Source organism: Streptomyces gottesmaniae (assembly GCF_031845845.1).
Taxonomy (GTDB): Bacteria; Actinomycetota; Actinomycetes; order Streptomycetales; family Streptomycetaceae; genus Streptomyces; species Streptomyces akebiae.
Genome location: NZ_JAVRFJ010000005.1, coordinates 1 through 230,184, shown reverse-complemented (window position 1 = coordinate 230,184; position 230,184 = coordinate 1). Strand labels below are relative to the sequence as shown.

At 71.6% G+C, this 230,184-nt stretch carries 203 protein-coding genes and 1 tRNA gene (1 of these 204 only partly in view); 112 read left to right on the top strand and 92 right to left on the bottom strand.

What is annotated here, in order from left to right:
* Positions 1-144 carry the 5' portion of an ABC transporter permease gene (locus tag RM704_RS08470; RefSeq protein ID WP_033531558.1) on the bottom strand. Its footprint begins 915 nt before the window's first position, so only the first 144 of its 1,059 coding nucleotides appear in the window; its start codon is at positions 142-144; its stop codon lies beyond the left edge, outside the window.
* A gap of 196 nt (positions 145-340) precedes the next feature.
* On the opposite strand from RM704_RS08470, the gene RM704_RS08465 reads away from it, so the two are divergent.
* Together RM704_RS08465 and RM704_RS08460 are read left to right on the top strand one after the other, a co-directional pair.
* Positions 341-3,961, top strand: coding sequence for a DNA polymerase III subunit alpha (locus tag RM704_RS08465; RefSeq protein WP_033531730.1), 3,621 nt, complete (start codon positions 341-343; stop codon positions 3,959-3,961).
* Positions 3,958-4,926: a DNA polymerase Y family protein gene (locus tag RM704_RS08460; RefSeq protein ID WP_033531559.1), complete on the top strand. Its 969-nt coding sequence runs from the start codon at positions 3,958-3,960 to the stop codon at positions 4,924-4,926. Before RM704_RS08465 ends, RM704_RS08460 begins: the two co-directional genes overlap by 4 nt.
* A 17-nt stretch (positions 4,927-4,943) precedes the next feature.
* On the opposite strand, the gene RM704_RS08455 is transcribed toward RM704_RS08460, so the two are convergent.
* On the bottom strand, positions 4,944-5,318 hold the full coding sequence (locus RM704_RS08455) for a cupin domain-containing protein (protein ID WP_033531560.1): 375 nt from the start codon (positions 5,316-5,318) through the stop codon (positions 4,944-4,946).
* A 125-nt stretch (positions 5,319-5,443) separates the two neighbouring features.
* Here RM704_RS08455 and RM704_RS08450 point away from each other — a divergent pair, with 125 nt between their 5' ends.
* On the top strand, positions 5,444-5,890 hold the full coding sequence (locus tag RM704_RS08450; RefSeq protein WP_033531561.1) for a MarR family winged helix-turn-helix transcriptional regulator: 447 nt from the start codon (positions 5,444-5,446) through the stop codon (positions 5,888-5,890).
* Positions 5,891-6,063: 173 nt separating this feature from the next.
* Positions 6,064-6,933, top strand: coding sequence for an esterase/lipase family protein (locus RM704_RS08445; protein WP_033531562.1), 870 nt, complete (start codon positions 6,064-6,066; stop codon positions 6,931-6,933).
* A gap of 64 nt (positions 6,934-6,997) precedes the next feature.
* Here the strand turns inward: RM704_RS08445 and RM704_RS08440 are convergent, their stop codons facing one another.
* Entirely contained in the window at positions 6,998-8,137 is a 1,140-nt protein-coding gene (locus RM704_RS08440; RefSeq protein WP_033531563.1) for a lytic polysaccharide monooxygenase, read from the bottom strand.
* 279 nt (positions 8,138-8,416) lie between these two features.
* Between RM704_RS08440 and RM704_RS08435 the strand changes: the two genes are divergently transcribed.
* Positions 8,417-9,184 (top strand): dienelactone hydrolase family protein, encoded by a 768-nt coding sequence (locus RM704_RS08435; protein WP_033531564.1) that lies wholly within the window; start codon positions 8,417-8,419, stop codon positions 9,182-9,184.
* A gap of 131 nt (positions 9,185-9,315) precedes the next feature.
* On the opposite strand, the gene RM704_RS08430 is transcribed toward RM704_RS08435, so the two are convergent.
* A complete protein-coding gene (locus RM704_RS08430; RefSeq protein WP_086785113.1) occupies positions 9,316-9,450 on the bottom strand; it encodes a hypothetical protein in 135 nt (44 codons plus the stop codon).
* 137 nt (positions 9,451-9,587) lie between these two features.
* Between RM704_RS08430 and RM704_RS08425 the strand changes: the two genes are divergently transcribed.
* Positions 9,588-10,247 (top strand): class I SAM-dependent methyltransferase, encoded by a 660-nt coding sequence (locus tag RM704_RS08425; RefSeq protein ID WP_033531565.1) that lies wholly within the window; start codon positions 9,588-9,590, stop codon positions 10,245-10,247.
* 73 nt (positions 10,248-10,320) lie between these two features.
* Here the strand turns inward: RM704_RS08425 and RM704_RS08420 are convergent, their stop codons facing one another.
* Together RM704_RS08420 and RM704_RS08415 are read right to left on the bottom strand one after the other, a co-directional pair.
* Positions 10,321-10,833, bottom strand: coding sequence for a ribonuclease FAU-1 family protein (locus RM704_RS08420; protein WP_052146477.1), 513 nt, complete (start codon positions 10,831-10,833; stop codon positions 10,321-10,323).
* Positions 10,814-11,743, bottom strand: coding sequence for a GNAT family N-acetyltransferase (locus RM704_RS08415; RefSeq protein ID WP_033531566.1), 930 nt, complete (start codon positions 11,741-11,743; stop codon positions 10,814-10,816). The genes RM704_RS08420 and RM704_RS08415 overlap by 20 nt, the downstream gene beginning before the upstream one ends.
* 71 nt (positions 11,744-11,814) lie before the next feature.
* Here RM704_RS08415 and RM704_RS08410 point away from each other — a divergent pair, with 71 nt between their 5' ends.
* Positions 11,815-12,183 (top strand): GntR family transcriptional regulator, encoded by a 369-nt coding sequence (locus RM704_RS08410; protein WP_033531567.1) that lies wholly within the window; start codon positions 11,815-11,817, stop codon positions 12,181-12,183.
* Positions 12,184-12,212: 29 nt separating this feature from the next.
* Here RM704_RS08410 and RM704_RS08405 read toward each other — a convergent pair whose 3' ends face one another.
* Together RM704_RS08405 and RM704_RS08400 are read right to left on the bottom strand one after the other, a co-directional pair.
* The gene (locus RM704_RS08405; RefSeq protein WP_033531568.1) at positions 12,213-12,989 is read right to left on the bottom strand and encodes a DUF72 domain-containing protein; all 777 of its coding nucleotides are present in this window, start codon (positions 12,987-12,989) and stop codon (positions 12,213-12,215) included.
* Between the two features lie 30 nt (positions 12,990-13,019).
* On the bottom strand, positions 13,020-14,114 hold the full coding sequence (locus RM704_RS08400; protein WP_033531732.1) for a DUF5925 domain-containing protein: 1,095 nt from the start codon (positions 14,112-14,114) through the stop codon (positions 13,020-13,022).
* A gap of 146 nt (positions 14,115-14,260) precedes the next feature.
* On the opposite strand from RM704_RS08400, the gene RM704_RS08395 reads away from it, so the two are divergent.
* Positions 14,261-15,676: a GH39 family glycosyl hydrolase gene (locus RM704_RS08395; protein WP_033531733.1), complete on the top strand. Its 1,416-nt coding sequence runs from the start codon at positions 14,261-14,263 to the stop codon at positions 15,674-15,676.
* 3 nt (positions 15,677-15,679) lie between these two features.
* On the opposite strand, the gene RM704_RS08390 is transcribed toward RM704_RS08395, so the two are convergent.
* The 7 genes from RM704_RS08390 to RM704_RS08360 all read right to left on the bottom strand — a co-directional run bounded on the left by RM704_RS08390 (position 15,680) and on the right by RM704_RS08360 (position 25,467).
* A complete protein-coding gene (locus tag RM704_RS08390) occupies positions 15,680-19,552 on the bottom strand; it encodes a lipopolysaccharide biosynthesis protein (RefSeq protein WP_033531569.1) in 3,873 nt (1,290 codons plus the stop codon).
* The gene (locus RM704_RS08385; RefSeq protein WP_192829833.1) at positions 19,545-20,369 is read right to left on the bottom strand and encodes a polysaccharide deacetylase family protein; all 825 of its coding nucleotides are present in this window, start codon (positions 20,367-20,369) and stop codon (positions 19,545-19,547) included. Before RM704_RS08385 ends, RM704_RS08390 begins: the two co-directional genes overlap by 8 nt.
* Positions 20,366-21,388 carry a glycosyltransferase family 2 protein gene (locus RM704_RS08380; protein WP_033531571.1) on the bottom strand — a complete coding sequence of 341 codons (1,023 nt, stop codon included), beginning with the start codon at positions 21,386-21,388 and terminating at the stop codon, positions 20,366-20,368. The genes RM704_RS08385 and RM704_RS08380 overlap by 4 nt, the downstream gene beginning before the upstream one ends.
* Positions 21,385-22,188 carry a glycosyltransferase family 2 protein gene (locus RM704_RS08375; protein WP_033531572.1) on the bottom strand — a complete coding sequence of 268 codons (804 nt, stop codon included), beginning with the start codon at positions 22,186-22,188 and terminating at the stop codon, positions 21,385-21,387. The genes RM704_RS08380 and RM704_RS08375 overlap by 4 nt, the downstream gene beginning before the upstream one ends.
* A gap of 352 nt (positions 22,189-22,540) precedes the next feature.
* Positions 22,541-23,662, bottom strand: coding sequence for a GNAT family N-acetyltransferase (locus tag RM704_RS08370; RefSeq protein ID WP_033531573.1), 1,122 nt, complete (start codon positions 23,660-23,662; stop codon positions 22,541-22,543).
* 3 nt (positions 23,663-23,665) lie between these two features.
* Positions 23,666-24,028, bottom strand: coding sequence for a hypothetical protein (locus RM704_RS08365; RefSeq protein ID WP_311590381.1), 363 nt, complete (start codon positions 24,026-24,028; stop codon positions 23,666-23,668).
* Between the two features lie 233 nt (positions 24,029-24,261).
* Positions 24,262-25,467: a S8 family peptidase gene (locus RM704_RS08360; RefSeq protein WP_033531574.1), complete on the bottom strand. Its 1,206-nt coding sequence runs from the start codon at positions 25,465-25,467 to the stop codon at positions 24,262-24,264.
* Between the two features lie 314 nt (positions 25,468-25,781).
* Between RM704_RS08360 and RM704_RS08355 the strand changes: the two genes are divergently transcribed.
* Positions 25,782-26,588 (top strand): SGNH/GDSL hydrolase family protein, encoded by an 807-nt coding sequence (locus tag RM704_RS08355; RefSeq protein ID WP_033531575.1) that lies wholly within the window; start codon positions 25,782-25,784, stop codon positions 26,586-26,588.
* 78 nt (positions 26,589-26,666) lie between these two features.
* Here RM704_RS08355 and RM704_RS08350 read toward each other — a convergent pair whose 3' ends face one another.
* The 4 genes from RM704_RS08350 to RM704_RS08335 all read right to left on the bottom strand — a co-directional run bounded on the left by RM704_RS08350 (position 26,667) and on the right by RM704_RS08335 (position 34,354).
* The gene (locus RM704_RS08350) at positions 26,667-28,430 is read right to left on the bottom strand and encodes a serine/threonine-protein kinase (RefSeq protein WP_033531576.1); all 1,764 of its coding nucleotides are present in this window, start codon (positions 28,428-28,430) and stop codon (positions 26,667-26,669) included.
* A gap of 72 nt (positions 28,431-28,502) precedes the next feature.
* A complete protein-coding gene (locus RM704_RS08345; protein WP_033531577.1) occupies positions 28,503-30,239 on the bottom strand; it encodes a HoxN/HupN/NixA family nickel/cobalt transporter in 1,737 nt (578 codons plus the stop codon).
* Positions 30,236-32,692, bottom strand: coding sequence for a tetratricopeptide repeat protein (locus tag RM704_RS45525; protein WP_438828904.1), 2,457 nt, complete (start codon positions 32,690-32,692; stop codon positions 30,236-30,238). The genes RM704_RS08345 and RM704_RS45525 overlap by 4 nt, the downstream gene beginning before the upstream one ends.
* A gap of 138 nt (positions 32,693-32,830) precedes the next feature.
* Positions 32,831-34,354, bottom strand: a complete 1,524-nt coding sequence (locus tag RM704_RS08335) for a DUF4331 domain-containing protein (protein WP_033531578.1) — start codon at positions 34,352-34,354, stop codon at positions 32,831-32,833.
* A gap of 233 nt (positions 34,355-34,587) precedes the next feature.
* On the opposite strand from RM704_RS08335, the gene RM704_RS08330 reads away from it, so the two are divergent.
* The 3 genes from RM704_RS08330 to RM704_RS08320 all read left to right on the top strand — a co-directional run bounded on the left by RM704_RS08330 (position 34,588) and on the right by RM704_RS08320 (position 36,359).
* Positions 34,588-35,130 carry a sigma-70 family RNA polymerase sigma factor gene (locus RM704_RS08330; protein WP_033531579.1) on the top strand — a complete coding sequence of 181 codons (543 nt, stop codon included), beginning with the start codon at positions 34,588-34,590 and terminating at the stop codon, positions 35,128-35,130.
* A 34-nt stretch (positions 35,131-35,164) separates the two neighbouring features.
* Positions 35,165-35,977 carry an anti-sigma factor gene (locus RM704_RS08325; protein WP_033531580.1) on the top strand — a complete coding sequence of 271 codons (813 nt, stop codon included), beginning with the start codon at positions 35,165-35,167 and terminating at the stop codon, positions 35,975-35,977.
* A gap of 115 nt (positions 35,978-36,092) precedes the next feature.
* The gene (locus tag RM704_RS08320; protein ID WP_033531581.1) at positions 36,093-36,359 is read left to right on the top strand and encodes a hypothetical protein; all 267 of its coding nucleotides are present in this window, start codon (positions 36,093-36,095) and stop codon (positions 36,357-36,359) included.
* 48 nt (positions 36,360-36,407) lie between these two features.
* Here the strand turns inward: RM704_RS08320 and RM704_RS08315 are convergent, their stop codons facing one another.
* From RM704_RS08315 to RM704_RS08305, 3 genes are all read right to left on the bottom strand, one after another.
* Positions 36,408-37,631 (bottom strand): CaiB/BaiF CoA transferase family protein, encoded by a 1,224-nt coding sequence (locus RM704_RS08315; RefSeq protein WP_052146478.1) that lies wholly within the window; start codon positions 37,629-37,631, stop codon positions 36,408-36,410.
* A 135-nt stretch (positions 37,632-37,766) separates the two neighbouring features.
* Complete coding sequence (locus RM704_RS08310; protein WP_033531583.1) at positions 37,767-38,549, bottom strand: ABC transporter permease; 783 nt, start codon at positions 38,547-38,549, stop codon at positions 37,767-37,769.
* Complete coding sequence (locus tag RM704_RS08305; protein ID WP_033531584.1) at positions 38,546-39,514, bottom strand: daunorubicin resistance protein DrrA family ABC transporter ATP-binding protein; 969 nt, start codon at positions 39,512-39,514, stop codon at positions 38,546-38,548. Before RM704_RS08305 ends, RM704_RS08310 begins: the two co-directional genes overlap by 4 nt.
* Positions 39,515-39,577: 63 nt before the next feature.
* On the opposite strand from RM704_RS08305, the gene RM704_RS08300 reads away from it, so the two are divergent.
* Positions 39,578-40,285: a TetR/AcrR family transcriptional regulator gene (locus tag RM704_RS08300; RefSeq protein WP_033531585.1), complete on the top strand. Its 708-nt coding sequence runs from the start codon at positions 39,578-39,580 to the stop codon at positions 40,283-40,285.
* Positions 40,286-40,289: 4 nt separating this feature from the next.
* On the opposite strand, the gene RM704_RS08295 is transcribed toward RM704_RS08300, so the two are convergent.
* From RM704_RS08295 to hmgA, 3 genes are read right to left on the bottom strand one after another with little or no spacing between them, the layout of a single operon-like run.
* Positions 40,290-41,483, bottom strand: coding sequence for a type ISP restriction/modification enzyme (locus tag RM704_RS08295; RefSeq protein ID WP_033531586.1), 1,194 nt, complete (start codon positions 41,481-41,483; stop codon positions 40,290-40,292).
* 12 nt (positions 41,484-41,495) lie between these two features.
* Positions 41,496-42,245, bottom strand: a complete 750-nt coding sequence (locus RM704_RS08290; protein ID WP_033531587.1) for a GntR family transcriptional regulator — start codon at positions 42,243-42,245, stop codon at positions 41,496-41,498.
* 28 nt (positions 42,246-42,273) lie between these two features.
* The gene (hmgA, locus tag RM704_RS08285; protein WP_033531588.1) at positions 42,274-43,599 is read right to left on the bottom strand and encodes a homogentisate 1,2-dioxygenase; all 1,326 of its coding nucleotides are present in this window, start codon (positions 43,597-43,599) and stop codon (positions 42,274-42,276) included.
* A 316-nt stretch (positions 43,600-43,915) separates the two neighbouring features.
* Here hmgA and RM704_RS08280 point away from each other — a divergent pair, with 316 nt between their 5' ends.
* From RM704_RS08280 to RM704_RS08235, 10 genes are all read left to right on the top strand, one after another.
* A complete protein-coding gene (locus RM704_RS08280; RefSeq protein WP_033531589.1) occupies positions 43,916-44,533 on the top strand; it encodes a TetR/AcrR family transcriptional regulator in 618 nt (205 codons plus the stop codon).
* 243 nt (positions 44,534-44,776) lie between these two features.
* Entirely contained in the window at positions 44,777-47,032 is a 2,256-nt protein-coding gene (locus tag RM704_RS08275; RefSeq protein WP_033531590.1) for a molybdopterin oxidoreductase family protein, read from the top strand.
* Positions 47,033-47,153: 121 nt separating this feature from the next.
* Positions 47,154-48,620 carry a CitMHS family transporter gene (locus RM704_RS08270; RefSeq protein WP_033531591.1) on the top strand — a complete coding sequence of 489 codons (1,467 nt, stop codon included), beginning with the start codon at positions 47,154-47,156 and terminating at the stop codon, positions 48,618-48,620.
* A 78-nt stretch (positions 48,621-48,698) separates the two neighbouring features.
* The gene (locus RM704_RS08265; RefSeq protein WP_033531592.1) at positions 48,699-50,003 is read left to right on the top strand and encodes an MFS transporter; all 1,305 of its coding nucleotides are present in this window, start codon (positions 48,699-48,701) and stop codon (positions 50,001-50,003) included.
* A gap of 100 nt (positions 50,004-50,103) precedes the next feature.
* Positions 50,104-50,730, top strand: coding sequence for a hypothetical protein (locus tag RM704_RS08260; RefSeq protein WP_033531593.1), 627 nt, complete (start codon positions 50,104-50,106; stop codon positions 50,728-50,730).
* 58 nt (positions 50,731-50,788) lie between these two features.
* Positions 50,789-51,652 (top strand): class F sortase, encoded by an 864-nt coding sequence (locus RM704_RS08255; RefSeq protein WP_033531594.1) that lies wholly within the window; start codon positions 50,789-50,791, stop codon positions 51,650-51,652.
* A 179-nt stretch (positions 51,653-51,831) separates the two neighbouring features.
* Positions 51,832-52,320, top strand: coding sequence for a DUF3574 domain-containing protein (locus tag RM704_RS08250; protein WP_033531595.1), 489 nt, complete (start codon positions 51,832-51,834; stop codon positions 52,318-52,320).
* A 152-nt stretch (positions 52,321-52,472) separates the two neighbouring features.
* A complete protein-coding gene (locus RM704_RS08245; protein ID WP_033531596.1) occupies positions 52,473-53,861 on the top strand; it encodes an aldehyde dehydrogenase family protein in 1,389 nt (462 codons plus the stop codon).
* A 23-nt stretch (positions 53,862-53,884) separates the two neighbouring features.
* Positions 53,885-54,970, top strand: coding sequence for a Zn-dependent alcohol dehydrogenase (locus RM704_RS08240; RefSeq protein WP_033531597.1), 1,086 nt, complete (start codon positions 53,885-53,887; stop codon positions 54,968-54,970).
* A gap of 231 nt (positions 54,971-55,201) precedes the next feature.
* Positions 55,202-56,527, top strand: a complete 1,326-nt coding sequence (locus RM704_RS08235; RefSeq protein WP_033531598.1) for an MFS transporter — start codon at positions 55,202-55,204, stop codon at positions 56,525-56,527.
* A 190-nt stretch (positions 56,528-56,717) separates the two neighbouring features.
* Here the strand turns inward: RM704_RS08235 and RM704_RS08230 are convergent, their stop codons facing one another.
* Complete coding sequence (locus RM704_RS08230) at positions 56,718-57,356, bottom strand: TetR/AcrR family transcriptional regulator (RefSeq protein WP_033531599.1); 639 nt, start codon at positions 57,354-57,356, stop codon at positions 56,718-56,720.
* Between the two features lie 73 nt (positions 57,357-57,429).
* Between RM704_RS08230 and RM704_RS08225 the strand changes: the two genes are divergently transcribed.
* The 5 genes from RM704_RS08225 to RM704_RS08205 all read left to right on the top strand — a co-directional run bounded on the left by RM704_RS08225 (position 57,430) and on the right by RM704_RS08205 (position 61,350).
* A complete protein-coding gene (locus RM704_RS08225) occupies positions 57,430-58,581 on the top strand; it encodes an acyl-CoA dehydrogenase family protein (protein ID WP_033531600.1) in 1,152 nt (383 codons plus the stop codon).
* A 110-nt stretch (positions 58,582-58,691) separates the two neighbouring features.
* Positions 58,692-58,979, top strand: a complete 288-nt coding sequence (locus RM704_RS08220; RefSeq protein ID WP_033531601.1) for a YiaA/YiaB family inner membrane protein — start codon at positions 58,692-58,694, stop codon at positions 58,977-58,979.
* A 124-nt stretch (positions 58,980-59,103) separates the two neighbouring features.
* On the top strand, positions 59,104-59,730 hold the full coding sequence (locus RM704_RS08215) for a TetR/AcrR family transcriptional regulator (protein WP_033531602.1): 627 nt from the start codon (positions 59,104-59,106) through the stop codon (positions 59,728-59,730).
* Between the two features lie 205 nt (positions 59,731-59,935).
* Positions 59,936-60,640 carry an endo-1,4-beta-xylanase XynA gene (gene xynA / locus RM704_RS08210; protein WP_033531603.1) on the top strand — a complete coding sequence of 235 codons (705 nt, stop codon included), beginning with the start codon at positions 59,936-59,938 and terminating at the stop codon, positions 60,638-60,640.
* On the top strand, positions 60,637-61,350 hold the full coding sequence (locus RM704_RS08205; RefSeq protein WP_033531604.1) for a polysaccharide deacetylase family protein: 714 nt from the start codon (positions 60,637-60,639) through the stop codon (positions 61,348-61,350). Before xynA ends, RM704_RS08205 begins: the two co-directional genes overlap by 4 nt.
* 47 nt (positions 61,351-61,397) lie before the next feature.
* Here RM704_RS08205 and RM704_RS08200 read toward each other — a convergent pair whose 3' ends face one another.
* A complete protein-coding gene (locus RM704_RS08200) occupies positions 61,398-61,859 on the bottom strand; it encodes a MaoC family dehydratase (protein WP_033531605.1) in 462 nt (153 codons plus the stop codon).
* A gap of 106 nt (positions 61,860-61,965) precedes the next feature.
* On the opposite strand from RM704_RS08200, the gene soxR reads away from it, so the two are divergent.
* On the top strand, positions 61,966-62,451 hold the full coding sequence (gene soxR / locus RM704_RS08195; RefSeq protein WP_033531606.1) for a redox-sensitive transcriptional activator SoxR: 486 nt from the start codon (positions 61,966-61,968) through the stop codon (positions 62,449-62,451).
* A 127-nt stretch (positions 62,452-62,578) separates the two neighbouring features.
* Here the strand turns inward: soxR and RM704_RS08190 are convergent, their stop codons facing one another.
* Positions 62,579-63,655, bottom strand: a complete 1,077-nt coding sequence (locus RM704_RS08190) for an RNA ligase (ATP) (RefSeq protein WP_033531607.1) — start codon at positions 63,653-63,655, stop codon at positions 62,579-62,581.
* A 233-nt stretch (positions 63,656-63,888) separates the two neighbouring features.
* Between RM704_RS08190 and RM704_RS08185 the strand changes: the two genes are divergently transcribed.
* Complete coding sequence (locus RM704_RS08185; RefSeq protein WP_033531608.1) at positions 63,889-64,410, top strand: hypothetical protein; 522 nt, start codon at positions 63,889-63,891, stop codon at positions 64,408-64,410.
* A gap of 73 nt (positions 64,411-64,483) precedes the next feature.
* Here the strand turns inward: RM704_RS08185 and RM704_RS08180 are convergent, their stop codons facing one another.
* The gene (locus tag RM704_RS08180) at positions 64,484-65,086 is read right to left on the bottom strand and encodes a hypothetical protein (RefSeq protein WP_033531609.1); all 603 of its coding nucleotides are present in this window, start codon (positions 65,084-65,086) and stop codon (positions 64,484-64,486) included.
* 369 nt (positions 65,087-65,455) lie between these two features.
* On the opposite strand from RM704_RS08180, the gene RM704_RS08175 reads away from it, so the two are divergent.
* Complete coding sequence (locus RM704_RS08175; protein ID WP_078937451.1) at positions 65,456-68,269, top strand: penicillin acylase family protein; 2,814 nt, start codon at positions 65,456-65,458, stop codon at positions 68,267-68,269.
* Between the two features lie 53 nt (positions 68,270-68,322).
* On the opposite strand, the gene RM704_RS08170 is transcribed toward RM704_RS08175, so the two are convergent.
* Together RM704_RS08170 and RM704_RS08165 are read right to left on the bottom strand one after the other, a co-directional pair.
* Positions 68,323-69,642 (bottom strand): serine/threonine protein kinase, encoded by a 1,320-nt coding sequence (locus tag RM704_RS08170; RefSeq protein WP_033531610.1) that lies wholly within the window; start codon positions 69,640-69,642, stop codon positions 68,323-68,325.
* A 101-nt stretch (positions 69,643-69,743) separates the two neighbouring features.
* Positions 69,744-70,994 carry an exo-beta-N-acetylmuramidase NamZ family protein gene (locus RM704_RS08165; RefSeq protein WP_033531611.1) on the bottom strand — a complete coding sequence of 417 codons (1,251 nt, stop codon included), beginning with the start codon at positions 70,992-70,994 and terminating at the stop codon, positions 69,744-69,746.
* Between the two features lie 278 nt (positions 70,995-71,272).
* On the opposite strand from RM704_RS08165, the gene RM704_RS08160 reads away from it, so the two are divergent.
* Positions 71,273-72,034, top strand: a complete 762-nt coding sequence (locus tag RM704_RS08160) for an SDR family oxidoreductase (protein WP_033531612.1) — start codon at positions 71,273-71,275, stop codon at positions 72,032-72,034.
* Between the two features lie 139 nt (positions 72,035-72,173).
* A complete protein-coding gene (locus RM704_RS08155) occupies positions 72,174-72,767 on the top strand; it encodes a TetR/AcrR family transcriptional regulator (RefSeq protein ID WP_033531613.1) in 594 nt (197 codons plus the stop codon).
* A gap of 82 nt (positions 72,768-72,849) precedes the next feature.
* On the opposite strand, the gene RM704_RS08150 is transcribed toward RM704_RS08155, so the two are convergent.
* From RM704_RS08150 to RM704_RS08115, 8 genes are all read right to left on the bottom strand, one after another.
* Positions 72,850-74,064 (bottom strand): acyl-CoA dehydrogenase family protein, encoded by a 1,215-nt coding sequence (locus tag RM704_RS08150; protein WP_033531614.1) that lies wholly within the window; start codon positions 74,062-74,064, stop codon positions 72,850-72,852.
* A gap of 4 nt (positions 74,065-74,068) precedes the next feature.
* Positions 74,069-75,124: a phosphotransferase family protein gene (locus RM704_RS08145; RefSeq protein WP_033531615.1), complete on the bottom strand. Its 1,056-nt coding sequence runs from the start codon at positions 75,122-75,124 to the stop codon at positions 74,069-74,071.
* 250 nt (positions 75,125-75,374) lie between these two features.
* Complete coding sequence (locus RM704_RS08140; RefSeq protein WP_033531737.1) at positions 75,375-76,286, bottom strand: MBL fold metallo-hydrolase; 912 nt, start codon at positions 76,284-76,286, stop codon at positions 75,375-75,377.
* Between the two features lie 99 nt (positions 76,287-76,385).
* A complete protein-coding gene (locus tag RM704_RS08135) occupies positions 76,386-76,682 on the bottom strand; it encodes a hypothetical protein (RefSeq protein ID WP_033531616.1) in 297 nt (98 codons plus the stop codon).
* A 102-nt stretch (positions 76,683-76,784) separates the two neighbouring features.
* The gene (locus RM704_RS08130; RefSeq protein WP_033531617.1) at positions 76,785-77,117 is read right to left on the bottom strand and encodes a DUF202 domain-containing protein; all 333 of its coding nucleotides are present in this window, start codon (positions 77,115-77,117) and stop codon (positions 76,785-76,787) included.
* Positions 77,114-77,506: a YidH family protein gene (locus RM704_RS08125; protein WP_033531618.1), complete on the bottom strand. Its 393-nt coding sequence runs from the start codon at positions 77,504-77,506 to the stop codon at positions 77,114-77,116. Before RM704_RS08125 ends, RM704_RS08130 begins: the two co-directional genes overlap by 4 nt.
* A 10-nt stretch (positions 77,507-77,516) precedes the next feature.
* Entirely contained in the window at positions 77,517-78,050 is a 534-nt protein-coding gene (locus RM704_RS08120; protein WP_033531619.1) for an NUDIX hydrolase, read from the bottom strand.
* 193 nt (positions 78,051-78,243) lie between these two features.
* On the bottom strand, positions 78,244-79,140 hold the full coding sequence (locus tag RM704_RS08115) for a DMT family transporter (RefSeq protein ID WP_033531620.1): 897 nt from the start codon (positions 79,138-79,140) through the stop codon (positions 78,244-78,246).
* A 304-nt stretch (positions 79,141-79,444) separates the two neighbouring features.
* On the opposite strand from RM704_RS08115, the gene RM704_RS08110 reads away from it, so the two are divergent.
* From RM704_RS08110 to RM704_RS08100, 3 genes are all read left to right on the top strand, one after another.
* Positions 79,445-81,100 carry an FAD-binding dehydrogenase gene (locus tag RM704_RS08110; protein WP_033531621.1) on the top strand — a complete coding sequence of 552 codons (1,656 nt, stop codon included), beginning with the start codon at positions 79,445-79,447 and terminating at the stop codon, positions 81,098-81,100.
* A 120-nt stretch (positions 81,101-81,220) separates the two neighbouring features.
* Positions 81,221-81,994 carry a molybdopterin-dependent oxidoreductase gene (locus tag RM704_RS08105; RefSeq protein ID WP_033531622.1) on the top strand — a complete coding sequence of 258 codons (774 nt, stop codon included), beginning with the start codon at positions 81,221-81,223 and terminating at the stop codon, positions 81,992-81,994.
* The gene (locus RM704_RS08100; protein WP_033531623.1) at positions 81,978-82,601 is read left to right on the top strand and encodes a cytochrome b/b6 domain-containing protein; all 624 of its coding nucleotides are present in this window, start codon (positions 81,978-81,980) and stop codon (positions 82,599-82,601) included. The genes RM704_RS08105 and RM704_RS08100 overlap by 17 nt, the downstream gene beginning before the upstream one ends.
* Before the next feature lie 138 nt (positions 82,602-82,739).
* Here the strand turns inward: RM704_RS08100 and RM704_RS08095 are convergent, their stop codons facing one another.
* Together RM704_RS08095 and RM704_RS08090 are read right to left on the bottom strand one after the other, a co-directional pair.
* Positions 82,740-84,137: a GntP family permease gene (locus RM704_RS08095; RefSeq protein WP_033531624.1), complete on the bottom strand. Its 1,398-nt coding sequence runs from the start codon at positions 84,135-84,137 to the stop codon at positions 82,740-82,742.
* 72 nt (positions 84,138-84,209) lie between these two features.
* Positions 84,210-84,728, bottom strand: a complete 519-nt coding sequence (locus RM704_RS08090) for a gluconokinase (RefSeq protein ID WP_033531625.1) — start codon at positions 84,726-84,728, stop codon at positions 84,210-84,212.
* Positions 84,729-84,871: 143 nt separating this feature from the next.
* On the opposite strand from RM704_RS08090, the gene RM704_RS08085 reads away from it, so the two are divergent.
* Positions 84,872-85,573: a FadR/GntR family transcriptional regulator gene (locus tag RM704_RS08085; RefSeq protein ID WP_033531626.1), complete on the top strand. Its 702-nt coding sequence runs from the start codon at positions 84,872-84,874 to the stop codon at positions 85,571-85,573.
* A 28-nt stretch (positions 85,574-85,601) separates the two neighbouring features.
* Here RM704_RS08085 and RM704_RS08080 read toward each other — a convergent pair whose 3' ends face one another.
* The 5 genes from RM704_RS08080 to RM704_RS08060 form a co-directional block, all read right to left on the bottom strand.
* On the bottom strand, positions 85,602-86,129 hold the full coding sequence (locus RM704_RS08080) for a hypothetical protein (RefSeq protein ID WP_033531627.1): 528 nt from the start codon (positions 86,127-86,129) through the stop codon (positions 85,602-85,604).
* Positions 86,126-86,572 (bottom strand): YchJ family protein, encoded by a 447-nt coding sequence (locus RM704_RS08075; protein ID WP_078937453.1) that lies wholly within the window; start codon positions 86,570-86,572, stop codon positions 86,126-86,128. Before RM704_RS08075 ends, RM704_RS08080 begins: the two co-directional genes overlap by 4 nt.
* A 10-nt stretch (positions 86,573-86,582) precedes the next feature.
* Complete coding sequence (locus tag RM704_RS08070) at positions 86,583-87,965, bottom strand: M1 family metallopeptidase (protein ID WP_078937454.1); 1,383 nt, start codon at positions 87,963-87,965, stop codon at positions 86,583-86,585.
* Between the two features lie 77 nt (positions 87,966-88,042).
* A complete protein-coding gene (locus RM704_RS08065) occupies positions 88,043-91,918 on the bottom strand; it encodes a Pls/PosA family non-ribosomal peptide synthetase (RefSeq protein WP_033531630.1) in 3,876 nt (1,291 codons plus the stop codon).
* A gap of 281 nt (positions 91,919-92,199) precedes the next feature.
* Positions 92,200-92,284: transfer RNA gene (locus RM704_RS08060), tRNA-Leu, on the bottom strand.
* Between the two features lie 199 nt (positions 92,285-92,483).
* On the opposite strand from RM704_RS08060, the gene RM704_RS08055 reads away from it, so the two are divergent.
* The 3 genes from RM704_RS08055 to RM704_RS08045 all read left to right on the top strand — a co-directional run bounded on the left by RM704_RS08055 (position 92,484) and on the right by RM704_RS08045 (position 95,278).
* A complete protein-coding gene (locus tag RM704_RS08055; RefSeq protein WP_033531631.1) occupies positions 92,484-93,809 on the top strand; it encodes a M20/M25/M40 family metallo-hydrolase in 1,326 nt (441 codons plus the stop codon).
* Positions 93,810-93,942: 133 nt separating this feature from the next.
* Positions 93,943-94,176 (top strand): chaplin ChpH, encoded by a 234-nt coding sequence (gene chpH, locus RM704_RS08050; protein WP_033531632.1) that lies wholly within the window; start codon positions 93,943-93,945, stop codon positions 94,174-94,176.
* A 133-nt stretch (positions 94,177-94,309) separates the two neighbouring features.
* Positions 94,310-95,278 carry a chaplin gene (locus tag RM704_RS08045; protein WP_033531633.1) on the top strand — a complete coding sequence of 323 codons (969 nt, stop codon included), beginning with the start codon at positions 94,310-94,312 and terminating at the stop codon, positions 95,276-95,278.
* A 70-nt stretch (positions 95,279-95,348) separates the two neighbouring features.
* Here the strand turns inward: RM704_RS08045 and RM704_RS08040 are convergent, their stop codons facing one another.
* Entirely contained in the window at positions 95,349-95,537 is a 189-nt protein-coding gene (locus RM704_RS08040) for a DUF5703 family protein (RefSeq protein ID WP_005485166.1), read from the bottom strand.
* Between the two features lie 48 nt (positions 95,538-95,585).
* Between RM704_RS08040 and RM704_RS08035 the strand changes: the two genes are divergently transcribed.
* Positions 95,586-96,275 carry a hypothetical protein gene (locus RM704_RS08035; protein ID WP_033531634.1) on the top strand — a complete coding sequence of 230 codons (690 nt, stop codon included), beginning with the start codon at positions 95,586-95,588 and terminating at the stop codon, positions 96,273-96,275.
* 166 nt (positions 96,276-96,441) lie between these two features.
* On the opposite strand, the gene RM704_RS08030 is transcribed toward RM704_RS08035, so the two are convergent.
* Positions 96,442-98,775 (bottom strand): helix-hairpin-helix domain-containing protein, encoded by a 2,334-nt coding sequence (locus tag RM704_RS08030; RefSeq protein WP_033531635.1) that lies wholly within the window; start codon positions 98,773-98,775, stop codon positions 96,442-96,444.
* Complete coding sequence (locus RM704_RS08025; protein WP_033531738.1) at positions 98,772-99,755, bottom strand: aldo/keto reductase; 984 nt, start codon at positions 99,753-99,755, stop codon at positions 98,772-98,774. Before RM704_RS08025 ends, RM704_RS08030 begins: the two co-directional genes overlap by 4 nt.
* A 151-nt stretch (positions 99,756-99,906) precedes the next feature.
* Between RM704_RS08025 and RM704_RS08020 the strand changes: the two genes are divergently transcribed.
* The gene (locus RM704_RS08020) at positions 99,907-100,962 is read left to right on the top strand and encodes an LLM class F420-dependent oxidoreductase (RefSeq protein WP_033531636.1); all 1,056 of its coding nucleotides are present in this window, start codon (positions 99,907-99,909) and stop codon (positions 100,960-100,962) included.
* A 300-nt stretch (positions 100,963-101,262) separates the two neighbouring features.
* On the top strand, positions 101,263-102,051 hold the full coding sequence (locus RM704_RS08015) for a hypothetical protein (protein WP_033531637.1): 789 nt from the start codon (positions 101,263-101,265) through the stop codon (positions 102,049-102,051).
* Between the two features lie 105 nt (positions 102,052-102,156).
* Here the strand turns inward: RM704_RS08015 and corA are convergent, their stop codons facing one another.
* Positions 102,157-103,152, bottom strand: a complete 996-nt coding sequence (corA, locus tag RM704_RS08010) for a magnesium/cobalt transporter CorA (RefSeq protein WP_033531638.1) — start codon at positions 103,150-103,152, stop codon at positions 102,157-102,159.
* A gap of 73 nt (positions 103,153-103,225) precedes the next feature.
* On the opposite strand from corA, the gene RM704_RS08005 reads away from it, so the two are divergent.
* From RM704_RS08005 to RM704_RS07985, 5 genes are all read left to right on the top strand, one after another.
* Complete coding sequence (locus tag RM704_RS08005; RefSeq protein WP_033531639.1) at positions 103,226-103,912, top strand: histidine phosphatase family protein; 687 nt, start codon at positions 103,226-103,228, stop codon at positions 103,910-103,912.
* Between the two features lie 96 nt (positions 103,913-104,008).
* Positions 104,009-104,599 carry a DUF3090 domain-containing protein gene (locus RM704_RS08000; protein WP_033531640.1) on the top strand — a complete coding sequence of 197 codons (591 nt, stop codon included), beginning with the start codon at positions 104,009-104,011 and terminating at the stop codon, positions 104,597-104,599.
* Positions 104,563-105,420, top strand: coding sequence for an SCO1664 family protein (locus RM704_RS07995; RefSeq protein WP_078937455.1), 858 nt, complete (start codon positions 104,563-104,565; stop codon positions 105,418-105,420). Before RM704_RS08000 ends, RM704_RS07995 begins: the two co-directional genes overlap by 37 nt.
* A gap of 191 nt (positions 105,421-105,611) precedes the next feature.
* A complete protein-coding gene (mshC, locus tag RM704_RS07990; protein WP_033531641.1) occupies positions 105,612-106,841 on the top strand; it encodes a cysteine--1-D-myo-inosityl 2-amino-2-deoxy-alpha-D-glucopyranoside ligase in 1,230 nt (409 codons plus the stop codon).
* A gap of 383 nt (positions 106,842-107,224) precedes the next feature.
* Entirely contained in the window at positions 107,225-108,238 is a 1,014-nt protein-coding gene (locus tag RM704_RS07985) for an SMP-30/gluconolactonase/LRE family protein (protein ID WP_033531642.1), read from the top strand.
* A gap of 149 nt (positions 108,239-108,387) precedes the next feature.
* Here RM704_RS07985 and RM704_RS07980 read toward each other — a convergent pair whose 3' ends face one another.
* From RM704_RS07980 to RM704_RS07950, 7 genes are all read right to left on the bottom strand, one after another.
* The gene (locus RM704_RS07980; protein WP_033531643.1) at positions 108,388-109,410 is read right to left on the bottom strand and encodes a PAC2 family protein; all 1,023 of its coding nucleotides are present in this window, start codon (positions 109,408-109,410) and stop codon (positions 108,388-108,390) included.
* 158 nt (positions 109,411-109,568) lie between these two features.
* A complete protein-coding gene (locus RM704_RS07975) occupies positions 109,569-110,240 on the bottom strand; it encodes a FadR/GntR family transcriptional regulator (protein ID WP_033531644.1) in 672 nt (223 codons plus the stop codon).
* Between the two features lie 133 nt (positions 110,241-110,373).
* Positions 110,374-111,702, bottom strand: coding sequence for an amidohydrolase (locus tag RM704_RS07970; RefSeq protein WP_033531645.1), 1,329 nt, complete (start codon positions 111,700-111,702; stop codon positions 110,374-110,376).
* Positions 111,703-112,063: 361 nt separating this feature from the next.
* Entirely contained in the window at positions 112,064-113,680 is a 1,617-nt protein-coding gene (locus RM704_RS07965; protein ID WP_033531646.1) for a glycerol-3-phosphate dehydrogenase/oxidase, read from the bottom strand.
* A gap of 56 nt (positions 113,681-113,736) precedes the next feature.
* Entirely contained in the window at positions 113,737-115,275 is a 1,539-nt protein-coding gene (glpK, locus tag RM704_RS07960) for a glycerol kinase GlpK (protein WP_033531647.1), read from the bottom strand.
* A 100-nt stretch (positions 115,276-115,375) separates the two neighbouring features.
* Positions 115,376-116,173, bottom strand: a complete 798-nt coding sequence (locus RM704_RS07955) for an MIP/aquaporin family protein (RefSeq protein ID WP_033531648.1) — start codon at positions 116,171-116,173, stop codon at positions 115,376-115,378.
* A 312-nt stretch (positions 116,174-116,485) separates the two neighbouring features.
* Positions 116,486-117,250, bottom strand: a complete 765-nt coding sequence (locus RM704_RS07950) for an IclR family transcriptional regulator (RefSeq protein WP_033531649.1) — start codon at positions 117,248-117,250, stop codon at positions 116,486-116,488.
* Between the two features lie 394 nt (positions 117,251-117,644).
* Between RM704_RS07950 and metH the strand changes: the two genes are divergently transcribed.
* The 4 genes from metH (at position 117,645) to RM704_RS07930 (ending at position 125,690) form a co-directional block, all read left to right on the top strand.
* Entirely contained in the window at positions 117,645-121,172 is a 3,528-nt protein-coding gene (metH, locus tag RM704_RS07945; RefSeq protein WP_033531650.1) for a methionine synthase, read from the top strand.
* A gap of 128 nt (positions 121,173-121,300) precedes the next feature.
* Entirely contained in the window at positions 121,301-122,005 is a 705-nt protein-coding gene (locus RM704_RS07940; RefSeq protein ID WP_033531651.1) for an HAD family hydrolase, read from the top strand.
* A 405-nt stretch (positions 122,006-122,410) separates the two neighbouring features.
* Positions 122,411-124,015 (top strand): ABC transporter substrate-binding protein, encoded by a 1,605-nt coding sequence (locus tag RM704_RS07935; protein WP_033531652.1) that lies wholly within the window; start codon positions 122,411-122,413, stop codon positions 124,013-124,015.
* A gap of 91 nt (positions 124,016-124,106) precedes the next feature.
* Positions 124,107-125,690 (top strand): ABC transporter substrate-binding protein, encoded by a 1,584-nt coding sequence (locus RM704_RS07930; protein WP_033531653.1) that lies wholly within the window; start codon positions 124,107-124,109, stop codon positions 125,688-125,690.
* 111 nt (positions 125,691-125,801) lie between these two features.
* Here RM704_RS07930 and RM704_RS07925 read toward each other — a convergent pair whose 3' ends face one another.
* Together RM704_RS07925 and RM704_RS07920 are read right to left on the bottom strand one after the other, a co-directional pair.
* Positions 125,802-126,473 carry a response regulator gene (locus tag RM704_RS07925; RefSeq protein ID WP_033531654.1) on the bottom strand — a complete coding sequence of 224 codons (672 nt, stop codon included), beginning with the start codon at positions 126,471-126,473 and terminating at the stop codon, positions 125,802-125,804.
* Between the two features lie 15 nt (positions 126,474-126,488).
* Positions 126,489-127,412 carry a RecB family exonuclease gene (locus RM704_RS07920; RefSeq protein ID WP_033531655.1) on the bottom strand — a complete coding sequence of 308 codons (924 nt, stop codon included), beginning with the start codon at positions 127,410-127,412 and terminating at the stop codon, positions 126,489-126,491.
* A 219-nt stretch (positions 127,413-127,631) separates the two neighbouring features.
* Here RM704_RS07920 and RM704_RS07915 point away from each other — a divergent pair, with 219 nt between their 5' ends.
* From RM704_RS07915 to RM704_RS07905, 3 genes are all read left to right on the top strand, one after another.
* Entirely contained in the window at positions 127,632-129,254 is a 1,623-nt protein-coding gene (locus RM704_RS07915) for a site-2 protease family protein (protein WP_033531656.1), read from the top strand.
* A gap of 80 nt (positions 129,255-129,334) precedes the next feature.
* Positions 129,335-130,237 carry a tRNA (adenine-N1)-methyltransferase gene (locus tag RM704_RS07910; protein WP_033531657.1) on the top strand — a complete coding sequence of 301 codons (903 nt, stop codon included), beginning with the start codon at positions 129,335-129,337 and terminating at the stop codon, positions 130,235-130,237.
* A 193-nt stretch (positions 130,238-130,430) separates the two neighbouring features.
* On the top strand, positions 130,431-131,006 hold the full coding sequence (locus RM704_RS07905) for a hypothetical protein (RefSeq protein ID WP_033531658.1): 576 nt from the start codon (positions 130,431-130,433) through the stop codon (positions 131,004-131,006).
* A gap of 91 nt (positions 131,007-131,097) precedes the next feature.
* Here the strand turns inward: RM704_RS07905 and RM704_RS07900 are convergent, their stop codons facing one another.
* On the bottom strand, positions 131,098-131,403 hold the full coding sequence (locus tag RM704_RS07900; protein ID WP_033531659.1) for a ferredoxin: 306 nt from the start codon (positions 131,401-131,403) through the stop codon (positions 131,098-131,100).
* A 269-nt stretch (positions 131,404-131,672) separates the two neighbouring features.
* On the opposite strand from RM704_RS07900, the gene arc reads away from it, so the two are divergent.
* From arc to prcA, 6 genes are all read left to right on the top strand, one after another.
* The gene (arc, locus tag RM704_RS07895) at positions 131,673-133,439 is read left to right on the top strand and encodes a proteasome ATPase (protein WP_033531660.1); all 1,767 of its coding nucleotides are present in this window, start codon (positions 131,673-131,675) and stop codon (positions 133,437-133,439) included.
* 234 nt (positions 133,440-133,673) lie between these two features.
* Positions 133,674-135,185: a depupylase/deamidase Dop gene (dop, locus tag RM704_RS07890; RefSeq protein WP_369015702.1), complete on the top strand. Its 1,512-nt coding sequence runs from the start codon at positions 133,674-133,676 to the stop codon at positions 135,183-135,185.
* Positions 135,186-135,374: 189 nt separating this feature from the next.
* Entirely contained in the window at positions 135,375-135,590 is a 216-nt protein-coding gene (locus RM704_RS07885; protein ID WP_005485230.1) for a ubiquitin-like protein Pup, read from the top strand.
* Positions 135,591-135,631: 41 nt separating this feature from the next.
* A complete protein-coding gene (locus RM704_RS07880; RefSeq protein ID WP_033531662.1) occupies positions 135,632-136,225 on the top strand; it encodes an endonuclease VII domain-containing protein in 594 nt (197 codons plus the stop codon).
* Positions 136,177-137,022 (top strand): proteasome subunit beta, encoded by an 846-nt coding sequence (gene prcB / locus RM704_RS07875; RefSeq protein WP_033531663.1) that lies wholly within the window; start codon positions 136,177-136,179, stop codon positions 137,020-137,022. Before RM704_RS07880 ends, prcB begins: the two co-directional genes overlap by 49 nt.
* A 67-nt stretch (positions 137,023-137,089) precedes the next feature.
* A complete protein-coding gene (gene prcA, locus RM704_RS07870) occupies positions 137,090-137,836 on the top strand; it encodes a proteasome subunit alpha (RefSeq protein WP_033531664.1) in 747 nt (248 codons plus the stop codon).
* A 119-nt stretch (positions 137,837-137,955) separates the two neighbouring features.
* Here the strand turns inward: prcA and RM704_RS07865 are convergent, their stop codons facing one another.
* Positions 137,956-138,978: a LacI family DNA-binding transcriptional regulator gene (locus tag RM704_RS07865; RefSeq protein ID WP_033531665.1), complete on the bottom strand. Its 1,023-nt coding sequence runs from the start codon at positions 138,976-138,978 to the stop codon at positions 137,956-137,958.
* A 107-nt stretch (positions 138,979-139,085) separates the two neighbouring features.
* Between RM704_RS07865 and RM704_RS07860 the strand changes: the two genes are divergently transcribed.
* From RM704_RS07860 to RM704_RS07810, 11 genes are all read left to right on the top strand, one after another.
* Positions 139,086-140,345: an MFS transporter gene (locus RM704_RS07860; protein ID WP_033531666.1), complete on the top strand. Its 1,260-nt coding sequence runs from the start codon at positions 139,086-139,088 to the stop codon at positions 140,343-140,345.
* 9 nt (positions 140,346-140,354) lie between these two features.
* Positions 140,355-141,716 carry a Pup--protein ligase gene (pafA, locus tag RM704_RS07855; RefSeq protein ID WP_033531667.1) on the top strand — a complete coding sequence of 454 codons (1,362 nt, stop codon included), beginning with the start codon at positions 140,355-140,357 and terminating at the stop codon, positions 141,714-141,716.
* 131 nt (positions 141,717-141,847) lie between these two features.
* Positions 141,848-142,840, top strand: a complete 993-nt coding sequence (locus RM704_RS07850) for an FKBP-type peptidyl-prolyl cis-trans isomerase (protein WP_033531668.1) — start codon at positions 141,848-141,850, stop codon at positions 142,838-142,840.
* Between the two features lie 61 nt (positions 142,841-142,901).
* Positions 142,902-143,273, top strand: a complete 372-nt coding sequence (locus RM704_RS07845; RefSeq protein ID WP_033531669.1) for an FKBP-type peptidyl-prolyl cis-trans isomerase — start codon at positions 142,902-142,904, stop codon at positions 143,271-143,273.
* Positions 143,274-143,423: 150 nt separating this feature from the next.
* Positions 143,424-144,401: a helix-turn-helix transcriptional regulator gene (locus tag RM704_RS07840; RefSeq protein WP_033531670.1), complete on the top strand. Its 978-nt coding sequence runs from the start codon at positions 143,424-143,426 to the stop codon at positions 144,399-144,401.
* Positions 144,402-144,416: 15 nt separating this feature from the next.
* Positions 144,417-145,418, top strand: coding sequence for a helix-turn-helix transcriptional regulator (locus RM704_RS07835; protein ID WP_107072433.1), 1,002 nt, complete (start codon positions 144,417-144,419; stop codon positions 145,416-145,418).
* Positions 145,419-145,594: 176 nt separating this feature from the next.
* Entirely contained in the window at positions 145,595-145,855 is a 261-nt protein-coding gene (locus tag RM704_RS07830) for a hypothetical protein (RefSeq protein ID WP_033531740.1), read from the top strand.
* 22 nt (positions 145,856-145,877) lie between these two features.
* Positions 145,878-146,072, top strand: coding sequence for a hypothetical protein (locus RM704_RS07825; RefSeq protein WP_033531672.1), 195 nt, complete (start codon positions 145,878-145,880; stop codon positions 146,070-146,072).
* Between the two features lie 258 nt (positions 146,073-146,330).
* Positions 146,331-146,618, top strand: coding sequence for a Sec-independent protein translocase subunit TatA (gene tatA, locus RM704_RS07820; protein ID WP_033531673.1), 288 nt, complete (start codon positions 146,331-146,333; stop codon positions 146,616-146,618).
* A 50-nt stretch (positions 146,619-146,668) separates the two neighbouring features.
* Positions 146,669-147,619 carry a twin-arginine translocase subunit TatC gene (gene tatC / locus RM704_RS07815; protein ID WP_033531674.1) on the top strand — a complete coding sequence of 317 codons (951 nt, stop codon included), beginning with the start codon at positions 146,669-146,671 and terminating at the stop codon, positions 147,617-147,619.
* A gap of 76 nt (positions 147,620-147,695) precedes the next feature.
* A complete protein-coding gene (locus RM704_RS07810) occupies positions 147,696-150,545 on the top strand; it encodes a DEAD/DEAH box helicase (protein ID WP_033531675.1) in 2,850 nt (949 codons plus the stop codon).
* A 238-nt stretch (positions 150,546-150,783) separates the two neighbouring features.
* On the opposite strand, the gene atzF is transcribed toward RM704_RS07810, so the two are convergent.
* From atzF to RM704_RS07790, 4 genes are all read right to left on the bottom strand, one after another.
* Complete coding sequence (gene atzF / locus RM704_RS07805) at positions 150,784-152,448, bottom strand: allophanate hydrolase (RefSeq protein ID WP_033531676.1); 1,665 nt, start codon at positions 152,446-152,448, stop codon at positions 150,784-150,786.
* A 74-nt stretch (positions 152,449-152,522) separates the two neighbouring features.
* On the bottom strand, positions 152,523-156,050 hold the full coding sequence (locus RM704_RS07800; protein WP_033531677.1) for a 5-oxoprolinase/urea amidolyase family protein: 3,528 nt from the start codon (positions 156,048-156,050) through the stop codon (positions 152,523-152,525).
* On the bottom strand, positions 156,047-156,652 hold the full coding sequence (locus RM704_RS07795; RefSeq protein ID WP_033531678.1) for an urea amidolyase associated protein UAAP2: 606 nt from the start codon (positions 156,650-156,652) through the stop codon (positions 156,047-156,049). The genes RM704_RS07800 and RM704_RS07795 overlap by 4 nt, the downstream gene beginning before the upstream one ends.
* Positions 156,649-157,473 carry an urea amidolyase associated protein UAAP1 gene (locus RM704_RS07790; RefSeq protein WP_033531679.1) on the bottom strand — a complete coding sequence of 275 codons (825 nt, stop codon included), beginning with the start codon at positions 157,471-157,473 and terminating at the stop codon, positions 156,649-156,651. The genes RM704_RS07795 and RM704_RS07790 overlap by 4 nt, the downstream gene beginning before the upstream one ends.
* 190 nt (positions 157,474-157,663) lie before the next feature.
* Here RM704_RS07790 and RM704_RS07785 point away from each other — a divergent pair, with 190 nt between their 5' ends.
* The 6 genes from RM704_RS07785 to RM704_RS07760 all read left to right on the top strand — a co-directional run bounded on the left by RM704_RS07785 (position 157,664) and on the right by RM704_RS07760 (position 163,379).
* Positions 157,664-158,299, top strand: coding sequence for a TetR/AcrR family transcriptional regulator (locus RM704_RS07785; protein WP_033531680.1), 636 nt, complete (start codon positions 157,664-157,666; stop codon positions 158,297-158,299).
* A 387-nt stretch (positions 158,300-158,686) separates the two neighbouring features.
* Positions 158,687-160,324: a sensor histidine kinase gene (locus tag RM704_RS07780; RefSeq protein WP_033531681.1), complete on the top strand. Its 1,638-nt coding sequence runs from the start codon at positions 158,687-158,689 to the stop codon at positions 160,322-160,324.
* A complete protein-coding gene (locus RM704_RS07775) occupies positions 160,321-160,728 on the top strand; it encodes a roadblock/LC7 domain-containing protein (protein WP_033531682.1) in 408 nt (135 codons plus the stop codon). The genes RM704_RS07780 and RM704_RS07775 overlap by 4 nt, the downstream gene beginning before the upstream one ends.
* Positions 160,725-161,174 (top strand): DUF742 domain-containing protein, encoded by a 450-nt coding sequence (locus RM704_RS07770; protein ID WP_033531683.1) that lies wholly within the window; start codon positions 160,725-160,727, stop codon positions 161,172-161,174. Before RM704_RS07775 ends, RM704_RS07770 begins: the two co-directional genes overlap by 4 nt.
* Entirely contained in the window at positions 161,155-161,793 is a 639-nt protein-coding gene (locus tag RM704_RS07765; RefSeq protein ID WP_033531684.1) for a GTP-binding protein, read from the top strand. The genes RM704_RS07770 and RM704_RS07765 overlap by 20 nt, the downstream gene beginning before the upstream one ends.
* Positions 161,794-161,915: 122 nt before the next feature.
* Positions 161,916-163,379 carry a cytochrome P450 gene (locus tag RM704_RS07760; protein ID WP_192829834.1) on the top strand — a complete coding sequence of 488 codons (1,464 nt, stop codon included), beginning with the start codon at positions 161,916-161,918 and terminating at the stop codon, positions 163,377-163,379.
* 8 nt (positions 163,380-163,387) lie between these two features.
* On the opposite strand, the gene RM704_RS07755 is transcribed toward RM704_RS07760, so the two are convergent.
* The 3 genes from RM704_RS07755 to RM704_RS07745 all read right to left on the bottom strand — a co-directional run bounded on the left by RM704_RS07755 (position 163,388) and on the right by RM704_RS07745 (position 167,641).
* Entirely contained in the window at positions 163,388-164,353 is a 966-nt protein-coding gene (locus RM704_RS07755) for an RluA family pseudouridine synthase (protein WP_052146479.1), read from the bottom strand.
* 81 nt (positions 164,354-164,434) lie between these two features.
* Complete coding sequence (locus RM704_RS07750; protein WP_033531686.1) at positions 164,435-165,451, bottom strand: terpene synthase family protein; 1,017 nt, start codon at positions 165,449-165,451, stop codon at positions 164,435-164,437.
* 672 nt (positions 165,452-166,123) lie between these two features.
* Positions 166,124-167,641: an amino acid permease gene (locus RM704_RS07745; RefSeq protein WP_033531687.1), complete on the bottom strand. Its 1,518-nt coding sequence runs from the start codon at positions 167,639-167,641 to the stop codon at positions 166,124-166,126.
* A 312-nt stretch (positions 167,642-167,953) separates the two neighbouring features.
* Between RM704_RS07745 and RM704_RS07740 the strand changes: the two genes are divergently transcribed.
* Positions 167,954-168,778, top strand: coding sequence for an N-formylglutamate amidohydrolase (locus RM704_RS07740; protein ID WP_033531688.1), 825 nt, complete (start codon positions 167,954-167,956; stop codon positions 168,776-168,778).
* Here the strand turns inward: RM704_RS07740 and RM704_RS07735 are convergent.
* The 4 genes from RM704_RS07735 to RM704_RS07720 form a co-directional block, all read right to left on the bottom strand.
* Complete coding sequence (locus RM704_RS07735) at positions 168,765-170,453, bottom strand: serine hydrolase (protein WP_078937458.1); 1,689 nt, start codon at positions 170,451-170,453, stop codon at positions 168,765-168,767. The genes RM704_RS07740 and RM704_RS07735 overlap by 14 nt on opposite strands.
* Positions 170,454-170,513: 60 nt before the next feature.
* Positions 170,514-171,359, bottom strand: a complete 846-nt coding sequence (locus tag RM704_RS07730; protein ID WP_033531689.1) for a siderophore-interacting protein — start codon at positions 171,357-171,359, stop codon at positions 170,514-170,516.
* Between the two features lie 174 nt (positions 171,360-171,533).
* Positions 171,534-172,463, bottom strand: a complete 930-nt coding sequence (locus tag RM704_RS07725) for a 5'-3' exonuclease (protein ID WP_311590418.1) — start codon at positions 172,461-172,463, stop codon at positions 171,534-171,536.
* A 285-nt stretch (positions 172,464-172,748) separates the two neighbouring features.
* Positions 172,749-172,898 carry a hypothetical protein gene (locus RM704_RS07720; protein ID WP_157856806.1) on the bottom strand — a complete coding sequence of 50 codons (150 nt, stop codon included), beginning with the start codon at positions 172,896-172,898 and terminating at the stop codon, positions 172,749-172,751.
* Between the two features lie 563 nt (positions 172,899-173,461).
* Between RM704_RS07720 and RM704_RS07715 the strand changes: the two genes are divergently transcribed.
* Both RM704_RS07715 and RM704_RS07710 read left to right on the top strand, forming a co-directional pair.
* Positions 173,462-174,043 carry a helix-turn-helix domain-containing protein gene (locus RM704_RS07715; protein WP_033531692.1) on the top strand — a complete coding sequence of 194 codons (582 nt, stop codon included), beginning with the start codon at positions 173,462-173,464 and terminating at the stop codon, positions 174,041-174,043.
* 4 nt (positions 174,044-174,047) lie between these two features.
* Complete coding sequence (locus RM704_RS07710) at positions 174,048-174,806, top strand: helical backbone metal receptor (protein ID WP_033531693.1); 759 nt, start codon at positions 174,048-174,050, stop codon at positions 174,804-174,806.
* Here RM704_RS07710 and RM704_RS07705 read toward each other — a convergent pair.
* Positions 174,733-175,917 (bottom strand): TDT family transporter, encoded by a 1,185-nt coding sequence (locus tag RM704_RS07705; protein ID WP_311590305.1) that lies wholly within the window; start codon positions 175,915-175,917, stop codon positions 174,733-174,735. The genes RM704_RS07710 and RM704_RS07705 overlap by 74 nt on opposite strands.
* 70 nt (positions 175,918-175,987) lie before the next feature.
* Here RM704_RS07705 and RM704_RS07700 point away from each other — a divergent pair, with 70 nt between their 5' ends.
* Complete coding sequence (locus RM704_RS07700) at positions 175,988-176,917, top strand: LysR family transcriptional regulator (RefSeq protein WP_033531695.1); 930 nt, start codon at positions 175,988-175,990, stop codon at positions 176,915-176,917.
* Positions 176,918-177,056: 139 nt separating this feature from the next.
* On the opposite strand, the gene RM704_RS07695 is transcribed toward RM704_RS07700, so the two are convergent.
* The 3 genes from RM704_RS07695 to RM704_RS07685 all read right to left on the bottom strand — a co-directional run bounded on the left by RM704_RS07695 (position 177,057) and on the right by RM704_RS07685 (position 180,195).
* Positions 177,057-177,740: a gamma-glutamyl-gamma-aminobutyrate hydrolase family protein gene (locus RM704_RS07695; protein WP_033531696.1), complete on the bottom strand. Its 684-nt coding sequence runs from the start codon at positions 177,738-177,740 to the stop codon at positions 177,057-177,059.
* 109 nt (positions 177,741-177,849) lie between these two features.
* Positions 177,850-179,289 carry an ethanolamine permease gene (gene eat, locus RM704_RS07690; RefSeq protein WP_033531697.1) on the bottom strand — a complete coding sequence of 480 codons (1,440 nt, stop codon included), beginning with the start codon at positions 179,287-179,289 and terminating at the stop codon, positions 177,850-177,852.
* A 159-nt stretch (positions 179,290-179,448) separates the two neighbouring features.
* On the bottom strand, positions 179,449-180,195 hold the full coding sequence (locus RM704_RS07685; RefSeq protein ID WP_033531698.1) for a FadR/GntR family transcriptional regulator: 747 nt from the start codon (positions 180,193-180,195) through the stop codon (positions 179,449-179,451).
* Between the two features lie 105 nt (positions 180,196-180,300).
* On the opposite strand from RM704_RS07685, the gene RM704_RS07680 reads away from it, so the two are divergent.
* The 4 genes from RM704_RS07680 to RM704_RS07665 are packed head-to-tail and all read left to right on the top strand — an operon-like array spanning position 180,301 to position 184,810.
* The gene (locus tag RM704_RS07680) at positions 180,301-181,659 is read left to right on the top strand and encodes a glutamine synthetase family protein (RefSeq protein WP_033531699.1); all 1,359 of its coding nucleotides are present in this window, start codon (positions 180,301-180,303) and stop codon (positions 181,657-181,659) included.
* An 8-nt stretch (positions 181,660-181,667) separates the two neighbouring features.
* The gene (locus RM704_RS07675; RefSeq protein WP_033531700.1) at positions 181,668-183,041 is read left to right on the top strand and encodes an aldehyde dehydrogenase family protein; all 1,374 of its coding nucleotides are present in this window, start codon (positions 181,668-181,670) and stop codon (positions 183,039-183,041) included.
* Complete coding sequence (locus RM704_RS07670) at positions 183,038-183,829, top strand: 3-oxoacyl-ACP reductase (protein ID WP_033531701.1); 792 nt, start codon at positions 183,038-183,040, stop codon at positions 183,827-183,829. Before RM704_RS07675 ends, RM704_RS07670 begins: the two co-directional genes overlap by 4 nt.
* Before the next feature lie 57 nt (positions 183,830-183,886).
* Positions 183,887-184,810 (top strand): DUF2510 domain-containing protein, encoded by a 924-nt coding sequence (locus tag RM704_RS07665; RefSeq protein WP_033531702.1) that lies wholly within the window; start codon positions 183,887-183,889, stop codon positions 184,808-184,810.
* Between the two features lie 52 nt (positions 184,811-184,862).
* Here the strand turns inward: RM704_RS07665 and RM704_RS07660 are convergent, their stop codons facing one another.
* Together RM704_RS07660 and RM704_RS07655 are read right to left on the bottom strand one after the other, a co-directional pair.
* Complete coding sequence (locus RM704_RS07660; RefSeq protein WP_033531703.1) at positions 184,863-186,065, bottom strand: amino acid deaminase/aldolase; 1,203 nt, start codon at positions 186,063-186,065, stop codon at positions 184,863-184,865.
* 636 nt (positions 186,066-186,701) lie between these two features.
* Entirely contained in the window at positions 186,702-186,830 is a 129-nt protein-coding gene (locus RM704_RS07655) for a hypothetical protein (protein WP_311590300.1), read from the bottom strand.
* A 136-nt stretch (positions 186,831-186,966) separates the two neighbouring features.
* On the opposite strand from RM704_RS07655, the gene RM704_RS07650 reads away from it, so the two are divergent.
* Entirely contained in the window at positions 186,967-188,775 is a 1,809-nt protein-coding gene (locus RM704_RS07650; RefSeq protein WP_311590298.1) for a hypothetical protein, read from the top strand.
* Complete coding sequence (mycP, locus tag RM704_RS07645) at positions 188,772-190,127, top strand: type VII secretion-associated serine protease mycosin (protein ID WP_311590296.1); 1,356 nt, start codon at positions 188,772-188,774, stop codon at positions 190,125-190,127. The genes RM704_RS07650 and mycP overlap by 4 nt, the downstream gene beginning before the upstream one ends.
* A 10-nt stretch (positions 190,128-190,137) precedes the next feature.
* On the opposite strand, the gene RM704_RS07640 is transcribed toward mycP, so the two are convergent.
* Positions 190,138-191,139 carry a serine hydrolase gene (locus RM704_RS07640; protein ID WP_033531704.1) on the bottom strand — a complete coding sequence of 334 codons (1,002 nt, stop codon included), beginning with the start codon at positions 191,137-191,139 and terminating at the stop codon, positions 190,138-190,140.
* A gap of 149 nt (positions 191,140-191,288) precedes the next feature.
* Here RM704_RS07640 and RM704_RS07635 point away from each other — a divergent pair, with 149 nt between their 5' ends.
* Complete coding sequence (locus RM704_RS07635; protein ID WP_033531705.1) at positions 191,289-192,098, top strand: SseB family protein; 810 nt, start codon at positions 191,289-191,291, stop codon at positions 192,096-192,098.
* On the opposite strand, the gene RM704_RS07630 is transcribed toward RM704_RS07635, so the two are convergent.
* On the bottom strand, positions 192,089-192,445 hold the full coding sequence (locus RM704_RS07630) for a DUF1844 domain-containing protein (protein WP_033531706.1): 357 nt from the start codon (positions 192,443-192,445) through the stop codon (positions 192,089-192,091). The genes RM704_RS07635 and RM704_RS07630 overlap by 10 nt on opposite strands.
* Before the next feature lie 372 nt (positions 192,446-192,817).
* Here RM704_RS07630 and infC point away from each other — a divergent pair, with 372 nt between their 5' ends.
* The 10 genes from infC to RM704_RS07580 all read left to right on the top strand — a co-directional run bounded on the left by infC (position 192,818) and on the right by RM704_RS07580 (position 203,894).
* Positions 192,818-193,495, top strand: coding sequence for a translation initiation factor IF-3 (infC, locus tag RM704_RS07625; RefSeq protein WP_033531707.1), 678 nt, complete (start codon positions 192,818-192,820; stop codon positions 193,493-193,495).
* Positions 193,496-193,626: 131 nt separating this feature from the next.
* The gene (gene rpmI, locus RM704_RS07620) at positions 193,627-193,821 is read left to right on the top strand and encodes a 50S ribosomal protein L35 (protein WP_003977225.1); all 195 of its coding nucleotides are present in this window, start codon (positions 193,627-193,629) and stop codon (positions 193,819-193,821) included.
* Positions 193,822-193,934: 113 nt separating this feature from the next.
* Positions 193,935-194,318: a 50S ribosomal protein L20 gene (gene rplT, locus RM704_RS07615; protein WP_033531708.1), complete on the top strand. Its 384-nt coding sequence runs from the start codon at positions 193,935-193,937 to the stop codon at positions 194,316-194,318.
* Positions 194,319-194,640: 322 nt separating this feature from the next.
* On the top strand, positions 194,641-195,483 hold the full coding sequence (locus tag RM704_RS07610; RefSeq protein ID WP_033531709.1) for a TrmH family RNA methyltransferase: 843 nt from the start codon (positions 194,641-194,643) through the stop codon (positions 195,481-195,483).
* Positions 195,484-195,536: 53 nt separating this feature from the next.
* Positions 195,537-196,673 carry a sensor histidine kinase gene (locus tag RM704_RS07605; protein ID WP_033531710.1) on the top strand — a complete coding sequence of 379 codons (1,137 nt, stop codon included), beginning with the start codon at positions 195,537-195,539 and terminating at the stop codon, positions 196,671-196,673.
* A gap of 136 nt (positions 196,674-196,809) precedes the next feature.
* Positions 196,810-197,931 carry a phenylalanine--tRNA ligase subunit alpha gene (pheS, locus tag RM704_RS07600; RefSeq protein ID WP_033531711.1) on the top strand — a complete coding sequence of 374 codons (1,122 nt, stop codon included), beginning with the start codon at positions 196,810-196,812 and terminating at the stop codon, positions 197,929-197,931.
* On the top strand, positions 197,931-200,450 hold the full coding sequence (pheT, locus tag RM704_RS07595; RefSeq protein ID WP_033531712.1) for a phenylalanine--tRNA ligase subunit beta: 2,520 nt from the start codon (positions 197,931-197,933) through the stop codon (positions 200,448-200,450). The genes pheS and pheT overlap by 1 nt, the downstream gene beginning before the upstream one ends.
* Before the next feature lie 325 nt (positions 200,451-200,775).
* On the top strand, positions 200,776-201,699 hold the full coding sequence (locus RM704_RS07590; RefSeq protein ID WP_033531745.1) for a PP2C family protein-serine/threonine phosphatase: 924 nt from the start codon (positions 200,776-200,778) through the stop codon (positions 201,697-201,699).
* A 210-nt stretch (positions 201,700-201,909) separates the two neighbouring features.
* Positions 201,910-203,250: an NsdA family TPR-like regulatory protein gene (locus tag RM704_RS07585; RefSeq protein ID WP_033531713.1), complete on the top strand. Its 1,341-nt coding sequence runs from the start codon at positions 201,910-201,912 to the stop codon at positions 203,248-203,250.
* Positions 203,251-203,348: 98 nt separating this feature from the next.
* A complete protein-coding gene (locus RM704_RS07580; protein WP_033531714.1) occupies positions 203,349-203,894 on the top strand; it encodes an NUDIX domain-containing protein in 546 nt (181 codons plus the stop codon).
* Positions 203,895-203,921: 27 nt separating this feature from the next.
* Here RM704_RS07580 and RM704_RS07575 read toward each other — a convergent pair whose 3' ends face one another.
* Together RM704_RS07575 and RM704_RS07570 are read right to left on the bottom strand one after the other, a co-directional pair.
* Entirely contained in the window at positions 203,922-204,179 is a 258-nt protein-coding gene (locus RM704_RS07575; protein WP_046916210.1) for a hypothetical protein, read from the bottom strand.
* Positions 204,180-204,385: 206 nt separating this feature from the next.
* Positions 204,386-205,261 carry a 3-hydroxybutyryl-CoA dehydrogenase gene (locus RM704_RS07570; RefSeq protein ID WP_078937462.1) on the bottom strand — a complete coding sequence of 292 codons (876 nt, stop codon included), beginning with the start codon at positions 205,259-205,261 and terminating at the stop codon, positions 204,386-204,388.
* A gap of 177 nt (positions 205,262-205,438) precedes the next feature.
* On the opposite strand from RM704_RS07570, the gene RM704_RS07565 reads away from it, so the two are divergent.
* Positions 205,439-206,713: a glycoside hydrolase family 10-like protein gene (locus tag RM704_RS07565; protein WP_311590278.1), complete on the top strand. Its 1,275-nt coding sequence runs from the start codon at positions 205,439-205,441 to the stop codon at positions 206,711-206,713.
* A 39-nt stretch (positions 206,714-206,752) separates the two neighbouring features.
* On the opposite strand, the gene RM704_RS07560 is transcribed toward RM704_RS07565, so the two are convergent.
* Together RM704_RS07560 and RM704_RS07555 are read right to left on the bottom strand one after the other, a co-directional pair.
* Positions 206,753-206,947, bottom strand: coding sequence for a DUF1918 domain-containing protein (locus RM704_RS07560; RefSeq protein ID WP_033531718.1), 195 nt, complete (start codon positions 206,945-206,947; stop codon positions 206,753-206,755).
* Between the two features lie 47 nt (positions 206,948-206,994).
* Positions 206,995-208,068 carry a DMT family transporter gene (locus RM704_RS07555; RefSeq protein ID WP_052146480.1) on the bottom strand — a complete coding sequence of 358 codons (1,074 nt, stop codon included), beginning with the start codon at positions 208,066-208,068 and terminating at the stop codon, positions 206,995-206,997.
* Here RM704_RS07555 and RM704_RS07550 point away from each other — a divergent pair.
* From RM704_RS07550 to RM704_RS07540, 3 genes are all read left to right on the top strand, one after another.
* A complete protein-coding gene (locus RM704_RS07550; protein WP_033531719.1) occupies positions 208,067-209,533 on the top strand; it encodes an aminotransferase-like domain-containing protein in 1,467 nt (488 codons plus the stop codon). The two genes, RM704_RS07555 and RM704_RS07550, sit on opposite strands and share 2 nt — an antisense overlap.
* Positions 209,530-209,973 (top strand): GNAT family N-acetyltransferase, encoded by a 444-nt coding sequence (locus RM704_RS07545; protein WP_033531720.1) that lies wholly within the window; start codon positions 209,530-209,532, stop codon positions 209,971-209,973. The genes RM704_RS07550 and RM704_RS07545 overlap by 4 nt, the downstream gene beginning before the upstream one ends.
* A gap of 130 nt (positions 209,974-210,103) precedes the next feature.
* A complete protein-coding gene (locus RM704_RS07540) occupies positions 210,104-210,679 on the top strand; it encodes a histidine phosphatase family protein (RefSeq protein WP_033531721.1) in 576 nt (191 codons plus the stop codon).
* On the opposite strand, the gene RM704_RS07535 is transcribed toward RM704_RS07540, so the two are convergent.
* The gene (locus RM704_RS07535; protein WP_052146481.1) at positions 210,624-211,139 is read right to left on the bottom strand and encodes a DUF6314 family protein; all 516 of its coding nucleotides are present in this window, start codon (positions 211,137-211,139) and stop codon (positions 210,624-210,626) included. The two genes, RM704_RS07540 and RM704_RS07535, sit on opposite strands and share 56 nt — an antisense overlap.
* Before the next feature lie 187 nt (positions 211,140-211,326).
* Between RM704_RS07535 and RM704_RS07530 the strand changes: the two genes are divergently transcribed.
* The gene (locus tag RM704_RS07530) at positions 211,327-213,810 is read left to right on the top strand and encodes an alpha-L-arabinofuranosidase family protein (RefSeq protein WP_033531722.1); all 2,484 of its coding nucleotides are present in this window, start codon (positions 211,327-211,329) and stop codon (positions 213,808-213,810) included.
* 102 nt (positions 213,811-213,912) lie between these two features.
* Here the strand turns inward: RM704_RS07530 and RM704_RS07525 are convergent, their stop codons facing one another.
* Complete coding sequence (locus RM704_RS07525; RefSeq protein WP_033531723.1) at positions 213,913-214,686, bottom strand: LysR substrate-binding domain-containing protein; 774 nt, start codon at positions 214,684-214,686, stop codon at positions 213,913-213,915.
* A 95-nt stretch (positions 214,687-214,781) separates the two neighbouring features.
* On the opposite strand from RM704_RS07525, the gene RM704_RS07520 reads away from it, so the two are divergent.
* Positions 214,782-215,183, top strand: a complete 402-nt coding sequence (locus RM704_RS07520; RefSeq protein ID WP_033531724.1) for a DUF5997 family protein — start codon at positions 214,782-214,784, stop codon at positions 215,181-215,183.
* A 187-nt stretch (positions 215,184-215,370) separates the two neighbouring features.
* Positions 215,371-217,077, top strand: coding sequence for a hypothetical protein (locus RM704_RS07515; protein ID WP_311590272.1), 1,707 nt, complete (start codon positions 215,371-215,373; stop codon positions 217,075-217,077).
* 54 nt (positions 217,078-217,131) lie between these two features.
* Here the strand turns inward: RM704_RS07515 and RM704_RS07510 are convergent, their stop codons facing one another.
* Positions 217,132-217,872, bottom strand: coding sequence for a VOC family protein (locus RM704_RS07510; RefSeq protein WP_033532337.1), 741 nt, complete (start codon positions 217,870-217,872; stop codon positions 217,132-217,134).
* Positions 217,873-217,981: 109 nt separating this feature from the next.
* On the opposite strand from RM704_RS07510, the gene argC reads away from it, so the two are divergent.
* The 5 genes from argC to RM704_RS07485 are packed head-to-tail and all read left to right on the top strand — an operon-like array spanning position 217,982 to position 222,854.
* On the top strand, positions 217,982-219,010 hold the full coding sequence (argC, locus tag RM704_RS07505; protein ID WP_033532336.1) for an N-acetyl-gamma-glutamyl-phosphate reductase: 1,029 nt from the start codon (positions 217,982-217,984) through the stop codon (positions 219,008-219,010).
* Positions 219,007-220,185, top strand: coding sequence for a bifunctional glutamate N-acetyltransferase/amino-acid acetyltransferase ArgJ (gene argJ / locus RM704_RS07500; protein WP_033532335.1), 1,179 nt, complete (start codon positions 219,007-219,009; stop codon positions 220,183-220,185). Before argC ends, argJ begins: the two co-directional genes overlap by 4 nt.
* Positions 220,182-221,096 carry an acetylglutamate kinase gene (argB, locus tag RM704_RS07495; protein ID WP_033532334.1) on the top strand — a complete coding sequence of 305 codons (915 nt, stop codon included), beginning with the start codon at positions 220,182-220,184 and terminating at the stop codon, positions 221,094-221,096. The genes argJ and argB overlap by 4 nt, the downstream gene beginning before the upstream one ends.
* The gene (locus RM704_RS07490; protein WP_033532333.1) at positions 221,093-222,310 is read left to right on the top strand and encodes an acetylornithine transaminase; all 1,218 of its coding nucleotides are present in this window, start codon (positions 221,093-221,095) and stop codon (positions 222,308-222,310) included. The genes argB and RM704_RS07490 overlap by 4 nt, the downstream gene beginning before the upstream one ends.
* A gap of 7 nt (positions 222,311-222,317) precedes the next feature.
* Complete coding sequence (locus RM704_RS07485; RefSeq protein ID WP_033532332.1) at positions 222,318-222,854, top strand: arginine repressor; 537 nt, start codon at positions 222,318-222,320, stop codon at positions 222,852-222,854.
* Between the two features lie 313 nt (positions 222,855-223,167).
* Here the strand turns inward: RM704_RS07485 and RM704_RS07480 are convergent, their stop codons facing one another.
* From RM704_RS07480 to RM704_RS07460, 5 genes are all read right to left on the bottom strand, one after another.
* A complete protein-coding gene (locus RM704_RS07480) occupies positions 223,168-223,962 on the bottom strand; it encodes an FAD:protein FMN transferase (RefSeq protein ID WP_078937552.1) in 795 nt (264 codons plus the stop codon).
* A 4-nt stretch (positions 223,963-223,966) separates the two neighbouring features.
* Positions 223,967-225,061 carry an FMN-binding protein gene (locus RM704_RS07475; RefSeq protein WP_033532331.1) on the bottom strand — a complete coding sequence of 365 codons (1,095 nt, stop codon included), beginning with the start codon at positions 225,059-225,061 and terminating at the stop codon, positions 223,967-223,969.
* Positions 225,062-225,215: 154 nt separating this feature from the next.
* Positions 225,216-226,553, bottom strand: a complete 1,338-nt coding sequence (locus RM704_RS07470) for a ferredoxin reductase family protein (protein ID WP_052146580.1) — start codon at positions 226,551-226,553, stop codon at positions 225,216-225,218.
* 168 nt (positions 226,554-226,721) lie between these two features.
* Complete coding sequence (locus RM704_RS07465; protein WP_033532329.1) at positions 226,722-227,309, bottom strand: pyridoxamine 5'-phosphate oxidase family protein; 588 nt, start codon at positions 227,307-227,309, stop codon at positions 226,722-226,724.
* A 302-nt stretch (positions 227,310-227,611) separates the two neighbouring features.
* Entirely contained in the window at positions 227,612-228,439 is an 828-nt protein-coding gene (locus RM704_RS07460; RefSeq protein ID WP_311590266.1) for a hypothetical protein, read from the bottom strand.
* Positions 228,440-228,642: 203 nt separating this feature from the next.
* On the opposite strand from RM704_RS07460, the gene argH reads away from it, so the two are divergent.
* Complete coding sequence (argH, locus tag RM704_RS07455) at positions 228,643-230,073, top strand: argininosuccinate lyase (RefSeq protein ID WP_033532640.1); 1,431 nt, start codon at positions 228,643-228,645, stop codon at positions 230,071-230,073.
* Positions 230,074-230,184: the final 111 nt, after the last annotated feature.

The following is a 230,184-nucleotide window of genomic DNA, read 5'->3' as shown; positions in this document are numbered from 1 at the left end:
GTGGTGCAGCGCCCCCACGTACGAGGCGATGAAGAGCAGCTGCAGGGCGAGCACACCGACGACGAGCAGGGTGGCCCGTGGGGTGACTCCGTCCTTGAGCTCCTCGAGGAAGGGCCTGGGGGCGGGCCCGGCCGTCTGTGTCATGTCCCCACGGTCGGAGGCGGGCGGCGTTTGCGCAGGTGGGACGGGGCCGAATGGTTGTCGTACAGAAGTTCGAAAAGTGGTCTATGGTGGAGACGAGGAGGCTGGGAACTGATGTTCGAGCCGAGTGCCTGATCGAGCTGATCGAGTGGCCGATCGAGTGACTGAGCGACTGGTGGATCGAGTGCGGGAGGTGCGGGTGCCGGGGTTCACGCATCTGCACACCGTCTCCGGGTTCTCCTTGCGGTACGGGGCCTCGCACCCGGAGCGGCTGGCCGAGCGCGCCTCCGAGCGGGGCATGGACGCCCTCGCGCTCACCGACCGGGACACCCTCGCGGGCGCTGTCCGGTTCGCCAAGGCGTGTGCCGGGGCCGGGGTCCGCCCGCTGTTCGGGGTGGAGCTGGCGGTGGGGGCGCCCGAGCCTTCCGTGCGGCAGGCGCGGCGGCGCGCTCCCGTGCGCGGGGGCGCCTTCCTCGACGAGTCGACCCCTCGGGTGACGTTCCTCGCCCGGGAGGGCGCCAAGGGCTGGGCCGAGCTGTGCAGAATCGTTTCGGCGGCGCATGCGGGCGGCGGCCCGGACAGGAGCAGGAGCGACGTTCCGCCGCTGCTGCCCTGGTCGGAGTGTGCCGCCGAGGGGTTGACCGTGCTCCTCGGCCCCGCCTCCGACGTCGGGCGCGCACTGGCCGCCGGGCGCCCCGACCGGGCCGCGAAGCTGCTGCTGCCCTGGCGGGAGAGGTACGGCGACGCCCTGCGCCTCGAAGCGATGTGGCACGGCCGCGAGGGCACCGGCCCCGGTTCGCTGCGGCTGGCCGCCCGGACCGTCGGCTTCGCCGCCGAGCAGCGGATACGGCCCGTGCTCAGCAACGCCGTCCGGTACGCCGACCCCGGCATGGGCCCGGTCGCCGACGTCCTGGACGCGGCCCGGCGGCTCGTCCCCGTCGACCCCCGGGGCGAGCTGGACTCCGGGGAGGCCTGGCTCAAGGGCCCGGACGCCATGCTGGGCGTCGCCGAGCGGGTCGTCGAGGCCGCCGGGTACCGCCGTGACACCGCCCACCGGCTGCTGGAGCAGAACCGGGCCACGGCCGCCGAGTGCCTGGTCGACCCGGAGGACGACCTCGGCCTCGGCGCCGTCCACTTCCCCGAGCCGCGTCTCGTCGGCGCGGACCGCCGCACCGCCCAGCGGGTGCTGGCCTCGCGGGCGGCGGCCGGGATGATGCGGCACGGCTACGGCACCCGGCGCGCGTACTGGGAGCGGATGCACCGGGAACTGGACGTCATCGCCCACCACGGCTTCGCCTCCTACTTCCTGACGGTCGCTCAGGTCGTCGACGACGTACGGAAGATGGGGATCCGGGTCGCCGCGCGCGGCTCCGGCGCCGGCTCCTTGGTGAACCACCTCCTGGACATCGCGCACGCCGACCCCGTCGAACACGGTCTGCTGATGGAGCGGTTCCTGTCCAAACGGCGGGTCGCGCTGCCCGACATCGACATCGACGTGGAGTCCGCGCGGCGGCTGGAGGTCTACCGCGCGATCATCGACCGCTTCGGCACCGAGCGGGTCGCGACCGTCGCGATGCCCGAGACGTACCGCGTCCGCCACGCCGTCCGGGACGTGGGCGCGGCCCTCTCCCTGGACCCCGCCGACATCGACCGGATCGCCAAGTCCTTCCCGCACATCAGGGCGCGGGACGCGCGGGCGGCACTCGAAGAGCTGCCCGAGCTGCGGCAGTTGGCGGGGGAGCAGGAGAGGTACGGCCGGCTGTGGGAGCTGGTCGAGGCGCTGGACGCCCTGCCGCGCGGGGTCGCCATGCACCCGTGCGGGGTGCTCCTCTCCGACGCGTCCCTGCTGAGTCGTACGCCGGTGATGCCGACCAGCGGCGAGGGGCTTCCCATGTCCCAGTTCGACAAGGACGACGTCGAGGACCTCGGGTTGCTCAAGCTCGATGTGCTGGGGGTGCGGATGCAGTCGGCGATGGCGCACGCGGTGGCGGAGGTGGCGCGGGCGACGGGGGAGCGGGTCGACCTGGACGCGCTCGACTTCGAGCGGGGCGAGGGCGATCCGGCGACGTACGAACTCATCCGCTCCACCGAGACGCTGGGCTGCTTCCAGATCGAGTCGCCGGGGCAGCGGGACCTGGTGGGGCGGCTCCAGCCGGCCACCTTCCACGACCTCGTGGTGGACATCTCCCTGTTCCGTCCCGGTCCGGTCGCCGCCGACATGGTGCGGCCGTTCATCGCGGCCCGGCATGGGCGGGCGCCGGTGCGTTACCCGCACGAGGATCTGGCGGAGCCGCTGCGGGAGACGTACGGCGTGGTCGTCTTCCACGAGCAGATCATCGACATCGTGCACCGTATGACCGGCTGCGGCCGGGACGAGGCCGACCGGGTGCGGCGCGGGCTGTCCGACCCCGAGTCGCAGGGGCGGATCCGGGTCTGGTTCGCGCAGCACGCGGCGGCGAAGGGGTACGACGCCGAGACGGTCGCGCGGACCTGGGAGATCGTCGAGGCCTTCGGGTCGTACGGCTTCTGCAAGGCGCACGCGGTGGCCTTCGCGGTGCCGACGTACCAGTCGGCGTGGCTGAAGACGCATCATCCGGCGGCCTTCTACGCCGGGCTGCTCACGCACGATCCCGGGATGTACCCGAAGCGCCTGCTGCTGGCGGACGCGCGGCGGCGCGGGGTGCCGATCCTGCCGGTGGACGTGAACCGGTCCGCGGTCGCTCACCGTATCGAACTGGTGTCTGAATCAAAGGGGTCGGGGAAGACAGAGGAGGCGAGGGAGGCAAGGGGGTCGGGAGGGTCGGGCGAGGAGAAGGTGTGGGGGATCCGGCTCGCGCTCTCCGATGTGCACGGCATCAGCGAGGCCGAGGCGGCGCGGATCGCGGACGGGCAGCCGTACGCCTCGCTGCTGGACTTCTGGGAGCGGGCGCGGCCGAGCAGGCCGCTTGCCCAAAGGCTCGCCCAGGTGGGCGCGTTGGACGCGTTCGGCGCCAACCGGCGTGATCTGCAACTGCACTTGACCGAACTGCACCGAGCGGGCCGGGGCGCGGGCGGAGGTCAACTCCCCTTGGCCGGCGGGCGACGGACCGCCTCGGCGGGTCTGCCGGACCTGTCCTCCGCCGAGCGGCTCAGCGCCGAACTGGGCGTGCTGTCGATGGACGTCTCGCGCAATCTGATGGACGACCACCAGGCGTTCCTCGACGAGCTGGGCGTGGTGTCGGCACGGCGGCTGCGCGAGGCGCGGCACGGCGAGACGGTGCTGGTCGCGGGGGCCAAGGCGGCCACCCAGACCCCGCCGATCCGCTCCGGCAAGCGGGTCGTCTTCACCACCCTCGACGACGGCACCGGCCTGGTCGACCTCGCCTTCTTCGACGACTCCCACGACACCTGCGCCCACACCGTCTTCCACTCCTGGCTGCTGCTGGTGCGCGGAGTCGTGCAGCGGCGTGGGCCGCGCAGTCTCAGCGTGGTGGGCTCCGCCGCCTGGAACCTCGCCGAACTGGTGGAGCTGCGGCGCGAGGGCGGCCTCGACGCGGTGGCACCGCGGCTGGCGGAGCCGGTGGACACCGGGAACACCGGGAACACCGGGGGCGAGCCGGACGGCGGCCGCGGCGAAGGCGAACGCGATGGCGACGGTGCCGGCGACCGCGCGACCGGGGACGGCGAGGGGCGACGCGGCGACACCGGGCGGCGGATCCGGATGCCCACCGGATACGAGATGCATCCATGGGCCGATCTGCGGCCCGCGGGCGAAGAGCCCTCACAAGGTCCTGCTCGGATACGGAAGTTGTGGCACCAGAGCCCAGGGAGTGCGGGATGACCATCCTCTGTGTACGTTTCCAGCTGCCGTCGGGGTACGAGGCCGCTCTGCCCGGTCTCCTCGGCCTGGTCGAGGACTTCACCCCGGTCGTGGAGGCGCTGCCCCCGGATGGCGCGCTGGCCGATCTGCGCGGCGCCGAACGGTACTTCGGCCGGGACGCCGAGGAGCTGGCCCGACTGATCCGGGTCCGCGCCCTCGCGCTGTACGGCGTCGACTGCCTGATCGGCGCCGGGCCCGGACCGCTGACGGCGCGGCTGGCGCTGGGGGCGGCGGCGCCCGGGTCGCCGTGCGCGGTGCCCGAGGACCTCGTCGTGGACTTCCTCGCCGAACTGCCCGTCGGCGCGCTGCCCGGCGTCGGCACCGCGACCGCCCGCACCCTGCGCGAGTACGGCCTCGAAACCCTCGGCGGGGTGGCCTGCGCGCCCCTGTCCACGCTGCAGCGTCTGGTCGGCGCGCGAACCGGCCGTGACCTGCACGAGAAGGCCAACGGCGTCGACCGGGGACGCGTCGTGCCGAACGCCGTCGCCCGCTCGCTGGCCACCGAACAGCCCTTCCCGTACGACGAGTTGCACCCGGACCGGCACCGCCGAGCCCTGCTCGCCGGCACCGAGGAACTGGGCTCCCGGCTGCGCGCCCTGGAGAAGGTCTGCCGCACCCTGACCCTCACCGTCCGCTACGCCGACCGCTCTTCGACGACCCGCACCCGCACGCTCGCGGAGCCGACCGCCCACTCCCCGGCGCTGACCGCGACCGCCTACGCCCTGTACGCCGCCCTCGGCCTCCAGCGCGCCCGCGTCCGCGCGATCGCCCTGCGCGCCGAGGGCCTCACCCCCGCCGACCAGGCCTCGCACCAGCTCGCCTTCGACCCCGTCGACGAGAAGCTCCGCCGCATCGAGGAGGTCGCCGACCGGGCCCGTGCCAAGTTCGGCCCGCACGCGGTGATCCCGGGGACACTGGCCGCCTGACACCCCCGGGCGGGCGGTCAGTTGGCCCACGGCGGCACGATCCGGGTGCCGTCGGCCAGCTCCGCCTCCAGGCCGAGGGAGGTGGTGACCCAGGTGACGGTGGTCTCCGTCGTCGGGTTCTCGACGGCGAGAGTCGCGCCCGCGTTGATGATCAGCGTGTCACCCGCGGCGACGCGCTCGGTGCGACCGTCCAGCGTGACCAGCAACTCGCCGCTGAGCAGATGCAGGATCTCCTCCTTGGTGACGGTGTGCGCGGGCGCCTTGGTCCCCGGCGGGATCTCGCCCCGCCAGGCGGCCAGTTCCTTGCTGCCGGTGCGCGGAGTGGCGTACGAGACGAAGCGGGCGCCGTGGATCTCGTGGACGACGGCTTCGGCAGGGCGGACGACAGGCATGGGTGCCTCCTGAGGCGTTCTGAGGTCGGGAGTTGCGGAGTTCCGGCAGGGATGGTCAAGCAGCTTGACCATCTGTATATGGTCAAGCTGCTTGACCAATTCGTCAAGGGTGTTTCAATGCAGTCGTGCAGAACTCCGAAGCTCTGGCCCTGACCGCCGTCCTGCTCGCCGCCGCCGGTGACCTGGCGCGTCGCATCGACGAGGGTGTCGCCGCCCGTGGCTTCGAGGCGCGGCCCTCGTACGGCTTCGCGTTCACCCGGCTCGCCCCGGACGGTGCGACGGCCACCGACCTCGCCGTCCATCTCGGGGTGACCAAGCAGGCCGCCAGTCAGCTCGTCGACGAACTCGTGCGCAAGGGGTACGTCGAGCGGCGGCCGCATCCCGGTGACGCCCGTGCTCGCCTGGTGGTCCTGACCGAGCGGGGGTGGGCCTGCACCCGGGCGGCGGAGGAGGCGGCCGCCGAGGTCGTCGCGGGGTGGGTCGAGTCGCTCGGCGGGGAGAGCGAAATGCGGGTGTTGCGTGATCAGTTGGCGCGTATCGCCCCCTACGGGCCCATCAGGCCCGCCTGGTGACGGTTCGACGTCACGTGTCAGTGGCCCCGGTCATCACTTGAAGTTTTTACTGACGCGTAACTTCCCACTTTTTCTACTCGCCCGTAACTTGGCGAACAAGAACAGCATCCTCGTGATCCGGATCACAGGGCGAACGTCGTCGCACGTCCCTTGAGCCGCAAGGAGATCACCCGATGCTGCCCTGGAAGCGCCTGATCAGACCGTTGGCCGCCCTGTGCCTGGCCGCCGCGGCGACCCTCGTGCCCGTCACCGCCGCGGAGGCCGCCGACTCGGCGGCCGCGCCCGGTCGTGGCTGGAACGACTACTCCTGCACACCCTCCAGCGCCCACCCCCGCCCCGTCGTCCTCGTCCACGGGACGTTCGCGAACTCCGTCGACAACTGGCTGGGCCTCGCGCCGTATCTCGTGAACCGCGGCTACTGCGTCTACTCCCTCGACTACGGCCAGCTCCCCGGCGTCGCGTTCTTCAACGGACTGGGCCCCATCGAGAAGTCGGCGGAGCAGCTCGACGCCTTCGTCGACCGGGTGCTCGCCGCGACCGGCGCCGACGAGGTCGACCTCGTCGGCCACTCGCAGGGCGGCATGATGCCCCGCTACTACCTCAAGTTCCTCGGCGGAGCCGCCGAGGTGAACGCGCTCGTCGGTATCGCGCCCTCCAACCACGGCACCACCCTGAACGGCCTCACCCAGCTCCTCGACCACTTCCCCGGCGCCGGTGACCTCCTCTCCGGCGCCACCCCGGCCCTCGCCGACCAGGTGGTCGGATCCCCCTTCCTGGCCAAGCTCAACGCGGGCGGCGACACCGTCCCCGGCGTGACCTACACGGTCCTCGCCACCCGGTACGACGAGGTGGTCACGCCCTACCGGTCCCAGTTCCTCGACGGGCCGAACGTACGCAACATCGTCATCCAGGACCTCTGCGCGCTCGACCTCTCCGAGCACGCGGCGATCGGGCTCCTCGACCGGATCGCGTTCCACGAGGTCGTCAACGCCCTGGACCCGGCCCACGCCACCCCGACGACCTGCCTCTCGGTCGTCGGCTGACACGTGCCGGTACGTTCCGCCGGGGCCTGTCCGGCCTGAGCCGCCCGACAGGCCCCGGAAGTCGTCAGCGGCCGTGCCGGCCACCGGTCGTCGCGCGGCGGCGGGCCGCGGCGAAGAGGAGGGAGGAACCGAGCGCCAGGACGGCCGCGCCGCCGAGGGCCAGATACGGGGTCATGCCGTCGCCACCGGTGTCGGCGAGTCCGTCCTTGCCGCCGGCGGGCTCCGCGAGGCCGCCGGAACCGGTCCCCTCCGCCGACTCGTCGCTCGTCGTCGACCTCGCGGTCGGCGACGCGCCGTCGGAGGCGGCCTCCACGGCCCCCCGGACCGACGTCTGCCCCGACGTCCGACCCGTCACCTTCGCCGATGGCGTCGGCGTCGGGTCCGTCGTCGTGCTCGCGTCGTCGTCGCCGTGGCCGCCGTGGCCGCCGTGCTCGACGGTCGACTCGTCCGCGCCCTCCTCGATCTGCTCCTCGGAGGGCGCGGACGCGCCGTCCCCGCCGGCACCGCTGCCACCGAACGAGACGTCCGAGCAGGAGTAGAACGCCTCCGGACTGTCCGAGCGCTGCCAGACCGCGTACAGCAGATGCCTGCCGGAGCGCTGCGGGAGGGTGCCGGAGAACCTGTAGAAGCCGCCGGACGCGGCCGGGTCGGTGGCCGTCGCCACCGGGTTCGCCAGGTCGAGGTCGTCCCAGGCGAGGGGGCGGGACGGGTCGTGGCCGCTCTTGGTGACGTACACCTGGAACGTCCCCCTGTGCGGGGCCGTCACCCGGTACGCGAAGGTGTACGACCCGGCGCGCACGCTCGTCGCCGGCCAGTCGGCGCGGGCCAGGTCGAGGCCCTGGAACGTCTCGTCGCCCGCGCCGCACAACTCGCCGTCCGGGATCAGCTCCCGGTGGCGGCCGGCCGCGTCGCCGATCCGTACGCCGTTCCAGTCGTAGAGCGCCTGGGTGCCGCCGGCCGCGACCGCCGCCCGGCAGGCCGCCGACCTCGGGTTCTCGGGGCCCTCCGCGTAGCACTGCGCCACCCGGCTCACCGGGTCGCCCAGCGAACCGTGCGCCACGGCCGGCCCGGCGGCCGACACGGTCAGGGCGAGCGGGGCGACACCGATCGCCCCCAGCGCACCGACCGCACTCATCGCACTGACGACACGCGCGGTGGCGGACGCGGTGGCGGACGCGGTGGTCCTGCGGCGGGCAGCGGGCATGACGGGGCACTCCTCGCAACGGTCCTGGACGGCTTCCGGGTGGATTCCGGATGCCGGGGGCGATCAGCAAGCTAGCCCCGAGGAACGGCGAAATCGCCTGCTGGGGGTGGGTGCGGAGGATTCTTATGGTGGCGTTAAGGACGGGCTAACCGAGGGCTCAGGAAAGGCTGTTGGGAAGCCTGTCGGGAAGCGTGCCGGAAGATCCGGTTCTTACCTCGGTGCGTGACACTGGGCCCGTTCTTGTCCGTCGTAGAGAGTCTTGGAGAAGGGAACCCGCGCATGAGCGCCGTACGCGGAACATCTGTGGACATCGCCACCGAGGACGGCACCGTCGACGCCTACTTCGTCCACCCCGACGACGACGCCGCGCATCCGGCGGTCCTGTTCTACATGGACGCGTTCGGGCTGCGGCCGCATCTGAGGGCGATGGCCGACCGGCTGGCCGGTGCCGGGTACGCGGTCCTCGTGCCCAACGTCTTCCACCGGTCGGGGCGGACCCCGGTGTTCGACCTGCCCGAGTTCATCGATCCGGCCGCGCGCCCGGAGATATGGGACCAGATCCTGCCGGTCATGCTGGCGCTGACGCCGGACCTCGCGCTACGCGACGCGGCGGCGTATCTGGGATGGCTCGCCGACGATCCGCGGGCCGCCGAGGGGCCCGTCGGGATCACCGGGTACTGCATGGGCGCCCGGCTGGCCCTGCACACCGCCGGTGCCTTTCCCGACCGGGTCGCCGCCGCGGCCGGCTTCCACGGGGGCCGCCTGGCGACCGACGACCCGGACAGCCCGCACCTGGCGGTGGCCCGGATCACCGGCGAGGTCTACCTGGGTCATGCCGACGAGGACCCGTCCCTCCCCCCGGAGCAGATCGACCTGCTGAACAAGACGCTCACCGAGGCCGGGGTCCGCCACCGCACCGAGGTCTACACGGGCGCCTCGCACGGCTACACCCAGGCCGACACCGCCGCGTACGACGCCGAGGCGACGGAACGCCACTGGACGGCCCTGCTGGACCTGCTGGACCGCACCCTGCGCTCAGGGGCCTGACCGGCCCCGTCGACGCCGACGGGGCCGTCCGCCCCGGCGCCCCTCGTCGGGGCGTCGGGGCGGGTCGCTGGAGTGGGTGGAGTCGGTGGACGCGCGTACGTGCGTACGGCTCGCGGCGGGAGCGCGAGGGCTCAGCCGTCCGGCCACCAGGTGCGCGCGATGTCCTTTCGCACTTCCCGGCGCTCGACGGGGCGTTCGTCGGCCTCGTCCCGCACCCGGCGGGACGAGGACTTCCTCAGGGGCTTCTGCACGGTCGTACGGCGCATGGCTGCCTCCTTGCGTCCACCGGGTTCCGCGTTTTCACGGAGGTAGACCTTTTCCGGGAGCGTTACTCATCGTTCGTGCTCTGTCAGTGGCGGCTGTCACCATCTGGACTGTCAGTGGCAGGTGTCACTCTGGCGGCATGACCAACATCGACGACGGCGAAACCTCCCCAGCCCTGCGAACACCGGGGAACCCGGCGGCAGATGACCCCTCGGGAGCGCTCGACTGGGACGCGCGAGCCCCCGCTTTCGACGACGAACCCGATCACGGCCTGCGGGAACCCGTCGTCCGGGAGGCCTGGGCGGCCCGGCTGCGGGACTGGCTGCCCGGGCGCCCCTCGGACGTGCTCGACCTCGGCTGCGGCACCGGCAGCCTGTCACTCCTCGCGACCGAACAGGGGCACCGGGTGACCGGAGTGGACTCCTCCCCGGCCATGGTCGCCCTGGCCCGTGCCAAGCTCGCCGGGCGCCCGGCCGTGTTCCTCGTCGGCGACGCGGCGGCGCCGCCCGTGGGGGAGGAGCGGTTCGACGTGATCCTCGTCCGCCATGTGCTGTGGACCCTGCCGGACCCGGGCCGTGTGCTGCGCCGCTGGTGCGGACTGCTGCGGCCCGGAGGCCGACTCGTGCTGGTCGAGGGGGTGTGGGGCACGGTCAGCCCGGTCGGCATACCCGCCGAGCGGCTGTACGGGATGCTCGCGCCCCTCGTGTCCCACGCGGAGCTGGTGCGGCTGGCGGACGACCCGCTGCTGTGGGGGAGGGAGGTCGAGGACGAGCGGTACGCGCTGGTGGCTCACCTCTGACCGCCCGCGGCGTCATCGGCCACGACGGCCCACGCACCGGTGCCGGCCACGACGGCCCACGCACCGGTGCCGGCTACGACAGCAGGGACTCCAGCCCGCCCTCGGTGGTGGCGAGCGCCTCCAGTGCGTCGAGGGCGGCGACGGCGGCCGCCGCGGCCTCCGGGTCGCTGCGCGCGAGCCCGCTCTCCTCGAACTCGTCCTCGTCCAGCCGCAGTACGGTCCCCCCGTCCCCGGACCGCCACAGGTCCAGGTCCAGGTCCTCGACGACGACCTCCCCACCGGAGACCGTGGCGGGCCTGGTGATGTCGCAGTACCAGCCCTTCAGCCCGCCCCGGGCATCCCGGACCTCCTTCACCGCGTACCACCGGTCGCGCCAGTAGTACTCGGTGAACACGTCACCGGGCTCGAAGCGTACGAAGCCGAAGTCCCGTACACCCTCGCTCGCCCAGTCGGCGCGCACCACGATCCGGGTGCCGTCGTCGCTCACCAGCCGCGCGGGGTAACGGATCTTCGTGCGTCCCGCCTTGAGCAGGACGACGTCCACCTCGTCCCCCTCCACGCCGGGATCAGCCGATTTCACGGACATACCGCACCTCCGTCGCACACACCTCGTACCCGAACCACTTGTTGACCGCGAGCATGGGGCCGTTGCCGGCGTCGTTGCCCGTGAACGCCTCCGCGTAGCCGGCGGCGCGGGCCCGGTGCAGGGAGTCGTTCTTGGCGAGCTTGGCGAGACCACGGCCGCGGAAGGCACGGGCGGTGCCCGTCATCGCGGTGAAATAGCGGTCCCGGCCGTCCGTGCGGACCGCGGTGAAGGCGGCCGGTGTGCCGTCCACGACGACCACCGTGCTCAGGGCGCGGTCCAGCAGAGGGTGGCGGTAGATCTCCTCGACCCAGTGCTCGTAGTCGTCCAACTCGGCCTCCACATCGCCCGGTTCGTCCGCCGTGGTCTCCGCGTCCAGGTCGAACAGGGGACGCGGGTCGTCGGCGAAGTCGGCGGCCGTACGCAGCTCCACGTCCTCGGGCGGGGAGTGCGACGGGGGGAGGGAGCCGTGGGCCAGGTCCAGGCGGAGGAAGTGCGCGGAGCGGCTCGGTGTGTAGCCGCGGCGCTCGGCGAACCCGCGGTTCTCCGGGGTGTCCAGCACCCAGGACAGCAGCCGCCGCGCGCCCACCGCCGCCAGCCGCTCCTCGGCGGTGCGCGCCAGCAGGGCACCCGCGCCCCGGCGCAGGTGCGCCGGGTGGACGTACACGTTGATGTCGCCCTGGCCCGGTACGGGGCTGTCGTGGGCGATGGACAGCTGTGCGGTGCCGATCACCTCGCCGTCCGCCTCGGCGACCAAGTGCTGGTGGTGGGCCTCGGGAGGCGCGAGCGTCGCGTCGTGGAGCAGGGACTCGGCGGTGCCGACCAGGAAGGGCAGGGCGCGCCGTCGTACGTCGGCGAAGGCCTCGGCGTCCGCCGGGTCGGCGGCGCGGAGGTCGCGCACGATCAATGTCATGTGTCCGCACGCTACGTGGGCGGCGCCGGGAGTCGCCTCCGATTTTCCGGCCGGTGCGGGACAATCGCCGCGTGACCTTGAACATTCGCATCGTGGAAGGGGGCGCACCCTATGAGCAGGTGCGCGCCCAGATCTCGGAACAGGCCCGCTCCGGCGCGCTGCCCGTGGGCTACCGGCTGCCGACCGTACGGGGGCTGGCCGAGCAGCTCGGGCTCGCGGCCAACACCGTCGCCAAGGCGTACCGGGCGCTGGAGACCGACGGGGTGATCGAGACGCGCGGGCGCAACGGGACGTTCGTGGCCGCCGCCGGGTCGGCCGCGGAGCGCGAGGCGGCGGTCGCCGCGGGGGCGTACGCGGAGAGGGCGCGCCGCCTCGGGCTGGGCGAGGCGGAGGCGTTGGCGGTGGCCCGGGACGCCCTGCGGGCCGCGTACGCGGAGTAGCACCCCGGGGCCGGGCCCGCGCCGGTGGCTCAGGTCCGCGCAGGCCGTCGCGGTTTCGGTGTGCGGGTCGGCCGCAGGCCCGCGCTCCGTGCCGCGTGCGCGAACGTCGTCGCGTCCCTCACCGCCGCCGCGTGGGGGTCGTTGTTGAAGTAGACGTAGGCGTCGGCGGTGGCGGGCCAGGTGTCGGCGACGCGGTGGGCCCACGTCGTCAGGGCTTGGCGGCCGTAGTGGGGCCAGGGGCGGGCCCGGCCCTGGTGCAGGCGGAGGTAGCACCAGTCGGTGGTGCGCCACAGGGGAGTGGCCGGGCGGGAACGGCTGTCGGCCCAGCACAGGGCCGCGCCGCGGGACTCCAGGACCTCGCGGACCTCGGGGGTCCACCACGAGTCGTGGCGGGGCTCGACCGCGATCCGGGTGCCGGAGGGGAAGCAGCCCAGGCAGGTGTCCAGCAGATCGGCGTCGGCCCTCAGCGTCGGGGGGAGCTGCAGCAGGACCGGGCCCAGACGGTCGCCCAACCCCTGCGCGTGGCTCATCAGGCGGTGCACCGGCTCCTCCGGGTCCCGCAGGCGCTTGATGTGGGTCAGGTACCGGCTCGCCTTCACCGCGACGACGAAGTCCGCCGGCACCCGGTCCCGCCACGCCTCGAAGTTCTCCCGCGTGGGCAGCCGGTAGAACGCGTTGTTCAGCTCGACCGTCGCGAAGTGCTCCGCGTACTCCTCCAGCCACAACCGGGTGGGGCAGCGCTCCGGGTAGAGGGCGCCCCGCCAGTCCTTGTACTGCCACCCCGACGTGCCGACGAACACGGTCATACATCCATGAAAACACCGAAGCGGGATCGCCTACAGGTACAGCCCCGCGTCCGCCCCGCCCCGCGGCTCCGGCACCGAGGTCGGTGACGTGCCGCGACGCAGCGCGTACAGCTCGGCCAGGGTCGCGCCCTCGCGGCCGACACCCTCGTCCGTGCCGAGCCAGCCCACCGCCTCCGCGCGGGTCAGCGCGCCCACCTCGATCCGCGCCAGACAGCGGCCGGGCCGGACCACGGCCGGGTGGAGGCGCTCCAGGTCCTCGTTGGTGGTGACGCCCACCAGGACGTTGCGGCCCTGACCGAGCAGGCCGTCCGTCAGGTTCAGCAGCCGGGAGAGCGCCTGGCCCGCCGTGTGCTTGGCCTCGCCCCGGATCAGCTCGTCGCAGTCCTCCAGCAGGAGCAGCCGCCAGCGGCCCTTGCCCGCCGCGTCCTCCTCGCCGATCGCGATGTCCATCAGATAGCCGACGTCGGAGAAGAGCCGCTCGGGGTCCAGGACGCAGTCGACCTGGCACCAGTCCCGCCAGGAACGCGCCAGCGTGCGCAGCGCGGAGGTCTTGCCGGTGCCGGGCGGGCCGTGCAGCAGCAGAAGACGGCCCGCGATGTCCTCCGGGGTCGTCTTCATCAGGCGGTCCATCGCGTCCGCCACCGGGGCCGTGTAGTTCGGCCGTACCTCCTCCCACGTGCCCGCCGAGATCTGCCGGGTCGTGCGGTGCGGGCCCCGGCGCGGCGAGACGTACCAGAAGCCCATCGTCACGTTCTCCGGCTGCGGCTCGGGTTCGTCGGCCGCGCCGTCGGTGGCCTGGCCGAGCACCTTCTCCGCCAGCTCGGCGGTGGTCGCGGTGACCGTGACGTCGGCGCCGCGGTTCCAGCGGGAGATCAGCACCGTCCAGCCGTCGCCCTCGGCGAGGGTCGCGCTGCGGTCGTCGTCCCGCGCGGCGCGCAGCACCCGGGCGCCCGGGGGCAACAGGGTGGCCCCGGACCGTACCCGGTCGATGTTCGCCGCGTGCGCGTACGGCTGCTCGCCCGTCGCGAAACGGCCGAGGAACAGCGCGTCGACGACGTCGGACGGGGAGTCGCTGTCGTCGACGTTGAGCCGGATCGGCAGTGCGTCGTGTGGGTTGGCAGACATGTCGCCATGATCCGTCACCGAGGGCTCCCCGTGCATCGGTTTTCCGTGGCGCGCCGGTGGTGTCCGTCCGTGAGCCGCCCGATTGCCCAGGAGTTCACCGGCGGAAGCTCCCCCGGCGCGGGTCCGCGCGGTTACTGTTGCCCATGATGGGACGTCATGGGTGGTATGCGGGGGACCGGCGGTGGCGGCTCACCGCGCTCGTCGGCGTGGGGGTGGCCGTGCTGGCCCTCGTCGTGACGCTGCTGCACACCCTCCCCGGGGACGGCAGCACCGCCGGCACCACGCCCGACGGCGACAAGGTGCACGGCACGCCCGCGACCCCGCCGGGGGACCTCGGACCCCGTGTGGGCTGGGGTTTCACCCACACCCAGTTCAGCGCGGACGAAGGCAGCGGGACGGCTGTCGAGCGCGTCGAGGAGCGGCTCGGTGAGCAGCCCCTGCCGCAGATCCAGCACATCATGGGCTGGGGCGCGGACAACCCCGAACCCGTCGAGGGGCGTTACGACTTCGAGGAGATGGACCGGCGCATCGACTTCGTCCGCGCCACCGGCGGCACCCCCGTCGTCACCCTGTGCTGCGCGCCCGACTGGATGAAGGGCGGAAGGTCCGGCGCCGACAGGACGGACTGGAGCCAGGCCGCGCTGGAGACCGCGCCCGAGCCCGAGCACTTCGCGGACTACGCCGCCCTCGCCGCCACCGTCGCCAAGCGCTACCCGGACGTACGGCACTTCATCGTGTGGAACGAGTTCAAGGGCTTCTGGAACGACGCGGAGGCCCGCTGGGACTACGAGGGATACACCGAGCTGTACAACCTCGTGCACAAGGCCCTGAAGCAGGTCGACGAGGACATCATGGTCGGCGGGCCCTATCTCGTCATGGACAGCCTCGATCCGCGGCAGGAGCAGAACGCGTCGACGTCGCTGAAGGGGCCGTGGGGCGCCCTGGACCAGCGGGTCCTCGACGCCTTCGACTACTGGAACGAGAACAAGGTCGGCGCGGACTTCGTGGTGGTGGACGGCTCCAGTTACACCAGGGACGACGAGCTGGTCCCCGACGAGTTCGCCGCGACCGACAAGTTCACGGCCGTGAGCCGGTGGGTGAGGGAGCGGTCCGGCGATCTGCCGCTGTGGTGGGCCGAGTACTACGTCGAGCCCGCCGACGGAGACGACAACCGGCACGGCTGGTCCGAGAACCGCCGGGTCGCCGTGCATGCCTCCGGGCTGATGGCGATGGCCAAGGGCGGTGCCACCTCGGGGTTCTACTGGAATCCGGAGGAGAGGACCGGGGAGTGCCCGGGGTGCCTGTGGACTCCGACCGACAAGAGCGACGGGGGCGAGGAGCTGCCCATGTACGGGTTGCTGTCCCGGTTCGGCGAGGAGTTCCCGCCGGGCACCCGGTACGAGACGGTGTCCGTCGCCGCCGATGACAAGCCCAACGTCCGCGTGCTCGCCGACGACGAGGCGGTGCTCGTCGTCAACACCCTCGACCGGAAGATCGGCGCGGACATCGACGGTCAGAAGTTCGACATGGCCGCCTACGAGGTGAAGTGGCTGAAGAGGTGAGCCTCACGACGCGCCCATGGTCAGGAAGCGCTGCACCAGTGATGCCAGCAGGAGCGCCAGCAGGGGCAGGCTGAACCAGAAGCTGCTCTGGAGCCACCGGAGTTGGCGGACACCGGGACGGACCGCCACGCGGACCATCTCGCGGACGCCCAGCAGCACGATCAGGGCGATCGCGGCCAGGCCGCCCACCACCGACCACGGGGTCCAGGTGACCTGGGGACCGATCGGGCCGGGATCGGGGTCCGGGGCCTTTCCGGGCTGGTCGCGCAGGGCGAAGATCGTGGCGTCCGGGTGGGAGAAGACCTGCTCGATGTCGGCGCGCCTGTCGAGGCTCTGGATGAGCCGGGAATCCCAGTTCCCGGAGTAACCGGCGTCCATCTGCAGGTTGGTGACCTGGCTGCGGTTGACGATCAGGAAGGAGTTGGCTCCCGCGTCCTTCAGCGCCTTGGCCACACCGGACACCAGGACCGGGTCGATCGGCGCGAGCGTCGGCACGTACTCGACCTTCTCCATGTCCCGGGCCCCCCACGGCATCGCGGGCGTGACGTTGTTCACCGGGTCGTCGCTGAGCCAGAGCAGCCGTACCGTCGGGTCGTCGTGGGCGTAGACGTACTCCATGGCGGCGACCTCGCCCGGGCGGACGCGCTCGAAGGGCTCGTTGCCCCAGCGGGCGACCAGGAAGCCGCCGATGAGGACGAGACCGGCCATGAGGGCGGCCAGCGGGGCGAGGCTCACCCGGTCCTTGTCGCGTTCCTCGGCGGTGACGCCGGTGCGCGGGAAGAGGGCGAGAGCCGCCAGCAGCGCGGCGCCCGGCAGCGCGAACATGAAGACCCGCAGGGCCATCTCACCGCCGTAGGACTGCATCCCGAAGCCCAGGAACGGCACGAACGTCAGGACGAGCAGGGAGCGTTCGCGGTACCTGTTCCCGCGGCGGCGCCAGAAGCCGTAGCAGGCGAGGAGCATGACCGAGCCGGCGAGCGCCACGCGCGCGTACAGCACGAGCTTGTGGGTCGAACTGCCCTCGCCGATGCGGCCGGAGACCGAGGACGTGACGTTCCCGCCCACACCGCCGACCCCGCCGAAGAGTTCGTCGAAGTGCCCCGACCAGTACGGCTCGGCGAGGAAGCCCACCCAGACGGCGACCAGCACGGCGAACAGGATGGGCAGACCGCGCAGTTCGCAGCGGCCGATCAGGACGAGGGCCGCGAGGACGCCCAGCATCACGAACGGGGTGAGCTGGTGGGCCGGGACCGTCGCCGCGTACAGCGCGATCAGGACCGCCAGGAGCACCGCGCGCTGCCGGCGGTCCGTCGGCTCCACCTCCGCCTCGCCGGGGCGCACCGTGCCCCACAGCATGTGCGGGGCACGGAACCAGACCAGGAGGATCGCGACGAAGACCAGGTAGAGGAGGTAGGTGAAGCCCTGCGGGGAGAAGTAGTCCTGGCCCACCCAGCCGCTCAGGACGAAGATCCAGACACCCGTCCACCGGGCGCGCCAGCTCGCCCGCATATGGCGGGCGAGGAGGAACATCGGGGCCAGGTACAGGAGTTGGATGGCCGTCGGCCACCAGCGGATGATCTCGGTGAAGTCGGTGACCCCGCAGGCCCGCGCGACGAACGCCGCCGCCGCGAAGAACCCCGGCCAGCTCCACCGGGCGTCCAGGTCGGGTACGGCCGAGCCGGTGCGGTCGATGTAGTCGATGAAGCCCAGGTGCTGCCAGGCGGTGGCGAACCGGGGTTCGGTCTCGATCACGGCCGGCAGCGCGTGCAGGGAGAAGACGGTGGCCAGGAGGGTGATCAGCAGCAGACCGCGGTGCTCCCGGGCCGGCCACAGCAGCGCGGCGAACACGACGGCCAGCAGGCCCGCCCCGATCAGCGTCGGCGTGGGCAGCACGGAGATCAGGCCGAGGCCGCCCATGCGGTCCAGGTCGGAGTCGTCCAGCGCCAGCGCGGGCACCCAGTAGAGCAGCAGCGCGCAGAGCAGCACGAAGCCGAGGACCAGCCCGGTGATCGTGGGGTGCGGGCGTTCGCGCAGGGGCACCCGAGGCGCGTCCTGGGCGGACGGCGCCTCCTCGGCCGGGGGTTTCACCGGCTCACGTACGGGCCTCTCCAGCTTCCCGGCCTCTCCTGCCGAGGCCGCTTCCCCCACGGCCTCTTCGAACGGGGCGTCCACCTCCGGGACCCGCGCGGGGCCCGGGGAGGACTCCGAACCCGGCTCACGGTCCTCCACCGGCAGGCCCGGCGTGGACGGAGGCCTCAGCGGACGGGTCGGCCGGTCCTGGGCCCAGGCCGGCCGGTGGTCCCCCCGGGGCACCGCGGTTCCGGTGGGCGGGGTGCCGGGGCCGGGCCGTACGTCCGGGCGGCGCTCCAGATGGTCGAAGTCGACATGGATGCCGAGGGCGAGGGTGTCGGAGTCCAGGCGCCCGGACCAGGCGCCGCCCTGCCTCTTCGCGGCCGAGGCCACCCGGCCCAGGTCGGCGAGATCGCCGTCGGGTGCCGCGTCCGCCGGTACCTCCGCGGGCCCGGCGCCGCGCAGGATCCGGTACAGCCGTGGCGCGGCGATCAGCACGATCACCGCCAGGCTGGAGATCTCGGCGACGCCGGCGCCGGTCAGCCCCATCCGCGGCAGCAGGACCAGGGTCAGGCCGAGGACCAGGGCGCACAGCAGGCCCTGCAGCCAGGCGAGTCCGGCGGTGCGGCTCTGGGCGCGCAGCACCGCGAAGTACGTCTCCATGACTACCCGCAGGACCGCGCCGACCGCGAACCAGCGCAGCAGCGGGGTCGCCGCGTCCGCGTAGCCCTGCCCGAAGACGGCCAGGATCCAGGGCGCCCCGAAGAACAGCACCGCGCACACCGGCAGCATGATCCGGGCCATCCGCCTCAGCGCGGCCCGGGTGTTGGCGGCCAGGCGTGCCGGGTCGTGGGCGCCCTCGACGGTCAGTGAGGCGCCCATGTTGATGGCGAGCAGATTGACCGTGCCGCCGATGGTGGTGGTGATGTAGAAGTACGCGTTGTCGGCGGAGCCGACCTGGGCGGCGACGATCACCGGGACCAGATAGACCACCGCGAGCGAGAAGAGGGAGCCCGTGTAGTCACCGGCCAGGAAGCGGCCGATCTCCCGCAGCGACGGCGGGTGCGTGTGGCCCTCGGTGGCCCGCACATGCCGCGGGATCAGCCGCCGGAACACCAGCCAGCCCAGCGGCAGCACCGACATCGCGATCGCCGCGACCCAGGAGACGAAGACGCCCATGGTCGGGACGGCGGCGGCGAACACCACGAGGAGCACCAGCTTCACCGCCGAGAACACGGTGTTGCCGACCGGCACCCACACCGCGCTGCGCAGCCCGGTGAGCACCCCGTCCTGGAGCGTCAGCGTCGACCAGGCGACCACCGCGAGCACGAAGAACACGGCGTAGAGCGGATCGTGCAGAAAGCTGTACGACGAACCCCACAGACCCAGCGTCAGCAGGAACACGCCCGCCGCCAGCGCCACGATCACCGCACTGCCCGCGTACGTGCGGAAGATCAGCCGTCCGGTGCCCGGCCCCGCGACCGGGATGAACCGGGCCAGGGCACCGGTCAGCGTCAGCGCGGTGAGCCCGGCGAGGAGCTTCATCGCGGCGATCGCGGCGGAGCCCTGACCGACCGAGGCCTCGGTGTAGTAGCGGGCGGCGGCCAGCCAGAAGCCGAGGCCGAGCACGGCCGAGATGCCGGTGTTCAGCATCAGGGCGTAGGCGTTGCGGAACAGCTGGTCGCCCCCCGCCCCCTTGCGCAGCCCGGGCAGGCGCAGCCCGCGGCCGGCCCCGGGACCGGGCTCGGCCGCCTCGGTCGTGGTGTTCTCGGCCTCGTGAGCCGTGGTGGTCGTCGTGTCAGACACGGGAACGGATGGCCTTCCGGACCTGTCGTGCTCTTCGGACCATGGCGTACCCCTTGGTGAGGGCACGGTCCCGGGCGAAGTCGCGGGCGAGCGCGCGGCCTTCGACGAGTCGCTCGAACTCCGCGATGCCCGTGGAGTGCCGCACGGTGACCCGCCGCAACGCGTACGGCCCCTGCGCGCGCCGGGCCAGCGCGTTGCCGACCGCGAGCGACTGGGCGAACCCTGTCTCCCGCACCGCGACGCGCACCCGGCGGCTGGAGTAGCCGTACGGGTAGGCGAACGAGACGGGCCGGGTGCCCAGTTCGTCGGCGACGATCTGGCGGCAGCGCCGCAGCTCGAACCGGAGCCGGTCGTCGTCCAGCATGTCGAGCTGCGGGTGGGTGTGGCTGTGCCCGCCGATCTCCACGCCGTTGTCGGCGAGCTCGCGGACCTGGTCCCAGCCGAGCATGGTGTCGAGGGCCCCGCCGTTGTCGTGGGGGCCCTCGATCCAGCCCGTGGTGACGAACAGCGAGGCCGCGAAGCCGTGCTTGGCGAGGACGGGCAGGGCATGCCGGTGCACGCCCGCGTAGCCGTCGTCGAAGGTGATCAGCACGGGCCGGGCGGGGAGCGGACGGCCGAGCCGCCAACCCGCCGCCAGGGCCGCGGTGTCCACCGGGGTGAGGCCCAGGTCGTCGATGAGCGCCATCTGTGCCGCGAAGGCCTCCGGCGTCACCGACAGGTCCCTGGTGGCGTCGTTCGGCGCGGCGGACACCGCGTGGTACATCAGGATCGGCACGGCCGCTGTCGCGGCCCTCGCCGTCCCCGTCGTCTCCGTCATGACGAGTCCCCCTCGCCCCCCTTGCCGACCGGGCCGCCCGGAATCCCGCCGACCGAGAACGTGACCTCGCCCCTGCGGGCCCGGACGCTCCCGACAACGTACCCTCCGGCCGCCGCCGCCACCCCCACGGCGATCGCGCCCGCACGTCCCGCGCCCCCCGTGCGGCCGAGCAGTGCGTCCCGCAGCCCGCGCGCCACCCCGGCGGGCAGCACCCGGGTGGTGTACCGGCGCTCCGACTCCAGCCCCTTGCCCGCGCCCACGCTCCGCGCCACCAGCGCCTTCGACAGGCCTTCGGCGTAGGTGCGCGCCCGGAAGTACCCGAACCGTTCCCGCGCGTCGGGCACCCGGTGGTGGATCACCGCCCGGTCGTCGAGCAGCAGCACCGCCTCCGGCCGGGCCCGGGAGAGCCGGATGCACAGCTCCGTCTCCTCGCAGCCCAGCGGGCGCTTGTCCCCGTCACGGCCGATACCGGTGGCGAAGCCCCCGGCCGCGTCGAAGGCGCTGCGGCGGAACGAGGCGTTGCCGCCGAGGACGTTGCGGACCTCGGCGACACCACCGGGCAGCCCCTTGTAGGCGCAGCCCACCACCCAGTCGAACTCCTCGGGGAACCAGGCCGGGCGGCGGCCGGACGCCCACACGGGCACCGTACGGCCGCCGACGGCCATGACCCGGGGGTCGGCGTACCCCTCGACGAAGTAGCGCAGCCAGTCGCGCTCGGCGACGGCGTCGTCGTCGAGGAAGGCGATGATCTCCCCGTACGACGCGGCGATGCCCGTGTTGCGGCCCGCGGACAGCCCGCGGGGGCCCGCGTTGGCCAGCACCCGGACCTCGCCGCTCTCCTGATGCTCTTTGTACTCCCTGGTGAGACGCTCGAGGAGGGCCGGGTTGTGGTCCACCACCAGGAGCGTCTCCAGGGCCGGCCGGGACTGGGCGCGCACCGAGGAGACCGCCGCGAGGATGTCCTCCCAGCGGTCCTCGGTGTACACGCAGATCACGACCGAGACGGTCGGCTCGTTCAAGACGACTCTCCCCGCCCGGCGGTGAGCGTCGTCGCGTGCGAACGGCGGCGCAGGGCACGCCGGTTGGAGCGCTCCTTCAGGATCACCTTCAGCACCCGCAGTCCGTCGCGCACGGCCCGCAGATTGCTCGCGCCGTGGATGCGCAGGTACTCGTGGCTGGGGATCTCCTGCACCTTCAGGCCCGCCTTGACGACCCGGATGTTCATCAGGGTCTCCACCTCGAAACCGGTGCAGTCGAGGTCGATCTCGTCGAGGCAGTGCCGCCAGAACGCGTTGTAGCCGTAGCACAGGTCGGTGTAGCGGGCGCCGAACTTGCGGTTCACGGTGGTGCACAGCGCCCAGTTGCCGAGCTTGCGGATCAGGGTCATGTCGTCGGTGCCGCCGCCGTTGGCGAAGCGGGAGCCCTTGGCGAAGTCGGCGCCCGAGACGAGGGCGGAGACGTACGAGACGATCTCGTGGCCGTCGGCCGAGCCGTCCGCGTCGACCATCACGATGATGTCGCCGGTGCACGCCTCGAAGCCGGTGATCAGGGCGTCCCCCTTGCCCTTGCCCTGCTGCGGCACGACCTTGACGTCCGGCCACAGTTCCCGGGCCACCGCGACGGTGTCGTCGGTGGAGTTGCCGTCGACCAGGACCACCTCGTGGATCCAGCCCGGCAGCGTCTTGAACACGTACGGAAGGTTCTCCGCCTCGTTCATGGCGGGGATCACCACACTCACCGGCGGCGCGATGGCCAGGTGGTCGGAGATCGGCCGGTACGTGACCGGTTCGGGTATCGCCGGGCGCAGAACTGAGCTCATGAGTCTGGTCCCTCTCGTCCGGTGAACCACCCGCCCCTGGGTGGTTCGGAATGTTGTCCGGTTCGAAAGGGGGGTTCTCACTTACGGCATGGCGAAGTCGATCTCCGTGCATGCCGGGTGAGCTGGCAAAGCCGGCCGACTGTCGCGACTCGGCAGTCGGTCGCGCGGCACGACTCGGTAAACGGTGCGGTCACCGAGCACGGCACCCCCCTACCGCGCCCCGCGCCGGGACCGCCGCGCTCCTTGAGCCCTCCCCTAGGAGCATGTACCGACGGACCGATGCGGGTTTATTTACAACGATGCAAGACGGTATTGATGATTGAGACCATATGGCAAGACCTCTTACGAGGTCTCACTTTTTTGTTGTTGTGTCCGTTACCTGACCTCCCGACCGGAATTTCCCCATCCGCTTCAGCAATTTATCGGCAGGTTCGAACAGTTCCGGCCGCGCCAGCACCGTGTTCCGCACAGCGCGGACCGGTGCCCGTCGTGCCCGGTGCCCGAGCGCCACCGGATGGCGCCGGGTGACCCACCCCTCCGACACGGAGATCTCCCGGGTCTTCAGGGAATCCTTGTACTGCTTCTGCCCCCGGCCCAGATCCAGGTAGGCGATGCCGTCGGCGGCGCCCTCCTCGGCCATGTGCAGATGCAGGAGCAGGCCTGGCGAGAACTTCGCGAACGCCGGGTCGTAAGCCGGGAACCAGCATGTCAGCACTCGCTCGGAGCGCAGTCCGAAATGAGCCGCGGCCGGCTTGCCGTCCGCGTACAGCACGGACAGCTGGCCGGCGAAGGAGTCGGTGCGGGTGTGGAAGAGCTGGTGCACGAGCCGGGTGATCCACGGGTGCGCGAAGCGGTCGCTGCGGCCCGTCCTGCGGTACTGCGCCGACTTCCAGGCCATCAGGGTGCGCAGGACCCCCGGGTCGCGCTCGTCGTGCACATAGCGCACCTCGCCCACCGCGCGGCCGAGCCTGCGCTCCTTGGCGAACGTCGAGCGGACGAACTTCGGCGAGCCGGCCCGCAGCCGGCCGAGATAGGCCTCGTAGCCCTGCTCCAGGTCCATGACCGGGGACGGGAACGTGCCCGTCACATGGGCCGCGAACGGCGTCTGGCCCTCCGCCAGATGGTCGAACTCCCACACCGCGAGCCCACAGGCCCGCAGCAGCTCCTCGGCGTCCCAGGTGAAGCCCGGCCGGTGGACCACGCCCTGGCAGTCGGAGAGGCCGAGACCGACGGCTCTGCCCACCCCGACGGTGGATCTCTGGTACGGGAAGAAGGCCGCCGGCTCACCGCCCTCCCGCACGACCGCGATCCGCACGCCGCGGCGGCAGCGGCCCACCGCGAGCGCGAACTCCGGGGACAGGAAGGGGTTCGCCAGCTCGGGAGCGCCGTGCAGATGGGCCTTCGACTGCAGAGCGGTCCAGGCCGCCCGGTCCGCGGCGGTCAGCTCGCCGGGGCGGTACACACTGATGTCCACGTCTCAGGTCCGTCTTCTCTCCGTACGGGCACCGAGGCGCCGTACCAGACTCGGCAGGATGACGAGCGAGCTGATCACGGTCACGGCCGTGATCCCACGGGTCACCGACCACGAGTGGGTGGCGATCATGCCCTGGGCGACGAGGAGGTTCACCGCGATCGCGCCCGCGAGGGACGTCACGACCCGGCCGAACGGCTCCAGTCCGCGCAGCACGGCCCCGATGGCGGCTCCTGGCGCGACGAGGAGGAAGAACAGGGTGAACGGGCCGCGCAGCACCGAGTCGGTGTCGGCGAACGCGAGCACCGCGCCGACCCCCGCCACGGCCGCGGCCACGCCCGCCAGCAGCGGTCCGCCGCTGCTTGACAACGATGGCTTGATACCCAAGGTCTGCATTGGCGACTTTGCCCCCTGAAGCGCCGGATGCCGGGCTTCAATGTCGCTCAGGCGGCGTGGGGGAGTCAATACGTCGAGACCCGCCACACCCGACCGTACGCCCGATCGTCATGCGTCGGCGAGGACATGCGCGGTCGCACACGAAGAATCCCCGGAGGCGACTCACGCCTCCGGGGAAACCTCTCTTCACGGTGGAGCGGTCGTCCTTACGGGACGATCTGCAGCAGGCGGTTCGGGGAACCGGTGCCGGGGCTGGTCACCTTGCCGGTGACGGCGCCGGCGGTCAGGGCCGAGGCGACCTGGGCCGGGGTGGCCGAGGTGTGGCCGGCCAGGTAGACGGCGGCCGCGCCCGCGACGTGCGGCGTGGCCATCGAGGTGCCGGAGATGGTGTTCGTGGCGGTGTCGCTGGTGTACCAGCCGGCCGTGATCGACGAACCCGGGGCGAAGATGTCCAGGACCGCGCCGAAGTTGGAGTAGCTCGCCCGGGCGTCCGTGTTGGTGGTGGCGCCGACCGTGATCGCCTCGGTGACGCGGGCCGGGGAGTACGAGGAGGCGTTGGCGCTGCTGTTGCCGGCCGCGACGGCGTAGGTCACACCGCTGGATATGGAGTTGCGGACGGCCGTGTCGATGGCGGTGGAGGCGCCGCCGCCGAGCGACATGTTGGCGACGGAGGGGCCGCTGTGGTTCGCGGTCACCCAGTCGATACCGGCCACGACACCGGCCGTGGTGCCCGAGCCGGCGTTGTTCAGCACACGCACGGCCACGATCTTCGCCTGCTTGGCGATGCCGTAGGTCGAGCCCGCGATGGTGGACGCGACGTGCGTGCCGTGGCCGTTGCCGTCCTGCGCCACGTTGTCGTTGGAGACGGCGTCGTAGCCGTTGACCGCCCGGCCGCCGAACTGGGCGTGCGAGATGCGGACACCGGTGTCGATGACGTACGCCGTCACACCGCTGCCCGCGCTGTCCGGGTAGGTGTACGTGCCGGAGAGCGGCAGTGACGCCTGGTCGGAGCGGTCCAGGCCCCACGGGGCGCTGGTCTGGGTGGCGTCCACCGTGAAGACCTGGTCCTGCTCGACGGAGGCGATCGCCGGGTCGGCGGCGAGTCTCTTCGCCTCGGTGGCGGAGAGTTCGGCCGAGTAGCCGTTGAGCGCGGACTTGAAGGTCCGCTTCACCGAGCCGCCGTACTCCTCGACCAGGTCCTTGCCGGCGCTCGACGCGGCCTTGAGGCCCGCGTTCTTCTTGAGCGTGACGATGTAGCTGCCCTTGACGGCGGTGGGGGAGTCCGCCGCGAGCACCCTGCCCTCGGCCGGGGCGGCCTGGGCGGGGAGCGCGGTCAGACCGCCGAGCAGGGCTGCGGTCGCCGCGGTGGTGATGGCGGCGACGCGGAAGTTCTTGCTACGCAGGTGTGCCATTACGAGGGTTTCCTCCTCATAGGCGACGCGCGCATGGGTGTGGCGCGCGTTCGTGGGGGGTGCGTGCGGGATCGCACTCACGGCCGGGAGCGTCGCGTTCCGCTCGCGGCTGTAAGCAGATTGGGTGCTCTACGGGGGTAGATCAAGAGACGTGAAGCGTTGTCATGTTTCTGTCACACAGCTGAAATCGAACAGGGGTGGAACACGGTGGGTGTGTTCGCTTGAGAGTGGGAAAGTATTGACATGAACACTTCCGATCAACACGCGTAGTTGCTACGACGGTTGAGGCAGAGATCCTGCTAAAGGGAGGTTCCATGAGACGTTCCCGACTTGCGGCATACATGACCTCACTCCTCCTCGCCGTCGGCGCAGGCCTCACCGGGGCGGCGACGGCGCAGGCGTCCCAACAGGCCGCCGCCACCGGCTATGTGGCGCTCGGCGACTCCTACTCGTCGGGTGTCGGCGCGGGGAGCTACCTCTCCTCCAGCGGCGACTGCAAGCGCAGCACGAAGGCCTACCCCTACCTCTGGGCGGCCGCCAACGCTCCCTCGACCTTCCACTTCACGGCCTGCTCGGGCGCCCGAACGGGTGATGTTCTGGCGAGTCAACTCGGGCCGCTCGGCGCGGGCACGGGGCTGGTCTCCGTCTCCGTCGGCGGCAACGACGCCGGCTTCGCCGACGTCATGACCACGTGCGTCCTGCAGTCCGACAGCGCCTGCGTCTCCCGCATCAACACGGCGAAGGCGTACGTCGACTCGACGCTCCCCGGCCAACTCGACAAGGTCTACTCGGCGATCAGCGCGAAGGCACCGGCCGCCCACGTGGTGGTGCTCGGCTACCCCCGCTTCTACCAGCTGGGCGGCACCTGCCCCGGCCTCTCCCAGGCCAAGCGGTCCGCCATCAACAACGCCGCCGACTACCTGAACACCGCGATCGCCAAACGCGCCGCCGACCACGGGTTCACCTTCGGCGACGTCCGCTCCGCGTTCACCGGACACGAACTGTGCTCGGGCAGCGCGTGGCTGCACAGCCTGAACCTGCTGAACATCGGCGAGTCGTACCACCCGAAGGCCGCGGGCCAGTCGGGCGGGTATCTGCCGGTGTTCAGGAGCGTGGCCTGAGGCCGGAAGCATGGCCTGAGGCCGGGAACGCGGCCTGAGGTCAGGAATGCGGCCTGAGGTCAGGAATGCGGCCTGAGGTCAAGAACGCGGCCTGACGGCCCCGTTCAGGGCTCCGGTGTCGGCATCGGCGTCGGCGTCGTAGTCGGCGCCGGAGCCGCTGTAACCGTCCGGGTTCTCCGAGTCGTCGGAGGGGGAGGTCCCGCCCGTGGTCGGGGCCTCCGACTCGCACGTCACCGAGAACGCGACCGTGTTGGACTCCGTCTTCACCGGGCCCCGGACCTCCACGCCGATCTCGTCCGCGTGACTGCTGTTCGTCGAGACGACGACCCGGTCCTGCTTGGTCTTCTCGCCGCCGGACGAGAACGACAGGGTCTTCCAGCCCTCGTCCTCGACCTCGCCGCTCCTCGCCACCCACCGGTAGTCGACGTCCACGGGGACGCTGCCCACGGTGAACGTCGCGGTGAAGGCGGGCGCCTCGGCGTCCTGAGGCGGACAGGAACCCGCGTAGTCGGTGTGCACGCCCTCGACGGTCACCTCGACCGTCTGAGCGGGCGGCTTGCTGGTCGGTGGCTCGTCGGGGGACTGCGAGGGGGAGTCGCCGTCGTCGGTCGTCGCGTCGCCCCCGCCGGGTTCCTCGCCCGCAGCGTCGTCGCCCGTCCGGTCGTCGGTGCCGCCCACCGTGCCCGCCCCGTTGGTCGGACTGCCGTCCTTCCCGCCGTCGTCCTGGTTGACCAGGGCGTACGTCAGGCCGGCGATGGCGAAGGCGATCGCCGCGATCCCCGCGACCAGGAAGACGAGGGCCCGGCGGTTGCGGTCAGGCCCGCGGCCCGGCGCCGGGGAAGGGTGGGGCGCCGCCGGGGTGGGGCGCTGCGGGGTCGGCGGCCCGAACTCGTTCGTGCCCGGCCCCGGTCCGGTCCGCGCGCCCGGACTCGGGAAGGCCGCCACCGTCGGGCTGTACGGGGCCGTGGCGACCGTGCCGGAGTGCGGGGCGACTCCCCCGGAGGGGGTGCCCCCGGCGCCGATGATCCGCAGATCCCGCTCGGCCTGCTCGGCGGAGATCCGTTCGGCCGGATCCTTGCGCAGCAGCCCCTCGATCACCGGGGCCAGCGGACCGGCCCGGTGCGGCGGCGGAAGCTCCTCGTCGACCACCGCGCGCAGGGTGCTCAGCGGAGTGTTCTGCCGGAACGGCGAGTTGCCCTCGACCGCCGCGTACAGCAGCACCCCGAGCGACCACAGGTCCGACTCGGGGCCGAACGCCCGGCCGAGCGCCCGCTCGGGGGCGAGGAACTCCGGGGAGCCGATGACCTCACCGGTCATGGTCAGCGCGGAACTGCCCTCGACCGTGGCGATGCCGAAGTCGGTGAGCACGACCCGGTTGTCGTTGGAGATGAGCACGTTGGCCGGTTTCACGTCCCGGTGCAGCACCCCGGCATCGTGCGCGGCGCGCAGCGCGGACAGCACCTCGGCACCGATGTGCGCGGCGCGCTGCGGAGGGAGGGGGCCCTCGCCGTCGAGGAGGTCGGCGAGCGACAGACCGCGCACCAGCTCCATCACGATCCACGGGCGGCCGTCCTCCATGGCCACGTCGTACACCGTGACGACATTGCGGTTGGCGACCCGGGCCGCCGCCCACGCCTCCCGCTCCAGACGGGCGTACATCCGCTCCACGTCGGAGACGGCGATACCGCCCGGCGCCCGCACCTCCTTGACGGCGACCTCGCGGTGCAGCACCTCGTCGCGGGCCCGCCACACGGTGCCCATGCCGCCCTCGCCCAGCGGGGTCAGCAGCCGGTAGCGGCCCGCGATCACCCGTTCACTGCCCGGTTCTTCGGACACGGCCATCCCCCGTCACTCGCATCCGCACGCGCATCGGCCCGGAATCTCCACTCCGTGCGATTTCTCCCCAAAAGTAGCTCAGCCCAGTGCGGATGTTGCCCCCCTGAACACCAGAACGGCCCCGAGCGCGACGACCAGCAGAGCCGACGCCAGCGGCACGGTCCTGCGCACCAGCGCGGCCGTCGGCCCGCCCAGCCGGCCTTCGCCCCGGTCCATCACCCGCGTCACCCAGCCGCCCGCCTTCACGACGGCGTACCCGGCCGCCGTCAGCGTGAGCGCCAGCCCGATGCCGTACGCCAGCACGAGCAGCAGGCCGAACCACGCCTTGCCCAGCGCCGCCGCGCCGACCAGGACGACCACGGCCGACGGGCTCGGCACCATGCCGCCCGCGAAGCCGAGCAGGATCGTGCCGCGCAGGGTGGGGGCGGTGGGGTGCGTGTGGGTGAAGCCGCCGTGGGTGTGCGTGACTCCGCCGCCGAAGAGGGAGCGCTTCTCTTGGGGGGTGTGGGAGTGGGCGTGGTGGTGAACGTCGGCGTGGTGGTGGTCGTGGTCTGGCTGGTGGTCGTCGGGCTCGTGGGTGTGGCCGTGGGTGTGCCCGTGGTCGTGGGGGGCGACCGACGTGGGGGTGTGCGTGTGGCTTTCGTTGTGCGCGTGGGTGTGTGAAGGAGCGGCCTGGGCGAGGACGAGTTCCCGGCTGGGCTCCGGCTTGTGGTCGTGCGAGTGGGGGTGTCCGTCGCCGTGGTCGTGCCCGTGCCCGTGCCCGCTCGTGTGGGTGAGCGCCAGTTTGCGGTTCAGCCACGCGCGGCGGGCGAGGGTGATGCCCGCTCCCATCACGAACAGGCCGCTCGCGATGCCGAGCCAGGTGATCACGGACGGGGCGGCGGCGGAACCGGCCAGGACGAGGAGGCCGAGGGCGACGACGCCCAGGGTGTGGGTGACCGTCACGGACGCGGCCATGGGCAGGACGTCACGCATCCGGGCCCGGTCGCGCGCGGCGGCCGTCGCGGCCATCAGGGTCTTGCCGTGGCCCGGACCGAGCGCGTGCATGGCGCCCAGGAACAGGGCGATACCGAAGGCCAGGGCGCCGAAGCCGAAGGTGAGGTCCTGGCTGGAGACCAGGTCGTCGAGGGCCCTGGTCCAGCGGTCCGCGCCGCGCGGCAGGATCGAGGCGCCGGGCGCGTCGTTCTCCCGCTCGGCCAGCGCCGGTCCGCCCGGCCGCACCTGGAGCGAAGCCGTCGCGGTGTCCTCCGGCGACTGCAACAACTCCTCGGGGTAACTGGTGAGTTGCTTCGACACCGACTCCTCGGGCACGTCCGACCCGGCCAGGGTCGTCCGGTCGCCCTGTGCGGTGACCTCACGCCAGCCGGGCCCGGAGTCCACGGCCGCGTGGAAACGTACGTCGGCGGCCCGGTCCGGCAGCGGGGCCGTCAACCGGCACTCCACCCGCAGAGTCTTCAGGCCCGCCTGGCCCGGCCGCTCCTCGGCCCGGCTCGACTTCAGCGCCACCTCGGCGGCACCCCCGTCGACGGTGACCTCACTGCCCTCGGCGGCCTTCTCGCACCGCTCCCGGGCCCAACTCTCCATGCCCTGCCGCTCGATCGCGGGCCCGGCCTGGGTCGCCGGGATCTCCGCGAGGTCCTCGACATGGAGGATCTTCAGCTGCCCGGGGGCGGCGACCAGACCGTCGTACCGGTTGACGGTGAAGTTTCCGAGGGGGTGGGCGCTCGCCGTACCGGTGGGTCCGGCGAGGACGAGCGTGCAGGCGGCCAGGAGGACCGCCGTGCCGGTGGCGAACACGCGCCGGGGAGGGGTCACTTGGTGGTCTCCAGAGCCTGCAGTGCCTTCAGGGTCTTTCGGGCCTCGGCCGCGCCGAGCGGCGAGAAACCGGCGTTGAGGTCGAGCGCCGCCTTCAGCGAGGCGCGGGCCTCCTTCTTGTCGCCGGCCGCGTACTCGACCATGCCCCGGTGGTACAGGAACGTCGCGTCCCGGTAGCCGGTGGCGGTGGCCCGGCGGGCGTACGGCAGGGCCTCCTCGTCGCGGCCGTTGACGTGCAGCGCCCAGGCGAGGGCGTCCGCCGTGTGCACCGTCTCCCGGCGCTTCCACTCGGCCTCGGCGGCCCGCAGTGCGGCCTTGGTGTCCCCGTGGTCGGCGGCGGCGAGAGCGGTGTCGAGGTCGGCGTTGACGCCGTTGGAGCGTGCGATGGCGGTGTAGGCGTCGACCAGCGCGTACTGGTCGCCCGCCTTGGTCCTGTCGCCCTCGGCCTCGTACAGCTCACCGAGGACGACGAGCGGCCCCGGCAGCGGATAGGAGGACACCACCTGCTCCAGGCCGCTGATCGCCTGGGCGCCGTCGCCGCTCGCGGCCTGGGCGCGGGCGCGGCCCTCCAGGGCGGGGAGATAGGTGTCGTCGGCGCCGAGGGCGCGGGCGTAGTGGTCGAGCGCGTTCTCGTAGTCGCCCTGCTTCCAGGCGAGTTGCCCGAGCTGGGTGGCCACGTAGGCGATGTCACCGCGCGTGGCCGCCGAGTCCAGGGCCCGTTCCAGGACGCGTCGGGCGGTCTTCACGTCGCCGCGCAGCTCGTACACATACGCGTACCGGGTGAAGACGGGGATGCCGGGGCGGCGGGTGTCGGCGAGGCGGACCGCCTTCAACGCGTCGTCGTAGCGGCCTAGTTCGACCAGGGAGTCGACGCGGCTGCACAACGCCCGTTCGCTGTACGGGTTCTCCTTCAGCGCCTGGTCGGCGTACCGCAGGGCGTCCTCGAACTCGTGGCGGGCGGCGGCGAGGGCGGCGAGGCCGGCGAGCGCCGGGTCGTTGTCCGGCCGCAGTTCCAGCGAGCGCTTCAGGGCCTTCTCGGCCTGTGGGTAGCGGGAGGGGTCGCCCTTGACCCGGGCCTGCTCGACGTAGGCGAGGCCGAGCGTGGACCAGGAGCCGAAGTCCTTGGGCTGCTCCTTGAGATGGGCCTGGAGCCGCTCGACTGCCGTGTCGAGGTCGCCGCCGACGAGCTGGGCCGCCGAGACACCCGGTGAGGAGGACATGGCCACCGTCCGGTCGTCGTCCCTGGCGCCCAGCGCGACCGCGAACCCGGTGAACGCGACGGCCAGCGCCGCCGCGCACGCGGTGAGCCGCGCCAGCCGCCGACGGGCCGACTCGGGCGAGGGCGTGCGGCGAGCCCCGTCGGTCGGCCCGCGCCCCAGTACCGGACCGGTCTCCGGCCCCACCGCACTCTTCGCCACGGCCCCGGCCACGACGATGCCGCCTCCGGGTCCGCCACCGGCCCCGGAACCGGACGCGGACCCGGTGTCGGTGTCGGTGTCGGTGTCCGACAGGGGTCCGGACTCGTCGTCGGACGCCGCTTCGGACACCGGGTTCGGCTCGGTGTCGGATGCGGCGCTGGGCTCGGTGTCGGAGCCGGGACTCGGTTCGGCGTCACGCGCGGATGCGGATGCGGATGCGGATGCGGCGTCGGACGGGGCGTCGAGCTCGGTTGTGGATGCGGCGCAGGACGTGGCGTCGGGCTCGGTCTCTGACGCGGCCTCGGCGTCGGATGCGGCGTCGGGCGAGGCCCCGGCGTCCGAAGCGGGGCCGGCCCCGGTGTCGGATGCGGCGTTGGCCTCGGTGTCGGGCACCGGGTTCGGTTCGGCGGCCGTCGCGGCTTCGGACACGGGGCTCGGCTTGGCGTCACGCGCGGATGCGGAGGCGGCGTCGGAAGGGGTGGGGAGCTCGGTGTCTGAAGCGGTCCCGGTGCCGGAGGCGGTGTCGAGCGCCGCCCCGGTGCCGGATGCGGCGTTGGCCTCGGTGTCGGGCACCGGGTTCGGTTCGGCGACCGTCGGGGCTTCGGACACGGGGCTCGGCTTGGCGGCACGCGCGGATGCGGATGTGGCCGCGGCGTCGGACGTGGCGTCGGGCTCGCTGTCGCGAGTGGTCTCGGCGGCGGGCTCGGCGCCTGACGCGGCTCCGGCGTCCGAAGCGGCGTCGGCCTCGGCGTCGGTCACCGGCCTCGGCCCGGCATCGAACCCGGACGTGGACTCGACGTCGGACGCGGCCCCGCCCTCCGACGCGGCCCCGCCCTCCGACGCGGCCCCAGCCTCGGGCGCAGCCCCAACGTCGCGCACCGACCCGCGGGCGCGCGCCGACCCGGTGGCGGACGCCGACCCAGCGTCGGGCGCCGACCCGGATTCGGCGAGGTCGCCCCGGTCGGGCTCGGGAGCACCCTCGTCGGGACGCTGACGTCCGTCCTGCGGCGCGCTCTCGTTCGTACGCGGGGACATGCCCTCTCCTCAACATCCTTGCCGAGTACGGTGATCGGGGTCGTGGGGCGCGGCCCGCGCCGTGGGGGATGGATACGAGCGGGCCGCGCCGGTCACGGCGGCCGGGCCCCATGGGGAAGGGCCCGGACGCGGGGCCGGCTAGTAGTACGCGCGGTCGTTCCGACGGCGCCACCACAGCAGGCCCGAGCCGATCAGCAGGACACCGGCCGCGCCGGCGCCGGCCGAGGCGGCGATCAGCGTGGTGTCGTCGGTGCCGCTCTCGACGCCGCCGCCCAGTGCGCTGCGGACGTTGTTCGTGGTGTTGCCCTTGACCGTCTTGCCCCGCGAACCGGCCGTCGGCAGACCGACGTACGGGAAGGACTTGCCGAACTTCTTGTCGTTCTTGTCGACCGCGTCACCCAGGTCGTTGGGCGCGTCGACCAGCTCGCCCTCGACGACCTGGAGCGCGATGTCGATCACGTCGTCGGTGAGCCGGCGCCCGTTCGGGAAGCCCTGGTTGTCACCGTCCAGCACACCCAGCCGCTTCGGCTTCGCGGTGGGCTCGATGGAGGTGTTGAGCCGCAGCTGCTCCGAAGGGGTCACGTGCGGCGGCTGGTTGAGGCCCTCGACGCCCTTGAGGAAGACGTCGACGAGGTCGTTGCGCGGCTCCTTGGGCGCCGGGATCTTGTAGATCGCCTCGATGAGCTTGGGCAGCTCGGGCTCGGTGACGTTCTTCAGGAACTGGGCGTCGTCCACCGGCGAGGACGCGTTGAACTTGTCCTTGTCCCCGATGGGGTTGACGACCTCGTTCACCAGCGGCATGCCGAGGCGCGACACCTGGTGGTACTGGCCGTCGGCGCCCTCGCGCTGCGTCGTCGACCAGATGCCGACGATGGGCTGGTCCTTGGACTGGACGAGCGCCTCGCTCGGGATCTGCAGCGCGATCGAGTTGACGTTGTAGCCCTTGAGCGTGTCCCGTCCGACCTCGGAGAGGTCACCGCCGTAGAGCAGGTCGAAGACGCGCAGGTCCAGGAAGAACGGGTCGTCGGCCTGACCGGCGTACGTGGTCACCCCGCTCGCCGTCTTGTACACGGCCTCGTCGCGCAGCTTCTTGAAGTCCGGCATCGACGCCTTGCCGACGTTCGACGGCGCCACCCACACGTCGTCCGCGAGCTTGGTCTTGGAGACCGCGCGGCGATCCTTCAGCTTGATGAGGTCGATGTCGTACGTCTGCGTGATGTTCAGGTCCGGGTCGTCGAGGCTCTCCACGACGCCCGTGTTGTACAGGAAGGTCTTGTCGTTCTTCGTCTTCGTCTTGAACGTGTACCGGAAGATGAGGTCTTCCTGGGCGTCGCCGTCCTGGTCGACGCGGATGTCGTACTCCGCGTCCTCGGAGAAGGTGAAGAAGTTCGGTCCGCCCGCCGGCTCCTCGAAGGGGATCCAGTTCGCGATCACCGTCGTCGTGTCCGGCTGGTCGGGGCTGACGAACGCGTACACGTCGGTGTTGTCGAACTGGGGCTCCCCCGAGATCAGCGGAGCCTCCCGGTGGCTGGAGGCGGAGGCCGCCCCCGGCTGCAACACGGTGACGCCGGCGGCCGCGAGTCCTCCGGCGGCCAGCGAAGCACAGATGAGGGACGCGATGCTCCGCCGTCCCGCGCCGCTCCTGGAAGTAGGTGTCGTCATGCCGTCCGTCCTCTGTCCCAACTTGCCTGACGAACGCCATTCGGAGCGGTCGGCAGGGTGGATTGGTCGAATCCCAAACGTTCTTACGGCGCGTTTGAAAGGTTGTTTCAGCGGAGAGCGGGATTTGTTGATCCGGATCTCTTCCGGATCCGTAACCCCATCCGGAGGTGGGTCGGTTGCGAATGCCTTACGCGCGGGGATGGCCGTGCTCGGCCGGAGGCGAGGGGGAGCGAGTGGAGGCGGACAGGCTTCTGGTCCGGGTGGCCGGAGGCGACCAACGGGCGTTCGAGGAGTTGTACGCCCTGGTGTCCGGCCCGGTCTTCGGGCTGGTGCGCCGTGTCGTACGGGACCCGGCGCAGTCGGAGGAGGTGGCCCAGGAGGTGCTGCTCGAACTGTGGCGCTCCGCAGGCCGGTTCGACCCGGAGCGGGGCAGCGCCCTGTCCTGGATACTCACCCTCGCGCACCGGCGCGCGGTGGACCGGGTGCGCAGCGCCCGCGCCGCCACCGAGCGCGAGCAGCGCGAGGGCCGACGCAACCACCACACCGCCTTCGACCAGGTCGCCGAGGAGGTCGAGGCCGGACTCGAACGCCAGTGGGTGCGCCACTGCCTGGAGAAGCTCACCACCCTCCAGCGCGAGTCCGTCACCCTCGCCTACTACGACGGCTACACCTACCGTGAGGTGGCCGAGCGGCTCTCACTGCCGCTCGGCACGGTCAAGACCCGTATGCGCGACGGACTCACACGGCTGCGCGAATGCCTGGGAGGAGTCGCATGAGCGCCCTGTACGGCCGGCCCGGGGGAGGTGCCGAGTGAGCCTCTTCCGCCGCGAGGACCTCCACTCGCTCGCCGCTCCCTACGCACTGGACGCCCTGGAGCCCGACGAGCGGCGCCGCTTCGAACAGCATCTGGCCCGCTGCGACCGCTGCCCGGCCGAGGTGCGCGTCCTGTCCGAGGACGCGGTCCGGCTCGCCTGGTCGACGGCCGTGCCGGCCCCGGCCGCGATGCGCGACCGGGTCTTCGCCGCCGTGCGCAACACCCCTCAGGAGAACCGGTCCTGGAGCGCCCAGCCGTCGCGGCCCCAGCATCTGCCGCGGCATGTGTGGGGCGCCGAGCCGCCGCCGAAGTCGCGCGCCCGTGCGCCCCGGTTGCGCTCCTTGCTCGTCCCGCTGGCCACCGTCACGGCCGCCGCCGCACTCGTGGTGGCCTCCCTCTTCGCCGTCCAGGCCGACCGCACCCGCGACGAGCTGGCCGCCGAGCGCGCACAGGCGAGTGAGATCGCCCACGTTCTCGCCGCGCCGGACGCCCGCGCGACCAGTGACCGGGACGCGGAGGGCCACAGAATCGGAGTGATCGCTTCCGCTGAGGAGCGGAGCGCGATCGTGACCCTCAGCGGATTCGAGGACCTGCCGAAGAACCAGGTGCACCAGCTCTGGCTCATGCGCCCCGACGTGCAACCACGCTCCCTGGGCCTCTTCGACGGCGACACGCCCTTGGTCACCAGCGGAATGAACACCGACGCGACGTCACTCGCCGTGACCGTCGAACCCGACGGTGGATCACCGCAGCCCACCAGCCAGCCAGTTGTCCAACTCGCCCTGGAATCGGTCGGATTCGGAGAGTAGTCAACAACGCTGTTACGGGGTAGGTGAATACCGGGACCGTGATTCCCGAGTGCTCCAACGGGGCGATATGGTTACGCTGCCCGGGCCGGGTGGACTCGTACGGGTGGGGAGTGACATGGAACAGATAACAGTGCGCAGGGCGCGAGTCCCTGCGATCACGTGCGGGAGCAGCGCGACCAGCTCGCGCCTCGACCGACATCTCTCGGTGCTGAGCGGCCCCGCCGTGCCACAGCGCGAGGCGGCCGAGGCGACCTCGCTGATGCGCGAGATAACGTCACGGTCCCCGCAGGAGCGCAGCAGCCGCAAGGACACGCGCGTCGGGCGGGTCTCGCTCTTCGCCCCCCTGAAGAGGCTGCGCCGCTCGCTGTTCGGCAGCCGCTAACACCACCGCACCACAGCACCAAGGGCTTTCCCCGCAGGAGGCCCGCGCTCAGGCCACCACGCCGTCCCGGCGCAACGCTGCGATCTCGTCGTCCGTCATCCCCGCGGCACGCAGCAGCGACCCGGTGTGCTCCCCGAGCGCGGGCACCGCACCCATCCGCGCCTCGTCCCCGCCCGGCAGCGTGATGGGCGGCAGCAGCGACCGTAGCGGCCCCACCGGTGACTCCACTTCCCGCCACCGGTCCCGGGCCGCCAACTGCGGATGCTCCGCCACCTCCGTCACATCCCGTAGCCGAGCACAGGCGATCCCCGCCGCCTCCAGTCGCGCCAGCGCCTCGTCGGTGTCCAGCAGCCCCAGCGCCTGCGCGACCAGCTCGTCCGTACGTTCCCGGCGCTCGACCCGGGCCGGATTCGTCGCGAAGGCCGGGTCGTCCGCCAACTTCGGCCGCCCCAGGACCTGTTCGGCGAGGCGCCGCCACTCCCGGTCGTTCTGCACCGACAGCAGCACCCGCCCGCCGTCCGCCGTCGGATAGGCGTCGTAGGGCGCGATCACCGCGTGCCCGAGTCCCGTGCGGGCCGGAGCGGTTCCGCCGTGCATGGCGTGGTGCAGCGGGTGTCCCATCCACTCGGCCAGCGCCTCCAGCATCGACACCTCCACCGGCCCGCCCCGTCCGGTCGTGCCCCGCCGGACGAGCGCCGCGAGCACCCCCGAGAACGCGTACATCCCGGCGGCGATGTCCGCCGCCGGGATGCCCGCCTTCACGGGCCGCTCCGGTGTCCCCGTCACCGACACCAGCCCGGCCTCGCACTGCACGAGCATGTCGTACGCCCGCTTGTCCGCGTACGGACCCGACGCCCCGTAGCCCGAGATGTCCACGGCGACCAGCCGGGGGTGCGCGGCGCACAGCGTGGCCGCGTCCAGGCCGAGCCGGGCCGCCGCGCCGTGCGCGAGGTTCTGCACGAACACGTCCGCGTCCGCCACCAGTCGGCGTACGACGGCCAGGCCGCGCGGGTCCTTCAGATCCAGCGCGAGGGACTCCTTGCCCCGGTTGCACCACACGAAGTGTGAGGCCAGGCCCCGGGCCGCCGTGTCGTAGCCGCGGGCGAAGTCGCCGCCGTCCACCCGCTCGACCTTGATCACCCGTGCCCCGAGGTCGGCGAGCTGCCGGGTGGCGAAGGGTGCCGCGACGGCCTGCTCGACGGCGACGACGGTGATGCCGTCGAGGGGCAGGGGGTCACCGGTGCGGGGGAGTGGACGCATGCCGTGGATCATGTCCCCGCCGGGGCGCGGTTGTCACCAGCAAGTGCCGCGTGTCACGCGCCCCGGGGCGGCGGCCCGGGGCGGCGGCCCGGGGCCGGCGGCCTCCGGGGCGGCGGCCTCCGGCCCGTCCCCCGAACGGGCCGGAGGTCACCTGGGGCCCGCCGCGTAGGTGCGGACCGCGAGCGGTACGAACACCGCGAGCAGGAGCGCGCACCAGAGCAGCGACCCGGCGACGGGGTGCGCCACCGGCCAGGCGGCACCCTCCGGGACGGCCGCGTTCCCGAAGAGGTCGCGCAGCGCCGTGGCGACCGCGCTGATCGGGTTCCACTCGGCGGCCGTGCGCAGCCAGCCCGGCAGACCCTCGGTCGGGATGTACGCGCTGGAGAGCAGCGGCAGCAGGAAGGTCGCACCGCCCAGTTGCCCGGACGCCTCCTCGTCGCGGGTGAGCAGACCCAGGAAGATGCCGATCCACACGCACGCGAACCGGAACAGCAGCAACAGCCCGAACGCGCCGGCCGCCGCGAGCGCGCCGCCCTCGATCCGCCAGCCCACCGCCAGCCCGACGAGCAGGAACAGCAGCGACCCCGCGACCGTGACCACCAGGTCCGCCAGTGCCTGGCCCAGGGGCACGGCGGCCCGGCTCATCGGCAGCGTCCGGAAGCGGTCCATCACGCCCCGGTGGGTGTCCTGGGCGGCCTGGAACATCCCGGTCATGATCCCGCCGGAGGCCGTCGCCACCAGCAGACCGGGCACCAGGAACCGCCGGTACTCCTCGCCCGGCACGGCGAGGGCGCTGCCGAAGACGTACCCGAAGAACAGCAGCATCGAGATGGGCATGATCTGGGTGAGGATCAGCAGCCCGGGATTGTTGCGGACCCGCCGCAGCTGCCGGCCCAGCATCGCCGTGCCGTCGTACGCCAACGCGCTCATGCCGCACGCTCCTCGAGGTCGTGGAGGTCCGCCGGGCCGCCCTCGGTGAGGCGGAGGAACACGTCGTCGAGGGTGGGCGGGCGCAGGCTCGCGTCGAGCAACGGCACACCCGCCGCGTCGAGTTCGCGCACCAGCCGGGGGAGTGTGAGCGTCGGGTCCAGCGCGATCACGCCGACGGCGTGCCGGTCGTCGTCGAACGTCGGTCGCCCGCCGGTGAGTCGGTCCAGCACGCCCGCCGCGGCGGTCATCGCGTCCGCGTGGGCCACGACGACCTCCGCGTACGAGCCGATGAGCGCCTTGAGCTGGGGCGGCGAACCGCTGTGCGCGATCCGGCCCCGGTCCATCAGCACGATCCGGTCGGCGAGTTGGTCGGCCTCCTCCAGGTACTGCGTGGTCAGCAGCACGGTGGTCCCCTCCGCCTTCAGGGCACGCACGGCCTCCCACGTCCGGTTCCGGCTGACCGGGTCGAGGCCGGTGGTGGGCTCGTCGAGGAAGAGCACCGCCGGGTGCCGGACGAGGCTGGCCGCGAGGTCGAGCCGGCGGCGCATACCGCCCGAGTAGGTGGAGGCCGGCCGGTCGGCGTCCTCGGTCAGACCGAAGCGGTCGAGGAGCTCGGCCGCGCGGGCCGCCGCGTCGCGGACCCGGTGCAGCCGGGCGAACAGCCGGAGGTTCTGCCGTCCGGTGAGGTCGCCGTCGACCGACGCGTACTGCCCGGTCACCCCGATCGCCCGCCGGACCGCGGCCGGCTCCCGCACGAGGTCGTGGCCCGCGATCCGCGCCGATCCCGCGTCCGGCCGCAGCAGCGTCGCCAGCAGCCGTACGGCCGTCGTCTTGCCCGCCCCGTTCGGGCCGAGCATCCCGACGACCGTGCCCTCCTCCACGGCCAGATCGAGGCCGCGCACGGCACGGACGTCACCGAAGCTCTTCTCCAGACCCTCACTAAGTACAGCGTACGTAGTAATCATGGGGCGACCATAGCGCATTACGTACGCTGTACGTAACTAGGATGGTGGCCGAGGTGATGATCGATGGCTGGCCGAGCGGCCCGACCCGAAGTGATCTGGGCGCGCCCCGAACGCACCGGCCGGGGGCCGAGACCAGCGTTCAGCCGCGCGGACATCGCGGCGGCGGCCGTACGGCTCGCCGACGCGGGCGGCCTGGACGCCGTGTCCATGCGGCATGTGGCCGCGGAGCTGGGCTGCGGCACGATGTCGCTCTACAACTACGTGCCGCGCAAGGAGGACCTGTACGAGCTGATGGTCGACGCGGTCGCCGGCGAGCACGAGCTGTGGGAGCCGGGCGGCGACTGGCGGGCCGATCTGCGGCGGGTCGCCCATCAGACGCGTGACCTGCTGCGTCGCCACCCCTGGATGCCCCGGCTGATGTCGCCGGTCTACGGCTTCAGCCCCCACGGGCTGCGGTATCTGGAGCACTGCATGACCTGCATGGACTCCCTCGACGCGCCGTACGGGACGAAGATGCAGCTCCTGGGGATGCTGAACGGGTGCGTGACGACCTACGTCGCGAACGAGCTGGCGACCGCCGAGCGGGTGCGGTCGCTGCCGTGGTCGGAGGAACGGGAGAACGAGGTCCGGATCGCGTACCTCGGGGAGCAGATCGCGAGCGGCGCGTACCCGCGGCTGGCGGCGGCGTTCATGGAGGACTCCGGGCCGATCGATCTGGAGGCCGCGTTCGAGTGGATGCTGGACCGGGTGCTGGAGTCGTTCGCGCCGTAGAGCCTCACAGCAGGGTGAACTGGCCCTCCGGGCCCTCCTCCCGGTGGTCCAGGACCGAGGCGGGCCGACGGGCGGAGTCCGGGACGGGGAGCACTCCCGCCCGGCGCAGGTCCGTCGTCGTGATCGGTTCCGGGACCGTCAACTCGTCCTGCGTCGGCCGCAGTTCGGTTAGCAGCGCCAGCACGGTGATCAGTTCGAGCAGCTCCGACGTCCAGGACTGGGGCCAGGTCGTCGGACGGATCGCCTCCAGGGTGCCCGGCTCCGCCGGTTCCGTTCTGCGGGTGAACCACTCCTCCAGCACGCGGACCCCGCCGACGTGGAAGTCCCAGGCCTCGGACGGGACGGGGGAGATGCGGCCCTCGTCGACGACGAGAGCCTCCTCGTCGCGGTCGTAGCGGAACTCGACGGGGCGGGAGGGGAGCGGGGCCCGCACGTAGGGGCGGCGGCCGCCGGGGAGCTTGGGACGATCGCCGTCGCGGCGCATGAGCCACAGGGCGCGGCGGCCCGGTTCGACGCCCCGCGACCAGACGTCGGGGTCGGCGGGCAGCGGCACCTCGACACGGCCGGGGCCGGGGCGCGCGGCGACCAGGATCCAGGCGAGGACGTCGACGGGGTCGACGGGGCCGCTGCCGAGACGCTCGCCGAGGTACTCCGCCAGGCCCGGTGCGAGGTTCGGTTCGACGGCCCCCGGGCGGCGGTACAGCGGGCGGACGCGGCCGACGCGCGGGCCGTGGAGCGGGGCGAGCGGGAGCACGGACGAGGCGAGGAGCGCAGGGCCGGAGGAATCCGGCGCGGCCGTCTGTTCGACCACGAACACCTGCCGCTCGTCCGCCACCCGCCACAGCTCGGGACGGGCGGAGTCGATGAGGCGGTGGTCGGGGATGAGCCACTGCTCGTCGAACGGGGCGGCCAGGACACGGACCGGCTCCGGGCAGGGACCCGTCTCCCGGGCCAGTCGGCCGGTACCGGTGGTCCGGCCCGGCAGCTGGGCCACCGCCGAGGTGAGCGTGCGGGAACGGGTGGGGGCGAACAGGGTCTCGCGGTCCGGGCCCTCGGCCTTCACCAGGGCGTCCCAGCGGGCTTTCAGGGACACGGCGTCGGGGGCCGCCGGCCACCCCCGGCCCAGGCGTGGCGGTGCGACGGACCACGGCATGAGGTCCGCGAGCGGGAGGGCGTCGTCGGGCGTCACGCTGGGCATCGTACGGCCTCGTCAGGGGGCGTCGAGGGTCACGGTGAACGAGAAGCGGTCGCCGCGGTAGTGGATGACCGCCACGTCGAGGACGCGGCCGGACTCGTCGTGGGTGACGCCTGTGTAGTGCAAAATCGGACTGAGCAAAGGCACCTGGAGGAGACGGGCGGTCTCCGGGTCGGCGATGCGGGCCTCGACCGTGTCGGTGATCCGCCCGATGGCCACGCCCACGACATCACGCAGGACCTTGGTCATCGGCCAGCGGAGCAGGTCGTCGCGGTCGATGCGCTCGGCCAGCTCGGGGCGGACGTAGTTGCGGGCGTGGTTGGTGGGTTCGCCCGTCCGCTCGTCGCCGCGCAGCCGGTGGTAGATGGCCACCTCGGTCAAGTCCGGGAAATACTCCGCGAGTTCACCCGACACAGGGGTGCTGCCCTGGTCCAGCAGCTCGGTCGTCATCCCCGACTGCTGGGCCACGATCGCGTCCACGGAGCCGAGCAGCCGGACCGGCGAGCCCCGCCGGGCACTCGGCTCGATGAACGTGCCGCGCCGCCGGTGCCGGCTGATCAGCCCCTCGCCCTCCAGCTCCTTCAGCGCCTGCCGCATGGTCAGCACGCTCACGCCGTAGTGCCCGGCCAGCTGTTCCTCGGTCGGCAGCCGCAGGGGCTCCTGCGGAGACCGGCCGAGTATGGAGGCGCGCAGGGACTGCGACACCTGGTACCAGAGCGGCAGTTTGCGGTTCAGGACGATCGAGTCCGGAGCGAATGAGGTCACAGCGGTATCCGTACCCGGCCCGGCGCGTTCAGTGCAACGGGCCGAAGTGACGCCGGAGCCCGGACCACACGTCGTCGTACGCCTGCTGCAGCTGCTCCGAGCGGGCCGCCTGCTCGGTCGTGAGGACGGGCCAGCGCGTCTCGAACATGAACGCGAGGCCGTCGTCCACCCGTTGCGGCCTCAGCTCCGCCGTGCTCGCCCGGTCGAAGGTCTCCCGGTCCGGACCGTGCGCCGACATCATGTTGTGCAGCGAACCGCCCCCGGGCACGAAACCCCCTTCTCCGGCCGTCTTCGCGTCGTACGCGCCCTCGATCAGGCCCATGTACTCGCTCATCACGTTCCGGTGGAAGTAGGGCGGCCGGAACGTGTCCTCGCCCACCAGCCAGCGCGGCGCGAACACCACGAAGTCCACCGCCGCGAGGCCCGGGGTGTCGCTCGGCGAGGTGAGCACCGTGAAGATCGACGGGTCCGGGTGGTCGTACGAGATCGTCCCGATGACGTTGAACCGGCGCAGGTCGTAGACGTACGGGGTGTGGTTGCCGTGCCAGGCGACCACGTCGAGCGGGGAGTGGTCGTAGGTGGCCGTCCAGAGGTTGCCGCAGAACTTGTTCACCACCTCCACCGGGCCCTCGACGTCCTCGTACGCGGCTACAGGCGCCCGGAAGTCGCGGGCGTTGGCGAGGCCGTTGGCGCCGATGGGGCCGAGGTCGGGGAGGCGGAAGGGGGCGCCGTAGTTCTCGCAGACGTAGCCGCGGGCCGTGTCGTCGAGGAGGTCGACGCGGAAGCGGACGCCCCGGGGGATGAGGGCGACCTCACCGGGCTCGGCGCGCAGCAGGCCGAACTCCGTGCGCAGCAGGAGGCCGCCCCGCTCCGGGACGATCAGGAGTTCGCCGTCCGCGTCGCCGAAGACCCGTTCCATGGCGGAATTGGCGTGATACAGGTGCACGGCCATGCCCGTGCGCCGCGCCGCGTCGCCGTTGCCGCCGAGGGTCCACAGGCCGCCGAGGAAGTCGGTGCCCGCCGGAGGCTCCGGCAGGGGGTTCCAGCGCAGGCGGTTGGGGTCGGGGACGGTCTCGGTGAAGGGGGCCGCGCGCAGCGCGCCGTTGTCCGTGCGCGTGAACGCGGGGTGCGCGGCCGACGGGCGGATCCGATAGAGCCAGGAGCGGCGGTTGTGCGACCTCGGTTCGGTGAACGCGGTGCCGCTGAGCTGCTCCGCGTACAGGCCGAGCGGAGCGCGCTGCGGGGAGTTGCGGCCGTGCGGCAGCGCGCCCGGGACCGCCTCCGAGGCGTGTTCGTTGCCGAAGCCGGAGAGGTAGTCCAGCCCCTCGGCCGTCTTCCTGGCGTCCCCGCTCATGCCCGCTCCCTCGCGATCCTGATTCCTGTGCTTCACCGTAGGATTCGGCCGGGTCGGGTGCAAGGGGACGACGCGGCGACGGACGCCGACGGACGACAACCGGACGTCGGCGGGGCGTCCGCAGATCGGGTGCATCGGGCGGACGGGGAGAACCGGACCGCGGGGGGATCCGTCCTGTCAGTGCGGTGCTCTAGTCTCCCGGCAGGCTGTGGGCGTGCGGATGTTCGGTGTCCGCACGTTCCAGCGCTGAGCGGGAGCGGCGGTACCGGCCGTACTGATATTCGGACAGTTCATCGGACCTCGGCGGAAAGGCATCATGAAGCCCGTGTCCCAGGCGACCTCCCTGCGCCGCGCCCCCGTGCAACGGCGCAGTGCCGAACGACTGACCAGGATCCTCGACGCCTGCGCCGACCTCCTCGACGAGGTCGGCTACGACGCGCTGAGCACCCGCGCCGTGGCGCTGCGCGCGGGTGTGCCCATCGGCTCCGTCTACCGCTTCTTCGGCAACAAGCGCGCGATGGCCGACGCGCTGGCCGAACGCAACCTGGACCGTTTCACCGACCGGGTCAGCCGCCGCCTCCACGCGAGGGGCCGCCGGGACTGGCGCACCGCGATGGACGCCGTCCTGGACGAGTACCTCGACATGAAACGCAACACCCCGGGCTTCGCCCTCATCGACTTCGGCAACCAGATCCCGGTCGGCGGCAGCCGCCAGGAACCCAATCACCGCGTCGCCGACCGCCTGTCCGACCTGCTCTCCGCGTTCATCGACCGCACCCCCGACGAGGACCTGCGCCGCACCTTCCTGATCGCCGTCGAGACCGCCGACACCCTGGTGCACCTGGCCTTCCGGGTCTCCCCGGAGGGCGACGAGCGGATCATCGCGGAGATGCGGGAGCTGCTGCGGGCCTATCTCGCGCGCGTACTGGACTGAGCCGGTGCGCCGGGCCCGGCGCACCGGCCGGGCCGCCGGGCGCCCGTCCGCGTGACCGGCCGCCTCCGTGAAGCCGTGACCCAGAGGTCCGGCGCAGCCCCGCTTCGCGGTTTCCCGACAAGACCACCCGCAGCCCCTCCCCGTGATGCATACCGGTCGGTATGCTCGGCCTCGGTGCCGCGCGCCCTGCGCGCGGCACCCGTCCGAGCGTCACCGTCGCCGCCGCCCCCTCCGGGAGGACCCGTGTCCACCACCACCGACTCCCGCACCGCCCTGCGCGTCTGCCCGCTCTGCGAGGCGACCTGCGGACTCACCCTCACCATCGAGGGGACCCGGGTCACCGGGGCTCGCGGTGACCGGGACGATGTGTTCAGCAAGGGATTCATCTGCCCCAAGGGCGCCTCGTTCGGGGCGGCCGACGGCGACCCCGACCGGCTGCGCACCCCGCTGGTCCGCAAGGACGGGGAACTGCGGGAGGCCACCTGGGCCGAGGCCTTCGACGCCGTCGCCGCCGGACTGCGACCGGTCGTCGAGGCACACGGTCCGAACGCCGTCGGCGTCGTCCTCGGCAACCCCAACGTCCACACCATGGCCGGTGCCCTCTATCCGCCCGTCCTGCTCGCCGGACTCGGCACCCGCAGCCTGTTCACCGCCTCCACCGTCGACCAGATGCCCAAGCACGTCTCCAGCGGACTGCTCTACGGCGACGCCCACGCCATCCCTGTCCCCGACCTGGACCGCACCGACCATCTGCTGCTCCTCGGTGCCAACCCCCTGGAGTCCAACGGCAGTCTGTGCACCGCCCCCGACTTCCCCGGCAAGCTCAAGGCCCTCAAGGCGCGCGGCGGCACCCTCACCGTCGTCGACCCCCGCCTGACCCGCACGGCCAAGCTCGCCGACCGGCACGTCGCCATCCGGCCGGGCACCGACGCGCTGCTGCTGGCGGCGATGGCCCAGGTGCTGTTCGAGGAGGCGCTCGTCGACCTCGGGGACCTCGCCCCGCATGTCCAGGGGGTGGACGAACTCGCCTCCGCCATGAGGGAGTTCACCCCCGAGGCCGTCGCCGGGGCCTGTGACGTCGACGCCGGGACCATCCGCGCGCTCGCCCGTGAACTGGCCGCCGCGCCCACCGCCGCCGTCTACGGCCGCATCGGCAGCTGCACCGTCCCGCACGGCACCCTCGCCAGCTGGCTGGTCGACGTCCTCAACATCCTCACCGGCAACCTCGACCGGCCCGGCGGCGCCCTGTTCCCGCACTCCGCGACGGACAAGACGCCCCGGCCCGCCGGACCCGGCCGGGGCTTCGCCCTCGGGCGCTGGCACAGCCGGGTCGGCGGCCACCCCGAGGCCAAGGGCGAACTGCCGCTGTCCGCGCTCGCCGAGGAGATCGACACCGCCACCCCCGAGGGCAGCCCGATCCGCGCCCTCGTCACCGTCGCCGCCAACCCCGTGCTCTCCGCCCCCGACGGCGACCGCCTCGACAAGGCCCTCGACTCGCTGGACTTCATGGTCAGCGTCGACCCCTACCTCGGCGAGACCGCACGCCACGCCGACGTGGTCCTGCCGCCGCCCCCGCCCTCGCAGGCCCCGCACTTCGACTTCGCGTTCAACGCCTTCGCCGTGCGCAACCAGGTCCGTTACAACCGCGCCGCCGTCCCCCTGGAGGACGGCCGCATGGCCGAGACGGAGATCCTCGCCCGTCTCACCCTCGCCGCCACCGGGATGCACGGCGCCGACCCCTCCGCCGTCGACGACCTCGTCATCGGCCAGACCCTGGGCAAGGCCGTGCGGGAGGCCCACTCACCCGTCCACGGCCGCGACCCGCGCGAACTGGCGGGCCTGCTCACCGGCGACACCGGCCCCGAGCGCCGGCTCGACATGATGCTGCGCCTCGGCCCCTACGGCGAGGGCTTCGGTGCCCACCCGGACGGACTGACGCTGGACAAGCTCCTCGCCCACCCGCACGGCATCGACCTCGGGCCGCTGAAGCCCCGGCTGCCGCAGCCGCTGAAGACGGTCAGCGGCAGGATCGAACTGCTGCCGCGGCCGATCGTCGACGATCTGCCGAGGCTTCGCACCGCCCTGCGCGAGCGCCCGGACGGCCTGGTCCTCATCGGCCGCCGCCATCTGCGGTCCAACAACAGCTGGTTGCACAACATCCCCGCCCTCACCGGCGGCACCAACCGCTGCACCCTGCACATCCACCCCGACGACGCCGACCGCCTCGGCCTCGCCGACGGCGACGCCGTACGGATCAAGGGCGCCGGGGGAGAGGTCACCGCTCCCGCCGAGGTCACCGACGTCGTACGACAGGGTGTCGTGAGCCTTCCGCACGGCTGGGGACACGACCGTCCGGGCACCCGCATGAGCCACGCGGCGGTCGACCCCGGGGTCAACGTCAACCAGCTCCTCGACGGCTCGCTGCTCGACCCGCTGTCGGGCAACGCGGTCCTCAACGGCATCCCCGTGGAACTGTCCCGAGCAGGCGCAACGCTGTGACCAGGAGTTCTGCGCTTATTGCTCGCATGTCAACGTCTTGTTAAGACTTGTCGGGCCGCCCTAACGTCGTCGCACCGCCGGTGCCCTGGTGGGAGTTCAAGGGCGAACGTTAGGTATCCACATGTTGACCATCCTCGGCTTCGCCATGATCGCGACCTTCCTGGTCCTGATCATGATGAAGAAGATGTCGCCGATCGCGGCACTCGTACTGATCCCCGCGCTCTTCTGCGTGTTCGTCGGAAAGGGAGCCCAACTCGGCGACTACGTCATCGAGGGGGTGGGCAATCTCGCGCCCACCGCCGCGATGCTGATGTTCGCCATCGTCTACTTCGGCCTCATGATCGACGTCGGCCTCTTCGACCCGATCGTCCGAGGCATCCTGAAGTTCTGCAAGGCCGACCCCCTGCGCATCGTCGTCGGCACGGCCCTGCTCGCCGCGATCGTCTCGCTGGACGGCGACGGCTCGACCACCTTCATGATCACCGTCTCGGCGATGTACCCGCTGTACAAGCGCCTGAAGATGAGCCTGGTCGTGATGACCGGTGTCGCCGCCACCGCCAACGGCGTGATGAACACGCTGCCCTGGGGCGGCCCGACCGCCCGCGCCGCCACCGCGCTCAAGCTCGACGCCGGCGACATCTTCGTCCCGATGATCCCGGCGCTCCTCGTCGGCCTGCTCTTCGTCTTCGTCCTCGCCTACTTCCTCGGTCTGCGCGAGCGCAAGCGCCTCGGTGTGCTGAGCCTCGACGAGGTGCTGGAGCAGGAGAAGATCGTCAAGGACGAGGAGAAGTCCGGCTCCGAGGAGACCGTGCTCGTCGGCGCGGGCGCCTCGTCGGCCGCCGGATCCGGTTCCGGTGACGACAAGGTCCGTACGACGAAGGCCACCGGCGCGGCGGGCTCCGGCACCGACGCCGGGTCCGAGGACGACGACGTCGACGACGTCCGCCTCCAGGGGCTGGACCCCAACCGCCCGACGCTGCGCCCCAAGCTGTACTGGTTCAACGCGCTGCTCACGGTGGCACTGCTGACCGCCATGATCATGGAGCTGCTGCCGATCCCGGTGCTGTTCATCCTCGGCGCCGCGCTCGCGCTGACGGTCAACTTCCCCCACATCCCCGACCAGAAGGACCGGCTCGCCGCCCACGCGGACAACGTCCTCAACGTCTCCGGCATGGTCTTCGCCGCCGCCGTCTTCACCGGCGTCCTCCAGGGCACCGGCATGGTCGACTCGATGGCCAAGTGGATCGTCGACGGCATCCCGGGCGGCATGGGACCGCACATGGCCCTGGTCACCGGCTTCCTGAGCCTGCCGCTCACCTACTTCATGTCCAACGACGGCTTCTACTTCGGCGTCCTCCCGGTCCTCGCCGAGGCCGGTGCCGCCCACGGGGTCTCGCCGCTGGAGATCGCCCGCGCCTCCCTCGTCGGTCAGCCGCTGCACATGTCCAGCCCGCTGGTCCCGGCCGTGTACGTGCTCGTGGGTATGGCCAAGGTCGAGTTCGGCGACCACACCAAGTTCGTGGTGAAGTGGGCGGCGGCGACCTCGCTGATCATCCTCGCCGCCGGCGTGCTGTTCGGCATCATCTGAACCATGGAACCCGACTCCCCGGCACCGGAGCGAAGTTCCCTCGAACCGGCGTGAACTTCCCCCAGGAGGAACCGCATCATGAGGCCCGGTAGGAACCGCGGCTGGCTGCTCCGCCTCGTCATCGCCTTCAGCTTCGCGCAGGGGGCGGTGTCGATGGCCCGGCCCGCCGTGTCCTACCGGGCCCTCGCGTTGGGCGCCGACGAACGGGCCGTCGGTGTGATCGCGGGGGTCTACGCCCTGCTCCCGCTGTTCGCCGCCGTCCCGCTCGGCCGCAGGACCGACCAGGGCCGGTGCGCGCCCCTGCTGCCGATCGGGGTCGTCCTCATATCCGGCGGCTGTGTGATGAGCGGTCTGGCCGACTCCCTGGTGGCGATGGCCGTCTGGAGCGGTGTGATGGGCCTCGGTCACCTCTCCTTCGTGATCGGTGCCCAGTCCCTGGTGGCCCGCCAGTCCGCGCCGCACGAACACGACCGCAACTTCGGCCACTTCACCATCGGCGCCTCCCTCGGCCAACTGGTCGGCCCGATCGCCGCGGGCGCCCTGATCGGCGGCCCGGACATGGCCCGGACGAGCGCCCTGGCGCTGGTGGTCGCGGGGGCCGGGGCGGCGGTCGCGGTCACCTCGCTGTGGCGGATAGAGCGCCCCGTCGACCCCGACTCCCGTACGGCGCGGGGCGAACGCGTGCCGGTGCACCGCATTCTGCGCACCCGTGGCGTGCCGGGGGGCATCTTCATCAGCCTCGCCGTGCTGTCGGCGACGGACATCCTCACCGCGTATCTGCCGGTGGTCGGTGAACACCGGGGCATCTCGCCGTCGGTCATCGGCCTCCTGCTGAGCCTGCGGGCGGCGGCGACCATCGCGTGCCGTCTGGTGATGACGCCCATGCTGCGGCTGCTCGGCCGGACCGCGCTGCTCACGGTCACCTGTGTGCTGGGGGCCCTGCTGTGCGCCGGGATCGCACTGCCGGTGCCGGTGTGGGCGCTGGCCCTGATCCTCGCCGCCCTCGGCTTCTGCCTCGGGGTGGGGCAGCCGCTGTCCATGACGACGGTGGTGCAGGCCGCGCCGGACGAGGCCCGGTCCACCGCCCTCGCGCTGCGACTGACGGGGAACCGGCTGGGACAGGCAGGGGCGCCGGCCGCCGCGGGTCTGATCGCCGGGGTCGCGGGCGTGGCCGCGCCGTTCGTGATGCTGGGCGCGCTGCTGCTGGTGTCGTCGGTCATCGCCCTGCGCTCGCCGGCGGAGCCGGGGCGGGGGAGCGGCACGCCGAAGGAGAAGAGGAACAGGCGGAGGGGGACGGCGAAGGGGGCGGCGAAGGGGACGGTGACGGGGGAGGGGAAGGGCTCCCGGCCCGGGGCTGCCCTGGGCCGTAAGGGGGATATCTGACGGGTCGTCGGGCGCGGCTCCTCCCGCGCCCGGTGGGATGTGACAGAGAGTCAGGCGAAAGAGCGATTTGTGTGAAAATCGTCTGACTCGGAGGTTCTGCATGTCCACCTCGTCCCGCCCGCGCCCCGCCGGAGTGCGCGCGAGTGCCGCCGCCGTCCTCGCGGCCCTCACCGTCACGGGAGCCAGCCTGATCACGGCACCGGCCGCCGTCGCCGCCCCGGGCGACCCCGACGTCGTGATCCACAAGGTGGGCTTCCCGTTCGACAACCAGCGCAACCAGCAGCTGGTCTGCGACTTCTACCTCTCCGCCTTCAACTTCCCCGCGGACCCCACGCCGACGCAGCGCATCAGCTGGACCATCGACCGCCAGCCGCCCGCACCGCGCACCGACCCCGTCGCCACCGGCGAGATCACCCTCGCGGCCGACGGCACCGGACACAGCACGCCCGTGGCGCCCGAGAACGCGGCGCGCCTGCCCAACGGCAACTACGTGCTGACCTGGAGGACCATCGGCGGGACGCTGGAGGAGGGGCGCAGGGAGATCACCGTCAACTGCCCGCTCAACGGCCTCGCCGGACCCGAGGGCGCGGTTCCGGCCGGTGGCGGCGGTCTCGCCCTCACCCAGAACTTCTCGCCGGTCGCCGGCGCGGCCACCGTGGGTCTCGCCGCGGTCGGCGGCGTGGCCTATCTGCGGCTGCGCCGTCGCCGCGCCGATGGCGCCGCGTAGACGCCGGCGCAGGCCCTGGCACCGGACGCGCGCCTACCGCCTGACGCGGACGGTCGTCATGGCCACCGCGCTGGTGGTGGGCGGCGTCCATCTGGCGGAGGGCGGGGAACGGACCGGGACCGCCGAGGCCGGTTCCGCCTGGGCCGACTCCGGGGCGCGCGGTGCGGGGGCACCACGCGCCCGGGCGTCCCTCTACTTCACGCCCCCGCCGCCCGAGGAGCCCGCACCCTCCCAGCCCCCGACCGCGACCGCCGAGCAACGGGCCGAGCGCACCGGACCGGCCGCGCCGACCGGGCCCGGGACCGCGGAGGACTCCCGGCCCTCGAACCGGTGGGCGACCCAGACGCCCGCCCGGCCGACGGCGCCCCCACCCTCCCAGCTCGTACGGCCCGCGCCGCCCACCCCCGGGCCGGCCGTGCCGCGGAAGCCCGCCCGCCCCCGTGCGCTGCCGCCCTCCCCGGCGAAGACCGTCACCATCCCCTACCTCGGCATCGAGGCGCCGGTGACCGGTCTCCGCCTCGACGACCGTCGACGGCTCCCCGCACCGCCGGACGACAAGCCGAAGCTGGTCGGCTGGTACACGGAGGGGCCCGCGCCCGGCGGACCCGGCACGGCGGTCGTCGTCGGTCACCGGGACACCCGGACCGGCCCCGCCGTCTTCGCCGCGCTGGACGTGATCAAGCCCGGCCGTCTGGTGGAGGTCCTGCGGGCGGACGGCCGCACCGCCGTCTACACCGTGGACGCCGTGAAGTCGTACGAGAAGGACCGCTTCCCCAGCAAGAAGGTGTACGGCCATCGCGGGCGCCCCGAACTGCGCCTGATCACCTGCGGTGGCACGTACGACCGGCGGAAGGGCTACGGGAGCAACGTCGTCGTCTTCGCCCACCTCACCGCCACCAGGGAGCCGGCGCGCCGGCCGTGAACGAGCGCGCGAGCCGTGCACCAGTGCGTAGCCGTGCATGGCGCGCGCACGCCGTGAACCGGCGCTCAGGGCGTGCGCCGACCGCCTCGGCGAGCCCCGGGGGCGTACGGACGCACACGGGAACCGACCCCGGCGCGGCCGACACAACCGGAAGCAGCGGTACCGCTAGAGGTGGACGCATGAACGTACACCCCGCCTCCCCCCGAGCCCGCCGTGTCACCCGCGCCCGGGTCGCCCTCGCCGCCACCGCCTGTCTGCTGGTGGTGGGCGCCCCGACCGCGTACGCCACCCTCGCCGAGGACGCCCCCACCGGCTCCGTGGTCGCCCCGGCGCGCGGGACGCCCTACATCGAGACGCGGCTCCTCTTCGGCACCGAACGGCCCGACGGCGGTCCGGCCGTCACCGACGAGCAGTTCATGACCTTCGTCGACCGCGAGGTCACCCCCGGGTTTCCGGACGGGCTGACCGTGCGGGAGGGGCGTGGGCAGTGGCGGGACGCGACCGGGACGATCGAGAAGGAGCGGTCGTACGAGCTGATCCTGCTGTATCCGGTGTCGTCGGCCACCGCTAGCGACCGGAGGATCGAGGAGATCCGCGGCGACTATCGCGCCGCGTTCGCGCAGGAGGCCGTGGCGCGGGTCGACGACAGGAAGCGGGTCGACTTCTGAGGCGCGGAGGCGCGGACGCATCCAGGCTCCCCGCCGCACGGCGCCGCCGCGCCGCCGACGAGTCCCGCCTCACTCCCCGAAGGCCTGGTGCCGGAAAACTATCAGGGCTAGTTTTTGGGGCGGACGACGACGCCCGCTCGGGAGGCAGCACGATGAAGGCACACGACGGCATGTACATCGGCGGTACCTGGCGCCCCGCCGCCGGGACCGACACGATCGAGGTCGTGAACCCGGCCGACGAGCAGGTGATCGGCCGCGTCCCGGCGGGGACCGCCGAGGACGTCGACGCCGCCGTGGGCGCCGCCCGCGCCGCGCTGCCCGGCTGGGCCGCGACTCCGCCCGCCGAGCGGGGAGCGATCATCGGGGCGCTGCGCGACGCGCTCGCCGCGCGCCGGGAGGAGATCGCCGAGACGGTCACGGCCGAGCTCGGCTCGCCGCTGCCGCTCTCCCAGAGGGTGCACGCGGACCTGCCGGTCACGGTCGCCGGCTCGTACGCCGAGCTGGCCGCCGAGCACGCCTTCGAGGAGAAGGTCGGCAACTCCACCGTGCACCACGAGCCCATCGGCGTCGTCGGCGCGATCACCCCCTGGAACTACCCGCTGCACCAGGTCGTCGCCAAGGTCGCCCCGGCCCTCGCCGCCGGCTGCACCGTGGTCCTGAAGCCCGCCGAGGACACCCCGCTGACCGCGCAGCTCTTCGCCGAGGCCGTCCACGAGGCGGGCGTACCCGCCGGAGTGTTCAACCTGGTCACCGGTCTGGGCCCGGTGGCCGGGCAGGCGCTCGCCGAGCACGACGGCGTCGACCTGGTCTCCTTCACCGGCTCCACGGCGGTGGGCCGACGCATCGCCGCGACCGCCGGGGCCGCCGTCAAGAAGGTGGCCCTGGAGCTCGGCGGCAAGTCCGCCAACGTGATCCTCCCGAGCGCCGACCTCGCCAAGGCGGTGAGCGTCGGCGTCGCCAACGTCATGTCCAACTCCGGTCAGACGTGCAGCGCCTGGACCCGGATGCTCGTCCACACCTCCCAGTACGACGAGGCCGTCGAGCTGGCCGCCCAGGCCGCCGCGAAGTACGGCGACCGCATCGGCCCGCTCGTCAACGCCAAGCAGCAGGCGCGGGTGCGGGGTTACATCGAGAAGGGTGTGGCCGAGGGCGCCCGCCTGATCGCGGGCGGCCCCGAATCCCCGCGCGAGCAGGGCTACTTCGTCAGCCCCACCGTCTTCGCCGACGTCACCCCCGAGATGACGATCGCCCAGGAGGAGATCTTCGGCCCGGTCCTGTCGATCCTGCGCTACGAGGACGAGGCCGACGCCCTGCGGATCGCCAACGGCACGGTGTACGGGCTGGCCGGCGCGGTCTGGGCCGGTGACGAGAGCGAGGCCGTGGCCTTCGCCCGCCGGATGGACACCGGTCAGGTCGACATCAACGGCGGTCGCTTCAACCCGCGCGCCCCGTTCGGGGGGTACAAGCAGTCGGGAGTGGGGCGCGAGTTGGGCGCGCACGGCCTGGCGGAGTACCTCCAGACCAAGTCCCTTCAGTTCTGACCGGTTCGAGGAGAGTCGTCGCCATGGCCGTTCGAGCCGCTGTACTGCCCGCCGTCGGTGCCCCGTTGGAGGTCACGGAGATCGAGCTGCCGGATCCCGGACCCGGCCAGGTCCGGGTGCGGCTCGCCGCCGCCGGTGTCTGCCACTCCGACCTGTCGCTGTCCGACGGCACCATGCGGGTGCCGGTGCCCGCCGTGCTCGGCCACGAGGGCGCCGGCACCGTCCTGGCGGTCGGTGACGGGGTCACCCACGTCTCGCCCGGTGACGGAGTCGTCCTCAACTGGGCGCCCGCCTGCGGGAACTGCCACGCCTGCTCGCTCGGCGAGGTCTGGCTATGCGCGAACGCGCTGCTCGGCTCCGGGAACGTGTACGCCCGGCGCGCCTCCGACGGCGCCGACCTCCACCCCGGCCTGAACGTGGCCGCCTTCGCGGAGGAGACGGTCGTGGCCGCCGGCTGTGTGCTCCCCGCGCCGGACGGGGTTCCGCTCACCGACGCGGCCCTGCTCGGCTGCGCCGTCCTCACCGGCTACGGCGCGGTCCACCACTCGGCGCGGGTCCGGGAGGGCGAGACCGTCGCCGTGTTCGGGGCGGGCGGTGTCGGGCTCGCCGCGCTCCAGGCCGCGCGGATCGCCGGCGCGTCCCGGATCGTCGCCGTGGACGTCTCCGCGGCGAAGGAGGAGCTGGCCCGTGCGGCGGGGGCCACGGAGTACGTGGTCGCCTCGGAGAACACCGCCCGCGAGATCCGCGCGCTCACCGGCAAGCAGGGCGTGGACGTCGCCGTGGAGTGCGTCGGCCGCGCGGTCACCATCCGGACGGCCTGGGAGTCGACCCGGCGCGGCGGCCGGACCACGGTCGTCGGCATCGGCGGCAAGGACCAGCAGGTCACCTTCAACGCGTTGGAGATCTTCCACTGGGGCCGCACCCTCTCCGGGTGCGTCTACGGCAACTCCGACCCGGCGCGCGACGTGCCGGTCCTCGCCGACCATGTGCGCGCCGGCCGCCTGGACCTGTCCGCCCTGGTGACCGACCGCATCTCCCTGGACGACATCCCGGTGGCCTTCGACAACATGCGCGCCGGCAAGGGCGGCAGGGCTCTGGTCACGTTCTGATCCACCCGCGGGCGAGCGGGGGCCGGACGCGCGCAGCTGGCGCGGGGAACGGCGCGCCCAGCCCCCACCCACCCGCGACCGAACGAACCCCCTCGCAACCGAACGAACCCTCCCTCGCGATCGAACGAACCACCCCTCACCCGAACCCGTCCGTGCACGACCGTTGACCTACATACCGTCCGGTCAGTACGTTCCCCGGCAACGTCCCCGCACCCATCGGAGTGTGCTCGCATGGACACCGCTCCCGTTTCCGTCCCCGTCACCACCTCCCGCCCCCAGAGCCACCGCAAGGTGGCCACCGCCGCGGCGCTCGCCTCGGCCGTGGAGTGGTACGACTACTTCGTCTTCGGCATAGCCGCCGCCCTCGTCCTGGGCGACCTCTACTTCCCGGCCGGCAGCTCCTCCGCCGGAGTCCTCGCCGCGTTCGCCACCTTCGCCGTCGGCTTCCTCGCCCGCCCCCTCGGCGGTGTCGTCGCCGGTCACCTCGGCGACAAACGGGGCCGCAAGCCGATGCTCGTCCTGGCGCTCACCCTGATGGGCGTCGCCACCACCGGCATCGGCCTCCTCCCCACGTACGAGACGATCGGGATCGCCGCTCCGGTCCTGCTCGTCCTCCTCCGGGTCGCCCAGGGGGTGGCCGTCGGCGCCCAGTGGGGCGGCGCGATGCTGCTGGCCACCGAGTACGCCCCCGAGGGCAAGCGCGGGGTGTACGGCAGCTTCGTCCAACTCGGCGTCCCCATCGGCGTGGTGAGCGCCAACACGATGTTCCTCGTCGTCGGCGCGGCCACCAGTGACACGGCCTTCGCCGCATGGGGCTGGCGGGTGCCCTTCCTGGTCGGCCTGTTCGTCCTCGGCCTCGCCTGGTACATCCACCGCCACGTCGAGGAGACCCCCGAATTCCGTGCGGCGGAGCGGGAGCTGGCGGAGAAGGAGAAGGGCGAGAAGAGTTCTCCGCTCAGGACGATCCTGCGCGGTCATCTCGGCACGGTCTTCCTGGCCGGCGGCTCCTTCGCCGTGAACACCGCGACGTTCTACATCCTCATCACCGGTGTCCTCGACTACACCACCCGCGAACTCGACATGAAACGCAGCGCCGTCCTCGCGGTGTCCCTGTGCGTCAGCCTCACCCAGCTGGTCCTGATCCCCGCCGCCGCGGCCCTCTCCGACCGCGTCGGCAGGATCCGGATCTACGCGTTCGGCGCGGCCGGCATCGCCCTGTGGGCCGTCCCGCTGTTCCTGCTCATCGACACCGGCTCCCTGCTGTGGCTCGCCGTCGGCACCTTCGTCGCCAGCTGCTTCCTCAGCATCATGTACGGGCCCCAGGCCGCCCTGTTCGCCGAGCTGTTCACCCCCGAGATGCGCTACACCGGCGCCTCCCTCGGCTACCAGATCGCGGCGGTGTTCGGCGGCGGCCTCGCCCCGTTCCTGATGGTCCTCCTGCTGGAGGCCACCGGCACGTCCATGGCGGTTTCGGCGTACATCATCGGGCTCTCGGTGATCGCCCTCGTCTCGATCAAGATCCTTGCGGGGAGGGCGAGTTCACGAGCGGAGGGTTAGGCACCTCAGGCTCCGGCTCAGGCTCCGGCTCCGCCCACGCGCCGACGGCCCGGTCCGCGGCCCCGGATTCCTCCGGGGCCGCGCGAACCGGGCCGTTCGCGGCTTGTCGGACGCGGTTCCGCGCGGCCCTCGTGCGGCGAGAGGGCGTGCCGGGCGTCGCGACGCCGCGGAGATCCATCAGAAACACCCCCTAGCGGGGCGCGACCCGCTCGTACTGCTGCTCCAGTCCGTCCAGCAGTGCCCGCAGCCCCACCTCGAACGCCCGCTCGTCGACCTTCTGCTGCTGCTCGGCCAGCAGGTGGGCCTGCCCGAGATGCGGGTAGTCGGTGGGGTCGTAGGCGCTCTCGTCGTCCACGAACCCACCGGCGAACGACCCGATCGCGGACCCCATGATGAAGTACCGCATCAGCGCCCCGATGGACGTGGCCTGGGCCGCCGGCCACCCCGCCTCGACCATCGCCCCGAACACGACGTCGGCGACCCGCAGTCCCGCCGGCCGCCGACCGGGTCCCCGCGCGAGGATCGGCACGATGTTGGGGTGGTCGCGCAGTGCGGCCCGGTACGAGACGGCCCAGTCGTGCAGCGCGGTCCGCCAGTCCCGCCCGTCCCGGAACATCGACAGGTCGACCTGCGCGCTCACCGAGTCGGCGACCGCCTCCAGGATCTGGTCCATGGTGCGGAAGTGGTTGTAGAGGGAAGGTCCGCTCACCCCGAGTTCGGCGGCGAGCCGTCGCGTGGAGACCGCCGCCAGCCCCTCCGCGTCCACCAGTGCCCGCGCCGTCTCCACGATGCGGTCGGTGCTCAACAGGGGCTTGCGCGGTCGGGCCATGGCGCACATAGTAGGGCTGAAGCCTAAAACTAGCAGTGGTAATTTAACGGGGAACGGACGAGAGGCGGGCTGCGTGAACCTGGAGCTCAGCGAGGAACAGACCGCCGCGCGCCGGCTCGCGAGGGACTTCGTGGAGCGCGAGATCGCGCCGCACGTCATCGCATGGGACCGCGCCGAGAGCGTCGACCGGGCGATCGTGAAGAAGCTCGGCGAGGTCGGCTTCCTGGGGCTCACCGTCGACGAGGAGTACGGCGGCTCCGGCGGCGACCATGTCACGTACTGCCTGGTCACCGAGGAGCTGGGCCGCGGCGACTCCTCCGTGCGCGGCATCGTCTCCGTCTCCCTCGGCCTGGTCGCGAAGACGATCGCGGCCTGGGGCGACGAGGAGCACAAGCGCCGCTGGCTGCCGGGGCTCACGGCGGGGGAGTACGTCGGCTGCTTCGGTCTCACCGAACCCGGCACCGGCTCCGACGCGGGCAACCTCGCCACCCGGGCCGTCCGCGACGGCGACGAGTACGTCATCAGTGGCACCAAGACCTTCATCACGAACGGCACCTGGGCCGACGTCGTCCTGCTCTTCGCCCGCTCCACCGACGCCCCCGGCCACAAGGGCGTCTCCGCCTTCCTCGTCCCCGCCGACGCCCCGGGCCTGACCCGGCGCACCATCCACGGCAAGCTCGGCCTGCGCGGCCAGGCCACCGCCGAACTGGTCCTGGAGGACGTCCGCGTCCCCGCCTCCGCCCTGCTCGGCCCCGAGGGCAAGGGCTTCACCGTCGCCATGTCCGCGCTCGCCAAGGGCCGGATGTCGGTCGCCGCCGGCTGCGTCGGCATCGCCCAGGCCGCGCTGGACGCGGCGGTCCGGTACGCGGGCGAGCGCGAGCAGTTCGGCAGGTCCATCGCCCACCATCAGCTCGTCCAGGAGCTCCTCAGCGACATCGCGGTGGACGTCGACGCGGCCCGACTGCTGACCTGGCGCGTCGCCGATCTCGTCGACCGGGGGCAGCCCTTCGCCACCGAGGCGAGCAAGGCCAAGCTGTTCGCCTCCGAGGCCGCCGTCCGCGCCGCCAACAACGCCCTCCAGGTCTTCGGCGGTTACGGCTACATCGACGAGTACCCGGCCGGAAAGCTCCTGCGTGACGCCCGGGTGATGACCCTCTACGAGGGCACCAGCCAGATACAGAAACTGCTCATCGGGCGGGCGCTGACGGGCGTTTCGGCCTTCTGAGCCCGGGGCCGCGCGCGAGTTCGAACCCGGTGCGGGCTGAGTATGCGAGGGCCGTCGGCTGAGTATCCCGACGGATGTGGTTCGGGCCACATCCGGCGGACCATGTCCCCATGAGTGAGACACCGGTCAAGCAGCAGAACACGGCGGCCTTCTACGGCCAGGCCGTCGCCTCCTTCGCCGTCGCCATGGCGGCCACCACCGTCGGCATCTACAACCTCGACGCCGACACCTGGGTCCGCGCCTTCCTGGCCATCGCGGTCCTCTACCTCGTGACCTCGTCCTTCACCCTGGCCAAGGTGATCCGCGACCGGCAGGAGGCCGGGCGGATCGTCAGCAGGGTCGACCAGGCCCGGCTGGAGAAGCTCCTCGCCGAGCACGACCCCTTCGAGAAGCTCTGAGGTCGGCGCGCGGCCCCGCGCACGACCCGGCTTCCGTACGGCACGGCCCTGAGCGGGGCTTCTAAGCGCCCGCTCACCTTCGGCGGTATGGTGGTGCCGAGCCATCGGAAGGGGCGAACGAGCGATGAGTACGGCGGAGGACACGGCGGGCGGCGAGCCGCAGCCGTGGGGCGAGGTCAACCCGGACGCGGCCCGGCGGCTGCTGGTGGCCGCCGTGGAGGCCTTCGCCGAGCGCGGCTACCACGCGACGACGACCCGGGACATCGCGGGGCGGGCGGGGATGAGTCCCGCCGCGCTGTACATCCACTACAAGACCAAGGAAGAACTGCTCCACCGGATCAGCCGCATCGGCCACGAGAAGGCCCTCGACGTACTGCGGACGGCGGCCCGGTCCGAGGGCGGCCCGGCCGACCGGCTCGCCGAGGCCGTGCGCTCCTTCGTCCGCTGGCACGCGGGGCAGCACACCGTCGCCCGTGTCGTGCAGTACGAACTCGACGCCCTCGGGCCCGAGGCCCGCGCCGAGATCGTCACCCTGCGCCGCGAGAACGACGCGGCCGTGCGCGGCATCATCGAGGACGGCGTCGCCTCGGGCGACTTCGACGTCCCCGACGTCCGCGGCACGACGGTCGCCATCCTCTCCCTCTGCATCGACGTGGCCCGCTGGTTCAACGTCAACGGCTCCCGCACTCCGGACGAGGTCGGCGCGCTGTACGCGGACCTCGTCCTGCGCATGGTGGGCGCGAAGAAGTGACCCTCGGCGATCGGGCCCGTCTTCGAAACATTCGAGGATCCGGGCCGGTCCGCTGATTCCTCCTCGGCGGGTCTTGGCGCATTGTCGCTGGTGCAGGAAGCGAATGTTTCGGGTTCGGTACCGAAGCATTGACAGTTGGCAGGGGCAGGCCAACACTCCCGGGGTGACAGGGCGAACCCCACGAGCCCGAGGAGGACGCGCGCGTATGAACGACGCACCCGCACCCACCCCCGCACCCACCCCGCCCCCCAGCCGCAGGCTCTTCATGAGCGGTGTCTGTGCGACCGCGATGGCCGCCGCGACCACGCTGGCCCTGCCCGGCACGGCCCGCGCGGACACGGTGGTCACCAGCAACCGGACCGGCACCGACAACGGCTTCTACTACTCGTTCTGGACCGACGCCCCGGGCACGGTCTCGATGACCCTGGCCGCCGGCGGCACCTACCGGACCTCCTGGAGGAACACCGGGAACTTCGTCGCCGGCAAGGGCTGGAGCAACGGCTCCCGCAGGACCGTGACCTATTCGGGCACGTTCAGTCCGTCCGGCAACGCCTATCTGACCCTCTACGGCTGGACGGCCAGTCCGCTCGTCGAGTACTACATCGTCGACAACTGGGGCACCTACCGGCCCACGGGCACGTACAAGGGCACGGTCACCAGCGACGGCGGTACGTACGACATCTACAGGACCACCCGGTACAACGCCCCCTCCGTCGAGGGCACCCGCACCTTCGACCAGTACTGGAGCGTGCGTCAGTCGAAGCGGACGGGCGGAAGCATCACCACCGGCAACCACTTCGACGCCTGGGCCCGCGCGGGGATGCCCCTCGGCAGCTTCCGGTACTACATGATCATGGCCACCGAGGGATACCAGAGCAGCGGCAGCTCCAGTATCACGGTGTCCCCGTGAACACCGGACCACGCCGCTCGTCGTTCCGCTCGGCCAGGCGGCTGGCCGTCCTCGCGACGGCCTTGGCGAGCGTCGTCCCCCTGACGTGCACCGCCGCCACCGCCGCCACGGCCGCCACGGAGCGGGCCGCCGCCTGCACCGGCTATGTCGGGCTCACGTTCGACGACGGTCCGTCCGGCAGTACGTCGGCCCTGCTGAACGCGCTCCGGCAGAACGGACTGCGGGCCACCATGTTCAACCAGGGGCAGCACGCCGCCGCCAACCCCGCCCTGGTCCGGGCGCAGGTCACCGCCGGGATGTGGGTGGCCAACCACAGCTACACCCACCCGCACCTCACTCAGTTGAGCCAGGCGCAGATCGACTCGGAGATCTCCCGCACCCAGCAGGCGGTCGCGGGCGCGGGCGGCGGCACTCCGAAGCTGTTCCGGCCGCCGTACGGCGAGACGAACGCGACGGTGAGATCGGTGGCGGCCAGGTACGGCCTGACCGAGATCCTCTGGAACGTCGACTCGCAGGACTGGAACGGCGCGAGTACCGACGCGATCGTGCAGGCCGCGGCCCGGCTCACGAACGGCCAGGTCATCCTGATGCACGACTGGTCCGCGAACGCGCGCGCGGCGCTGCCGCGCATCGCGCAGCAACTGGCCGGCCGCGGCCTGTGCGCGGGGATGATCTCGCCGCAGACCGGCCGCGCCGTGGCGCCAGGGTAGGGCTTCGCTCGTGGCGCGGCGGTCGCGAACGCCGCGCCACAGCGAGCTCAGAAGTAGTACCGGGACACCGACTCGGCCACGCACACCGGCTTCTCGCCGCCCTCGCGTTCCACGACGACCGCGGCCGTGACCTGGACGCCCCCGCCGACCTCCGTGACGTCCTGGAGGGTCGCGGTGGCGCGCAGCCGGGAACCGACCGGGACCGGCGCCGGGAAGCGGACCTTGTTGGTGCCGTAGTTCACGCCCATCCTGACGTTGTCGACCTTGAGGATCTGCGGAACGAGCAACGGCAGCAGGGACAGGGTCAGATAGCCGTGGGCGATGGTCGTCCCGAAGGGCCCGGCCGCCGCCTTCTCCGGGTCCACGTGGATCCACTGGTGGTCACCGGTGGCCTCGGCGAAGAGGTCGATCCGCTTCTGGTCGACCTCCAGCCAGTCGCTGTACCCCAGCGACTCACCCACCGCCGCCTTCAGCTCCTCGGCGGACGTGAAGATCCTCGGCTCTGCCATGTCTCGGCCTCCCTGATCCTGATGTCTAAGCGACTGCTTAGCATGGTCGGCCGTGCGACCCCTGTCAACGGACCGTGCCCCATCGGGTGTGGGTAGGCTCGGAGGGGTGCCCCAGATCCCTGAGAAGATCCACGAGTTGACCGTCGGCCAGCTGTCGGCCCGTAGCGGTGCCGCCGTCTCCGCGCTGCACTTCTACGAGTCCAAAGGGCTGATCAGCAGCCGCCGCACATCGGGAAACCAGCGCCGTTACAGCCGGGACGCCCTACGGCGGGTGGCCTTCGTCCGGGCCGCGCAGCGCGTCGGCATCCCGCTCGCCACGATCCGCGAGGCACTCGCCGAGCTGCCCGAGGAGCGGACGCCGACCCGTGAGGACTGGGCCCATCTCTCCGAGGCCTGGCGGTCCGAGCTGGACGAACGGATCAAGCAGCTGAACCGGCTGCGGGACCATCTCACCGACTGCATCGGCTGCGGCTGTCTGTCCATGGACACCTGTGTGCTCTCCAACCCCGACGACATCTTCGGCGAACGGCAGAGCGGCTCCCGCCTCCTGGTCGAGCGCCGCAGGCCCGAACAGCGGGAACCCGGGAGCTGACGCGGCAGCTCCCGGGCCCCGGACCCCACGAGTCCCCCGGAGATCCCGTGGGGGGCCTGTGCCACCCGGCCTCGGCCCGCATGTCGACCGGGTCCCCTCCGGGCCTGGTCTCACCCGTCCCCGGACTTCACTCGTACTCCGTGCCGCCCTTGCGGGTCAGATACGCCGGGCTGACCGCCTTGGCGACGGCCCGTCCGCCGGTCACCGGGCTGTACCGCTCGGTGGCCGGCCGGATCACGACGCCCTCGCGCAGGTGCAGTTCGCGCCCGGAGACCGTCTCCCGACCGCTCGCCACCTCCAGGACGCGGTCGATGTCGTACGGCCCCTCGTACAGCCGTGGTACCAGCGGCAGTTCACCGTCGAGCAGGTCGGACAGCTCCGCGGAGTCCAGCCAGCGGACCCGGCCGTCGATGTCCGCGCAGACGTCGAACACGGCGTACCCGAGGGTGTCGCGGCGGCCGTCCGCGCCGTACGTCAGGTCCTGCACCCCGGTGCCGTACACCTCGCCGAAGATCCCGACCCGGCGCGCGCCGAGCCGCTCGGCGAGCCGGGCGGCGACCTCGCCCACCCGGTGACCGCGGACGGCACGCCAGTACAGATTGCGCGGATCCTCCTTCAGGGCGAGGGACTTCGACCCGAAGCCCTTCGAGGAGACCTGGATCCGGCCGTCCTCGGCGGCGTACGTGACCAGGCAGGCCGTGCCGTGCAGCTTCTCCGTCAGGACGACCGGCTCGCCGGGCGTGAAGATGCCGGGGTGGCGCTGGATGTTCTCGATGTCGACCCAGGGCAGCAGATCCGGCGCCGACTCGACCTCCCCGCTCATCGTGGGCGGGATCGGCGGCACCCATTTGACGATGCCGAGCCGCTCCGCGAAGTCCGTGCCGTCGGTGACGGCGGCCGTGAGATCGACGTCCGAGAGGGCCCGTGGGCGGCAGACGATGCCCTGCGACAGCTCGCCCCGCAGCCGTACCGCCTTCACGCGGTCCGCGTTGCCGCCCGCCAGCCGTCCGGTGAGCCCCAACTCCTCGATCAGCGGCGCGGGGAGCACGGACTGCTCCGGGATGTACACGGCGGTGTCACCGGTGCGGTACGCGCCCTTCGCCACGACGGCGCGGTACAGGCCCACCTGGGCCAGTTCGAGCGCGTCGGCGTTCGGGTGTTCGTGGATCGTCAGCACTTCGGCGGTGACACGCAGCGTCGACATCGGCCTCTCCTCGGTCCGGGTCCCTCAGGGCTGTCTCATCGCCCCCAACTGTCCGGACGGGAAAGGGGTGGAGCGACCGGATTTCGGACTGGTAAGAGCGCTCGGACCCGGTGCTTTCCGGCCGCACGCCGCAACCGCTTTCACCGGAACCGTGTCATGGACACGGAGGGGGCGGCGTGACGCGTCCCCCGGAAGAGGGCACGGTAAAGACACGGCAAGGGCGAGGAGCGCCGATGAGCGTCGTCATCTGTTCCCTGAAGTGGGAGAAGGCCCACTCCGGGACGCAGCGGATCAGCTACGACTCGGACGGCTACCACCTGGTGCGCTTCCCGTACGAGGCGACCGAGGAGTCGTACGACCCCTGGAAGATGCACGACCCGGCCCACGGTGGTGGCACCCCCTCGAAGTTCCCCGACCCGCGCTCCGGACTGATCTGGCCGAGTCACGACGGCTGGGGCGTGCTGTCGGCCATGGTGTTCTGGGAGGCCGACGCCAGGACGCTGGAGTACCGCACCCGCTTCGTGCGCGATCCACTGAACCTGACGAAGAAGAAGTACGACTCCACGGGCACGACGGACAGCGTGAGCACCCGGGGAGGCCAGTACCGGACCTGCGTGTGGCAGATGTTCGTGCACAAGGGCATGCCGCTGGGCCTGAAGATATCCGCGCGGGGGGCGGGGGACGTCAAGCGGGCCACGGCGATCACCCTCGCCGAGTTCAAGCTCGCCATCCACACGGACGTCAAGAGACCGTAGTCGTCACGCCGTACCGGAGCGTCGTACACGCACATACACGGGGGTGCGGCATCCCCGGCGCACCCCCGCCGCGCTAGGCCGAGACCAGCAGCCGCCCGCGCCTGGACTCCGCCAGGGCCTCGGGCGTGAGCACCGGTCGGGGCACCACGATTCCGCACTCCGTGCAGACCGGGCCCGAGGACGGTTCATGGGCCAGGTCGTACATCCAGACGAGGCGCTCGCCCTCGCACACCGGGCAGGTCGAGCCCGGTTCGCGCTCCAGCGCGGCGATGAGCCGGCGCAGCACCTCCGCCAGGGGTTCCCGGGGGTGGACCTTCGGGTCGTCGCACCACGCGACGCCGAAACCGCCCCAGGTCAGCCGGTGCCAGTCGTCGACACTGCCCGGCCTGCGCAGACCGTCGTGCTTCTCCTTCTTGCGGCGCTGCGCGAACTGCACCTCGTAGTCGAGCCAGACGGAGCGGGCCTCCTCCAACTCGTCCAGTGCGGCCACGAGCCGCGCTGGATCGGGGTCGCGGTCCTCGGGACCGAACCCGGCCCGGGAGCACAAGTGGTCCCAGGTCGCCCGATGCCCGTAGGGGGCGAAACGCTCAAGGCACTTGCGCAGCGAATAACGCCGCAGCGCCAGGTCGCACCTCGGATCTCGCACCTGTCTTGCCAGACTCCGGAAACCGGCCATCGCCCTGCACCTCCGTCACACCTGCACCTGTACTTCGGTCACTTCGGCGTCGTCGTCGGGACGTCGCCGAATAGACGTATCGACACGCGATTCGGCTCCATCCGATTTCCGATGACCTCCATAAGTCGTCTGCTGAGCCGTTCACGGACCGTTCCTGCCTACGTCTGACTGCCTCTGACTTCTCGTTGCGCTTCTTCTTGCGCTTCTTGTTGTGCTTCCTCTTGGGCTTACGACTGCTTCTGAGTACCTGTTCACGCTGTGAGTCACCTGTCCGTCGACGGTGATCCGGAAAACGTGACGCATGTTCATCTTCAAAGTCGGGGATACCGGCGGTAACATCCGGCCCACCCCCCGTCAGGAGGAGCTGCCATGCCCTGGCGCACCCCGCGCACCTCACGCACCGCACCCGACGGACTGAGAACTCCCCACAGATTCCCGGAGTTCCTCAAGGCCGCCTCCATATGCGCACTCGTTGCCGGTCTTTTGTCGCCTCTTTCCCCGGCTTCCCCGGCGGCGGCCGCCGACACCGCCGCCGTTCAGGCGGCAGCCGTGACCGACCACTGCGGCGGACAGTGCTCCGACATCCTGCCGCCCGGTCAGAACGGCAACGCCACCCTCGCCCAGATCCTCCTCAACCAGGGGTTCGGCTCCATGCCGGAGAACGCGAGCAACCAGCTCGGCCCCTACAACAACCTGGCCACCGGCTACCCGGGCCTCACCAACTCCACGATCAACACCTTCTTCAACGACGCCTCCTTCGGCGTCGCCTCCGACCAGGTCGCCTCCACCCTGAAGCCGGCCGGCCGCACCGACGTCACGATCGTCCGCGACAAGAAGACCGGTGTGCCGCACATCACGGGCACCACCCGGTACGGCACCGAGTTCGGCGCGGGCTACGCCGCCGCACAGGACCGGCTGTGGCTGATGGACGTCTTCCGGCACGTCGGCCGCGGCAAGCTCACCCCGTTCGCCGGCGGCGCCGCCTCCAACCAGGGCCTGGAGCAGGAGTTCTGGCGCCACGCCCCCTACACCGAGGCCGACCTCCAGGCGCAGATCGACAAGGCGGTGGCCACCAACGGCGAGCGCGGGCAGCTGGCCCTCGCCGACGTCAACGCCTACGTCGCCGGCATCAACGCCTACATCGACGCCGCCGACAGCGGCCGTTACTTCCCCGGCGAGTACGTCCTGACCGGCCACAAGGACTCCGTCACCAACGCCGGCACCATCGAGAAGTTCAAGCCCACCGACCTGGTCGCCCTGGCCTCCGTCATCGGCGCCCTCTTCGGCTCCGGAGGCGGCGGCGAGGTCAACAACGCCCTCTCCCTGCTGGCCGCCCAGGAGAAGTACGGCGTCACCGAGGGCACCAAGGTCTGGGAGTCCTTCCGCGAGCGCAACGACCCCGAGGCCGCCCTCACCGTCCACGACGGCAGCTTCCCGTACGCCACCAAGCCCGCGAACCCGCAGGGCATGGCCCTCCCCGACGACGGCACGGTCACCGAGGAGCCCCTCGTGTACGACCGCGCCGGCAGCGCCGCCACCTCGGCCTCCAGGAACCTCTCCTCCCAGGCCACCGACAGCGCCCTCAGCTCGGCCCGGCGCGGCATGTCCAACGCCCTCGTCGTCAGCGGCGAGCACACCGCGAGCGGGCGTCCCGTCGCCGTCTTCGGCCCGCAGACCGGTTACTTCGCCCCGCAGTTGCTCATGCTCCAGGAGATCCAGGGCCCGGGCATCAGCGCCCGCGGCGCCTCCTTCGCCGGCCTGAGCATGTACGTCGAGCTGGGCCGCGGCCAGGACTACGCCTGGAGCGCCACCACCTCCGGCCAGGACATCATCGACGCGTACGCGGTCGAGCTGTGCCAGGACGACGTCCACTACCTCTACCACGGCACCTGCACCGCCATGGAGAAGGTCGAGCAGACCAACGCCTGGAAGCCCACCACCGCCGACTCCACCCCGGCGGGCTCGTACCGTATGCAGGTCTGGCGCACCAAGTACGGCCCCGTGACCCACCGCGCCACGGTCGACGGCAAGAAGGTCGCCTACACCACCCTGCGCTCCTCGTACCTGAACGAGGCAGAGTCGATCATCGGCTTCCAGATGCTGAACGACCCGGACTACGTCAAGGGCCCGGAGACCTTCCAGAAGGCCGTCCAGAACATCAACTACACCTTCAACTGGTTCTACGCCGACTCCACCCGCACCGCGTACTACAACAGCGGCGACAACCCGGTGCGCCCCGCGGACGTCGACCCCGAGTTCCCGGCCTGGGCCCGGTCCGCCTACGAGTGGCGCAACTGGAACCCGACCACCAACACCGCCGACTACACCCCGCCCGCCCAGCACCCCAACTCCATCGACCAGGACTACTACATCTCCTGGAACAACAAGCAGGCCGCCGACTACACCACCGCCCCCTGGGGCAACGGCTCCGTGCACCGCGGCAACCTCCTCGACGACCGGGTGAAACGCCTGGTCGCCGCGGGCGGCGTCACCCGGGCCTCGCTGACGAAGGCCATGGCCGAGGCGGGCCTCGCCGACCTGCGGGCCGAGGACGTCGTCCCCGACCTGCTGAAGGTCATCAACAGCGGTACCGTCACGGACTCCACGGCCGCCGCGGCGGTCACCAAGCTCCAGGCCTGGGTCACGTCCGGCTCGAAACGCACGGAGACCTCCGCCGGTTCGAAGACCTACGCCCACGCCGAGGCGATCCGCGTCCTGGACGCCTGGTGGCCCCTGCTGGTGAAGGCCGAGTTCGAACCCGGCCTCGGCACCGACCTGTACACCGCCATCACCGCGAACCTGCCCATCGACGAGTCCCCGTCCGCCGCGCACGGCCCGACCGGCTCCCACGCCGGCAGCTCCTTCCAGTACGGCTGGTGGAGCTACGTCGACAAGGACATCCGCTCGGTGCTGGGCGAGACGGTGCGGGGCCCGCTGGCGAACCGGTACTGCGGCGGCGGCAGTCTCAGCGCCTGCCGCACCATCCTGATCAACACCCTCAAGGAGGCGGCGGGCAAGACCGCCGCGCAGGTCTATCCCGGCGACGCGTACTGCTCGGCGGGCGACCAGTGGTGCGCCGACTCGATCATCCAGCAGCCCCTGGGCGGCATCAAGCACAACAAGATCAGCTGGCAGAACCGGCCGACCTACCAGCAGGTCGTGGAGTTCACCTCACATCGGTGAGCCCCGTCCTGCGCCGGTGAGCACCGGTGACGCGTGACGGCGGCGGGCCGGGATCAGGCGATACGGCCCGCCGCCAGGACCACCCGGGCCAGCTCACGGTGGCAGATGTCGCTGTGGGCGCCGGAGGGCGCGCCGCCGCGCCTCACCACGGCCGAGGCGTCGACGTTCACGCACCCCGCTGCCGGCAGCCGGGCCTTGAGGGCGTCGGCCAGCTCGAACGACCGCGTGCCCTCGACCGCCCGCACCCCGCCGTAGCCGAGGGCACCCCATTTCCCGCCCAGCAGGCTGTTCACGCTCAGGCCCAGCACCGTGCGCGCGTCGCCCGCCATCCGGGAGGCCAACGGGTAGATCGTGCCGAGCGCCGAGTCGTGCTTGGAGTGGCAGCACACCAACGGGCCGTCGATCCGCTTGTGCTGACCGTTCAGCACGCCGCTCGCCCGGGTGTCGTGCGGCAGCCGCGCCGCGAACGCGTAGTGGGAGAAGGCGGCCTGGAGGAGCGTCACCGACTTCACGCACCGCACACCTTCCGGCAGCCCGCGCAGCGCGAACGACACCAGACGGGCGCCGAAGCTGTGCCCGACGAGGTGCACCCGCACGTCCGGCGAGGTCCGCGCGAGTCGGCCGATCAGCCGCCCGAGCCCTCGCTCGCCGACCGTCCCCGCCCGGCGCTTCATCGCGAAGTAGGTGGCCTGACGCAGGAGTTCGTGGGCGCCGTCCCACGCCTGGGGCGGGGCGACGGCGGCCCCGGTGGCCACCCCCGAGGTCTCGATCTCCGCCAGCGCCGCCGCGAAGTCCGCGCACACCGCCGCCGCGTCCCCGCACAGCATCCCGGGCGTGCCCTCCGGCACCCCTTCGGCGACGGTGTCCGCCGTGAACGCGCCCTGCGGCCCCTGCGGATCCACCTCGACCAGCAACCGGACGAGCCCGGCGAACTCCTCCAACGAGGCGTCCTCGTCCGGCCGTCGCTCCAGCAGCCGGGCGATCTGCTCGACGACGGTGGCGCGCTCGGGAAAGACCTGCGACAGCGCGTGCCGGGTGTGCTTGTCGAGCGCGGGGCGGCCGGGCACGAGGGCCGACACCGGCCTGAAGTCCGGGATCGGCTCGTCCGAGAAGCGCATCGAGGGCCACAGCACGCCGACGTACCCCAGCCTCGCGTTCGGCGCGAGCCCCGGGAACGGCTCGAAGAAGCGGCTGTAGAGCCCGGTCGCGCCGGACCGGTCGCTGTTCCAGCCGTGCGCGAAGACGACCAGATCCGCCACCGCGCGCTTCTCCACCCCGTCGAGCAGCCGGTCCCGTTGACCGGTGTCCACGTCCCCGTCCGCGTCGAAGGTCAGTTCCCAGTAGGGAGTCACGCTCATTTCCGGATCCGCCATGACGAGCCCCCTTCGGCCCCGTTGGTGGTGCGCTAGGGCGCATGGTCCTGCCAACGGCGAAAGATGGCCATACGTCACGTACGGCCCGGATCTGTGGCGCTCTAGCGGTACAGCAGATACTCCTCGCGCACGGCGCGGAACGCGGCCAGTTCCTCCTGCCATCCGGCCACGACCTCGTCCGTGTCCGCCCCCGCGTCGATCATCGTCCGCACCCGCGCCGAACCCGTCAGTTTGTCGATCCAGTTGTCCGGGCGCCAGGCGAAGCCGCTCCACACCTGCCTGGCGGTCACGAGCAGGCCGATCCCGGTGCGCACGGGGTCGTACGCGGCCCGGTCGTGGACATGGATTTGCACACCCCCGACCGTCTTCCCCTGGAACTTGGAGAACGTCGGCGCGAAGTACGCCTCCCTGAAGTGCGCGCCGGGCAGGCCGAGTCCGTTCGCGGCGGCCGCCCACCGCCGGTCGATCCCCTCCGCGCCTAGCAGCTCGAAGGGCCGCGTGGTGCCCCGCCCCTCCGACAGGTTCGTCCCCTCGAAGAGACACGTCCCGGAGTAGACGAGCGCGGTGTCCGGCGTCGGCATGTTCGGGCTCGGCGGCACCCACGGCAGCCCGGAGGCGTCGAAGAACCGCGACCGCTTCCACCCCGACATCAGTACGGTCTCCAGCGGCACCGGCGCGGTGAGGAACTCCCCGTTGAACAGGCGCGCCAGCTCCGCCACCGTCATCCCGTGGGCCTGCGCGATGGGCCGGCGCCCGACGAACGTCGCGAACTCCTCGTGCAGCACGGGCCCTTGGGCGCTGCGCCCGGTCACCGGGTTCGGCCGGTCCAGCACGACGAAGCGCTTCCCGGCCAGCTGTGCCGCCTCCATGCAGTCGTACAGCGTCCAGATGTACGTGTAGAAGCGGGCGCCCACGTCCTGGATGTCGAAGACGACCGTGTCCACGCCGGAGGCGGTGAAGATGTCCGCGAGGGGGCGGCCGCTCTTCTGGTAGGTGTCGTGGACCGGCAGTCCCGTCGCCGGGTCGTCGTGACGGCCCTCGGAGCCGCCGGCCTGGGCGGTGCCGCGAAAGCCGTGCTCGGGCCCGAAGACGGCCCTGAGGTCCACGCGGTCGTCGGCGTGCATCACGTCGACGATGTGGCGGGCGTCGCGGGTGACGCCGGTCGGGTTGGTGACGATGCCGACCTTCTGGCCGCCGAGGAGTTTGTAGCCGTCCCGTACGAGTCGTTCGAATCCGGTGCGCAGCCCTTGGCGGGCCGTCGCGGCCGGGGGCGCGGTGGTGAGGCCCGCCGTGGAGGCGGTGGCGGTGGCTGCCGTGGAGGCGGCCAGGAAGGTGCGGCGGGAGAGGTGCATCGGGGTGACCTCCGGGTCGCGATCGCGGGAAGCGGCGTACAGGCAGGCTAAGCGCTGGGGCCGGTGGTTCGCCGGTCCGCGGGCGGCGGTGGCTGGTCGCGCCCGTGCGGCGGGGCCGCGCATACCACGCACGCCCTCACGCCCCGGCGCCCCAGGAGGGACTGGACGGCCACTCTTCCTCTGAACATACCGACCGGTTAGTCTGACCGTCGTGCAGGGCCGTTGTGCAGGCCGTTCTGTGAGCCGTTCTGGGTACGTCGCGTCGAAGGAGACCGAACGTGGAAGCCGTGCAGGGTGCGGGTGTGGTCGTCACGGGAGCCGGTGGTGGGATCGGGGCCGCGCTGGCGCGGCGGTTCGCGGCTGAGGGCGCGCGGGTCGTCGTGAACGACCTCGACGCCGACCGGGCCCGGGCCGTGGCCGACGAGGTCGGCGGGATCGCGGTGCCCGGGGACGCCTCGGCGATCGTTCCGGCGGCGCGTGACGCGCTCGGCGGGACCGTGGACGTGTACTGCGCGAACGCGGGACTCGCCTCCGGGGGGACGGAGGCGGCCGACGAGAAGGTGTGGGCGCTCGCCTGGGACGTCAACGTGATGGCGCACGTCCGGGCGGCCCACGAGCTGCTGCCGGCGTGGCTGGAGCGCGGCAGCGGACGTTTCGTGTCGACGGTCTCGGCGGCGGGACTGTTGACGATGATCGGCGCGGCGCCCTACAGCGTCACCAAGCACGGGGCGTACGCCTTCGCCGAATGGCTCTCCCTCACCTACCGCCACCGAGGCGTCAAGGTGCACGCGATCTGCCCGCAGGGCGTGCGCACCGACATGCTGACGGCCTCCGGCAGCGCGGGGGACCTGGTGCTCGCGCCGACCGCGATCGAGCCCGAGCACGTGGCCGACGCGCTCTTCGAGGGCATCGAGAAGGACCGCTTCCTGATCCTTCCCCACCCCGAGGTGGCCGGTTACTACCAGGCCAGGGCCGCCGATCCGGACCGCTGGCTGACGAACATGAACCACATCCAGCAGAAGTGGGAGACGACGGGCTGACCGCCCTGCCCGGCGGACGGGCGCCGGAGAGTGGGATGATCCTCCGGCGGGAGTGCCCGATTCCGCCCGATCGGGAACCGGTCGGGGCCGACGGGCGACCAGTAGGCGACAACAGAACCTCGGAAGGCAGGTGGCGGCAGTGCCCAGGACCACGGACGGAGACGGTACGCCCGTCCCGCAGCGGCTGCTGGCCGCCGCCACCCGGCTCTTCGCCGAGCGGGGCTACGACCGCACCTCCGTGCAGGAGATCGTCGAGGCGGCCGGCGTCACCAAGGGCGCGCTCTACCACTACTTCGGCTCCAAGGACGACCTGCTGCACGAGGTGTACGCGCGCGTGCTGCGTATCCAGCAGGAGCGGCTGGACGCCTTCGCGGGCGCCGACGCGCCGGTGCAGGAGCGGCTGCGGGGGGCCGCGGCGGATGTCGTCGTCACCACCATCGACAACCTCGACGACGCGATGATCTTCTTCCGCTCCATGCACCACCTGAGCCCCGAGAAGAACAAGCAGGTCCGCGCGGAGCGCCGCCGCTACCACGAGCGCTTCCGCGCGCTCGTGGAAGAGGGCCAGAAGGCCGGGGTCTTCTCCACGGCGACCCCGGCGGACCTGGTGGTCGACTACCACTTCGGCTCGGTCCACCACCTGTCGACCTGGTACAGCCCCGACGGCCCGATGAGCCCCCAGGAGGTCGCGGACCACTTGGCGGACCTGCTGCTCCGCGCGCTGCGGCCGTAGGGCTCAGCCGAACGGGGTGCGTCGTCGGGTGCGGGCCCGCCGACGAAACCCGCACCCCCCGAGCAACTGGGCCCGCCCGACCTCACACGTACCGCTTCAGCTCCCGCCGGGCCAGCGACCGCTGGTGCACCTCGTCGGGCCCGTCCGCGATCATCAGCGTCCGCGCCCCGGCGTACAGCTCGGCCAGCGGGAAGTCCTGGCTGACACCTCCCGCGCCGTGCAGCTGGATCGCCCGGTCGATGATGTCCACGACCGTCCGGGGCGTGGCGATCTTGATCGCCTGGATCTCCGTGTGGGCGCCCCGGTTGCCGACCGTGTCCATCATCCAGGCCGTCTTCAGCACCAGCAGCCGCAGCTGCTCCACGGCGACCCGCGCGTCGGCGATCCAGTTGTGCACGACACCCTGTTGCGCCAGAGCCTTGCCGAAGGCCTCCCGCGCCACCGCCCGTCGGCACATCAGCTCGATCGCCCGCTCGGCCATCCCGATGAGCCGCATGCAGTGATGGATACGCCCGGGACCGAGCCGCGCCTGCGCGATGGCGAACCCGCCGCCCTCCTCGCCGATCAGGTTCGACGCCGGCACCCGCGCACCCTCGAAGACCACCTCGGCGTGACCGCCGTGGTAGTGGTCCTCGTACCCGAAGACCCGCATCGCCCGGTTCACCGTGACCCCGGGGGTGTCACGCGGGACCAGGATCATCGACTGCTGACGGCGGATGTCGGCCCCGTTCGGGTCCGTCTTGCCCATCACGATGAAGATCTGGCAGTCGGGGTTCATGGCCCCGGAGATGTACCACTTGCGCCCGGTGACGACGTAGTCGTCACCGTCGCGCTCGATCAGCGTGGTGATGTTGGTGGCGTCCGACGACGCCACCTCGGGCTCGGTCATCGCGAACGCCGACCGGATCTCACCGGCGAGCAGCGGCTCCAGCCACTGCTTCTTCTGGGCCTCGTCGCCGAACTGGCTCAGGACCTCCATGTTGCCCGTGTCGGGCGCGGCGCAGTTCAACGCGGTCGGCGCCAGCTGCGGGGACCGGCCGGTGATCTCGGCGAGCGGCGCGTACTGGAGGTTGGTGAGCCCCGCGCCGTACTCGGAGTCGGGCAGGAAGAGATTCCACAGGCCCTGCCTGCGGGCCTCGGCCTTCAGCTCCTCCACCACGGCCGGCGTGTCCCACGGCGAGTCCAGCTCGGCCCGCTGCTCCTCGGCCACGGCTTCCGCCGGGTAGACGTACTCGTCCATGAAGGCGAGGAGCCTGGCGCGCAACTCCTCCGTACGCGCGTCGAATGCGAAGTCCATGGGATCAGTCCTCCTGGGAGCCGGAACCGGAGCCGGTACGAAGAGTCGTCAGGCCGTGTTCGATGAAGACGGGGACCAGGTCGCCGATGCGGTCGAAGCCGCGGCCGACCGTCTGGCCCAGGGTGTACCGGTAGTGGATGCCCTCCAGGATCACGGCGAGCTTGAACCACGCGAACGCCGTGTACCAGGACACCGAGGAGACATCGCGGCCCGAGCGCGCCGCGTACCGCTCGACGATCTCGGCCGGATCCGGGTGCCCGGCGGCCGTCGCGGTCGTCGAGACGGGGGAGTCGGGGGTGGCCAGCGGCACGCTGTACATCACCAGCAGGCCCAGGTCGGTGAGCGGATCGCCGAGCGTGGACATCTCCCAGTCGAGGATGGCCTTGATCGCGTCGTCGTCGCCGAGCAGCACGTTGTCGAGGCGGTAGTCGCCGTGGACGACCGTCGCCGTGGGGGAGTGGGGGAGCCGCCTGCCCAGCGTCGCGTGGAGCTCGTCGATGCCGGCCAGCTCGCGGTTGCGGGAGGCGTCCAACTGCTTGCCCCAGCGCCGCAGTTGCCGGTCCAGGAAGCCCTCGGGGCGCCCGAAGTCGGCGAGGCCCACCTCGGCCGGGTCCACCGCGTGCAGTTCGACCAGGGTGTCGACCAGGCCCAGCACGGCGGCCCGGGTGCGCGCCGGACCGAGCGGGGCCAGCTGCTCGGCGGTGCGGTAGGGGGTGCCCTCGACGAAGTCCATGACGTAGAAGGGCGCGCCGGGCGCGGCCTCGTTCTCGGGGTCCTCGCAGAGCAGTACGGGACGCGGCACGGGTACGTCCGTCGCGTGCAGCGCGCTGATCACGCGGTGCTCGCGCTTCATGTCGTGCGCGGTCGCCAGCACATGCCCCAGCGGCGGCCGCCGTACGACCCACTTCGTGGTGCCGTCCGTGACCTCGTACGTCAGGTTCGACCGTCCGCCCTCGATCAGCCGGCCGGTGAGCGGGCCGCCCACGAGTCCGGGCCGCTCGGCGTCGAGCAGGGCGCGGAGCCGGTCGGGGTCGAGACCTGGCGGGTGGTCTGGGTGCATCATCGCTCCTACACGCGAACGCGTTCTACCGGGACCCGTCTCATGATGCCGACCGGTCGGTATGTCGTCCAGTGGGCAACGCGAAAGTGATCGGTGTCTCCACCGGATCCGGCCCGCCGCTCCCCGATCCGGCCCGTCGCGACCGGATCGGGGAACGCACCGGCACGCGTGCTGCCCCGCGTGCCGTCACGCCCCGTCTGACATCCCGTCGCACGTCCCGCGTCGGACGTCCCGTCCCACGTCCCGTCAATCACGCGTGGCAGGTCATCATCTCCCCGCCGTTCAGGGTCGCCATGTCCATGAACCCGGCGAACGGGTCGACGCCCTCGCCCTCCGGCTCCCCGTCCAGCTCGGCGTACGCCCGCCGCAGGTTCGCCACCAGCCGCTCGCTCTCCGGCAGCGCGGCGTACTCCCCGAGATCCGTCTTCCGGGCGGCCTCCAGCGGTGTGAGCCCCGCCGCGTGCGACTTCTCGGCGATCTCGGCGACGAACCGCATGTACCGCTCGGCCCTGTCGAACGCCGACGGGTCGGTCACGGGCCCGTGACCCGGCACGACGGTCTCGGCGCCCAGCTCGCGCAGCAGCGCCAGCGCCCGCAGCGAACCGCTCAGCGACCCCATCAGGAAGAACGGCGTCCCGCCCTCGAAGACCAGATCCCCCGCGAACAGCACCCGCCGGTGCGGCAGCCATACGACCGAGTCGCCGACGGTGTGCGAGACGCCCGGATGGATGACCTGGGCCTCGATGTCACCGACGTGCAGCGTCACCCGGTCCTCGTACGTCAGGTCCGCGCCCTGGATGCTCACGTCCCCGTAGTCGGTCTGCGGCCACAGCAGATGCAGGTGCTGTCCGCTGGCGAGGGCCTCGCGGCGGCAGGCCGCGTGCGAGACGAGGGTGGCGGCCGGCGTGAAGAAGCCGTTGCCGTAGGTGTGGTCCCCGTGGTGGTGGGTGTTGACCAGGAGCCGGGGCCCGGGGACGCCGGTCGCGTCGAGCGCGGCGCCCAGGGCACGGGTCCGGCGCTCCGTCGCCGCCGTGTCCACGAGCAGGGTGGAGGTGCCGTCACTCACGAAGCCCGAGTTGTTCAGACACCATCCGCCGTCCGGCTGCACATACGCGTACACGTCGCTCGCGATCTCGACGGTGTACGGCTCTTCCGCGGTCACAGTGACCCCCTTCATCCCCCCGGATCGTCGCCAACTGGTGGTCAGAGCCTGCCAGTCGGCGACGATGCGGTGGAATCCGGGGTACGGCGACGGCGCGGGTCAGTGGTCGTCCCAGTGCCCCTCGTGGGCGGCGTGCCGGTGTCCGTCGTGCACGTAGTCCACGTGGTCCCCGTGCGTGACCGCCTGGTGCCCGCAGTCCTCGCCGTGCTCGTGGGAGTGCCCGTCGTGCGCGGTGTGCCCGCTCGGCTCGCACTCGTCCCAGTGCCCGGAGTGCTCGCGGTGCAGATGCCCGTCGTGCGCGTAGTCGGTGTGGTCACCGTGCGCCACGGCGGTGTGTCCGCAGGCCGGACCGTGGGCGTGGTCGTGGACGGGGTGCTCCTGGTGAAGAGTGGTCATGGTGCTCGCCTTCGCTGGTACGAGGGATGACTTGTCCAGGCTAGGCACAGAAGTCTCAATTCTTCCTTTCTGAAACTCCATGCACACACCAAGACTTGCCCCTCAGAACACCAGCGCCGCGCCGCACACCGCGAGGCCGATCACGCACAGGACGGCCGCCGCGGCGGTCGCGGCCGCGAGGACCGGCGGGCGGGTGGCGGCCAGGGCGGCGATACGGCGGTGGGCGAGCGCCAGGAGGCCCAGCCACAGCACCACGCACAGCGCCGCGGCCAGTACACCGGCCGTCGACGGTCCACCGTGCAGCGCGGACTTCGCCGCGAGCACGGCGATCACGGCCCCCGTGAGGGTCGTACGGCGCCAGGCGAGCCGGGTGCGCTCGGGCTGGAGGCCGGGGTCGCGGTCGGGGGACGCCGGGGGAGCGGACGGTGTGCTCACCCCTCCCACCCGAGCAGCACGACGGCGACCATCGCGACGGCGACCACGGCGACGACGAGGCCGAGCAGCGCCGGGAAGCGCGAGACCGGCAGATCCTCCCCGCGCCGCATGGCCCGCTCGCAGCGCACCCAGTGGTTGACCGCCCGGAGCGCGCACAGCACGCCGGAGGCCAGCAGGGCGAGCGCGAGCCCGACCCGCCAGCCCCAGCTCAGGTCCGGCAGGAACTGGTCCACCGCGAACCCGCCGCCGATGAGCGCGAGCGAGGTGCGCAGCCAGGCCAGGAACGTCCGCTCATTGGCCAGGGAGAACCGGTAGTCCGGGGTCCGGCCGTCCTTCCGGACGTCCTCGGGGACGAACCAGAGCCGGACGTTCCGTGCAAATTCGATCACGCACAGGACACTACCGGTCGGCTTCGAAGCCCCCCTCGCCCCTGTGCTCCTTCAGCCGCTCGTACGCCGCCGTCCCGTCCGGCACCCACTCCCACTCGCCCAGCCGCCGCTCCACCTCGCCCTCGGTGAGGAACCCGTGCCAGGCGACCTCCTCGGCCTGCGGGCTCACCGGCGACTCGCAGCGGACCTCGTACACGGCCGACCACCAGGTGCGCCCCGCCCCGTCGTCGTACAGGAACTTGAACAGCGGCTCGGGGCGCGCCAGTCCCGCGACCCCCAGCTCCTCCTCGGCCTCGCGGAGCGCCGCGTCGTCGTAGGACTCGCCCGCCCCCACGACCCCGCCCACGAACATGTCGTGCAGCGACGGGAAGACCAGCTTGGTCGCCGTACGCCGATGCACGAAGATCCGCCCCTCGGCGTCCCTGGCCAGCACGAAAACGGCTCGATGCCGCATCCCCCGCGCATACACCTCCCCTCGCGGTGCCTGCCCGATGACCTGGTCGTTCTCGTCCACGATGTCGAGGATCTCGTCGGCGGCGCTCATACCCCCATCCAAGCAGGGCGGACCGGGCAGAGTTCTTCGGCAGGGGCTGCGCCCCATGCTTCTCAGGCCCGCAGGGGCCTGAGCTTTTAGGGGCGCGGGGAACTGCGCGAGCAACCACGACCCACCCGCACCCGCCGACGAACCCGCACCCCCACCCCCTCAGGCGTCCCACCCCCTCACGCGCCCCCACTCATCACGCGCTCCGCTGCAACTCGCTAACCCGCGCACCCCTGGCGGAGCCGCACGGCATGGCCGGATGCATCCCGAGGAGCACCACCCCCACCACGATCCCCGCCAACCCGGCGCCCTCCCACACGAGTGCCCCCGCGTCCATCCGCAGCCGGTCCCCGAGGAACCCCACCCCGCACGCGATCCCCGCCAGCGGCTGCGCCGCGGTGAGCGCCGGCAGGGACATCCGCAGCGGCGCCGTCTCGAACGCGCTCTGGACGAGCACCAGACCGGTCACCCCGAGCAGGGCGACCCCGTACGGCTGCCACGAGGTGAACAGCCCGCCCCAGCCGGCCCCGGCGAACAGCTGCCCGCTGACCCGGGTGAGCGCGTCCTGCACGCCGTACAGGAGCCCGGCGGCCACCGCCAGCAGCACCGGCGCGGCGCTCAGCCGGGACCGCTTCGCATACACGGTGAGCAGCAGCGCGAGCCCCACCATCACACCGATGATCAGCCACTGCCGGAACGGACCGCCGACCGCCGCCCCGCCCTCCGGCCGCCCGGCGACGATGAAGGCGGTGACACCGCCCGCGAGCAGCAACAGCCCCGTCCAGCCCTGGCGGCCCAGCGGCTGCCGGGTCTGCCGACGGGAGAGGGCGAGCGCGAAGAGCAGGTTGGTGGCGAGGAGCGGCTCCACGAGCGTGACCTCGCCCTGGCCGAGCGCCATCGCCCCGAGCGCCATGCCGCACACCATCAGCCCGATGCCCCCGAGCCAGCGCGGCACCCGCATCAGGTCGAACAGCAACCGGGGCGAGAGGAAGTCGCCCAGCGGGGCGTGCGCGGCGGCCTGCTGCTGGAGCACGAAGCCGAAGCCCAGACAGCAGGCGGCACCCACGGAAAGAAGAAGAACGAGAACCGACACGCGGAATACCTCGGGTCGTCGGACGGGCCGCGGCGGGTGTGCCCGAGGGGCTTCCGCTCGGCATCCCGGCCGGAGGGCGATTTGTGCCCCGGCGGGTGGCCCGATACGTATTCGGCCGACTGTAGCCGCCCCGCCGTGGGCTGTCCGTAAGAGGAGACACATCTCGGCAGTTGACTAGGTCACGCCTTCTGCCGAAGGATCTGATCCCAAAGCTGCTGACCGGCCGGTAACAAAGCGGGGGGCCGTGCCCTGCCCGTTTCGTGGTGCCCCGCTTGCCTGACCCGTTCCCGAGAGGACGTCCTCCATGTCGTACGACGCAGATGTGATCGTGATCGGGGCGGGCCTCGCCGGGCTCGCGGCGACCGCGGAGCTCGTCGACGCGGGCCGCAAGGTGATCCTCCTCGACCAGGAGCCGGAGCAGTCGATCGGCGGCCAGGCACACTGGTCCTTCGGCGGGCTCTTCTTCGTCGACTCGCCCGAGCAGCGCCGTCTGCGGATCAAGGACAGCCACGCCCTCGCCCTCCAGGACTGGATGGGCACGGCCGCCTTCGACCGCGAGGAGGACCACTGGCCGCGCAAGTGGGCCGAGGCGTACGTCGACTTCGCGGCCGGTGAGAAGCGGTCCTGGCTGCACCGGCAGGGCGTGCGGTTCTTCCCGGTGGTCGGCTGGGCGGAGCGCGGCGGCTACGACGCCAACGGCCACGGCAACTCCGTCCCCCGCTTCCACATCACCTGGGGCACCGGCCCCGGCCTCGTCGCGCCGTTCGAGCGGCGGGTGCGGGAGGGTGTGGCCCGGGGACTGGTCCAGCTGAAGTTCCGGCACCGGGTGACGGGGCTGTCGCGCAGCGCGGGCTCCGTCGACACCGTCACCGGCGAGATCCTGGAACCGTCGACGATCGAGCGCGGTCAGCCGAGCGGCCGTGAGGTCACCGGTGCCTTCGAACTGAAGGCCCAGGCCGTGATCGTCACCTCCGGCGGCATCGGTGGCAACCACGACCTGGTCCGCGCCAACTGGCCCGAGCGCCTCGGCAACCCCCCGGAGAAGATGATCTCCGGTGTCCCCGCGCACGTCGACGGCCGGATGCTCGGCATCGCCGAGGAGGCGGGGGCGCACCTGATCAACCGCGACCGGATGTGGCACTACACCGAGGGCATCCAGAACTGGAACCCCATCTGGGAGAACCACGGCATCCGCGTCCTCCCCGGCCCGTCCTCGCTCTGGCTGGACGCCCGCGGCAAGCGGCTCCCGGTCCCGCTGTTCCCCGGCTTCGACACTCTCGGCACGCTGGAACACATCATGAAGACCGGGTACGACTACACCTGGTTCGTGCTCGACCAGAAGATCATCGGCAAGGAGTTCGCCCTCTCCGGCTCCGAGCAGAACCCCGACCTGACGGGCAAGTCCATCAAGGACGTCTTCATCCGTGCCCGCGCGGACGTCCCCGGCCCGGTGAAGGCCTTCATGGACCACGGCGTCGACTTCGTCGTCGAGAAGGACCTCGGCTCCCTGGTGCGCGGCATGAACGCCCTCACCAAGGACCCGCTGATCGACGAGGCCGAGCTGCGCCGCGAGATCGTCTCCAGGGACCGTGAGGTCGCCAACCCCTTCACCAAGGACCTCCAGGTCATGGCGATCCGAGGGGCCCGCAACTACCTCGGCGACAAGCTGATCCGCACCGCCACCCCGCACCGCATCCTCGACCCCAAGGCGGGCCCGCTGATCGCCGTCCGCCTGAACATCCTGACCCGCAAGACCCTCGGCGGCCTGGAGACCGACCTCTCCTCCCGGGTCCTCACCGAGGGCGGCGACCCGCTGGAGGGCGTGTACGCGGCGGGCGAGGCCGCCGGCTTCGGCGGCGGCGGAGTCCACGGCTACCGCTCCCTGGAGGGCACGTTCCTCGGCGGCTGCCTGTTCTCGGGCCGTACGGCCGGCCGGGCGGCGGCGAAGGCGACGGGCTGAGCCCCACGCGAAGTCCGCCCGCCCGCCGAAGTCCCGCCGAAGTCCCGCGGAAGTGACGTAATTCTGACGAATCTCCGCCGCCGCTGGCCCGACCAGGGCGGCGGATGTTCGAATCGGTACGTGAACCCTGAACATCCCGAGGCACGGGAAGCGCCGGCGGAGCACCCCGACGACGACGCGAGGGAGGCGGAGCGCGGCAAGCCCATCGGCCGCCGCGTCCTCCTCGGCACCCTCGGACTCGGCGCCCTCGGCGTCGTCTCCGCGCCGGTCCTCCAGCGCGGTATGGAGGCGTTCCTCGGCGAGGCGGCCCAGAAGGACCCCACCGGACTGACGGGCCTGCTGCCCAACGGCGGCGGCTTCCGCTACTACTCGGTGACGTCGTCCGTCCCCCGCAGGACCGCCGCGAACTACCGCCTCACCGTTGGCGGACTGGTGGACAAGCCCACCTCGTACACCCTCGCCGACCTGCGGGCCCTGCCGCAGACCCGGATGGTGAAGGACGTCCAGTGCGTCACCGGCTGGCGCGTGCCGGACACCCCGTTCGAGGGCGTACGGCTCTCCGTGCTGCTGGACGCGGCCGGGGTGCGCTCCTCGGCGGGAGCGGTCCGCTTCACCTGCTTCGACGGGGCGTACAGCGAGAGTCTGACCCTGGAGCAGGCCCGCCGCGCGGACGTCCTGGTGGCCCTGCGCATGCAGGACAAGGACATCGGCCACAACCACGGCGGCCCGGTCCGCCTGTACGTCGCCCCCATGTACTTCTACAAGTCGGCCAAGTGGCTCTCCGGCATCGAGGTCACCGAGGAGGTCGAGCCCGGCTACTGGGAGGAGCGGGGCTACGACATCGACGCGTGGGTCGGCCGATCGAACGGGCGGGACGATGAACCGACGACTTGAGGAACGCCCGGTCCGCGCGGACACCCGCGTCCCGCGCTTCACCGCCGCCGAACGCTGGATCCACCGTACGACCGCCGCCCTGATGGGCATCTGCGTGGTGACGGCGGCCTTCCTCTACCTCCCCGCCCTCGCGGAACTGGTCGGCCGCCGGGCCCTGGTGGTGACGGTCCACCAGTGGGCGGGCCTGCTCCTTCCGCTCCCGGTCCTGGCGGGCCTGGCCTCCCGCGCGTTCCGCGCGGACGTCGGCCGTCTGAACCGGTGGGGCCCGCACGACCGCCTCTGGCTCCGCGCCGCCCGCCGCCGGACCCCGGGCCCGCGCCCCGCCGCCAAGTTCAACGCCGGCCAGAAGCTCTACGCGGCCTGGATCGCCGGCGCCACCCTCGTCATGCTCGCCACGGGCCTGATGATGTGGTTTACCCACCTCACCCCCCTGATGTGGCGCACCAGCGCGACCTTCGTCCACGACTGGCTGGCCCTGACCATCGGCATCGTCCTGGCCGGCCACATCGGCATGGCCCTGGGCGACCCGGAGGCCCGACGGGGGCTGCGCACGGGATCGGTGAGCCGGGAATGGGCGGACAGCGAGCATCCGCTGTGGCGGCCGTAGGGCCGCTCCGGGAGCCGTCGGCCGCCGCAGGTCACCGATGGCGCCGCGGACATGACTCCGCTGCCCGGGGACATGACTCCGCCGCCGCGGCACTCGGCCACGGCGGCGGACACCGGCGGACGGCGACGGGCGCCGCGCCTAGATGATCAAGGACAGCAGCAGCACGATCGCCCCCGCCACCACCGAGATGATCGTCTCCATCACCGACCAGGTCTTGATGGTCTGGCCGACGCTCATCCCGAAGTACTCCTTCACCATCCAGAAGCCGGCGTCGTTGACATGGCTGAAGAAGAGGGAGCCCGCGCCGATGGCGAGGACGAGCAGGGCGGTGTGGGTCGTCGACATGTCCGCGGCCAGCGGTGCCACCAAGCCCGCCGCCGAGATCGTGGCGACCGTGGCCGAGCCGGTCGCCAGCCGGATCGCCACCGCGATCAGCCAGGCCAGGACGAGCGCGGGGATCGACCAGTCCTCGGATATCTCCAGGATCATCTGCCCGACCCCGGAGTCGATGAGCGTCTGCTTGAACCCCCCGCCCGCGCCGACGATCAACAGGATGCCCGCGATCGGCGCGAGGGACTTCTCGACGGTCGACCCCAGCCGCTCCTTGGTGAACCCGGCTGCCCGCCCCAGCGTGAACATGCCCACGATCACGGCCGCGAGCAGCGCGATCAGGGGCGAGCCGGCCACGTCGAAGACCCGCTGCACCATGTTCTCGGGGTCGTCCACGACGATGTCCACGAGCGCCTTGGCCAGCATCAGCACCACCGGCAGCAGCACGGTCGCGATGGTCGCGCCGAACCCGGGCCGCTTCTCCAGCTCCTCCGAGGCCCGTACCGGGATCATCCGCTCGGGCACCGGGACGTCCACCCAGCGCGCCGCGTACTTCGAGAACAGCGGACCGGCGATGATCACGGTCGGTATCGCGACGACCAGGCCCAGCGCCAGCGTGACGCCCAGATTGGCCTGCACCGCGTCGATCGCGACCAGCGGACCGGGGTGCGGCGGGATCAGCCCGTGCATGACCGACAGACCGGCGAGGGCCGGGATGCCGATGCGCATCAGCGAGTAGTCGCCGCGCTTGGCGACCATCAGGACGACCGGGATGAGCAGCACGATCCCGACCTCGAAGAACAGCGGCAGCCCGATCACCGAGGCGATCAGCACCATCGCCCACGGCATCGCCCGCCCGCCGGCCTTCGCCAGGATCGTGTCGACGATCTGGTCGGCGCCCCCGGAGTCCGCCAGCAGCTTGCCGAGGATCGCGCCCAGCGCGATGAGCACACCGACCCCGGCCACGGTCGTGCCGAGCCCGGTGGTGAAGCTGGCGATCGCCTTGTCCAGCGGGGCCCCGGCGAACGCGCCGAGCGCGAGCGAGCCGATGGTCAGCGCCAGGAAGGCGTGCACCTTGAACCTGGTGATGAGCACGACGATCACGGCGATGCCCGCCAGTACGGCGATGCCCAGCTGTGCGTGCCCCGCCGAGGTGATCGGCTCGACGGGGTCCGCTGCCAGCAGCTCGACGTTGAGTCTGGTCACGGTGATTCCTTGGTTGGGGAGTTTCAGGGGAGGTGGGGGAGAGGCGGAAGAAGGAGGCGGCGCGCCGAGGTCCTACGACGACGCCGGATCGAACTCCCGCAGCGCTGCGACCGCCCGCTCGGCGATCTCCTCGGGCGCGCCCGACACGTCGACCGTGACGCCCGCCTCGTCCGCCTCCAGCGGCTGCAGCGTGGCGAACTGCGAGTCGAGCAGCGCCGTGGGCATGAAGTGGCCCTGCCGGTGGGACATCCGGTCCTCGATGAGGGCCCGGTCACCGGCGAGATGCACGAAGACGACATCGGGCGCCGCCGCCCGCAGCCGGTCCCGGTAGGCACGCTTCAACGCGGAGCAGCTGACCACCCCGCCGAGTCCCGCCCGGTCGTGGGCCCAGGTGCCGATGGCGTCCAGCCACGGCCCCCGGTCCGCGTCGTCCAGGGGTGTCCCGGCCGACATCTTGGCGATGTTGGCCTCGGGGTGGAAGTCGTCGCCCTCGGCGTAGGGCACGCCGAGCCGGGCCGCGAGCAGGGGACCGATCGTGGTCTTCCCGGTCCCCGCCACGCCCATCACCACGACGACCTGAGGGGTACGCATCACTACCTCGCTGTCTTCGTCGACATCTGAGACGTCACCCGACGTCGACGACACTGAAACCCATTAGGTACGACGAATTCAAGCCCTGGACATCAATAAGTCTGACTTTTTGTTCGTTGCCCCCTCCTCGTACCCTGATCCCCATGACCACACCGGGCCGGGGGCTGCACGGCCGAGTTCTGGAGACCCTCGGACCGGCGATCACGGCGGGCGAGTACCCACCGGGCAGTGTGCTGCGCACGGACGAACTCGCCCAGACCTTCGAGGTCTCCCGCTCCGTGATGCGCGAGGCGGTCCGCGTGCTGGAGTCCATGCACCTGGTCGAGTCCCGCCGCAGGGTCGGCGTGATCGTCCGCCCGCCCGCCGAGTGGAACGTCTACGACCCGCAGGTCATCCGCTGGCGGCTGGCCGGCGCGGACCGCCCCCGCCAGCTGCGCTCCCTCACGGTCCTGCGCTCCGCCGTCGAACCCGTCGCCGCGGGCCTGGCCGCGCGCAACGCCACCGCCGAGCAGTGCGCCGCGCTCACCGAGTGCGCCATCGGCATGGTCGCCAACTCACGCGGCCACAAACTGGAGGGCTACCTCCGGCACGACGTCCTCTTCCACCGCCTGATCCTCGACGCCTCCGGCAACGAGATGTTCGCCCGCCTCGGCGACGTCGTCGAGGAGGTCCTCGCCGGCCGCACCCACCACGCCGTGATGTTCCACGACCCCGACCCCGTGGCCGTGACCCTCCACGTCCAGGTCGCCGAGGCCATCCGCGAACACGACGCCACCCGAGCCGAACAGCTCACCAGGGAGATCACCGAGGGCGCCCTCCAGGAGCTGGACATCCTGGCGCCGTGAACGCACGACCACGCGGGGACGCCCGGTCCTACAACACGGGCAACCGGTCCTCGGCCCCGGGCGACCGCCGCTCCTGCAGCCAGTACAGATACACCCGCAGGTCCGCGGCCAACCCGTCCGCGATGTACGCCTCGAAGTCCCGGACGGCCGCGACGATCCCCTGCCCCGACCGGGCGTCGAACTCCGCCCACTCGTCCCTGCGACCGGCCAGGTACTCCGTGACCCGTGCCCGCCCCCGCCACCACTCGCGCACCAGGTCCGACGTCCACCACGCGTCCCCGTCGCAGGCGTAGCAGGCGTAGGGGTCCGCTCTCGCCGCCTCGACCAGCCGGGCCGTCTCCGCGGGCGTCCTGGGCTGGCGGTACACGTACTCGGACGCGTGCTCGCCGCCGTAGAGCACATGGGCGGGCGCGTGCAGCCGCCCGGTCCAGCAGTTGTCGGTGTAGGCGCCGTACAACGGCCCCGGCACGTTCAGCCAGAGCCGGTCCTCCCAGCGCCCCTTGAACGCCTCCCGGTCGTCGCCGACGGACGGCAGCGGGTCGAAGTAACGGGTCACGACTCCGGGACCTCGCCGTCCACGTACACCCACGCCCCGTCCACCCGCTCGAAGCGGCTGCGTTCGTGCATCGAGCCGCCGCGGTACGAGGCGCGGAAGGTGACGGTGCCGGTGGTGTGGAAGGCGGAGCCGTCCCGGGTCTCCAGGATCTCCAGACCGGTCCAGCGCATCGTCGTGTCGAAGGCGACGTCGGCGGGCCGGGTGCGGGGATGCCAACTGCGCAGCAGATAGGCCTCGTCGCGCACGACGAACGCGCTGTACCGGGACCGCATCAGGGCCTCGGCGGTCGGCGCGGCGGCGCTCCCGGAGTGGTAGCGCCCACAGCAGTCCTCGTACGTCCGCGGCAGCCCGCACGGGCATGCGCGGGGGACCGGCGAAGCGGCCCGCGAAGCACTCTTCGACCTGGCCCTGGAACCACTGCGGCGCGACGACATGCCAGTCATTCTGCCCGCTCTACGCCGAGCCCGCGTTCGTCGGCGGATACGGCGGCCGCGCCGGCACCCCGGAGCCCCTCGGGGAGGGCAGGGGCGGCAGCGCCGGCTCCTGCAACCAGGCCCGGAACAGGGCGTCCAGCGGCCCGTCGGCGTAGCGACCCGCGTGCGCGGTGAAGCCGGCCGTCGTCACGGCACCACCGCGGTGGACGGTCGCCCAGCCGCGCAGCATCCGGAAGAACGCCTCGTCACCGAGGGCACAGCGGACGGCATGGACGGTGAGACCCCCGCGCTCGTAGAGGCGGTCGTCGAACATCAGCTTGCGGCCCGGGTCGGCCAACCGCAGGTCCTGGGGCAGCGCGGCGAGCTTCTGGTGCGCGGCGGACGCCAGTTGCTGTGCCGAACGCCCGCCGGAACGCTCCGACCACAGCCACTCGGCGTACTTGGCGAACCCCTCGTTCAGCCAGATGTGCCGCCAGTCGGCGATGGACACGCTGTTGCCGAACCACTGGTGCGCCAGCTCGTGCGCCACCAGCCGCTCCGAACCCCGCGCCCCGTCCACGTGGTTGGCGCCGAACAGCGACAACCCCTGGGACTCGACCGGGACATCGAGCTCCTCCTCGGTCACCACCACCGCGTACTCCCCGAACGGGTACGGCCCGAAGAGCTCCTCGAACAGCTCCATCATGGCGGGCTGCCGCGCGAAGTCCCGCGAGAACTCGGTGAGCAGGTGCGCCGGGATGTGCCCGTGCTGCGGCACCCCGCCCGGCCTCGGATCGCCCAGCAGCACGGTCTGGTACCTGCCGATCGACAGCCCCACCAGATAGCTCGACGTCGGCGCCGACTGCTCGTACACCCACGTCGTCGTGGACGCCTTCGCCGTACGGGTGAGCAGCCGCCCGCCCGCCACCACCTGGTACGCCGACGGCGTCGTCACCGAGATCTGGTAGGAGGCCTTGTCGGCGGGCCGGTCGTTGCACGGATACCAGGACGGCGCCCCGACCGGCTGGCTCGCCACCAGCGCCCCGTCGGTCAGCTCCTCCCAACCGAGCCCGCCCCAGGGGCTGTTGACCGGCTTGGGATTGCCCGACCAGTGCACCTCGACCGTGAACGCGGCCCCGGGCCGGATCGGCTTGGCCGGCCGGATCCGCAGTCTGCCGCCCCGGTGCGAGTAGTGCGGCGCCCGCCCGTCGACCCGCACCCGCCCGATCTTGAAGTCGGCGAGGTTCAGCTGGAACTCGGCGAGGGCGGCCCGGCCCGCTATCGCGTTGAGCCGCGCGGTGCCCGACAGCCGGTTCGGCCCCGGCCGGTAGTCCACAGCCAGCTCGTACCGATGGACCCGATAACGGGAATCGCCGTTCGCCGGGAAGTACGGGTCCGGACCCACTGACTGCTGAACCGCCACTGCCGCTTCTGCTCCCCGCTCCGCTCTCGTACGACGTCCATCGTCCCCCGGGTCGCCCGAAGCCGCACGAGCCGCGTTCAGCGGCGCCATGACTCGATCGGGTTGCCCAGCCACCGGGTGTCGTCGGGAACGGACTCCGCGGCCATGACCAGCGACGCCGGACCCAGCGTGGTGCGGGCCCCGACCACGCTGCCGGGCAGGACGATTCCGCCCGGGCCCAGGGTGGCACCCTCACGGAGCTCCACAGTATCCGTCCGCAAGATCCGGTCGTGGAAGAGGTGGGTCTGCAGGACACATCCCCGGTTCACCGTGGCCCCGTCGCCCAGCGTCACGAGGTCGGTCTCGGGCAGCCAGTAGCTCTCCACCCATACCCCCTTGCCGATCCGCGCGCCCAGCCCGCGCAGCCACACGTTGAGCACCGGCGTACCGGGCACCGCCCCGGCCAGCCACGGCACCGCCAGCACCTCCACGAAGGTGTCCGCCAGCTCGTTGCGCCACACGAAGCCGCTCCACAGCGGATGCTCCCCGCTGCGGTGCCGCCCCACGAGCAGCCACTTCGCGACGACGGACACCAGACCCGCCAGCACGCCCGCCCCGAGCAGCACGACGCCGCCCCACAGCCACGCCCAGCCGCCCAGCGCACTCAGCGCCGCCACCGTCAGCAGCGCGAGCCCGGCGGAGCAGAACACCGGCACGATCCGGCACAGCTCGACCAGCGCCCGCGCCCACAGCAGCCGGGCCGGGGGCTCGTACGTCAGGCTCTGGTCGCCGCCCGCCGCCGCCCGGGGCAACCTGACGGGCGGCAGCCCCAGATACGAGCCGCCCTTCTTCGCCTTCTTAGGCGTCGCCGACAGCACCCCCACCAGACCGCCGTCGGGCACGGAACGCCCCGGCGCGGTCATCCCGGAGTTCCCCAGGAACGCCCTCCGCCCGATCTCCGCCCGCCCGATTCGCATCCAGCCCCCGCCGAGCTCGTACGGCGCGGTCAGGGTGTCGTCCGCGAGGAACGCCCCCTCCCCGACCGTCGTCAGACTGGGCAGCGCCAGCACCGTCGACACCTCCGCGCCCCGGCCGATCCGCATCCCGAGCAGCCGCAGCCACACCGGCGTGACCAGCCCCGCGTACAGCGGGAACAGCGTCTGCCGCGACCGGTCCATCAGCTGGGTGACCGTCCACGCCTGCCAGCCGACGCGGCTGTGCGTGGGATGCGTACCCTCCCGCAGCCCGAGGCTCAGCAGCCGCACGGCGATCAGCAGGAGCAGCGCGTACGCCGCCCCGAACGCGAGCGTGGCGGGCACCAGGCCGAGTGCCGCGCCCCGCAGGGCACCGCCGATCCCCGCCCGCGGATCCACGAACGGGGTCAGCACGGCCAGCGCGGCGACCCCGGCGAGCACCGGCAACGCGGTCAGCCCGGCTCCGGTGACGCCGTACGACGCCCGCCAGAACAGGCCCCGCCGCGGGCGCTCCTCGGGCCAGTTCCGCTTCGCCTTGCCCAGCTTGACGGCGGGCGCCCCCGCCCAGCGCTGCCCGGTGGGAACCTGTCCGACCACGGCCGACCCGGGCGCCACCTCGGCCCGCTTGCCGACCCTGGCCCCCGGCAGCAGCATGCTCCGCGTCCCGACGACCGCACCGGCGCCCACCTTGACCGGGCCGATCTCCAGCCGGTCCCCGTCGAGCCAGTGTCCGGACAGGTCCACCTCGGACTCCACGGCCGCGCCCCGCCCGAGCTTGAGCATCCCGGTCACCGGCGGCAGCGCGTGCAGATCGACATCCGCTCCGACCTTGGCGCCCAGGGCACGCGCGTACCGTTCCAGCCAGACCCCGGTCAGCGAGGTCGCCCCGCTGAACTCGGCCAGCCGCTCGGCCGTCCACAGCCGCAGATGCACGCTCCCGCCGCGCGTGTACCGGCCCGGCCCGACACCGCGCAGCAGCAGCCGCGCCCCGCCCGCCGCGATCGCCAGCCGCCCCGGCGGGGTGAAGAACAGCAGCGCCCCGACCGCCACGGCCCACCAGGGCGCGGCCGGCAGCCAGGCGTACGAGCCGAGCAGATTCCCGAGCGCCGCCAGCGGGACGACCCACCGCAGACCGAGCAGGCTGAACAACGGAACCAGCAGCGCGAGCTGGACCAGGCGCGACCGCACCGGCACGGGCGCCACGGCCCGCCGGGCACCGTCCTCTCCGCCGGACTCCTCCAGATACCGGGCCAGCTTCCTCAGCGTGGGCCGCTGGTAGACATCCACCACCGCGACGTTCGGATACCGGGTCCGCAGCCGCGTCGTCAGCTGCGCGGCGGCCAGACTCCCCCCGCCGATCGCGAAGAAGTCGTCGCCCGCGCCGCCGACCGGGATCCCCAGCACCTCGGCCCACTGCTCGGCGAGCCACGCCTCGGTCCCGTACAACTCCTCGGCCGGACCGGCGCTCTCCAGGTCCGCGAGCGGCCAGGGCAGGGCGTTCCGGTCGACCTTCCCGGACGTCCGGGTCGGCAGCTCCGCCACCGGCGCCAGCAGCGGCACCAACGCGGCCGGAAGCTCGGCCCGCAGCCTCTGCACGGCCGCCGCGTGGTCCCAGCCCTCCTGGGTGACCACGTATCCGACGAGCAGCTGGTTCCCGCTCCGCGCGGTCCGTACGGCCGCCGCGGCGCCCGCGACGCCGGGCAGTGCCTGCAGCGCGGCGTCGACCTCGCCCAGCTCGATCCGCCGGCCGCCGAGCTTGATCTGCTCGTCGGCCCGCCCGAGGAAGACCAGCCCCTCGGGCTCGGCCTTCACCAGGTCGCCGCTGCGGTAGGCGCGGTCCCAGCCCAGCGACTCCAACGGCGCGTACTTCTCCGCGTCCTTCTCGGCGTCGAGATACCGCGCGAGCCCCACCCCGCCGATCACCAGTTGGCCGCTGCCGCCCATCGGCACGGGCTCCCCGGCCTCGTCCACGACGGCCAGCTCCCAGCCGTCGAGCGGCAGCCCGATCCGGATCGGCTCCTCGCCGGACATCAGCGAGGCGCAGGCGACGACGGTGGCCTCGGTCGGCCCGTAGGTGTTCCAGACCTCGCGGCCCTCCGTCACCAGTCGCTGCACCAGCTCCGGCGGGCAGGCCTCACCGCCGAAGATCAGCAGCCGTACGTCGCTCAGGGTCTCGGGCTCCCAGAGCGCGGCCAGCGTCGGCACGGTGGAGACGACCGTGATCTCCTGCTCGACCAGCCAGGGCCCCAGATCGGCGCCGCTCCTGACCTGCGAGCGCGGCACCGGCACCAGGCAGGCCCCGTACCGCCAGGCCAGCCACATCTCCTCGCAGGAGGCGTCGAAGGCCACGGACAGCCCGGCCATCACCCGGTCCCCGGGCCCGATCGGCTCCTCGGTCAGGAACAGCGCCGCCTCGGCGTCCACGAACGCGGCGGCACTGCGGTGGCTGACGGCCACGCCCTTGGGCTTGCCCGTCGACCCGGAGGTGAAGATGATCCACGCGTCGTGCTCGACCCCGGGCCGCGCGGCGGGGACGTCCGACGCGCCGTTCACCGTCAGTTCGTGCCCGGCCCCGACGACCGCCCGTACCTCCGCCTCCCCGAACACCAGCTCGGCCCGCTCGTCGGGGTCCTCGGCGTCGACCGGCACATAGGCGGCCCCGGCGGCCAGCACCGCGAGCACGGCGACGTACAGCTCGTTGGTGCCGGACGGCACCCGCACCCCGACCCGGTCCCCGAGCCCGACCCCGGCGGCGCCCAGTCGTCGCCGCAGGTTCTCCACCTCGACGGCCAGCGCCCGGTAGGTCAGCCGCCGCTTCCCGTCGTCCAGCGCGGGCTCGTCCGGGTACGACCGCACGGACGCCTCGAAGACGTCGACGAGCGTGCGGGGGGAGGCCGCGGGCCCGGCCGAGAAACGCGCCGCCCCGCCGAACGGCCCGACCTCCTGGGCCAACTCTCCGTCGAGCAGCGTCAGGTCGGGACTCTCGTACACGGCGGCCATCGGATCCTCGCCTCTCGAACCCGGACCATCCGGGGGCGCCGGAGGGCCGCAGGTCTGCCTGGGGATATTTCCGTACCGGTGCCGAACAAGCCCCATACTCTAGTGCTCGGGTGACTACGGCCTGTCGTGACGGCCAAGCGGGGGCATCCGCAGGACGGCCCGCAGGGGGCAGCCGGACGGCTCTGACCTGCGGTTTCTCGAACAGGTAGAGATATGTCCCACATTTGGCCGCCGACAACGCCGAAGGCCGCGACCCGAGGGTCGCGGCCTTCGCCACAGTGTGTCCGAGGGGGGACTTGAACCCCCACGCCCGATAAAGGGCACTAGCACCTCAAGCTAGCGCGTCTGCCATTCCGCCACCCGGACAAGGTGTCTGTCGTGCGGGGTTTCCCTCGCGGCGACGGAGGAAACATTACCAGGCTTTCGATGGCCCCCGATCACACCCCGTCCCGGGGGCGGCCGCGCGTGAACGGCGTGTGACGGGCCGGTCCCGGTCTTGGGACGGGCCGTGGGGCAGGAGGAGGATGAGGGGGAACCACCAGCAGCGACAGCGGGAGGAACCAGCGTGAGTGAGACGGACACGGGCAGGCGCGTGACCGGTGAGGACGAGGTCGTCGACCTCTGCAGTGAACTGATCCGGATCGACACCAGCAACTTCGGCGACCACTCGGGCCCGGGTGAGCGCAGGGCCGCCGAGTACGTCGCCGAGAAGCTCGCCGAGGTGGGGCTGGAACCGCAGATCTTCGAGTCGCACCCGGGCCGCGCCTCCACGGTGGCCCGGATCGAGGGCGAGGACCCCTCCCGGCCCGCGCTGCTCATCCACGGCCACACCGACGTCGTCCCGGCCAACGCGGCGGACTGGACCCACCACCCGTTCTCCGGCGAGGTCGCGGACGGCTGTGTGTGGGGCCGGGGCGCGGTCGACATGAAGGACATGGACGCCATGACGCTGGCGGTCGTCCGCGACCGGCTGCGCAGCGGCCGCAGGCCCCCGCGCGACATCGTGCTCGCCTTCCTCGCGGACGAGGAGGCCGGCGGCACGTACGGGGCGAAGCACCTCGTCAAGAACCACGCCGATCTCTTCGAGGGCGTCACCGAGGCGATCAGCGAGGTCGGCGGGTTCTCGTTCACGGTCAGCGAGCAGCGGCGGCTCTATCTGATCCAGACGGCCGAGAAGGGCATGCACTGGATGAAGCTGACCGTGGCCGGAACGGCGGGCCACGGCTCGATGATCCACCGCGACAACGCCATCACCGAGCTGTCGGAGGCCGTCGCGCGCCTCGGTCGCCACCAGTTCCCGGTGCGGGTCACCAAGACCACCCGCGCCTTCCTCGACGAACTCGGCGACGCGCTCGGCACCGACCTCGACCCGGAGGACATGGAGGGCACCCTCGCCAAGCTGGGCGGAATCGCCAAGCTCATCGGCGCGACGCTGCGGAACACCGCCAACCCCACCCAGCTCGGCGCCGGTTACAAGGTCAACGTCATCCCGGGCGAGGCCACCGCGCATGTCGACGGACGGTTCCTGCCCGGGTTCGAGGAGGAGTTCCTCGCCGACCTCGACAAGATCCTCGGCCCCAAGGTGCGGCGCGAGGACGTGCACTCCGACAAGGCGCTGGAGACCTCCTTCGACGGAGCGATCGTGGACGCCATGCAGTCCGCGCTGCTCGCCGAGGACCCGGCCGCGAAGGCGGTCCCGTACATGCTCTCCGGCGGTACGGACGCCAAGTCCTTCGACGACCTCGGCATCCGGGGCTTCGGCTTCGCGCCGCTCAAGCTGCCGCCGGAGCTGGACTTCGCGGGCATGTTCCACGGGGTCGACGAGAGGGTGCCGGTGGAGGGCCTGAAGTTCGGCGTGCGCGTCCTCGACCGCTTCATCGACGCGTCCTGACTTAATCGGCCGCCCGTACGAAGATCGACCGTGAAGGGTGAATCCGACCATAAGCTCGTAGCTCCATTACTCCCTCCTCGTTACAGGTGATGCGACTCGCTACTTGGAGTCGCTTTGCCAACAAGGAGGAATAATGCTCAAGAAGGTCGTCGCCGCTGCGGCAGCCACTGGTGGTCTGGTTCTCGCGGGCGCGGGTCTGGCCGTCGCCGACGCCGGGGCCCAGGGTGCCGCCGTCGGCTCCCCGGGTGTCGCGTCCGGCAACGTCGTCCAGGTGCCGGTTCACGTCCCCGTGAACGTGTGCGGCAACACGATCTCGGTGATCGGGCTGCTGAACCCCGCCTTCGGCAACACCTGCATCAACAAGTGACGTTGTGCCTCACCCGGTGAGGGTCTGAATAAACCGTCGGCCCCGGAGTGCGCGCCATGCACTCCGGGGCCGTTCGGTCTCCCGACAAGGTGTACAAGATCACAACATAGGGCTTAAGGCAGGTAATTCAGCAATGCGACAGGTCACCCGCAAAGGCCTCATGACGGTGGCGGCCGCGTCCGGAGTCTTCGCCGCGGCCGGAGGCATGGCGCACGCCGACTCCGGCGCGCAGGGCTCCGCCACCCACTCGCCGGGCGTGCTCTCCGGCAACACCGTGCAGGCGCCGGTGGAGGCCGAGGTCAACGTCTGCGGCAACACGGTGAACGTGGTCGGGCTGCTCAACCCGGCGGCCGGCAACAAGTGTTCCAACGGCGGAGGCGGCAAGCACGCGCACGGCGGCCACGGCGACCAGGGCCACGGTTCCTCGCACGGTGGTTCCCAGGCCCGGGGGCACGCCAGTGACTCGCCGGGCGTGGCCTCCGGCAACGTCGTGCAGGCCCCGGTGAACGCGCCGGTCAACGTGTGCGGCAACAGCGTCAACGTGGTCGGCGTCGGCAACACCGCCGTGGGCAACGACTGCTCGAACGGCTCGGGCGGCGGCGGTTACGGCGACGACGGCCACGGTCCGTCGTACGGCGGCGGCTCCCACGCCGGCGGTCACACCGGTGACTCGCCGGGTGTGGCCTCCGGAAACCACATCCAGGTTCCGGTCCATGTGCCGGTCAACGTGTGCGGCAACAGCGTCAGCGTGGTCGGTGTCGGCAACGGGGTCGCGGACGACGACTGCGGGAACTCGGGCGGCGGAGGGGCGCACGAGAACCCGGGCGGCGGCACGCAGAACCCGCCGGGCGACTCCGAGGAGGCGTCCCCGCAGGCGCCGACCAAGCCCGGTCAGCCGGGCGGACCGGGCGGGCCCGGTGGCGAGGTCCCCGGCGGTGACACCAACACCCCGGGTACGCAGACCGTCACCCAGTCCGACGGCGCCGCGCAGCTCGCCCAGACCGGCGGCGACCTGCCTCTGGGTCTGATGCTTCCGGTGGGCGCGGGCGCACTGATCGGGGGCGCCCTGATCTACCGCAAGGCACGGGCCGCCGCGCTGTAACCGGCGGCGGCGTCCACCGAACGGAGCGGGCCCCGCACCAGCGGGGCCCACTCCGTTTCGTTCCGCCCACTCACCATGTGGCGCGCACCTGGCGGATGATCCGTCGGCGCAACCGCACCCTGCGGCTGCCGTCACGCAGCAGGCTCAGTCGGTCCAACTCCCAGTGTCCGTACTCGGCATGGTCCGTCAGCAGGCGTGTGGCGTCCTTGCGGGAGACCCCGCGCGGTACGTACACGTCGACAAATTCGTATTCCGGCATCGGTATCTATTGTGCGGGCTGGGGCCCGGTACGGATAGCGTCTGCACTATGTCTGATGCTGCGCAGCCCACCGCTGCCGAGGTACGCGCCGCCGCCGAGGCGGTCAAGACCGCGCTCGACCGCCACCTGGCCGCGGTCGAACGCCGGTCGGGGGAGGACGACCCGGCCGTCTACGAGGCGTTCAACGAGCTTGCCGCGGCCGCCGAGGAGTACGACGAACTGCTCTACGACCGCTATGACGAGGTCACTCCCTTCGAGATCCCCGGCACCGAGGACAGGCCGCCGTACATCGGCCCCGAGGAACCGGGGGCGCTCAGTGTGCTGATCCGCCGGGACTACACGGTGGGCGAGCCACAGCGGCTGCTGGCACAGGCGCAGCGGGTGGAGGCGGCCGAGGAGCCGACCGTCTCCGAAGGGGCGGCGAGCACGGTGCTCGGCGCCCTCGGCGTGCTGTTCGGGGAGTTCGAACCGGACGAGATCGCCTCCCGGCACAAGGAGTTCGGCCTGGAGGAGGGCGACTCCACGCTCTGGGTGACCGCCGCGGACGACACCGCCGAGCCCGGGGAGTGGCTGGAGGCGCCGTTCGAGGGGATCGACGCGCACCGGGTCGTCTGCCGCTTCGACGTCAGCGCGGTCTTCGACGACGAACCGGACGACGACGACCTGGACGACGACCTCGCGCCGGACGCGGAGCTGGACGAGGACGAAGATCTCGAACCGCTGGACGTGGACCGGTAGGGGTCCGGATCCACGGGCGCCGCTCGGCTCGGGGCGTCCGTGGCCGGGCCGCCGCAGGTTGTCGGTGGGCGCGGGCGCAGTTCCCCGCGCCCCTGGCGGACGGCCCTGCGGGCCGCCCCAAGGGGCGCGCGTTCGGCCCCCGCTCGTCCCGGCTCCCACGGCACCGTCAATCGGCCGACGGCACCTGCGCCTTGAGCAACGCCGGCAGCCGTGTCGTGCGTGGCTTCTGCGGGATCTCGGCGACCGCGCGGGGCAGGGCCTGCTCCACCCCGTGCACGACGGACAGGTGCCGCTCGGCTCGGCCGAAGGCCGTGTAGACCCAGGGGCGCGTGAGGGCCTGCGCCGCGTCACCCGGCAGCACCACCACCGCGGCCGGCCACCGGTGCCCCACGGCCTGGTGCGCGGTCAGCGCCCACCCGTGCCGCACGGTCTGCTCGACCCGCTCCTTCGGTACGACGACGGCCACGCCCGCGCACTCCAGGTGCAGCCCCTCGGCATCGGCCTTCACCACGCGGCCCGGGGTCGTACGGCCCGGCGCGGGGGAGTGGGCCACGCGGTCGCCCGGGTCGAAGCCGCCGAAACGGCCCGGACCGGGGTTCAGCCGCTCCTTGAGCGCGGCGTTCAGCGCCCGTGTACCGGCGGCGCCCCCATGACCGGGGGTGATCACCTGCACCTGCTCCGACGGGATCCCGAACGCCCTCGGTACCGAGTCCACGACGAGCTGCGCGGTCCGGTGCACCGCCTCACCGGCGTCCCGCACCGGCACGATCACGACCTCCTTGCCGGGGGCCTCGACCTGGTTCAGCTCGCCGATCCCGATGCCCGAGACCAATTCTCCGATCGGCCCGGGGTCGGGCGTCCGCGAGGCCACCTGCGGGCAGGCCCGGGCGGCGAGCAGGTCGGCGAAGACCCGGCCCGGCCCGGCGGACCACAGCACCCCCGGGTCGCCGCTGAGCACCAGCCGGGCCCCGTCGGGCAGCGACTCGGCGAGCAGCGCGGCGGTCTCGACGTCCAACTGGGGCGCGTCCAGCACCACGAGAAGGTCCAGGTCGAGCGCGCCGTCCACGTCACGGCCGGGTCCCTCGGCGCCGGACAGCAGCCCGGCGAGGGTCGTCACGGCGGTGTCGTCCCCCCCGGCGGTGTCGCGCCCGTCGGCGGAGGCCGGCTGTGAGGCGAAGTGGCGCCTGCCGTCCGCGCTGTGCGTCGCCGCGTACGCGCGCAGTCCGAGCTGCCGGGCTGCCGTGACGAGCGCCGCCGGTTCCGCGCGGGCCGCCTCGCCGCCGGTGTGCAGCACGAGCCCGTGTCCGGCGACGGCGCGGATCAGCTCCCCGGCGGAACGCGGTGCCGACGCCGCTGCCGAGGCCCAGTCGGTCGCATCCTCCTTGGGCAGGGAGTTCATGACGCGGGCCAGTCCGTCGGCGAGGCTCTCCTCGGCGAGGGCGTAACGCTCCAGGCCGATGAGGACGCGGACCGGGCGTTCCTCCTCCGCCTCGTCCCCCTCGCTCTCGCCGTCGGCGTCGGAGCCGGTGTCCGCGGCGGTCGGCGCGGGGGCCGGTGCGGACCGGGGCGCGGACGGTGCGTCGTCCAGCGCGTCCTGGAAGACCAGGGCCTCGCCCTCGGCCACGGTGCTCTGGACGGCCTCGTCGGGGTCGGGGACGGACCGCAGACCGAGCGCGGTGACCAGGGCCGGAGCCTCCAGCGCCGTGTGTCCGGCCAGGGCGGCCTGCTCCAGCAGCCATACGGTGATCGCCCGGCCCCGCCGCTCGTCGTCGGGGCCGCACTCCGCGCCGAGCAGGGCCCGCGCGAACCCGTCCGCCTGCTCGGGTCGTACGCCGGGAACGCGCAGCAGTTGCCAGGGGTCCTCCCGCAGTCGGGTGCCCGCGCCCGCGCCGAGCGCCTCGGCGACCTGGGGCACCAGCGCCTCGGGAGCACCGCCCTCGGCCAGCACCGCGCGCACCGCCTCGACCGTCTCGCCGGAGGGAGCCGCCCCACCGGCCTGGGGTGCCATGGGCTCCGGTCGCCGCACCGGCTCCTGCGCGGGCCGACGCGGCTTGGGCTCCGGCTCGTCGAAGGCGGTGGCCGTGGGTTTCCGGCCGCCCTCCACGGCCCGTACGGCGGCCAGGAGATCGGCGGCCGTCCCGCTGAGCTTGGCCCCGCTCGTGATCGGCGCCTTCTTCTCCGCCTTGCGCCGCTCGATCCGCTCCCGCTCCAACCGCTGAGCCGTCAACTCGGCCTGGGCCGCGGAGACTTCGGACGCTGTTTCGGCGGCGTCGGCGGCGTCGGCACGGTCGGCACGGTCGGCCTCGGCCGGCCCGCCGTCCCCAGTCCCTTCCTCCGCTTCCCCCTCGCCCGGCTCCGGATCGCTTTCGGCGGCACCTGCGGCACCGGCGGAGCCCTCCGGAGCGCCCCCGGCGGCTGCGTCGTCGGGCGCGTCGGAGGGCGGCGTGTCGCCCCGGCCTCCCGGCTCGTCCGTCCCCGTGGTCGCGGGCTCCGTGCTCACAGCGTGCTCCAGTCGTGATCGGGATAGCGGTGCACGGGCGCCGACACGTCGTCGAGAGCCCGGCAGATCTCGTCAGGAAGACTAAGGGTCTCCACTGACAATGCCCCCGTGAGCTGCAGGGCGTTGCGCGCGCCGACGATGGGCGCGGCCACGCCGGGCCGGTCGCGCACCCAGGCGAGGGCCACCTGGAGCGGGGTCACCGCGAGACCGTCCGCGGCGGTCTGCACCGCCTCCACGATGCTGGTCGCCGTCTCGTCGAGGTAGGGCGCGACGAACGGCGCCATGTGCTCGGAGCCGCCCCGGGAGTCGGGGGGCGTGATGTGGCGGTACTTGGCGGTCAGCACCCCGCGCCCCAGCGGTGACGAAGGGAGCAGACCGATGCCCAGGTCCAGCGCGGCGGGCAGCACCTCGCGCTCGACGCCGCGTTGCAGCAGGGAGTACTCCAGCTGCGTACTGGCCAGGCGCGTGCGTATACCGGGGGCCGCGAGCTGCCAGGTGGCCGCCTTCGCGAGCTGCCAGCCGCAGAAGTTGGAGACCCCGGCGTACCGGGCCCGGCCGCTGCTGACGGCCAGGTCGAGGGCCTGGAGGGTTTCGTCGAGCGGCGTCTGGGGGTCGTAGGCGTGGATGTGCCAGAGGTCGACGTAGTCCGTGCCGAGGCGGGCGAGGGAGGCGTCCAGGGCGGCGAGCAGATGGCCCCGGGAGCCGTCGAAGCGGCGGTCCGGGTCCGGGACGCTGCCGGCCTTCGTGGAGATGACCAGGTCGCGGCGGGGCACCAGCCCGTCCATCAACTGCCCGAGCAGGTACTCGGCTTCGCCGTCCCCGTACACGTCCGCCGTGTCCACGAGGGTGCCGCCCGCCTCCCAGAACAGCTTCAACATGTCCGCGGCGTCATGCTCGTCCGTGTCGCGGCCCCACGTCAGGGTGCCGAGCCCGATCCGGGACACGCGCAGGCCGGTACGGCCGAGATGCCTCTGCTCCATGGACGCCGACATTACTGGCCACGGTCCGTCACGTGGGGGCCTGTGGACAACGGAAACGCTCCATCGCACCGTGGGGGGAGCTCGGCGGAGCGCGGGGGTAGGGTCGGCGGGACAAGGACGTTACTGATCGGTAAGGGGAAGGCTGGTCTATATGAAGCTCGGGATCAACCTCGGCTACTGGGGCGCCGGCATGGACGGGGACAACCTGGCCGTCGCCCAGGAGGCCGACCGGCTGGGATACGCGGTGTGCTGGGCGGCGGAGGCCTACGGCTCGGACGCCGCCACCGTGCTCAGCTGGGTGGCCGCCAAGACCGACCGCATCGACGTGGGTTCGGCCATCTTCCAGATTCCGGCCCGCCAGCCCGCGATGACCGCGATGACCGCCGCGACGCTGGACTCGCTCTCGGGCGGCCGCTTCCGGCTCGGCCTCGGCGTCTCCGGACCGCAGGTCTCGGAGGGCTGGTACGGGGTGAAGTTCGACAAGCCGCTCGCCCGCACCCGCGAGTACGTGGAGATCGTCCGCAAGGCCATGACCCGTGAGCGCCTGTCGCACGACGGCGAGCACTGGACGCTGCCGCTGCCCGGCGGACCCGGCAAGCCGCTGAAGCTGACCGTGCACCCCACGCGCGAGCACATCCCGCTGTACATCGCCGCGATCGGCCCGAAGAACCTGGAGCAGACCGGCGAGATCGCCGACGGCGCCCTGCTGATCTTCCCCTCGGCCGCGCACCTGGAGGACACGGCGATCAAGTACCTGCGGGCGGGACGGGAGAAGGCCGGCAAGACCCTCGAAGGCTTCGACGTCTGCCCGACCCTGCCCCTCGCCGTCGGTGACGACAAGGACGTGACGACGCTCGCCGACACCTTCCGCCCGTACACCGCGCTGTACGTCGGCGGCATGGGCAGCCGCAAGCAGAACTTCTACAACCAGCTCGCCCAGCGCATGGGGTACGAGAAGGAGGCCGCCGAGATCCAGGACAAGTACCTGGCCGGTGACAAGGCCGGAGCCGCGGCGGCCATTCCGCACGAGCTGATCGACCAGACGACGCTGCTCGGCTCCGTCGAGCGCATCGCCGACCGGATGAAGGCCTACGCCGAGGCCGGGGTCACCACCCTCACGCTCGCCCCGGCGGGCTTCACCCTGGACGAGCGGATCGCCTCGCTCAGGGCGGGCACCGAGGCCATGGAGCTGGCTGGGCTCGCGTAACCCGAACGGCGCAGCGGCCGACGAATGCCGATACCGAACATTATCGGTCGGTATCGGCTGGTGTCGGCGGGACGGGCGGGTGGGGAAGTTCCGCGGCCGTGGTGGGGGCTCGGGGGTCTTCCCCGCCACGGCCGTCACACAGCACAACGCGGCGCGACCCGCCCGGTTACGCGTTCGCGCCGCCCCGGCATCCTCCGTTCGGCGGATTTGTCCGACACAGCTGTTGCCCGGCTCCTGGTACCCCATTTGACTCGTTTTCTGCAGGACCCCTGCCAGGACCCCTGCAGAGAGGTGCCTCAGATGCTTTCGGCCAAGAGTCTGTTCCAGGAGATCGTCGACAACGACGAGTCGTTCCGACTGTTCTGTTCGATCGCCGCCAGTGGCGAGACACAGGGCGGCTGGGAGAACGCGCGCATCGCCGCGCTCGTCCCGCAGAGCGAGCGTGCGCTCGCACCGAAGATCACCCGCCACGGTGCCGACGAGGACAAACACGGGCGGATCTTCAACGCCCTCATGAAGAAGCGCGGCCTGCGCCCGGTGGAGGTCCCGCCCGAGACCGACTACACCATGCTCCTCGAACGCCGAGGCATCGGTCTCGCCCACGAGAAGCTCAAGGCCGACCAGGCCCTCACGCTGCGGGACATCATCGTCTACCTGTCCCACAGCCGGGTCACCGAACAGCGCGCCGCCGACCAGATGGTGATGCTCCGCAAGCACTTCGCGGACCATCCCGAGATCGGCAAGGCCGTCCGGATGATCTCCGACGACGAGGACAACCACCTCGCCTACACCCACGAGGAGCTGCTGCGCTACGCGGCCGCCGGACACGGTCGCCTCATCCAGCGGACCCTGCGCGAGTGCGCCCTCGCGGAGATCACCGTCTACCGGGACGTCAGCCTGGCCGTCATGGACCACATGGGGCGGGTCCTGGGCTGGCCGAAGGCGAAGGCGGTCGTCCTCGCCGCGGGCATCCACGCCATGTACGCGTACGAACGGGTCGTCGGCTGGCGCCGCATGGTGACCCTGAGGATGCCGGAACGCCGCGACGCCCTGGGCGGACCGGCGACCGCGGCCCCCGAGTTCGCCTGAGCACCTTCGCGCACCCGTACGCGCGCGTGGGGCGTCGTCCTCCGCCCACGCGCGCGTACGGCACGAGGGACAGGGGCACGGGGCGGGCGGTGGCGGTGGCGGTGGCTACAGCCAGCCGCGGCGCTTGAAGAGCCGGTACACCAGCACCTCCGTCATGACCATCAGCGCCATCAGCGCCGGGTACGACCACACCCAGCGCAGTTCGGGCATGTGCTCGAAGTTCATGCCGTAGACACCGGCGGCCATGGTCGGGATCGCGGCCATGGCAGCCCAGGCGGAGATCTTCCGCATGTCGTCGTTCTGGCGGACGCTCATCTGCGCGAGATGCGCGGAGAGGATGTCGGAGACCAGTCGGTCCAGACCCTCGACGGACTCGTTGACGCGGGTGAGGTGGTCGTTGACGTCACGGAAGAAGGGCTGGGCACTCTCCTCGACGAACGGCACCGCGAGGGTGCCGGTGCCGGTGCCCGAGAGCCGGGTGAGCGGTGCGGCGAGGGGGCCGGTGGCCCGGCGGAACTCCAGGACCTGGCGTTTGAAGGTGTAGATCCGGGACGCCGTGTTCCGCGAGCCGCCGACGTCGGGCGAGAAGACCTCCGCCTCCAGTTCCTCCAGGTCGGTCTGGAGCTCGGTCGCCACCTCCAGGTAGTGGTCGACGGTGGCGTCCGTGATCGCGTACAGCACGGACGTGGGTCCCTTGCCGAGCAGTTCGGGCTCCTGCTCCAGGCGACGGCGTACGACGCCCAGGGGCGAGCCCTCGCCGTGGCGGACGGTGACGACGAAGGCGTGGCCGAGGAAGACCATCACCTCGCCGCTGGTCACGGTGTCACTGGACGGCTCGTACACGACCGGCTTGAGAACCATGAACAGCGAGTCGTCGTACACCTCCAGCTTGGGCCGCTGGTGGGCCTTCAGGGCGTCCTCCACGGCCAGCGGATGCAGCGCGAACTCCTCGGTGACCAGGGCGAACTCCTTCTCCGACGGCTCATGCAGGCCGATCCACACGAAGCCGCCCGAGGCACGGGCGGCGGCCAGTGCGTCCGAGAGGTCGTCGGGGCCCTCGGTGCGGTGCCCGTCCTGGTAGACGGCGCAGTCGACGATCACGGGGAGTTCCTTTCACTGGGCCTTGTCCACAGGGCCGGGGGAGTGCGTCGGACGGGCGTCTAGGCTGGGGCGCATGCCCACGTTGATCCTTGTCCGGCACGGACGTTCCACCGCCAACACCGAGGGCGTGCTCGCCGGGTGGACACCCGGGGTCGCGCTCGACGAGCGAGGTGCCGCGCAGGCCGCGGCGCTGCCCGGCCGCCTCGCCGGACTGCCGATCGCCGAGGTCGTCACCAGCCCGCTCCAGCGCTGTCAGGAGACGATCCGGCCGCTGCTCGACACCCGGCCCGGACTCGTCCCGCACACCGACGAGCGCATCGGCGAGTGCGACTACGGCGACTGGTCCGGCCGCAAGCTCGCCGAGTTGAACGACGAGCCGCTGATGGAGGTGGTCCAGGCGCATCCGACGGCCGCCGCGTTCCCCGGCGGTGAGTCGATGCGGACCATGCAGCACCGGGCCGCGGAGGCGGTCCGTGAGTGGAACGCGCGCGTGGAGCGTGACCACGGTGCCGACGCCGTGTACCTGATGTGCTCGCACGGCGACATCATCAAGTCGCTCGTCGCGGACGCACTCGGACTTCATCTGGACCTCTTCCAGCGGATCTCTGTCGAACCGTGTTCCATCACCGCGATCCGTTACACCCGGCTCAGGCCGTTTCTCGTCCGTCTCGGCGACACCGGGGACCTGTCGTCCCTGGCGCCGCGCGAGGAGCCCCCGAACGGTGACGCGACCGTGGGGGGCGGTGCGGGAGCACCGTGATCGTCAACCGCAGTAGGGTGAAGCGGTCGCGGCGGCGCTGAACCCCTCAGCAGCCGACGCGGCCGGTCCCGACGTCGATTCCAATGGAGACAGGACGTGTCCCGTCAGGTGTTCCTCTACGACCCCCCGGACCGCTTCGTGGCCGGTACGGTCGGGCTGCCCGGGCGCCGTACCTTCTTCCTGCAGGCCTCCTCCGGGCAGCGCGTCACCAGCGTAGCCCTGGAGAAGACCCAGGTCGCCGCGCTCGCCGAGCGCATGGACGAACTGCTGGACGAGGTCGTGCGGCGCAGCGGCGGCAGCGCCGCGGTGCCGGCCGTGGCCCCCACCGAGGTGTCGGACACGGCACCGCTGGAGACCCCCGTCGAGGAGGAGTTCCGGGTCGGCACCATGGCGCTGGCCTGGGACGGCGACGAGGAGCGGATGATCGTCGAGGCCCAGGCCCTGGTCGAGCTGGACGCCGACTCCGAGGAGGACCTGGCCGAGGCGGAGGAGCGGATGCTCCAGGACGAGGAGAACGGCCCGCCGATGCTCCGCGTCCGCCTCACCGGCACCCAGGCCCGGGCCTTCGCCAAGCGGGCTCTCGACGTCGTCAACGCGGGACGTCCGCCGTGCCCGCTGTGCAGTCTGCCGCTCGACCCGGAAGGACACGTATGTCCGCGCCAGAATGGATACCGGCGCGGGGAGTGACCTCCTCCGCCGAGCCGTCGCCCACCCCGCTGGTCGATCCGTCGGTCAGGCTGCTGGCCGAGGGCGAGCTGACCGTGCGCGGGCAGGTGCGGGAGGCGTCCAACGCGGTGCTGTACTGCACGGTCTCGCACGAGGGCCGGGAGGCCGCCTGCGTCTACAAGCCCGTCACCGGCGAGCGGCCCCTGTGGGACTTCCCCGACGGGACGCTCGCACAGCGGGAGGTCGCCGCGTACGAGGTGTCCGAGGCGACCGGCTGGGGGCTCGTCCCACCCACCGTGCTGCGGGACGGGCCGTACGGGCAGGGCATGTGCCAGCTGTGGATCGAGGGCGCGCCCGGGTCCGAGCTGCTGGCCCTCGTCGAGGGTGAGGAGGCCGGGGAGGGCTGGAAGGCCGTCGGCTTCGCGGCGGTCGGGGACGGCGAGACCGCGCTCCTCGTGCACGCCGACGACCAGCGGCTGCGGCGGCTCGCCGTCCTCGACGCGGTCGTCAACAACGCCGACCGCAAGGGCGGGCACCTCCTGCCCGCCGCCGAGGGGCGGCTCTACGGCATCGACCACGGGGTGACCTTCAACGTCGAGAACAAGCTGCGGACGCTGCTGTGGGGCTGGGCGGGGGAGCCGCTCACGAGCGAGGCCGTGGGTGTCCTGGAGCGGCTGCGGGACGCGCTCGCCGAGGGCGGCGCCCTGGCAGGGAAGCTCGTCGCGTTGATCACACCGGCCGAACTCGACGCCACGCGGGAGCGGGTCGCCGCGCTGTTGAAGAGCGGACGGCACCCGGAGCCGAGCGGGGAGTGGCCGGCGATCCCCTGGCCCCCGGTCTGAGGGCACCCCTCGCCGGTGCGGAACGCCGGAGTTGTCGCTGCTCGGCGGTCACGAGGCGCCGCCGCGCCCACCCGTGCCGCCCCAGCGGCACGACCGCCCGCGGAGAGACGACGACACTCGCGCGACAGGGCGTACCCCCGAGTGCCCAGGTGCCCGGCATAGTGGCGCGGCGATCGGGTTAGGCTCGTGGCATGCATGCCTGGCCCGCTTCTGAGGTCCCCGCCCTGCCCGGCAAGGGCCGCGACCTTCGGATCCACGACACCGCGACCGATGGGCTCATCACCCTTGACCCCGGTCCCGTCGCCCGTATCTACGTCTGCGGTATCACCCCCTACGACGCGACCCACATCGGTCACGCGGCGACCTACAACGCGTTCGACCTCGTTCAGCGCGTGTGGCTCGACACCAAGCGGCAGGTTCACTACGTCCAGAACGTGACGGACGTCGACGACCCCCTGCTGGAGCGGGCCGAGCGCGACGCCATCGACTGGGTGGCCCTCGCCGAGAAGGAGACCGCCCTCTTCCGCGAGGACATGACCGCCCTGCGGATGCTCCCGCCCCGCCACTACATCGGCGCGGTCGAGGCCATCCCCGGCATCGTTCCGCTCGTCGAGCGGCTCCGTGACTCCGGCGCCGCGTACGAACTCGAAGGGGACATCTACTTCTCCGTCGAGTCCGACCCCGACTTCGGCAAGGTCTCGCGCCTCGACGCCGCCACGATGCGGCTGCTCTCCGCCGAGCGCGGCGGCGACCCGGACCGGACCGGCAAGAAGAACCCCCTCGACCCGATGCTCTGGATGGCCGCGCGTGAGGGCGAGCCCAGTTGGGACGGCGGCTCCCTCGGCCGCGGCCGGCCCGGCTGGCACATCGAGTGCGTCGCCATCGCCCTCGACCACCTCGGCATGGGCTTCGACGTCCAGGGCGGCGGCTCCGACCTCGCCTTCCCGCACCACGAGATGGGCGCCTCGCACGCGCAGGCGCTGACCGGCGAGTTCCCCATGGCCAAGGCGTACGTCCACGCCGGCATGGTCGCGCTGCACGGCGAGAAGATGTCGAAGTCCAAGGGCAACCTCGTCTTCGTCTCCCGGCTGCGCCGCGACGGGGTCGACCCGGCCGCGATACGGCTCGCACTCCTGGCCCACCACTACCGCGCCGACTGGGAGTGGACCGACCAGGTGCTCCAGGACGCCGTGGCCCGTCTCGACCGGTGGCGCGCCGCCGTCTCACGGCCCGACGGACCGCCCGCCGAGGCCCTGGTCGAGGAGATCCGCGAGGCCCTCGCGAACGACCTGGACGCGCCCACCGCGCTCGCCGCCGTCGACCGCTGGGCCGCCCTCCAGCAGGAGCGGGGCGGCACGGACGAGGGCGCGCCCGGCGTGGTGTCGCGTGCCGTGGACGCGCTTCTCGGCGTGGCCCTGTGAAGCCGTTGCAGTAACGACTCTGCACAGACGTCGCCGACGTCACACGTGCCAGACGGGCATCGATGGGGCGCGTCCTCCGACCGGAGGACGCGCCCCATCGTTCGACGGCCGGGCCGCTCACGGGGTGGACGGTCGGCTCGCACCGCACCGCACCGGACCTGAAGACGCGGTGCCCGGACGGAAGTTCGGAGGGACAGGTCAGGAGCTGATCGGCCGAGGCGGCCGGACCTCCACCGTCCCGGCCACGGGCCGTCCCGGGGCTGTCAAGGCGCTGTCGGTCGCGGGGCGAAGGGCTGCGGGGCGGGTCGGCATGTGATGGGGTGACAGACGTCAGTTGAAGCCGGACCGGCCAGCTGCCGGTCTCTTCGTGGAAGGGACGCACAGTGGCACCCCCGCTCCCCCCGCAATCCCCCTCCGCCCACCCAGCCCCCCACCTCAGTCGGCGAAGACTGCTCACGACCTCGGCCGCCACCGCCGGCGCGCTGCTCGTCGGGGCCTCGGCCGCCTCCGCCTCCACCCCCTTCGCGACCGGCTCGGCCTTCGGGGACCCGTGGCCCGACGTCATCCCCCTGCCGAACGGCTTCCGTCCCGAGGGCATCACCATCGGCGGCGGGCCCTACGCCTACCTGGGCTCCCTCGGCGACGGCTCGATCTACCGCGCCGACCTGCGCACCGGCGCGGGCCGTGTGATCTCGACGGGCCCCGGTACGCCCTCCGTGGGGCTCAAACTCGACGACCGTGGACGGCTGTTCGTCGCCGGGCGCGGTCAGGGCGCCCGGGTGGTGGACGTCCGTACCGGCGAGATCATCGCGTCGTACACGCTCACCACCAAGACGCCGACCTTCGCCAACGACGTCTTCCTCACCCCGCGCGTCGCCTGGTTCACCGACTCGTTCCAGCCCGCCCTGTACGCCCTGCCGCTCGGCCCCGACGGCCGGCTGCCGGACCCGGGCGAGGTCGTCACGGTCACGCTGAGCGGCGCATGGACCCAGACCCCCGGTGAGGTCGTCAACGCCAACGGGATCACCCGCACCCCGGACGGCAAGGCCCTCCTGGTCGTCCAGTCCGGCGTCGGTGGCCTCCACCGGGTGAACCCGAGGACCGGAGTCACGACCCTGGTCGACCTGGGCGACGCGGCCCCGCTCACCAACGGCGACGGCCTGCTGCTCCTCGGCCGGCGGCTCTACGTCGTGCAGAACCGGCAGAACGCGATCGACGTGTTCCAGCTCTCCGCCGACGGCCGCAGCGGCATCTTCGAGGGCCGTCTCAGCGACGCCGACTTCGACGTGCCGACCACGGTCGCGGCCCACAAGAACCGCCTGTACCTGCCCAACGCCCGCTTCACCACGACCCCGACCCCGGAGACGAGTTACGCGGTGGTGGCGATCAAACGCTGAGCACCCGGTGCGCGTCCCGCGCCCTGACAGGGCGCGGGACCGTACTCGATGTGCGGCCCCGCCGCAGGGCCGTGACCAGCCACGCCGTGACCAGCCACGACGAGCCCGCGGATCCGCACGGCGGCACGTCGTCCGCGGCAGGTGCAGGCTCAGTCGTCCGACGAATCCTCGTTCCCGTCCTCGGCCTCGGCCTCGGCCTCTGCCTCCGTCTCAGGGCGAGGCGGCTTCGGCGGCCGGGCACGCCCGCCGGGGTTGTCCTTCGGGTTCCACGCGCCGGACCCCGTGTCGCCCCCGTCGGCCGTGGCGTGTCCTCCGGCCGAGCCGCCGGGGCCACCGTCACGGCGCCGCAGATACCGCTCGAACTCGCGAGCGATCGCCTCGCCCGACGCCTCCGGCAGCTCCGCCGTGTCCCGGGCCTCCTCCAGCGTCTGCACGTACTCGGCGACCTCGCTGTCCTCCGCCGCCAGCTGGTCCACGCCCACCTGCCAGGCACGCGCGTCCTCGGGCAGCTCGCCCAGCGGGATGCGTACGTCGATGAGGTCCTCCAGGCGGTTCAGGAGGGCCAGCGTCGCCTTCGGGTTCGGCGGCTGCGACACGTAGTGCGGCACCGCCGCCCAGAGCGAGACCGCGGGGACGCCGGCGTGCGTGCACGCCTCCTGGAGGATGCCGACGATGCCCGTGGGCCCCTCGTACTTGGTCTCCTCCAGATCCATCCGCTGCGCCAGGTCCGGGTCGGACGTGACACCGCTGACCGGGACCGGACGCGTGTGCGGGGTGTCGCCGAGCAGCGCGCCCAGCACGACCACCAGTTCCACGCCCAACTCATGGGCGAAGCCCAGCAGCTCGTTGCAGAACGAGCGCCAGCGCATCGACGGCTCGATCCCCCGGACGAGTACGAGATCGCGGGGCTTGTCGCCGCCCACCCTGACCACCGACAACCTTGTCGTCGGCCAGGTGATCTTCCGTACGCCGCCGTCCAGCCACACCGTGGGACGGTTCACCTGGAAGTCGTAGTAGTCCTCGGCGTCCAGCGCCGCGAACACCTCGCCCTTCCATTCCCTGTCCAGGTGCGCGACCGCGGTGGAGGCGGCGTCGCCGGCGTCGTTCCAGCCTTCGAACGCGGCCACCATCACTGGGTCGATCAGCTCGGGAACCCCCTCCAGCTCGATCACCCAGCGCCTCCTTCCGACGTGCCCTCGCGTACGCCCCAACCTTACGGCGTGCCGAGGGTGCCTCCGCAGCCCCCTTGCACGGGGGAGTGAACGGATCACTGCCCCGTTCGCACGACTCAAACACGCGTCGGCCACCGGAGGCTCAGGTGATCAACTTCTCACAGCGACGATCGGAGCCACTGCTCCACGCTCGCGATGTGCACCGTCGCCCAGGAGCGTGCGGCGTCGGCGTCGCGGTCGCGGAGGGCGGCCAGGATGGCGCGGTGCTCGTGCAGGGTCCGGCTGACGGCGTCCTCCTGGGTCAGTCCGCGCCAGATGCGGGCCCGCGTGGTGGGCCCCGACAGGCCGTCGAGAAGCGAGCAGAGCACGGAGTTCCCGGAGGTCCGCACGATGCCCCGGTGGAACTCCAGGTCGCAGGCGACCAGTTCCTCCACCGACGGATCGGTGCCGAGCTTGTCCAACTGGGCCGTCAACGCGTCCAGTTGCTGCTCGCTGATCTTCAGGGCCGCCATCGCCGTCGCCGCCGGTTCCAGTATGCGGCGCACGGCGAGGAACTCCAGGACCGTGTCGTCGCGGTGGAAGTCGACGACGAAACTCAGGGCCTCCAGCAGGAGTTGGGGATCGAGGCTGGTCACGTAGGTGCCGTCGCCCTGCCGTACGTCCAGGATCCGGATCAGCGACAGGGCGCGCACCGCCTCGCGCAGGGAGTTGCGGGACAGCCCGAGATCGGCGGCGAGTTCACTCTCCTTCGGAAGCCGGTCGCCGGGGCGCAGCGCGCCGGAGACGATCATGCCCTTGATCTTCTCGATCGCCTCGTCGGTGACTGCCATGGCGTCCCCTCCCTGTCGCTCCGGTCACTCCGGCACTCCGGTTGCTTCGGATGTCCCTGTCATGCCTGTCATGCCAGCCATGCCGATCATGCCGGTCATATCGGTCGTTCCGGTCATTCAGACATCCGATGTATCAGGCCATTATGGGGGCTCCACCGCGTCCATCGGCCAAAGCCTCCAGGTCGGCCAGGGCCGCCGCCTCGTCGAGGGTGGTGAGGACCCGCTCCCGCATCAGCACCCTGCCCTCGACAAGGGTGTCGCGTACGTCCGCCGAGTGGGCCGCGTAGGCGAGGGTGGACCACGGGTCGTGCAGAGGCCGCAGATGCGGGCCGCCCAGGTCGAGCACGATCAGATCCGCCCGCTTGCCCGGCTCCAGGGAGCCCAGGTGATCGCCGAGCCCCAGCGCGCGGGCCCCTTCGATCGTCGCCATGCGCACCGCCCGCTCCGCGCCGACGGCCGTGGGGTCACCGGCCGCCTTGTGCACCAGCGCCGCCTGCCGTACGGCCCCCAGTACGTCCAGCGTGTTGGAGCTGACCGCTCCGTCCGTGCCCAGCCCGACCGTGACGCCCGCGCTCAGCAGCCGGGGCACCGGCGCGATGCCGCAGCCCAGCTTCAGGTTCGACACCGGGCAGTGCGCGACCGAGGTCCCGGTCCGGGCCAGCGCCGCGACCTCCGGGCCGGTGAGGTCGACCGCGTGGGCGAGCAGAAGGTCGGGGCCGAGCAGCCCGAGCGCGTCCAGCAGCTCCACCGGACGCTTGCCGTACCGCCCCCGGACCGTGGCGACCTCGGTGGCGTTCTCCGCCGCGTGGATGTGCAACAGTGCCCCGAACTCCCGTGCCAGGGCGGCTATGTCGAGCAGCTGGCCCGGGTCGAGCGTGTACGTCGAGTGCGCGAGGAGCACCGGGCGCGTCCCCGGCCGGTGGGAGCGGTCGGCGAGGTCCCGCCGCGCCCACTCCAGCCGTTCCCCGTACGCCCGGCCGTCGGCGGGGTCGGGGACGTCCATGAAGGTCGGCCCGGTGTGCAGCCGCCAGCCCGTCTCGCGCGCGACCCGCTCGGCCGCCTCGTGGAACCAGTACATGTCCAGCGCGGACGTCACCCCGGCCCGCAGGCTCTCGGCGATCGCCACCCGCACCGCCGCCCCCACGTTCTTCGGCGACAGCAGCCGGGCCTCCCACCGCAGCACCCGCTCCAGGAACCCCTGGAGGGTGACGTCGTCCGCGCGGCCCCGTAGGAGGGTCATCGCCAGGTGTGCGTGGGCGTTGACGAGCCCGGGAAGCACCAGACAGCCCTCGGCGTCCAGGCCCGTGGCCGGTGTGCAGGCCGTACGGAGCTCCTCAGCCGGTCCGACCGCGACGATCCCGCCGTCCCGGACGGCGACCGCCCCGTCCCGCACAAGAGTCCCGGCCTCGTCGACCGTCAGGACGTCACCGCCGTGGACCAGCAGATCGACGTGCTCGCTCACACGGCGTCCCCCTCGAACCCGTCCCCCGGACCCGGTCCCCGCGTATCCGAATCCCCGACCCCGTACTCCTCTCCCTACGATGCCCCGATCGTGCGGCGCTCCCACCTCGCGGGCGGCACGTCGGAGCGAGGACCGCTTCGATGTCCATGCGGTCATGAAAGCACCCGGCACTGACAACCCGGCACTGACAACACGGCACTGACAACACGGCACTGACAACCCGGCACTGACAACCGGCCGACGACAAGGGGCGGCTCCGTCGAGGGAGCCGCCCCGTGCCGTGGTCCGGCCCCAGAGCGGAAGGGGCCGACCCTCTCGGCGCCGGCCCCGGTCAGGGGGAGGGGCCGGCGCCGAAATCCGGTTACTTCTTGTCGAGCAGGTCCTGGACCTTCGCGCGGACCTCGTCCGTCGCCAGGCCCCGTATCGTCAGCGTCGTCCGGCGGCGCAGGACGTCGTCGGCCGTCTCGGCCCACTCGGTGTCGCGGGCGTAGACGACCTGCGCCCAGATCTCGGGCGCGTCGGCGTGGACCCGCTCGCCCAGCTCGGGGTTCTCGTTGGCGAGGCGGGCGATGTCGAAGGCGAGCGAACCGTAGTGCGTGGCCAGGTGCCGCGCCGTGTCGGCGCCCATCCGCGGGCCCGGCGCCGGACGGTCCACCAGCAGCCGGTGGGCGACCGCGCGCGGGTTGGCGACACCCGGCAGCGGCAGCTTCTTCGGCAGCGACGCGACCGGCTCGAAGTCCTCGCCCAGCGGGTGCCCGGGCAGCGCCTCCAGCTTCTTCATGATGGTGCGGCCGATGTGCCGGAACGTCGTCCACTTGCCGCCCGCCACGGACAGCATGCCGCCCCGGCCCTCGGTGACGACGGTCTCCCGCTTGGCCTTGGCGGTGTCGCCGGGACCGCCCGGCAGCACCCGCAGACCGGCGAAGGAGTAGGTGATGAGGTCGCGGGAGAGCTGCTGGTCGCGGATGGAGAAGGCGGCCTCGTCCAGGATCTGGGATATGTCCTGCTCGGTGACCGAGACCTCCGCCGGGTCGCCCTCGTACACCTCGTCGGTCGTACCGAGCAGCAGCATGTCCTCCCAGGGGAGGGCGAAGGTGATGCGGTACTTGTCGATCGGGGTGGCGAGCGCGGCCTTCCAGGGAGCGGTCCGCTTCAGCACCAGGTGCGCGCCCTTGGACAGGCGGATGGACGGGGCCGCGTCCGGGTTCTCCATCCTGCGCAGGTGGTCGACCCACGGGCCGGTCGCGTTCAGCACCAGCCGCGCGTCCACGCCGAACTCGTCGCCGGAGAGCCGGTCGCGCAGCTCGGCACCGGTGACCCGGCCCTTGGTGAAGCGCAGCCCGGTGACCTCGGCGTGGTTCAGGACCACCGCGCCGGACTCGACGGCCGCGCGGACCGTCATCAGGGCCATCCGGGAGTCGTTCATCTGGTCGTCGCCGTACACGGCGACGGCCTTGAGGTTGTCGGTGCGCAGCTCGGGCACGTCCTGCGCCGCCTTGGCGGGGGAGAGCAGGTGGCCGACGCCGTCACCGAAGGCGGAGAGCGCGGAGTAGGCGAAGACGCCCGCCCCGAGCTTCGCCGCGCCGTGCGGCCCGCCCTTGTACACGGGGAGGTAGAACGTGAGCGGGTTCGCCAGGTGGGGGGCCACCTGGCGGGAGACCGCACGGCGCTCGAAGTGGTTCTCCGCCACCAGCCTCACCGCGCCGGTCTGCAGGTAGCGCAGACCGCCGTGGAGCAGCTTGGAGGAGGCGGAGGAGGTGGCGCCGGCGAAGTCGCCGGCGTCGACCAGGGCCACCCTGAGCCCGGACTGCGCGGCGTGCCAGGCGGTGGAGATGCCCAGGATGCCGCCGCCGATCACGAGGAGGTCGTACGACGCCTTGGAGAGCTGTTCCCGGGTCTCGGCACGGCTCGGGTTCGAGCCGGACGCCGGGCGCGTCCCCAGGGCAGGCAGGGTCTGCAGGGTGGTCTGACTGGTCATGTCGGGTTCTTACTCCTCATCAGAGCCGGTGAACGGAGCCTTCGTGGGCCCCTGACTCAGCTCTCGTCCTCGATCCAGCCCATGGTCCGCTCGACGGCCTTGAGCCAGCTCTTGTACTCACGGTCGCGGGTGTCCGCGTCCATACGGGGGGTCCACTCGGCGGCCCGGCGCCAGTTGGCGCGCAGGTCGTCGGTGCTGGTCCAGAAGCCGACGGCGAGACCGGCGGCGTAGGCGGCGCCGAGGCAGGTGGTCTCGGCGACCATCGGACGGACCACGGGGGCGTCCAGGAAGTCGGAGAGGGTCTGCATCAGCAGGTTGTTGGAGGTCATGCCGCCGTCGACCTTGAGGGCCGCGAGCTCGACGCCCGAGTCCTTGGTCATGGCGTCCGTGATCTCACGGGTCTGCCAGGCGGTGGCCTCCAGGACGGCACGCGCGAGGTGCGCCTTGGTGACGTACCGGGTCAGACCGGCGATCACACCGCGGGCGTCGGAGCGCCAGTACGGGGCGAACAGACCGGAGAAGGCCGGTACGAAGTACGCGCCGCCGTTGTCCTCGACCGAGAGCGCCAGCGTCTCGATCTCGGCGGCGGTGGAGATGAGACCCATCTGGTCGCGCATCCACTGCACCAGCGAACCGGTGACGGCGATCGACCCCTCCAGGGCGTAGACCGGCTTCTGGTCGCCGATCCGGTAGCCGACCGTGGTCAGCAGGCCGCTGTAGGAGTTGATGATCTTCTCGCCGGTGTTCAACAGCATGAACGTGCCGGTGCCGTACGTGGACTTGGCCTCGCCCTCGGCGAAACAGGTCTGGCCGAACAGGGCCGCCTGCTGGTCGCCGAGCGCGGAGGCGACCGGGATGCCGCCGAGCAGCTCACCGAGCCTGCCGCCGGTGACCTCGCCGTAGACCTCGGCGGAGGAGCGGATCTCCGGGAGCATCGACAGCGGGACGCCGATGGACTCGGCGATCTTCTCGTCCCACTCCAGGGTGTGCAGGTTCATCAGCATGGTGCGGGAGGCGTTGGTGACGTCGGTGACGTGGTGGCCGCCGTCGACACCGCCCGTCAGGTTCCAGATGACCCAGCTGTCCATGGTGCCGAAGAGGATGTCGCCGGCCTCGGCGCGCTCGCGCAGGCCCTCGACGTTGTCGAGCAGCCAGCGGGCCTTCGGGCCGGCGAAGTACGAGGCCAGCGGCAGGCCGGTCTCGCGGCGGAAGCGGTCCTGGCCGACGTTGCGGCCGAGCTCGCGGCAGAGGGCGTCGGTGCGGGTGTCCTGCCAGACGATGGCGTTGTGGACGGGCTCACCGGTGTTCTTGTCCCAGAGCAGCGTGGTCTCGCGCTGGTTGGTGATGCCGATGGCCTTGATGTCGTCGCGGGTGATGCCGGCCTTCTCGATGGCCCCGGCGACGACCTCCTGGACGTTCGTCCAGATCTCGGTGGCGTCGTGCTCGACCCAGCCCGGCTTCGGGAAGATCTGCTCGTGCTCCTTCTGGTCGACGGAGACGATGCGTCCGTCGCGGTCGAAGACGATGCAGCGGGAAGAGGTCGTGCCCTGGTCGATCGCGGCGATGAAGGGGCCGGCGGTGTGGGCGTCGGTCACGGTGTGCTCCTGAAAGGTCAACTGGTCAACGGGCTGTACGTACGGCGCGTGCTGAGCGTTCCGCGAGACGGGCCCGCGGAACGGCGGCTCGATGGGTTTCTCAGACGAATGCGACGTTGTAGAGGCCTGCGGCGACGGCGGCACCGATCAGCGGGCCGACCACCGGGACCCAGGCGTAGCTCCAGTCCGACCCGCCCTTGTTGGGCAGGGGCAGCAGGGCGTGCACGATGCGCGGACCGAGGTCACGGGCCGGGTTGATCGCGTAACCGGTGGGGCCACCGAGGGACAGACCGATGGAGACCACGACGAGCGCGGTGATCAGGGCACCGAGGGTGCCGAGGCCCTTGCCGGAGTCGTTGAGACCCTGCGTGAGCACCGCCAGCACCAGTACGACGGTGCCGATGACCTCGGTGGCGATGTTCAGGACCGCGTTGCGGACCTCGGGCCCGGTGGAGAAGATGCCGAGCACGGGGCCGGCGCCCTTCTCCCGGGCCTCGACCGACTTGGCCTTGGCCCGCGTCTCCCCGTCACCGACGATCTCCTCGTCGGTCAGGTGCGCGTGGAACTGTCCGTAGTAGGCGATCCAGACCAGGGCGGCACCGATCATGGCGCCGAGCAACTGCCCGCCCCAGTAGATCGGGACGTCGCCCCACTCGATGCCGTCCTTCTTCAGGGCGAGCGCGAGGGTCACGGCCGGGTTCAGGTGGGCGCCGGAGAGCGGCGCGGAGGTGTAGACGGCGGTGAGAACGGCGAAACCCCACCCGAAGGTGATGGCGAGCCAACCGGCGTTACGGGCCTTGGAGGCCTTCAGCGTGACGGCCGCGCAGACGCCGCCGCCGAGCAGGATGAGTATGGCGGTACCGATGGTCTCGCCGATGAAGATGTCGGAGCTGGACACCCGCGACTCCTTTGTCCTTCGTCCAGGGGAAAGAGTTCGGCCCGTGGCGTTGTCACACTCTAGCGCGTATTGCCGGTAGGTGTTCGACAATGTCGACCGATGGACGGGAGTCTTGCTCCGGCGTTACGGGCACGTCAAGAGCCTGGTTGTCGAAAACGCGATCGTTATTGATCGAACCGGCCCGACGATCTTGAGGTAGCTGCTAGGTAGCTGATAGGTGGCTGCTACGCGGCTGTCAAAGGCGCACGCGCGTACGGCGAAGGCCGGGACACCGTGGGGTGTCCCGGCCTTCGCCGTGTCGGGGGTGGGCGGTCAGAACCGCCCGGCGCCCAAGTCCCGCGAGACCGCGCGGGCGCAGTCCCGTACGGCCGCGATCAGCTCGGGGCGCAGCTCGCCGTCGCGGCACAGCCGCTCCACGGCGCCGGTGATGCCGACCGCGCCGACCGGCATCCGCCGCCGGTCGTGGATGGGGGCGGCGATGGACGCCACGCCCTCCCAGGTCTCCTCGACGTCGGCCGCGTACCCGCGCGCGCGGGTGATGTCCAGGACGCCCTCGAAGTCGGCCAGCGCGTGCACGGTCCGGTCGGTGAACGCCTTGCGCTCGCTCTCCAGCACCTCGCTGTGCGCCACCGGGTCGTAGGCCGACAGGACCTTGCCCAGGGCCGTGGAGTGCAGCGGCTGCATGGCGCCTATCTCCAGGACCTGCCGGCTGTCGTCGGGCCGGAACACGTGGTGCACGATCAGCACGCCCTGCTGGTGCAGCACCCCCAGGTGCACGCTCTCGCCGCTGGAGCGGGCCAGGTCGTCCGTCCAGACCAGGGCGCGCGCCCGCAGCTCGTGGACGTCGAGGTACGTGGTCCCCAGCCGCAGCAGCTCGGCCCCCAACTGGTAGCGCCCCGAGGCGTCGTCCTGTTCGACGAAGCCCTCCTGCTGGAGCGTGCGCAGTATGCCGTGGGCGGTGCCCTTGGCGAGGCCCAGCGACGAGGCGATGTCCGACAGACCGAGCCGCCGTTCGCCGCCCGCGAGCAGGCGCAGCATCGCGGCCGCCCGTTCGAGCGACTGGATGTTCCGTGCCATCGCCGTCCTGCCTCCGTCCCCTTCGGCCGCCGTACGCGACTGAACTACCATCGTTCGGCAATGTCGAACACTACCGGTCGTTGCCGACCTCCCGCCAATGGCCGTCACCAGCTTTTCGGCCACGTGCGCCGTGCGATGGCGTTCTCGTGTCCGTCCGGTGTCCGTCCGGTGCCCGCGGGGCGCTCATGTGGCCGTGGGGCGTGCGAAGGGTGCCGGAGTGGTGTCCGTCGTCGTCCTCGTCGTCGGAGTAAACCGCACCCGAGTGTGTACGCCACGCCGGTCCGCCTCGTGGACGCCCCTGACCATCCGCGCCGCTCCGGGCTAGGCTTGCGGCGTGCGTCTTCCATGGGGAGGCGCTAAAGCCGACAGCCGTCGCACTCCAGGGAGCAGCTCCATGGCCTCGTCGCCGAACACGTCCCTCACGTCCGCCGCCGCAGGCCGGGCCCGATCCGAGGCCCTCCGCCAGGCCCTCGCCACCCGTGTGGTGGTCGCCGACGGCGCGATGGGCACGATGCTCCAGGCGCAGGACCCCACCTTGGAGGACTTCCAGCAGCTGGAGGGCTGCAACGAGGTTCTCAACGTCACCCGCCCCGACATCGTCCGCTCGGTGCACGCCGCGTACTTCGACGCGGGCGTGGACTGCGTGGAGACCAACACCTTCGGCGCCAACCTCACCGCACTGGGCGAGTACGACATCCCCGAACGCACCGCCGAGCTGTCCGAGGCCGGTGCCCGCATCGCCCGCGAGACGGCCGACGAGTACGCCGCCCGCGACGGACGTCAGCGCTGGGTGCTCGGCTCCATCGGCCCCGGCACCAAGCTGCCCACCCTCGGCCACACCACCTTCACCGCCATCCGTGACGCCTACCAGCAGAACGCCGAAGGCCTGCTGGCCGGCGGTGCCGACGCGCTCCTGGTGGAGACCACCCAGGACCTGCTGCAGACCAAGGCCTCCGTCATCGCCGCCCGCCGCGCGATGGAGACGGCCGGATACGACGTCCCCCTGATCGTCTCGGTGACGGTCGAGACGACCGGCACCATGCTCCTCGGCTCCGAGATCGGCGCCGCGCTGACCGCGCTGGAGCCGCTCGGCATCGACATGATCGGCCTGAACTGCGCGACCGGCCCCGCCGAGATGAGCGAACACCTGCGCCATCTGGCCCGCCACTCCCGCATCCAGCTCTCCTGCATGCCCAACGCCGGACTGCCGGTACTGACCAAGGACGGCGCCCACTACCCGCTGACCGCTCCGGAGCTGGCGGACGCGCAGGAGAACTTCGTCCGCGAGTACGGCCTGTCCCTGGTGGGCGGCTGCTGCGGGACCACCCCCGAGCACCTGCGCCAGGTCGTCGAGCGGGTCAGGGACCTCGCCCCGACCGCCCGCGACCCGCGCCCCGAGCCCGGCGCCGCCTCCCTCTACCAGAGCGTGCCCTTCCGCCAGGACACCGCGTACATGGCCATCGGCGAGCGCACGAACGCCAACGGCTCGAAGAAGTTCCGCGAGGCCATGCTGGAGGCCCGCTGGGACGACTGTGTGGAGATGGCGCGCGACCAGATCCGCGAGGGTGCCCACATGCTCGACCTCTGCGTCGACTACGTGGGCCGCGACGGCGTCGCCGACATGGCCGAACTCGCCGGCCGGTTCGCCACCGCCTCCACCCTGCCCATCGTCCTGGACTCCACCGAAGTGGACGTCATCCGGGCCGGGTTGGAGAAGCTCGGCGGGCGGGCCGTCATCAACTCCGTCAACTACGAGGACGGCGACGGGCCCGAGTCCCGCTTCGCCAAGGTGACCCGCCTCGCGCAGGAGCACGGCGCCGCGCTGATCGCGCTCACCATCGACGAGGAGGGCCAGGCCCGCACCCCGGAGAAGAAGGTCGAGATCGCCGAACGGCTCATCGACGACCTCACCGGGAACTGGGGCATCCACGAGTCGGACATCCTCATCGACACCCTGACCTTCACCATCTGCACGGGCCAGGAGGAGTCCCGGGGGGACGGCATCGCCACCATCGAGGCGATCCGCGAACTCAAGCGCCGGCATCCGGACGTCCAGACCACCCTCGGCCTGTCGAACATCTCCTTCGGCCTGAACCCGGCCGCCCGCATCCTCCTCAACTCCGTCTTCCTCGACGAGTGCGTGAAGGCCGGTCTCGACTCCGCCATCGTCCACGCCTCCAAGATCCTCCCCATCGCCCGCTTCAGCGAGGAGGAGGTGCGCACGGCCCTCGACCTCATCCACGACCGCCGCGCCGAGGGCTACGACCCGCTGCAGAAGCTGATGGCGCTGTTCGAGGGCGCCACCGCCAAGTCCCTGAAGGCGGGCAAGGCCGAGGAGCTGGCGGCCCTGCCGCTGGACGAGCGCCTCAAGCGCCGCATCATCGACGGCGAGAAGAACGGTCTGGAGGCCGACCTCGACGAGGCACTCCAGACCCGCGCCGCCCTCGACATCGTCAACGACACCCTCCTGGACGGCATGAAGGTCGTCGGTGAGCTCTTCGGCTCCGGCCAGATGCAGCTGCCGTTCGTGCTCCAGTCCGCCGAGGTCATGAAGACCGCCGTGGCCCACCTGGAGCCGCACATGGAGAAGTCGGACGCCGAGGGCAAGGGCACCATCGTCCTGGCGACCGTCCGCGGCGATGTGCACGACATCGGCAAGAACCTCGTCGACATCATCCTGTCCAACAACGGCTACAACGTCGTCAACCTCGGCATCAAGCAGCCGGTCTCCGCGATCCTGGACGCCGCCGCCGAGCACCGCGCCGACGTCATCGGCATGTCGGGCCTGCTCGTGAAGTCCACGGTGATCATGAAGGAGAACCTGCAGGAGCTGAACCAGCGCGGCCTGGCCGCCGACTACCCCGTCATCCTCGGCGGCGCCGCCCTCACCCGTGCCTACGTCGAGCAGGACCTGCACGAGATCTACGAGGGCGAGGTCCGCTACGCCCGCGACGCCTTCGAGGGCCTGCGCCTGATGGACGCCCTCATCGGCGTCAAGCGCGGGGTCCCCGGCGCGCAGCTGCCCGAGCTGCGTCAGCGCCGGGTCAAGGCCACGGCGGCGGCCACCGTCGTCGAGGACCGCCCCGAGGAGGGCCACGTCCGCTCCGACGTCGCCACCGACAACCCCCTGCCCACGCCCCCGTTCCGGGGCACGCGCGTGGTCAAGGGCATCCAGCTCAAGGAGTACGCGTCCTGGCTGGACGAGGGCGCCCTCTTCAAGGGGCAGTGGGGACTGAAGCAGGCCCGCACGGGTGATGGCCCGACCTACGAGGAGCTCGTCGAGACCGAGGGCCGGCCCCGGCTGCGCGGCCTGCTGGACAAGCTCCAGACCGAGAACCTGCTGGAGGCGGCCGTCGTCTACGGCTACTTCCCCTGCGTGTCCAAGGACGACGACCTGATCATCCTGGACGACGACGGCAACGAACGGACCCGCTTCACCTTCCCGCGCCAGCGCCGCGGCCGCCGACTGTGCCTGGCCGACTTCTTCCGCCCCGAGGAGTCCGGCGAGATCGACGTGGTCGGCCTCCAGGTCGTCACCGTCGGCTCCCGCATCGGCGAGGAGACCGCCAAGCTCTTCGAGGCCAACTCCTACCGGGACTACCTCGAACTCCACGGCCTGTCCGTGCAGTTGGCGGAGGCCCTCGCCGAGTACTGGCACGCGCGTGTCCGCTCGGAGCTGGGCTTCGCCGGCGAGGACCCGGCCGAGATCGAGGACATGTTCGCCCTGAAGTACCGGGGCGCCCGCTTCTCCCTCGGCTACGGCGCCTGCCCCGACCTGGAGGACCGCGCCAAGATCGCGCGGCTGCTGGAGCCCGAGCGGATCGGTGTCCAGCTCTCGGAGGAGTTCCAGCTCCACCCCGAACAGTCCACCGACGCCATCGTCATCCACCACCCCGAGGCGAAGTACTTCAACGCCCGGTAATCCGCCGCCCAGGGGCTCGGCTGCACCGAAAGGCGTTTCCCCGCGCGGCGTCGTAGACTGGTCGGTCCACCGCAGGCCGGTTCCCCACCCGGGAACCGGCCTGCTCGTCCCACAAGGAGGTGCGCCGGATGACCACGACGATTCCCGCGCCAGGAACCCGTACGGCCGAAGGCTCGGCGCTCCAAGCCGTGCTCCTCGACATGGACGGCACCCTGGTGGACACCGAGGGTTTCTGGTGGGACGTGGAGGTCGAGGTCTTCGCCGGCCTCGGACACGCCCTCGACGACTCCTGGCGCCATGTCGTGGTCGGCGGACCCATGACCCGCAGCGCGGGCTTCCTGATCGAGGCCACCGGCGCCGACATCACCCTCCCCGAGCTCACCGTGCTGCTCAACGACGGCTTCGAGGCGCGCATCGGGCGCACGCTGCCGCTGATGCCCGGCGCCGCCAGACTCCTCGCCGAACTCGCCGCCCACGGCGTCCCCACCGCCCTGGTCTCCGCCTCGCACCGGCGCATCATCGACCGCGTCCTGACCTCTCTGGGCCCCCAGCACTTCGCGCTGACCGTCGCCGGCGACGAGGTCGAGCGGACCAAGCCGTTCCCCGACCCCTATCTGCTCGCGGCCTCCGGCCTCGGCGCGGATCCGGCCCGGTGCGCGGTCATCGAGGACACCGCCACCGGTGTCGCCGCCGCGGAGGCCGCCGGCTGCCACGTGGTCGCCGTCCCGTCCGTGGCACCCATCGCCCCCGCCGTGCGGCGCACCGTCGTGACCTCGCTGGAAGAGGTCGACCTGCCCTTTCTACGCGGCCTGCTGGCGATCACAGCAAATTGAAAACGCAAGGAATTCCAAGATCGCTCGTACTGTCCCGCAGTGGGGAATTCGACGGGTCGCGATGATTGAATTCCCGCGCAGGGGAATACCTTTCCACCTGTGACGTTGCCCACTTCCCAGGGCCCCCGAGGTGGCTGCTGAACACCCCTGAATCCCGGGTTCGGGGGTGTTCGGCGCGCCTTTGTGTCCAGATTGGTGAAGCGTGCCCCAAACATTCCGTGGGCACTACACCGTTTGCGTCCACGCCCGGTTCCGCAGCGTGATGGGAACTCAACTCCGGTGTGCGCGGGCCCCTCTGGCCGTGCGGGCTAATCTCGTCGCGAGAACATCGCCGTACTTCCCGGGACGCGCTCGCACCACCCCGCCAGCACCCGTCTTGGACCACAGCTCTGGAGAATCGCGAGCATGAACCGCAAGACCCTGGTGCTGCCGGCCGTGATCGGTCTGCTCACCCCGGTACTCGCCGCCTGCGGTGCCACCGACAGCGCGGGCGGCAGCGGTGACGCGATCGTCGTCGGCACCACCGACCAGTTCGCCGCCTCCGAACAGGCCCCGGCCCCGATCGACCCGGCCTACGCGTACGACGTCGGCACCTGGAACATCCTCCGCCAGACCGTGCAGACCCTCCTGGTCCAGCCGCGCGGCGACGGCGAACCGGAGCCCGAGGCCGCCTCCAGCTGCTCCTTCACCGACACCGGCAACGAGCGCTACGCCTGCACCCTGCGCGACGGTCTGAAGTTCGCGAACGGCGACCCGATCACCGCCGAGGACGTGAAGTTCTCCATCGACCGAGCCCGCTCCCTCAAGGCCGACAGCGGTGTCTTCGCCCTGCTGTCCACCATCGACCTCGTCGAGACCAAGGGCGACAACGAGGTGATCTTCCACCTCAACAGCCCCGACGTGACCCTCCCGTACAAGCTGTCCACCCCCGTCGCCGGCATCGTCAACCCGGACGACTACGACAAGGACAGGCTGCGCGACGGCTTCCAGGTCGACGGCTCCGGCCCGTACACCCTGGACGCCGAGGTCGAGAACAACGAGCTGGTCCGGGCCGTGTTCACCAAGAACCCCAACTACAAGGGGCAGTTGGACCCGAAGAACGACAAGGTCGAGCTCCGTTCCTTCGCGAGCGCCGACGCCATGGGCGACGCCCTGAAGAGCGGCGACATCGACCTCATGACCCGCACCATGACCCCGGAGCAGATCACCGAACTCTCCGCCGCGGCCGACAGCGACATCGACGTCATCGAGTCCGCCGGCCTGGAGATCCGCTACCTCGCCTTCAACACCGACGCCTCGCCGGTCAGGAGCACCGCCGTCCGCCGGGCCATGGCCGAGGTCGTCGACCGGGGCGAGCTGGTCTCCAAGGTGTACGGCTCCCAGGCCGAACCCCTCTTCTCCCTGGTCCCCGCGGGGATCACCGGCCACTCCAACTCGTTCTTCAACAAGTACGGCGAACCGAACGTCGCCAAGGCGAAGTCGACTCTGGAGGCGGCCGGCGTCACCGCACCGGTGAAGCTGACCCTCCACTACACGACCGACCACTACGGCTCCGCCACGAAGACCGAGTTCGAGCTGCTGAAGAAGCAGCTCGACGACAGCGGCCTGTTCGACGTCACCATCAAGGGCGCCCCCTGGTCCACGTTCCGCCCCGCCGAGCAGGAGGGCGAGTACGCGGTCTACGGCATGGGCTGGTTCCCGGACTTCCCCGACGCCGACAACTACCTCGCGCCCTTCCTCGACAAGGACAACTTCCTCGGCTCGCCCTACGCGAACAGCGAGATCCGCAGCAAGCTGATCCCGGAGTCCCGCCGCGCGGCCGACCGTCTCTCCGCCTCGGAGAGCCTCGCCGGCATCCAGGACATCGTCGCCGACGACGTGCCGATCCTGCCCCTGTGGCAGGGCAACCAGTACGTCGCCGCCCGCGACGACGTCACCGGAGCCGAGTACGCCCTCAACGCCGCCTCCACGCTCCAGCTCTGGGAGCTGGGCCGCGGCAGAAGCGACTGACCGGACCTCACCACCCCTCCGGTCAGAGGCCGTTCGGCCTCGGGGGAGCCGGAGCGCCCGCAATGCACCCGACGACACAAGGCATCCATACGTGAACATACGCACCCAGTGGCCCGTCCTGACCATCGCGACAGGGCTTGCCGCCGGCCTGCTGACCGGTTGTGGCTCCGACTCGGGGGGATCCGGGGACTCCGGTTCCAACGTCGTGATGGGGATGTCCGACGACGTCCTGGCCACCGACCCCGCCTCCGGCTACGACCCCGGCTCCTGGCTGCTCTTCAACAACGTCTTCCAGTCGTTGCTGAGCTTCCCCAACGGCGCCACCGAGCCCGAGCCGGACCTCGCCAAGGAGTGCTCCTTCGAGGCCGGAGGCACCACGGTCTACGAGTGCACCCTCAAGGACGGCCTGAAGTTCAGCAACGGTGAGGCGCTCACCGCGAAGGACGTCAAGTTCTCCTTCGACCGCATGCTGAAGATCAACGACGACGCCGGCCCCGCGATCATGTTCCCCATGCTCGACAAGGTCGAGACCCCGGACGACAAGACCGTCCGCTTCGACCTCAAGTACGCCGACGCCACCTTCCCCAGCAAGATCGCCTCCGGCGCCGGATCGATCGTCGACGAGAGCTCCTACGACGCCGACGGCCTCCGCAAGGACGGCGAGGCGGTCGGCTCCGGCCCGTACAAGCTGGAGTCCTTCGGCGAGGACGAGGCCGTCTTCACCGTCAACGAGAACTACCAGGGCACCGCCGACGTAGAGAACAGCGGTGTGACCCTCAAGTTCTTCCACGGCGACCAGGACGCCCTGAAGAAGGCCCTGATGGAGGGCGACCTCGACGTCACCTACCGCGGCCTCAGCGCCTCCGACATCTCCGACATCGAGACCGACACCTCCACCGCCAGCGGCGTCGAGATCGTCGACGGCACCGGCGCCGAGGTCCAGCACCTCGTCTTCAACATGGACGACCCGGTCACCGGCAAGCTCGGCGTCCGCCAGGCCATCGCCTACCTCCTCGACCGCGAGGCCCTCGTCGACGAGGTCTACCAGGGCACCGCCACCCCGCTCTACTCGATCATCCCGGCGGGCATCACCGGCCACAACACGGCCTTCTTCGACACCTACGGCGCCCGCCCCTCCAAGGCGAAGGCCGAGGCCGCGCTCCGCGCCGACGGCATCGACGACAAGGTCGAACTGACCCTCTGGTCCACGCCGTCGCGCTACGGCCCCTCCACCGACGAGGAGTTGGAGGCCGTCGCCAAGCAGCTCAACGACAGCGGACTGTTCGACGCCGACGTGAAGTCCGTCCCCTTCGACCGCTACGAGAAGGACATCGCCGCCGGCAAGTACGGCGTGTACGTGAAGGGCTGGGTCCCCGACTACCCGGACCCCGACAACTTCACCGGCCCCTTCTTCGGCAAGGGCAACGTGCTGGACAACAACTACAGCAACGCCACCATCACCGGTGAACTCCTGACGAAGACCGCCGCCGAGAGCGAGCGCTCCTCCACGGAGAAGGAGTACGCCGAACTCCAGAACATCGTCGCCACCGACGTCCCGCTCATCCCCGTCTGGCAGGCCAAGCAGTACGCCGTCGTCCGCGACGACGTCTACGGACTGGAGTACTGCCTGGACGCCTCCACCGTCTTCCGCTTCTGGGAGATCAGCAAGGGCTGACACGAGCACGGGCCGACACCACGGCCCCGTACGACCGAGGGCGCCCCCTTCCACAAGAAGGGAGCGCCCTCGGTGCGTACGCCGCGGCCCGTCGTCCGTGCGGCCCGTCGTCTACTGCGCGCCGGGGCGCACCAGCCCGCTCTCGTACGCGTACACCGCCGCCTGCACCCGGTCCCGCAGCCCCAACTTCGTCAGCACATGGCCCACATGGGTCTTCACCGTGGTCTCGCTGACGAACAGATCGGCGGCGATCTCCGCGTTCGACAGCCCCCGGGCCACCAGCTTCAGCACCTCGACCTCACGGTCCGTCAGCGTGTGCAGCGTGTCCGGCACCGGCTCCTCGCCCGACGGCAGATGCACCGCGTACTTGTCGAGCAGCCGACGTGTGATGCTCGGCGCGAGCATCGCCTCCCCGTTCGCCACCACCCGGATCGCCTGCACCAACTCATTGGCCGGCGCGTCCTTCAACAGGAACCCGCTGGCCCCCGCCCGCAGCGCCTCGACCACGTACTCGTCCAGATCGAACGTGGTCAGCACCAGCACCTTGGCCGGACCGTCCCGCCCGGGCCCGGTGATCTGACGGGTCGCCTCCACCCCGTCCATCCGGGGCATCCGGATGTCCATCAGAACCACATCGGGCTGCAGCGCCCGCACCTGGTCGATCGCCTGGAGGCCGTCCCCGGCCTCCCCGACGACCGCGAGGTCCTGCTCCGCCTCCAGAATCATCCGGAACCCGGTACGCAGCAGCGGCTGGTCGTCGACCAGTAGGACGCGGATGGCCACGAAAATCTCCTTCGGCTAGTCCGGCCCCATTCTGCCCTGCTCCTCACCGGCCGACTCCGGTGACCTCACCTGGAGGGGGTACGGCGGGGGAGTGCCGCCGAACTCCGGGCACACCGCCTGGTGATCGCACCAGCCGCACAGCTTCGTCGGCCGCGGCCGCCAGTCACCGCTCTCCGTGGCCTGCCGGATCGCCTCCCACAGCGCCAGCAGCTTGCGCTCCACCCGCTCCAGATCGGCGACCACTGGGTCGTACGTCAGCACGTCACCGCTGCCGAGATAGACCAGCTGAAGACGGCGCGGCACCACCTGCTTCAGTCGCCACACCACCAGCGCGTAGAACTTCATCTGGAACAGCGCGCCCTCGGCGTACTCCGGTCGCGGCGCCTTGCCCGTCTTGTAGTCGACGATCCGCACCTCGCCGGTGGGCGCCACATCGACCCGGTCGATGATCCCGCGCAGTCTGAGCCCCGACTCCAGCTCCGCCTCCACGAACAACTCCCGCTCGGCGGGCTCCAACCGCGTCGGGTCCTCCAGCGTGAACCAGCGCTCCACCAACCGCTCGGCCTCCGCCAGCCAACGCGCCAGCCGCTCACCCTCGGCATCGTCCGCGAACAGCTCCACGACCTCCGGCCTGCTCTCCCGCAGCCGGTCCCACTGCCCGGGCACCAACGACCTCGCCCGCGGAGCCGTCCGCTCGGCCGCAGGCGCGTCGAAGAGTCTCTCCAGCACCGCGTGCACCAGCGTGCCGCGGGTCGCCGCCTCGCTCGGCTTCTCCGGCAGCCGGTCGATCACCCGGAACCGGTACAGCAGCGGACACTGCATGAAGTCGCTGGCGCGCGACGGCGACAGCGACGCAGGCGGCGCGGCGGCCCGCACGACAGGACGCTCGCCCTCGCCACCCACGGGAACGGCGGGGGTGCCGTCGGTGCTGGTTTCCATGACCACAGACCATACGGCCCACCACTGACAGTGACAGCCACGGCCCCGTACGACCGCCGCCCCGCACCGCACCCGCCGACCCCCGTGTGGCTGGTGCGACGCGGGGGAAAACAGAGGGGGTGCCGAGGCGGAACGCGCCCCGGTGACGGCATAGCATCGACAACAGACCCTTCCGCCCGGCCACCGGGTACGGAAGACGCTTTCGAACAAGGGGACATCGTGGAGACGAGCGGCGGGAGCGGGCAGCCGCGGTCCGACAGCGAGGAGGCGCCCGAGCGCGCCCACCGCGACGCGACCGGAACACCGGCGAACCATGACGCCCCCACCCCGACCGAGCCCCACCCCTCCGCCGACGAGCCCGACGGCACCTCCTCCAAGGACACCCCCGGGACGGCCGCGGCCCCTGCCGCCGACCACGGCGAGGCCCCCGCCGGCGGCGAGGCATCTCATGACGGCGTCACAGCCGATGACGGCCCGACGCCTGACACCGCGACGCCCGCCGACGCCGAGGCGACAGAGCCCCCGAGCCGACCGCCGACGGCCTCGACCCCCGCCGACCCGGACAAGGCACCCGCACCCGCCGACCTGACCAAGACACCCACCCCGGCCGACGAACCGGAGCGCACCGCGAGGTCCACGAGCCCCTTCGCCCGCCCGGACGCCGCACCCAAGCCCCCCGAGCGCCCCAAGGAGCCCGGCGGCGGCATCCTCATGGGCCGTCCCTTCGGCGTGCCCGTGTACGTCGCGCCCAGCTGGTTCCTGGTCGCCGCCCTGATCACCTGGGTCTTCGGCGGCCAGCTCGACCGCGTCCTGCCCGAACTCGGCGCCGCCCGCTACCTCGTGGCCCTGTTCTTCGCCGTCGCCTTCTACGGCTCCGTGCTCGTCCACGAACTCGCCCACACCATCGCCGCCCTGCGCTACAAGCTGCCCGTGCGCCGCATCCAGCTGCAGTTCTTCGGCGGTGTCTCCGAGATCGAGAAGGAGTCCGAGACCCCGGGCCGCGAGTTCGTCCTCGCCTTCGTGGGCCCCCTCCTCTCCCTGATCCTCGCGGGCGTCTTCTACGTCGGCCTGCTGGCCGTCGAGCCGGGCACCGTCCCGGGCGTCCTGCTCGCCGGCCTGATGGTCTCCAACCTGATCGTGGCCGCGTTCAATCTGCTCCCCGGCCTGCCCCTCGACGGCGGCCGCATGCTCCGCGCCGTCGTCTGGAAGATCACCGGCAAGCCCATGAGCGGCACCGTCGCCGCGGCCTGGGTCGGCCGAGCCCTCGCCGTCTCCGTCCTCATCGGACTCCCGCTGCTGACCCAGTCCGGCCTGCTGGGCTCCGCCGCCGAGGACAGCGTCGGCATGGACACCGTCCTGGACGCCCTGCTCGCCGCCATCCTCGCCGCCATCATCTGGACCGGCGCAGGCAACAGCCTGCGCATGGCCCGCCTGCGCGAACACCTGCCCGAACTCCAGGCCCGCGCCCTCACCCGCCGCGCCGTCCCCGTCGAGACCGACACCCCCCTCTCCGAGGCCCTCCGCCGCGCCAACGAGGCCGGCGCCCGCGCCCTCGTCGTCGTCGACCCCGACGGCGAGCCCCTCTCCCTCGTCCGCGAGGCCGCCATCGTCGGCGTCCCGGAACACCGCCGCCCCTGGGTCGCCGTCAGCGGCCTCGCCCAGGACCTCACCGACGGCATGCGCGTCTCCGCCGAACTCGCCGGCGAAGAACTCCTCGACGCCCTCCGCGCGGCTCCGGCCACGGAGTACCTGGTGGTGGAGGACTCGGGCGAGATCTACGGCGTCCTGTCCGCGGCCGACGTGGAACGCGCTTTCGTCAAGGCGATGGCCAGGCCTTCCTGACTCCCGCGCGCGGCGCCCCTCCAGGGCGGGAGGCCCGCACCGTGGTCCTCGGCCCTCCCAAACGCCGGTAGGCTGGTCACATGTCCGAACCGACCGGTGCCGCCCGCCGTCGCGGGCCCTTCAAGGTCGGGGACCAGGTCCAGCTCACCGACCCCAAGGGACGCCACTACACGTTCACGCTCGAAGAGGGAAAGAACTTCCACACCCACAAGGGTTCCTTCCCGCACGACGAGCTGATCGGCGCTCCCGAGGGCAGTGTTGTCCGCACCACGGGGAACGTCGCCTACCTGGCGCTCCGCCCCCTGCTCCCCGACTACGTCCTGTCCATGCCCCGCGGCGCAGCCGTGGTCTACCCCAAGGACGCGGGGCAGATCCTCGCCTTCGCCGACATCTTCCCCGGCGCCCGTGTCGTCGAGGCCGGCGTCGGCTCCGGCTCGCTCAGCAGCTTCCTGCTGCGCGCCATCGGCGACCAGGGCATGCTGCACAGCTACGAGCGCCGCGAGGACTTCGCCGAGATCGCGCAGGCCAACGTCGAGCGCTACTTCGGCGGCCCCCACCCCGCCTGGCAGCTCACCGTCGGCGACCTCCAGGACAACCTGAGCGACACAGAGGTCGACCGGGTCATCCTCGACATGCTCGCCCCCTGGGAGTGCCTGGAGGCCGTCTCCAAGGCCCTCGTCCCCGGCGGCATCGTCTGCTGCTACGTGGCCACCACCACCCAGCTCGCGCGGACCGTCGAGTCCATCCGCGAGATCGGCTGCTTCAACGAGCCGAGCGCCTGGGAGTCGATGATCCGCAACTGGCACATCGAGGGCCTGGCCGTCCGCCCGGACCACCGCATGATCGGCCACACCGGCTTCCTGCTCACCGCCCGGCGCCTCGCCGACGGCGTCGAGCCCCCCATGCGCCGCCGCCGCCCCGCCAAGGGCGCCTACGGCGAGGACTACTCCGGCCCCAACGCCGACGGCGCCTCCGGCCGCTGACCCGACGTACGACGAACGCGCCCTTGACGTGGCCGAGTTCCCCGCAGCGCCCGGGAACTCGGCCACGGCGCTCTCCCGTTGACGCGCACCGAAAAGCTGTGGGAACCACGTACCCCGCCGTTCCACCCCACTGTGACGTGTGGCACCATGCGGGTCATCGCAACCGGCACAGCACCCTCAGGAGACGCTCCTAGTGCAGCAATCCGCCGTCCCGGAACTGGCACACGCGCACACCCGCCCCATCCACTGGCTCGCCACGGCCACCGCCCTCGCCGGCGTCGTCGCCCTGTCGTCCGCCCTCCAACCCGACGCGGCGAGAGCGGCCCAGCCGGCCCCCGCGACCGCCCCGGCCCCCGCCGCCGTGGCGCCCCCCGACCCCACCGAGGTGGACCTCCCGCTCGACTGCGGACCCGTCGGCGTCGTCGTGAAGAAGAAGGGCTCCGCAGACCTCGACGGCGACGGCCGCCCCGAGACCGTGGCCGTCGTCCACTGCGACGCCAGCATGGGCACCCCGCCCGACGGCGTGTACGTGCTCACCCGCTCCACCGACGCCGCGCAGCCCCGGGTCGTCGCCACCCTGGTGAACCCCAAGGACCGCACGACCGTCTCCGACTTCGCCGTCCGTGACGCCGCCGTCACCGCCACCCTGCACGGCTACTCGTCGGACGACGTCCCCAACTGCTGCCCGGACGTCACCGACCTCGTCAAGTGGCAGTGGAAGAACGGGGCGTTCGTGCGCTCCACGCCCGCCGGGGCGCAAAGCGTCTGACATCGGTCGTCCCCAGGGCGAACGAGAAGTGATCACCCGGCAAACCCGGTGTGAGAAAGCAGACACAGGGCGACGCGGAGTGCCTGTCAGGTCACTCCGCGTCAGGCCCGAAGACCTCGACCCTGTCCGAAACGCGACGTACATGGATGCACTCGCCCGGACACTCCTTCGCCGAGTCCACCACATCCGTGAGAAGCGGCAGCGGAACGGGCGTTGTCGCCCCCGGGGCCTGCAGCAACTCGTCTCCCGGACTCTTCACATAGGCCAGTCCGTCGATGTCCAGCTCGAACACCTCGGGCGCGTACTGCACGCAGATACCGTCACCGGTGCAGAGGTCCTGGTCGATCCAGACCTCGAGCGCCTCGCCCGCGGTCCCGGCCTCCTGCTGCACGCTCATCTCTCCTGCCGCCTCACGCGTCGGGTCAATCGTCGAGTCATTCGTCGAGCCGGTCGGGAACGATGCAGGCTCTGACGGGTGTTGAACACTTCGACCCTACCCGGGGCCGCTTCCCAATCATGTTCGGTGGGTATTCCCCTGGCGTGAGGGAGAGCGCAAGGGTGAAGATCGGACACACCCCGACCGTCTTTGTGATCTAGGGGTTTCAATCGACACCCACCCAGGTAGGGTCTGGAAGCGTCCAGCTCCCCTTGGAGGAGGTGAGGACCGTGGCAGCCCACGACGACGACATGAACCGCGGCATCCGCCCGGGACGAGGGTCCGACGACCCGGCCGGGCAGATTGCCTATCTTGAGCAGGAGATCGCCGTCCTGCGACGCAAGCTCGCCGACTCTCCGCGACACACGAGGATTCTCGAAGAGCGGATCGTCGAGCTGCAGACCAATCTGGCCGGCGTGTCCGCACAGAACGAGCGGCTCGCCAACACGCTCCGTGAGGCCCGCGACCAGATCGTGGCCCTCAAGGAGGAAGTCGACCGGCTCGCACAGCCGCCGGCCGGCTTCGGTGTCTTCCTCACGGCGAACGAGGACGGCACGGCCGACATCTTCACCGGAGGCCGAAAGCTCCGGGTGAACGTCAGCCCCAGCGTCGACCTGGAAGAGCTCCGGCGCGGCCAGGAAGTGATGCTCAACGAAGCCCTCAACGTGGTCGAGGCCATGGAGTACGAGAGCGTCGGCGACATCGTCACCCTCAAGGAGATCCTCGAGGACGGCGAGCGCGCCCTCGTACAGGGGCACACCGACGAGGAACGGGTGGTGCGGCTCGCCGAGCCCCTGCTGGACATCACCATCCGCCCCGGCGACGCCCTCCTGCTCGAACCCCGCTCCGGCTACGTCTACGAGGTCGTGCCCAAGAGCGAGGTCGAGGAACTCGTCCTCGAAGAGGTCCCCGACATCGGGTACGAGCAGATCGGTGGCCTCGGCAACCAGATCGAGATGATCCGCGACGCGGTCGAGCTCCCCTATCTCTACCCGGACCTGTTCAAGGAGCACGAACTGCGCCCGCCCAAGGGTGTCCTGCTCTACGGACCCCCCGGATGCGGCAAGACGCTCATCGCCAAGGCCGTGGCCAACTCACTGGCCAAGAAGGTCGCCGAAGTCACCGGCCAGGCCCAGGGCAAGAGCTTCTTCCTCAACATCAAGGGCCCCGAGCTCCTCAACAAGTACGTCGGCGAGACCGAGCGACAGATCCGCCTCGTCTTCCAGCGTGCGAGGGAGAAGGCCAGCGAGGGCACCCCCGTCATCGTCTTCTTCGACGAGATGGAATCCCTCTTCCGCACCCGCGGATCCGGTGTCAGCTCGGACGTGGAGAACACCATCGTCCCGCAGCTGCTCGCCGAGATCGACGGCGTGGAAGGCCTGCAGAACGTCGTGGTCATCGGCGCCTCCAACCGCGAGGACATGATCGACCCCGCCATCCTGCGCCCCGGCCGGCTCGACGTGAAGATCAAGATCGAGCGCCCGGACGCCGAAGCGGCCAAGGACATCTTCCAGAAGTACCTCACCGAGCGTCTCCCCCTCCACACGGACGACCTCGGCGAACACGGCGGCTCCAAGACCACCACCGTCCAGAGCATGATCCAGACGGCAGTGGAACACATGTACGCCGAATCCGAGGAGAACCGCTTCCTGGAGGTCACCTACGCCAACGGCGACAAGGAAGTCCTCTACTTCAAGGACTTCAACTCCGGCGCCATGATCGAGAACATCGTCGGCCGTGCCAAGAAAATGGCGATCAAGGACTTCCTCGACAAGAACCAGAAGGGTCTCCGCGTCTCCCACCTGCTCCAGGCCTGCGTGGACGAGTTCAAGGAGAACGAGGACCTGCCCAACACCACCAACCCGGACGACTGGGCCCGAATCTCCGGAAAGAAGGGCGAACGGATCGTCTACATCCGTACGCTGATCACCGGAAAGCAGGGCGCCGACACCGGACGCTCCATCGACACGGTGGCGAACACCGGACAGTACCTGTAAAACACAGGGCGGCTGCGGGTGCCCTCAGTGGGTACCCGCAGCCGACTGTTTTCCAGGGACAAGCCGGAGCGAGGCAATGACGCAAATGATCTCCCCACCAGCGCGAAGCCGTTCTAGGCTCGTTCGTACCGCCGAGTCGCGCAGTGCGGGGACGGGCACCGCACACGCACCGGAGCGCCAGCGGTACTTGAGCAGCGTCCCCGACCGAGGACGCCGCCGGGCAAGGAGGGCCGCATGACCGTACGGCGAGTAATGGGCATCGAGACGGAGTACGGGATCTCCGTCCCCGGCCACCCCAATGCCAATGCCATGCTCACCTCGTCCCAGATCGTCAACGCCTACGCAGCGGCGATGCACCGGGCCCGCCGGGCCCGCTGGGACTTCGAGGAGGAGAATCCGCTGCGGGACGCGCGAGGCTTCGACCTCGCCCGCGAGGCCGCCGACTCCAGCCAGCTCACCGACGAGGACATCGGCCTCGCCAATGTCATCCTCACCAACGGCGCGCGGCTCTACGTCGACCACGCCCACCCCGAATACAGCGCACCCGAGGTCACCAACCCCCTGGACGCCGTCCTCTGGGACAAGGCCGGCGAGCGCATCATGGCCGAAGCCGCCGACCGCGCCGCCCAGCTCCCCGGCGCCCAGCCGATCCACCTCTACAAGAACAACACCGACAACAAGGGCGCCTCCTACGGCACGCACGAGAACTACCTGATGAAGCGGGAAACCGCCTTCTCGGACATCGTGCGCCACCTCACGCCGTTCTTCGTCTCCCGCCAGGTCTTCGCCGGCGCCGGCCGCGTCGGCATCGGCCAGGACGGCCACGAGCACGGCTTCCAGCTCAGCCAGCGCGCCGACTACTTCGAGGTCGAGGTCGGCCTGGAGACGACGCTGAAGCGCCCCATCATCAACACCCGCGACGAGCCCCACGCGGACGCGGAGAAGTACCGCCGCCTCCACGTGATCATCGGCGACGCGAACCTGTCGGAGATCTCCACCTATCTGAAGCTGGGCACGACAGCCCTGGTCCTGTCCATGATCGAGGACGGCTTCATCGCCGTCGACCTCGCCGTCGACCAGCCCGTACGCACCCTCCACCAGGTCTCGCACGACCCGACCCTGCAACGCCTGGTCACCCTCCGCAGCGGGCGCACCCTGACCGCCGTACAGCTCCAGATGGAGTACTACGAGCTGTCGCGCAAGTACGTGGAGGAGCGGTTCGGGGCGGACGCGGACGATCAGACCAAGGACGTCCTGAGCAGGTGGGAGGACACCCTCAACCGGCTCGAGAACGACCCGATGAGCCTCTCCGGGGAACTGGACTGGGTCGCCAAGCGAGAGCTGATGGAGGGCTACAGGCGCCGCGACGACCTCGACTGGGACGCCGCCCGGCTGCACCTCGTCGACCTGCAGTACGCCGACGTGCGCGCCGAGAAGGGCCTCTACAACCGTCTCGCGGCCCGCGGCAAGATGAAGCGGCTCCTGACCGAGGCGGACGTCGACCGGGCCCGTACGAAGCCGCCGGAGGACACCCGCGCGTACTTCCGCGGCCGCTGTCTGGAGCAGTACGCGGACGACGTCGCGGCGGCCTCCTGGGACTCGGTGATCTTCGACCTCCCGGGCCGGGACTCGCTCCAGCGCGTCCCAACCCTCGAACCGCTTCGCGGAACGCGAAATCACGTCAAGGAGCTCCTGGACCGCTGCCGCACGGCGGAAGACCTGGTCAGGGTGTTGTCCGGGCACTGAACCGGGCTTCAATCGTGATCAGCCGAGCAGGGTGGAAACACCGCCGTCCGGGAATCATCGAGGTGGCCCCCGGACGTTGTGGAAACGACGGGGCCAATGTCGGACCCGGCTTGTAGGGTCTGATCATCACCGATCGGCAGGAAAGCCGACCTGCCGACCATGTCGGGCAAACAGAGCGGGGTGAGGGTTATGGCGACCAAGGACACCGGCGGCGGCCAGCAGAAGGCCACCCGTTCCACGGAGGAGACCGAGGCGGCGCCGGAGGCGCAGGCCTCGGAGGACCTCAAGGAACGCCAGGAGAAGCTGAGCGACGACGTCGACTCCGTGCTCGACGAAATCGATGATGTGCTCGAAGAGAACGCAGAGGATTTCGTGAGGTCATTTGTTCAGAAGGGTGGCGAGTGATTTCACCTTTGATTCAAAGGTGAAATCGGGGGAAGCTCGGATTGAACGAAGAGATTGAGGCGAGGTGTTGCTCGCGGTGCAGGCAGGACCTGCCGCGCACGGCGTTCGCGAGCAACAAGTCCATGCCGGATGGCCTCCAGGCGTACTGCCGGGAGTGCTCTGCCGAGTACTACCGGCAGCGCCAGGAAGCCAAGGGGAAGAAGGTCCGGGCGAAGGTCCCGGTACCGCCGGGACACAAGCGGTGCCCGCAGTGTGAAGACGTGAAGCCTCACTCGGGGTGGGAGCGCAACAAGTCGTCTTCTGACGGCTGGGCCAGCTACTGCCGTGAATGCCGCGCTGAACGAAATCGGATCAGCTACTTCAAGCGCAAGTACGGTCTCACGCCAGCCGAGTTGGACGTGATGATCGCCGAGCAGCATGGCATCTGTTGCATCTGTCTTGCTGCCCCCGCCGAACATGTGGATCACTGCCACGAGACGGGTAGGGTCCGAGGCGTACTGTGCTTCAGCTGCAACGCGGCGCTGGGGCAGTTCAAGGATCGGCCCGACGTCATGAGGCGGGCTGCGACATATCTGGAAGGAAACGCGTGGAAGCCAACACTCGTAGCACCGGGCGTCTACCAGCTGCCTTCCTGACGCCTGGGTCGTCGTCCTTCATGGACTTCCTGTCGGACCACCAGCCGGAGCTGCTCCCCGGCAAGCGGCAGCTGCCGCCGACCCAGGGCGTCATCGAGGCCCCGCACGGAACGACGATCGTCGCCGTGACGTTCCCCGGCGGCGTGGTGCTCGCCGGTGACCGCCGGGCCACGATGGGGAACATGATCGCGCAGCGGGACATCGAGAAGGTGTTCCCGGCGGACGAGTACTCGGCGGTGGGCATCGCCGGTACGGCCGGTCTGGCCGTGGAGATGGTGAAGCTGTTCCAGCTGGAGCTGGAGCACTTCGAGAAGGTGGAAGGCGCCCAGCTCTCCCTGGAGGGCAAGGCGAACCGGCTGTCCACCATGATCCGTTCCAACCTCGGCATGGCCATGCAGGGTCTGGCCGTCGTCCCGCTCTTCGCCGGTTACGACGTGGACCGCGAGAAGGGGCGCATCTTCTCCTACGACGTGACGGGCGGCCGTTCCGAGGAGAGCGGCTACGCGGCCACCGGCTCCGGCTCGATCTTCGCGCGCGGGGCCATGAAGAAGCTCTTCCGTGCCGACCTCACCGAGGACGAGGCCACCACCCTGGTGATCCAGGCCCTCTACGACGCGGCAGACGACGACTCGGCCACCGGTGGCCCCGATGTCGCCCGCCGGATCTACCCCATCGTCACCGTGATCACCGAGGACGGCTTCCGCCGTCTCACCGACGAGGAGTCCTCCGAGATCGCCCGCTCGATCCTGGAGCGGCGTCTGGAGCAGCCCGACGGCCCCCGCGCCGCCCTGCTCTAGCCGGTCCGGTCGACGGCCCTCTTATCAAGGTGATCCAGTGACTTCGACAGAAAGGGACGGATAACCGGTGTCGACGCCGTTCTATGTCTCACCCCAGCAGGCGATGGCCGACCGGGCGGAGTACGCCCGCAAGGGCATCGCCCGTGGCCGCAGCCTGGTCGTGCTGCAGTACGCCGACGGCATCGTGTTCGTCGGCGAGAACCCGTCCCGCGCGCTGCACAAGTTCAGCGAGATCTACGACCGGATCGGCTTCGCGGCCGCCGGCAAGTACAACGAGTACGAGAACCTGCGGATCGGTGGTGTGCGCTACGCCGACCTTCGTGGGTACACCTACGACCGTGACGACGTGACCGCCCGTGGTCTCGCCAACGTGTACGCCCAGACGCTGGGCACGATCTTCTCCTCGGCGGCCGAGAAGCCGTACGAGGTGGAGCTGGTCGTGGCCGAGGTGGGGGAGACCCCCGAGGGTGACCAGATCTATCGGCTGCCGCACGACGGTTCGATCGTCGACGAGCACGGTTCGGTCGCGGTCGGTGGCAACGCCGAGCAGATCAGCAGCTATCTGGACCAGCGGCACCAGGACGGCATGTCCCTGGCGGAGGCGCTGAAGCTCGCCGTCCAGGCGCTGTCGCGCGACACCAACGGCACGGAGCGGGAGATCCCCGCCGAGCGTCTGGAGGTGGCGGTCCTGGACCGTACGCGTCCGCAGCAGCGCAAGTTCAAGCGCATCGTCGGCCGTCAGCTCGCCCGTCTGCTGGAGGTGGGTGGCGCCACCACGGAGGCGGAGAGTTCCACGGAGGACGAGGACGAGTAGCCCTTGCGGCTCGTACTGCCCTGCCCGTAGTGCGCCCCGGCCGGCACAGGCCGGGGCGCGCGGCGTTCCGTGTCGTTCGCGGAGGCGTCGTTCGCGGAGGTGGCCGAGGGTGCCGTGGCTCAGGCCCCTGCCCGGGCCGTGGAGCCCCGTACCACCAGGTGCACCGGGATGTCCCCCTCCGTCGGCGTGCGCCCGTCCAGGACGGCCAGCAGCGCTTCCATTCCCCGTTCCCCGAACAGCTCCGAGTCGAGCCGCACGGTGGTCAGCTCGGGATCGAGTGCCGTGGCGAGGGCGAGGTCGTCGAGGCCGGTCACGGACACGTCCTCCGGGATGCGCAGTCCCAGTCGCCGTACGGCCTTGTAGACCCCGGCCGCCAGCTTGTCGTCGTCGCAGACCACCGCGGTGGGACGTCCTTGGGCGCCGCCGGTTTCGGTCAGGGCCGCTTCGGCGGCGGCCAGTGCTCCCTCGATGGAGATCGGCGCGGCGGCCGTCCGCAGGGACGCGCCCGGCACCGAACCCACCCGTGCGGCCAGCTCCCGCGCGCGGACGTGGAAGGTCCAGGAGGGGATGTCCGCGGCGAGATGCAGGAAGTCGCGGTGCCCCAGGGCGAGCAGGTGTTCGGCGACCTGTCGGACGCCGTCGCGGATGTCGAGGTTGACCGTGGCGGCTCCGAGGCTGCCTTCGGGGTCGCTGTCCAGCATGACGAGGGGTAGTTGGTCGCCCCGGATGGCGGTGAGCGCGTCCGCGGCCATGGACGAGGCGATCACGCCGTCGAGGGCGGCCTGGGCGGAGGCGAAGGGGTCGCGGGCGGGGCCGACGCCCTCGGGGGAGGGGTACAGGACCACGCCGAAGCCGTGTCGGGCGGCGACGCGCGCGGCGCCGGTGTAGACGCCGGCGAAGAACTCGGTGGTCAGGGCGGGGACCACCAGCAGGACGGTGCGGGTGCGGCCGAGGCGGAGGTTGCGGGCGGCGAGGTTGGGCCGGTAGCCGAGCTCGCGCGCGGCCTGCCGTACGCGTTCCGCCGTGGTCTCGGAGACGCGGCCGCGCCATTTGTCGCCGAGGACGAGTGAGACGGCGGCCTGGGAGACGCCGGCGGCCTGGGCGACGTCACGGCTCGTGGGCCGTGTACTACCTCGTGCCACCGTCGGCCTGCTCCCTCGTCTGGACTCGTGGTCAGGGCACATGGTACGTATGACGGGAGACGTTATACGTAACACGTCGCTCGCGAGAGCCCGTCGAGAGGCAGGACATGGCCGCCGGATACCTCGAGATCCTCAGGACGCGGCACGCCGCCCGGCTGCTCGCCGGAACGCTGGTGGGCCGGCTGCCGAACGCCACCGCCGCCATCGCGATCGTGCTCTTCGTCCGCGCGGAGGGCGGCACCTACAGCCTCGCGGGCGCCCTGGCGGCCGTGTACGGGCTGGCCAACGCCGTGGGTCAGCCGCTGCTGGGGCGGCTGGTGGACCTGTACGGCCAGCCGCGGGTGCAGCTGCCGGCGGCGGTCGTCTCCGCCCTCGCCATGGTCGTCTTCGCGCTGTCGGGGCTGGAGACGCTTCCGGTGGCCTATCTCGCCATGGCGGTCGCGGGGCTGTGCACGCCGCCTCTGGAGGGCGGGCTGCGGGCCCTGTGGTCCTCCGTGCTGCGCAAGGAGGAGCAGGTGCACACGGCGTACGCGATGGACGCCGTGGCCCAGGAGGTCATGTTCACCGTCGGGCCGCTGCTGGTGACGTTGTGCGTGGCCCTGTGGTCGGCGTCGGCCGCGCTCGTCGTGCTGAGTGCCGTCGGGGTGCTCGGGGCGCTGTGGGTGGTCGTCTCGCCGCCCTCGCGGGCCTGGCGCTCCGCCCCGCGCGAGGCCCACTGGCTGGGCGCGCTGCGCTCGCCCGGACTGCTGGCGCTGCTGGGCGCGTTCCTCTTCGTCGGTGTCGCGCTCGGCTCGATCACCGTCGCCGCCGTGTCGTACGCGGACGGTCACGGCGGGGACGCGGTGTACGGATGGCTGATGGCGGGTGTCGGGCTGGGGGCGCTCGTGGGAGGCGCGGCGTACGGCGCGCGGCGGTGGAGCGGTGCGCCGGAGCGGCGTCTGCAGGTGCTGGTGGCGCTGCTGGCGGTGTGCTACGTGCCGCTGACGCTGATGCCGGGTCCGGTGGGGATGACGGGGCTGACGACACTCGCGGGAGTGTTCCTGGCGCCGGCGATCGCGTGTGTGTTCGTCCTCGTGGACCGGCACGCGCCGCGGGGCACGGTCACGGAGGCGTTCTCCTGGATCGTGACGACGTTCACGGTGGGCCAGTCGGTCGGCACGGCCGTGACGGGGCCGGTCGTGGAGTGGGGCGGGACGCTGTGGGGGTTCGTCGTGCCGGGTGCCGCGGGGGCCGTGTCGTTGCTGGTTCTGCTGGCCACCGGTCGGGTTCTCGCTGCTCCCTCCGCGGGTGCGGTGGTTGCGGTCTCATCGGAAAATGATCCAAACCGTGCTGTCGAACCCCGTTTCAGCTCGGTGGATCGGGCGTAATGTTCAGTCATGGACCGCCGCATTTTCGGGCTGGAGAACGAGTACGGCGTCACGTGCACGTTCAGGGGACAGCGCCGTCTGTCTCCTGACGAGGTGGCGCGGTACCTCTTCCGCCGTGTCGTGTCATGGGGCCGCAGCAGCAATGTGTTTCTGCGGAACGGGGCCCGCCTCTATCTCGACGTGGGCTCACATCCGGAATACGCGACACCCGAATGTGACAACGTGACCGAACTGGTCACTCACGACAAGGCCGGCGAGCGCATTCTCGAAGGACTGCTGGTCGACGCCGAACGCCGCCTGCACGAGGAGGGAATCGCGGGCGACGTCTACCTCTTCAAGAACAACACGGACTCGGCGGGCAACTCATACGGTTGCCATGAGAACTATCTGGTGGCGCGGCACGGGGAGTTCTCCCGTCTCGCCGACATCCTGATTCCGTTCCTCGTCACCCGGCAGTTGCTGTGCGGCGCGGGCAAGGTGCTGCAGACCCCGCGTGGTGCGGTGTACTGCGTGAGCCAGCGCGCGGAGCACATCTGGGAGGGCGTCAGCTCGGCGACCACCCGCTCCCGGCCGATCATCAACACCCGTGACGAACCGCACGCGGACGCCGAGCGGTACCGCCGTCTCCACGTCATCGTGGGCGACTCGAACATGTCCGAGACGACCATGCTGCTCAAGGTCGGTGCCACCGACCTGGTGCTGCGCATGATCGAGGCGGGCACGGTCATGCGTGACCTCACCCTGGAGAACCCGATCCGGGCGATCCGCGAGGTCAGCCATGACATCACCGGCCGTCGCAAGGTGCGGCTGGCCAGCGGCCGGGAGGCCTCCGCGCTGGAGGTGCAGCGCGAGTACTACGAGAAGGCCGTGGACTTCGTGGAGCGCCGCGGCATCCGTACGGGCACCGTCGAGCAGGTCCTGGAGCTGTGGGGCCGCACGCTGGACGCGATCGAGGCGGAGGACCTCGACCGGATCGGTACCGAGATCGACTGGGTGATGAAGTACAAGCTCATCGAGCGGTACCGGGCCAAGCACAACATGACCATGTCGCATCCGCGCGTCGCGCAGATAGACCTCGCGTATCACGACATCCACCGCCGTCGTGGCCTCTACTACCTGTTGGAGAGGAAAGGTCAGGCCGCCCGCATCTGCAATGACTTGAAGATCTTCGAGGGCAAGTCGGTTCCGCCGCAGACCACTCGGGCCCGGCTGCGCGGTGACTTCATCCGGCGCGCGCAGGAACAGCGTCGGGATTTCACGGTCGACTGGGTGCATCTCAAGCTCAACGACCAGGCGCAACGCACGGTGTTGTGCAAGGACCCGTTCCGTTCGGTGGACGACCGGGTGGAGAAGCTGATCGCCGGAATGTGAGCCGGAATGTTCCGGGCTCGATTGTCGGAACGCAACGCGGGGCGCCGTACGTTTGCCGTACGGCGCCCTTCTCACGCCGTAGAGTTGCGCGCACGCCATCCGACAAGATCGACCGATACGAGGCCTTCACCGTGCGCCGACGCTCACTCCTCATCGCTGTTCCCGCTGGACTGGTCACGCTCGCCGCCTGTGGTGACAGCGAGTCAGACTCGGCCAAGGCCAGCAGCAGCCCGTCCGCGTCGGCGAGCGGGGCGAAGCCGCCGAAGATCGTGGACGGTCCGCTGCCGGCGATCACGGCCGGTGTGAAGTTCGACGAGAAGCCGACCGTCGCGAAGGGCAGCGGGGATCCGTCGAAGGACCTGGCGGTGAAGACGGTCATCGCGGGCAGCGGCAAGACGGTCGCCGAGGGCGACTACGTCCAGGCGAACTACCTGGGGCAGATCTGGTCCACGGCGAAGGTCTTCGACAACTCCTACGACCGTAAGACGCCGCTGGTCATCCAGCTTGCCCCACAGGGCATCATCGACGGCTGGCGCTATGCGCTGACCGGCAAGAAGGCCGGCAGCCGGGTCCAGATGGCCGTGCCGCCGACCTGGGGCTACGGCCCGGACGGCAACGCGCAGGCGGGGATCAAGGGCACCGACACGCTGGTCTTCGTCGTCGACGTGCAGGACACCTTCAACGCCAAGAGCTCGGCGAAGGGCACGAAGGTCGCGCAGGACGATGTGGACCTGCCGAAGGTGGGCACCAACACCGACGGCAAGGCGCCCTCCATCGAGGTGCCGAAGGTCGACCCGCCGAAGAAGCTCGTCGCGAACTACATCCTCGAGGGCGACGGCCCCGAGGTCGGTGCGGACGACAGCCTGCTGGTGCAGTACAAGGGCGTGCTCTGGGACACCGGCAAGGAGTTCGACTCCTCGTACAGCCGGGAGGCGCTGAGCTCGTTCGGGCTGAAGCAGGTCGTCAAGGGCTGGTCGCAGGGCATGACCGGCAAGAAGGTGGGCAGTCGCCTCCTCATCGTCATCCCGCCGGAGCTGGGTTACGGGGACACGCCGCCGAGCGGCAGCGACATCAAGAAGGACTCCGTGATGGTGTTCACCGTGGACATCCTCGCGAAGATGTGAACCCCGGGGATGCGAGACTGTCCGCGTTGCCTCGTTCGTACACAAGCAGGAGCCTGAAGACGTGAGCATTGACAAGCCCGAGATCGACTTTCCCGAGGGCGAGCCGCCGGCGGACCTGGAGATCAAGGACATCTGGGAGGGCGACGGCGAGGTGGCCCAGGCGGGCCAGACCGTCACCGTGCACTACGTGGGTGTGTCCTACTCCACCGGTGAGGAGTTCGACGCCAGCTGGAATCGTGGGACGCCGTTCCGGTTCCCGCTCGGTGGCGGTCGTGTCATCAAGGGATGGGACCAGGGTGTGCAGGGCATGAAGGTCGGTGGCCGTCGCCAGCTGACCATTCCGGCCCACCTCGCCTACGGGAACCAGAGCCCGACCCCGGCGATCAAGCCCGGTGAGACGCTGATCTTCGTGGTCGACCTCCTCGGGGTCTGATCTGTCGGATGCCGGGTCCGCGGCGACCGTGCCGTGACCGGTCCCGACTGTCTTGGGTCCATGCCTTTTCGGGCATGGGCCCTCGGCTTTTGCCGCGACGCTTCGTAGCGGTACGGTCGTGCCGCGGAAACACCCGGAGGAAGGGCGTCGATGGCCATTGCCAAGGCCGAGCGGTTGATGAACCTGGCGCTGTGTCTGCTGGGGACGCGCCGGCCGCTCAGCAAGCGCGAGCTGCGGGATTCGATCGAGGCGTACGTCGAGGCCGCCGGGACGGGAAGCGGCGCAGCCGGCAGCGACGACTCCTTCAACCGCATGTTCGAGCGCGACAAGGACGATCTGCGCGAACTCGGCCTGGTCATCGAGACGGTGGAGAACCTCGACGGCGAGGTCGGCTATCTGGCGCGCCGCGACAGCAACAGCCTCCCGCCGATCACGCTCGACGCCGAGGAGGCCGCGGCCCTCGGTCTCGCCGCGAAGGTCTGGCAGCAGGCCCGCCTCGCCGGGGCCGCGAGCGGTGCCCTGCAGAAGCTGCGCGCGGCCGGGCTGCCCGAGGGAGTCGACCCGTACGAGGCCCATGGGGCCCTGGAGCCGCGCATCCCGGTGCACGAGGCCGCCTTCGAGCCGCTGATGCTGGCCTGCCGTGACCGGCGCCCGGTCGTGTTCGAGTACCGCAAGGCGACCGCCGCGCGCCCCGAGCCCCGCCATGTCGAGCCGTGGGCGCTGGAGTGCTGGCGCGGTCACTGGTATCTGGCCGGCTTCGACCGGGACCGGGGTGCGGAGCGGGTCTTCCGGCTCTCCCGGATCACCGGCAAGGTCCGCAGCCGGGGTGCGGCCTTCACCGCCGAGGTCCCCGACGTCGTCACCGTGCGGGAGACGGTCGCGAGCTGGGCGGGGGAGACCGCCGACCGCTCCGCGCTGATCCGGCTGCGTTCCGGCGCCGGCTACCCGCTGCGGGCGAAGGCCTCCCTCGTACGGGAACTCGGGGACGGCTGGGACGAGTTGGAGATTCCGTACGGGCACGGTCTGGATGCCTGGCTGGTCGAGTTCGGGCCCGACGTGGTGGTCCTGGAGCCCGCCGAGCTGCGGGCCGACGTGGTGGACCGGCTGCGTGCCGTGGCCAAGGGTTGAGGGGGACGTAGGAACGTGGTGGGAAAACCGGCCCGGCCGGCGAACGCCATCGATCAGACTCGGCGGATGCTCTCCCTGGTGACGTATCTGCGGGAGCGGCCCGGAGCCCGGATCGAGGACGTCGCCCGTGCCTTCGGGATCACCGAGGACGAGCTGGTCTCGGACCTCGATGTGCTGCCCATGTGCGGGACCAGTTTCCGCGGTGGTGACCTGCTGGACATCGACACCGACGGCGAGCGCATCTGGTGGCACAACCCGGCAGCCCTGGGCGCGGAGGCCGCCGAGCCGCTGAGGCTGGCCGCCGACGAGGCCACGGCCCTGCTGGTGGCCGCCCGCGCGGTCGCCACGCTGCCCGGGCTGCGCGAGAGCGACCGGCAGGCCCTGCTGCGGGCCACCGCCAAGGTCGAGACCGCGGCCGGGGAGGCGGCGGGCGCCAGCTCACGGCTGTCGGTCACCTTCGAGGCCGAGGGCGGGGTCTTCGCGGACGTCGACCGGGCCATCTCGGAGCGTCGGCGGCTGTGGATCCGCTACTACTCGCCCGCCCGGGACGAGGTCACCGAGCGCGAGATCGACCCGATCCGCCTGGTCAGCGTCGGCCACACCTATGTCGAGGCCTGGTGCCGCCGCTCCGAGGCCCGGCGGACGTTCCGGCTGGACCGGGTCGCCGAGATCAAGATCCTCGACGAGCCGTCCGCGCCGCCCGAGATCGAGCTGCGGGACCTGTCGGAGGCGCTGGTGCAGCCGGCCGCGGAGGACCCCGAGGTCGTCGTCGAGGTCGGTCCGGGCGGGCGCTGGGTGGCCGAGTACTACCCGCACGACAGCGCCGAGGAGCTGCCGGAGGGCGGGCTGCGCATCACTCTGCGCACCCCCGACCCCGCCTCGCTGCGGCGTCTGGCGCTGCGGCTCGGGCGCGACGGCCGGATCGTCTCCCCGCAGGACCTGGCCGACGCTGCCCGCCGGGCGGCCCGTGAGGCGCTGGCGGCCTACGACGAGGCTGTGACGACGACGGGACCGTGACGGGCGGGCCGCGTGACCTCGGGAGCGCGGGACCGTGACGGTGGGGCGCGACGACGACGTACGACGACGTACGACCGGAAAAGGGAGATGCGAGGGCTGTGAGCGGCGGGTCGGTTGTGTCGGGTGTGAAGTCCGGTGTGAAGTCCGGGGTGCAGGAGATCCAGGAGATCCGGGAGATGACCGTCGCGGTCGCGTTCGCGGGGATGAGGAAAGCGGTCGACGTGGTGTTCCGTGCCGGCTGCCCCGACTGCCGGGCCAACTTCGAGCTGGGCGCGAGCGCGCTGCGTCTCGCCATCGGCGCCACCAGCAAGACCACCTTCTACTCCTTCACCTGCCCCGAGTGCGGCACCGCCGTTCGCAAGCCGGCCGGCGAGCGCATCGTCGAGCTGCTGACCGGGGGCGGCGTGCGGACCCTCAGGCTGCATTCGGCGGGGTAGGGCAAGGGGCTAGGGTCGGCTCATGTTCTGGGCGATGTTCGCGGTGGCTGTCGGTTTCGTGGGGCTGGTCGTGCTCGGGGTGCTGGCCGTGCGGGTCTTTCTGGAGGCTCGGCGGCTCGGTGCGCAGGTGACGGAGTCGGCGCGGAGGATCAGCCGGGCCGCGGAGGATCTGGAGCGGGCGACGGCGAGCGCGGCCCGCTCCGTGGACGCTCTGTGAGGTGCGGCCGAGGCCCCTGTGAGTTGACAGCGCGGTGCGTTTTGCGCCACTTCGCCCTGTCACCTTCTCACCTTGGCCAGGTACGCTGCCTGTCGCGGCGCGGAGAACGAGGCCCGGGTCGCGAATCGGGAGTACGCACGGGGATTGCCCAGCGTTCACCCCTGAGCGTTACGATCGCTGCCAGTACGATCGTTCGGACACTTGTCCGACCGGTCGGACAGCCCCCACCCGCCGCCTCGGTGAAGAAGGTAGACAGCTATGGGTAGGCTCGGCCCCACCGAGATCATTCTGATCCTCGTCGTCATCATCCTGCTGTTCGGTGCGAAGAAGCTTCCGGACATGGCGCGCTCGCTGGGCAAGTCCGCCCGCATCCTCAAGAGCGAGGCCAAGGCCATGAAGTCGGACGGCCAGGACGACACCACCGCGGCGGCCGCGCCTCCGCACGCCGGCAGCGACGCTCCGGCCCAGCGCACCATCCAGGCCGCCCCCGGCGACGTGACCAGCTCGCGCCCGGTGAGCGAGCCGACGGACACCACCAAGCGCTGACGCAAGGCCGGATCAGACTTCCGGCCTGCCGCACGAGATGAGGACGTGGGTTGCTCAAGTCTGCCCGCAACAAGGAGAAGGATCCCGAGGGGCGGATGCCCCTCGTGGAGCACCTTCGCGAGCTCCGCAACCGGCTGGGCAAAGCGCTCCTGGCCATCATCGTGGCCTCTGTGGTGGGTCTGGTCTTCTACCAGGAGATCATCAACTTCCTCACCCGGCCGGTCCAGGAGTCCGTCGGGTGCACGCGCGACTTCACCGAGCTCGCCAAGGAGAGCACCGGAGCCTGCGGCAACATCACGATGTCGGGTCTGATGGGTCCGTTCACGCTGATGATCAAGGTGTCCCTGACGGCCGGTGTGGTCATCGCGAGCCCGGTCTGGCTCTATCAGCTGTGGGCCTTCATCGCGCCCGGCCTGCACCGGCACGAGAAGCGCTACTCGATGGCCTTCGTGGCGGCGGGCTTCCCCCTGTTCATGGTGGGCGCCTACTTCTCGTACCACGTGCTGCCCGCGGCCGCCGAGGTCCTGCTGGACTTCACCCCTGACAACGCCGTCAACCTGCTGCCCCTGGACGAGCTGCTGGACCTCGTGACCCGCATGGTCATCGTCTTCGGCCTCTCCTTCGAGCTGCCGCTCGTGCTCGTCATGATGAACATGACCGGCATGGTCACCGGCCGCCGGATGCTGGGCTGGTGGCGGGCCATGATCATGGGTGTCACCGTGTTCGCCGCGTTCGCCACCCCGACCGTCGACCCGGTCTCGATGCTCTCGCTCGCCGCGCCGATCATCCTGCTGTACTTCGTCGCCACCGGGTTCTCCCTGATGAACGACAAGCGCAGGCGCCGGCGCGATGCGCTCGGCCCCGCCGACGACGAGGCCTCCGAGCTGGATCTCACCCCCGAGGACATCGGCGAGATCGAGACCGTGTCCGTGAGCAAGGCGCTTCCCGCGCAGACCGAGCCCGAGCGGGAACGGATCAACGGGTACGACGACGTGACCTGAGCACCGGCGGCGCATGACACGAAGCGGCGCCACGACGGCGGACGGTCCTCATCTCGACGGTGCCACGATCCGGATAATGATCGTCCTGTTGTCAGTGGGGCCCGGTACGCTCGAAAGCACGATGACAGAGGATCTCTCACCGGCCGAGCGGTACGCGGCAGCACGTAGGCGCGCTGCCGAGCAGGCCACCGCGCTCGCCTCCTTCCGCGAGATGTACGACTTCGGTCTCGATCCCTTCCAGATCGAGGCCTGCCAATCGCTGGAGGCGGGCAAGGGCGTCCTGGTGGCCGCCCCGACCGGCTCGGGCAAGACGATCGTCGGCGAGTTCGCCGTCCACCTCGCCCTGCTCCAGGGCAAGAAGTGCTTCTACACGACACCCATCAAGGCCCTGTCGAACCAGAAGTACGCCGACCTGTGCCGCCGTCACGGCGCCGACAAGGTCGGTCTGCTCACCGGTGACAACAGCGTCAACTCCGACGCCCCCGTGGTCGTGATGACCACCGAGGTGCTGCGGAACATGCTGTACGCGGGTTCCCAGACCCTCCTCGGCCTCGGGTACGTGGTCATGGACGAGGTGCACTACCTCTCCGACCGCTTCCGGGGCGCGGTGTGGGAAGAGGTGATCATCCATCTTCCCGAGTCGGTCACCCTCGTCTCCCTCTCGGCCACCGTGTCGAACGCGGAGGAGTTCGGCGACTGGCTGGACACCGTGCGCGGCGACACCGACGTGATCGTCTCCGAACACCGGCCGGTGCCGCTGTTCCAGCACGTGCTCGCCGGACGGCGGATGTACGACCTGTTCGAGGAGGGCGAGGGCAACAAGAAGGCCGTCAACCCGGACCTGACCCGGATGGCGCGGATGGAGGCCAGCCGGCCCTCCTTCCAGGACCGCCGTCGCGGCCGCTCCATGCGCGAGGCCGACCGTGAGCGCGAGCGCAGACAGCGGTCGAGGATCTGGATCCCGAGCCGGCCCGAAGTCATCGAACGGCTCGACTCCGAAGGTCTGTTGCCCGCCATCACCTTCATCTTCAGCCGCGCCGCCTGCGAGGCCGCCGTCCAGCAGTGCCTGTACGCGGGACTCAGGCTGAACGACGACGAGTCCCGGCACAAGGTGCGCGCCCTCGTCGAGGAGCGCACCGGCTCCATTCCCCGCGAGGACCTCCATGTCCTCGGCTACTACGAGTGGTTGGAGGGCCTGGAGCGTGGCATCGCGGCCCACCACGCGGGCATGCTGCCGACGTTCAAGGAGGTCGTCGAGGAACTCTTCGTACGTGGCCTGGTCAAGGCCGTGTTCGCCACCGAGACCCTCGCGCTCGGCATCAACATGCCCGCCCGCTCGGTGGTGTTGGAGAAGCTCGTCAAGTGGAACGGCGAGCAGCACGCCGACATCACCCCCGGTGAGTACACCCAGCTGACGGGGCGGGCGGGCCGGCGCGGCATCGATGTCGAGGGCCATGCGGTGGTGTTGTGGCAGCGGGGCATGAACCCCGACCACCTCGCCGGGCTCGCCGGCACCCGTACGTATCCGCTGCGCTCCAGCTTCAAGCCGTCGTACAACATGGCGGTCAACCTGGTCGAACAGTTCGGGCGGCACCGCTCGCGCGAGTTGCTGGAGACCTCGTTCGCTCAGTTCCAGGCCGACAAGTCGGTCGTCGGGATCTCCCGGCAGGTGCAGCGCAACGAGGAGGGCCTCGAAGGCTACCGGGAGTCCATGACCTGCCACCTCGGGGACTTCGACGAGTACGCGCGCCTCAGGCGGGAGCTCAAGGACCGCGAGACGGAGCTGGCCAAGCAGGGGGCCGCGCAGCGGCGCGCCGAGGCCGCCGTCGCGTTGGAGAAGCTGAAGCCCGGGGACGTCATCCACGTGCCGACGGGCAAGTACGCCGGGCTCGCGCTGGTGCTGGACCCCGGGCTGCCCGCCGGGCGGTCCAACGGCCACCGGGGGTTCGAGCACCACGACGGGCCGCGTCCGCTGGTGCTGACCGCCGAGCGGCAGGTCAAGCGGCTGGCGTCGATGGACTTCCCGGTGCCGGTGGAGGCGTTGGAGCGGATGCGGATCCCGAAGTCCTTCAACCCGCGTTCGCCGCAGTCCCGCCGGGATCTGGCGTCGGCGCTGCGCACCAAGGCCGGGCACCTGGTGCCGGACCGGCACCGCAAGCGGCGGGCCGCCGCCGCGGACGACCGCGAGATCGCGCGGCTGCGCACCGAGTTGCGGGCGCATCCGTGCCACGGCTGCGACGAGCGCGAGGACCACGCGCGGTGGGCCGAGCGGTACCACCGGCTCAAGCGGGACACCGCGCAGCTGGAGCGGCGTATCGAGGGCCGCACGAACACCATCGCGCGGACCTTCGACCGGATCGTCGCCCTGCTCACCGAGCTGGACTACCTGCGGGGTGACGAGGTCACCGAGCACGGCAAGCGGCTCGCCCGGCTGTACGGCGAGCTGGACCTGCTCGCCAGTGAGTGTCTGCGGGCGGGTGTGTGGGAGGGGCTCGGGCCGGCGGAGCTCGCGGCGTGCGTCTCGGCCCTGGTCTACGAGGCCCGCGTGGGGGACGACGCGATGGCGCCGAAGCTGCCGTCCGGGAACGCCAGGGCCGCGCTGGGCGAGATGGTGCGGATCTGGGGGCGGCTGGACGCGCTGGAGGAGGAGTTCCGGATCACGCAGAGCGAGGGGGTCGGGCAGCGGGAACCCGACCTCGGCTTCGCCTGGGCCGCGTACATGTGGGCTTCGGGGTCGGGGCTCGACGAGGTGTTGCGTGAGGCGGAGATGCCGGCGGGTGACTTCGTGCGGTGGTGCAAGCAGGTGATCGATGTGCTGGGACAGATCTCGGCGGCGGCGCCGGCCGGGTCGACCGTGGGCAAGAGTGCGCGTAAGGCTGTGGACGGGGTGTTGCGGGGGGTTGTGGCTTACTCGTCGGTGGGGTGAGGGTGGGTTCGCCCCGGGGTGGGGGTGGGTTTGCCCTGGGTGGGGGTGGGCTGGGGTTCGTCGGCGGGTGCGGGTGAGTGGGGGTTCTCGCGCAGTTCCCCGCGCCCCTGAATCCGTGGGGGTTCTGGTGTGTGGGTCCCCGTGCCCCTGAATCCGTGGGGGTTCTGGTGTGGGTCCCCGTGCGGCTCGAAGCAGCAGAAGCCTTCCCTTGACCCCTGGAGGAGGCCTGGGCCCGGGCTCAGCGGGCCAGGTAGCGCCTCCAGCCGCCGTGTTCCGTGATGTCCGGGGCGTCCCGGAGAGCCGTCGGTTCGCAGAGGAAGCCCGGGGCTCGGGTGCCGTCGGAGAGTTCGACGGAGCCGAGGGCCATGGGGCGGGGGAGGGTCGTCAGCAGGCGGCCCAGGCCTTCGGCGGGGAGGCGCCAGATCTCGGTCTCGATCGGGGCGCCGCCCTCGCCCACGTGGACCAGGCCCGGCTTGGGCGGGTCCGTACGCAAGGCGTGGAGGCGGTAGGCGGGTGCCGTCGTGGTCGTTCGCTCCAGTCGGGCGCCCAGGGACAGCAGTTGGGGGTTCAGCGGCTGGCCCGAGAGGTGGGCGCCGACGACCGCCAGGCGGGTGTCCGGCTGGAGCTCCGCGGCGAGGCGGGCCAGGCGGTCGTCCGTGAAGGCCGGGCCGATGAGCATCACGCCGAAGGGGAGACCGTCCGCCTCGCCCGCGGGGACCGCCACCGCCGCCAGGTCGAAGAGGTTCGTGGAGTTGGTGAAACGGCCGAGGCGGGCGTTGGCGCCCAGCGGGTCGGCGGCCACCTCGGCGAGCGTGGGGTGGCCCGGTGTCGTCGGCAGCAACAGGGCGTCCGCGTCGGCCAGTTCGGCGAGCGCGCGGGTGCGCAGGGTGGCCAGCTGGTCCTGGTCGGCGAAGAGCCGGTGGGCCGGGATGTCCCGGGCCCGGGTGATGATCCCCGCGACGGTGGGGTCCAGGGAGTCGACGCCGTCCGCGATCGCCTTGTCGACGAAGGCGCCGACCGCCGTGTAGCGCTCGGCCACGAAAGCGCCCTGGTAGAGCATGGCCGCCGCCTCGGTGAAGGGGGCGAGGTCCAGGGGGCGTACGTCCGCGCCCGCGGCTCTCAGACGGGTCACCGTCGCCTCGTACGCCTCCGCCCAGCCCTCGTCCAGCTCGCCCAGCTGCTCGCGTGGGGGGACCGCGACGCGCCAGGGGCCCGGGGTGCGTGGAGGGAGGGGCGGGAGGGCTCGGTCGGGCGGGGAGGCCATGTGGGCGAGGGCCTGTTCCGCCTCCGGGAGGGTGCGGGCGAACACGGTGACGCAGTCGAGCGAGGCGCAGGCCGGGACCACGCCGGTGGTGGGGACCAGGCCCCGGGTGGGCTTCAGGCCGACGATGCCGTTGAACGCGGCGGGCACCCTGCCGGAGCCCGCCGTGTCGGTGCCGAGCGCGAAGTCGACGAGGCCCAGCGCCACCGCCACGGCCGAACCCGCGCTGGAGCCGCCGCTGACACGGGACGGGTCGTGGGCGCCCCGCACGGCGCCGTACGGGGAGCGGGTGCCGACCAGGCCGGTGGCGAACTGGTCGAGGTTGGTGGTGCCGAGGACGAGCGCGCCGGCCGCGCGGAGGCGGGCGACGACCGGCGCGTCGGCGTCCGGGGTGTACGCGTACGCGGGGCAACCGGCGGTCGTCGGCAGGCCGTGGACGTCGATGTTGCCCTTGACGGCGACGAGACGGCCGGCGAGGGGGAGGTGGGCGCCCGCGGCCAGGCGGGCGTCGATGGCTTCGGCTTCGGCCTCCGCTTCGGCCCGGGGGCGTAGGTCGATCCAGATCTCGGGGCGGTCGACGGCTTCGATACGGGCGTAGGCGGCGCGGACCCTGGTGAGGGTGGGGGAGTGGGAGTGGGGCATCTGTGCTCCTGGGGGCTGTGGTCGGCTGCGGGTCGGTCGGGCTTCTCGCGCAGTTCCCCGCGCCCCTGTCGGCCCTACTCGGGGTCCGGAGTCAGGATGATCAAGGCGGTGCCCGCGGTCACCTGGGCGCCCGGACTGGTCAGGACCTGGTCGATGACGCCGTTCGCGGGGGACGGGACGTGGGACTCCATCTTCATCGCCTCCAGGGACAGGAGGGGCTGGCCGGTGGTCACCCGGTCTCCCGGTCGTATGTTCACCTGCCAGACCGAGGCGGCGAACTCGGCCTCGATCAGGTGGCCGCCCTCGGGGACGTGGATCTCGGCGGGCGGCAGCGGTTCGGCTGCCCCCGTCTCCGCCCTGTCGAACTCGCCGGCGGCCTCCCAGGCCGCTCTCTCCGCCGCGAACGCCGTCTGCTGCCGCCTCCTGAACTCGGCCACGGATGCGGCGTTCTCGGCCAGGAAGGCCTCGTACTCGGCCAGGGAGAAGGTGCCCTGCTCGACGCGCGGGACGAAGCGGCCCGAGACGATGTCCGCGCGCAGGTCCAGTAGCTCGTCGGCGTCCACCGGATACCACTTGATGCGGTCGAAGAAGCGGAGCAGCCAGGGGGAGCCGGGCTCGAAGGCGCCGCGCTGCTGCCAGGGCGACCACACCTGGGTGGTGCGGCCGACGAACTGGTAACCGCCAGGCCCTTCCATGCCGTAGACGCACAGGTAGGCGCCGCCGATGCCGACCGAGTTCTCCGCCGTCCAGGTGCGGGCCGGGTTGTACTTCGTGGTCACCAGGCGGTGCCGGGGGTCCAGCGGGGTCGCCACGGGAGCGCCCAGATAGACGTCGCCCAGGCCCAGCACCAGGTACTCGGCGGCGAAGACCGTGTCGTGGACGTCGGCCACCGTGTCCAGGCCGTTGACGCGGCGGATGAACTCGATGTTCCAGGGGCACCAGGGCGCGTCGTCGCGGACGCCCGCCATGTAGCGGGCGATGGCCTCACGGGTCGCGGGGTCGTCCCAGGAGAGGGGCAGATGGATCGTGCGGGAAGGGACGACCAGCTCGTCCGTCGGGGGGAGGGCCGCCGCGATCCGGCGTACCGCGGTGAGGAGTTCGGACTGGGGGAGCCGTCCCGGGTCCGTGCGGATCTGCAGGGAGCGGATGCCGGGGGTGAGGTCGGTGACGCCGTCGAGGCCCGCCTCGGCGACCGCCTCCATCAGGGCGTGGACCCGCATCCGCAGGGCCAGGTCGAGCCGCATGGGCCCGAACTCGACCAGGAGGTTGTCGTCGCCGCTGCGGCGGTACGTCACGTCGCCGTCGCGGGCGAGGACACCGCCGTCGACGATCGCGGGGCGGGGCGAGGTGTCGTCCGCGACCGGGCGGAAGCGGACGGTGTCTCCGGGACGCAGCTGGCCGAGCTTCCAGCGCTCGGTGGAGACGACCGTGGCCGGGCAGACGAAGCCGCCGAGGGAGGGGCCGTCGGGGCCCAGGAGGACCGGCATGTCCCCGGTGTAGTCGACGGCGCCGACCGAGTACGGCGTGTCGTGGATGTTGGAGGGGTGCAGGCCCGCCTCGCCGCCGTCGGCGCGGGCCCAGCGGGGTTTGGGCCCGACGAGGCGTACGCCGGTGCGGGCCGAGTTGAAGTGGACCTTCCAGTCGGCCGCGTAGAACTCGTGGATGTCCTCCTCGGTGAAGAACTCCGGCGCGGCGTGCGGGCCTTCGAGGACGGCCACCTGCCAGGAGGCGGGGAAGGAGGGGCGCTCCTGCGGGGGGACGGGTCCCGCGTGCCGCGTGACTTCGCCGCCGTGCAGGACGTCGCCCGTGCGCAGGGCCCGGCCGCCGTGGCCGCCGAAGCGGCCCAGGGTGAACGTGGCGGCGCTGCCGAGGAACGAGGGGACGTCGAGGCCGCCGCCCGCGAAGAGGACGTAGGTGCGCAGTCCGTGTCCCGTGGGGGCGCCGACGGCCAGTACGGCTCCGGCGGGTACCGTCACCGGTTCCCACAGCGCGATCGGCGAGCCGTCCACGGCCACCGGGGCCGGGGCGCCCGTCACGCAGATCGTGGTGGCGTGCGTGAAGCGCAACGACGGGCCCTGAAGGGTGCATTCGAGGCCGGGGGCGCCGTCGGGGTTGCCCAGCGCCCGGTTGCCGAGACGGAAGGACAGGTCGTCCATGGGGCCGCTGGGCGGGACGCCGACCTGCCAGTGTCCGGTGCGGCCGGGCCAGTCCTGCACGGTGGTGAGGGTGCCGCCGGAGACGACCTCGATCCGGGGTGTCGGGTCGGTGACGGCGGCGAGGGTCGCCGTGGAGTGGCCGGCCCGCCGGAAGTCCCCGTCGGTGAGGGCCGCCCGGAGCTGGCCCAGGTTCGTCTCGATGCCGTCGACCCGGGTCCCGGCCAGCGCCTCGTCGAGCCGGCGCAGGGCGTGGGCGCGGTCGGAGCCGTGCGCGACGACTTTCGCGAGCAGCGGGTCGTACGACGCCGTGACCTCCGTACCGGTCTCCGCCCAGCCGTCGACGCGGACACCCGGCGGGAACTCCACCCGCGTCAACAGGCCCGCGCTCGGCCGGTGTTCACGAGACGGGTCCTCGGCGTAGACCCGGGCCTCGACGGCGTGGCCGCGCGGCTGGCCCGGGGCCCGGACGACGGAGGCCTCGCCGCGGGCCAGGCGCAGCATCCAGGCGACGAGGTCGACGCCGTAGATCTCCTCGGTGACCGGATGTTCCACCTGGAGGCGGGTGTTGACCTCCAGGAAGTACGCCTCCTCGCGCGCGGCGTCGTACACGAACTCGACCGTGCCGGCGGAGCGGTACTCGACACTCGCGCACAGGTCGCGCGCGGCGGCGGCCAGAGACGCGCGTACGTGGTCGGGCAGGCCGGGAGCGGGGGCCTCCTCGACGACCTTCTGGTTGCGGCGCTGGAGGGTGCAGTCACGGTCGCCGAAGGTGACGACGAGGCCGTCGCCGTCGCCGAAGACCTGCACCTCGACGTGGCGGGCCCGCTCGACGAGGCGTTCGAGGTAGACACCCGACGAGGACCCCGGGCCGAAGGAGGCGGCGGCGACGCGCCGCACCCGCTCCCAGGCCTCGGTGAGTTCGCCGGCGGATCGACATGCCGACATACCGATACCGCCGCCTCCGCCGGTGGCCTTGAGCATCACCGGGTAGCCGATGGCCGAGGCCTGCACGAGGGCGTCGTCGAGCGAGTCGAGCAGGTCGGTGCCGGGCAGGAGGGGCACGCCCGCCGCCTCGGCCGCCGCCCGCGCGGTGTGTTTGGCGCCGAACAGCTCCAGTTGATCGGGGGTGGGGCCGACGAAGACGATGTCCGCCTCCACGCAGCGGCGGGCGAAGTCCGCGTCCTCGGAGAGGAACCCGTACCCGGGGTGGACGGCACCCGCACCGGTGTCCTTCGCGGCCTTCAGGACCAGGTCCGCGTCGAGGTACGACTCCTTCGGGGGCGCCGGGCCGAGCCGTACCGCCTCGTCGGCGAGCCGGACGTGGGCGGCGGAGCGGTCGGCGTCGGAGTACACCGCGACCGTGCGCAGGCCCAGTTCGCGGGCGGTGCGGATGATCCGGACGGCGATCTCGCCCCGGTTGGCGACCAGCAGGGTGTCGAAGGTCATGTGCTCTTCCCGGTGATCGTCATCTCCACGGGCGTCGGGTCGAAGCCGTTGCAGGGGTTGTTGATCTGGGGGCAGTTGGAGACCAGGACCAGCACGTCGCGTTCGGCGCGCAGGGTGAGGGCGAGACCGGGCGCGGAGATCCCGTCGACGATGCCGAGGGTGCCGTCCCGCTCGACCGGTACGTTCATGTACCAGTTGATGTTCGACACCAGGTCGCGTTTGCCGAGGCCGTGCCGCGCGCCCTCCGCGAGGAAGTTGTCCACGCAGGCGTGCTGCGACCAGGTGTGGTGCCCGTACCGCAGGGTGTTCGACTCCTTGGAGCAGGCGCCGCCGACCGTGTCGTGCCGGCCCACGTCGTCGGCGGTCACGGTCATCAGCGGGGTGTGTTCGTTCGACATCAGCACGCTGCCGGTGGTGAGGAAGATGCCGCCCTGCGCGTGGATCGTGTCGGGCGCGCTGTAGCGGACGGCCGTGTCGTGGACGTCGTACACCAGGAAGTCGACGGCCTGGTTGCCGTGCAGGTCGGTGAGGGTGAGGCTCTCGCCGGCGCGGATCACCGACGACCAGGCGGCGCGGGCCGGGACCACGGTCCTCGTGCTCATGCGGTCTCCCTCGCGGCGAGGAACTCGGCGGTGTTCAGGAAGGCGCGGCGGCCCTCGGGCGAGGCGTCCCACAGGGGGTCGCCGGGCCGGGTCGGCCGGGCGCGCCAGGCGAGCACCTCCAGCGGGGTGCTGACGTACTCGGGGCGCGGGTCGGCCGGGTGCGGCACATTGACGATCAGCACGGTCACGTCCTGTTCGGTGCGCAGGGTCACGGCGGCGCCGGGGCCGGCCGAGCCGGTGAAGTCGAGGGTGCCGTCCTCGCGTACTCGTACCCCCTGGAAGAAGGAGAGGGAGGGCGGGAGGTCCCGGGGTTCCAGACCGTTCTTGGCGGCGGCGAGCTTGAACAGTTCACGCCCGGCGGGAGAGGAGGAGTGCGGGGTGCCGTCCCCGTACCGCTCGGTGTTGCGCACCAGGGTGGAGGTGCCGCACAGGGCGTCGTGGCGGCCCGAGGTGTCGGCCACCACCGAGGCCAGGACACGGCCCTGGTCGGAGAGCAGCAGGACGCCCTCGCCCAGGTAGGCGTTCCACTGGACCTTGACGGTGTCGGCCACGTTCAGCCGCTCCCAGGGGCGGTCGGCGTGGTGCAGCAGCAGATGCGCGCACGCGTCGCCGCGCAGGTCGGTCAGCCGGATCTCGGTGCCGCGGGCGAGCACCCGGTGCGTGTAGTTGCCGCCCGCCACCGTCTCGGCCCAGACCAGCCGGGCGGCCTCGGGGGGAGGGTCGGGCCAGTCGCTCGCGGGCACCACGGGCATGGCCTCGGCGCGGGCGCCCTCCTGTGCGCGGGCATGATCACGTGCTCCGTACGTCGTCGATGTCGCCATCGTGGGACCTCCGGGTGCGGCGTGTATTTCTGTCGTGCGACAGAAATTAGGAGCGGGCTGCGTCGGTGCCATGTCCCTCGCGTTGCCGGGCGGTTACCGACCTCTCACGATGATCGTGCCCGGCCGGGGGTGGCGGAACAGCGCGTCGGCCGTCGCCGGTGGCCGGGGGCCGTGTGCGAGGATCGAACGCATGGGAAGCGCGGGTGGCGGCGGTGGGCGGCGGGTCGGCAGACCGCGCGCCGAGGGCCGGCCGGAGAGCGGGCTGTCGCCCCGGGACGAACTGCTCGCAGCCGCCGCCGAGTTGTTCACGACGCGGGGATACGCCGCCACCACCACCCGGGCCGTCGCCGAGCGCGCCGGCATGCGGCAGGCGTCCATGTACCACTATGTGTCCGGCAAGGAGGAACTGCTCGCCGAGCTGCTGGAGTCCACGGTCACGCCGTCGTTGCTCTGCGCCCGTGACCTTCTCGCCCGGGACGCCGCCCCCGCCGAGGAACGGCTGTGGGAGCTGTGCCGCGCCGACGTCGCCCTGCTCTGCGGTGGGCCGCACAACCTCGGCGGCCTGTACCTCCTCCCGGAGGTCCGCGCCGAACGCTTCGCGGGCTTCCACGCCGTACGGTCCGAACTCAAGGACGCCTACCGGCAGTTGATCGCCGCGACGGCCGTGGGTGGGACGCTCGCCAAGAGCGAGCTGGAACTGCGGACCGATCTCGTCTTCGGGCTGATCGAGGGAGTCATCCTCGTCCACCGCTCCGAGCCCGACCGCTCCGTCTCCGTCTTCGCCGAGGCGACGGCGGACGCGGCGCTGCGTATCGCCGGGGTCTGACGGCGTATCGCCGGGGTCTGACGGCCCTCCTCGGTGCCCGGCCGCCAAGGGCCCGGGCGGTGCGTCTCCGTGGTCGGTTCACTCTGTCAAGAGGCTCTTTTCGTACGGCTGTTCCTCGCTACTCGGCGTGTGCGAGTGGCGACCCGCCGTGTAAATGACCAGAGCGTACTCCTGTCGCGAGGGTGATTTCAGTCGGTTGCTGAATATGACACAGCGATGATCCGGTCGGACTAAGCTCGCCCGCAGCGCACCGAGTTGAGATGTATTCGGGCGCTTGTTCCAAAAAATACCGAAGATCCAGTTTGATTCGCGGATGAACCCGAGCAACCTCCAGCAACTCTCCGCAAGTCCCCCGACCATCAGCCGAACCGTCTTTAGAGGGCATACATGGTGAGTGTTCAATCGCCTCCCGGTGGCCGTGAACTTCCCTACGCGCGCGTGCTGCCGCTGCCGGCGATACTGATGGCCGCGGCGACCGGGACCACCGTCTCCCTGGTGACGGGGCCGGCCCGGCTCGCCGTCGGCTTGTGCGGAGCCGTCGCGACGCTCCTGCTGATCACGGTCGCCGCCGTCGCGGTGCGCGGCGGCCGTCGTACGGTCCGAGAACTGCGCGCCGAGCAGCAGCGTCAGACCGCCTTCCTCGAGCAGCGGATCGCCGCCCACGACCAGGAATTCAACCGGCTGGGCAAGGAGATCCTGCCCGCCGCGCTGTACCGGCTGCGCGGCGGAGAATCCCCCTCAGAGGTGATTCGTCACGTCGTCGACGGTGACGTCGAGTGGCGCGAACTTCCGGAATCCCAGCGCGAATTGCTGCGCACCCTGCTCACCATCGTCGACCGCGAGGAAGCGCTGCGCGACTCCTCGCAGCGGTCGTTCGTCAACATCGCCCGCCGCGTCCAGGCGATCGTCCACCAGCAGAACAACGAACTCCGCGAGATGGAGGAGGACCACGGGCGCAACCCCGAGGTCTTCGACGACCTGCTGCGCATCGACCACGGCACCGCCCTGATCGGCCGTCTCGCCGACTCCATCGCCGTCCTCGGCGGCAGCCGCCCCGGCCGTGTGTGGACCCGGCCCGTCCCGCTCTACAGCGTGCTGCGCGGCGCCATGTCCCGCATCCTGGAATACCGCCGCATCGAGCTCGAGTCGATCGCCAAGGTGAACGTCAACGGCGTCGGTGTCGAACCGGTCATCCACGCCTGCGCCGAGCTCCTCGACAACGCCACCCGCTACTCGCCGCCCCACACCAAGGTGCACGTCACCGCCGTGGAGGTGCAGACCGGCATCGCCATCGAGATCGAGGACGGCGGCATCAGTCTCAGCGAGGAGAGCCGCGCCAAGGTCGAGGACATGCTCGCCAAGGCCCAGCAGGGCGTGGACATCCAGGAGATGGGCGACACCCCGCGTCTCGGCCTCGCCGTCGTGGGCCGCCTGTCGACCATGTACAAGATGCACGTCTCGCTGCGGCCCTCGGCCTACGGCGGTGTCCGCGCCGTGATCGTCGTGCCCCGCGACCTGCTGACCGACGAACCCGCCCCCGGCCTCGCGCACGGCATCGGCGCCGGCGCCGTGACGACCATCGACAACGGCGGCGTCGAAGGCCCCAACCGCAAGCCCAAGCGCCGCCGCCCGACCACCGGCCCGCGGATCCCGAGCTCCGCGGAGGAGATGAGCCGGGACATGGAGGACGACGTTCCCGTCGTCACCGAGTGGACCGCCAACGGCCTGCCGCAGCGCCGCAGCCGCAGCAAGATCCCGCTCAGCCAGCGCTACGCCGAGGCCGCCGCCGCGGAGGCCGCGGCCGAGGCCGCCATGGCCGCCGCCCCCGTGTGGCAGCCGGAGCCCGAACCGGAGAAGGAGCTGCCGCCGCCCGGCATGTGGGTCGAGGCGTTCATGGCCGGGCTCAAGGGCGACCCCGACCCGAACGCCCGACGGAACCCGGACGACTCGACGGCGTCCACCGCTCTCACCGCGAACACCGAGCCGGCCCGCACCGAGGCCGACGACGAGGGGGACCTCAAGTGATCCAGCAACGAGCCAATTTCGACTGGCTGCTGAAGGATCTGGCCGACGGCGTACCCGGTATCCAGCAGATCGTCGTGCTCTCCGCCGACGGCCTGCGGATCGCCCGCCACGGCGGCGACCCGGACGCCGCCGACCGCGTCGCAGCCGCCTGCGCGGGGCTGCAGAGCCTGGCCGGCGCCGTGGCCGGTGAGATCCCGCAGAGCGACGGCCACATGCGGATGGTCATCATCGAGATCAACGGTGGCTACTTCTACATGATGGCCGCCGGCGCCAACGCCTACCTCGCGGTGCTCGCCAACGAGGTCGCCGAACCCGGCCTGATGAGCAACCGCATGCGCGACCTCGTGGACCGCATCGGCTCCCACCTCACCAGTCCGCCGCGGCGGAACGGGCAGACCGTATGACGCCTCCGCAACGCCGGCGGCGCCAGCCCAAGCACGAGCCCCCGCCCCCGCCGCCTCCGCCGCTCCCGCCGTCGTCCCAGCCCTCGCAGCCCGAGGGCGATGACGCCGCCGGCGCATCGGGCGGTCGCCCGCCCGAGCGGCTCTACATCCTCACCGGCGCGGACGGTGAGCGAGCCCCGATCGACCTCGTCACGTTAATCGTGGCGCGTGCCGATCCGCCGCCGTCCGCCGCTCCGGAGCAGTCGGCGTTGCTGCGGCTCTGCCAGGCCCCCTTGTCCGTGGCCGAGATCTCGGCCTATCTCAACCTGCCGATCAGCGTGGTGACCGTCCTGCTCACCGAGCTGCTGACGGCCGAACTGGTTCAGGCACGCGCACCGGTCGTCCGGCAGGCGCGGGCAGACCGTTCCCTCCTCGAAGCGGTGATGCATGGACTTCAAAAGCTCTGACACCATCACGGGTCCACGGACCGAGGACCACCTGCCGCACACCGCGCAGGCCGCGGCGAAGATCGTGATCGTGGGTGGTTTCGGCGTCGGCAAGACGACCATGGTGGGGTCCGTCAGCGAGATCAGGCCGCTGACGACCGAGGAGACCATGACCCAGGCCGGCATCGGGGTCGACGACAACTTCGGCTCCAAGTCCAAGACGGCCACCACCGTGGCCATGGACTTCGGCCGCATCAGCATCACGGACGAGCTGGTGCTCTACCTGTTCGGCACCCCCGGGCAGGAGCGCTTCTGGTTCCTGTGGAACGGCCTGTTCGAGGGTGCCCTCGGGGCGGTCGTCCTGGTCGACACCCGCCGGCTGGAGGTCAGCTTCGATGTCATGGGCCGCCTGGAGGAACGCGGTGTGCCCTTCGTCGTGGCGGTCAACGACTTCCCGGACGCGCCCCGCTACGCCGTCGGGGAACTGCGTCAGGCCCTCGACCTGTCCGAGGAGATCCCGATCATCCGCTGCGACGTACGCCGCCGGGCGTCCAGCCGGGACGTCCTGATGACCCTCATGACCTTCCTGCACTCCCTGGCGATGTCGGGGGCGACGGCACCGGGGGCGGCCTCGGCCTGAAACCGGCGCGCGCCCGCGCACGCCGGGGGCCCGCCGTCCTCCCTGACACCGACACCCCGTCGTCCCCGCAATCCCTCTCACCTTCACAGACACCGGATTCACCTCAGTTCGGAGCGATCACCGTGACGCCTGAAACAAACTCCCTGACCGGCACGGACGGCCCCACGCTCGGGCCGCCCCCCGGTTGCCCCGCCCACCACAGTCCGGGCGGGCTCCGCCGCCTGTACGGCCCCGAGGCGGAGGACCTGGGAGCCGTGTACGAAAAGCTCCGCGCGGAACACGGCTCGGTGGCCCCCGCCCTGCTCCACGACGACGTACCCATCTGGGTGGTACTGGGGCACGGCGAGAACCTGCACATGGTGAGTACGCCGTCGCAGTACTCCCGGGACACCCGTCTCTGGAACAAGCTCCAGGACGGCACGTTCAAGCCCGACAACCCGCTGATGCCGCACATCGCGTGGCAGCCCATCTGCTGCCACGCCGAGGGCGACGAGCACCTGCGGCTGCGCGGCGCGGTCACCGGCGCCATGTCGACGATCAACTTCCGGGGCATCCGCCGCAGCATCAACCGCTACACCCAGCAGCTCGTCAACGAGTTCTGCGAGGAGGGCGAGGCGGACCTCGTCAGCCAGTTCGCCGAGCACCTGCCGATGGCGGTGATGTGCGAGATCCTCGGCATGCCCGAGGAGTACAACGACCGGATCGTGCACGCCGCCCGCGACATGCTCAAGGGCACCGAGACGGCGATCGCCAGCAACGCCTACATCATGGAAGCCCTGATGGGGCTCACCTCCCGCCGCAGGGCGCACCCCCAGGAGGACTTCACCAGCCACCTGATCAACCACCCGGCCCGGCTCAACGACGAGGAGGTGAGCCAGCACCTGCGCGTCGTGCTCATCGCCGCGTACGAGGCCACCACCAACCTCCTGGCCAACGTGCTGCGGGTGGTCCTCACCAACCCCGGGTTCCGCGCCCAGCTCAAGGGCGGCCAGATGACGGTGCCCGAGGCGGTCGAGCAGTCCCTGTGGGACGAGCCCCCCTTCAGCACACAGCTCGCCTACTTCGCCAAGCAGGACACGGAGCTGGGCGGTCAGCGGATCCGCAAGGGCGACGGTCTGCTCTTCGGCATCGCGCCGGGCAACGTCGACCCGCGGGTACGGCCCGATCTCACCGCCAACATGCAGGGCAACCGCTCGCACCTCGCCTTCGGCGGCGGCCCGCACGAGTGCCCGGGCCAGGACACGGGCCGAGCCATCGCCGACGTCGGTGTCGACGCCCTGCTGGCGCGTCTTCCGGACATCCAGCTCAACTGCGAGGAGCACGAGCTGCGCTGGCGGGCCTCGATCTCGACCCGGCATCTGGTCGAGCTTCCGGTGCGCTTCGAGCCGAAGGAGAAGGAGAAGCTGGAGCCGCGGCCCCTGGGCCGTCCCGTGCCGTCGCAGCGTGAGGGCGGGAAGACCACCCCGCCGAGCCCGCGGTCCGAGGCCGCCGCGCCCGCGACCGCGCGGTCGGCGCCGGCGTCGGCCGAACCCCCCGCCCGGCCCGGTCTCCTGCGCCGCGTGCTGCTGTGGATGAGCGGCCGATAGCCGACCCCTCAGGCCCGGGCGTCGTACGGTGTGCCCGCCCACTCCTCGTACGACGCCCACGCCTGAAGCACCCGCCCGCTCACGAACCGGTGCTCGCGCCCCGTGACCGGATCGGTGAACTCCAGCACCCGCGCGAGCAGTTGCAGCGGACGGCTGAAGTCGTCGGCCGGCGCGGGGCCCCGCACTTCCGGGTACAGCGGTTCACCGAGGATCGGCACGCCCAACGTGGCCATGTGCACCCGCAGTTGATGCGTCTGCCCGGTGCGGGGAGTCAGTCGATAGCGGGCCAGCCCGTCGTCCCGCCGCCGCAGCAGCTCCACCTCACTGACGGCGTTGGGTTCGCCGTCGGCCTCGTGGGCCGCCATGACCCCGCGCTCCTTCACGATCCGGCTGCGCACGGTGCGGGGGAGGGCGAGCGCCGGATCGTACGGGGCGACGGCCTCGTACTCCTTGGTGACGAGCCGGTCGCGGAACAGCGACTGGTAGGCGCCCCGTTCCCCGGGGCGCACGGTGAACAGCACCAGCCCGGCGGTGAGCCGGTCCAGGCGGTGGGCGGCGCTCAGCGTGGGCAACCCCAGTTCGCGACGGAGCCGGGCGAGCGCGGTCTCGGCGACATGGCTGCCGCGTGGTGTCGTGGCGAGGAAGTGCGGCTTGTCGACCACGACGAGGTGCTCGTCGCGGTACACGACCTCCAGGGCGAACGGCACCGGCACCTCGTGCGGCAGGTCCCGGTGGAACCACACGCACATGCCCGGCACATACGCCGTGTCCCGCGGCACCGGCCGACCCTCGACGTCCACGATCAGCCCGGCGTCCAGCATGCCGTCGATCACGCCCGGCCCGGCCGCCAGCCGCTCCACCAGGTGATCACGCACGGTCGCCCATGCCGTCCCCTGCGGCAGCCTGACCCGCACCGGATCGACCCCGTCGCGCTGCGGCAGGGGAGAAGGGGGCACCGGACGTCTGCGTCTCATCACGATCAAGCCTACGAGGGGACCGGTGGCGTGTGTGCGGTCCGGTCCCCCTTCTTCCGAACGGCTCCGCCGTCGGTGGGGTCAGGCGGCGCACCGGTAGCGATCGGTGTCCTCGTGCCAGTGATAGGAACCCGCGGCCCAGCCCTGGATGGCCCTGGCGTGGCGGAGCACGGCGCGCTGGGTGTGCTGGCTCGTACGCAGGTCGCGCAGGGCTTGGGGGAGGTCCGACCTGACGGTCTCGTCCAGTGTCCTGACACGGCCCGTCAGGATGCGGTTGACGAGCGAGACCGCCTCGGGGAGGGGGACGCCGTGCAGGTCCTGGGTGACGCGCACGATGTTGTTCTTGGCGACGCCTTCGCGCACTTCCTTGGGGTAGGACACGATGTCGTTGTGCAGATCGACGGTGTCCCGGAACGCGTTGATCAGTACGGTGAAGGGGCGCGTCGCGCGGATGTCGTCGGTGATCTCCCAGCCGAGCGAGTGCTCCATCAGCAGGGCGCTGCACCCGGCCGCACCGTAGTCACGGCGCATCTCCGTCTGTTCGATCAGGTCGGGGAACCTGTGACGGGTGAGGTTCTCCGTCTCCCACAGCGAGGCTTCCAGGAACTGTCGTATCGACCTCGTGTACAGGAACTGCCAGGAGAGGGACGCCGCGGGCGCGGTGCGCTGCCACAGGTCCGCCAGCGCGCGTTCCAGCGGCTCCTTCGGAGTCGGGCCCGAGTCCGGGAGATGTGCTGTGACCGGCAGGAAGGACATCAGGCGTTCGATGCGGTCGAGGATCTGCTCGCGTTTTCCGAGGGCCTCGCACCAGGGCAGGAAGATGTCGTCGAGGCACCAGATCACACTGTGCCAACCGGACAGCAGCTCCAGCTCACGGGCCGACGCGTGCGGGTAGGTCAGGGCGGTGAACCGCGTGAAGTCCGCCCGGTCGAAGATCTCGGCACTCCATCCGCCGTGGTGCGAATCGGTGTGCTGGGGTTCGAGTAATCCCATGGACTGCGCCCACGCGCGAACGCGTGGACGGGTCTCCTCCAAGTGAGGGTTCACCCTGGCCGGGAACGGCATGTAGAACGAGGGTATCTGGAAGGTGTCCGCCACGGCTGCCTCCTGTCTGTGACGACTTGCCTCTGCACCGCCCTCAGCCCTGTGTCGACGGCGTGCGGGGCCGCCACCAGGTCCGTGAATCACGCGCTGTGCTCCGGTCGAACGGGGCCTCGTTGCCTGCGTGCCGGGCGGTGTCGTCGGCCGTGAACTCCGAGGTGACGTACGGACGGTGCAGAAAATCCGTGATCACCATCGCGTGACCGAGCCGTCGGCGACCAGGCCGTGAATCCCCCCGCTTTCCTCTGGGACGCTCTCCGGGTATTTGACCTTCCAAACCACCATCCGCTCCCCGCTGTCCTGCGTCAACCTCGGCGGACCTCCCAGAAGGGCACGCAACGCAGACCTATGGTGATGTGTCAACCGTTTGACTTGAATCTGGGGCGCAGAGCGTGAAATCAGGCCAGTCCCCTGCGAAAGGTGTACGAGACACCGTCGGACGCTCTCTCATCCCTGCCCCCTGCTGCGGCGGCAACCAGCCCCGGCAACCCACCACTTCGCACCATGCGATGGCAGGAGGACCACCGACAGGGCGCGCGACCCCGGCGCGTGGAGCGGCCGTTCGTCCCGCTCTGCCCGGCGCGCCGCCCGTGCCGGGCCTGTGCGGCGGACGGGGGAGCGGCGCGCTGCCGAGGCGGGAGGTGGTGGTGCCGCCGGGCGGGACGAGTGTCACCCGGAGCGCGCGCGGTGGTTGCGGACGAGGTGGTAGGTGACGCCCGCGGCCACCGTGGCCAGGAGGAACAGGACGCTGAACCACTGGAACCACCAGTGGCCGCCGGCCGGGTCGTAGACGTCCGCCCGGGGCCAGGCCAGGTTGACGGTCATGAAGAGGCCGTAGAGGAGGGCGAGGGCGTTGACGGGGATGCCCCAGCGGCCGAGGGAGAAGAGGGGTTTGCCGGTCTCGTCGGTGCCCGGGGTGGGGAAGGTGCCCTTCAGGCGCCGTATCAGGAGCGGGCCGGTGACCATCGCGTACGCCAGGTACAGCATCACGATGCAGGTCGTGCCGATGGCCAGGAACGCCTCCGGCGAGGCGAAGTTGAGGAGCAGCAGGGCGGCGGCGAGGACGCCGACGACCAGCGCGGGGGCGGTGGGCATGCCGGTGCGCGCGGCGACCCTGGCGAGCCGCCCGGCGAAGGGGAGCCGGCCGTCGCGCGCCATCGAGAAGAGCATGCGGCTGGCCGACGTCTGGATGGCGAGCGTGGCCACGATGATCGCCACCACCACGTCGGCGAGCAGGACGCGGCCCACCCCGTCACCGAGGCTGCTGGTCAGGACGTAGCTCAGGCCGTCCACCCCCAGCCTGCCGTCGGTCAGGCTCGGCGCGGCGAGCAGACCGCCGAGGACGAGCAGACCGCCGAGCAGACCGGCCGCGCCGAGCGCCGTGAGGATCGTGCGGGGCGCGATGCGGCGCGGATGGTGGGTCTCCTCGCTCATCTCGCCCGCGCTGTCGAAGCCGATCATCACGTACGCGGCCATGAACGAGCCCACCAGCAGGGCACCCAGCAGATCGGTGCTGCCCTCGGCCATGTGGAAGGTGATGCCGGGGGAGCGCTCGGAGTGGGTGAGCAGCAGGACGATGATCAGGACCGCGCCGATGATCTCGGCGGTCACGCCCACCCGGTTGACCAACGACAGCACCCGGTTGTCGAGGACGTTCACGAACGTGGTGAGGGCCAGCAGGAGCACACCCAGGACGGCCGCGTTCGCCGCGCCCGTCGGCGAGGTGGGCGTCGGGTCGCCGCCCACGAGCTGGAAGCCCGACCAGATGGCCGGCAGCACCATCTGCAGCGCGAGCGCGGCCGCGGCGACCACCACGATCTGTCCGATCACCATGATCCAGCCGGCGAACCAGCCGAAGGTCCGATTGGACAGGCGCGAGGACCATTGGTAGATCGAGCCCGATATCGGGTAGCGCGCCGCGAGTTCCGCGAAGCAGGCGGCCACCAGCAGCTGGCCGACGAGCACCGCCGGCCAGGTCCAGAAGAAGACCGGGCCGCCGAACGCGTATCCGAAGGCGAAGAACTGGAAGACGGTCGTGAGGACCGAGATGAAGGAGAAACCGGCGGCGAACGAGGCGTATCTGCTCAGGCTGCGGTGCAGCTCCTGGCGGTAGCCGAACTCGGTCAGGGAACGGTCGTCGGCGGAGTGGGGCGGCTCCGGACGGAGGTCGGGGGCGGTGCTCGTCATGACGGCAACCTGCTTTCGCAACAAGCGGCGCGAGCTTTCGCGCACCAGCGGCGCGAATTCCTGTCGGGCGACAGAAATTAGGGGAGGCCTGTGTCGCGCGCGTCACGCGGCCGTGTCCGGGGCGCGCCCAAATCCTCACGACCACGGCAGGGGCGGGCAGGTGGGCAAGGAGTGACGGAGGCATGCCGGAGAAGGCCGGGATACGGTCGGCGAGGCCCGCCGGACCGGTGCCGCGGCGGGGGCGGTGTCGCGCCCCCGTGCCGAGCGACCCCGGGCAGCCGGCTTCCGACGACCGCGGTGAGGAACCTCCGGATGAACGACGCCGCACCCCCCACCCACCGGCTCCTCCCGGGAGCGCCCGGCTCGCCCGTGCTGCTGCACGTGCCGCACGGTTCGCGTGTGATCCCGGCGGCCGTACGGGACGGGATCGTGCTCGACGACGCCGCGCTGGAGCGGGAGTTGGACCACATCACCGACGCGTACACGGACCGCATCGCCGAGCGGGCCGCCGGGCGGTCGGCCGTGCGCCCGTGGCGGTTCGTGAACCGGCTGTCCCGGCTCGTGGTCGATCCCGAACGGTTCCCGGACGAGCGGGAGGAGATGCTGGCCGTGGGCATGGGCGCCGTCTACACGAGGACCACGCACCGGGAGGTGCTGCGTCCGGCCGACCACGACGGACAGCCCCTCGACGGAAGCGGGCGCTCGCTCGTCGACGGCTACTTCCGCCCGTACGCCGCCGCCATGACCGACGCCGTCACCGACCGGCTGGCGGCCGTGGGACGGGCGGTGGTCGTCGACGTCCACTCGTATCCGAGCGAGCGCCTGCCCTACGAGCTGCACGGCGACGGTCCCCGGCCGCCCGTCTGTCTGGGCACCGACCCCTTCCACACGCCGGCCGCTCTGCTCGCCGCCGCGCGGGAGGCGTTCGACGGCTTCGGCGGGACGGGTGTCGACAGCCCGTTCGGGGGCGCGTACGTCCCGCTGGAGTACTACGGGCGTGACCCCCGCGTGACCGCTCTGATGATCGAGATCCGCCGCGACGTCTACATGGCCGAGCCGGGTGGTGCGGCGGGCCCGGGGGTGGAGAGGCTCGCGGAGGCGCTCGCGCGGCTGGTGGACACGCTCACGGACGTCTGAACGTCCCCAGCCCGTTCCGGTCGAGCGCCTCGATCGTCACCGAGGTCGCCCGGCCGTCCTCGTCGCCCTTGAAGGTCACGCCGGAGGGCCCGGTGGCGTTCTCGCCCACGGTCTCGAAGAAGAAGGTGTCGCCGTCGTAGTGGGTCAGACGGAACGTCATGGGACGGGGCCCGAGGCGCAGCGTCAGCTCGCCGCCCGTCTCGGTGACCCTGAGGGGGCCGTAGTACGGGTTGGCGTAGGTGCCGGTGTAGGTGGAGTCGGCGCGGGCGTCGGAGGCGTCGTCCGGGGGCTCGGAGTAGTCGGTGGGGGAGCGGAGTTCGTCCTCCTCCCGCTCGTAGATCCCCGCGGCCAGGTCCAGCCAGTCCTCGGTCGGCTTGCCGTGCTGGGCCGTGTCGAAGAAGTCCAGGGCGACGGCGTCCGCGAGACCGACGGGTGCGCCGTTGGTGAGGACGACGATGCCGAGCTGCTCGCCGGGGAGCATCGTGACGTTGGTGTGGGCGCCGAGGGCGAAGGCGCCGGTGTGGCTCAGCCGGAGCCGGCCGAGGTCGTCGTAGGAGACGTTCCAGCCGAGGCCGTAGAAGCCCGTGCGGCCCGCCGGTGCGGGGGGCGGCTGCGAGACGATCTCGGGGACGTGGGTGCGTTCGAGGGGGTCGGCGGCGATGACACGGTCGCCGTCCAGTTCGCCGTTCGCGAGCTGGAGCCGCAGCCAGCGCGAGAGGTCGCGGGCCGAGGAACTGGTGCCGCCCGCCGGGGCCTGGGCATCGGCGTCCCGGACGTACCTCGCCTCCCAGTCGGCCAAGTCGCCGCTGTCCGTGCCGCCTTCGCGGACGTGGCCGAAGGCCTTGTTGTTCGCGCCCTCGTAGTCGCTGAAGCGGGAGCTGGTGGCGTCCATGCCGGCCGGCTTGTACAGGAGGTCCTCGGAGAGCTTCTCCCAGGTCGTCCCCGCGGCGTCGGCGACGGCCTGACCCGCCGCCGTGAGACCGAAGTTGGTGTACGCGTAGCTCGCGCGGAACGGTGTCAGGGGCTCCAGCCGGAGGTGTTCGAGGATGTAGTCGCGGTCGTAGCCGAGGTCCTCCAGGAGGTCGCCGGCGTGGTCGGGGAGGCCGCCGCGGTGGGAGAAGAGGTCGGCCACGGTGACGTGGTCGGTCACCCACGGGTCCTTCAGGGCGAAGCCGGGCAGGTGCTCGGTCACCGGCTCGTCCCAGTCGACAATCTTGTCGCCGACCGCCCCGGCGACCACGGTCGAGGCCAGCGGCTTCGACAGGGACGCCAGCTGGAACACGGTGTCCGGGTCGACCGGGGCCTCCTGGCCGACGTGCCGCTTGCCGTAGCCCTCCAGGTGGACGACCCGGTCCTTGTGGACGACGGCCACCGCGACGCCCGGCACCCCGGTCCGGTCCATGCCACGCTCGACGATGCCGTCGACGGCCTCGACGGCCCGGTCGACGTCCTCCTGCGAGAACTGGGGCGGCGGTTGCGGAGGGGGAGCGGCCGAGGCGGTGTCCATGCCGTACGGGACACCGCCGAGGACCAGCAGCGAGGCCAGGGCGGTCGCGCCCCGGGCCTTGCCGCGGGGCCAAGCCTTGGTTCCGCCCCGGGCCTTGGTTCTGCCGCGGGCCCTGCTTCCGCCTGGGGCCCCGTCTCCACGGCGTGCCCTCGATTGCCGAACAGCCATGTGTTCATTCAAACGGGTGAGCCGGGCTTTGTCCTGGCGAGTCGGCTCGGGGCCGGGGGGTCACGCCGTCGTCGGTGTGCTCTCCTGCTCGGCCTCCACGCGGGCGTTCCACTCCTTCTTGGCGGCCTGCCAGCCGTCCTCGTCGTGGCCGAGGCGCCAGTAGCCCGAGACGGACAAGTCCTCGCGGGGGATGGCGAGTTCCACGCGGAGCAGGCGGCGCAGCTCCTTGACGAAGCCGGCCTCGCCGTGGACGAAGGCGTGCAGTCGGCCCTCGGGGAACTCCAGTGCGCGTACGGCCTCGACGAGGGCCGCGCCGACGGGACGGTCGCCGCGGTGCAGCCAGACCACCTCCACATCGGAGTTGATCTTCTGCTCCTCCTCGGGACCGGCGACCTCGACGATCGCGTGCGCGCGGGCGCCGTCGGGAAGTGCCTCCAGCGAGGCGCCGATCGCCGGCAGGGCGGACTCGTCACCGACGAGGAGATGCCAGTCGGCCTCCGGGTTGGGCGCGTACGCGCCGCCGGGGCCCAGGAAACGGATCAGCTCGCCCGGTTGGACACGGGTGGCCCAGGGGCCCGCGATGCCCTCGTCGCCGTGGAGCACGAAGTCGACGGTCAGCTCGCGCAGTTCGGGGTCCCAGGCGCGCACGGTGTAGGTGCGGGTCACCGGCCACTGGTCCCGGGGGAACTCCGCGCGGATCCGCTCGAGGTCGAAGGGCTCCGGGTAGGTCACGCCCTCGGGACCGAACAGCAGTTTCACGTAGTGGTCCGTACTGCCACGCGGAGAGAACTCGGCGAGGCCGTCACCACCGAGTACGACGCGCTGCATGTGCGGGGTCAGCCGCTCGGTGCGGACGACTCGCGCGGAGTGGGGCTTCGGGGTCCTGCGTACCGGACGCTCTGCCATGACGGCCTCCCAAATACCTAGCTAAGGCTTACCTAAGTTACCATCTCCCCCTTGTTGACACCCCACGCTCGGAGCCCCTACGAGGACTTCACGATGTGAATCGCGCCTCAGACCCCTCACTACCGAAGTGTCTCCCCGCCCTCCGGCGTACGCCCTCTCCGCAGGACGTACATCTCACGTCCCGAGCGTCGTCAGCAGCCGCTGCAACGATCCGCCGAGCCCCCAGCGCGCCGCCAGCGCCTCCAGTGCCGCCGGGTCCCGTGGGGTGCGCGGCAGTGCCGTGTCGACGTCCGGCAAGGGTACGTCGGCCGCCACCAGGACCACCTTCGGCGCGACCGCGACATAGGCCCGCGCCTCGTCGAGCCGCTTGCGCTGCGACGGGGTCAGCTTCGCCGCCGGGTCGTCGACCGCGGCCATGATCCCCGCCAGGTCGCCGAACTGGTCGAGCAGCTTCGCCGCCGTCTTCTCGCCGATGCCCGGCACCCCCGGCAGCCCGTCGCTCGGGTCGCCGCGCAACAGGGCCAGATCCGCGTACCCGCGCCCGACCACCCCGTACTTCTCGCGCAGCCAGGCCTCGTCGGTGAGCTGCAGCGTGCCCACGCCCTTCAGCGGATACAGCACCCGCACCTCGCGTGCGTCGTCGACCAGCTGATAGAGGTCGCGGTCGCCGGTGACGATGTCGACGGGCTCCTTCGCCCGGGCGGTGAAGGTGCCGATCACGTCGTCCGCCTCGTACCCGGCGACGCCCACGCGCGCGATGCCGAGCGCGTCCAGCACCGCCTCGATGACCGGCACCTGCGGGGAGAGGGTGTCCGGCACCTCCTCCTCGTCCGGCCCGATCTCGTGCTCCTCGGCGACGCGGTGCGCCTTGTACGAGGGGATCAGGTCGACCCGCCACTGCGGCCGCCAGTCCGCGTCCATGCACGCCACCAGGTCCGTCGGCCGGTGGTCCTTGACCAGCCGGTCGATGAATTCGAGCAGCCCGCGCACGGCGTTCACCGGGGTGCCGTCCGGGGCCTTCACGGATTCCGGCACCCCGAAGTAGGCGCGGAAGTACAGGGAGGCGGTGTCGAGAAGCATCAGGCGTCGGGTCACGCCCCGCATCATGCCGTACGCCACCGACACGCCACCGGCACGCCCGCCCCCGACGCAGCAGCGCGTGGGTCCCGACACGGCGGCGCGTGCGCACCCTCGCAACAGCGCGTGCGCCGGGGGAGGCGTTCCGGGAACTCCCGTGACTGCGGTGAACGCCCTGTGGAGCGGACCACGGTCGTGTCTCCCCCGTGGCGTCCGCCGGGGGCAGGCGGGCCGGTGCCGCGCCGGTCATCGGCTGCCCGGCGGGGGGCGAGGGCATCGCCGTCCCCTCGTCGGCATCGAACCCGGCACCGGTCAGCTGGTCCGGCTGGAGAACACCGTCACCGGGACTTCCGCCGAGAAGCACTCCGAGCTGAACGGCTGGCTGCGGAACTGGCAGATGACCCCGGGGATCGTCGACGACGTGGCCCCGGTGAGGCAGCCGCGCACGACGCCCGAACGCATGCCGGGGGTTGCGTACTGGCGTACGAGAAAGATCCGGACAACCCTGTGGCGGTCCGCTCCCATCCGGTCGCCGCAGCCTGGCGGCCGGTGGAGCGGGCCGCTCTCGGGTCTCCAACTCCGTTACCGCATCCATGACTTGGTGGGGTGAAGTGCCGCCCCGCCGCCCGCCCGGGACGATGTCGTGGCTGCGCGGGGCGGCTCCGGGGGACGGCGGAGGCCGACCGGCGACGCGGTGACGCGGTGTGTCGGAGAGAGCACTCCGCGCGCCCGCCGGGGCTCCGGCGACCCTCGCCGTGCCGTGCGAGGAGGCCGCGAGAACGGAGGTGGGGTGGTGGCTCCGCTGGCGCGAAGTGTGAGCATGGACCCCCTGCCGGTTCACAGGGATGTGACGGGCACGTGAAACGGTTTGCCGAACATGCGTAGGGTGCAGAGAACTCATCAGGAGAAGCGCGCCCGATGAGTGCCGGACGGGTGGCCATCCGTAACCGGACCAGTGAGCGTTCGCGGACCCGCCCGGTGGGCGTCCGAGAGCCGACCGACGAGCGAAGGAGGGAGCCGGAGCGATGGGCGACCACAAAGAACAGCCCCTTCGGGTGGGCGCGGCCGTCCGGCGGCGGCGCCGGGCGCAACAGCTCACCCTCGCCGCCGTGGCCGAGCGCAGCGGCCTGTCGGTCCCCTTCCTGAGCCAGGTCGAGAACGAAAGGGCCCGCCCCAGCAAGCCCTCCCTGGAACGCATCGCGGACGCCCTCGGCACCACCGCCGTCGAACTCCTCGCCGCGGCCGACCCGGCGTGCAGCGTCGACGTCGTGCGCGCCGCCGACGAGGACGGCTTCACGCCCCCCGACTCCTGCTCGCGCTCCCTGGTGCGCGGTCACCACCAACTGCACGCCATGGAGTTCACCGGCGACCACGACGAAGGCCGCGAGGTCCAGCACCGCAACGACGAGCTGATGTACGTCGTCGACGGCGCCGTCGAGGTCGAGGCCGAGGGCCGCGCCCACCGCCTCGGACGCGGTGACACGCTGTACATGTCCGGTGGCGTGCGGCACCGCTGGCGGGCCACCGAGCCCGAGACGCGGGTGATCGTGGTCGCCGTGGCGGACCACATCGAGGCCCTGGAGGACCGCCACCGCAAGGGGGCGTGACGCCGTGGCGCGTTCCGTCTCCCGGGTCGTCTCCCTCGTGCCGTCGCTGACCGAGGCCGTCGCCGTCTCGCTGCCCGGCGTGCTGGTCGGCGCGACCGACTGGTGCACCCACCCGGGTGATCTTGATGTCGTGCGGATCGGCGGCACCAAGAACCCCAGGACCGACGACATCGCCCGCCTCGCCCCCGACCTCGTGATCGCCAACGAGGAGGAGAACCGGGAACCGGATCTGGCCGCCCTGCGGGAGGCGGGTGTCGAGGTCCTCGTCACGGAGGTGCGGGACGTGCCGGGCGCCTGCGCCGAACTGGACCGGGTGCTGCGGGCCTGCGGGACGCGTTCCCGGCCGCGCTGGCTGGACGAGGCGGAGTCGGCGTGGTCCCGGCTGTCGGCCGCCGCCGCGGACGGTCCGCTGACGCCCGGCCGCCGGACGACCGCCGTCGTGCCGATCTGGCGCCGGCCGTGGATGGTGCTCGGCCGGGACACCTTCGCCGGTGACGTGCTCGCCAGGCTCGGCGTGGACCACCTGTACACCGGGCACGCGGAGCGCTATCCCCGGGTCCCCGTGGAGGAGCTGCGGGCCGCCGCGCCCGACGTCGTGGTCCTGCCCGACGAGCCGTACCGCTTCACCGCCGACGACGGCCCCGAGGCGTTCCCCGGGCTGCCGTGCGCGCTGCTCAGCGGTCGGCACCTCACCTGGTACGGGCCGTCGCTGGCCGAGGCTCCGCGGGTGCTGGACGCGGCGCTGCGAGCAGCCCGCCGCTGACCAGACCGCGCGCGGTGCACACGGCGGCCACGGACCAGGCCGCCAGCAGCAGGGCGTACAGCGCGACGGCGAGGACGTCGAGGGCGACGAGGCCCGTGTGCCGGGCCAGTCCCGTCGCGCCGGTCGCGCAGGTGCCGACCGGGAAGGTGAACGCCCACCAGGCCATCGAGAACCCCATGCCCCGCCGCCGGGCGCGCACGACCAGGGCGGTGGCGAGCGCGAGCCAGAGCAGCGCGAAGCCCAGGACGGGGACGCCGTAGAGGACGGCGAACGGGGTGAAGGCGTGCGCGTACGGGGCCGGTACGGCGCCGGGGGCCGCGTCGGCGAGGTTGCCGACGGCGGTGGTCGACTGCCCGAGCGGGCCCAGGACCAGGAACAGACTCGGGGTGAGCGCGAGCGGCAACGGTCCCGCCGTGAGGAGCCGCCCGCACACCAGCGGCAGCACGAGCGCGGTGGCCAGCAGGCTCAGCCCGAACAGCGCGAGACAGCCGAACAGCAGCGTCTGCCGGGGCTGCCCGGGCGGCAGGTACGGCACGAGCAGCGGACCGAGCGCGGCGGAGACCATCGGGGCGACGAGGGGCAGCAGCAGGGCGGGGGTGACCCGGTCCGGGGCGATCCGATGCCGGACGATCATCAGATACGGCACGACCACGGCGGTGACCAGGCCCACGACCGTCCCGGCGCCGAAGAGCACGGCGTCCAGGGCGACGGCCGCCGGCACGCCGATCCCGTCGCGTCCGACGACGAGGGCACCGCCGCCGACCGCCAGGAGTGCCATGGAGAGGCAGCCGTGGAAGGGGGCCACGGCCGGGTCGAGGAGGTCGGCGCGGGCCCGGTCGCGGTGGTGGGTCCAGTGCAGGGTACGGGCGCCCAGGACGGCGACCAGGGCGACGAGCGCCAGCGCCCACACCGCCGCGCAGGCCGTCCGCAGACCCGGGAGGTGCAGGGGGAGTCCGGCACCGGCGGAGGCGACGATCGCGGTGCCCATGACCGGTGCGTACCAGTGGGGGCCGAGGTGGCGGAGGGCGGGGTGGGGGCGCGGGCCGGGCGGGCGCGGGCCGGGGCGGGGCTGCGGCGGGGACGGGCGGGCTGGGCGGACTGCGGTGGCCATGCTCCGAGCGTCCCGTCGCCGTGCGGGGCCCACCAGGGAGTCCGGTTGTATGGGGACATAAGCTGGGGTTATGAGTGAGACGAGCGGGGAGCGCGGCGGACTGGCCCACCGGGTGCCGGACCTCGGAGCGCTCGAACTGCTGCTGGCCGTGGCCCGGCTGGGCTCGCTCGGGCGGGCGGCGCGGGAGCTGGGGATCACCCAGCCCGCCGCGAGCAGTCGCGTCCGCTCGATGGAACGGCAGTTGGGGGTCGCGCTGGTCGACCGGTCGCCGCGCGGGTCCCGGCTCACCGACGCGGGGGCGCTCGTCACCGACTGGGCCCGGCGGATCGTGGAGGCGGCCGAGGCGTTCGACGTGGGCGCGCAGGCCCTGCGGGACCGGCGTGACTCCCGGCTCCGGGTCGCCGCGAGCATGACCATCGCCGAGTATCTGCTGCCCGGCTGGCTCATCGCGCTGCGCACCGAGCGTCCGGACACGGCGGTCTCCCTCCTCGCGGGCAACTCCACGGTCGTGGCGGAGCGGCTGCTCGCGGACGAGGCAGACCTGGGGTTCGTCGAGGGACCGACCGTTCCGGCCGGGCTGGACGCGGCCGTGATAGCGCACGACCACCTGATCGTCGTGACCGCGCCCAGTCACCCCTGGGCGCGCCGTCGCAAGCCCCTGGAGGCGGCCGAGTTGGCCTCCACGCCGCTGATCCTGCGCGAGAAGGGCTCGGGTACGCGCCAGGTCCTGGAGACGGCTCTGGGCGGACTGGCCCGGCCTCTCATCGAGCTCTCCTCCACCACGGCGGTCAAGTCCTCCGCGCTGAGCGGTGCGGGCCCGGCGGTGCTCAGCGAACTCGCCCTCGGCGAGGAACTCTCCGCCCGCCGCCTGGTCCGCGTCCCCGTGAACGGCGTCCGCCTGCGACGCGCCCTACGAGCGGTCTGGCCGACGGGCCACCGCCCGACGGGCCCGGCACGAGACCTGCTGAGCCTCACCCGGGGGGCGAAGCCTGCGCTCTGAGGGGCCGCAGGCCCTTTACATGGGGTACGGGGAACTGCGCGGCCAGCCTCCACTGGACCCGCGGACGGGGATGGGGGACGGGGGACGGGGCCGAAGGGGCGCAGCCCCTGGGTGGGGGCACATCCGCTCGAAGCCCGTGTCAGGCCGTCGCCGCCGTCACCAGGGCTCGCATCACCCGGACGTCCTCGCCCATCTCCGGATGCCACTGGACGCCCAAGACCCACGCGGGGTCCGGTAGTTCGATGGCCTCGACGGTGCCGTCGGAGGCGTGGGCCGAGGCGAGCAGGCCGGTGCCGAGTCGGTCCACGGCCTGGTGGTGGTAGGTGGGGACGTCGGTCTCCTCGGGGGCGAGGTCGCCGTAGCGCGTGCCCGGTACGGGCTTCACCGCGTGGCGGCCGAAGACACCGACCTCGACCACGTGGTCGTCGACGTGCTGGATCAGTGTGCCGCCGAGGGCGACGTTCAGCAGCTGCATGCCGCGGCAGATGCCGAGGAGCGGGGTGCCGGCGTCCAGCGCCGCCCGGATCAGCGCCAGCTCCCACGCGTCGCGCTCGGGCGCGGGCGGGCCGCAGCGCGGGGAGCGCTCGGCGCCGTAGCGGGCGGGGTCCACGTCGGGCCCGCCCGCGATGACCAGGCCGTCGAGACGGGCGACCGCCCCGGCGGCGTACGACGGGTCGTCCGGCGGCAGCATCGCGGCGACGCCGCCCGCCGCCTGCACGAGCCGGGGATAGCCGATCGGCAGCAAAGCCGCCTCCAGCTCCCAGACACCCCAGCGCGCGCCGGACTCCAGATACGTACTCACACCGATCAACGGCCTGGTCACACATGCTCCTCAGGAAGGGGGCCCATGGAACCCACGGAACCCGTGGAACTCACGGAACCCACGGAGTTCCCGGATCCCACGGAGTTCCCGGGTCCCAGGGGCGGAACGTTCAGTCCCTTGCCAACTCTGCCTCGGCCGCGGCCAGCGCGGCGAATTCCTCCTCCGGCGCCTTCGCCACCAGGTGCTTGCGGCTGTAGAACCCGAAGTACGCCGCCGCGACCGCGTACACGCCGAGCGCGATGAACGCCGCCGTCACGTCCACCAGGAACGTCGCCACCAGCGCCGAGCACGCGAGGACGAGGGCGACCGAGGAGGTCAGCACGCCGCCCGGCGTGCGATAGGGACGTTCGAGCCCCGGCTCCCGGCGGCGCAGCACGATGTGCGACAGCGACATCAGCGCGTAGCTGATGGTGGCGCCGAAGACGGCGATGTTCAGCATCCGGCCGCCGTCCCCGGTGGCGGCGGCCAGCGCGAAGCCGATCGTGCCCGGGACCAGCAGTCCCAGGTACGGGGCCTTGCGGCCGCTGGTGAGGGACAGGACCCGGGGGAGGTAGCCGGCCCGGGAGAGCGCGAAGAGCTGGCGCGAGCCCGCGTAGATCAGCGAGAAGAACGAGGCCACGAGGCCGGCCAGACCGGCGTAGTTCACGAAACGGCTGAGCGCCGTGGCCTCGCCGTTCGGCTGGAGCGCCTCGACCAGCGGGTTGCCGGCCGCCTGGATGGCGTTCGAGCCGCGCGCCCCGGCCGCGGCGAAGAAGGTGATCACCGCCAGGACCACCAGGACGGCCATCGACCAGCGGATGGCCTTCGGCAGCGTACGCGCCGGGTCCCTGGTCTCCTCGGCGGCCAGCGGCACACCCTCGACGCCCAGGAAGAACCACATGCCGAACGGGAACGCCGCCCAGATGCCCAGCAGCCCCATGGGCAGCCAGGAGCTCGCACCGAACGCGGTCGTGTCGACCGGGATGTCGTCGAGGCCGGACACGCTGAAGTCGGGCAGCGCGCCCAGGGCGAACACGATCAGGGCGAGGACCGCGATGCCGGTGACGACGAAGCTGGCGATCAGGGCCTCACCGACCCCCCAGAGATGGATGCCGATGAAGATCGCGAAGCAGGCGAGGTAGACCGGCCAGCCGGACTCCAGGCCGAACAGCCCCAGCGACTCCACATAGTCACCGATGAAGATCACGATGGCGGCCGGGGCAAGCACGTACTCGATCAGGATCGCCGTGCCGGTCAGGAAGCCGCCCCACGGGCCGAGCGCCCGGCGTGCGAAGCCGTACCCGCCGCCCGCCGTGGGGAGGATCGCGGACAGCTCGGCGAGGGCGAAGACCATACAGGCGTACATGGTGCCCATGAGCACCGTGGCGATCGCCAGACCGCCGAAGCCGCCCTCCGCCAGGCCGAGGTTCCAGCCGGAGAAGTCGCCGGAGACGACATAGGCGACGCCGAGGCCGGTCAGCAGCACCCAGCCGGCGCTGCCCCGGCGGAGCGTCCGGCGCTCCAGGTAGTCGTCCGCCGCATCGGCGGTGTCCGTGGCTTTCAGGGACATGGCGCACTCTCCCCACTCAAAGGAATGGATCCATACCTTTGTGGGGTGGGTGGCCCAAAAGCAATACCCCTGCGTTACGCATCCGTAAATCCATGAGGTCCGCACCCGTTCGCCGGGCCCGGTCTCCCCACTGTTCGCGCCGCGCCCGCATCGCCGTCCTCACCCCAGGAAGCCGCGCAGCAGGGCCGCCGTGCCCGCGCAGTGTTCCCGCATGATCTCCCGCGCCCCCTCGGCGTCCTCGTCGAGGACGGCCTCCACCAGGGCCGTGTGCTGCTGCTGCGAGTGCTCCAGGTTGCGCACCAGCAGCGGGATGCAGTCGAGCAGGTCGTTGACCCCGGCGCGTACGCCCGCGTACTGGGCGGCGAGCGAGGGGGAGCCGGACAGCTCGGCGATGGTGAGGTGGAGCAGGGTGTCCAGCCGGCGGTACTCCGTGAGCGGCGCGTTGTGGGTGCGGGACAGGGCCGCGCGCAGCCGTTCGGCCTGCTCGTCGGTCAGGCCGTGCGCCGCACACAGCCCCGCCGCCCCCACCTCCAGTACCTCGCGGAAGCGCAGCGTGTCCTCGACGTCGATGCCCTTCAGGCGTCGGCGCAGCTCGTCCTCGTCCGGCGTGGCGACGCGGGGCAGTACGAACGTGCCGCCGTACCGCCCGCGGCGCGCCTCGATCAGACCCTGGTCCTGGAGCACCTTCAGCACTTCGCGCAGCGTCACCCGGCTGATCCCGAGCCGCTCCGCCAGCTCGCGCTCGGCCGGCAGCCGCTCGCCGCCCGGGACCAGGCCGAGTCGGACCACCTGGAGGATCTGCTCCAGCGCCTCCTCGAAGCCGTTGCCCGCCCGGACCGGACGCAGCACGGACGCCAATCGGTCGTCGGCCCACGGAGTCTCCGGTTCCGCCCCTGTCCGCGACATGTGACCGTTCCCCCTTCCCAACTAATGGTTACGGGTAATACCTTATGGCTCCCGGATGGCTGAATGGCTCCGGGGTGGCCGAAGAAGCCCCTAGGAGGCTTTCCCGTGGCAGACCACACACCCCCGCTCTCCGTCGAGGAACTGCACACCCTCGTCGCGGGCGGTGAGATCGACACTGTCGTCCTGGCCTTCCCGGACATGCAAGGGCGCCTCCAGGGCAAGCGGTTCGCCGCGCGCTTCTTCCTCGACGAGGTACTCGCCCACGGCACCGAGGGCTGCAACTACCTGCTCGCCGTCGACACCGAGATGAACACCGTCGACGGCTACGCGATGTCCTCCTGGGACCGCGGCTACGGCGACTTCGCCATGCACCCCGACCTCGGCACCCTGCGCCGCGTGCCCTGGAACGAGGGCACGGCGATGCTCATCGCCGACCTCGCCTGGAACGACGGCTCACCGGTCGTCGCCGCGCCCCGCCAGATCCTGCGCCGCCAGCTGGAGCGCCTCGCCGAACTGGGCTACACGGCCAACGTGGGCACCGAGCTGGAGTTCATCGTCTTCAAGGACACCTACGAGCAGGCCTGGGACGCCGGCTACAAGGGCCTGACCCCGGCGAACCAGTACAACATCGACTACTCGGTCCTCGGCACGGGCCGTATCGAGCCGCTCCTCAGAAGGATCCGCAACGAGATGGCGACCGCCGGGCTGACCGTCGAGTCCGCCAAGGGCGAGTGCAACCCCGGCCAGCACGAGATCGCCTTCAAGTACGACGAGGCCCTGGTCACCTGCGACCAGCACGCCGTCTACAAGACCGGCGCCAAGGAGATCGCCTCGCAGGAGGGCGTCTCGCTCACCTTCATGGCGAAGTACAACGAGCGCGAGGGCAACTCCTGTCACATCCACCTATCCCTCGCGGACGCCGACGGCACCAACGTCATGGCCGACGGACATGAGATGTCCCAGGTCATGCGGTACTTCCTCGCCGGACAGCTGGCCGCCCTCCGCGACTTCTCGCTGCTCTACGCCCCCAACATCAACTCCTACAAGCGGTTCCAGCCGGGCTCCTTCGCGCCCACCGCGGTGGCCTGGGGCGTCGACAACCGCACCTGCGCGCTCCGGGTCGTCGGCCACGGCCGCTCGATGCGCTTCGAGAACCGGCTCCCCGGCGGTGACGTCAACCCGTACCTCGCCGTCGCCGGACTGGTCGCCGCCGGGCTGTACGGCATCGAGCAGAAGCTGGAACTGCCGGAGGTGTGCGGGGGCAACGCCTACGCCGGCGAGTACGACCACGTGCCCACCACCCTGCGCGAGGCCGCCGAGCTCTGGGAGAACAGCCCCATCGCCAAGGCCGCCTTCGGCGACGAGGTCGTCGCGCACTACCTGAACATGGCCCGCGTCGAGCTGGCGGCCTTCGACGCCGCCGTGACCGACTGGGAGCTGCGCCGCTCCTTCGAACGTCTGTGAGGCATCCCTTGTCCCAGCACCACATCCTGGACGTCCTCAACCCGGCGACGGAGGAGGTGATCGCCGCCGTCGCGGGCGCCGCCGAGCACGACGTCGACGCGGCCGTGCGCCGGGCGGAGAAGGCACAGCACGCCTGGGCCGCCGTCGCCCCCGCCGACCGGGCCCGACTGCTGCGCCGCTTCGCCACCGCGGTCGACGACCACATCGAGGAACTCGCCCGCCTGGAGGTCCGCGAAGCCGGACACACCCTCGGCAACGCCCGCTGGGAGGCCGGCAACGTCCGTGACCTGCTCGACTACGCCGCCGGCGGCGTCGAACGGCTCTCCGGCCGGCAGATCCCGGTGCCCGGCGGCCTGGACATCACGATCCTCGAACCGCTCGGGGTCGTCGGCGTGATCGCGCCCTGGAACTTCCCCATGCCGATCGCCGCCTGGGGCACCGCACCCGCACTCGCCGCCGGCAACGCCGTCCTCCTCAAGCCCGCCGAGACCACCCCGCTCACCGCGCTGCGCCTGGCCGAACTCGCCCTGGAGGCCGGGCTCCCGGAACACCTCTTCCAGGTCCTGCCCGGGCGCGGCGACATCACCGGCGAGGCCCTCGTCCGGCACCCCGGAGTCGCCAAGATCGTCTTCACCGGCTCCACCCGGACCGGCAAGCGCGTGATGGAGCTCTGCGCCGACCAGGTCAAGCAGGTCACCCTCGAACTCGGCGGCAAGAGCCCGAACATCGTCTTCGCCGACGCCGATCTCAAGGCGGCCGTCGACCCGTTCTCCTTCCTCGACAACGCCGGCCAGGACTGCTGCGCCCGTACCCGCGTCCTGGTCCAGGAGTCCGTGTACGACGAGGTCCAGAGCCTGCTCGCCGAGTCGCTGGCCGGCGTGGTCGTGGGCGACCCCGCCGACGAGAAGACCCAGATGGGACCGCTGATCTCCCGTCAACAGCTGGACCGCGTACGGTCGTTCGTGCCGGACGAGGCGTCCGCGCTGCGGGGCGGCGCTCCCGAGGGGCCGGGCTTCTGGTTCCCGCCGACCGTCCTCACCGGGGAGCGGCCCGACTCCGCCGCCGCCCGCGAGGAGATCTTCGGCCCGGTCGCCGTCCTGCTGCCCTTCACCGACGAGGCGGACGCGATCCGGCTCGCCAACGACACCCCGTACGGCCTCTCCGGCTCCATCTGGACCCGCGACGTCGGCCGCGCCCTGCGGGTCTCCCAGGGTGTCCGGGCGGGCAACCTGTCCGTCAACTCCCACTCCAGCGTCCGCTACTGGACCCCCTTCGGCGGCTTCAAGCAGTCCGGCATCGGCCGTGAGCTGGGCCCGGACGCACTCGCCGCCTTCACCGAAACCAAGAACGTCTTCATCAGCACGGAAGGCCCCGCACAGTGACCTCGACGTCCCCTGAGAACATCTGCCGCCGCCTGGTCGGCCGCACCGCCGTCATCACCGGTGCCGGCAGCGGCATCGGCCTCGCCACCGCGCGCCGGCTCGCCGCCGAGGGCGCCCACATCGTCTGCGGCGACGTGGACGAGGCACGCGGCAAGGCGGTCGCGGAGGAGGTCGACGGGATCTTCGTGAAGGTCGACGTCACCGACCCCGAGCAGGTCGAGGCGCTCTTCAAGACCGCCTACGACACCTACGGCAGCGTCGACATCGCCTTCAACAACGCGGGCATCTCGCCGCCCGACGACGACTCCATCCTGGAGACCGGCCTGGAGGCCTGGAAGCGGGTGCAGGAGGTCAACCTCACCTCCGTGTACCTGTGCTGCAAGGCCGCGATCCCCTACATGCGCCGTCAGGGCAAGGGCTCGATCATCAACACCGCGTCCTTCGTGGCCCGGATGGGCGCCGCCACCTCCCAGATCTCGTACACGGCCTCCAAGGGCGGCGTCCTGGCGATGTCGCGGGAGCTGGGCGTGCAGTTCGCCCGGGAGGGCATCCGCGTCAACGCGCTCTGCCCGGGGCCGGTGAACACCCCCCTCCTCCAGGAGCTGTTCGCCAAGGACCCGGAGCGGGCCGCGCGCCGGCTCGTGCACATCCCGGTGGGCCGGTTCGCCGAGGCCACCGAGATCGCGGCGGCCGTCGCGTTCCTCGCCAGCGACGACTCGTCGTTCGTGAACGCCACCGACTTCCTGGTCGACGGCGGTATCTCGGGCGCGTACGTCACCCCGCTGTAGGCGGCACATCCCCGACGACCGGAACACCGACCCCGCCGGTGTGATTAGAGTGCCGGGATGAGCAGTTCGCCGCCCCCCGGCTGGTACCGCGACCCGTCCTACCCGCTCACCGAACGCTGGTGGGACGGGACCACGTGGACCGACCACCGGCGCCAGCCGGAACAGCCCGTTCCGCCGGTGCTCCAGCCTCAGCCGCCCGCGCGCCGGGGCCCCGGCCGCACCAAGGTCGTGGCCCTGGCCGCCGTCGGAGCCGTCCTGGTGGCCGGGGCGGTCACCGGCGGTGTCCTGCTGCTGGGCGAGGACGGCGACGGCGGCCAGGAGACGAGGACCACCACCGCGTCCCCGACCTCCGAGGCCGAGGACAGCCCGTCACCGACGAAGCCCGCCACCCCGTCCCCCTCCGGGGACGCCGACGTCGTCGTGGACGGCCTCAACGGCATCTCGTTCCCGATCCCCGACGGCTGGGAGAACGGCGACCGATCCGGTGAGGAGGACGCCGTCCTCGTCACCGACGGCACCTTCGACTGCCCCGGCGAGGGCAGCGTCTGCCGCGGTGGCGTCGTCGTCTCGCGGACCGTCACCGGCAGCGACGAGACCTCGCCGAAGATCCTCGCCGAGAACGACATCGCGGACGCCGCGAACGACGCCTTCGACCGCGACGCCCTGGACCAGCAGCCGTACGACGGCATCACGGGTCACGAGGTCGTCGGTTCCGGTTCGGTCGCCGTCGCGGGCCGCGCCGGCTACTACGTGCGCTGGCGGGTGACGACCGGGGCCGGGGCCGGCGGCTACGTCCAGTCCCTCGTCTTTCCCTCCAGCATCGGCTCCGAGGCCCCGGTCCTGGTCCGGTTCGCCCTCGACGCGGGCGAGGACGGCCCGCCGCTCGACGACATCGACGAGATCGTCGAGGGCATCCGACCCGCGGGCGACGCGGACGCCGGCACGGGCGGGGGAGTGGGCAGCAGCCTCGGACCCTCCTGATCCCCAGGGCGCGGACCCGGGAACCCGAACCCGGGCTCCCGGTCCCCCGGACCTACAGGAACGTGTGACCCTCGCCCCGGTACGTCGGCACGGTCGCCGTCACCTCGTCGCCCTCCACCAGGTGCAGCACGTCGAACCGCTCGCACAGCTCACCGGCCTTGGCGTGCCGGAACCACACCTTGTCGCCGAGCAGCAGATCGTCCGCGGGCGCGCCGAGCAGCGGGGTCTGCACCTCGCCCGGGCCCTCCTGCGGGTCGTACTTCAGCCCCTCCGGCAGATACGGCACCGGCAGCCGGTCGCGGCCCGGCGCGCCGGAGGCCGGGTAGCCGCCGCCCAGGACGGTGACGACGCCGACACCCGGGCGCCGTACGACGGGCATCGCGAACAGCGCGGCCGGGCGCCCCGTGAACGAGGTGTAGTTGTCGAAGAGCCGAGGCACGTACAGCCCGGACCCCGCGCCGATCTCGGTGACCGCGTCCTCGGCCGCCGTGTGCTGCACACTGCCCGTGCCGCCGCCGTTGACGAACTCCAGGTCCGGCGCCACCCGCCGGACGGCACGCACCACTTCGGCCCGCCGCGCGGCAAGCTCCTTCTTCGCGGTGGCCTGCATCATCCGCACCGCCCGCGACCGCAGCGGCCGGCCGGCCACCGAGTCGCCCACACCGGCGACATGACCCTCGTACGCCATGATCCCGACCAGCCTGAACCCCGGGCGCTCCGCGACGGCGCGAGCCATGTCGGCGACCTGCGCGGGGGAGTGCAGCGGGGAGCGTCGCGCGCCGACGCGCACCCGTCCGCCCAGCAGTTTCAGCGAGGTGTCCAACTCCAGGCAGACCCGGACGACTTCGGTGCCGCCGCGGCGGGAGTTGTCGATCAGCTGGAGCTGGGCGGGGTCGTCGACCATCACGGTCACCGCGGCGGCGAGCTTGGGGTCGCCCGCCAGTTCGGCGAAGGCCTCGTGATCGGCCGACGGGTAGGCCAGCAGGATGTCGTCGAACCCGGACCGGGCCAGCCACAGGGACTCGGCGAGGGTGAACGACATGATGCCCTGGAAGCCCTCACGGGCCAGGACCCGCTCCAGCAGCGCCCGGCAGCGAACGGACTTGCTCGCGACGCGGATCGGCTTGCCGCCGGCCCTGCGGACGAGGTCGTCCGCGTTGGCGTCGAAGGCGTCGAGGTCGACGATCGCCACAGGGGCGTCGAGATGAGCTGTGGCCCGGTCGTACCGGGCCCGGTCGGCGGCGCGCGCAGTCATGCACGAAGCCTGCCAGACATGATTACCGCAGGGTAGGGGGACGTTCCGGGCTAAAGCCACGGTCCCGCCGACTGGTTCCCGTTCGACCGGGGCCAACCCGTAGAGTGACGCGCACGCAGGGACGACCTCGACGGGGATGCCGATCCGCTGCCACGGGTATGGCTTGCCCGAGGTGTCGGAGGGCCGTCGTCGGGCGACTCCCACGGTATGCGCGACGACCGCTCCCCACGGGTGGTCGGTCACCCGGACGACCGTCGGGTCCGCCGGAACGACGACCTCCGGGTCGGCGGGAAACGACGACCTCCGGGTCTGCAAGGGACGAGGAAACGGGGGGTGCATGAGCACGGAAGCGCGTCGCGCCTCCATTCCCCCACGCCCCCCGGTCCCACCCCGCCCCTCCATACCCCCGGGCCAGGACCCGTCGGCCGCGACGCCGGGCACCCCCACGGACACCACCCACCCGACCACCCCGCCACCGGACACCACGCACCCGGCCGCGGACGGCGGATCGGGATCGGTGCCGTCGGCGAGGCGGGCGTCCGGGTCGGACCGGGCGGCCTCCGGAACGCCGGGAGCCCTCCCTCCGCTCGGCTCCGGTCCGACGGGCGGCTCCTCGGCGCTGCCGCCCCGCCCCGATCACGCGCCCTCCGCCGGGGGCGGGACGACCGTGCCGCACCGCCCGCAGCGGCCGCCGGTGGCGGGTGCGCCCGCACGACCCAGCACCCCGCCCCGTCCGGCCTCGGCGCCCCCGTCGACGCCGGGCACGGCACGGGACGTACGGCACCCGGGTGCGGCGGAATCGCCGAACACCGTTGAGAACAGCCGGACTTCCGGCGTTCCGGGCGAGTCAAGGCCCTCCCGCGCCCGAAGCTCCGGCCCGGCGGCCGGTCACGCGGACCCCATGCGAGGCTCCCGACAGCCGGCCACCCAGCGGCCCGCCCACGGCTCCGGCCAGACGAACGGGCGCAACCCGGCGCACAGTTCGGGTTCGGGTGAGGCGACGGAGCAGACTCCCGCCCGGGGTGCCGGGCAGGCGGGGGCCGGCCGTGGTCCTGGCCGCGACTCCGGTCAGGGCATCAACGGGCGTGGTCCCACGCGAGGTTCCGGTCAGTCGTTCGGGCAGAGCGCCGGGCGGAGCTCCGTCGCGGACGGTGGTGGCGGCCAGCGCCGCGCCGAACACCCGCGCTTCTCCGACTTCCGACGCACCGCGAACCAGAACGCAGGCGCCCCCGCCACCCCGCCGCCGCCCCCGGCGGCCTCCGCCCGTTTCCCGGACACGCCTCCGACGACGCCGACCCCTTCCCGGGACGACCGACGAGCGGCCCGGACCCGTCACCTGAACACCCCGCCGCCCACCGCGACCCGTTCCCCGGGCGAGCCGCCCGCGGCGTCCGCCCGCTTCCCGGACGAGCCGCCGGCCGCCCGGCGCCCGGACGACACCCCGCCCCCGGCCTCGGCCCGCTTCCCCGATTCCCCGCCCGCCGCGCACGACACCGGACGCCGTACGGCCGCTGCCGGGCAGTCCGCGGGCGCCCGGGCCGGCGACTCGGGCGCGACCCTCGGCGACCGCGCGTCCCGTCCCACCGGCCCGTCGGAGGGCGGCTCGTCCCGTCCCGCCGACCGCCACGGCGCGTCGCCCCACCCGCCCGGACAGCCCCCGACGTCGGCGCGGCGCGACCGCGTACCGGCTCCCGGAGGCACGGTGCCGCCCCCGGCCTCGCCCCTGCGGCGTCCGCTGCCCGAAGAGGCCGGTCCCGAGGGGACACCCCGGCCGCGGCCCCTCACCCCCGAGCGCCCCGGTGGCTGGCAGCCTCCGTCGAGTTCCTCCCGGCGGTCGGCCGAGGCCCTCGACGGCGTGCTCGGAACGTCTTCCGGACGGCCCTTCGTGACGTTCGCGCAGCCGGACACCTCTGCCTGGACGCCGCCGGACCCGCACGACGGACGGCGCAAACCCCGGCCCACCAAGCCGCGGGCGGCGGCCGTGGCAGCGTGCGTGGTGCTCGGCATCGGACTCATCGGCGGCGCGGCGGCCGGGAGTTGGCTCACCGGGGACGCCGGGGCGGACGACTCCCGCAGCACCTTCGCCACGGCCGGGGAGCTGTGGCACGGCGTACCCGTCGACGCGCTGTTCCCGCCCACCGTCCAGGGCGAGGGCGCCGGACCCGGCGGCACCGACCGCACCTGGACCCGGATCGCCGTCGCGCCCGACAGCGGCTGCGCCGACGCCTTCGATCCGCTGCTGCGCAAGGCCCTCGCCCCGGTCGGCTGCCTGCGGCTGCTGCGCGCCACCTACACCGACGCGACCCGCAGCAACGTCACCACCGTCGGCCTGCTGTTCACCAAGACGGACGCCGCCGCCATGACCGCGCTCAAGGCCCGTTTCGCGAAGGACGGCCTCGACCGCCGGACCGATCTGATGCCCCGCCCGTACGCCGCCGAGGACACCGTCGCCGCCGGCTTCGGCGACGACCAGCGGGCCTCCTGGACGATCTCCGTCCTCACCGACGTCCCCGTGGTCGTCTACGCCGTCTCCGGCTTCGCCGACGGCCGCACCGTCACCGATCCGCAGGCCGCCGCGGACGCGATGAAGCCCGGTGCCACCACCGCCCCCGCCCAGTCAGGCCTCGGCCACGAGGCCAAGGGCCTCGCCGACCGCATCGAACGGGGCCTGCGCAAGACCGCCGCGTCCGCCACGGAGCAGCCCTCATGAAAGCCGACCACCCCGAGACCGCCGTACCCGCCCGGCCGGACGGGCGGGCCGAGACCCTCACCGTCGCGCCGACGAGGGTGGTCGCAGACATGCGGCCGACAGGGGAGGCGGCAGCACCGCGGGCCGACGCCCGCCTGGGCGCCGCCGACGTCGGTCGCCGCGGACCGCGTCGCCGTCGGCGTCTGCGGACCGGCCTGCTCAGCGTGCCCCTCGCCGCCTCCCTGGCGCTCCTGCCCTCCACCGCCGCGCATGCCGACGGCATCCGGGACCAGCAGTGGGCGTTGGACGCGATGCGCACGCAGGAGGCGTGGCGTACGACGAAGGGCGCCGGGATCACGGTCGCCGTGCTCGACACGGGCGTCGACGACGAACACCCCGACCTCGCCGGCAACGTCCTGCCGACCAAGGACATGGTCGGCTTCGGGGCCTCGCGCGGCGACCGCTCCTGGGCCCGGCACGGCACCGCCATGGCCGGCATCATCGCCGGACACGGACACGGCGTGAACCGCTCCGAAGGCGTCCTCGGCATCGCCCCCGAGGCCAAGATCCTCCCCGTCCGGGTCATCCTCGAGGACGGCGACCCGGCCCGCTCCAAGGCCCGCAGCACCCGGGGCAACGCCCTCGCCGACGGCATCCGCTGGGCCGCCGACCAGGGCGTCGACGTCATCAACCTCTCCCTCGGCGACGACTCCGAGTCCGCCCACCCGGAGCCCTCCGAGGACGCCGCCGTCCAGTACGCCCTGGCGAAGGGCTCGATCGTCGTCGCCTCGGCCGGCAACGGCGGCGAGAAGGGCGACCACGTCTCCTACCCCGCGGCCTACCCGGGCGTGATAGCGGTGACCGCGGTCGACGAGGACGGCGATCGCGCCCCGTTCTCCACCCGCCGCTGGTACGCCACCGTCAGCGCCCCCGGCATGCACGTCGTCATCGCCGACCCGGACCGCAAGTACTACGAGGGCTGGGGCACCAGCGCCGCCGCGGCCTTCGTCTCCGGCGCCGTGGCCCTCGTCAGGGCGGCCCACCCCGGCCTGAGCCCCGCCCAGGTCAAACGTCTCCTGGAGGACACCGCCCGCGAGGCGCCGGCCGGCGGTCGCGACGACTCCCGGGGCTTCGGCTTCGTCGACCCGGCCGCCGCCATCGAGGAGGGCGGCAAGCTCGCGCCCGACGATCTCAAGGCCGCGTCGTACGGCGGCAAGTACTTCGGCTCCGGACCGGACCCGGTCGAGGAGGAGGACCCCACCGCCGGCTGGACGGCCCCCGCGGCGGGCGGCCTCGGCGTGGTCCTGCTGATCACCGGGGTGGTGATCTGGCGCGGCCGAGGTCGCGGCCGACCCGACGAGTTCATCGTCTGACGCCCCCGCGCTACGAGGTGCCGGCCACGCCCGCCACGTCGGCGCCTTCCGTGTCCGCGAAGACCGACACCGCCGCCTTCGCCGCCGCCTCGACCGACGAGATCCCCTTCGCCTTCGTCGAGTGGCCGTCGGACACCACGGCGACCAGGTACTCCCGCCCGTCCACCGAGACCCGGCCGACGCTGTTGATGTCCCACAACCCGGTGGCGGTACGGGGCAGCCACCCGTTCTTCAGGGCGAAGCCGGTCCCGGAGGCCCCACCCGTCGCCGCAGCCGAGACACCCCAGTCCTGGCCCTCGGCGATCCGCCCCATCAGATCCTGGACGTACGCCCGCGAGGCCTCGCTCAGCTCGGAGCTGTCGTCGTCCCCGAACACCTGCCGGAGCAGGACGAGCTGATCGGCCGCCGTGGTCTGGGTGAGGCCCCAGTACAGCCCGTCGCCGCCCTCGGTCGCCGTCAGTCCGAACCGCTCGTTCGCCGCGTCCAGCCCCGCCGCCTGCCCGATGGCCTTCCACAGCGCCGTCGCGGAGACGTTGTCGCTGTCGCGGATCATCGCCGAGGCGTACGCCCTCTCCTGCGCGGTGAGCCGCCGGTCCGCGTCCTGGGCCTGGAGCAGCAGTGCCGCCAGGATGTCCAGCTTGACGATGCTCGCGGTGTCGAACCGGGCGTCCCCGTACCCGGCCGAGTCGCCGGACGCCACGTCGAGCACGGCCACGGACACCGCCGCTCCGTCCTCGACGGTCACCTCCGCCAGGGCCGTCGCGAGCAGTTCGGCGTGATCCACCTCGGGTGCCGCCACCGGTTCCACCGACGCCTCCTCAGCGACCACCGGCGAGGGTGTCGGCGGCCCCGACGACGATACGGCGGGAACGCGGCCGTCGTGTGCCTGGGCCCGCATGAACACCGTCCCCGTGGCCGTGCCGCCCACCAGGACGAGAGAGGCGAGCGCGAGGTGGAGGAGCGGACGGCGCCCGGACGTACGGGCGCGGCGCTGGGCTCGGCGAGAGGGCATGCCGTGATGGTTCTGCGCCGGGCTGTGCGTGTGGTTAGGCGCTTGTTAGATGGTTGTCAGGGATGACTGAGAAAACCGTGAGTCAGGTGACAGTCACGTTTCCGGCCTGCCGAACGCCCAGGAGACTTCCCCCGATAGGGTCGACGACCGTGGCGAACAAGAACATTCCCGACCCCGGCTTCTCCGACGACGACGGCTCCGCCGACCCCCGGCTGAGCGCCGCGCTCGCCGCCTGGGCCGACGACCGGACCGCCGTGGGCCCCGTCCTCGAAGCGCTCAAGGGTGCCCGACTGCTCGTGCCCGTCGTGGCCGTGCTCGGCGAGGTCGAGGTGGACAGTCAGGAGGAGCGCGAAGCTCGTTGGAAGGGCGGTGGTGGGCGACGGGAGGGCGGACTGCGCCGCGAGAAGACCAGCGACATGGCCGTGCCGACCCTCAAGGCGGGCGGCCGCACCGCCCTGCCCGCCTTCACCTCCACCGAGAGCCTCGCCCGCTGGGACCCCGCCGCCCGCCCCGTCGCCGTACCCCTGCACCAGGCCCTGCGGGCCGCCGCGCACGAGAAGGCCGACACGATCGTCCTGGACCTGGCCGGCCCCGTCCCCTACGAGCTGACCGGCCGCGCCCTGCTCGCGCTCGCCGAGGGCCGCACCACCACCGACCCGCTCGCCGACCCCGCCGTCCTGGACGCCGTGCGCTCCGCCGTCGCCGCCGAGCCGGCGGTGCTCCGCGCCCACCTCGGCCCCGGCCGGGCCGACGGCACCCTCGCGCTCGTCCTCGACGCGACCGCGCCCCCGGCCGAGACCGCGCAGTCCGTCGCCGGGCGCCTCGCCGCCGACGACACACTGAGGGCCCGCCTGGTGCGCGGCCTCGACCTGGCACTGCTGCCGGCCGGGGCGACACCACCGGGCGAGCCCCTGTACGTACGGGCGCAGCCGTCGGGGACGGCGGGCGGTCAGCCGTAGATCGGGCCCGTGTACTTCTCGCCCGGGCCCTGGCCCGGCTCGTCCGGGACGAGCGACGCCTCGCGGAACGCCAGCTGCAGCGACTTCAGGCCGTCGCGCAGCGGGGCCGCGTGGAAGGAGCTGATCTCGGTCGCGGACGCGTCCAGCAGACCGGCGAGGGCGGTGACCAGCTTGCGGGCCTCGTCCAGGTCCTTGTACTTGTCGCCCTCCTCGGTCAGGCCGAGCTTCACCGCGGCGGCGCTCATCAGGTTGACGGCGACCGTCACGATCACCTCGACCGCGGGGACCTCGGCGATGTCGCGGGTCATCGAGTCGAAGTCGGGGTTCTCAGGAGGGGTCTCACTCATGCCCCACACGATAGGCCCCGGCACGTACCTCACGACCTGCGGGAGTCCGCCGCGGCCCGATTGGCACGTCAGGTTTGAACCCGGTATGGTGGTGTCAAAGACCGGCTGGACACCTGTGTGCCCGGCCCGCAAGTGGAGGCTCCGCACTCCCACCTGACTGTCCTCCGGGACGGCAGGTCACCCGGTCAGACGGCCCCCACCGTTCCGTACGGACGGTGGAGTCGTCCGATATTGCGCCCCGCGGCACACCCGCGGCGGTGCTCCGGCAGTACATGGAGCCCCGCCTGTGTTCCGTCCGGGGCATTTTTTCATGGCTCCCGGTGGTTGGTCCTTATGTCAACCAGACATGACGCGGCGGTCCGCCAGACCGTCGTGTGGTGCTACCGAGGAGGATCCATCAGCGCCGAGCCCCGCATCAACGACCGGATTCGCGTTCCCGAGGTGCGACTTGTCGGTCCCAGCGGCGAGCAGGTCGGGATTGTTCCGCTTGCCAAGGCCCTGGAGCTTGCGCAGGAGTACGACCTCGATCTCGTCGAGGTGGCCGCGAACGCCCGTCCGCCGGTCTGCAAGCTCATGGACTACGGGAAGTTCAAGTACGAGTCGGCCATGAAGGCCCGTGAGGCGCGCAAGAACCAGGCGCACACGGTCATCAAGGAGATGAAGCTCCGGCCGAAGATCGACCCGCACGACTATGACACCAAGAAGGGTCACGTCGTCCGGTTCCTCAAGCAGGGCGACAAGGTCAAGATCACGATCATGTTCCGTGGTCGCGAGCAGTCCCGGCCCGAGCTGGGCTACCGACTGCTGCAGCGTCTCGCGGAGGACGTCCAGGACCTCGGGTTCGTCGAGTCGAACCCGAAGCAGGACGGCCGCAACATGATCATGGTCCTCGGTCCGCACAAGAAGAAGACCGAGGCGATGGCCGAGGCCCGTCAGGCTCAGGAAGCCCGGAAGGCGGAAGCGAAGGCCAACCCCGGCAAGTCGCAGAACGCCGCCGAGACCGAGCACGACGAGGTCGAGGCGCCGGCCGAGGAGCCTGCCGAGGCGTAAGTCCCCGGGACGCGAGTCCGGGGGAATCCCTGGACACCGGTCCAGGGTGTCAACCGAAAGAAATGACGTTCCGTCGTGCCCGGTTTCGCGACCGGGCACCGGAGCGCCACTGACGAGGAGAGAACGGCGCTATGCCGAAGAACAAGTCGCACAGCGGTGCCAGCAAGCGCTTCAAGATCACCGGCTCCGGCAAGGTGCTCCGTGAGCGCGCCGGCAAGCGCCACCTGCTCGAGCACAAGTCGTCCCGCGTGACGCGTCGCCTCACCGGCAACGCCGAGATGGCCCCGGGCGACGCCGCGAAGATCAAGAAGCTTCTCGGCAAGTGACGCCACGGCGCCCGATCGTTCGTCGATCTCCGCGCGCCGTACGTCAGGACCGGGACCCCATCGATTTCGGGTCGTGTGACGACAACCACGGCCCCGCTACAAGGAGTTAACAAGTGGCACGCGTCAAGCGGGCAGTCAACGCCCACAAGAAGCGCCGGGCGATCCTCGAGCAGGCCTCCGGCTACCGCGGTCAGCGTTCGCGCCTGTACCGCAAGGCCAAGGAGCAGGTCACCCACTCGCTGGTCTACAACTACAACGACCGCAAGAAGCGCAAGGGCGACTTCCGTCAGCTGTGGATCCAGCGCATCAACGCCGCTGCCCGCGCCAACGGCATCACGTACAACCGCTTCATCCAGGGTCTGAAGGCCGCCAACATCGAGGTCGACCGCAAGATCCTCGCCGAGCTGGCCGTCAACGACGCGACCGCGTTCGCCGCGCTCGTCGAGGTCGCGCAGAAGGCGCTGCCGGCGGACGTGAACGCGCCCAAGGCGGCGTGACGCTGCGCCGGCTCTGAGCCGCGTATGACCCGGGCCCGCAGGTGCAAGCTGCCTGTGGGCCCGGGTTTTTTGGGTGCGTTGTCGGGTGCGGGTGAGTGGGGCCTTCTCGCGCAGTTCCCCGCGCCCCTGAAAAGCAGGGGCTGCGCCCCGTGCTTTTCAGGCCCGCAGGACCGTGGTCTTTCAGGCCCGCAGGGCCTGGTCTTTGTCTTTCAGGGGCGCGGGGATCTGCGCGAGCAACCACGAACCACCCGCACCCGCCGACGTACCCGCACCCCCAAGCCTTCAGGCGCCCCTCCCACACCCCCGAACCCAAAGGTGACTCATGCCCGCCCCTGAGTTGATCTCCCCCCGCTCCGCCCGCGTCGCCGCGGCCCGGCGGCTCGGGAAGCGGAACTTCCGGGGGAAGGACCGGCTGTTCCTGGCCGAGGGGCCGCAGGCCGTCCGGGAGGCCACCGGGCGCGTGGACACCTTGGTCGAGCTGTTCGTCACGGTCGACGCCGCGGAGCGGTACGCCGACATCGTCGGCGCCGCCCGCGCCGCCGGCGCACGCGTCCACCTCGCCGACGAGGCCGTCATCGCCGACATCTCCACGACGGTCACCCCGCAGGGACTCGTCGGGATCTGCCGGTTCCTGGACACCCCCTTCGAGGAGATCCTCCGCAGCCGCCCCAGGCTCGTCGCCGTACTCGCCCACGTCCGCGACCCCGGCAACGCCGGCACCGTCCTGCGGTGCGCCGACGCCGCCGGAGCGGAGGCCGTCGTGCTCACCGACGCCTCCGTGGACCTCTACAACCCCAAGGCCGTGCGCGCCTCCGTCGGGTCGCTGTTCCATCTGCCGGTGGCCGTCGGCGTACCCGTGGAAGAGGCCGTCGCGGGGCTCAAGGACATCGGCGTACGCGTCCTCGCCGCCGACGGAGCGGGCGAGGACGACCTCGACGCCGAGCTGGACAAGGGCACCATGGGCGGGCCCACGGCCTGGGTGTTCGGCAACGAGGCCTGGGGGCTGCCCGAGGAGACCCGGGAGCTGGCCGACGCCGTCGTCCGCGTGCCGATCCACGGAAAGGCGGAGAGCCTGAACCTGGCGACCGCCGCCGCCGTATGTCTCTACGCGTCCGCCCGTGCACAGCGCGCCTTCGGAGGGTGCCGCACCGTCACGCCCAGCTAGTAGGGTGACGGGCTCGGGGGCCCACTGCACAACGCGAGAGGTGGGGTACGGGGATGAGGGTCGGCACGAGCAGCACACCGGTGGCGCGGGACGTGCTCGCCACATCCGCGGCCCGGCAGGGTGATCTCGCCGACCTGGGCATCGACCCCGACGACCTGCCCGACGGGCTGGTCGTGGCCGACGAGAACGGCCGCGTGATCTGCTTCAACGCCGCCGCCGCCCGGATCACCGCCACCCCCGCAGCCGACGCCCTCGGCCGACACCTCGAACGGGCCCTCCCCTTAGAGGACCTCGAAGGCCGCCGCTGGTGGCAGCTGACCGACCCCTACGGGGGGCTCGCCATCCGGGTCGGGCAGCCCGAGCGGAACCTGCTGCTGCCCGGGGCCCGCGAGATCCTCGTATCGGCCCGCTACCTCCGTACCGAACCCACCGGCCCCGTCCGCCGCGTCGTCGTCTCCCTGCGCGACACCGAGGCCCGGCGCCGCACCGAACGCAGCCACGCCGAACTGATCGCCACCGTGGCCCACGAGCTGCGCTCACCCCTGACGTCGGTCAAGGGGTTCACCGCGACGCTGCTCGCCAAGTGGGAGCGGTTCACCGACGACCAGAAGAAGCTGATGCTGGAGACCGTCGACGCCGACGCCAACCGCGTCACCCGGCTCATCGCCGAGCTGCTCGACATCTCGCGGATCGACTCCGGGCGGCTGGAGGTGCGCAGGCAGCCCGTCGACATCGGTGCCGCCGTCGGACGGCACATCCAGGCGTACGTCGCCGCCGGACAGCCCGCCGACCGGTTCCTGCTGCGCGTGGAGCAGCCGCTGCCCGCTCTGTGGGCCGACCCCGACAAGATCGACCAGGTGCTGAGCAACCTGCTGGAAAATGCGGTGCGGCACGGCGAGGGAACCGTCACGATTGACGTCACGCCCACGGCGTCCCCCCGGGAGGGGGAGGACACCGGTACGTCGGTCACGGTGAGCGACGAGGGCAGTGGCATCCCGGAGGAGTCCATGAACCGCGTCTTCACCCGCTTCTGGCGGGGCAGCAAGCGCGGTGGCACCGGCCTCGGGCTGTACATCGTCAAGGGCATCGTCGAAGCCCACGGCGGCACCATCACCGTCGGACGCGCCCCCGGTGGCGGCGCCGAGTTCCGATTTACGTTGCCCGTGGCGGCACCGGCCTACCTGGCCTGAGCACCACGGGCGCGTTCGCAAGCCCTCCACCCCGTTAGACTCGGCCTTTGGCACCTTTGTGTCCCAAAAACCGTGACGATCTGTCCACGAGTCGGTACGGGGACCATCCGCCAGCCAATCGGAAGCACGGGAAGAGATGTCGGCACCGAATAAGTCGTACGACCCGGTAGAGGTCGAGGCCTTGAAACCGGAAGAGATCGAGCGCATGCGGGACGAGGCGCTCGCCGCCTTCGCCGCCGCGGACTCCCTCGACGCGCTCCAGGAGGCCAAGGTCGCCCACACCGGGGGCACCTCCCCGCTGGCCCTCGCCAACCGCGAGATCGGCGCGCTGCCCCCGCAGGCCAAGGCCGCCGCCGGCAAGCTCGTCGGCCAGGCCCGGGGCGCGGTGAACAAGGGCCTCGCCGCCCGCCAGAGCGAGCTGGAGGCCGAGCGTGACGCCCGGGTGCTGGTCGAGGAGGCGGTGGACGTCACGCTGCCCTACGACCGCGTACCGGCCGGCGCCCGCCACCCGCTCACCACGCTGTCGGAGCGCATCGAGGACATCTTCGTCGCCATGGGCTACGAGGTCGCCGAGGGCCCCCAGGTCGAGGCCGAGTGGTTCAACTTCGACGCCCTCAACATCGGCCCGGACCACCCGGCCCGGGGCGAGGCCGACACCTTCTTCGTGCAGGGCCCCGAGGGCGGCACCGAGTCCGGCGTGGTCCTGCGCACCCACACCTCGCCCGTGCAGATCCGCTCCCTGCTCGACCGCGAGCTGCCGGTGTACGTGATCTGTCCCGGCCGCGTGTACCGCACCGACGAGCTGGACGCCACGCACACCCCGGTCTTCCACCAGGTCGAGCTGCTCGCCGTGGACGAGGGCCTGACCATGGCCGACCTCAAGGGCACCCTCGACCACATGGTCCAGTCGCTGTTCGGCGAGGGCATGAAGACCCGGCTCCGGCCGAACTTCTTCCCGTTCACCGAGCCGTCCGCCGAGATGGACATGCTCTGCTACGTCTGCAAGGGCACCTCCGTCGGCAACCCCGACCGCCCCTGCCGCACCTGCTCCAGCGAGGGCTGGATCGAGCTCGGCGGCTGCGGCATGGTCAACCCGCGGGTGCTCACCGCCTGCGGCGTCGACCCCGAGAAGTACAGCGGATTCGCCTTCGGGTTCGGCATCGAGCGGATGCTGATGTTCCGCCACAACGTCGAAGACATGCGAGACATGGTCGAGGGTGACGTCCGGTTCACCCGGCCGTTCGGGATGGAGATCTGATGCGGGTCCCGCTTTCCTGGCTGCGGGAGTACGTCGACCTGCCGGCCACCGAGACAGGTCGTGACGTCCAGGCCAAGCTCATCTCGGCCGGCCTGGAGGTCGAGACGGTCGAGCAGCTCGGCGACGGCCTCAAAGGCCCCCTCGTCGTCGGTCAGGTGCTGACCATCGAGGAGCTGACGGAGTTCAAGAAGCCCATCCGCTTCTGCACCGTCGACGTCGGCACCGCCAACGGCACCGGCGAGCCCCAGGAGATCGTCTGCGGCGCCCGCAACTTCGCCGTCGGCGACAAGGTCGTCGTCGTCCTCCCGGGCGCCGAACTGCCCGGCGGCTTCGCGATCTCCGCGCGCAAGACGTACGGCCGCAACTCGCACGGCATGATCTGCTCCAGCGACGAGCTGGGCATGGGCGACGACGGCACCAAGGGCATCATCGTGCTGCCGCCCGAGACCGAGGTCGGCAAGGACGCCATCGAGCTCCTCGAACTGGTCGACGAGGTCCTGGACATCGCCGTCACGCCCGACCGCGGCTACTGCCTGTCGATCCGCGGCGTCGCCCGCGAGACCGCCATCGCCTACGGTCTGCCGCTGCGCGACCCGGCACTCCTCGACGTCCCCGGCCCGAACGCGTTCGGCCACCCCGTCCAGGTGTCCGACCCGCTCGGCTGCGACCGCTTCACAGCTCGCACCGTCACCGGTCTCGACCCCGAGGCGCGCTCCCCGATCTGGCTCAAGCGCCGGCTGCAGAAGGTCGGCATGCGTCCGATCTCCCTCGCCGTCGACATCACCAACTACGTGATGATGGAGCTCGGCCAGCCCCTGCACGCCTACGACCGCTCCCTCGTCCAGGGCACCATCGGCGTCCGCCGGGCCGAGGAGGGCGAGAAGATCGTCACCCTCGACGGCACCACGCGCACCCTGCATGCCGAGGACCTGGTGATCACCGACGAGCGCGGCCCCATCGGCCTCGCCGGTGTCATGGGCGGCGCCAACACGGAGATCGCCGACCACGACGCCACCGACGGAGTGAACGCCTCCAGCGACGTCGTCATCGAGGCCGCCCACTTCGACCAGGTCGCCATCGCGCGCACGGCCCGCCGGCACAAGCTGTCGTCGGAGGCGTCGCGTCGCTTCGAGCGTGGCGTCGACCCGCTGGCCGCGGCCGCCGCCGCCCAGCGCACCGTCGACCTGCTCGTGCTCCTCGCGGGCGGCACCGCCGACGCGGGCGTCACCGAGGTGATCGCCCCGTCGGCACCCCGCACGATCACGATCCCGGCGGACCACCCGGACAAGGTCGCGGGCGTCGAGTACGGCCGCGAGACCGTCGTACGCCGCCTCCAGGAGGTCGGCTGCGACGTCTACGGGCAGGACGAGCTGATCGTCACCGTGCCGTCCTGGCGCCCCGACCTCACCGACCCGAACGATCTGGCGGAGGAGGTCATCCGCCTCGAGGGCTACGAGAACCTGCCCTCCACGCTGCCCAAGCCCCCGGCAGGGCGCGGCCTCACCCAGCGGCAGCGGCTGCACCGCCGGGTCGGGCGGGCGCTGGCCGGTGCCGGATACGTCGAGGCACCCAACTACCCCTTCATCGGCGAGCAGGTCTTCGACCAGCTCGGGCTGGAGGCGGACGACCCGGCCCGCCGCGTCGTCAAGCTCACCAACCCGCTCAACGACGAGGAGCCCGCGCTGCGCACCTCGCTGCTGCCGGGGCTGCTGGGCGCGCTGCGGCGCAACGACGGCCGGGGCACGCACGACCTCGCCCTGTTCGAGACCGGCCTGGTCTTCCTCCCCCGGGAGGAGCAGCGCGTCGCCGTCGCGCTGCCGGTCGACCGCCGGCCCACCGACGAGGAGATCGCGACGCTGAACGCCGCGCTGCCCGAGCAGCCGCGCCACGTCGCCGTCGTCGTCGCCGGGGCCCGCGAGCAGGCCGGCTGGTGGGGCAAGGGCCGCCCGGCCGACTGGGCCGACACCGTCGAGGCCGGTCGCGCGGTCGCCCGCGAGGCCGGTGCCGAACTGGTCGTCCGCAAGGGCCAGTACGGCCCCTGGCACCCCGGGCGCTGCGCCGAGTTCCTGGTCGTCGCCGACGGCACCGAGCGGGTCGTGGGCCACGCCGGTGAACTGCACCCGCGCGTCCTCAAGGCGCTCGGGCTGCCGGCCCGGACCGCCGCGATGGAGATCGACCTGGACGCCCTGGAGCAGGTGGGGGACAGCGCCCCGCAGGCGCCGAGCATCTCCACCTTCCCGGTCGCCACGCAGGACGTCGCGCTCGTCGTCGACGCGTTCGTGCCGCACGCCGATGTGGAGGCCGCGCTGCGTGAGGGCGCGGGTGAACTCCTGGAGGGCATCCGGCTCTTCGACGTGTACGAGAACGCGGAGCAGCTGGGCGACGGGCGGAAGTCGCTGGCGTACGCGCTGCGCTTCCGGGCCGCGGATCGCACGCTGACCGTGGACGAGGCGTCGGCGGCCCGGGACGCGGCGGTCTCCCTCGCGGGCGAGCGCACGGGAGCGGTGCTTCGTAGTTAGGGCGCTCAAGGGGGCGTGGGGGTAATCCCCGGCGCCCAGGGGGCATGGGGGCATGGGGGCATGGGGGCACGCCCCTGTGCCCCCATCGCTTTCCCGCGTCACCTCACTCATTCGGGTGACAAATGTGGGTGATCGCCTCCATCCGGGCGTCCTGTGGACAGAATCGGACCGGCCTTTCTGGGCCTTACACGCTGTCCGGGCCTGATGGGGGGCCAACGGCATGATTCGAGTCAGGGCTGGGCTTCCTCGCCGGACATGGTCCCGGGGGCGAGGTCTGTTCGGCCGGCGGTCCGTCCGTGCCGGTGCCCGGGTGGTCGGAGGCGTCGTGTGCCTCGCAGCCGGCACCGGGCTGATGCTGCACGTCAGGCAGGTGATGCTGCGGGAAGTGCGGCAGGCGCGCGCGGTCGCGGGCGCCGCGCAGAGCGTGCTGCTCAGGCCGTTGCCCGCACGGATCGACGGGCTCGCCACCGCCGCCGCCCAGCTCTCCGCCGACCGGGGTGCGACCGTCGGCGGCGACCTGTACGAGGTGATCGCCACCGAGCACGGTGTACGGGTGGTGATGGGCGACGTACGCGGTCACGGTATCGCCGCGATCGGGACCGTCGCCGCCGTCCTCGGCAGCTTCCGTGAGGCCGTCCACGACGAGGTCGAACTCGTCGGCGTCCTGGCCCGTCTCGACCGTGCCCTCGCCCGGCATCTGCGGGACCGCGCCCGCACCGAGGTCACCGAGGACTTCGTCACCGTCCTCCTGCTGGAGATCACCCCCGACGGCGAACTCCACGCCCTGAACTGCGGCCATCCCTGGCCCTATCTGCTCAGCGGCGGCCGAGTGGCACCCGTCACCCGCGCCGACCCCCTGCCCCCGCTCGGCCTCTTCCCGCTGCCCGCGGAGCTGCCGGTCACGGCGTGCGGCCAACTCCTCCCGGGCGAGGCCCTGTTCCTGCACACGGACGGGGTGGAGGACGCGAGGGACAGCCAAGGGCGTTTCTTTCCTCTGGCGGACGCGCTGAGGGAAGCCGTACGAGGCCGCCCCATCTCTCCCCAGTCGGTACTCCGAGCCGTCTTCACGCAACTCCTCCGTCACGCGGCGGGAAGGCCCAAGGACGACATCGCGATACTGGTACTCCGCAACGACCGCCCACTTGTCTTCAGGGGCGCGGGGCTGCATGAATCTGCGGCTCCGCCGCGGGGCGCGACCAGCCACCAACGACCCGCAGCCGACGCCCCACCTGTCGCCCCCACCCCGTAGTCGCCCCCGTTCCGCCCGGACGGGCCACCGCACTGTACGAGGGGGAGCCGGCGGCCCGTCGGCCTCTTGGCGAGGGATGCCAGTCAACCTGTCCGAAACTCTCTGCGACAGCGCGCACACAGTCCGAATTCGGGCGTTCCCATCACACCCCGTGTGAAGAGGGAGGCGCTACGCTGCGATTCGCCGGCACCGAGCCACCGGAGGGCCTCCATGCAGCCCAACACCCTGCTCGACGCGATCCTCGACGAGGCCGGTATCTCCCACGCCGGTCTCGCCGCCCACGTCAACCAGGCGGGACGGGCCCGGGGACTGGCGCTGAGATACGAACACACCGCCGTGGCACGGTGGTTGAAGGGGCAGCGGCCGCGCGGACAGGTGCCCGACCTGATCTGCGAGGTGCTCGCCGGGCGGCTGCGCCGGACCGTCACCCTCGACGACATCGGACTCGGCGTGCCGGGCGAGGCCGCCTCCCCGCACGGCGCCGGGCTCTCCGGTTTCGTCGAGCGCGCCACCGCCCTGTGGCGCTCCGACGAGCAACAGCGCCCGCATGTCCTCGGCGCCCCCGCCGTCACCGGGACGCCCGCCGTGATGCCCGTCTGGGAGTGGGAGAACCCGCCGGAGGACGTCGACGTCTCCCGTGGCGGACGGCATCGCGTCAGCATGGCCGACATCGAGATGCTGCGCGCGGCCCGGACGCACTACGAGCAGATGTACCGCAAGGCCGGCGGCGTCGCCACCCGCACCCGGATCGTCGGGTTCCTCAACGCCGAGGCCGCGCCGCTGCTGCGGGGCAGCTACACCGACGCCACCGGCCGCCAACTGCACCGGGCCACCGGGGGGTTGGTCGCGATCGCCGGGATCTGCGCCTACGACTCCGACGCCCACGGCCTGGCCCAGCGCTACTTCCATCAGGCGCTGCGGCTGGCCAAGGCCAGCGGGGACCGGGGGCTGGGGGCGTATGTGATCGCCCTCCTCGTCAACCAGTCGCTGTTCATGCGGGAGCACCGCCAGGCCGTCGCCTTCGCCGAGGCGGCGCTGCGCACGGCCGGCCCGCACATCACTCCGGCGCTCGCCTCCGACCTGTACGCGATGCAGGCGAAGGCGTACGCGCACCTGGGCGACGGCACGAGCGCGCTGTCCTGCATCCGGCGGGCGGAGCAGGCCGCCGAGCGCATCCGGCGCGGGTACGAACCCGATGAAACCGGCTATGTCCAACCCGGCCTGGTGAACGTACAGGTGGCGGAGGCGCTGCTCAGCCTCGGTGACCTGACGGCCGCGGCGGAGCACGCCACGGCGGCCGTCGACACCCCGGCGCACGACCGGGGGCGGGTGCACCGGCTCGCGATGCTCAGCCAGATCGAACTGCGGCAGGGCAACGCGGACAAGGCGGTGGCCACCGCCGTCGAAATGGCCGAGCGGGCGCGCGGAATGGAGTCCATGCGCCTGCGTGACAGATTGCGGGCGGTACGCGAACACCTCGTGCGCAGCGACTGCGCGGGGACCTCCGAGGCCGCCGAACTCATCGACGGGGCACTGCGCGTACCGCTCTGACGCCGTCCCGGGGGCGCGGCCATGCACCGGCTGTGCGCCTGCTGTCACCAAGCTCCTGCTGCGATATTGCCACTTACTCGGCGGAAGGTGGCAGAACCGTGCAGTGGACGAAACAGAGCGAACAAATCGTGTACTCGAACCGCTGGTTCAGCGTCAATCTCGCGGATGTGGCGTTGCCGGACGGGCGGCACCTCGATCACTTCCTGATACGGCTGCGGCCTGTCGCCGTGGCCACCGTGGTCAACGAGGCGAACGAGGTGCTGCTCCTGTGGCGGCACCGCTTCATCACCGACAGCTGGGGCTGGGAGCTCGCGGCGGGCGTCGTCGAGGACGGCGAAGCCATCGCCGAGGCGGCCGCCCGCGAACTGGAGGAGGAGACCGGATGGCGGCCGGGACCCCTGCACCACCTGATGAGCGTCGAGCCCTCCAACGGGCTCACCGACGCCCGGCACCACGTCTACTGGGCCGACGAGGGCGCGTATGTCGGTCACCCCGTGGACGACTTCGAGTCGGACCGTCGGGAATGGGTTCCCCTCAAGCTCGTCCCCGACATGGTCGCCCGCGGCGAGGTCCCGGCCGCCAACATGGCGGCCGCCCTGCTCCTGCTGCACCATCTGCGGCTCGGACAGGACACCAAGCCGTGAATCCCCCGCCGTGTCCCGCCCGGGAGGCTAGCGGCCCAGCGCCTGCCAGACGGACACCACCAGGGCGCCCAGGGCCGTGAGGGCCGCCACCGCGGGCAGCGGCCAGCGGGCGTGCTCCAGGGTGACGACCCGCGTGTTGAGGTCGTCGAGTTCCTTGGCGCTCTGTTCGGCGCGATGGCTCAGCAGGGTCAGCCCTCCTTCGACGCGGGTGTGCGCCACATCCAGGCGGCGACGTAACTCTGCGAGTTCGCCGTGGTGCACCGGATGCTCGGGGTCGATGGCCACGAGTCCGCTCCTTTCTGTAGTCATCCCATCCCTTGCATGCGCACCTGAAGTCAACTCGCCTGGTGGGCGCGTGGGGAGAGTGTGCGAACGGCATATGCGAGTCCGCCGCGCACACGGTGTGTGAATACGACGGGCCCGGCACCTGATGGGGTGCCGGGCCCGTGTACGAAAGGGAACTGACCGTGCGTAGTCGGACTGTGGGGGGATCAGGCGTACGAGTAGAACCCCGAACCCGTCTTCCGGCCGAGCCGCCCCGCGTCCACCATGCGCTGGAGCAGCGGGGGAGCGGCGTACAGCGGCTCCTTGTACTCCTCGTACATCGAATGGGCGATGGAGACGATGGTGTCCAGGCCGATCAGGTCGGAGAGCTTCAGCGGACCCATCGGGTGCGCGCAGCCCAGCTCCATGCCGTTGTCGATGTCCTCGCGGCCCGCGATGCCCGACTCGAACATCCGGATCGCGGAGAGCAGGTACGGCACCAGCAGCGCGTTGACGACGAAGCCCGAGCGGTCCTGGGCCCGCACGGAGTGTTTGCCGAGCACCTTCTCGGCGAACAGCTGCGCCCGGCCGAGCGTGCCCTCGGAGGTGGTCAGCGCCGGGATCAGCTCGACGAGCTTCTGCACCGGGGCCGGGTTGAAGAAGTGGATGCCGATGACGTGGTCCGGCCGCGAGGTGGCGACCGCGAGCTTCACCAGCGGGATCGAGGAGGTGTTGGAGGCGAGGATCGCGTCCGGGCGGGTCACCACCTGGTCGAGCACCTGGAAGATCTCCGTCTTCACCTGCTCGTTCTCCACGACCGCCTCGATGACGAGGTCACGGTCGGCGAACTCGCCGAGATCGGTGGTGAAGCTCAGGCGTGCCTGGGTCCCGTCCCGCTCCGCCTCGGTGATCTTGCCGCGCTCGGCGGCCTTGGACAGGGAGTTGAACAGCCGGGTGCGGCCGATCTCCAGGGCTTCGCCGGTGGTCTCGGCGACCTTGACGTCCAGTCCGGCGCGGGCGCACACCTCGGCGATGCCCGCTCCCATCTGGCCGCAGCCCACGACTCCGACGCGTGCAATGTCTCCCGCCGGGATGTCCGTCACATCGTCCCTTTCACTGTTTTTCGTGCCTGGCAGATACCCCTGGTGGAGGCCTGCGCCAAACCTGCACGTTACCCGCGACGCCTACTGATCAGTATCCCGGGTGCCCCGTGGAAGGCTGGCCGGGAACGGTCCGCGCGCGGGCGGACAGGTGGGACGCGGTAGGCGGAGGTAATGAGGATGCATCGCAAGCCACGGATGTCACGGCGGGCCTTCTGGGCGACCGCGGCGGCGACCCTGGTGGCGGCGGGAGGGGTGGCGGCGGGCACCGCCATCGCCGGCGGCGAACCGAGCCCGCGCCGCAGGGCGGGCGAGGGTGAGCTGCGCGGCATGTGGCTGGCCACCGTCGTCAATCGGGACTGGCCCTCGAAGTCCGGCCTGACCGCCGCCGAACAGCGTGCCGAACTCCTCGCCCACCTCGACACCGCCGTGGACCGTCGCCTCAACGCGGTGATCTTCCAGGTCCGCCCCAGCGCCGACGCCCTCTGGCCCTCCCCGTACGAGCCCTGGTCGCAGTACCTCACCGGCACCCAGGGCAAGGACCCCGGCTGGGACCCGCTGGGCACGGCCGTCGAGGAGGCGCACGCCCGGGGGCTCGAACTGCACGCCTGGTTCAACCCGTACCGGGTCGCGGTCCACGCCGACCCGAGTCGGCTGGTCGCTTCCCATCCGGCCCGGCAGAACCCCGACTGGGTCGTTCCCTACGGCGGCAAGCTCTACTACAACCCCGGCATCCCCGCCGTCCGCGCCTTCGTGGAGAAGGCCATGCTCGACGCCGTGCGCAGGTACGCCGTGGACGCCGTGCACTTCGACGACTACTTCTATCCGTACCCGGTGGCCGGCCAGGTCTTCGACGACGACGCGGCCTACGACCGGTACGGCGCGGGCTTCCCCAACCGGGCGGCCTGGCGGCGCGACAACATCGACCTGCTGGTGCGGGAGACGGCGGCCCAGATCAAGGCCGTCCGGCCCGGCACCCAGTTCGGGATCAGCCCCTTCGGCGTGTGGCGCAACGCCGCGACCGACGACCGGGGCTCGGACACCCGGGCGGGCGTGCAGACCTACGACGACCTGCACGCGGACACCCGGAAATGGGTCCAGGAGAACTGGATCGACTACATCGTCCCGCAGCTGTACTGGAACATCGGCTTCAGCGCCGCCGACTACGCCAAGCTGGTGCCCTGGTGGGCGGAGACCGCCCGGGGCAGCGGGACGCGGCTGTACCTCGGCGAGGCCCTCTACAAGGCGGGCGACCCGGCCCAGCCCGCGGCCTGGCAGGACCCGGCGGAGCTGTCGGCACACCTCACCCTGGCCCGCGACTTCCCCGAGGCACGCGGACACGTCTTCTTCTCGGCCAAGGAGGTCGGCCTCGACAAGATCGGCGCGATGGCACGCGTGGTCGCCGACCATTACCAGCGGCCCGCGGAACCACCGCGCCGACGGAACCGGGGTTGACGGGACCGGGGTGCCGGAACCGCTGTACCGGGGCTGCCGCTACTCGGCGTCTCCGGGGTGACGGACGACGGTGTCGGGGCCCGGGGACATCAGCGCCTCGTGCCCGTCGTCGAACCTGACCCGGTAGGGCGGATTCCCGTTCTGGCCGAGCACCTCCAGGACCTCCGCGGTCCGGTCGTGGTGCCCGACGGTCCTGCCGTGCACCAACAGGGTGTCGCCTTTGGCTGCCTGCATCGGGGGCCTCCTCGTCTTGCACGGGAGTGGCGGTGCGTGACCTCAGTCTATTGCGGGGTGCGCCGGTCGGACCGGTCGCGTAGGGGCTCTCGGGTGGACGAGCGCTGGGTGACCGCGATGCAGACCAGTACCGCGGCGGCCGTCAGGGGCGCGGCCGGGGTGAGCTGCTCACCGAGGAGCAGCACCGACCACACCAGTGTGAGCAGCGGCTGCGCCAGCTGCAACTGGCTGGCCTTCGGTATGCCGATGGCCGCCATGCCCCGGTACCAGACGACCAGCCCCAGGAACTGCGACCCGGCCGCCACCCACAGCAGACCGGCCACACTGTGCGCGGTCAGCCGCGCCGGCTCGTGCGCCAGGGCCAGCAGCGCGCCCGGCACGCTCAGCGGCAGACAGCACACCAGGGCCCAGCCGATGACCTGCCAGCCGGGCATCACCCCGGCCAGGCGGCCGCCCTCGGTGTAGCCGGCCGCGCAGACCAGCAGGGCGCCGAAGAGACAGAGGTCGGCCGTGGTGAGGGAGCCGCCGCTCTGCGTCACGGTGAACGCGAGTACGGCGGCGGCTCCGGCGACGGCGGCCGTCCAGAAGGCGCGCGAGGGGCGGGTGCCCATGCGCAGGGCCGAGAACAGGGCGGTCGTCAGCGGGAGCAGACCGACCACGACGGCGGCGTGCGCGGTGGTGGAGGTCTGGAGCGCGAGCGTGGTCAGCATCGGGAAACCCAGCACGACACCGGCGGCCACGACCGCGAGGCCCGCCCAGTGTCGACGGGCCGGCAGCGGCACCCGCAGGACCAGCAGACAGACACCCGCGATGACGGCGGCCAGGGCGCTGCGCACGGCCACCAGTGACCAGGCGCCGAAGCCCTCCAGGCCCCAGGCGGTGGCGGGGAAGGTGAGGGAGAAGGCGGTGACACCCAGGGCTGCCTGGAGCGTGCCGCCGACGCGGTGGCCGTGGCGGAGGCTGTAGCGGTGACGGCGCGGGAGCGCGACGGGGGCGGCCTGACCGGCGACGGTGTCTCGGGTGTCGGTGCCCGGGGTGGTCGGCCGCGGCTCGGTGTCCTGCCGTCGGTCGGTGTCCACCGCTACTGATGAACCGGCGATAGCGCTACTCTCTGCTCTCATGCATGAGCGTAACAGTGTCGCGGAACTGGCGGAACAACTGCGGAAGGAGCTCGACCGCTACTCCGTGGGTGGAAAGCTGCCGTCGAGCCGGGCCCTCGTCGAGCGGTTCCGGGTGAGCCCGGTGACCGTGTCGCGGGCCCTCGCGCACCTGGCCGCCGAGGGGCTCGTGGTGACCCGGCCGGGGGCGGGCGCCTTCCGGGCCGCCCCGCGCCGGAGCGGTACGGCGCCGGTGGGGGACACCTCCTGGCAGGAGGTCGCGCTGAGCGCGGACGGCAGCGCCGAGCCGTCGCCCCGCACGGTGGACGCCTCCGGGGTGCTGGTCTCGCTCGCCTCACCGCCGCCCGGTGTGATCGAGTTCAACGGCGGCTATCTCCACCCGTCGCTGCAACCGGAGCAGGCGATGGGCGCCGCCCTGTCCAGGGCGGGGCGTCGCCCCGGGGTGTGGGCGAGGCCGCCGGTCGAGGGAGTGCCGGAGCTGCGCGAGTGGTTCGCGCGGAGCATCGGCGGAGCGATCACGGCGGCCGAGGTGATCGTCGCGGCGGGCGGGCAGTCCGCCCTGACCACCGCGCTGCGCGCCCTCGCGCCGCCCGGGGCGCCCGTGCTCGTCGAATCGCCCACGTATCCCGGCATGCTGGCGATCGCCCGGGCGGCCGGGCTGCGGCCGGTGCCGGTGCCGGTGGACGCGGACGGGGTCAGGCCCGCCCTCCTCGCCGACGCGTTCAAGGCGTCCGGCGCCCGGGTCTTCGTCTGCCAGCCGCTCTTCCAGAACCCCACCGGCGCCGCCCTGTCGGCCGACCGCAGGGGCGAGGTGCTGCGGATCGCCCGCGAGGCGGGGGCGTTCGTCGTGGAGGACGACTTCGTACGCCGTCTCGTGCACGAGGACGCGGGGCCCCTGCCGCGGCCCCTGGCGGCCGACGATCCCGACGGCGTGGTCGTGCACGTCTCCTCGCTGACCAAGGCGACCTCGCCCAGCTTCCGGGTGGGTGCCCTGGCCGCACGGGGCCCGGTCCTGGAGCGGCTGCGCGCCATCCAGGTCGTCGACACCTTCTTCGTGCCGCGCCCCCTTCAGGAGGCCGCACTCGAACTCGTAGGCTCGCCCGCCTGGCCCCGCCATCTCCGGTCGGTCTCCAGGGAGTTGAAGCTCCGGCGGGACGCGCTCACGTCCGGGCTGCGGTCGCGCCTCCCCCAACTCGCCCTGCCTCACGTCCCCTCCGGCGGCTACCACCTGTGGCTGCGCCTCCCCGACGGCACCGACGAGCCCGCCCTGGTCGCCGCCGCCCTCCGCGCCGGTGTCGCCGTCACCCCCGGCCGCCCCTACTTCAGCGCCGAACCCCCGGCCGGCCACCTGCGGTTGAGCTTCGCGGGGGTCGCGGGCGGGGGCGAGATCGCGGAAGGGGTGCGGCGTCTGGAGGAGGCCGTAAACGGTTCGACAGCGGGCGGCCGGCCTGCGAACGTCCTGCCATGAGCGACGAGTCGAACCCTGCCGCCCCGAAGGGCTACGAGATCTCCGACGATCCCGGACGCATCGATGTCGGACGGGTCCACCACTGGCTGTCCACCGACGCCTACTGGGCCCTCGGACGCGCCCGCGAGAAGCAGGAGAGCGCGATCCGAGGATCACTCAACTTCGGGGCGTACGAGGTGGCTTCGGGGGAGCAGGTCGCCTACGCGCGGGTGGTGACCGACCGGGCCACGTTCGCCTGGCTCTGCGACGTGTACGTCGACCCGTCCGCGCGCGGGAACGGGCTCGGCACCGCGCTCGTCGCGGCCGTGCGTGAGCACCTGCGGTCGTACGGGTTGCGGCGCGTCCTGCTCGCCACGCACGACGCGCACGGCGTCTACGCGAAGCTCGGCTTCGAGCCGCTCGCCAAGCCCGACCAGTGGATGGCGCTAATGTTCGACTGAGGGGCCCGGGGGCGGCGGCCAGGGCCCGAAAGCGCGGGACGGAGTACCTCGCAACGCGGGACGGAGAGCCCCGGGTAACTCCTGAGTAACGCCTCTTGACCAGCGCAGAACCCCGTTCCACCATCGCCGCATGCATCTTCGGGTCACGTTCGTCGCCGCCGCGCGCTGCTCCTCGCTGCTCGCGGAGCGTTTCGAGGACGACCGGCCGCTGGACCAGGCGGGCTGGGACGAAGTGCAGCGCGCCGCCCATGAGCTGGTGCCGCTGGCGGCGGCCGAGCTGCGCTACTGCTCGCCCACGCCCCGCAGCCGGGCCACCGGGGACGCCCTCGGCTACGCGCCGCTGGCCCAGCCCGCGCTGCGGGACTGCGACATGGGCCGCTGGCGCGGTTTCACGCTGGGCGAGGCCATGGCGCGGGAGCCCTCGGCCGTGGACGCCTGGCTCGCCGACCCGCACGCCACCCCGCACGGCGGCGAGTCGCTGGTCGGCTTCATCTCCCGCATAGGCGGCTGGCTCGAGACCCGTCCGGTGGGCGAGGGCGGCCGTATCGTCGCGGTGGCCGAGCCGTCCGTGCTGCGCGCCGCCCTGGTCTACGCGCTGAAGGCCCCGCCGTCGTCGTACTGGAACATGGACATCCGTCCCCTGTCGACGGTCACGGTCGCGGGTCACGCGGGCCGCTGGAACCTGCGGTTGGGCGCGCCGCAGTAGACCGAGGGGCGCCGGTCGGCGGGTCACGGGTGTAGTCGGTGATCAGGAGCTGGTCCTTCGTGGGGCCGCCGACCCGCCAGATCGTCCGCCAGCGGGCCTCGTCGTACACCTCGAACTCGCCCCGGTAGAGGTCGGCGACGCAGGGGTGGGCCGCGCGCCACCGGCCGGTGGTCAGATCCAGGTCGTGGAAGAGGCGGCCGTCGGCGAAACGGACGTCCGCCGTGCCGGGCGACGCCCCCGGCAGGAAGCGCAGCGTGCGTTCGGCGGGGCGACGCACGCCCTGCCAGACGAAATTTCCGGTTTCCCGGTGCAGCAGGCCGCCGTCGTCCAGCGGGCTGAAAACGGTCGTCCCGCGGAACTCCCCCCGGGCGCCACTCGCGAGATCCCGCACGGACCGCAGGACCCGCCATGCCCCGAAGAGGTGGGCGAGGACATCGGGAACTGGCAGGAAACCGCTCATCCGTCCTTCCTTTCCGAGACTTTCGGTGCTGTGCGACCCGTTGACGCTGTCTCGGTCACCTCCCTATCTTGCCGTTCGAAGTGCTGATCATCGTCTGGCATTTCGAACATTCTCCACAGTCAGACTGCCATGCACGCCATGCAACTCCCTGCACCTCATGACCCCCACCCCGAGCCGCGGAGTATCCATGTCACGCAGTACCCGCACCCGTTGGAGACTCGGCCTCACCGCCACCGCCTTCCTGGTGGCCGCCGCATCCGTCCCGGCCCCCGCGCACGCCGAGGACGTCACCGACTACGCGATCACCGTCGACCCGGCCGCGAGGGGCGCGAAGATCGACGACACGATGTACGGCGTCTTCTTCGAGGACATCAACCGGGCCGCCGACGGCGGTCTGTACGCCGAACTCGTGCAGAACCGGTCCTTCGAGTACTCGACCGCCGACAACCGCGACTACACCCCCCTCACCTCGTGGACCGTGGACGGCGCCGCGCAGGTCGTGAACGACGCCGGCCGGCTCAATGAGCGCAACCGCAACTACCTCTCGCTGACCGCCGGTTCGGCCGTCACCAACGCGGGCTACAACACCGGCGTCCACGTCGAGGAGGGCAAGAAGTACGACTTCTCGGTGTGGGCCCGCGCCGACAGCCGCACCGCGCTGACCGTCACCCTCCAGGACGCCGACGGCACGCTCGCCGAAGCCCGGCGGGTGGCGGTCAAGGGGGGCTGGGCCAAGTACCGGACCTCCTTCAAGGCGACGCGGACCAGCTCCGACGGCCGTCTGACCGTCGCCTCCGCCGACGCCGTCGCCCTCGACGAGGTGTCCCTGTTCCCGCGCGACACCTACAAGGGGCACCGCAACGGCCTGCGCAAGGACCTCGCCGAGAAGATCGCCGCACTGAAGCCGGGCTTCGTCCGCTTCCCCGGCGGCTGCCTCGTCAACACCGGCTCGATGCAGGACTACAGCGAGGCCTCCCACTGGGAGCGCAAGCGCTCGTACCAGTGGAAGGACACCATCGGCCCGGTGGAGCAACGCGCCACCAACGCCAACTTCTGGGGCTACAACCAGAGTTACGGCCTCGGCTACTACGAGTACTTCCAGTTCTCCGAGGACATCGGAGCCATGCCGCTGCCCGTGGTGCCCGCCCTCGTCACCGGCTGCGGCCAGAACAAGGCCACCGACGACGAGGCCCTGCTCCAGCGGCACATCCAGGACACACTGGACCTCATCGAGTTCGCCAACGGGCCCGTGACCAGCACCTGGGGCAAGAAGCGGGCGCAGATGGGCCACCCCAAGCCCTTCCGCCTCACCCACCTCGGCGTCGGCAACGAGGAGAACCTGCCGAACGAGTTCTTCGCCCGCTTCCAGAAGTTCCGGGCCGCCATCGAGGCGAAGTACCCGGACATCACGGTGATCTCGAACTCCGGCCCCGACGACACCGGCACCACGTTCGACACCGCCTGGAAGCTGAACCGCGAGGCCGACGTCGACATGGTCGACGAGCACTACTACAACAGCCCGCAGTGGTTCCTCCAGAACAACGACCGCTACGACTCCTACGACCGCGGCGGCCCGAAGGTCTTCCTCGGTGAGTACGCCTCCCAGGGCAACGCTTTCAAGAACGCGCTCTCCGAAGCCGCGTTCATGACAGGCCTGGAGCGCAACGCCGACATCGTGAAGCTGGCCTCCTACGCGCCGCTCCTCGCCAACGAGGACTACGTGCAGTGGCGCCCCGACATGATCTGGTTCAACAACCACGCGTCGTGGAACTCCGCCAGCTACGAGGCGCAGAAGCTCTTCATGAACAACGTCGGCGACCGTGTGGTGCCCTCGACGGCCACCGGCACACCGGCGCTGACCGGACCGATCACCGGAGCCGTGGGCCTCTCCACCTGGGCCACGACGGCGGCGTACGACGATGTGAAGGTGACCTCGGCCGACGGCTCGGCCCTGTTCACCGACGACTTCGGCCAGGACGCGTCGAAGTGGAACCACACCGGCGCCGGGAGCTGGAGCGTCCAGGACGGACAGTACGTGCAGAGCGACGTGGCCGCCGAGAACACCATGGTCACGGCCGGTGACCCCGCCTGGCACGACTACGACCTCAAGGTGAAGGCCACCAAGAAGTCCGGCAAGGAGGGCTTCCTCGTCGCCTTCGGCGTCAAGGACACCGGGAACTACTACTGGTGGAACCTCGGCGGCTGGAACAACACCACCAGCGCGGTCGAACAGGCCGTCGACGGCGGCAAGTCCTCGCTGATCTCCAAGCCGGGCACGATCGAGACCGGCCGTACGTACGACGTCGAGGTCAAGGTGCGCGGCCGGCAGGTGACCCTGCTGCTGGACGGCAAGGAGTGGGGGAGCTTCACCGACGACAAGCCGGCGGAGCCGTTCCGGCAGGTGGTGACGCGCGACGCGAAGACGGGCGACCTGATCCTGAAGGTCGTCAACGCGCAGGGCGTGGCCGCGCGTGCGGCGATCGACCTCGGGGGTGCGAAGGTGCGCTCCACGGCACGCGTGACGACGCTGACGGCCGCGCCGGACGCGGTGAACACGGAGACGGACACGCCGGTGGCGCCGGTGAAGTCCACGTTCAGCGGGGTGGCCGAGGAGTTCAACTACACGTTTCCCGCGAACTCCGTGACCTTCCTGAGGATCAAGAAGCGGTGAAGGCGGCAGGCGCCTGGGCCTGGTGAGCTGGGTGCGGGTGTGCGGGGGCCGTTCACGCGGTTCCCCGCGCCTCTGATCGGGCCCGCGGTCCGTCCAGGGGGTCTACGAGCGGCGGCGGGGCTTTCCGGTCCTGCCGCCGCTCTTGGCGTTCCTGCCGCCGGACGAGCCGCCTCGGGGATTGCGGGCGGCGGCGGTCGGCTTGCCCGTGCCGGGCCGCTTGGGCTTCTGCTGCGGCTTCTTCTCCTCCGCGGGCTTGGCGCGGCCCCGTGAGCTGTTGACCGTGCGGCCCCGGACGATGCCGATGAAGTCCTCGACCATGTCGGTGGTCGCGTCCTGGGGCCAGGACAGGGCGACACGGGACTCGGGGGCGTCCGTGACCGGGCGGTAGGTGAGGTCCTTGCGGTGGTGGAGCCGGGCCAGCGACTGGGGCACGACGAGCAGTCCGATCCCGGCCGCCACCAGCTCGATCGCGTCCGCCGTGGTGGCGGGACGCTCGAACGCCGGTTCTCCCGGCGGGCGCTCCCAGTCGAGGGTGTCGTCCAGGGGGTGCAGCACGACCTCGTCCGCCAGGTCCTCGGTGGTCACCTCGTCGACCGCCGCGACGACGTGGTCCTTCGGGACCACGACCACCGTGGTCTCGGTGTAGAGGGGGATCGCGCTGAGGTCGGTGTCGTCCACCGGCAGCCGTACGAAACCGGCGTCGGCACCCCCCTCCCGCAGTACGCCGAACGCCTCGGCGGCGGACACCTGGAGGAGGGTCAGGGGAACGTCGGGCAACCGCTCGTTCCAGATCCGCACCCACTTGGTGGGCGTCACTCCCGGGACGTAGGCGAGCCGGAACGAGGGGAACGAGGGCGATGCTTCCGAGCCTGTCACGTGACCAGGCTAACGGGCGGGTGGAGGGGCCCGGTCATCGCCGCCGGGCAGCCGAGTGGTCGGCGGTCGCGCAGGCGCTCGATACCCTTGACCTCATGACGTCGCACCAGACCACCCAGACCATGAAGCCCGCCACCGCGGCGAAGAAGCTGGGTGTGTACCTCCAGGCCACGCCCGCAGAGTTCCAGGAGGGTGTCGTCTCACGCGCCGAACTGAGCGCGCTCCAGACGAATCCGCCGACCTGGCTGGAGGAACTGCGCCGCAACGGCCCGCACCCCCGCCCGGTGGTCGCCGAGAAGCTGGGCGTCTCCATCGCGGGGCTCGCGCGCGGTGGAGTGACCGAGGCCCTCACCACCGAGCAGATCGAGGCCCTGAAGCAGGAGAGCCCCGAGTGGCTGCGCAAGGAGCGCGCCACCCAGGCCGAGGTCCGCAAGGAGGGCGCCCGCATCAAGAAGCGCAACGCCGAGCGGGCGGCCCAGGCGGACGACCGACGCTAGTGCCGCGGCACTAGCGCCCCGGCGGGCCGACGTCGCCTGCCGGGCGCCCTCGGCGACCCACCGGCGACCGCCTGCCCGAGCACCGGCGACCGCCTGCCCGAGCACCGGCGACCGGCCGGAGCACCTACGTCCGCCGCCCGCTGAAAATCAGGAGCCTCGCGGCAGGGGCCCGGGGCAGGATGCCCCCGTGGATCCCCTCCTGTGCGGGCTCGCCGTCAATCCGGCCCTGCCCGCCGAGCTGGTCGACCGGCTGATCGCGCTCGCGGACGCCGATGTCGACGACGAACTCGCCCACCGTGCCGGCCTCACCCGGGCGCAGGCGATCACGCTGGCCTCGCGGGACGTGGGCAACGGGATGCGACTGGCGTACGAGGGCGTGCTGGCCGCCGGCGACGTCGATCCCACGGCACAGCCGCGCGTCGCCCTCGCCCTGCTGGACGAGGGCGTCGGCGATCCGGCATGGGCTCGCCTCCTCGCCGCGTCGGTGGCCGTCGAGACCCGGGAGCGGCTGGCCGCCTGCCCCGGCCTGCCGCCGGATGTGGTCGAGACCCTCGCCGCGGACCCGGACATACGGGTCGTCGTGGAACTGGCCCTGTGGGCCGAGCCGGACGTGGCCGCCCGGCTCGCCGGGCATCCGCACGCCGAGGTCCGCCGCGCGGTGGCGCTCAACGAGGCGACGCCACCGGAGGTGCTGGCCGCCCTCGTCGGCGGCGAGGATCTGCCTCCCGCCCGGCACTGCCTGGTCTGCGACCGGGAGGAGCCGCCGTTCGCACACGGCCCCGACTGTCCGCGGCTCGACTGCGATCTGCGGCCGGGCTCCTCCTGCGACGGCACGCACGAATCCACCGCCCTGGACATCCTGCGCGCGGGCCTGGAGAACCCGGCCACACCGGCGGAGGTGGCCGCGGGTTTCGCCGACCATCCCTCTGCGCTGCTGCGCCGGGCGGTCGCCGCCCGTCCCGGCCTGCCCCCGCAGGCGTACGCGCGGCTCGCCGCGGACCGCACGCCCGGTACGCGCGCGGACCTCGCGGCGAACCCCGGGATCGACGACGCCCTGATCCACGCGCTGGCCGACGACACCGCCCCCGACGTGCGGCGCGCGCTCGCGCACAACCCACGGGTGCCTCTCGACGTCCTCGCGGGGCTGGTGGCCACCACCCGGATCGGTGCCACGCCGTTGCCGCGGATCGCCTCCGCCACGGCCGCCGAGGTCGAGGAGCTGGCCCGGTCCCCGCACGCCGCCGTACGCGTGCTGCCGGCCCGACGGCGTGATCTGCCGGCCGGCATCCGTGACGCGCTGGCCGACGATCCCGACGCCAAGGTGGTCACGGCCGTCGCCGCGCACCCCGGTCTCTCCGAGGCCCGGCTGCACGCCATGGTCGACCGGCACGGCGTCCAGGTCCTCACCGGGGCGGCGGCCAACCCGGACGCGACCCCGGCGTTCCTGGAGCGCGTGGCCCGACACCGGCCACCGGTACGCAAGGCGCTCCGCGAGATCGCCCGGCACCCCCGGGCGACGGCCCCCGCGCTCCTGCCGTGCCTGGCGGACGAACGGGCCCGCCCCCTCGCCGCCCGCCATCCGGCGCTCCCGCCGACGGTCGTCGTCGAGCTGCTCTCGGACCCGGCCGACCCGGTGGCGGAGGCCGCGGCCGCCAACCCGTCCCTGCCGCTCGCCGTGATGGAGGAGCTGACCGCGAGACCGGCAGGGAGACCGGCCGCGAGACCGACAGAGGGGCCGGCCGCGAGACCGACAGAGGGGCCGGCCGGGAGACCGACAGAGGGGCCGGCCGGGAGACCGACAGAGGGGCCGGCCGGGAGACCGACAGAGGGACCGGCCGGGAGACCGGCCGGTCGAGGCGCTGCGGCCCGATCCGTCCGGGGCCCCGGCGGGTGAGCGGTCAGGGCTCACCGGTAGGGGCGGCGGTCCGGGGTGCCCGTGGGTCCCGCGTCAGGACGGTGCGAGGACGCAGAACTCGTGGCCCTCCGGGTCGGCCAGGCACGTCCACGGGACGTCGCCCTGGCCGAGGTCGAGGTCGGTGGCGCCGAGGGCGCGCAGCCGGGCCACCTCCGCCGCCTTGTCGTCACCGGGACACGGCAGCAGATCGAGATGGACGCGGTCCGGCACGGTCACGGCGTCGGCCGAGCGGAGGAACTCCAGGTAGGGGCCGGTTCCCGTGGCCGAGCGCAGCACGGCCTGATCGTCGGTCACCTCGTGCGGGGCCCAGTCCAGGGCCTCGCCCCAGAACCGGGCCATGGCCCGGGGATCCGCGCAGTCGACGACCACCGCGGCGATGGGCCCGGTGTCCCGGTAGATCTCCCTGGGCTCCAGCACACAGAACTCGTTGCCCTCGGGGTCGGCGAGAACGGTCCACGGCACGTCGCCCTGGCCCACGTCGGCGGGTGTCGCGCCGAGCGCCCTCAGCCGCGCGACCAGCTCCGCCCGATGCGCCTCGGAGGTGGTGGCGATATCGAGATGCGTACGATTCTTGACGGCCGTCTTGCCCTCGGGAACGGGAACGACGTCGACACCGACGACGACCGGGTCCGGCCAGACCAGGCCGCCGGCGGGTCCGACGTAGGTGGTCACGCCGGGGCTGTAGGCGGTCCAGCCGAGCGCCTCGGCCCAGAACCGGCCGACCGCCCCGGCGTCGAGAGCCTTGATGTTCACCTGTACGGGTCGCAGCGCCATGCCGGTGATCTTATGCGTCCGCTCCGCCGGGCCTCGCGCGCGCGACCGAGGGAAGATTGCATAAACGTGCAGCGAAACGTATAGTCATGCCATCCAAGAGGAGGGTTCCATGGCGGTACGCGTGGCGGTGGCGGGAGCGAGTGGTTATGCGGGCGGCGAAGCGCTGCGCCTGCTGCTCGCCCACCCCGAGGTCGAGATCGGTGCACTGACCGGCAACTCCAACGCGGGCCAGCGCCTGGGCGCGCTGCAGCCGCACCTGCTGCCGCTGGCCGACCGGGTGCTCCAGGAGACGACCGCCGAGGTGCTGACAGGCCATGACGTGGTCTTCCTCGCGCTCCCGCACGGGCAGTCCGCGGCCGTGGCCGAGCAGCTCGGCCCCGAGGTCCTCGTGGTCGACATGGGCGCCGACTTCCGGCTCAAGGACGCGGCCGACTGGGAGAGGTTCTACGGCTCGCCCCACGCCGGTACCTGGCCCTACGGCCTCCCCGAACTACCGGGTGCCCGCGCCGCGCTGGAGGGGTCCAAGCGCATCGCGGTACCCGGTTGCTACCCCACCGCCGTCACGCTGGCCCTGTTCCCGGCCTACGCGGCGGGTCTCGCCGAGAACGAGGCCGTGATCGTCGCCGCGTCCGGCACCTCCGGCGCGGGCAAGGCGCCCAAGGCGCATCTGCTGGGCAGCGAGGTCATGGGGTCGATGACCCCGTACGGCGTCGGCGGCGGCCACCGGCACACACCCGAGGTGATGCAGAACCTCGGCGGTGTCGCGGGCGAGCCGGTCACCGTGTCCTTCACACCGACCCTCGCGCCGATGCCCCGCGGCATCCTCGCCACGTGCAGCGCGAAGGCGAGGCCCGGCGTCACCGCCGAGGCCGTGCGCGCCGCGTACGAGAAGGCCTTCGCCGACGAGCCGTTCGTCCATCTGCTCCCCGAGGGACAGTGGCCGGCCACGGCGTCCGTCTACGGTTCCAACGCCGTTCAGGTGCAGGTCGCGTACGACGGGGCCGCGGGCCGCATCATCGCGATCAGCGCCATCGACAACCTCACCAAGGGCACCGCCGGCGGCGCCCTCCAGAGCATGAACATCGCCCTCGGACTCCACGAGACGACGGGGCTTTCCACGATCGGAGTCGCACCGTGAGCGTGACGGCAGCCAAGGGGTTCACGGCGGCGGGCATCGCCGCCGGGATCAAGGAGAACGGCAACCCGGACCTGGCCCTCGTGGTCAACACCGGGCCCCGCCTCGCCGCCGCGGGCGTCTTCACCTCCAACCGGGTGAAGGCCGCACCGGTGCTCTGGTCCGAGCAGGTACTGAAGGGCGGCGAGGTCTCCGCGGTCGTCCTCAACTCCGGTGGCGCCAACGCCTGTACGGGCCCGAAGGGCTTCCAGGACACGCACGCGACCGCCGAGAAGGTGGCCGACTCCCTCAACTCGGCGGGGCTCGACGACCTGGGCGGTCACGCGCCCGGCATGGTCGCGGTCTGCTCCACCGGTCTCATCGGCGTCCTCCTGCCCATGGACAAGCTGAAGCGGGGCGTCGACAAGGCCGTCGCCCAGCTCAGCCCGCACGGCGGTGAGAAGGCCGCCATCGCCATCAAGACCACCGACACCGTGCACAAGACGTCCGTCGTGACCAAGGACGGCTGGACCGTCGGCGGCATGGCCAAGGGCGCGGGCATGCTCGCCCCCGGCCTCGCCACCATGCTCGTCGTGCTCACCACCGACGCGGACCTGGAGAGCGACGTACTCGACAGGGCGCTGCGCGCCGCCACCCGGACGACCTTCGACCGGGTCGACTCCGACGGCTGCATGTCCACCAACGACACCGTCCTGCTGCTCGCCTCCGGCGCCGCCGAAGTCACCCCCGAGTACGCGGAGTTCGCCGAAGCGGTACGCCAGGTCTGCGACGACCTCGGTCAGCAGCTCATCCGGGACGCCGAGGGCGCCAGCAAGGACATCAAGGTCGAGGTCGTGAACGCGGCGACCGAGGACGACGCCGTCGAGGTGGGGCGCTCCATCGCCCGCAACAACCTCCTCAAGTGCGCCATCCACGGCGAGGACCCCAACTGGGGCCGTGTCCTGTCCGCCATCGGCACCACCTCCGCGGCCTTCGAGCCGGACCGTCTCAACGTCGCCATCAACGGCGTCTGGGTCTGCAAGAACGGCGGCGTGGGCGAGGACCGCGACAACGTCGACATGCGCTACCGCGAGGTGCACATCGTCGCCGACCTCGCGGCCGGTTCCGAGACCGCCACGATCTGGACCAACGACCTCACCGCCGACTACGTCCACGAGAACAGCGCGTACTCCTCATGAGCAACACACCCGCGCGGAAACACACCGCGCTTCCCAAGGCCCAGATCCTCATCGAGGCGCTGCCCTGGCTGGTCCGGCACAACGGCAGGACCGTCGTCATCAAGTTCGGCGGCAACGCCATGATCGACGAGGACCTGAAGGCCGCGTTCGCCCAGGACGTCGTCTTCCTGCACCATGCCGGCATCAAGCCGGTCGTCGTCCACGGCGGCGGTCCGCAGATCAGCGCCGCCCTCGACCGGCACGGCATCGTCAGCGAGTTCAAGGCCGGCCTGCGCGTCACCACCGAGGAGGCCATGGACGTCGTACGCATGGTGCTCGCCGGACAGGTGCAGCGCGAGCTGGTCGGGCTGCTCAACCAGCACGGACCGCTCGCCGTCGGACTGACCGGCGAGGACGCGCACACCATCACCGCCACCAAGCACCAGCCCGAGATCGACGGGGAACCGGTCGACATCGGGCGGGTGGGCGAGATCACCGCGATCGACACGGGCGCGATCGAGGCACTCCTCGCCGACGGCCGCATCCCGGTCGTCTCGTCGATCGCCCGTAGCCAGGACGACGGTCATGTCTACAACGTCAATGCTGATACGGCGGCTGCGGCACTCGCTGCTGCTCTGGGCGCCGAGACCCTCATGGTCCTCACGGACGTCGAGGGCCTCTACGAGGACTGGCCGAACAGCGACGAGGTGATCAGCCGCCTCACGGCTTCCCAACTGGAGAAGCTGCTGCCGGAGTTGTCCTCCGGCATGGTGCCGAAGATGCAGGGCTGCCTGCACGCCGTACGGGGCGGCGTCCAGACCGCGCGCGTCATCGACGGCCGGGTCCAGCACTCGATCCTGCTGGAGATCTTCACCGACGAGGGCATCGGCACGATGGTCGTGCCGGATGCGGAACAGGGGGACGCCGAATGACCGCCAACGAGGAGCTGACCCAGCGGTGGCGGGGCTCGCTCATGAACAACTACGGCACCCCGAAGCTCTCCCTGGTCCGCGGCGCGGGCACCAGGGTGTGGGACGCCGACGGCAACGAGTACGTCGACTACGTCGGCGGTATCGCGGTCAACGCGCTCGGCCACGCCCACCCGGCGATCGTCGAGGCCGTCAGTGACCAGATCGCCTCCCTCGGCCATGTCTCCAACCTGTTCGTCGCCGAGCCGCCCGTCGCGCTCGCCGAACGGCTCCTGGAGCACTTCGGCCGCGACGGCAAGGTCTTCTTCTGCAACTCGGGTGCCGAGGCCAACGAGGGCGCGTTCAAGATCGGCCGGCTGACCGGGCGGACCCACATGGTCGCCACCGAGGGCGGCTTCCACGGCCGGACCATGGGCGCTCTCGCCCTCACCGGCCAGCTCGGCAAGCAGACCGGTTTCCACCCGCTGCCCGGTGACGTCACCCACGTCCCCTACGGCGACGCGCAGGCCCTGGCCGCGGCGGTCACCGAGGAGACGGCCCTCGTCATCATCGAACCCGTCCAGGGCGAGAAGGGCGTCGTCGTCCCGCCGGCCGGCTATCTCAAGGCCGCGCGGGCCATCACGGCCGCCACCGGCTCGCTCCTGGTCCTCGACGAGGTGCAGACCGGCGTCGGCCGGACCGGGCACTGGTTCGAGTACCAGGCCCACGAGGGCGTCCTGCCGGACGTCGTCACCCTCGCCAAGGGCCTCGGCGGCGGACTGCCGCTCGGCGCGACCGTCGCGTTCGGGCGGGCCGCCGAACTGCTCCAGCCCGGCCAGCACGGGACCACCTTCGGCGGCAACCCGGTCGCCTGCGCCGCCGGGCTCGCCGTCCTGGAGACCATCCGGGCCGAGGGCCTGCTGGAGAACGTCAAGCGGCAGAGCGAGAAGCTGCGCGACGGAATCGAGTCCCTGGGCGACCCGATGATCGACCATGTCCGTGGCGCGGGTCTCCTGCTGGGTATCGTGCTCACCGAGCCGCTCGCGCCCCTGGCGCAACAGGCCGCTCAGGACGCCGGTTTCCTGGTGAACGCGCCCGCCCCCGATGTCGTACGGCTGATGCCGGCGCTCAACATCGGTGACGCCGAGGTGGACGCCCTGCTCCAGGCACTGCCCGGCATCCTCGACGCGGCGCGGGCGGCGCACGAAGCCAATGGGGACGGACGAGCCGGGGAATGAGACGACGATGAGCCAGGCGCAGGAGCACGACCAGGCGGGGCCCGCGGTGCCGCAGACCCGTACCGCCCGCCACCGGCGGATCGTGGACATCCTCAACCGGCAACCGGTGCGGTCGCAGAGCCAGTTGGCGAAGCTGCTGTCCGACGACGGGCTGAGCGTCACGCAGGCGACGCTCAGCCGGGATCTGGACGAGCTGAACGCGGTGAAGATCCGCAACACCGACGGCGACCTCATCTACGCGGTGCCGAGCGAGGGGGGTTTCCGTACGCCTCGGGCTCCGCTGGGGGAGTCGGCGAAGGAGGAGCGGATGCGGCGGCTCTCCGCGGAGCTGCTGATCTCCGCCGAGGCCTCCGCCAACCTGGTCGTCCTGCGCACCCCGCCGGGCGCGGCCCAGTTCCTCGCCTCGGCCATCGACCAGGCGGAACTGCACGACATCCTGGGCACGATCGCGGGCGACGACACGCTGCTTCTGATCAGCCGCGATCCGGTGGGGGGCCAGGCGTTGGCCGACCATCTGCTGCGGTTGGCCCAGAACGGGCACTGAGGGGCCGTTCGGCGGGGGCCGAGGGGTGACTGCGGGAGCCGAGCGGCGACTGCGAGGGGCGGTGCGTCGGCGGGGAGCAGAGCGTCCATCGAAGGGGGCGCCTGGGGTGGGGCGCCGACCGCGGGTCCGTCGTGGCCGGTCGCGCGGTTCCCCGCGCCCCTGGAAAGGGGCTGCGCCCTTTCCAGCCTGGTCAGCCCAGCTCAGCCTCTCGCGCCGCCCCGGACGTGCTCCCGGGCACGGCCCAGCGCACGCCCCGTCCACGCACGGCCGACCCACCCCGCCAAGCACCGTCCGCGCTCAACGCGCCCCCGGCTCACCCCAGCCGCCTGGCCAGACCCCCCGTGCAGCGGACCTCGTCGCCCGCGGTGATCAGCAGGGCCTCCGTGTCCTCCAGGGACTCCAGCCACGCCAGGCCCTCCCGGGAGCCCATCGCGAAGGCGGCCGTGGCCCAGCAGTCCGCCCACGTCAGGCGAGGGGCGACCACCGTCACCGAGACGAGGTCCGTGACGGCGGACTTGCCCGTGCGGGGGTCGACGATATGGGCGCCCCGCTCGGCCGTACCCGAGGTGGCCACCGCCAGCCGGTCCGCACCGGCGGCCGTGACGACCGCGGCCAGTCCTCCGGGTCGGAGGGGATCCGCGACCCCCACGCGCCACGGCCGGTCCGGTCCGGGCACACCGCACAGCTGCACGTCGCCGCCCCCGTTCACGCTCACCCCGACCGCGCCGGCCTCGACCAGTCGCAGCGCGGCCCGCTCGGTGGCCCAGCCCTTCACGAGGCCGGTCGGATCGAAGCGGCCCTGGTAGGTCGCGCTGAACCAGCCGTCGCTCGACCTCTCGGCCTCGGCGCACAGTTCGAGCACCTCGGCGACCTCGGCATCGCACTCCTCGATCGTCGCCTCACCCCGGGCGAGCCGGGAGATCTGGCTGTGCTCGCGGTAGGTGCTGAACACCTCGTCCACGGCGTGGAGTCCGGCCACCGCCTCCTCCAGCGCGGCCTTGACCGCCCGCGGCTCGCCTCCCCGGACGTCGAAGGAGAAGACGGTGCCCATGACCTCCTCGACGTGCCGCAGCTGGGCGGGCGCGGCGGCCCCGCCGGGTTCGGCCACGGGATCAGCCGGCCTGGTCCAGTGCGGACTGGAGGGACTGCTTGTAGCCACCGCTGGTGTACGTGGCGCCTGAGACAGCATCGATGTCAGCGCTCCCTGCCGAGACGGCGTTCTGGTTGAGCTGGGGGATGGCGGTGCCGCTGATCTGGGTCGAACGGCCGCCGCTGGGCTGCTGCAGCGCCTCGGCGCCTGTGATCTTGCCGTCGGTGACCGTGACCCGGACCTGGACCGGACCGTAGTCCGTCTGGATGGCGGAACCGGTGAGCACCTGGGTGCCCGTCGCCTGCCCGGCCCCCGCCCCGGCCCCGGAGTCCCCGCCGTCCTCGGCGCCGCCGCCCGCGTCCTGCGAGCCGCCCGCCTCGACCTCGGAGCCCTGTGCGTTACCGGCCTGGTCCAGCGCGGACTGGAGGGACTCCTTGTAGCCGGCGCTGGTGTACGTGGCACCCGAGACGGCGTCGATCTCGGCGCTGCCGGCCGCCACCGCCGCCTGGTTGAGCTTCGGCACCGAGTCGCCGGTGATCTGGGTGGAGCGCCCACCGCTCGGCGCCTGGATCGCCTCCGCGCCCGTGATCTTGCCGCCGCTGACCGTGATCCGGACCTGGACCGGCCCGTAGTCGGTCTGCACGGTGGTCCCCGTGAGCACCTGCGCGCCCGAGTCCTGCGCCTTGCCGGCCTGGTCCAGCGCGGACTGGAGGGACTCCTTGTAGCCGGCGCTGGTGTAGGTGGCGCCGGAGACGGCGTCGATCTCGGCGCTGCCCGCGGCCACGGCCGCCTGGTTGAGCTTGGGGATCGCGTCGGCGCTGATCTGGGTGGAGCGCCCGCCGCTGGGCTGCTGGACCGTCTCGGCGCCTGTGATCTTGCCGCCGTTGACGGTGATCCGGACCTGCACCGGTCCGTAGTCGGTCTGGACGGCGGTGCCGGTGAGGGTCTGCGCGCCGGCCGCCACCCCGCCCTGTGCCGATGGAGCGCCCCCTGCCGCTCCCGCCTGGACCGAGCCGGCCGGGTCGGAGGCCGGCTTCAGCGACAGCAGCAGCACGACGCCGGACACGGTGGCGGCGGTGGCGAGCAGGGTCCGCCGGATGGGGTGGCTCTTCTTCATCGCTCCTTCAGCTCCTGAAGTGTGAAGTCTCGCGGGGGAGACCCGGGGCGAACCGCGGGAACCCTTGGCCAGAAGTCGGGGTGGGGCAGGTCGTGGTGACCTACGGCTGGAAACGGTCGGTCGGGTGGGACCCCCGGGGAAGGGGGCCCGTCGCTCACATCTCGAACGACTCGTGGTGGATGCGCCGGGTCGGGACGCCCGCGCCGCGCAGGGCCTCGTACACCCCCTGGGCGAAACCGGGCGGCCCGCACAGGAAGACGTCGTGGCGTTCGATGTCCGGGATCTTGCGGCGCAGGGAGTCCGGCGAGATGTCCGGGCGTTCGCCGTCCGGGCTGTTCACCGCGTACATCAGCCGCGCCCCGCGCTCCTCCGCGATCTGCGCCAACTCGTCCCACAGCGCCAGGTCCTGGGTGCTGTTGGCCCGGTAGAGCAGGGTCAGGTCACCGGCCGCGCCGGGCAGCGTCTCGAACAGGGCCCGCATCGGCGTGATGCCCACACCGCCGGCCACCAGCAGCACCTTGCCCCGGCTGCGCTTGCCTGCCGTGAGCGCCCCGTACGGGCCCTCGGCCCACACCCGGGTGCCGGGCTCCAGGTCGCGCAGGGCCGAGCTGTGGTCGCCGATCGCCTTGACCGTGATGCGCAGCATGTTGGGGCGGGGCGCCGCCGACAGCGAGTACGGGTGCGAGCTGAAGCGCATGCCGGGCGCGAGGAACCGCCAGCGGAAGAACTGCCCGGCCTCGGCGCCCATCCGGTGCAGCTTGCGCCCGCTCATCAGCACGGAGACGATCCCGGGCGATTCCTCGATGACCGCCTCGACCCGCAGCCGGTGCCGCATGTTGAGCCGGATCGGGGTGATGATCCGGTACCAGAGCACCAGCGCGGTCACCGACCCGTACAGCGCGTACCAGCCGGTCTTCGCGGCGGGCGTGACGGCGAACTCGTTGCCGGTGGAGATCTGGTGCCAGAACGTCAGGAACGTGGCCGCGTAGGTCAGCAGGTGGGTGTGGTACCAGAAGTCGTAAGGGATCCGCTTGCGCACCGGACCGATCGACATCAGCCCGATGAGCACCAGCAGACCGGTGCCGATGGCGGCCTTGCCCATGTCCGGCAGCTGGTTGATGGAGTCGATGGTCTGCTGCAGGATCGCGGTGTGGGTGAGACCGGCCTGCAGCGCGTATCCGTACATCGTGAGGACGACGTGCGCGACGACCAGGCAGAGCGTGTAGCGGCCGGTCATCGCGTGCCAGCGGGCGACCCGGTCGGAGCCGACCCGGCGTTCCAGCGCGGGCACCCGGGCCATCTGGAGCACCACCAGGGCCATCATGTAGCCGCCGAGCAGACCGGTGATCCGGCCGGCGTTGACCATCTTGCTGCCCTGGTCCGCGATGGACGGCGTGTTGTCCCACCACAGCCAGACGACCGCGGCCACGCCCGCAAAGAAAACGATCAGCAGCGGGACTGCGGGGGAGCGGCGAGGTCGGATGCGGCGCATCGTCTGGCGGCGCGCGGCGCGACCTCCGGCGATCGTGGACACGGTTCCTCCGTGGTGGGCTGGACCCTTGGCCCACACGTACGTGCTGGGAGTGCCGTGTGTTCAACCGTGTGGACAACTGCCTTGCGGAACCATCGGTACCGGAGGGCGCCCCCGCCTCCCACACCGTCAGGCGCTGGACGGCGGCAGCGGCAGCGGCAGCCCCGGGAGCCCGTCCATGCTGGTCGCGATGTGTTCCTTGGAGCTGAAGTAGGCGCTGAGCGAGTCGTCGTCCTCGCGCGCGAAGCGGCGGCCGTGGAGGTCGCGCTCCTCCTCGTACGCCATGAACGGCACGGCGTAGCCGCAGCTGTCGCGGATGTGGTCGGCGCGGACCACGATGATCGCGCGCAGGCCGTGCGGGGTGGGGTCGATGTCGGGGAATCGGGCGAGGAGTCCGGCGAAGCGTGGGTCGTCGCGGAAGACGGGCTCACCCGTGCCGTGCACGCGGACGATGGTGGGCGGTCCCTGGAAGGCGCACCACATCAGGGTGATCCGGCCGTTCTCGCGCAGGTGCGCGATCGTCTCCGCGTGGGAGCCGGCGAAGTCCAGGTAGGCGACGGCTCGTTCGTCGAGGACGACGAACGAGCCCTTGAGGCCCTTGGGGGAGAGGTTGATCGTGCCGTCGGCGGACAGGGGCGCCGTAGCGGTGAAGAACAGCGGCTGTGCCTCGATGAACGTACGCAGGCGGCCGTCGATGCGCTCATAAGTCTTTCCCATGTCTAACAATTATCGACGGAAACGCTTTGCCTGTCTAACGACTTGGCGCCGGGAACGCGAATTCCGGGTGGACCCCGCTGTGGGGTCCACCCGGAACCAGGTCCTCCGTGTCCGCCCCGGCCGGCGCGCGGGGCGGACACGGCCCCTGTCGCCCATGAGGGCTCAGGAGGTCACTCGCCGAACGAGGGGGCCCGTCGCGGACGGCTCATCGCGACCGGCCCCTCAGTCGGACCGCCCGTCAGCTCTCACGCGACCGGCGGACCTCCGGGCCACCGGCGTGGCGGGCCGACGGCACGGCCGGACTACTGGTTGAGCTGGCAGGGCGCGAGCGCCTCCAGGCCCTCGGGCTTGGCGGCGGCGCGGCCGATGGCGGTCTCGATGCGGTTCAGCGCGGCGACGCGCTTGTCCTCCAGCGGGCCGAGGATGGCGTTCTGGACGAAGTTCGGGCCGCCCTGGCCGACGGTGTCGATGAGGCGCTGGTTGGCTTCCTGGATCTGCGTGTCGAGGAGGGCGAGGTTGCGGTCGACCTCGGCCTGGGCGGAGGCGGGGATCGCGGGGAGTTCGCCTTCGACCTCGGGGCAGGTGATGGTGCCGGCGGCACCGGCGTTGCCCGCGTCCTCGGCGCCTTCGCCCGCTCCGGCTCCGGCACCCGCACCGGCGTCCGCTTCTTCACCGGCGCCCGCGGCGCCGCCCTGGTTGAGCTGGCAGGGTGCGAGGGCTTCGAGGCCCTCGGGCTTGGCGGCGGCGCGGCCGATGGCGGTCTCGATGCGGTTGAGCGTGGCGATGCGCTTGTCCTCCAGCGGGCCGAGGATGGCGTTCTGGACGAAGTTGGCGCCGCCCTGGCCGACGGTGTCGATGAGGCGCTGGTTGGCTTCCTGGATCTGCGTGTCGAGGAGGGCGAGGTTGCGGTCGACCTCGGCCTGCGCGGAGGCGGGGACGGCCGGGAGGCTGCCCTCGACGGACGGGCAGGAAATGGTGCCGGGGGAGGCGTTCCCCGCGGCGTCCTCGTTGTTGGCACCCTCGCCGGCGAGGGCGGAACCCGCGATGACCGCTCCGGAGAGCACGACCGCGGCGGCGCCGCCGATGATCCCTACGCGACGCTTGTTGTACTTCGGAAGAGCCCTGGACATGCGGATGCCTCACTCGGGTCAGGTGTGGTCGGTGTTTGCAAACGCGGCGCCTGCGTTCGGTGTGAGTTACGGGAAAGCGGTTTCGTTTGTTCAAACCTTTCTCGGCGTCTCTCAAAGTTCTCTCAGATTGACGATTCATGCAGAGTTCTGCATACTCATGCATGGCAGTGAACGCAGCAGGCGGAGATCTAGGAGCAACGCGAGTGAGCAGCAACAGCGGTGACGTACGGCTCTGGGGCGCCCGTTTCGCCGACGGCCCCGCCGAGGCCCTGGCGAAGCTGTCCGCGTCCGTCCACTTCGACTGGCGGCTGGCCCCGTACGACATCGCGGGCTCCCGCGCCCACGCGCGCGTGCTGCACAAGGCGGGTCTGCTCACCGAGGACGAGCTGTCCCGGATGACCGCGGGCCTGGACCAGCTCGAAGCGGACGTGGCGTCGGGCGCGTTCGTCGGCACCGTCGCCGACGAGGACGTGCACACCGCCCTGGAGCGCGGTCTCCTGGAGCGCCTCGGCCCGGACCTGGGTGGCAAGCTGCGCGCCGGCCGGTCCCGGAACGACCAGGTCGCGACCCTCTTCCGGATGTACCTGCGGGACCACGCCCGCACGATCGGCGGTCTGATCGCCGAGCTCCAGGACGCGCTGATCGGCCTGGCCGAGGCCCACCCGGACGTGGCCATGCCCGGCCGCACCCACCTCCAGCACGCCCAGCCGGTCCTCTTCGCCCACCACGTCCTCGCCCACGTCCAGTCCCTCTCCCGGGACGCCGAGCGGCTGCGCCAGTGGGACGAGCGCACCGCCGTCTCCCCTTACGGCTCCGGCGCTCTCGCGGGCAGCAGCCTCGGCCTGGACCCGGAGGCGGTGGCCAAGGACCTGGGCTTCGAGCACGGCAGCTCGGCGAACTCCATCGACGGCACCGCGTCCCGCGACTTCGTCGCCGAGTTCGCCTTCGTCACCGCGATGATCGGTGTGAACCTCTCCCGGATCGCCGAGGAGGTCATCATCTGGAACACGAAGGAGTTCTCCTTCGTGACCCTCCACGACGCGTTCTCGACGGGCTCGTCGATCATGCCGCAGAAGAAGAACCCGGACATCGCGGAGCTGGCGCGCGGCAAGAGCGGCCGTCTCATCGGCAACCTCACCGGACTGATGGCGACCCTCAAGGCCCTGCCGCTCGCCTACAACCGCGACCTGCAGGAGGACAAGGAGCCGGTCTTCGACTCCATCGACCAGCTGGAGGTCCTGCTCCCCGCGTTCACCGGCATGATGGCCACCCTCACCGTGCACCGCGAGCGCATGGAGGAGCTGGCCCCGGCCGGTTTCTCCCTCGCCACCGACGTCGCCGAGTGGCTCGTCAAGCAGGGCGTCCCCTTCCGGGTCGCGCACGAGGTCGCCGGCGAGTGCGTCAAGGCCGCCGAGGCCGAGGACAAGGAGCTGAACGACCTGACGGACGAGCAGTTCGCCAAGATCTCGTCCCACCTCACGCCCGAGGTCCGCAGTGTCCTGAACGTCCCGGGCGCCCTGGCCTCCCGCAACGGCCGGGGAGGCACGGCCCCGAGCGCGGTGGCGGTCCAACTGGCGGACATCAAGCGTGACGTGACGGCGCAGCACGCATGGGCGACGGCCAAGAAGAGCTGAGCCGACCGCACCCGTGCCGCTAGGGGCGCAGCCCCGCGGGCACGGCACGGGACGGGACGGGTAGGGGCGGCGGGTGAGGGGCAGGGGCGGCGGGGGTGAAAATCTCCCCGG

What these genes read in the sequence shown, in the direction of transcription:
- RM704_RS08200 (WP_033531605.1), bottom strand. Translation starts at nt 61,859, where the DNA reads ATGGCAGAGCCGAGGATCTTCACGTCCGCCGAGGAGCTGAAGGCGGCG.
- RM704_RS07950 (WP_033531649.1), bottom strand. Translation starts at nt 117,250, where the DNA reads ATGGCACGGAACATCCAGTCGCTCGAACGGGCGGCCGCGATGCTGCGC.
- RM704_RS07605 (WP_033531710.1), top strand. Translation starts at nt 195,537, where the DNA reads ATGAGGGTCGGCACGAGCAGCACACCGGTGGCGCGGGACGTGCTCGCC.
- RM704_RS07740 (WP_033531688.1), top strand. Translation starts at nt 167,954, where the DNA reads ATGAACGACGCCGCACCCCCCACCCACCGGCTCCTCCCGGGAGCGCCC.
- RM704_RS08175 (WP_078937451.1), top strand. Translation starts at nt 65,456, where the DNA reads ATGCCCTGGCGCACCCCGCGCACCTCACGCACCGCACCCGACGGACTG.
- RM704_RS08240 (WP_033531597.1), top strand. Translation starts at nt 53,885, where the DNA reads ATGGCCGTTCGAGCCGCTGTACTGCCCGCCGTCGGTGCCCCGTTGGAG.
- RM704_RS08235 (WP_033531598.1), top strand. Translation starts at nt 55,202, where the DNA reads ATGGACACCGCTCCCGTTTCCGTCCCCGTCACCACCTCCCGCCCCCAG.
- RM704_RS08335 (WP_033531578.1), bottom strand. Translation starts at nt 34,354, where the DNA reads ATGACGACACCTACTTCCAGGAGCGGCGCGGGACGGCGGAGCATCGCG.
- RM704_RS07935 (WP_033531652.1), top strand. Translation starts at nt 122,411, where the DNA reads ATGAACCGCAAGACCCTGGTGCTGCCGGCCGTGATCGGTCTGCTCACC.
- RM704_RS08300 (WP_033531585.1), top strand. Translation starts at nt 39,578, where the DNA reads ATGGCTGGCCGAGCGGCCCGACCCGAAGTGATCTGGGCGCGCCCCGAA.
- RM704_RS07540 (WP_033531721.1), top strand. Translation starts at nt 210,104, where the DNA reads ATGCATCTTCGGGTCACGTTCGTCGCCGCCGCGCGCTGCTCCTCGCTG.
- RM704_RS07790 (WP_033531679.1), bottom strand. Translation starts at nt 157,473, where the DNA reads ATGGCGACATCGACGACGTACGGAGCACGTGATCATGCCCGCGCACAG.
- RM704_RS07840 (WP_033531670.1), top strand. Translation starts at nt 143,424, where the DNA reads ATGGCCATTGCCAAGGCCGAGCGGTTGATGAACCTGGCGCTGTGTCTG.
- metH (WP_033531650.1), top strand. Translation starts at nt 117,645, where the DNA reads ATGGCCTCGTCGCCGAACACGTCCCTCACGTCCGCCGCCGCAGGCCGG.
- RM704_RS07940 (WP_033531651.1), top strand. Translation starts at nt 121,301, where the DNA reads ATGACCACGACGATTCCCGCGCCAGGAACCCGTACGGCCGAAGGCTCG.
- RM704_RS08135 (WP_033531616.1), bottom strand. Translation starts at nt 76,682, where the DNA reads ATGACCACTCTTCACCAGGAGCACCCCGTCCACGACCACGCCCACGGT.
- RM704_RS07780 (WP_033531681.1), top strand. Translation starts at nt 158,687, where the DNA reads ATGGTGAGTGTTCAATCGCCTCCCGGTGGCCGTGAACTTCCCTACGCG.
- RM704_RS07700 (WP_033531695.1), top strand. Translation starts at nt 175,988, where the DNA reads ATGAGTGAGACGAGCGGGGAGCGCGGCGGACTGGCCCACCGGGTGCCG.
- RM704_RS07460 (WP_311590266.1), bottom strand. Translation starts at nt 228,439, where the DNA reads ATGTCCAGGGCTCTTCCGAAGTACAACAAGCGTCGCGTAGGGATCATC.
- RM704_RS07490 (WP_033532333.1), top strand. Translation starts at nt 221,093, where the DNA reads ATGACCGCCAACGAGGAGCTGACCCAGCGGTGGCGGGGCTCGCTCATG.
- RM704_RS08360 (WP_033531574.1), bottom strand. Translation starts at nt 25,467, where the DNA reads ATGGCACACCTGCGTAGCAAGAACTTCCGCGTCGCCGCCATCACCACC.
- RM704_RS08090 (WP_033531625.1), bottom strand. Translation starts at nt 84,728, where the DNA reads ATGCGTACCCCTCAGGTCGTCGTGGTGATGGGCGTGGCGGGGACCGGG.
- RM704_RS08025 (WP_033531738.1), bottom strand. Translation starts at nt 99,755, where the DNA reads ATGGAGCAGAGGCATCTCGGCCGTACCGGCCTGCGCGTGTCCCGGATC.
- RM704_RS07465 (WP_033532329.1), bottom strand. Translation starts at nt 227,309, where the DNA reads ATGGGAAAGACTTATGAGCGCATCGACGGCCGCCTGCGTACGTTCATC.
- RM704_RS07795 (WP_033531678.1), bottom strand. Translation starts at nt 156,652, where the DNA reads ATGAGCACGAGGACCGTGGTCCCGGCCCGCGCCGCCTGGTCGTCGGTG.
- RM704_RS08395 (WP_033531733.1), top strand. Translation starts at nt 14,261, where the DNA reads ATGGGACGTCATGGGTGGTATGCGGGGGACCGGCGGTGGCGGCTCACC.
- RM704_RS07860 (WP_033531666.1), top strand. Translation starts at nt 139,086, where the DNA reads ATGGCCGCCGGATACCTCGAGATCCTCAGGACGCGGCACGCCGCCCGG.
- RM704_RS08120 (WP_033531619.1), bottom strand. Translation starts at nt 78,050, where the DNA reads ATGAGCGCCGCCGACGAGATCCTCGACATCGTGGACGAGAACGACCAG.
- RM704_RS08405 (WP_033531568.1), bottom strand. Translation starts at nt 12,989, where the DNA reads ATGACCGTGTTCGTCGGCACGTCGGGGTGGCAGTACAAGGACTGGCGG.
- RM704_RS07800 (WP_033531677.1), bottom strand. Translation starts at nt 156,050, where the DNA reads ATGACCTTCGACACCCTGCTGGTCGCCAACCGGGGCGAGATCGCCGTC.
- RM704_RS07565 (WP_311590278.1), top strand. Translation starts at nt 205,439, where the DNA reads ATGCATCGCAAGCCACGGATGTCACGGCGGGCCTTCTGGGCGACCGCG.
- RM704_RS08015 (WP_033531637.1), top strand. Translation starts at nt 101,263, where the DNA reads ATGCTTTCGGCCAAGAGTCTGTTCCAGGAGATCGTCGACAACGACGAG.
- rpmI (WP_003977225.1), top strand. Translation starts at nt 193,627, where the DNA reads ATGCCGAAGAACAAGTCGCACAGCGGTGCCAGCAAGCGCTTCAAGATC.
- RM704_RS08270 (WP_033531591.1), top strand. Translation starts at nt 47,154, where the DNA reads ATGTTGACCATCCTCGGCTTCGCCATGATCGCGACCTTCCTGGTCCTG.
- RM704_RS08005 (WP_033531639.1), top strand. Translation starts at nt 103,226, where the DNA reads ATGCCCACGTTGATCCTTGTCCGGCACGGACGTTCCACCGCCAACACC.
- RM704_RS07485 (WP_033532332.1), top strand. Translation starts at nt 222,318, where the DNA reads ATGAGCCAGGCGCAGGAGCACGACCAGGCGGGGCCCGCGGTGCCGCAG.
- RM704_RS07995 (WP_078937455.1), top strand. Translation starts at nt 104,563, where the DNA reads ATGTCCGCGCCAGAATGGATACCGGCGCGGGGAGTGACCTCCTCCGCC.
- RM704_RS08035 (WP_033531634.1), top strand. Translation starts at nt 95,586, where the DNA reads ATGTCTGATGCTGCGCAGCCCACCGCTGCCGAGGTACGCGCCGCCGCC.
- RM704_RS08170 (WP_033531610.1), bottom strand. Translation starts at nt 69,642, where the DNA reads ATGGCGGATCCGGAAATGAGCGTGACTCCCTACTGGGAACTGACCTTC.
- RM704_RS07745 (WP_033531687.1), bottom strand. Translation starts at nt 167,641, where the DNA reads ATGACGAGCACCGCCCCCGACCTCCGTCCGGAGCCGCCCCACTCCGCC.
- RM704_RS07900 (WP_033531659.1), bottom strand. Translation starts at nt 131,403, where the DNA reads ATGAGCGTGCAGCAGGAGGCCGGGACCGCGGGCGAGGCGCTCGAGGTC.
- xynA (WP_033531603.1), top strand. Translation starts at nt 59,936, where the DNA reads ATGAACGACGCACCCGCACCCACCCCCGCACCCACCCCGCCCCCCAGC.
- RM704_RS08280 (WP_033531589.1), top strand. Translation starts at nt 43,916, where the DNA reads ATGAAGCCCGTGTCCCAGGCGACCTCCCTGCGCCGCGCCCCCGTGCAA.
- tatA (WP_033531673.1), top strand. Translation starts at nt 146,331, where the DNA reads ATGGGTAGGCTCGGCCCCACCGAGATCATTCTGATCCTCGTCGTCATC.
- RM704_RS08245 (WP_033531596.1), top strand. Translation starts at nt 52,473, where the DNA reads ATGAAGGCACACGACGGCATGTACATCGGCGGTACCTGGCGCCCCGCC.
- RM704_RS07555 (WP_052146480.1), bottom strand. Translation starts at nt 208,068, where the DNA reads ATGAGAGCAGAGAGTAGCGCTATCGCCGGTTCATCAGTAGCGGTGGAC.
- hmgA (WP_033531588.1), bottom strand. Translation starts at nt 43,599, where the DNA reads ATGAGCGGGGACGCCAGGAAGACGGCCGAGGGGCTGGACTACCTCTCC.
- pafA (WP_033531667.1), top strand. Translation starts at nt 140,355, where the DNA reads ATGGACCGCCGCATTTTCGGGCTGGAGAACGAGTACGGCGTCACGTGC.
- RM704_RS08460 (WP_033531559.1), top strand. Translation starts at nt 3,958, where the DNA reads ATGACCATCCTCTGTGTACGTTTCCAGCTGCCGTCGGGGTACGAGGCC.
- RM704_RS07545 (WP_033531720.1), top strand. Translation starts at nt 209,530, where the DNA reads ATGAGCGACGAGTCGAACCCTGCCGCCCCGAAGGGCTACGAGATCTCC.
- RM704_RS07830 (WP_033531740.1), top strand. Translation starts at nt 145,595, where the DNA reads ATGACCGTCGCGGTCGCGTTCGCGGGGATGAGGAAAGCGGTCGACGTG.
- RM704_RS07975 (WP_033531644.1), bottom strand. Translation starts at nt 110,240, where the DNA reads ATGGCAGTCACCGACGAGGCGATCGAGAAGATCAAGGGCATGATCGTC.
- RM704_RS08020 (WP_033531636.1), top strand. Translation starts at nt 99,907, where the DNA reads ATGAAGCTCGGGATCAACCTCGGCTACTGGGGCGCCGGCATGGACGGG.
- RM704_RS08355 (WP_033531575.1), top strand. Translation starts at nt 25,782, where the DNA reads ATGAGACGTTCCCGACTTGCGGCATACATGACCTCACTCCTCCTCGCC.
- RM704_RS08250 (WP_033531595.1), top strand. Translation starts at nt 51,832, where the DNA reads ATGAACGTACACCCCGCCTCCCCCCGAGCCCGCCGTGTCACCCGCGCC.
- RM704_RS08165 (WP_033531611.1), bottom strand. Translation starts at nt 70,994, where the DNA reads ATGCACCTCTCCCGCCGCACCTTCCTGGCCGCCTCCACGGCAGCCACC.
- RM704_RS08100 (WP_033531623.1), top strand. Translation starts at nt 81,978, where the DNA reads ATGAACCGACGACTTGAGGAACGCCCGGTCCGCGCGGACACCCGCGTC.
- RM704_RS07765 (WP_033531684.1), top strand. Translation starts at nt 161,155, where the DNA reads ATGGACTTCAAAAGCTCTGACACCATCACGGGTCCACGGACCGAGGAC.
- RM704_RS08065 (WP_033531630.1), bottom strand. Translation starts at nt 91,918, where the DNA reads ATGGCCGCCGTGTACGAGAGTCCCGACCTGACGCTGCTCGACGGAGAG.
- RM704_RS08420 (WP_052146477.1), bottom strand. Translation starts at nt 10,833, where the DNA reads ATGTCCGTGAAATCGGCTGATCCCGGCGTGGAGGGGGACGAGGTGGAC.
- RM704_RS08400 (WP_033531732.1), bottom strand. Translation starts at nt 14,114, where the DNA reads ATGTCTGCCAACCCACACGACGCACTGCCGATCCGGCTCAACGTCGAC.
- RM704_RS07560 (WP_033531718.1), bottom strand. Translation starts at nt 206,947, where the DNA reads ATGCAGGCAGCCAAAGGCGACACCCTGTTGGTGCACGGCAGGACCGTC.
- RM704_RS07910 (WP_033531657.1), top strand. Translation starts at nt 129,335, where the DNA reads ATGTCCGAACCGACCGGTGCCGCCCGCCGTCGCGGGCCCTTCAAGGTC.
- RM704_RS08320 (WP_033531581.1), top strand. Translation starts at nt 36,093, where the DNA reads ATGGAACAGATAACAGTGCGCAGGGCGCGAGTCCCTGCGATCACGTGC.
- RM704_RS07705 (WP_311590305.1), bottom strand. Translation starts at nt 175,917, where the DNA reads ATGGCCACCGCAGTCCGCCCAGCCCGCCCGTCCCCGCCGCAGCCCCGC.
- RM704_RS07665 (WP_033531702.1), top strand. Translation starts at nt 183,887, where the DNA reads ATGAGCAGTTCGCCGCCCCCCGGCTGGTACCGCGACCCGTCCTACCCG.
- RM704_RS07640 (WP_033531704.1), bottom strand. Translation starts at nt 191,139, where the DNA reads ATGCCCTCTCGCCGAGCCCAGCGCCGCGCCCGTACGTCCGGGCGCCGT.
- RM704_RS08425 (WP_033531565.1), top strand. Translation starts at nt 9,588, where the DNA reads ATGACCAACATCGACGACGGCGAAACCTCCCCAGCCCTGCGAACACCG.
- RM704_RS08190 (WP_033531607.1), bottom strand. Translation starts at nt 63,655, where the DNA reads ATGTCGACGCTGCGTGTCACCGCCGAAGTGCTGACGATCCACGAACAC.
- RM704_RS07785 (WP_033531680.1), top strand. Translation starts at nt 157,664, where the DNA reads ATGGGAAGCGCGGGTGGCGGCGGTGGGCGGCGGGTCGGCAGACCGCGC.
- RM704_RS08375 (WP_033531572.1), bottom strand. Translation starts at nt 22,188, where the DNA reads ATGAGCTCAGTTCTGCGCCCGGCGATACCCGAACCGGTCACGTACCGG.
- argC (WP_033532336.1), top strand. Translation starts at nt 217,982, where the DNA reads ATGGCGGTACGCGTGGCGGTGGCGGGAGCGAGTGGTTATGCGGGCGGC.
- RM704_RS08040 (WP_005485166.1), bottom strand. Translation starts at nt 95,537, where the DNA reads ATGCCGGAATACGAATTTGTCGACGTGTACGTACCGCGCGGGGTCTCC.
- RM704_RS07535 (WP_052146481.1), bottom strand. Translation starts at nt 211,139, where the DNA reads ATGAGCGGTTTCCTGCCAGTTCCCGATGTCCTCGCCCACCTCTTCGGG.
- RM704_RS07585 (WP_033531713.1), top strand. Translation starts at nt 201,910, where the DNA reads ATGCAGCCCAACACCCTGCTCGACGCGATCCTCGACGAGGCCGGTATC.
- pheS (WP_033531711.1), top strand. Translation starts at nt 196,810, where the DNA reads ATGTCGGCACCGAATAAGTCGTACGACCCGGTAGAGGTCGAGGCCTTG.
- RM704_RS08440 (WP_033531563.1), bottom strand. Translation starts at nt 8,137, where the DNA reads ATGCCCGCTGCCCGCCGCAGGACCACCGCGTCCGCCACCGCGTCCGCC.
- RM704_RS08415 (WP_033531566.1), bottom strand. Translation starts at nt 11,743, where the DNA reads ATGACATTGATCGTGCGCGACCTCCGCGCCGCCGACCCGGCGGACGCC.
- RM704_RS08180 (WP_033531609.1), bottom strand. Translation starts at nt 65,086, where the DNA reads ATGGCCGGTTTCCGGAGTCTGGCAAGACAGGTGCGAGATCCGAGGTGC.
- RM704_RS07685 (WP_033531698.1), bottom strand. Translation starts at nt 180,195, where the DNA reads ATGTCGCGGACAGGGGCGGAACCGGAGACTCCGTGGGCCGACGACCGA.
- RM704_RS08430 (WP_086785113.1), bottom strand. Translation starts at nt 9,450, where the DNA reads ATGCGCCGTACGACCGTGCAGAAGCCCCTGAGGAAGTCCTCGTCCCGC.
- RM704_RS08145 (WP_033531615.1), bottom strand. Translation starts at nt 75,124, where the DNA reads ATGCACCCAGACCACCCGCCAGGTCTCGACCCCGACCGGCTCCGCGCC.
- RM704_RS08435 (WP_033531564.1), top strand. Translation starts at nt 8,417, where the DNA reads ATGAGCGCCGTACGCGGAACATCTGTGGACATCGCCACCGAGGACGGC.
- RM704_RS08110 (WP_033531621.1), top strand. Translation starts at nt 79,445, where the DNA reads ATGTCGTACGACGCAGATGTGATCGTGATCGGGGCGGGCCTCGCCGGG.
- RM704_RS08075 (WP_078937453.1), bottom strand. Translation starts at nt 86,572, where the DNA reads ATGACTGGCATGTCGTCGCGCCGCAGTGGTTCCAGGGCCAGGTCGAAG.
- RM704_RS45525 (WP_438828904.1), bottom strand. Translation starts at nt 32,692, where the DNA reads ATGTCCCCGCGTACGAACGAGAGCGCGCCGCAGGACGGACGTCAGCGT.
- RM704_RS08185 (WP_033531608.1), top strand. Translation starts at nt 63,889, where the DNA reads ATGAGCGTCGTCATCTGTTCCCTGAAGTGGGAGAAGGCCCACTCCGGG.
- RM704_RS08310 (WP_033531583.1), bottom strand. Translation starts at nt 38,549, where the DNA reads ATGAGCGCGTTGGCGTACGACGGCACGGCGATGCTGGGCCGGCAGCTG.
- RM704_RS07825 (WP_033531672.1), top strand. Translation starts at nt 145,878, where the DNA reads ATGTTCTGGGCGATGTTCGCGGTGGCTGTCGGTTTCGTGGGGCTGGTC.
- pheT (WP_033531712.1), top strand. Translation starts at nt 197,931, where the DNA reads ATGCGGGTCCCGCTTTCCTGGCTGCGGGAGTACGTCGACCTGCCGGCC.
- RM704_RS08260 (WP_033531593.1), top strand. Translation starts at nt 50,104, where the DNA reads ATGTCCACCTCGTCCCGCCCGCGCCCCGCCGGAGTGCGCGCGAGTGCC.
- RM704_RS07715 (WP_033531692.1), top strand. Translation starts at nt 173,462, where the DNA reads ATGGGCGACCACAAAGAACAGCCCCTTCGGGTGGGCGCGGCCGTCCGG.
- RM704_RS08350 (WP_033531576.1), bottom strand. Translation starts at nt 28,430, where the DNA reads ATGGCCGTGTCCGAAGAACCGGGCAGTGAACGGGTGATCGCGGGCCGC.
- RM704_RS07510 (WP_033532337.1), bottom strand. Translation starts at nt 217,872, where the DNA reads ATGGCGCTGCGACCCGTACAGGTGAACATCAAGGCTCTCGACGCCGGG.
- RM704_RS07810 (WP_033531675.1), top strand. Translation starts at nt 147,696, where the DNA reads ATGATCGTCCTGTTGTCAGTGGGGCCCGGTACGCTCGAAAGCACGATG.
- mycP (WP_311590296.1), top strand. Translation starts at nt 188,772, where the DNA reads ATGAAAGCCGACCACCCCGAGACCGCCGTACCCGCCCGGCCGGACGGG.
- RM704_RS08385 (WP_192829833.1), bottom strand. Translation starts at nt 20,369, where the DNA reads ATGACGGAGACGACGGGGACGGCGAGGGCCGCGACAGCGGCCGTGCCG.
- RM704_RS07520 (WP_033531724.1), top strand. Translation starts at nt 214,782, where the DNA reads ATGACGTCGCACCAGACCACCCAGACCATGAAGCCCGCCACCGCGGCG.
- RM704_RS07530 (WP_033531722.1), top strand. Translation starts at nt 211,327, where the DNA reads ATGTCACGCAGTACCCGCACCCGTTGGAGACTCGGCCTCACCGCCACC.
- RM704_RS08305 (WP_033531584.1), bottom strand. Translation starts at nt 39,514, where the DNA reads ATGATTACTACGTACGCTGTACTTAGTGAGGGTCTGGAGAAGAGCTTC.
- chpH (WP_033531632.1), top strand. Translation starts at nt 93,943, where the DNA reads ATGCTCAAGAAGGTCGTCGCCGCTGCGGCAGCCACTGGTGGTCTGGTT.
- RM704_RS08220 (WP_033531601.1), top strand. Translation starts at nt 58,692, where the DNA reads ATGAGTGAGACACCGGTCAAGCAGCAGAACACGGCGGCCTTCTACGGC.
- RM704_RS07630 (WP_033531706.1), bottom strand. Translation starts at nt 192,445, where the DNA reads ATGAGTGAGACCCCTCCTGAGAACCCCGACTTCGACTCGATGACCCGC.
- RM704_RS07475 (WP_033532331.1), bottom strand. Translation starts at nt 225,061, where the DNA reads ATGAAGAAGAGCCACCCCATCCGGCGGACCCTGCTCGCCACCGCCGCC.
- RM704_RS08045 (WP_033531633.1), top strand. Translation starts at nt 94,310, where the DNA reads ATGCGACAGGTCACCCGCAAAGGCCTCATGACGGTGGCGGCCGCGTCC.
- RM704_RS08295 (WP_033531586.1), bottom strand. Translation starts at nt 41,483, where the DNA reads ATGCCCAGCGTGACGCCCGACGACGCCCTCCCGCTCGCGGACCTCATG.
- RM704_RS08230 (WP_033531599.1), bottom strand. Translation starts at nt 57,356, where the DNA reads ATGGCCCGACCGCGCAAGCCCCTGTTGAGCACCGACCGCATCGTGGAG.
- eat (WP_033531697.1), bottom strand. Translation starts at nt 179,289, where the DNA reads ATGTCCCTGAAAGCCACGGACACCGCCGATGCGGCGGACGACTACCTG.
- RM704_RS08215 (WP_033531602.1), top strand. Translation starts at nt 59,104, where the DNA reads ATGAGTACGGCGGAGGACACGGCGGGCGGCGAGCCGCAGCCGTGGGGC.
- RM704_RS07770 (WP_033531683.1), top strand. Translation starts at nt 160,725, where the DNA reads ATGACGCCTCCGCAACGCCGGCGGCGCCAGCCCAAGCACGAGCCCCCG.
- RM704_RS07725 (WP_311590418.1), bottom strand. Translation starts at nt 172,463, where the DNA reads ATGCGGGGCGTGACCCGACGCCTGATGCTTCTCGACACCGCCTCCCTG.
- dop (WP_369015702.1), top strand. Translation starts at nt 133,674, where the DNA reads ATGACCGTACGGCGAGTAATGGGCATCGAGACGGAGTACGGGATCTCC.
- RM704_RS07660 (WP_033531703.1), bottom strand. Translation starts at nt 186,065, where the DNA reads ATGACTGCGCGCGCCGCCGACCGGGCCCGGTACGACCGGGCCACAGCT.
- RM704_RS07730 (WP_033531689.1), bottom strand. Translation starts at nt 171,359, where the DNA reads ATGGCAGAGCGTCCGGTACGCAGGACCCCGAAGCCCCACTCCGCGCGA.
- RM704_RS07965 (WP_033531646.1), bottom strand. Translation starts at nt 113,680, where the DNA reads ATGACCAGTCAGACCACCCTGCAGACCCTGCCTGCCCTGGGGACGCGC.
- RM704_RS07755 (WP_052146479.1), bottom strand. Translation starts at nt 164,353, where the DNA reads ATGAGACGCAGACGTCCGGTGCCCCCTTCTCCCCTGCCGCAGCGCGAC.
- RM704_RS08455 (WP_033531560.1), bottom strand. Translation starts at nt 5,318, where the DNA reads ATGCCTGTCGTCCGCCCTGCCGAAGCCGTCGTCCACGAGATCCACGGC.
- RM704_RS07920 (WP_033531655.1), bottom strand. Translation starts at nt 127,412, where the DNA reads ATGGAAACCAGCACCGACGGCACCCCCGCCGTTCCCGTGGGTGGCGAG.
- atzF (WP_033531676.1), bottom strand. Translation starts at nt 152,448, where the DNA reads ATGCCCCACTCCCACTCCCCCACCCTCACCAGGGTCCGCGCCGCCTAC.
- RM704_RS07735 (WP_078937458.1), bottom strand. Translation starts at nt 170,453, where the DNA reads ATGGCTGTTCGGCAATCGAGGGCACGCCGTGGAGACGGGGCCCCAGGC.
- RM704_RS07650 (WP_311590298.1), top strand. Translation starts at nt 186,967, where the DNA reads ATGCGAGGCTCCCGACAGCCGGCCACCCAGCGGCCCGCCCACGGCTCC.
- RM704_RS08085 (WP_033531626.1), top strand. Translation starts at nt 84,872, where the DNA reads ATGACCACACCGGGCCGGGGGCTGCACGGCCGAGTTCTGGAGACCCTC.
- RM704_RS08255 (WP_033531594.1), top strand. Translation starts at nt 50,789, where the DNA reads ATGGCCACCGCGCTGGTGGTGGGCGGCGTCCATCTGGCGGAGGGCGGG.
- RM704_RS07720 (WP_157856806.1), bottom strand. Translation starts at nt 172,898, where the DNA reads ATGCGTTCGGGCGTCGTGCGCGGCTGCCTCACCGGGGCCACGTCGTCG.
- RM704_RS08265 (WP_033531592.1), top strand. Translation starts at nt 48,699, where the DNA reads ATGAGGCCCGGTAGGAACCGCGGCTGGCTGCTCCGCCTCGTCATCGCC.
- RM704_RS08315 (WP_052146478.1), bottom strand. Translation starts at nt 37,631, where the DNA reads ATGATCCACGGCATGCGTCCACTCCCCCGCACCGGTGACCCCCTGCCC.
- argB (WP_033532334.1), top strand. Translation starts at nt 220,182, where the DNA reads ATGAGCAACACACCCGCGCGGAAACACACCGCGCTTCCCAAGGCCCAG.
- RM704_RS07610 (WP_033531709.1), top strand. Translation starts at nt 194,641, where the DNA reads ATGCCCGCCCCTGAGTTGATCTCCCCCCGCTCCGCCCGCGTCGCCGCG.
- RM704_RS07885 (WP_005485230.1), top strand. Translation starts at nt 135,375, where the DNA reads ATGGCGACCAAGGACACCGGCGGCGGCCAGCAGAAGGCCACCCGTTCC.
- RM704_RS08445 (WP_033531562.1), top strand. Translation starts at nt 6,064, where the DNA reads ATGCTGCCCTGGAAGCGCCTGATCAGACCGTTGGCCGCCCTGTGCCTG.
- RM704_RS07550 (WP_033531719.1), top strand. Translation starts at nt 208,067, where the DNA reads ATGCATGAGCGTAACAGTGTCGCGGAACTGGCGGAACAACTGCGGAAG.
- RM704_RS07470 (WP_052146580.1), bottom strand. Translation starts at nt 226,553, where the DNA reads ATGCGCCGCATCCGACCTCGCCGCTCCCCCGCAGTCCCGCTGCTGATC.
- RM704_RS08150 (WP_033531614.1), bottom strand. Translation starts at nt 74,064, where the DNA reads ATGGACTTCGCATTCGACGCGCGTACGGAGGAGTTGCGCGCCAGGCTC.
- mshC (WP_033531641.1), top strand. Translation starts at nt 105,612, where the DNA reads ATGCATGCCTGGCCCGCTTCTGAGGTCCCCGCCCTGCCCGGCAAGGGC.